This window comes from Ruegeria sp. HKCCD3925 (genome assembly GCF_057221175.1).
In genome coordinates, this window is the sequence record NZ_JBWVBI010000003.1 from 225,036 (window position 1) to 451,607 (window position 226,572).

Below are 226,572 nucleotides of genomic sequence, written 5' to 3' on the forward strand. Positions count from 1 at the left end.
CTATTCAGGCCAATGACTTGCCGATGGTCCAAACCCTGACCTTCATATTTGCAGTGCTGATCGTCCTGTTCAATCTGATCGCCGACGTTCTCTATGGCATTCTGGACCCGAGGATTCGTTATGACTGATCATGATCGTACCGATACACTGGTCCCGGACGAAGGGCTTGCGCCCGCCTCGACAGCGCTGCCAACCACCGATGTGATGGAAGAACTGGCCACCCCACCACGGAGCCAATGGCGCGATGTCTGGGATCAGTTCAAGACCCACAAAGGCGCGATGATCGGAGCGATTCTGTTCATCTTCATCGTCGCAGGCGTCTATCTGGGCCCGTACTTATGGAGCATCGACCCCACTCAGATCGACATCCGTTCGCGCAATCAGGGCCCCAGTTGGGCGCATCCCTTTGGCACCGACCAGTTGGGCCGCGATATCCTAGCTCGCATGATGTCAGGCGGTCAGACATCGGTGTCAGTCGGCATCACCGCGATGCTGTTGGCGCTGTTTCTGGGCTCGTTCATCGGTGTTCTGGCCGGGTTTTTCAAGCGGCTGGATGGCCCACTGATGCGCCTGACGGATCTGTTCTTGGCCTTGCCGTTGCTACCGCTGCTGCTGGTCATGATGCTGCTCTTCCGCGAGCCGCTATCTGCTGCCTTCGGGTTAGAGCGTGGAATCTTCATCCTGATCGTCTGCGCCATCGGCATCACCTCATGGATGCCCACAGCGCGGATCGTGCGCGGCGATGTGCTGGCGATCAAAGAGCGTGAGTTCGTTCTGGCCGCCCGGTCCATCGGCACCAGCAATGGCCAGATCATCACCCGGCACATCCTGCCGAATGTTCTGTCTCCGATCATGGTGTCGGCCACGCTGGGGATTGCAACTGCGATCATCACCGAAAGCGCGCTTTCCTTCCTCGGCCTCGGATTTCCGCCGGACTTCCCGACATGGGGTCGGCTGCTCTTCGATGGCGTCGACTATCTGCAGCAATACCCCGAGCGCGTGTTCTGGCCCGGACTGGCGATCTCACTAACCGTCCTCAGTGTAAATTATCTGGGTGACGGCCTGCGCGATGCGCTGGATCCACGTATTCGCGGACGTTAAGCGAACTTAGTCGGCGCGCTTCAGCGCGCCGGCCAATACGATGATCAGAACGGCCAGCGGTAAAAGAACTGCAAAGGCAAATCTCAGCGTCATCAACTCGGCCAGAAATCCGATCAGAGGCGGCCCAATCAATAAACCTCCGTATCCCAAAGTCGCGACGCTTGCGATCGCCTGTCCGGGCGGGACATGCGGGTCGTTGGCCGCGCGGCTAAAGGCCAGAGGCATGATTACCGCATAGCCCACTCCCATCAGAGCAAAACCCGCCAAAGCCAATCCTGCCCCTCCCGCCGATACCACGCCAAACACGCCCAGCGCGGCGCAAACGCCGCCAAATCGTGCTGTTGCAACAGGCCCGAAACGCGCGATCACCACCCCGCCCGCAAGCCGGAACGCAACCATCATGACCGAGAAGACCGCATAGCCTAACGCCGCGATACTCTCAGCCGCACCGGTAACGTCACGCAGGAAAATCGCGCTCCAATCCGCAACAGCCCCCTCGCCCAAAGCGCCGCACAGCGCTGTGAAACCCACAAGGATTAGGGCACCCGACGGCAAAGCGAACACCGATCCAGGTTTTGAAGCCGATCGTTTCGAAGTCCAGCGTACCCAAGACAAAACAAGCGCAAGCGCGACGACAACACCACCCGCTAGCAGAAAATGTTGCAACACCGACAGCCCCATCTGTACGGCAGCGTATCCGCTGAGCGCTCCCAGTCCGGCTCCAAGGCTCCACATCGCGTGAAAGGACGACATGACCGGCTTGTCATAGGCCTGTTCGACCTCTGCCGCCCAGGCGTTCATCGCAACATCCATCGAGCCATGGAAGGCTCCGAATACAAACAGAAACGCCGCAAGCGACCAGAACCCGCCGGCGAGAGCCAAAAGAATCAGGGAAAAGGTGTAGAGAACCGCGATAACCCGCGTGATCGCCACCGCCCCAAACTTGTCGGTCAAACGGCCTGTTATCGGAAACGAACACACGGCCCCTGCAGCCATGAACAGCAAACCAAGCCCTAGCGCCTCGTGAGTCAGATCCAGCCTGTCCCGAACCGCAGGTATGCGCGATGCCCAGATGCCGAACAGCGCACCGTTCAGGATAAACATGGCGGCCACAGCCCGCCACGCCGCAACAATACCGATCACAGGGAATCCTCATAAAATCTGCCAAACGCCACCCGTTCTACAGATCATTCGTCGCCCGGCATAGACCGCTTATTCAATTCGCTTCCGGATCTGGCGCACCCCGAACCAAACGGCAAGGATGACAGGCACGGTCACAATTGCCGTCAGCATCCCTTTGCTAATCCCGGCCTGCGTCAGTGGGTAGAGCAAGTAGCTGACCAGAGACACCGCATAGTAGCTGATCGCCACCACAGATAATCCCTCGACTGTATGCTGCAATCTAAGGGCCAGATCAGCACGCCGGTCCATGCTTTCCAGCAGAGCCTGGTTTTGAGCGCTGCGTTCGACATCGACACGGGTACGCAACAGGTCGCCGGCGCGAATAGCCCTGTCGGACAAGGCCTGCAAACGTCGCTCGGTTGATTTCACCGTCCGCATCGCGGGGTCATAACGACGCATCATGAAATCGGCAAAACTCTGACGTCCATTGAATCTTTGTTCACGCAACACTTCGATGCGCTGATTAACAATCGCCTCATAGGCACCCGTGGCGCCGAACCGAAAAGAACACCGTGCCGAAAGTGTCTCAAGCTCGATCGAAGTAGACAGAAGATCCGGCAACAATTCGTCCGGGTGGGCTGTTTCATCGGACATCTGCCCCATCAGGCGGGTCAATTGACCATCCAGTTCGCCGATGCGCGGCATCAGTTGCTTGACCCGTGCAAATCCCAGCATCGACATTGCCTTGTAGGTCTCAATCTCGCACAGCCGCTGAACGATCCGCCCGGTCCGACGCCGCCCGGTGCCTTTCTTGACAAACATCGCAAGCCGCATATGCCCCGCCGGATCAATCCGGAAATCACAAGCGCAGATCGCAGCATCGTCCAGCACCCGCGCCACTGCTAGGCTTTCCGGCTCGAACCACTGAGCCAGCGAAGCCTTTGCCGCCTCATCTCCCTCGTACTCTACCACGCGAATTAAGGCCGATGTCACGCGCTGCCCCGGGCTCGCCATCAACCAATCTGGCGGAAACACCTCAAAGTCTGCCGGATTGAACGCACGTTCACTGACGTTCGGAGTGATCGCGGTAAAGGTCACAAACTCGGTATGTTGTTCCCATTTCAGCCAATGACGCCCGATCTGACCCGCGTAGTGAGTGGCTTCTGGCTGAGGGTGCTGCGCGCCGTGGCGATCCAGCAGATTGATCAGGTGGGCCATATCCTCGCCACGATCGCGCGTAACCGCTTCTTTGGGCTTCTTGATCGCCAGAAACACAACCGTGCTGGGTAAGGGTGCAACCGGAAATGGGCGTGCATGCAGTTCATTGGCCAGCGTATAGCGAAGCGGATGATTGTCTATGGGCGTCATGTAAGGCTCCGGTGTATCACCGGCACTATAAGGCAGACCGACACAACATCAATTGTTTATTTATTTCAATTACTTACAAGGATACAACGGTATACAATCCCGCTATCTTATTGATTCGGCTCCCATAGCTCGATGGGATTGCCTTCAGGATCGTGGATGCGGGCGAATTTCCCGACCTCGCTGTCCCACTCCGGGTTCGTCTCGACGGTGATTCCGGCGATCTTTAATTGGTCGATCAACGCGCTCAGGTCATCGACACGAAAATTGATCATCCATTGCTGCTCGGAGCGGCCGAAATACTCGGTGTCCTGCGCAAAGGGTGCGAACACCGTATATCCTTCCCGCTGCTTCCAGGGCACAGGATCGTAGTGATTGACGCCCAAATGCTTCTCATACCAAGCACTCAACGCCTGCGGATCACGGGCCCGAAAGAATATCCCGCCAATTCCATTTACCTTCTGCATGGTCTGCCTCCGACTATCCCGAACACTCGCCAAGTTTAACACAGCCCGCTTGCTTCATATGGCTAAAAAATCTTGAGGGGGTTGGAGGCAAGCCCCCATCTCATCGCAAAAGAAAAGGGCGCCCTCAGGCGCCCTTTGCAATCAGATTGTCCCTTCTGATCAATCGATCATGGGCAACAGCTTGTCGAGCGAAGCCTTGGCGTCGCCATAGAACATGCGGGTGTTCTCCTTGAAGAACAGCGGGTTCTCGATGCCCGAATAGCCGGTGCCCTGACCACGCTTGGACACAAACACCTGCTTGGCTTTCCAGCATTCCAACACCGGCATCCCGGCGATGGGGCTGTTCGGGTCTTCCTGCGCCGCAGGGTTCACGATATCGTTCGAGCCAATCACGATGGCCACATCCGTATCCGGGAAGTCGTCGTTGATCTCGTCCATCTCCAGAACAATGTCATACGGCACCTTCGCCTCGGCCAGCAGCACGTTCATGTGGCCCGGCAGACGACCGGCAACGGGGTGGATCGCAAAGCGCACGTTCTTGCCCTTGGCGCGCAGCTTGCGAACCAGCTCGGACACCGATTGCTGCGCCTGCGCCACGGCCATGCCATAGCCGGGGATGATGACGATACTATCTGCATCATTCAGCGCCGCCGCGACACCATCTGCCTCGATGGCGATCTGTTCACCCTCAACAGCCATCTGTTCGCCCTGCGGGCCACCAAAGCCGCCCAGAATTACGCTGACAAAGTGACGGTTCATCGCCTTACACATGATGTAGGACAGGATCGCACCAGACGAGCCCACCAATGCACCAACCACGATCAGCAGGTCGTTGCCTAGCGAGAAGCCGATGGCCGCAGCCGCCCAACCCGAATAGCTGTTCAGCATCGACACAACCACCGGCATGTCGGCCCCGCCGATGCCCATGATCAGGTGATAGCCGATGAACAGCGCTGCCAGCGTCATCAGGAACAGCGGGAAGAAACCGCCCGAATTGGTGTACCAGATCAGACAGATCAACGACAAAGCAGCCGCACCCGCGTTCAGAGCATGACCGCCCGGAAGCTTGGTCGCCGCCGAGGTCACCTTGCCCGCCAACTTGCCATAAGCCACGACCGATCCAGTAAAGGTGATCGCACCGATGAAGATACCGAGGAACAGCTCAACATGCAGGATCGCCAGTTCGGCCGCGGTCTTCTTCGCGATCAGCTTGGCGAACGCCCCCAGATCGGACAGGTCTGCCTGAGACGCACTGTCAGCAATCGCCATGACTTGTGCCACATTGCCGATCTCGAAATGGGCATTGAATCCCACGAACACAGCCGCGAGACCCACCAGCGAATGCATCGCGGCCACAAGCTGTGGCATCTCGGTCATCTGGACGCGCTGCGCCACGTACTGACCGATCAGACCACCGCCCGCGATCAGCAGCAACGACAGCAGCCACAGGCCTGAACCCGGACCAACCAGCGTCGCAAAAACCGCGAGCGCCATACCAACAATGCCATACCAGACCGCCCTCTTGGCGCTTTCCTGGTTCGACAATCCACCCAGAGACAGGATGAAAAGGACAGCCGCAACGACATAGGCGGCAGTAGTGAAGCCAAATTCCATTTGCCCGGCCTCCTTAAGATTTCTGGAACATGGCGAGCATGCGCCGGGTTACGAGGAAGCCGCCGAAGATGTTGATTCCGGCCATGAAGACTGACAGCGCCGCCAGCAGAATGACCAGGAACGACCCCGATCCGATCTGCATCAAGGCTCCAACGATAATGATCGAAGAGATCGCGTTGGTGATCGCCATCAGTGGTGTGTGCAAGCTATGGCTGACATTCCAGATCACCTGGAAGCCCACAAAGATCGCCAGCACAAAGACGATGAAATGCTGCATGAAGCTGGCCGGAGCGATCAACCCCACCAGCAACATCAACGCACCGCCGACGCCCAGCAACGTGAACTGTTGCTTGGTCTGCGCTTTGAAGGCCGCGATTTCCTGCGCCCTTTTCTCTTCCGGTGTCAGTTCCTTGACCTCGGCCTTAGGCTGTGCCGCAATCGCCTGCACCTTGGGCGGAGGTGGCGGGAAGGTGATCTCGCCCTCATGGGTCACGGTCGCGCCACGGATCACGTCATCTTCCATGTCGTGATTGACCTTGCCGTCCTTCTCGGGTGTCAGGTCAGCCATCATGTGACGGATATTGGTCGCGTACAGAGACGATGACTGCGCCGCCATCCGGCTGGGGAAGTCGGTATAGCCGATAATGGTCACGCCATTGTCGGTCACGATCTTCTCATCCGGCACCGTCAGTTTACAGTTACCGCCCTTTTCCGCTGCAAGGTCAACGATGACCGAACCCGGCTTCATGCTTTCGACCATATCTTTGGTCCAAAGCTCAGGTGCCTCACGGTTGGGGATCAGCGCCGTGGTGATGACGATGTCCATCTCGGGTGCCAGTTCCCGGAACTTGGCAAGCTGGGCGTTGCGGAATTCTTCCGACTGGACCGATGCGTAGCCACCAGTCGATGCACCGTCCTGCTGTTCTTCCTCAAAATCCAGATAGACGAACTCAGCCCCCATGGATTCGACCTGCTCGGCCACTTCGGGGCGCACGTCGAACGCATAGGTGATCGCACCCAGCGAGGTCGAGGTCCCAATCGCGGCCAGTCCGGCCACACCGGCACCGACGATCAGCACCTTGGCAGGTGGCACCTTACCAGCCGCCGTCACCTGACCTGTGAAGAAACGGCCAAAGTTGTTGCCTGCCTCGATCACAGCACGGTACCCGGCGATATTGGCCATCGAAGACAGCGCGTCCATCTTCTGCGCGCGCGAGATACGCGGGACCATCTCCATCGCGATCACGGTCGCGCCCTTGGATTTGGCGGCCTCCATCCCGTCTTCATTCCCAGCCGGATTAAAGAATGAAATCAGGGTCTTGTTCTTGGTCAGACGCTTCAGCTCGGTGGCATCGGGCTGACGCACCTTGGCAATGATATCCGCAGCCTTCCAAAGCGAGGCAGCGGTCTTCATGACCTCAACGCCTGCGGCTTCATAAGCGGCGTCCGAAAACCCCGCAACAGCGCCTGCGCCCTTTTCGATCAGGCACTCATAGCCCAGTTTCTGCAACTGCACAGCCGAGTCCGGAGTCATCGCGACCCGGTTCTCGCCCTTGTACGTTTCCTTTGGCGTCCCAATTTTCACCAGTCGGTTCCCCCTAATTTTTGATTCAGGCCAGGTGGGTGTTCAGCATAGAATGACAAGCAGACATGTATCCTGCGCAAGATTATTTCGCAAGCGCAGCAATTATGACGCTGTGTCATGATGACCACACCCTTATATCCATCGTCTGGTCTTGCGTTCATACCGGGCGAAATCGGCGCGGAATGTGCGGCGCAGACGGTCTTCCTCGGGTATGATAAAGCGGCGTTCCAGCACCCAGACAAAAACCGGGATCAGCACCAGCGACAACACCGCGTCAAAACGCAGGATCAGCCCGGTCAGGATCAGCACATCGCCCACATAGATAGGATTGCGGCTGCGCTTATAAATACCGGTCTGCACCATGGTCGAGGGTGTTTCGTGCGGAAAGACCGTGGTTTTGTGCCGGCGGAACTCGATCACCGCCATCACGGCCAGAATGATACCGCCACCGATCAGTATGCCGCTGAGCAGATCTGTCACCGCCCCATCCAGAGACAACCCCAGCGGCAACACGCGGGCCTGGACCCAGGCGAGCAAGGCAAAGCCCACAAGCCAAACAGGTGGTATGTCGATCAGGCGCATGGCTGTCCCTTAACGCGGCGACACATGGTGGCAGATGTCGCTTCTGATCGCTCTCCTATCGTTTTCTGACCGCATTGGCAAAAGCGCAGGGTGTCGCATCGACCCAGGGCGCTGGACAACCCGCACCAATAGACAGACACAACGGGATCAGATAGCCAGTTACAACCTGACTGTTTCAGAAAGACAAAGCCTCGCCATGACCGATTTCGCCAAAACCAAATCCATGTTTCACCTGCCCGAGGGCGTTCTTTATCTCGACGGTAACTCTCTGGGTCCGCTGCCGAAATCAGCCGGTGACCGTGTCGGAAGCATGATGAAGGACGAATGGGGTCAGTTGCTGATCACCGGCTGGAACAAAGCCGGGTGGATGGGTATGCCGACCGGCCTGGGGGATCGGATCGGACGGCTGATCGGGGCAGAGCCCGGCAGCGTCGTGGTGGGCGATACTCTGTCGATCAAGGTTTATCAGGCGGTCGCCTCAGCGCTGGAGCTGAACCCGACCCGCAAGGTCGTCCTGTCGGACAACGGCAATTTCCCGTCAGATCTTTACATGGCAGATGGGCTATTGCGATCACTGGGGACGGATTACGAACTGCGCGTGGTCGATCCCGAATACGTCGCTGCACAAATCAACGAAGAGGTCGCCGTTCTGATGCTGACCGAGGTCGATTATCGTTCCGGCCGTATGCATGACATGAAGGCTTTGACCGAGCTGGCCCACGCGAACGGTGTCGTGACCGTCTGGGACCTTGCCCATTCTGCGGGGGCAATCCCGGTCGATCTGTCCGGTTGCAACGCGGATTTCGCTGTTGGCTGCACGTATAAGTACCTCAATGGCGGTCCCGGTGCGCCAGCGTTCGTCTATGTCGCTCCGCGTCTGTCGGATCGCGTGCGCCCGGCGCTTTCGGGCTGGTTGGGGCATGAAGCCCCCTTTGCCTTCGATCTCGACTATCGTCCCGGCGCGGGGATTGAGAGGATGCGGGTCGGGACCCCTCCGGTCATCCAGATGGCAGCGCTGTCGGCGGCTATGGATATCTGGGACATGGCTGAAATGGCTGATGTGCGCGCCAAGTCCATCAAATTGACCGAGTTGTTCATTACCCGGGTAGAGGCTACCTGCCCCGGGCTGACACTCGCCAGCCCCCGCGACCCTGCCCAGCGCGGCAGCCAGGTCTCGTTCCATTTTGATGAAGGTTACGCGGCCATGCAGGCTTTGATCGCACGCGGCGTGATCGGTGATTTCCGCGCGCCCGATATCATGCGATTCGGCTTCACGCCGTTGTATATCGATGAAGGTGATGTGGAACAGGCCGCCCAAATTCTGGCCGACATTATCACCAACAAATTGTGGGACAAGCCGGAATACAAGATCCGTCAGCGCGTCACCTGACCTCAAGCGCCGCGCCCAAAAGCGTGGCCAATTGCGAGATACCCTGCTCAAACTCTTCAGCGCTGGAGGCTGTCATCTTGACGCCCTTCAGCGATGTGGTGATTGTCTTTGCGGCCTCATCCGGGCCGACAGGCAAATGCGCGCGACCTGCCGCATCCTCGCGCCGTAACCATTCGGCGTAAAGTTGCGTCAATTTGGCCTCGCCCTCCTGAACGATATCCGTCGACATGGATTTGGTCGCGTCCAGCATTTCAAGCCCATGAGGTGAGGCCAAAATTTCAGCCATCCCGTTTGATTGCGCCTCGATCGCCTGAGCGAGGATCTGAGGCAAAGGACCTTCGCTGGCCAAGGCTTCAGCGACTAGGGTAACTTTCTCGCCATAATAAAACTGCGTCAGTTCGCGAACGATGGCCTCTTTATTCTTGAAATGCAGATAGACCGCAGGCCGGGACATCCCTGCCCCTTTGGCAATGTCATCCATCGAAGTTTTCTTAAACCCATAGGTCGCAAAGGCCTGAAATGCCGATTTCAGAATGGCCGCTGTCTTGGAATCTTCACTTACACTCGTCATGCGAGAACCTCTGACACTTCTTGTGCATTTTGTCAATTGACAAGCTGACACTTTTCATTAATTATGTCAGAAACCAGCCAAAGCTAAGAGAGGTGCGCCATGGCGACGGCCCTTAAGATCAACGGAAAGACCCATCAGGTTGATCTGCCTGATGATGTGCCCTTGTTATGGGTTCTGCGTGATGAGGTTGGACTAACCGGTACCAAGTTCGGCTGTGGTGTGGCTGCCTGCGGTGCCTGCACCGTTCATATTGATGGTGAGGCCGTGCGGTCCTGCCAGGTAGCGCTCTCGGATGTTTGGGGTGATGTCACCACGATCGAGGGGCTTGGCACGCCTGACGCCATGGCAACGATCCAGAAGGCCTGGGTTGACCACCAAGTGGCCCAATGTGGTTACTGCCAGTCGGGCCAGATCATGCAGGCCGCATCGCTACTGGCTGAAAACCCGGCCCCAACGGACGAAGACATCGACGATGCGATGCAAGGCAACCTTTGCCGCTGTGGCACCTATCCTCGCATCCGCGCGGCCATCCATGATGCCGCTGCCAAGTTGAAGGAGGCTTGAGCCATGGGACGTATCGGTAAAATCGTTCGCCGCACATTCCTGATCGGATCTGCCGCCATCGTAGGTGGAGTGGCCTTCGGTGCCTACTACGTCACGCGTCCAGCTGCGAACCCGCTGAAACCGCGTGACGGGGAAACCGCGCTTAGCCCCTTTGTTCTGATCGACCAGCAGGGCGTGACCCTGTTCGCCCCCCGCGCTGAAATGGGTCAGGGCGTTATGACCACCTGGGCAGCACTGATCGCCGAGGAGCTGGATGTTGAGCTGGACGAAATCCGTGTGCTGCACGGACCTGCTGCTGCCGCCTATTACAACCATGCTCTTATGGGGGAAAGCCTGCCAGGCAAGGGCTATGACATCTCGGATTTCCAGCACAATCTGGGTGAGGCACTGGGTGTTCTGGGCAAAACGTTAAGCCTGCAGGTTACCGGCGGCTCAACCTCGATGAAAGACGGGTTCGAACGGATGCGGATGGCCGGCGCTACTGCGCGAGAAACCTTGAAGCAGGCTGCCGCGGACCAACTGGGGGTCGATCGCGATCAACTCATGACCGAAAATGGTGCTGTGGTTGCCCCGGATGGCACGCGCATTCCCTATAGCGAACTGGCCGAGGCCGCAGGCCAGATCGAACCGCCCGAGGTTTCCCTGCGTGATCCGTCCGAATGGCGTTTGATCGGCAAATCCCTGCCCCGCGTCGACATTCCGGGCAAATCCACCGGCACCGCCACCTTTGGCATCGATGTAAGGCCAGAGGGCCTGAAATTCGCCTCGGTCCGCATGAACCCCAAGCTGGGCGGGGCAATGAACGGCTTTGACGCCAGTGCTGCAGAAGCCATGCCCGGCGTTGAAAAGATCGTCGATCTGGGCACGGGCGTCGCGGTGATTGCCAACAACACTTGGCTTGCCATGCAGGCGGTCGAGGCGATTGACGTGGATTGGGGCGATGCCCCCTATCCGCCCGATACTGATGCGGTATTCGCGCAAATTGCCAAGGCGTTTGATGACGCCCCGAACTCGACCATGCGCGATGAAGGCGATGTCGAAACGCTTCCTGAAGGTGCCACCGAGATTACGGCAGAATATACCGTGCCCTATCTGGCCCACGCCACAATGGAACCGATGAACGCCACGGCGCTCTATACCAGTAACAAGCTGGACCTGTGGTGCGGCAATCAGGCCCCGACCCTGATCCAGATCCGCGCAGCCAACACCGCCGGTCTAGATACCGAAGCGGTTGAGATTCACACCACCTATCTGGGCGGCGGTTTCGGACGCCGGGGCGAGTTGGATTTCGGCGAGATCGCCACAAAGGTCGCCATGGCCATTCCAGGCACCCCTGTGCAAACGACGTGGAGCCGCGAAGAGGATATGCGTCACGATTTCTACCGCCCCGGCGCGATGGCGCGCATGCGGGGGGCAGTGAAGGATGGCAAGGCCGTTCTGATCGACGGTAAGGTTGCTTCGCAATCCCCGACCCACCAAGCGGTCGAACGTGTGACGGGTTTCTCTGGCGGCGGCCCCGACAAGGTTCTGGTCGAAGGCTTTTTCAACCAGCCCTACGCGGTGCCGAACTACAGAATGAGTGGTCACGTTGCCGATTTGGCTGTACCGGTTGGTTTCTGGCGCTCGGTCGGCAACAGCCACAATGCCTTCTTCCACGAGACCTTCCTGGATGAAATGGCCCATGCCGCCGGGCGCGACCCGCTGGAGTTCCGGCTGGAGTTGGCAAGGTCCGAGTTCGCCCCGGCTGCGGGGTGCCTGGAGGCCGTGAAAGAGATGTCAGGCTGGACCGGCAAAACCCCCGATGGTGTCGGACGTGGCGTGGCAATGGCCTACAGCTTTGGCACCCCGGTCGCACAGGTGATCGAAGTGGTTGACGATGACGGCACCATCCGCATCAACAAGGCCTGGATCGCCTGCGATGTCGGCTTGGCTTTGGATCCGGCGACGGTCGAGGCGCAGATGATCGGCGGCATGATCTACGGATTGTCTGCCGCCGCTCAAGAAGAGATCACCTTTGCCGATGGCGAGGTCGAACAGTATAATTTCCCTGATTATGATGCGTTACGGATGCAAAGCACACCGATCACGGAAGTCCGGATACTCGAGACCAACAAACATCTGGGCGGTGTCGGTGAACCGGGAACACCGCCGTCGATGCCCGCTTTGGGCAACGCGCTGTTCGACCTGACCGGCCAACGCGCGCGCAGCTTGCCGCTGAACAAGCAGTTCGACTTGCTCGTATGATCAATTTGCGCCGACCCGGCTCTGGGTCGGCGCTCGCTCTTTCTGATGGCCTTAGAAGTTGACAGAGAGAAAGATTGCAGCTTCCGTCGCTTCAAAATCACTTTCGAACATGTCGAGATATCCGATTGAAGCCTCCAGAAACACCGTCTTGCTTGTGCGTCCTCTCACACCCAAACGGGTTGACCAAACAACATCATTGTCAGTGTTTGCAACTGTTCCACCCCCTAAGTTCTCGCGTTCAAACCAATAGGTCGCGCTGAGCGATGCATAAGGTGAGATGACGGAGCTGCCATTCAAGAACGGACGACTTACTTCGACCTCGGGCGTTAGGGCACTGTATTTTGCTTCTTGGACTTCACCAATAAACTCGGCTGGATTTCCCAGATACGTCCCGGTGAGATCGTAATCCTCGGCACTGTAATTATAGTAATCAAACGAGATCGACGGACGAATTAAGTAAGCTCCAGCCTCATATTGTCCGATTGCCTCGAGATTCGCGCGCCAACGGGTGCGATCAAAATCACCGCTCAGCTCCAGCACATCCACATCCGTGGAGAAGCGACCGATCGTGGCGAGACCGTTTAGAACCCACCTCTCAGACATCCGCCAGGCGAAATAGGGTCCGATCGCGAATCCCGAAGTATCCTGAGAAAACTGCCCCTGAAAGCCGTCCAGCTGAGTGTTTTCGTATTCAAGCTGCAAACCAAGCACGAGGTTTTCTTGGACAAGACGGTCGATCCCAATTTCGAAAAAGCTGTCGTTCACATCCAGTTCGCTGTTTCCACGGGTGTCTTCAATGTCTGTGTAGGTGAAATTGGTCCATACATTCCAAACAGATTCTGGCCCAAACTCGCGCCCCTCCGTCAGCGGAGGGCCGACAACCGGATCGCACAAGGCAGGGTCAAGCTTACCCGTCGCATCCGCCACGCAGGCTTGGTCATCGCCCGATGGTCGCCCACTTACGTAGAGCGGATTAACGGGTCGACCTGTCTCGCCTATGTTGCCAATTCCACCGCCCGACCCTCCGGAACCGCCACCAGAGCCACCACCGGATCCGCCACCGGATCCACCACCAGAGCCACCACCGGATCCGCCCGAGCCGCCGCCACCGCCGAAGCCACCCCCGGAACCGCCGCCTCCAAAGCCGCCCCCGCCTCCGAATCCGCCACCTGATCCACCCGAGCCGCCGCCACCGCCGAAGCCACCCCCGGAACCGCCACCGGATCCACCCGAGCCGCCTCCGTTTCCTCCCCCGCCGCCACCATTGCCACCACCCCAACCCGGCAGCGTCCAATCTCTTTTTTGGTTTTGCGTATCGATCAGACAGTCGCGCCCATTTGGTGCCCCTCCGCGTTTGAACAGACGATGAACGCCCCCTGATCCATTAGATACGAAGGGAGACAAGCTTAGATGAACTCCAGGCCGAGATCGGCTCCAGGTATCAACGGTCGTGTTGCCCTGTGCAGCTTCCAGACGAAAAGCACCGCTTTCCGTCTGCGATAACCACAATGAGGATGAAGAGTCAGGTGTTCGCCCGATGTAAAGCAGGTCTCCGGCCGAGCTGCATTGTTGCGCATGCCCTGCAGTTCCCAGGACCGCCAAAAAAAGTGCCGCAGGAACGAATTCTCTTAAACCGCGAGGGTACTTTCCTGAAAAGCTGTGCATGAACTGCTCCGAACCCAGTCAGATTTGAATATTGCCAAGGGTATCTCGGCGCAAATTCGCGGTTCAGGGAAGATATCCAATTATCTTTTTATTCGAATGTTGCCGGCAAACCTTAGAACGATCCATCGACAGATTAGCGTGACTAAGCAGACTGCCGGATCGCCCCGACCGTTTTCGCGTTTTTCCAATCGTATACGGCGCGACCAAATTCCTTGAACAATGGCCGCGAGACCGGGTCATTCGCCGCGTCCCATTCAGGGTGCCATTGGACCGAAAGGGTAAAGCCTGGGGCATCCTCGACATAGATCGCCTCAGGCGTGCCATCAGGCGCGTGGCCATCGATCACCACATTCTCGCCCAGCGTCTTGATCCCTTGTCCGTGTAACGTATTGGTCATAACTTCGGCCGCGCCCAGAAGGCGGTGGAACACACCACCTTCGGTTAGCGACACGACATGGCGCAGAGCAAACTTCTCCTCCAAAGTGCCGTCGGGTGGCATCCGGTGGTTCTGACGCCCCGGGAGGTCACGAATCTCAGGGTAGAGCGTACCACCCAAGGCGACGTTTACTTCTTGAAACCCGCGACAAATCCCAAAGAACGGCTGACCCCGCTCAGCACAAGCCCGGATTAAAGGCAGCGTGATTGCATCCCGCGCGCGGTCAAACTCACCATGCGCCTCGGTCGCGGGCTCGCCATATTCTTCGGGGTGAACGTTCGGACGGCCGCCGGTCAGCAGGAAGCCGTCGCAAACCTCGAGCAACTCATCAACCGCTACATAACGCGGGTCGGCGGGGATCAGTAGCGGCAGACAGTCAGACACGTTCGAGACCGCCTCGGAATTCATCGTTCCGCCCGCATGGGTCGGATACTGATCATTCATCAGATAAGAGTTGCCGATTATTCCAACGACGGGGCGCGCCATTCCAAGTCCCTTGTATCGCTCATTTCCTGCAAAACCTATCGGCAGGTTTGGCCGCGCGCAACGGCACAGACCCTGCATGGTAGCGCAAGCGCGTGTTCAGCGACGCACATCCCCGATGAAGTTCGGCGTAGGGGTCAGATCTCGCCCGTCAACCCAGCGGCTTCGATACCTGCCAACGCGGCCGCTGCGTCATTATCCGAAGTGTCGCCGGTTACACCCACGGCACCGATCACCGCGCCCTTGCGGTCACGCAGCAGCACACCGCCAGGAACCGGAACAACCTGACCGCCATAAACCCCGTTCACGGCCGCCATGAAATAGGCCTGCCCTTCGGCCCGCTGCATCTGCGCGGTCCCCGCCATACCCAGCATTACCGATCCGTAGGCCTTACCATGTGCGATAGCAAAACGCCCCGGCGCAGCACCGTCTTCGCGTTCGAACGCGATCACGTGGCCTCCGGCGTCCAGGACAACAACCGAGAGCGGTTTCAGCTCCATCTCGCGCCCTTTTTCCAGAGCTTTACGAATGATGGTCCGCGCTTTGCGCAATGAAATGTTCATGCCCGATCCTTTTCATCTGGCCAAAAATACCTTCGGGGGAGCACGAGGGGGCAGACAGCCCCCTCGTTCCTACCCTTGCCCCTAGCTCAAACTTGCCTTCAGTTCCAGGCGACGAGCGTGCAGCACAGGCTCGGTATAACCTGAGGGCTGCACCCGCCCCCGGAACACCAGATCACAAGCCGCCTGAAACGCCACCCCGTCAAAACCCGGTGCCATGGGCCTGTAGGCCGGATCGCCTTCGTTCTGACGGTCCACTACCGCGGCCATTTTCTGCATCGCTGCCATCACCTGTTCCTGACTGACCACATCGTGGTGCAACCAGTTGGCCAGCGCCTGCGAAGAAATCCGGCAGGTCGCGCGGTCCTCCATCAGACCTATGTCGTTGATATCCGGAACTTTCGAACAGCCAACTCCCTGATCAATCCAGCGCACAACATAGCCCAAGATTCCTTGTGCGTTGTTTTCGATCTCACGGGTGATCTCACCAGCGCTGAGATTACGACCGCCCAGCAGAGGTATGGTCAGCAGATCATTCAACGTACCACGAGCCCCATCAGCAGCCAATTCATCCTGGCGCGCCAACACATCGATCTTGTGATAGTGGGTTGCATGAAGCGTTGCCGCAGTAGGTGACGGCACCCAGGCGCAGGTTGCACCGGATTGCGGGTGGCCGATCTTGGTCGCCAGCATGTCCGCCATCCGATCGGGCATGGCCCACATACCCTTGCCAATTTGCGCTCTGCCTTTCAGGCCGCAGACCAGTCCGATATCCACATTGCGATCCTCGTAAGACGCAATCCATGGCGTATCCTTGATATCGCCCTTCGGCAGCATCGGGCCTGCTTCCATAGAAGTATGAATCTCATCCCCCGTCCGATCCAGGAATCCGGTATTGATAAAGGCCACGCGCGATTTTGCGGCCCGGATGCATTCCTTGAGGTTGGCCGATGTGCGCCGCTCTTCATCCATAATGCCCAGCTTCACCGTATTGCGCGGCAGGCCCAGGATATCCTCGACCATGTCGAAAATCTCGACCGAAAACGCCACCTCCTCGGGCCCGTGCATCTTGGGTTTGACCACATAGACAGACCCCTTGACCGAGTTCCCGCCCTCGCGCTTCAGGTCATGCATGGCGATCAGCGTTGTGCAGAGCGCGTCCATCAAACCTTCACCAATCTCGCGCCCTTCGGCATCCAGCACTGCGGGGTTCGTCATTAGATGGCCCACATTTCGCACCAGCATCAGCGACCGACCTTTCAGAGTGGCTGGCGTGCCATTCGGAGCCATGTAGGCCAAATCCCCGGCAAGCTTGCGCGTGAAGGTTGTGCCGCCTTTCGTAACCTCTTCGGTCAGGTTGCCGGCCATCAAGCCAAGCCAGTTTCCATAGGCCAACACCTTGTCGGTCGCGTCGACACAAGCAACAGAATCCTCGCAATCCATGATGGTCGAAAGCGCGGATTCCAAACGGACATCAGAAATACCTGCAGGATCGGTGGCGCCAATTGTGCTATGCGCATCAATCCTGACTTGAATGTGCAACCCGTTGTTGCTTAGCAATACAAACTCCGGTGCTTCAGCTGCGCCAGCGTAGCCTGCGAACTGAGACGGGTCGGCGAGCTTCGGCATCAGCGCACCGTCCTTAACGCTTAACCCGGAGACCTCCGCCCAGGACCCTTCGGATAGCGGCACAGCCTCATCCAGGAACGCCTTCGCCCAGGCGATGACCCGCGCACCGCGCCCGGCGTCATAAGCCTTGCCTGTCGGCAGATCGCCTAACGCATCTGTTCCATAAAGCGCATCATATAAACTGCCCCAGCGCGCATTTGCGGCATTCAACGCAAAGCGCGCGTTGGTGATCGGCACAACCAATTGCGGTCCGGGGATTAGCGCGATTTCAGGGTCGACACTGGCTGTCTCGATCTCGAAATCGTCGCCTTCCTCTACCAGATACCCAATCTCACGCAGAAAAGACTGATATTCAGCCGCGTCAATGGGCAACCCCCGCCGCGCTGCGTGCCAGCCATCGATCCGGCCCTGAATGTCAGCCCGCTTGTCCAGCAGCGCCCGGTTTTTCGGCCCAAGCTCATTGGCCAAGCGCGACAAACCCGCCCAGAAATCAATTGCCGAAACTTCCGTGCCCGGCAGCGCCTTCTGTTCGATGAAATCCACCAGAACCGGGTCAATCTGCAGCCCGTTGCGGGTCTCTCTGCTGCTCATATTCCGAATCCCCTACGATTGTGTGCCATTGTATGCGCTCCTCAATTAGGGCGTTCGTTTCCGATAGGCAACTTCTGTCCCGACATGAGGGGCATTTGACCCAGCGCGAACCGTCTCAAATGAACAGCGGCAATGGCACATCGGTTGCAGCGTCCGCGCGAAGCCCATAACGTCGCGCCAGATTCCCAGTCGATGAGGCCCCCGATGCGCGACGCCGCCCCCACAACGATTTATCTGAAAGACTACACTCCGTTCGGGTTTCTAGTGGACAGTGTGCATCTGACCTTCGATCTGGCTGCACACGCCACTCGCGTCACTTCCCGCATCGCCTTCCGCCCGAACCCCGAAGCGACCGACCGCACGTTTTTTCTGCATGGCGAAGAGCTCAAGCTGATCCGTGCTGCAATTGATGGCGACGTGATCACGCCTGAGGTGACCACCGAAGGCCTCACCGCACCGGTTCCAGACGCGCCTTTCGTGTGGGAGGCCGTGGTCGAGATCGATCCCGGCAATAACACCGCGCTTGAGGGGCTGTATATGTCGAACGGCATGTATTGCACCCAATGCGAGGCCGAAGGGTTTCGCAAGATCACCTATTACCCCGACCGCCCGGATGTGATGTCTACCTTTACGGTGCGCATCAATGGCGACCTTCCCGTGCTGCTATCGAACGGCAACCCTTCGGGCAAAGGCGAGGGCTGGGCTGAATGGGTCGATCCATGGCCAAAACCCGCCTATCTGTTCGCGCTGGTCGCCGGAGAGCTGATCGCCCATCCCGGCCAGTTCACCACCAAATCCGGTCGCGACGTCGAACTAAATCTCTGGGTCCGTCCCGGCGACGAGGGCAAATGCGCCTTTGGCATGGAAGCCCTGAAAAAGTCAATGAAATGGGATGAGGACGTCTATGGTCGCGAATACGATCTGGATGTGTTCAACATTGTGGCCGTGGACGATTTCAACATGGGCGCGATGGAGAACAAGGGGCTGAACATCTTCAACTCGTCAGCCGTTTTGGCCAGCCCCGAAACCTCGACTGATATGAATTTCGAGCGGATCGAGGCAATCATCGCACATGAGTATTTCCACAACTGGACCGGCAACCGCATCACCTGCCGCGACTGGTTCCAACTGTGCCTGAAAGAGGGCCTGACCGTGTTCCGCGACGCGCAGTTCACATCGGACATGCGCTCAGCCCCGGTAAAACGTATCCATGACGCCATCGACCTGCGCGCGCGGCAATTCCCCGAGGATAATGGGCCGCTCTCGCATCCGGTCCGGCCCGAGAGTTTTCAAGAAATCAACAACTTCTACACCTCAACCGTCTATGAAAAAGGCGCCGAGGTCATAGGGATGCTGAAGCGGCTGGTCGGGGATGAGGCCTACAGCAAAGCACTGGACCTGTATTTCGATCGCCATGACGGGCAGGCCTGCACGATCGAGGATTGGCTGAAAGTGTTTGAAGACACCACAGGCCGCGACCTGACCCAGTTCAAACGTTGGTACAGCCAATCCGGCACTCCACGCGTTTCGGTCACTGAGGATTGGGCCGATGGCACCTATACCCTGACGCTCAGCCAACGGACCGAGCCGACGCCGGGACAAGAGGACAAGCAGCCTCAGGTCATCCCGGTCGCGGTCGGCCTGCTTGGTCCGAACGGTGATGAGGTGCGCGCTACTGAGGTGCTGGAACTGACCGAAGACGAGCAGAGTTTTACCTTCACCAGTCTCGCCGCCAAACCCGTGCCCTCGGTCCTGCGCGATTTCTCGGCCCCGGTGATCCTTGAGCATGAGATCAGCAATGCCGAGCGCGCCTTCCTGCTGGCACATGATACCGACCCGTTCAACCGCTGGCAGGCAGGGCGGTCGCTAGCCGAGGACACCCTGCTGCGCATGATCACCGATGGGGCAACGCCTGATACCGACTACCTTGACGGCTTGCTGGCAGTGCTACGGAATGAGGCGCTGGACCCGGCCTACCGGGCACTGATGCTGGGTCTGCCGACGCAATCGGAACTGGCCGCAACACTATTTGACAAGGGCATCACCCCCGACCCGATGGCGATCTGGCGGGCGGTTGAAACCCTGCGGCAAGCCACGGCCCAACATGTACAAGACCTGCTGCCCCGGCTGCATAGTGAAACGCTGGTCGACGCCCCCTATCAACCGGACGCCGAGCAATCCGGCAAACGTGCGTTGGGCGGGGCAGCGCTGGCTCTGACCTCACGTCTGGACGGAGGCACCAAGGCGGCCGAAGAATACGCAAGCGCCGACAACATGACGCTGCAGTTGACCGCCCTGTCCTGCCTGCTGCGCGCAGGCAAAGGCGAAACAGAGTTGGCTGCTTTCTATGATCAATGGCAGCACGACCGACTGGTGATGGACAAATGGTTCGCCCTGCAGGTTTCAATGACCGGACCTGAAAAGACGGTTGAAACCGCGCGCAGACTGACTGAGCACGCTGATTTCAATTGGAAAAACCCCAACCGGTTCCGTGCGCTGATGGGATCTTTGGCAGGTAACCACGCAGGCTTCCACCAAGCAGACGGAGCAGGTTATACTCTGCTGGCCGACTGGTTGATCCGACTTGATCCGGTGAACCCGCAAACCACCGCCCGGATGTGCAGCGCGTTCCAGACTTGGAAACGCTATGACGCCGACCGTCAGACCTTGATGCGTGTGCAGCTAAATCGCATTGCCGACACGCCGAACCTGTCCCGGGACACGACCGAAATGGTCACGCGCATCTTGGGCGCATGACCGCGTTTACGTTCACTCGACAGAATCGAAATCAGCGCACGGTTCTGATCCTGATCGGCGTCTACGCGATGCTGATCGCTTTGATGATCTTGCTGGACGCGGTCTGGTGGCTGATGGCGCTGCTGGCCCTGACCACCCTGCCCGCGCTGTGGGATGTCATCAGGGACACCAGCGCAGGCATGGAATTGACCGATGACACCCTGCGCTGGCACACAGGGCAGCGCCAAGGTGCGCTCGACCTGTCCGAGGTGGATCGCTTTCGGTTCGACACCCGCTGGGATTTCTCGGTGCGCGTCTCAGCGGTTCTGAAATCCGACAAACGCGTGCGTTTACCTGATGAATCACTGCCACCACACAAGCAATTCGAAATGGTCCTGAACCAGGCGGGATTCGCGGTTGAACGGCATCATTTTAGAGTTTTCTGAAACGATTCATGGAGTCTGGGCCACATTGGCACCGGAATCACAGGTACTCAGCGACTTAGTCTTGATTTGAACGGATTTTTTGGCAAACTGGACAGGTTACAAGTTTGTTCCAGTTCGAGTTTTGCCATGTTTTGGTCTTTAAAGGCATTTGCCGCCCGTATTGTCGGTTCTTCTGATCCCACCCCTACACCTCTGCCTGCGTCCGTCGCCGATGCTACCGCATGGCTTGTCGCCTCGGGGCAATTGAACATCCCGATTGCAGAACCGGATGAAAATGATGTGATCGGGCATCAGGTGATCGAACGTGGCCGCCATCTGGCGCGGCAGGATATGTGGGTGGAACTGTCACAAGAGATGCGCGCCGCAGATGAGGGGCGCAAGGCCACCCCTTGCGGGCAACCGATCTCCGAGCTGCTGGCATTTGGGGCCCGGTCCGATGTGGTTCTGGCGGCTGAGCACGCGCTGTCGGACAACACCGAACTGTCAGATTATGATCTGCTAGGTGGGATTTCTGAACTGGAAGGTGAAATCCAGAACCACCCGAATGATCCGATGATCGCGCTTGTGGTCGCGCTGACCCATATCGACCTTGCCTGGGCCTGGCGCGGGACTGCGCATCCCGAGGCGCTGCCACCGCTGCACCAATCCCGGTGTGCTGCTCATTTCGACCGCGCTGCGGCTTTGCTTCCGCAATGCCGCGCGGCGTTGCCCGAAAGCCCGGCGATTGCAGCGGCAGATTGCGCACTGTTGGCGGGGCACATCAGCCCTCGCACGCGTGTTGCCGACAAATACGAAGCCCTGATCACACTTGACCCGCAAAACCACCGCCATATGCGCGCGATGGGTAGCCATCTGCTGCCGCGCTGGTTCGGCAGCTATGAACAGCTTGAAGTGCAAGCCCTGCGAAACGCCGCACGGACCCAAAAAACTTGGGGTGCAGGGGGCTATACCTGGGTGCAATTCGACGCCATCGCGCTGGATGACGAGGCCTGCGCGCGGGTGGATGTCGAGTATTTCCTTGAAGGTCTGCGCGATATCGTTGCACGTCGCCCGGATCAGCAGACCATCAACCTGCTGGCGGCCTATTGCTCGGTCACATTGCAGAACAGAATGGGCCAGAACACGCGCGCAGATATCGCCCGCAAACAGATTTGCGAGGCCGCAAACTGGCTGATCCGCGATCACATGACCGAACTGCATCCGCTGATCTGGGCCCATGCGGCTAACGGGTTCAATAACAGCCTTCGCGTCAACTCGGCCGAGCGTTTTGCCGCCCGTGGTCGCCGCGATGCGCTGAAGGCGATCGCCAATCTGTTGCGGGATGAGTTGCGCAGTGGGCAGAGTGTGACCTTTACACCGTCGGGGCTGCAGTTCTCGGGGAACTAAAGCGCCATTGCCCCTTGCCCCTTTGGCGCGCCGGGCCTAATACGCAGGCTTAGACTTCTGCGGAAATGAGGCGCGCCATGCTCGACCTGACATACGAAATGCCCAAACCCAAAACCATTGCCGGGGCCAAGCACGATTGGGAACTGGTGATTGGGATGGAGGTGCACGCTCAGGTCTCATCCAATGCCAAGCTGTTCTCGGGTGCATCAACCCAATTCGGGGCCGAGCCGAATTCGAACGTGGCCTTCGTGGACGCTGCGATGCCCGGCATGCTGCCAGTGATCAACGAGTATTGCGTTGAACAGGCCGTGCGCACCGGGCTGGGTCTGAAAGCGGATATCAACTTGAAATCGGCGTTTGACCGCAAGAACTATTTCTACCCAGACCTGCCGCAGGGCTACCAAATTTCCCAGCTTTATCAGCCTATTGTGGGTGAAGGCGAAGTGCTGGTCGAAATGGGTGATGGAACCGCGCGTATGGTACGGATCGAGCGTATCCACATGGAGCAGGACGCGGGCAAATCGATCCACGACATGGACCCGCATATGTCCTTTGTCGACCTGAACCGGACCGGTGTGTGCCTGATGGAGATCGTTTCGCGCCCCGATATTCGTGGCCCAGAAGAGGCCGCGGCTTACATCGCCAAGCTGCGTCAGATCATGCGTTACTTAGGCACCTGCGACGGCAATATGCAGAACGGCAACTTGCGGGCGGACGTAAACGTTTCGATCTGTTTGCCGGGTGCTTACGAGAAGTATCAGGAAACACAGGACTTTTCGCACCTGGGCACGCGCTGCGAGATCAAGAACATGAACTCGATGCGGTTCATCCAGCAGGCGATTGAGGTCGAAGCCCGCCGTCAGATCGCAATCGTCGAAGCGGGTGGCGAGATTGATCAGGAAACCCGTCTGTATGACCCGGACAAGGGTGAGACACGCTCGATGAGATCTAAAGAAGAGGCGCATGACTATCGCTACTTCCCTGACCCCGATCTGTTGCCGCTGGAGATCGAACAGGCATGGGTGGATGACATCGCCGCCAATCTGCCCGAGCTGCCAGACGATAAAAAAGCTCGTTTTATCAGTGCGTTCGGCCTGACCGACTATGACGCATCGGTGCTGACCGCCGAGGTGGAATCAGCGGCTTATTTCGAAGAGGTCGCCAAGGGGCGCAGCGGCAAGCTGGCCGCGAACTGGGTCATCAACGAACTGTTTGGTCGCCTGAAAAAAGAAGACCACGACATCACCGAGTCTCCGGTGTCTCCGGCTCAGTTGGCGGGTATCATTGATCTGATTTCGTCGGATGCCATCTCGGGCAAGATCGCCAAGGATCTGTTCGAAATCGTCTATACCGAAGGCGGTGACCCGGCGCAGATCGTTGAAGACCGCGGCATGAAACAGGTGACAGATACCGGCGCGATCGAGGCCGCTTTGGACGAGATCATCTCGGCCAATCCGGCACAGGTTGAGAAGGCCAAGGTGAACCCAAAACTGGCCGGATGGTTCGTCGGACAGGTGATGAAGGCCACCGGCGGCAAGGCCAACCCGAAGGCCGTTAACGAACTGGTCAGCAAAAAGCTGGGTTCGTAAATCTTCCGAGTTGTACAAACCCCGGACAGGGGTTTATTCGACTTGTACATAACGAAAACTTAATTTCAGAGCGCTTAAATCGGGCAAGCCATCGGCTTGACTCCCTGCCCGAATGCGCATTCTCATCTCGCCAAGTCAGAGAGGTGAGCATCAATGAAAAATCGTTTCGATCAGGAACTGGAAACCCGGCTGGTGCGCTATGCCGCCATCGACAGCCAGAGCGATGAGACCTCGCCATCGACCCCCAGCACCGAAATCCAGTTCGACATGCTGAACCTGCTGAAGCAAGAGCTTACCGAAATCGGTGCGCAGGATGTTGAGATGACTGGTGACAGCGTCGTAGTGGCAACCATCCCCGGTACGGCCGAAGGACCGACCATCGGGTTTCTGGCGCATGTCGACACCGCGCCTCAGTTCAATGCAACCGGCGTGAAGCCTCGGGTGATCAAAGGGTATAATGGCGGCGAGATTACTTTCCCTGATGATCCCGAGCTAGTGCTGTCGCCTGAAGAGCACCCTTATCTGGCCGAAAAGATCGGGCATGATTTGATCACTGCGTCGGGAACAACTCTGCTGGGGGCCGATGACAAAGCGGGCGTTTCGATCCTGATGACGATGGCGCGACACCTGCTTGAGAACAAGGACGTGCCGCACGGTCCGATTCGCATCGCCTTTACCCCGGATGAAGAGATCGGGCGCGGTGTTACCGAACAGCTGCCCAAAGATCTGGGCGCGGATTTCGCCTATACGCTGGACGGGCAGGAACTGGGTGAAATCGAATACGAAAGCTTCTCGGCCGACCGCGCGGTAATCAAGATCACCGGCGTGTCGATCCACCCCGGGCTAGCCAAAGACAAAATGGTAAACGCGGCACATCTGGCTGCAAAGATCGTGCAGACCCTACCTCAGGCAACGATGACGCCCGAGGTGACGGATGGGCGCCAGGGATTCATCCATGTCACCGATATGAACGGCGGCTCGTCCGAGATGGAGATAAAACTGATCCTGCGCGATTTCGAGATGGATGCGTTGGAAGCCCAGCGCGAGATCGTCCGACAAGTCTGCGCCGCCGTACAGGCCACCGAGCCGCGTGCGACCATCACCTGCGACATCTCCCATCAGTATCGCAACATGCGCTATTGGCTGGAAAATGACATGACGCCGGTTGATCTGGCCCGCGAGGCCTGCCGTGAACAAGGGATCGAGCCGGTCTCGGTGCCGATCCGGGGTGGCACCGACGGCTCGCGCCTGACCGAATTTGGCACACCGACACCTAATATCTTCACAGGCATGCAATGCATACACGGCCCGTTGGAATGGATTTCGGTTCAGGACATGGCGGTCGCAACCGAAACGTGCCTGTCGCTGGTCAGCAAGGCAGCGCGAGGCTAAAGCAACAGTGCGGGCTGAATTTCGCCAATGCGTGATCTTGGCTTTCGCCCGCCTGTCAAAATGTTAATTTGCCCCGACACGGCAATCAGGACCAGTTGATGCAGCGCTACGAATACAAAGTTGTCCCCGCTCCGCAAAAGGGCACCAAGGCGAAGGGCGTGAAAACGCCCGAGGGCCGGTTTGCCACCTCGATCGAGCAACTGCTGAACCAGATGGGACAGGATGGCTGGGAGTATCAGCGCGCCGAATTGCTGCCCAGCGAAGAACGTTCGGGGCTGACCGGGTCAACCACCAACTGGCGCAACGTGTTGGTTTTCCGCCGGGCTCTGGCGTTGGAAAAACCTGAGCAGTCCGAACCCGTCGAAGAGGACACCGCCCCAACCGCGCGCGCAGTCCCGGGACCCGAAGAGGTTTTGGCCAAAACTCCTGCCGCCCCTGCCCCAATCTCGGAAGAGCCCGAAGACCCGCCCTTGTCTTTGAAACCTTCGGACGAAGTGGCGGATGACGAAGTGCGCCCCGAGCAAGCACGCCCAGCCGAGCCGTGATTGGATAACATTCAATCGAAGGATACCGCGTGAAGGGGCAAGGCCCTTATACCCTGCCCCATAACGGTTATGCTTTGTCAGTTCCGACCCGCGAACCCCATCGGCGAGAAACGACGCAGTAAGGGGATTGCTGCTGAGCCAGTTGACCTTGAATTTGGCACATCCAGAAAGCTAGGCGCGCAACCGCCAGACAGGGCAACTGCATGACCTGCGAAACCAATATTTGCGGAGCCAGAAACGAGCGTGGGGTAAGAGGGTTTATTGCAAGGTTGTCAATTGCAAGCTGATTGCCCTGCATACATCCCAGCGCCTGCACCTGCTGCAGTCGCGAGTGTCTTGCCTGTACCGCCTCCGAACCGATTTCCAACCACTCCCCCAAGGGCAGCGCCACCAAGGATTCCCGCAGCGCAGCGAGCGTCTTGCTGTACCTGCGCCTGAGTTGGCGTCGTCGGAGCCCCGCAAGCAGCCAAGAGCAGTGAGGTCGCAAGCGCACAGGTTGTCAGTGCTTTGTTCATCTCGATTGCCTCTCAAATACCAAATAGTTATCTGAGTAAGTGGCTCTGGCGCGTCTAGCGTACAAGATATCAGCGTCTGTTTGATTCGAGATTAATCAAAACTTAATAAAGAAGACTAACGGTCGAGCGCTTAATGCGATATTTGCTGGTTTCCGATGGTTGCGGGTGCCGGGTTCCTGGTAAACCGCGACATTGGACGGCCGTGTTTTAATTGTAGAAAACGGGCGATGAGCGCGGAGCATCACAGTAAGATTTGACGCACAATAAAGCGCGACTACTGAATCTTCTGTTCCCCTATATTTGCCCCCAAGACCACATAGGTCGCGAGCCAGATCGAGCAAATACACATAGATTTCTGAAGAGATGGTGCCCCCACACGGACTCGAACCGCGGACCTACTGATTACAAAGTAGGCATTTGGAGGCCTAAAGTCTGTACTTATTGTATAAAATCAATTGGTTACAGTACCCGCTAAACTAGTGCTACTCTGTAAGCAATTGAAATCATTAGGGGACAAAAATGGATACACAAAATATGAGGTGGAAAAAGCAGAAACTCCGCGCTTTTCTAATCTGAGAACATCGATGTCTTCGCTTACCACCCCAAGCAAAAAATCACTCTAGATAGGGGTCGTCTATAAGTCCCTCCTCTGCTTTGGACTTGATCCAAGACATCAGGTCGAAGGACGGTAGGTGGATTCGAAAAGCTTCTTTCACGAAGTCGAAATCTATGTCGCCCATACCCCAATCCTCATAGGCCTCCACAAGAAAGGAGACACGTGGATTTTGCTCGGAATGAGAGCGCGGTTGGTAGGACGCTCCGGTCAACTCATATGAGAGTAAATCGCGGAGTTCTTTGGACTCGGGAGTCATTGTTTTTCCTTGGAAATAGTTCAAGCGACGTTGGAATTAGTCACTAAAAATCCCAAAGTCACCTCTAAACAAGGTAAACTAATTGGAACTTAGTGGTCCTTCACACGTAAACGGCAGGAATCGGCTAGAAAATGGTAGAAAAAACAGGAACAAATGGACACAAATCTGGATACATAGTGTGAGCACTAAACATCTGGAACGCGGGAGAAACAACCGCAAGACACTGAAATAAAAGAATTTTGGTGGTGCCCCCACACGGACTCGAACCGCGGACCTACTGATTACAAATCAGTTGCTCTACCAGCTGAGCTATAGGGGCACTGGGTGTCGATTAATATCTCGGAACAGCGACTGCAAGCCCGAAATTTCGGGTCATCTTAACTTTGTGCTGGTTTGCCTTAGGATAACAGTAATATCAGGCCTCATCCGAATTTGACTGCACCGGGGACAGGTTGTAACCCAAGCGGCGATCCCGACCGAGGTGAGGACAATTCCGATATGCAGATGGTCATCCAAGCCGGAGCGCACTTTACCGACCATGATCACCTGCTCAATCTGCTGCAGGCGAATGCGGATCTGGTTGCGGGAAATCATACTGCCTTCTGGGGGCTTCGTCCGTTCAGAAAGATCTTTCGACCTGCGCTGAAACCCTCTGCCGACCGGCCATCACATCAGGATACACTGGCGCGATTTCATAAACTGTTCCCCAATGGGCAGCAGGTTGACCGGGCGATCTTGTCGAGCGCGCTTTACCTGGGGGAACGGCCTTCCATCATCATGGATGGGCAATTTTACGCGAATGCCGGTCAAAGGTTGGCCTATCTGGATAATCTGTTCAGCGATTCGACGGTTGAGCTATTCGTGGGGCTACGTAATCCCGGCAGCTTTATTCCCAAGGTGCTGATGCTGCTGTCGGCGCCTGAGCGCGAGCATATCATTGCCACCACCGATCTGAGTTGCCTGAGTTGGCTCGCCATGATCGAAGACATTCGCGACCTAGCGCCAGATGTCAAAATCACTTTGTGGAGCAACGAGGATTCGCCGCTGATCTGCGGCGACATCGCGCGCGCGCTAGTGGGGCTACCCGAGGACACGCCGCTGGAACAGGAATACGCGCTGCTGTCCTCACTTGTCTCAGACATGGGCAAACAGGAGATTCAGAGCTTGTTAGAGCATCAAGCGGCCCCCAATGATCCCGTGCTCAGGGGCAGGCTGGCGCAGGTGTTTCAGCAGCATGCGCTGACGGATGAAATCGAAGAAGAGGTGGAGCTGCCTGGCTGGAACGAAGATATCGTTACCGCCTTTACCGAGCTTTATGAGCAGGATCTGGCACGGCTGCAGACCATGCCAGATATACGTTTTCTGAACCCGTAACCGGCTGGCGCTACATGCCCAGCGCTTCCTTGTACATTTCCAGCACCGCCTCTTCCTCGGCGATGTCGTCCTTGTCGCGCTTGCGAAGAGCGACGACCTTGCGCATGACCTTGGTGTCGTAGCCGCGGGCCTTGGCCTCGGCCATGACCTCTTTCTGCTGGTCAGCGATATCTTTCTTTTCGGCCTCAAGACGCTCGAACCGTTCGACGAACTGGCGCAGCTCGCCTGCGGTCACTCGGTAGTTGGCTGCGGCCTGATCTTCGGTGATGTCTTCCATCTGCGTCTCTCCCAAGGGCTGAAAATAAGGTGCCGGATACATCGGCACCGACCCGACCGCAAGCGTGCATTCTGCACGGCGGGCTTGTCTGACCTGCGCCGATCCGATAAGCGCGGTCACGGATTCAAAGGGTGAGCGTAAACAACCATGTTCGACATTATCGTCTGGGGCGGGGCCGCCCTGTCTGTGGCCGGGCTGGTCGGTCTGGTCTGGTGCATCCTGCAAGTGATGAAAGCGCGCAAAGCCAACCTGACGGATGACGAGTTGCGCGCTGCGGTTCAGGGGGTTCTGCCTTGGAATCTGGCGTCGCTTTTCCTGTCGGTACTTGGGCTGATGATGGTTATCCTGGGCATTTCGCTGGGATAACCAGATCGATCAGATCGGCATATTGTCGAACCGCGCTTCAAGCACGTCTTCGCATAGCGCAGCATCCAGCCGACGCAAGCGCGATGGGATATGAACCCCCTGCGCGCGCATTTTATCCAGAACCATGCTGACATGTGGCTGAAGCTCTAGCCGGGTCTCAAGACACGCACCATTCAGCTTTTGTTCAAGCCGTTCCGCTTCGGTAAAAAGATCCTGAGCAGTCATTTCCTTCCTCCCATATGGTGCCAATGTGCCTGATATAGGTAACGAGTTTAAGACGAGCACGAGACCGGAACAAAACATCGCGAATTCTTGCCTAGTCAGGCAAAAAACCGTCAATATGTCCATGGTCGCCTAAAGCATACGCTCAAATTGCGGAGATTGCTTTGACAGACATCAACTCGTGATTAGGGGCTTTAAACATATTCCACTATTGTTATATGTATGCAAGCTGAACGGAGGAACCCATGACGCCCAGTGTGAAAGCTTTTTTCGACCCGCAGACCTTCACCGTCTCATACGTTGTGCAGGAACCTCAGGGGCAGGCCTGCGCCATCATCGACAGTGTACTGGATTTCGATCACGCCTCGGGGCGGACCGACACCAGCTCGGCCGACCAGATTGTCGACTATGTGACGGCACAGGGACTGAAGGTGGAATGGATTCTGGAAAGCCATGTCCATGCCGACCACCTGTCAGCAGCCCCTTACCTACAGGAAAAGCTGGGTGGTCAGATCGGGATTGGCGAGAATATCGTGGTCGTTCAGGACACGTTCGGCAAGGTCTTCAACGAAGGCACTGAGTTTCAGCGTGATGGCAGCCAGTTCGATGCACTGTTTGCCGAAGGGTCCAGCTTTCACATCGGCCAGATGCGCGGGGACGTTTTGCACACGCCAGGCCATACGCCAGCCTGCATGACCTATGTGATCGGCGATGCGGCCTTTGTGGGCGATACGCTGTTCATGCCAGATTTCGGAACTGCCCGATGCGATTTTCCCGGCGGGTCATCGGCGGACCTGTATGCCTCGATCCAGAAAATCCTGTCTCTGCCTGACGAGACGCGGATTTTTGTAGGCCATGATTACAAAGCGCCTGGTCGCGATGAATACGCGTGGGAGACCACGGTTGGCGAACAGAAGGCGCTGAACGTTCATATCGGTCAGGGCCGCAGCGTCGAAGAATTTGTCGAGATGCGCGATGCGCGGGATGCGACCCTGGCGATGCCGCGCCTTATTTTGCCCTCGCTGCAGGTCAATATGCGGGCCGGTCAGATGCCACCAGCGGATGAGCAGGGCGACGTTTTCATGAAAATCCCAGTCAATAAGCTTTGATACGAGGGCAGACGAGACAATGAATATCGAATGGATTTCGGGTCTGGCTGGTGGTCTGCTGATCGGGCTGGGTGCCAGCGTTTATCTGCTGTGTAATGGGCGGATCATGGGGGCGAGCGGCATATTGGGCGGACTGCTGGAACGCAGCGACCGGAGCGTATTAACGGAACGCCTGGCTTTCGTCGCTGGCTTGATCGGGATGCCCTTATTGCTGCGCCCATTGATGGCGCCGCAGGCCGAGACCCATTTGACCCCGGATCTGGCGATCGTGATCCTTGCTGGGCTGCTGGTGGGGGCTGGAACACGGATCGCCAATGGCTGCACGTCGGGTCACGGCGTTTGTGGGATTTCTCGCTTCTCGTTGCGCGGGATCGTCGCAACGGTGTTCTACATCCTTGCAGGTGGCCTGACGGTTGCGCTGTTTCGCCATGCTTTGGGGGTGATCTAATGCGCGCAGTGTTTGCTTTTCTCGCCGGATCGCTGTTCGGCATCGGGCTTTTGATCTCAGGCATGACCGACACCACCAAGGTGCAGGGGTGGCTGGATGTGTTCGGCAATTGGGACCCGACGCTCGCCTTTGTCATGGGCGGGGCGATCCTACCGATGCTGGTGGCGTGGCGATTGACACGAAACAGGGTCCCTGTTGTGGGCGGACAGTTCCCCGCCCCGCCCCGTGTTGAACTGGATCGCCGTCTGATCGTCGGGTCAGTCCTGTTCGGCGTCGGTTGGGGATTGGCGGGTTTGTGCCCGGGCCCGGCGATGGCCTCGCTTGGATATGGGGGCGTTGGCGGGATTGTGTTCCTGATTGCGATGATCGCGGGCATGTTTGCGGCACCAAAGCTGGGTGCGCAACTGGACAGGATCGCCGACGCAGCCTAAGCAATTGCCATGGAGATTCGACCGATAACCCCCCGCTACGCCGTCTCACCTCAGATCTCGGTGGAGGACGTGCCAGCCATTGCCGAGGCCGGTTTCGTCAAGGTGATCTGCAACCGTCCCAATACCGAAGTTCCGCCGGATCAGCAGTCAGACGCCATCGGTCAAGCCGTTCGCGAGGCCGGGATGGAATATGAGGTTCTGGAGTTGACACACCAGACGATGACACCGGAAAACGTGGCGCTGCAACGCGATCTGGCCGAAAGCTGCAGCGGGCCGGTTCTGGCCTATTGCGCCTCTGGCACACGATGTTCGGTGGTCTGGGCGCTGGGACAGTGCGATCGGCTAAGCACGGATGAAATCCTCGATGCGACCGGAAAAGCAGGCTATGCGCTCGACGGGTTGCGCCCGGCATTGGAACAGCTGCGAGGGCGCGGATAAGCCTCCTAGTCGCGGCCATTGCCTTCGGGCGCTGGCAGACCGGCGAGGTGCGAGATTTCCGTGACACGCTGTTCGGAACTGGCAGGCAACAAGTCGTCGGGTTCCAGGAGGGAATCCTCGGTCGTCAGATCATGCGCCACAATATCGTCATCAAGCGGGGACGACATCTCGTCATCCGGGGCCGAGGGCGTCAAGCTTGATTTGCTGGCCAGAAATCCGGCGCAGTCCTTGGCGGGCAACGCAGTAGGAGGGCCTTGTTCGTTGATCCGTACCGCACGCATTCCGCCGCACTGACCCAGACGTCCGATGGCGGTTCGGGCACGATCGATTGACAGAACTTCAACCCGATCCACCCGCGCGCCCTGCAGCGGCAGAACATCCCCGACGGACAATTCCGAAAGCGCTGTCAACGGCAAAGACAGGCGACAGATCACGGTGTTCAGCTCAGCCCGAATTACCCCGGATACCTGATCCAGATTCACCCCCGATTGGGTGATATCCGCAACCTGTTCCTGATCCGAGAGCGGGCGCTCGGGCAGCAGGATACTGACCTCGCCCTGACGCGGACCACCGGCAAGTTCGACCGTCAGATCAAACATGCGATAGACCTCATCCACCAGCGCCAGGTTCAGTGCGCGCCGACCTTCGGCGCGTGAGGTGAACTCATACCCGGACAGGCTGGCCATGTCTGCCGGGGACTCAACCAGTTTCAGCGCCCGGCTCAGCATATCCTCGATCAGAGGGGCGACCATGGCAGCGTCGGTGTCGGTAAACGCACGCTCGGGTGGCGGGTCAGAGGTGACCATGGCAATCGTTTGCTGCTGGACGATAGCAGAGACGCAACCCGGGTCCAGACAGGCCGCAGCCAGGCCGCCCTGATCCGAGGTAAACAGCAGCATCAACCACCCCTCATTCAGCCGGTCGGCGACATCTTCCTGCGCACGTACGGCCTGCTTTGCCCCGATGACCGACAGCGCCAGCCCCATGCTTTCGCCGGAGGCGCGTGCCAACCCCAGCCGCAAGGCGCGCAGGACCGAGCGGGGCGTGTCGGCACCGCATTGCCCCGCTGAAAGCTTTCGTGCCAGTGCTGATGTGGTCATGGCCCCGTTCCGCCGTTTGTCGATGCGATGACAATTTGTCTAACCCGGCGGAGGTTACGAATGTCTTTATGACGCCCTCATTGCGCGGCCTGACGAAAAGCCAGCGGAAGGCTGACGCGGAAGGCCGCCCCTCCCTGCCCCGGCAGATAGGCAACTTCGCCGCCTAGGCGCTGCATAATCTCTCGGCAGATCGCCAGCCCCAACCCTGCCCCGCCTGCCTTGTCCGAGCCGACGCGGGCAAATTTCTCGAATACCATCGATTGCGCCTCGGCCGGGATACCACCACCGTTGTCGATGAAATCGATTACCACTTGCCCGCCGACATCATGGGCCGAGATGGTCAGCACCGGTTCAATGGCGTCGCAATATTTCTGGGCGTTGGAAATCAGGTTGATGAACACCTGCCCCAGCCGGTCGAGATCCGTGTGCAGCGGGATACGTTCACTTGCGCGCACCCGCCGTACGCCAATCTTACGATCACTGCCCGCCAGCGCGCTTGAAACGGCGCGGTCCAGAACTTCGCTTAGGGTGGCTTCGCCCATGTTCAGGCTAACCTGGCCGCTTTCCAGCACGCTAAGGTCGAGCAGATCATCCAGTAGCCGGGTCAGACGCAGCGATTCATCATGTATGATCGCAGCATAGCGGATTTGTTCCTCGGCGCTGAGGCCATCGGTGTCGCGCATAATTTCGGAAAACGCCCGAATCGAGGTCATGGGCGTGCGCAATTCGTGGCTGACCTGGCTAAGAAACGCGTCTTTCTGTTTCGAGACTTGCGTAAGCTTGGCATTCGCCTCGCGCAATTGACGCGCTGTACGGCTGAGCTCAGTCGATTTCGCCTCAAGCTGGCTGGAATATTCCAACATCTGCGCGGACTCGTCGGCAACGGCCAACAGGTCTTCGACAGATACAGACGCCCCGCCAACGATCTGACCGATCATGGCATGGGCGGTTGCGGCCCCGACCGAGCCGCTGAGTTCACGTTCCAGCCGTTCCAGAAACTGCGGCGTGGGCTCGGGCAGTCGTCCGGGGCGACCATTCTGGCGCTCGGCTTCGGCTTGAAAGAACTCTTGCGCGGGAATAGTGCCCAGAATCCGCTGGGTCATGATCATCAGGTCTTCGCTTTGCGCAACCGAACCGGTCCAGCCACGGGCTGAAACTGAATGGTCAAATACATTTACGAATTGCGCACCCTGAAGGCGTTCCAGCGGGCTGGGGAAGCTGAGCATCGAGGCGACACAGAAGGCGATTGTATTCAGCGACAGCGACCACATGACCGTATGCACCATCGGGTCGATCCCTTCGATCCCGAACAACGCCTGCGGGCGCAGCCAGCCCCAGCCGAAGGGTCCGTTTTCAATCACCGATGCCGGGACAATGCCGCCACCCATGCCAGGCAGCAGCAGGGTGTAAATCCAGAGAAAGAACCCGACGCTGAGCCCGACCAACGCGCCAGTTCGGGTCGCTCCGCGCCAGAACAGGCCGCCCACCAGTGCGGGCAGAATCTGGGAAATCCCGGCAAAGGCCACCAGCCCGATCGAGGTCAGGGCAGCCCCGCCCCCCGAAAGCTGGAAGTAGAAATAGCCCAACGCCATGATCGCCGCGATCGAGACGCGCCGCGCCATCAGCACGACTGTTCGCACATCACCAGAGACCGACGCGGTGCCTTCCTGCGTATTCAGCCAGATCGGCATGACCACATGGTTCGAGACCATGGTTGACAGCGCCATCGCGGTAACGATCACCATTGATGTGGCCGAGGAAAACCCGCCGATGAACGACAGCATCGCCAACCAGTCATTGCCCTGCGACAGCGGCACGGTCAGCACAAACAGGTCGGGGTTCGAGCCTTCGGGCATTAGGTCCAACCCAACGACGGCGATGGGCACGACAAACAAGCTCATCAGCAGCAGGTAGAGCGGAAAGGCCCAGGCGGCGGTGCGCAGGTGGCTTTCATCGTCATTCTCGACCACCATGACCTGAAACATCCGCGGCAAGCAGACAAAGGCCGCCGCCGAAAGGAAAATGAAAGTGGTCCAGCGCCCGGCATCCACATGCCATTGGCCAATTTCCGAGGCATCGATCTGATCCATCATCGGCCCCAAGCCGCCAGCGACGCCCCAGACAACAAAGATGCCAACGGCCAGAAGGGCGAAGAGTTTCACCACAGATTCCAACGCAATAGCGGTAACAACGCCGTGGTGGCGCTCATTGGCATCCAGATTGCGCGTCCCGAAGAGGATCGCGAAGACGGCCAAGCCCGCCGCGACCCAGAACACGCTAGAGCCTTCGCGATAGAGACCTGAGGGATCGGCCTCGGCAAAGATCGAAAAGGACAGCGTGATCGACTGCAATTGCAGCGCGATATAAGGTGTGCCGCCCAGAACGGCTAGAATGGTCACGCACACCGCCAGTGTGTTGGACTTGCCGTATCGTGACGAGATCAGGTCAGCGATCGACGTCACGCGCTGGCTGCGTCCGATGCGCACGAGTTTGCGCAGGCCCCACCACCAGCTGATCATCACCAGTGTAGGACCCAGATAGATGGTTACGAATTCAAGCCCAGAACGCGCGGCGTTGCCAACCGCGCCATAAAACGTCCATGCAGTGCAGTAGATCGACAGTGACAGGGTGTAGATCAGCGGGGAACGCAACCATTTCCCGCCGCCACGCGCAGCCAGCCGGTCCGCTGCGAAGGCGACACCGAACAGAAGAACCACATAGCCCAGACAGACCAGAATCAGGACATTCAGGGTTGCCATGTCTCGGCCTCGGGCTCGGCAGTCTCGCGCGCGGTCATGCGTTTGGCGACGAAGCCGAAGATCACGCTGATCAGGATCAGAACACCCCAGCACGCAAAGATGTAGAACATGGCCGTCGACAGCGACAGAGCCTCGGCGCCTGCGCTGTCATCCGGCCATAGAAGCGGCAGCGCGAGCATTGCGGCACCCAGAAAAGGCAGCAGCCGCGCTGCATCCGCCAGCCTGCGCCGACGATAGCTTTGCCGTTCCAGAAACAGGGACGGACGAACTGGCGAGGGCCGATCTTTGCCGTCGCCCGCGGAGCTCATAACTGAGACGCCTGCGCATGCAGGTCGCGCACCGCTGTCAGGACTTCGGTGTTCGAAAACGGCTTGGTCATGAATCGGCTGACCCCTGCCTGCTCGGCCATTTCACGATCGCGGGATTGCCCGCGCGCGGTCAGCATCAAAACCGGCAACGCCTTCATATCATCATGTTCGCGCAGATCACGCAGCACATCCATCCCGCTTTTTCCCGGCAACATCACATCCAGAATCACTAGATTGGGCCGCGCGGACAGAATCACCTGCACCGCATCCGTTCCCTCGGCATGGGTTTCAACCTGCCACCCCTCGCGTGTCAGCAGAAACCGGATCGCCTCGGTGATGTTGGGCTCATCCTCGATCAACAGAACCTTGCGGCTCATATTTGCATATCCTCCCCATGACGGATTGCACGTCCGGCCACCCGTCCAGCCCAGATTAAGCGCTGTGTCACGAAACTGTCAAAACCCTTCGCTCAGGATCGATGGCTCGCGCCGCGCGCTGCATTCGCGTTTCGGGCATATCCGACAACTGGCTCCGGCTTGCGCCGCGTTTTCCGCAGGCTGCACCGTGTCTTCGACCGGCAGCACCAGCATGACCGAACGATAGACCGGCTCAGCCCCGAATTCCTTAGCTGGCTGAGGGGTTGCGATTGCAAAACACTCAAACTCGGCAGCGGTTCGACCAAGCTGAACGACCCGTTTCCGGATCGGGACCAAGGGCCGATTCAAGGCGGTGAACAAGGGCCAGAGCGGACAGGCCTCGCCATGGCGCGGCAGGGCAAACCCCGGCGCGGGTTTAAAAAACAGAACGCTGCCGGAGGCGTCGCAAATCACCAAGCCAGCCGGACGCGCCAGCGTGCCTTCAGGCAGAAAGGCCAACCGTCGCAGCACCGTAGCAAGGTCCACTGAAAACACCGTCGCCAACGCCAGAGGATCGGGGTTTGCTGCATCCAGCGCGGCACACACCTGATCCAGCGGCATAGCGCGCGCGTCGGCGGCATAAAGGTCCAGCAACCCCGAAGCCACAGTGTTGGCCGCAGCGGAATCGAGCCCATCCAGCGGCACTTCGGTCAATTGCCCACCGTCTTCGAGTTCCGGGAAATGATATCCTTGCTCGGCAAAAAACGCCTCGACCGCGTCCAGTGGGATACCGCGCAGATCGCGCTGCCCGTCACTGTCGTCCAGATAGGTCACCAGCGCTTTGGAGCTTTCGGCCAGTCGTTCGGCATCCTGATGCAAGTTGCGATGGAAACGGTCGCGCCATTCCGGTTCGATCTCTCCCGGTTCAGCCAAGATTGCAGCTGTTGAGCGGATGGCGGCGGCGGTCGACAGCACCTCGTGCATTGAGGCCGCCAGATGCGGGTCATGGGTCAGTCGGTCGGAAAGAACTTCGACAGTGCGCTCCAGCGACACTACGCGGCGATGCATCTGCGCCAGAACACCCGACCAACCGGGAAAGCGGCCGGCGAATTCTTCTAGCCCGTCCACCTCGGCCTTTTGACCGACTGCATCCGCCGCAGCTTCGCGCAGAGCGGCGATGAGCGTCTCTTCGATCCCTTGTGTCAGCAGCGACGGCTCGACGGACAAAGCCGCCGCGATATCGACAAGCAGTTTGCCCCCAATGCGGCGGCGGTTGTGCTCGATCAGGTTCAGATACGATGGCGAAATCCCCACCTGCCGCGCCAGTTCCGCCTGTCGCAGCCCAGAGATTTGCCGTCTTTCGCGTATCCGGCTGCCGGTCAGCGTGTCGCGCATGGCGTTTATGTCCTTGGCTACTGCGGCTGCATTTTCAGATTAACTAAGTAATTATTATCTGTTGCCGACTCATTTTCAAAGAAGATTTACAACTTTGACAACGGCCAGAGAAAGAAACCCACCCTTTCCTGCCGCCCACCCTTCTCTTTCGACGCAATACCCGTCACCATAAGAACATGAGCGATCCCGCCTTTGAATACGCCCCCATCGGCCTTGTTGAGCTTGAGAACCGGATCATCCGACGGTGCAATCTGCAATTTGCGCGGACCTTTGGCGGGGATGAGGTTGACTATCGCAACATGCCCCTGCTGCATCTTTATCCTTCGGTCGCCGATTGGGAACGGATCGGCGCGCGTAGTCTGCAGGTGATGCGCGATACAGGCTATTACACAGACGAACGGGTGATGCGGCGACGCGACGGTGACCTGTTCTGGTGCCGCGCGCGGGGGCGTTCGCTGACGCCAGACGATCCGTTCCGGCACGGGATATGGAGCTTTTCGGACATCTCGGAAGAGCGCCCCTTGGTGCAATTGACAACCCGCGAACGCGAAGTGGCCATCCTGTCATGCCGGGGTTTATCCGCGAAGGAAATTGGCGTTGAACTTGGGCTAAGTTACCGCACGATCGAGGCCTATCGCGCCCGACTTTTGGAAAAATACGGAGCCCGCAAGCTACCAGAACTGGTCGCAAAATTGTCTGGAACGCCGCTGTAATCGCGACAGCCCTCGTAATTCGCGCAAAAACCCCCATTTGGCAGGCTTAGACGGCGCTTTTCATGGCCGTCTGCATGGCTTATAACCCTGCGTAATCAAACCAAGCCCGCAGCAAACAGACGGGCATAGGGGAACCTTCGAGGACACTCATGACAGATACCAAACACGAAGCGGATGTCGCGTTTATCAAGGCACTGGCCGAACTGCTGCGCGAGAATGACCTGACCGAATTGCAGGTCAAGCGCGAATATGGCGAGGAAGACAGCCTGAATGTCCGTGTCAGCCGCATGTCGCAGACCGTGGCCGCTCCGGTTCAGGTTGCGGTTCCTGCGGCTGCACCGGTTGCCGCACCTGCTGCCGCCCCGGCCGCTGCCGAAGCGCCCGCTGCCGTGGATGATCCCGCCAGCCATCCAGGCGCTGTGACCTCGCCCATGGTGGGTACGGTTTACATGCAACCGGAACCGGGCGCGCCTGCGTTTATCTCGGTCGGTGCATCGGTCTCGGAAGGTGACACGCTATTGATTGTCGAAGCCATGAAGACAATGAACCACATCCACGCACCCAAGTCGGGCACCATCAAACGCATTCTGGTCGGTGACGGTGACGCTGTGGAATTCGGCACGCCTCTGGTCATCGTTGAGTAAGGCGGGCCCATGTTCGACAAAATCCTGATTGCCAACCGAGGCGAGATCGCCCTGCGTGTGATCCGTGCTGCGCGCGAGATGGGGATCAAGACGGTTGCCGTGCACTCCACCGCCGACAGCGATGCGATGCATGTGCGCATGGCGGACGAATCGGTCTGCATCGGCCCCCCGCCCAGCCCGCAAAGCTATCTGTCCGTGCCCGCGATCATCTCGGCTTGTGAAATCACCGGCGCGCAGGCGATCCATCCCGGCTATGGCTTCCTGTCCGAGAATGCCGAGTTCGTGCAGATCGTCGAAGATCACGGCATTACCTTCATCGGACCCACCGCCGAACATATTCGTGTCATGGGTGACAAGATCACCGCCAAGGACACGATGAAGGAACTGGGTGTACCTTGCGTTCCGGGTTCTGACGGCGGTGTGCCAACGCTGGCCGACGCCAAGCGCATTGGTGAAGAGTTCGGCTATCCCGTCATCATCAAGGCAACCGCCGGTGGCGGCGGTCGCGGCATGAAGGTGGCACAAAACGCCGATGAGATGGAAAGCGCCTTCATGACCGCACGCGCCGAGGGCAAGGCCGCCTTTGGCAATGACGAGGTCTATATCGAGAAATATCTGACCACCCCGCGCCATATCGAGATTCAGGTCTTCGGCGATGGCAAGGGAAAGGCAGTGCATTTGGGCGAACGCGACTGTTCGCTGCAGCGCCGCCACCAGAAGGTGTTCGAAGAAGCCCCCGGCCCCAGTATCACGCCGGAAGAACGCGCCAAGATCGGTAAGATCTGTGCCGATGCGGTCGCCAAGATCAACTATATCGGCGCAGGCACCATCGAATTCCTTTATGAAAACGGCGAGTTCTATTTCATCGAGATGAACACGCGTCTACAAGTGGAACACCCCGTGACCGAAGGCATCTTCGGCGTCGATCTGGTGCGCGAACAAATCCGCGTCGCCGCTGGTGAGGACATGTCATTCGGTCAGGACGATCTTGAGATCAATGGCCACGCCATCGAGGTTCGCATCAACGCGGAAAAACTGCCGAACTTCTCGCCCTGCCCGGGCAAGATTACGGCCTATCACGCGCCAGGTGGTCTGGGCGTGCGGATGGATTCCGCGCTCTATGACGGCTATTCGATCCCGCCGTATTACGACTCGTTGATCGCCAAACTGATCGTTCAGGGCCGTGACAGGGCTGAAGCTTTGGCCCGTCTGGAACGTGCTTTGGGCGAGTTGATCGTCGACGGTATCGACACCACCGTGCCGCTGTTCCACGCGCTGCTGCAGGAACCTGACCTGCACAGCGGCGAGTACAACATCCACTGGCTGGAGCACTGGCTTGCGGAGAATATGGCCTAATCTGACCAAAGGGCCGAAGGACAAACCCCCTTCGGCCCCGAGGCACCCGGCATGAGCCTTTCCCCTGAACTTCTGCTCCATGGCTATTCCATAGGCATTTTTCCGATGGCCGAGCATCGCGACGACCCCGAGTTGTTCTGGGTCGACCCGAAGTTTCGCGGCGTGTTCCCACTGGATGGGTTCCACATCTCCCGCAGCCTAGCGCGGCGTATCCGGACCTGTGGGTTTTCGGTAAGCATCAATCGCGATTTTGCGAGCGTCGTGGATGGCTGCGCCGACCGATCGGATACTTGGATCAATCCCGAACTGCGCCGTCTGTATCAGGAACTACACCGGACCGGCCGCGCGCATTCCCTCGAAGTCTGGGACGGCGCTTCACTGATTGGCGGCGTTTACGGTGTAGTCCTCGGAGCGGCCTTTTTTGGCGAAAGCATGTTCTCGCGTCGCACTGACGCATCGAAGATTGCACTTGCCTATCTGGTGGATCGACTGCGCCAAACCGGGTTCACGCTGTTCGATACGCAGTTTCTGACGGCGCATCTGGCCTCGTTAGGCGCGATCGAGATCCCGCGTGCGGTTTATCATAGCGAATTGAAACAAGCGCTTGACCTGAAAGCAGATTTCACCGCTGATCTGCAGCAGACCCCTCAGGGTGTGATACATCGGATCACCCAGACATCGTAGCGGGCGTGATCCAACGCGTTCAGCGCGGGTGAGGTCGCAATCATCCAGCCATCAAACAGCTGCTGCGCCTTACCCTGCTCCCAGATGGTCAGATAGGCAAAGGCGTCACCTGTCGGGTTTTCGGCTGGATAGCGACAATCACCCAGCGCGACATCCAGACCAAAGACCGACGTGGTCTCGCCGTTCTGCATTTCGATGTCCACCGTCTGCCCGCTGACCTTGTCCAACCCGCGCAACATTGCGCCAGGGCCGGATTCGACCTTTTGCTGCGCAGCAGCTCCGGTTGCGGTGACTATCAGAGCCACCAGTGCAGGGCGGATCATTCGCTTCCGTCCCCGGCCACGAATTTGACCAGCAACGAGATCAGGCTGACCGCGCCTTGCGTATCGGTAATCTCATCACCCGCCTCAAAATAGAACGAGGAACCGCCCGGCATAACCTCAACAAAGTTGCCACCCAGCAAGCCTTCGGAAGAAATCACAACGGCGCTGTCGTCTGGAATAAGAATACCATCTGCCACGGAAAACTGAGTATCCGCGCGGTACGTGTCCGAGTTCAGCGTAACGCCCGTCACAGTCCCGATCTTGACGCCGGCAAGGCGGACATCGGTGCCGACGCCGACACCTTCCAGCGAGCGGAAAGACGCGCCCAGCTCATATCCGGCGCCGGATTGAGACAGGCCAGTGGACTGGCTGGCATAAACGCCAAACGCGATGGCGCAGGCCAGCACGACCCCGCCGACAATCACTTCGGTCTTGGTATGAGTAGACATCTGGCCTCGCTTATTCCGGGCTCCACGCCTCGTAATCGCTGCGTTCAACCGGATCGGCACGACGCAGCGAACCGGCAGGTGCATAGGCCAGCGCGGTGCCGGTCAAGTTTTCCTGATGCGGTTTTTCCCAGGACTTGTGGGCCAGTGGTTTGTCGGTTGGTGGCTCATCCCAAGTGCGGTGCAGCCAGCCATGCCAATCGGGGTCGATCCGGCTGGCCTCGGCCTCGCCATTGAAGATCACCCAACGCTTGCTGTCGTCGGCGTTGCGATAGAACACGTTGCCTTCGTCGTCTTCACCGACCTTGATCCCTTTGCGCGCAGTGTAAAACTGCGTGTTCAGAGTGGCCCCGTTCCACCAGGTCACGGCCCGCAAAAGACTGTTCAGGATTCCCATCGGCTGCCTCCGGCATTTCTGTCCCCGAAGATATGGACCAAAGGCACGCTAAGGTCCAGTACTGCCAGCGCTACCTGCGTCATTCCGGCAGGATAGCGGTGACTTCAATTTCAATCCGGTATTTCGGATCGATCAATCCGCATTCGATCATCGTCGCTGCAGGAGGGTTCGAACCAAAGGTTTCGGCCAGAATGGGCCAGCAAGGTTCAAATTCGGTTCGATCCGGCAGCATATAAGTGATGCGCACGACATCAGAGAATGAAGCACCCGCCTCGGCCAGCGCGTTTTCGATGATAGACAGCGCCGAGCGGCATTGCTCCACGATCGTTTCACCTTGCCCAACAGTTCCCGCAACATGAACCCAACCACCCGCGACAACCGCGCGGCAATAGCCAACCTTAGCTTCAAACTCACCACCCGAAGAGATACGTCTTACTGTCATCGTGTCCTCAAACGAAAACGGCGCGGACATTGCCGCGCCGTGTGTGCATTAATCTATGCGGTTCAACCCGCCGAAGCCGATTCCGCCGCGTCTGCGTAGATGATCAAAGGCTGAGAGTCCGACGTCACAGCCTCTTCGTTGACCACAACTTCGGTCACGTTCTTCATGCCCGGCAGTTCGAACATTGTATCCAGCAGGATGTCTTCCAGGATAGAACGCAGACCACGCGCACCGGTTTTACGCTCGATCGCTTTCTTGGCGATCGCCTTCAGCGCATCATCGGTAAAGGCCAGTTCCGCATCTTCCAACTCAAACAACCGCTGGTATTGCTTGACCAGAGCGTTCTTCGGGCTGGTCAGGATGGTGACCAAAGCGTCTTCGTCCAGATCTTCCAGCGTCGCCAGAACCGGCAGTCGGCCGACGAATTCGGGGATCAGGCCAAATTTCAGCAGGTCTTCGGGTTCCAGATCCTTGAAGATCTCGCCCACGCCGCGCTCGTCATTGTCACGCACGTCGGCACCAAAGCCCATGGCCGAGCCTTTGCCACGCTGTGCAATGATCTTGTCTAGTCCGGCGAATGCGCCACCACAGATGAACAGGATGTTGGTGGTATCCACCTGCAGGAATTCCTGCTGCGGATGTTTGCGCCCACCCTGCGGAGGAACGCTGGCCACAGTGCCTTCCATCAGTTTCAGCAGGGCCTGCTGAACGCCCTCGCCCGATACGTCGCGGGTGATCGAAGGGTTTTCAGACTTGCGGGTGATCTTATCGACCTCGTCAATATAGACGATGCCGCGCTGTGCGCGTTCGACATTGTACTCGCTGGCCTGCAGCAGTTTGAGGATGATGTTTTCAACATCTTCACCCACATAACCGGCTTCGGTAAGCGTGGTTGCGTCCGCCATCGTAAACGGCACGTCAAGAATCCGCGCCAGCGTTTGCGCCAGCAGGGTTTTGCCGCAGCCGGTGGGGCCAATCAGCAAGATGTTGGATTTTGCCAGTTCTATATCGCTGCCCGCTTTCTGGGCATGATTGAGACGCTTATAGTGGTTATGTACCGCAACCGACAGCACCCGCTTGGCGGTGGCCTGACCGATCACATAGTCATCCAGCACTTCGCAGATATCCTTGGGCGTTGGGACGCCGTCCGAGGATTTCAGACCGCTGGCCTTGGTTTCCTCGCGAATGATATCCATGCACAGCTCGACACACTCATCGCAGATGAACACGGTCGGGCCTGCGATCAGCTTACGCACCTCATGCTGGCTTTTGCCGCAAAAGCTGCAATAGAGCGTGTTCTTGCCGTCACCGCCTGAATTCGTCGCCATGCTTTACCCCTCGGGCTCCGTCTCAGCGGCCCCTCTCAAGGGCCGCGCTTGCCGTATATGCCTGCAGCTTAGGCCAGCGTTCTGGCAGCTACAATCTCAAAATCATCCCTCACGCCGGACGCGCGCGGATTTGAACCTAGGCCTCGTCACCATCCATCTTGGCGCGGTTCTCGACGATCTCGTCGATATGGCCCCAATCCTTGGCCTCTTCCGGGCTCATGAAATTGTCACGATCCAGCGCCTTTTCAACCGCCTTTTTGGTCTGCCCGGTATGGCGCACATAGATGTCATACAGGCGATCTTTCAGCTTTTGCGTCTCGGCTGCGTGAATCATAATGTCGCTCGCCTGGCCCTGATAACCGCCGCTGGGCTGGTGCACCATGATCCGGCTGTTAGGCAGCGAAAAGCGCATCCCCTTCTCGCCCCCGGCCAGCAGAACCGAACCCATGGACGCCGCCTGACCGATGACCAATGTGGAACATTTCGGCTTGATATACTGCATTGTGTCGTAAATCGACAAACCACTGGTGACCACGCCACCGGGAGAGTTGATGTAGATCGAGATTTCCTTGTTCGGATTTTCCGCCTCAAGGTGCAGCAGCTGAGCGACCACCAAATGGCTCATACCGTCATGGATGGGGCCGTTGATGAAAATGATCCGCTCTTTCAGAAGGCGCGAGAAGATGTCGTATGCGCGCTCGCCCCGGCTGGTCTGCTCGACGACCATGGGGACGAGTGTGTTCATATATGTATCAACTGGATCGAACATTCGGAACCTGCCTGTTTTGCGATGGATCGGGACATTACCCGAAGAGTAGTTACCCGAGTCTTAGTGCCGCCACAGGGGGGCTGCAAGGGGGGCCGAACGTTCCCACGAATTCCGCCTACCTGCACGACCCGAATGCACACGCCGCTACAGGTCGGTTGACGGATTGCGCGGAAACGTGCTGGTTACATCACGCTATTTTGATCCATGCATATGGAAATACATGCCTGGAAATTGTACCAAGAGTTCTCGCTGCGGATGCGGCGCCGGTCAGGCGTCGGGATTCGGCGGCACTAACGAGGGAATACGATCATGGCTTTTCCGCAAATGACCGAGGATATGTCACCCGGCGACCTTGACCGGATGGTTGAAAACGCAACGCGCGCGTCGAACTTTCTGAAAGCCATAAGCCACGAAGGGCGTTTGATGATCCTGTGTCACCTCGTCTCGGGCGAGAAATCCGTTACTGAACTGGAACAATTGCTATCGGCCCGCCAAGCCGCCGTTTCTCAGCAACTGTCGCGGCTCAGACTTGAGGGGCTGGTTGTTCCTCGTCGCGAAGGCAAGGCGATATACTACCGGCTGGCAGATGATCGACCAGCCCGAATACTGGAAGTGGTGTACGAACTGTTTTGCGCTCAGGATGCGACCTGAGTCTAGTTTTTAGCCCTTCGAAATCGGCCATGCAAAACCTGTAGCTATGGCCCGGGAAAGCTGCTAGTCAATTCGAAACAAGCACTTATGGAGCAACCTATGATCCGCGCAATTCTGATTGGCCTGGCCCTGTTCACCTTGACCGCATGCGAAACCGCAAAGGGCGCTGGCAAAGATATCGAAAACGCCGGAGATGCCATCCAGAACGCGGCCGAGGACGTTCAGGAAAACATCTGATCGTGACGGGATGTTGCGTTCAGGCAACGCTTACACGCAATATGTAGTTGCCACACCGACCCAACCCGAGTAGTGTGCCGGTACAGGTGCATAGACGCGGCATTGCATTTCTGACACTTTGACGGGGTTCTTTTGCGCAAGCGAAAGAACCCCGTTCTGGTCCGGAGGGTGGTGCGTGATAGCCTGTATGAACCTTGGGTTCTCAAAAAGGAAAAGGCGTCAGGTGCTCAGACGCGGTCTTTGCATGCATCCTTGCGGACACTCCTGACGCCTTGCCGGTCCGTTCCGCCCGAGGGGCTTCCCGGTCCAGTTGCCTCCGCCCCCGAAGGGACTTTGGCCACTGCCACACGCGCTATGTCGCGTCGCAGTCCGCGCGGACCTTCTGAGAGGCTGAGCATTTAACCCGAACCGAAGCCCAGACCACCTGCTCAACCACCGGTAAGCCATTGCAACTAAAAACAAATCCTAAAATCCGCCTTCGCTGCTGTGGCCCCCTTGGCCCTTGCATCCCGCCCCTGTTCCGAAGATCAGAAGCAGTAACCAGACTGTTACATCAGCGTCATGATCCGGCAAGAAAATAGCACTGCAGCATAAAAATTAGACGGGGATAAGCTGTTGATATCCGCCGGGAGAGCCATGTGGATAACCCGAGAATTCGCGTCATCGCGCGGGCTTGGGGATGGAAAAAGTCAAATATGGATCGCCGGCCAGAATTCGCTTGGTTTCTGCACCTGCGAAGGTCCCGCGCGCTGAATTAGGGGGGTATTGTCCGAGTTGTACAACACTCAAGCCCCCAATCTTTCGAATCGTACAACTGGAGATTCGCCTATGCGCCTGACCATTTCTCAAGCCCGCGCCCGTTTGGGCGAACTGGCCACCTTGTCGCAAGACCCCCGGCAAGTGATCGTGCTGACCCGTTATGGCAAACCGATCGCCGCACTGGTGTCGATGAACGAGGCGCAGCGGATTTGGGAGTTACTGGATGATGACACCATCGGACGCAAACACCCGCTCAGCGGGCTGCGTGGGTGGTGGTCGAAGGGGCGTGGTATTCCGGGGATGGAACCTGGGCCGGACGGTTCTTACCTCACCGCGCGCGACGCCGCGCTGAAGGACCGCGAGATCCAGATGACCCGAGCCGAGGAACGCCGCATTCTCAAACGCGGGGGTCTGGACCCTGTCGCGGGCGGCGAGATCGCCGCCCGGCCCGTCGCCTCCCTGTGGAGACTGTTGTTTATGAGAAGCGCTCCGACCTGACCGGGGTACCTACTACTCCTGCCGCAGTCACAAATCTCAGCGGCATTAACCCCCTTTAACATCCGATCGGGCCGGAAACGCTTCAGTTCACCTGACGTTCCAGAACGGTGCTGTAGGTCGTTCCGTTCCGCAGGCTACGGAAATCGGCAAAGATTTTGCCGTCCTCGTACCGCGCATCGATCAACGCATTGGCGCCAATCACCAGCGGGGATGTTTCAACGATGCCGATCGCGCCCGAGCCGTCGAGGCTGATGGTCCCGGTGGCTTCGTATTCGTTCCATTCAGTGTCACCCTCGCGGCGCCATTTGCTGGGGCCCCAGAAGACATTGTCTTCCTGCATCTGGACGTCGAGCATCCATTCGGCCTGATTAAAGCGGGGCTGATCACCCTTGTAATAATGGCTGGGCTGCACGGTCGTATAAGACCCGACCCATGTGCCGCGCAGATCCGGTGTGGTATCGGCCAGTGCTGCGGTTCCGAGGGCGAGGGACGTGGCCAGAGCGGCGGCTCCGGCGGTCATGTATCTGGTCATGGGGATCTCCTCCTGAAAGCGACCCTTTGGAGTTCAAAAGCGAACATCCTTGCTGTGGGATACAGATTGGGCGGAGGTGTGCCGGTTACAACTTACCTAAGGGAAACTTCATAAACCGGTAATGTTTGCGTCAGGCCCAGGCCAGCGCAGTGCCGAGGATGACCAAACCGATACCTGCCGCCTCGCGATACGAGAAGTTCTCGCCGAACAGAAAAAATGATGCGATGGCGATCAGAACCACCTCGGCCCCCAGAATGCCGGTATAGATGATGCCCAGCCGTTCCTCGCGCAGGGCGGCGAGTTCGAGCGTGGCCCCGGCCAGCAGGGTTGCGACGATCAGCAGGCTGAGGCCGATACCGGGGATTTTCCACCAGAACTTCATCGCGATCATGGCCACGGAATAAAGGCCTGCTGATCCAAAAGCGATAAGGGGAACAAGCGATGTAGACATAAGGGCCTCCTGCAAAGGTTGCCGTAGGTCAACTGTAGCAGATGGGCTGATTTAGGGCTGTGAGGTGGGTCACAGTTTCAGGTTCCATTCTCGCTTTTCTTCTTGTGTTTTTTTGCCCCCGAACTTGCAGTGATGGGTCGACCTGTTCAAAATTCAATTATTCATATGCGACTGGGGAGGGGTGCTATGACAACACTTTGCGAAATAGGTCAAACCGGAGTGCGAATCCCACGAATTGGCTTTGGATCAACCGGTATAGGCAACATTCCACAGATTTACGGTTACGAAGTTGATGAGAATAGAGCGCGCGAGACCATACGTGCCATACTTGCCCGGACCGACGGGTTTATCGACACCGCCCGAGGCTATGCGTTGGGGCGTAGCGAGGAGCGCATCGGGAGTGTCATACGTGAACTCGGTGGCTGGCCGAAAGGCCGCGTTCTGTCCACAAAAGTAGACCGTGACATGGAAACGAATGTTTTCGACGCCGCCCAAGCGCGGCGGTCCTTTGAACAAAGCCTCAAGGCTCTTGAGGTAGATCGCGTGGACATCCTTCATCTGCACGACCCGGAATACGCTGGTGACGTAACTGAGATTACCCGCAGCGGAGGTGCGCTGGACGAATTATTCAAAATTAAAGAGGAAGGATTGGCAACTGCAGTTGGTCTGGCGGGCGGGCAGTTGGATGTGTTGATGCCAATGCTGCGCGAACGGGATTTCGACGTGGTGATGACTCACAACCGGCACACGCTTGTAAACATGAATGCGGCGCCGCTGATCGAACTGGCCAACTCGAAGGACGTTACGGTATTGAACGCAGCGCCTTACGCCGGCGGAATCTTGGCCAGAGGCAGCGCAATCCATCATTTCTACGTCTATCGGCCAGCAACAGAAGAAACGCTCGCACCCGTGCGCGCGGTTGAGGAAATCTGTGCCCGCTATGACGTGCCCTTAGGCGCCTTAGCGCTGCAATTCTCGATGCGGGACGCAAAAATTGCGTCAACGGTGTGTGGAGTGACTTGGCCACAGCATGTGAGACAAACACTCGAATGGGCGGATTGGGATATCCCAAGAGCGGTTTGGAGTGAACTCGCGGAACTTGGTCAGAGTGACGCTGATCCTGAGGCCGTATAGAACCGATCAACGGAGAGGAAGGACAGCCTTAGCTGTCCATCTTCAACGCTGAAATAAACGCCTCCTGCGGGATATCGACCTTCCCGAACTGACGCATCTTTTTCTTACCGGCCTTCTGCTTATCCAGCAGTTTACGTTTCCGCGTGGCGTCGCCTCCGTAGCATTTTGCGGTCACGTCCTTGCGCAAGGCCGAGAGGGTCTCGCGGGCGATGACCTTGCCTCCGATGGCGGCCTGGATCGGGATTTTGAACATGTGGCGCGGGATCAGGTCCTTGAGCTTTTCGCACATGGCACGGCCCCGCATCTCGGCCCGGTCGCGGTGAACCATGGTCGACAGCGCGTCAACGGGTTCGTCATTCACCAGCACCGACATCTTGACCAGATTGTCCTCGGTATAGCCGGTCATCTGATAGTCGAACGAGGCATAGCCCTTGGTCACCGATTTCAAGCGGTCGTAGAAGTCAAAGACGACCTCGTTCAGCGGCAGGTCATAGACGACCATGGCGCGGGTGCCCGCATAGGTCAGGTCCAGCTGGATGCCGCGGCGGTCCTGGCAGAGTTTCAGCACGTCGCCGAGGTATTCGTCGGGCACCAGAATGGTCGCCTTGATGCGCGGTTCCTCGATATGGTCGACCTTGGAGGGGTCGGGCATGTCGGCGGGGTTGTGCAGCTCGATCATCTCGCCGTCTTTCATGTAGACGTGATAGATCACCGACGGCGCGGTGGTGATGAGCTCGATATCATATTCGCGTTCGATGCGGTCGCGGATGACCTCAAGGTGCAGAAGACCGAGGAAGCCGCAGCGGAAGCCAAAGCCAAGCGCGGCCGAGGTCTCCATTTCAAAGCTGAAGCTGGCGTCGTTCAGGGCCAATTTGTCGATCGCATCGCGCAGGTCTTCGAATTCGGAGCTGTCAACGGGGAAGAGGCCGCAGAACACCACCGGCTGCGCGGGTTTGAAGCCGGTCAGGGCCTCTTCGGTGCCGTTGCGGTCATTGGTGATCGTGTCGCCGACGCGGGTGTCGCGGACCTGTTTGATTGAGGCGGTGAGAAAGCCGATCTCACCGGGGCCAAGCGAGTCGACCATCTCCATCTCGGGGCGGAAGACACCGACGCGGTCCACATGGTGCAAGGTGTTGTTCGACATGAACTTGACCCGCATCCCCTTTTTCAGCGTGCCATCCATGATGCGGACCAGAACGATGACGCCGAGATAGGCGTCGTACCATGAATCCACCAGCATCGCCTTGAGCGGCGCGTCGAGATTGCCCTGCGGCGCGGGCAGTTGCTGCACGATTGCCTCAAGCGTTTCGTGAATGCCCTGCCCCGTCTTGGCACTGACCTGAATGGCGTCGGTCGCGTCGATGCCGATCACATCCTCGATCTGTTCGGCCACGCGGTCACAGTCGGACGCGGGCAGGTCGATCTTGTTCAGCACCGGCACGATTTCGTGGTCGGCGTCGATGGCCTGATACACATTCGCCAGCGTCTGAGCCTCAACACCTTGGGTCGAGTCCACAACCAGCAGAGAGCCCTCGACCGCACGCATGGACCGGCTGACCTCATAGGCAAAGTCCACGTGGCCGGGGGTGTCGATCAGGTTCAGCACATATTGCTCGCCATTGTCGGCGGTATAGTCGATGCGAACTGTGTTGGCCTTGATGGTGATGCCACGCTCGCGCTCGATATCCATGCTGTCGAGCAGCTGTTCCTTCATGTCGCGATCCTTAACCGTTCCGGTCTCTTGGATGAGCCGGTCAGCAAGGGTGGATTTGCCATGGTCGATATGCGCGACGATGGAGAAATTGCGGATATGAGCGAGGTCTGTCATGGGTTGGGGATATGTAGAGGAATCGTGGGTTGGTCAAGGTGGCACGTTTAGTGTTTCAAGCAACAGACCAACACCGACGGGATTGATATGACCGAACTTGATTACGTCGAACAATTAAAAGCCAGATTTAGGGAATGCAGCTTAGACAAACGCATCGAAGCTGCACACCGAGCTGCCTTGCGAGGTTTCGTTCCCGTAAACCTGAACGCAAACCAAGATGTAAGTGAAACTGCAGTTTTTCCGAGAGGCCGTCTCTTGCTGCATTCCATAGTGTACGCACATTTTAGATGCGCAGAATCAAAGCTCGCATTAGAGCGATCAATCTCGACAATCGATAAGTACAATTTGCTGTTGCAGGATTCAGCAATGCACTCGGTCGCTCAAGCGAGCTATTCCCGCTCTTCGGATAAGGCTTGGCAAACAATCTCGATGGTTGCGACATCATTTGCGTCGGCTGCCAATCAGGAGCAGTTCTTGTTCGCTAAAACTAAAAGAGATTGATCGACCCGCCACGCATATGACAATGCGCTTTCTATCACGGCAAATGCGAGCATCAGCGATTTTGACGAAGTGAGCGGAAAAGGTTTTAACCAAGAACTCTGGCTCACCGAAGTCGACTTCCATATTCCAATGGATCAACGGAGTATCTTCGAGAAGTATTTTCGCAGCAGGAGTTTCAATTTCTGGCGGGCGTGGCACCAAGGATTTGTGGAAGGAAAGCCTTTAGATTGGGAGTTGCAACGAAGGGTCGCGTTGATCGATGAGACCATTTGGAATGCCGGACCAGATTCCGTTGCCCACGCAATCGAACAAATTCGGGCGCGCTGGGAGGTTGAGAAAACCTTATCTGATTTAAACGGCAGCCTGAGTGTCCAAAACGCGCGCCACGGCATCGGAGGAAACAACCCACCTGAGAGCATTCAAGATGAACTTTTGTCCGGAGCCGTCACATTGATTTGGGAAGCCGAAGAGGAACTCTCGACCGCTCTGGAACAAGAACATCCTGATCGCGAGTGGATTGAGGCAATCCTAGCTAAGTTCAAATCCGGATTGGCAAGCTTTCTCAAGTGGTGCGCAGGCAAAGGCGATCTTGCGGTCGATACTTTGATTAAGTGGGGTATTCCTGCTGCCGGGGCGGGGTATGCCGCCAAGTATCCAGAGAAAATCGAAGCCCTAATTGAAGCTATCGAGCACTGGCTTCCGTTTTTGTCACGACTAGTGCCGGGCTGAAGCCCGGCCTACGGGGTGGGGTGTTTCCGACTCGTGTATTCACTTTTTCGAACCACCCAATTGATCCCGAATCCACTTTGATTCATACTCCGCCGCAGACCGAGAGGGGCATAAGACCCGTCCGGGCAGGCAAAAAACGAGGCTCGAGTATGAAACAGTTCCTCTTAATCGCATTTTGTGCGGCATCGCTGACGTCGGTGGCCCACACAGTGGACGCGGCGCAGATCAAGCGGGCGTGTCTGGCATCAGACCGTGAAGCGGCGACGCGGGCGCGGTGCCGGTGTATTCAGCGCGTGGCGGATCAGGCGCTGACGCGTAGTGATCAGAAGACCGTCGCCAAGTGGTTCACCAACCCGCATCAGGCGCAGGAGTTAAAGATGTCGCAGACCGCGCGCGATGATGCGCTGTGGGATCGGTATCAGAACTTTGGCCAGATGGCGCAAGCGATCTGCAACTGAGCCCTGTCAATCCTTGACCTGATGCCCGCTGCGCCTCAGAAATGGCGCAGCGAAAGGTATGTGCGATGGTGATGAAAGGGCTGACCCTGCGGGGCCTTGAAGTGTTCGAGGCGCTGGCGCGGACCGGATCGGTGGCGCAGGCGGCCGAGATCACGGGGCTCAGCCAGCCCTCGGTTTCCCAGCAGTTGCGCAATCTGGAAAAGGCTTTGGGCACCGATCTGGTGGATCACGGGCGGCGACCGATGCGACTGACGCAGGCCGGCCGCAGTTTCCTGGCGCGGGCCGAGGCAGTGCTGGCCGAGTTGCAGATGGCGCAAGGCGAACTGGCGGTGATGGATCTGGGGCATCTGACCACCCTGTCCATCGGCTTGATCGACGATTTCGACAACGACCTGACGCCGCGATTGGCGACGTTGCTGGCCGACAGTCTGACCCGGTCGAAATTCAAGCTGATCACGCTGCCCAGTCTGGACCTGTTTGCCGAGCTGGAAGCGCAGCGCCTGCACATGGCGGTCTCGGCCCATTCTGGCGAGGTGCTGGAGGGCGTGGTCGAATATCCGCTGGTGCAGGATCCGTTCATTCTGGTCGCGCCTAAGGGCGTTGCGCAACCAGTGCAGGATCTGCCCTTTCTGCGCTATGCCCGCGAGCAGTTGATCAGCCGTCAGATCGAAAGCCATCTGGCCCGGCAGCAGCTGGAGTTCGAGGAACGGTTCGAAATCGGCTCACACCTCGCGCTGATGGCGATGGTTGCGCGCGGCCTCGGCTGGGCGATTACCACGCCGCTGGGCTATATGCGCGCCGCCCGCTTCCACGACGGGATGGAGGCGCACCCTGCCCCGTTCGGTGAGTTCGCACGCACCATTTCCTTGTTTACACGGACCGACTGGTCCGATCAGGTACCGCAGGAAGTGGCCGACATGATCCGACGTCTGATGCGCAGCCAGATCGTTGATCCAGCGATTGCGCAATTGCCGTGGTTAGGTGGTCAGTTGAAGGTGGTGGGGTGAACCGGAAAGTGAGCATCCAGGCTCTTTTATTTGAGCCATACGTGATCCGTCCTGCAAACCAAAAGACGTTTAATGAGCGTTAGTATGTCCGGAATAAAGGCTGTTCTCACCTGCTGAATTCAGCTTCTACTAACGCCTCGTAGGCGTCCAGTTCAGCCTCATTGACAACGTCGCGATCAGCCAGCACTTCCAGAGCCATAAGTGCGACATCGGGGCTTTGAAACACTGCGTCCGCCAGGATCGCAAGATGTTTCAAGCTTTCTGTCGGTGAGTCCTCCAGTGCGAAGAACCTTTTCAGGAACACGGCGTCGCCATCAATGGCCTGATTGCGCATAGCGCGCATCTTCAGGCGGGACGAGGCACGGGTCTTGACCGCCATAGACTTTAGAAAAAGAAACTTGTGGAAATGAAAACCCTGCGCAGACAACTCGCTCATTTGTGAGTCAAGCAGTGGCTGACCCTTGTAAAGCGGAACCATGGCGATTTCGGATATCACAGCAACCGCATTCTTGAGTTTTTCGCGCGCATTCCTGAATACGTCCAATTCTCCGCCCTGCACGTCAATCTTCAGCAGATCGAACTCTGGCAGCTCTTTCAGGTCGTCCAGCCGATGGGTGGTTATTGGTACAACTTCTTCGACCCGCATTTGCCTGGGCCACCTTCCCATAACTCTGATGAAGTCGGGGTTGGGCTCGAATAGCGAAGTGAAGCCACTTCCCTTGCAAACATGAAGGCGCTCACTTCCTCCTCTGCCGATCGCATAAGGAAGATAGGTTTCATTTTCTCCTCCCTCTTCAGAGAGCCGTGCAAATGCATCTTGCTGTGGTTCGAAACCCCAGACATCGCATATGCGGTTCTTCAGGAGGGTTGAATATGGGGTAGCGCCAAGAGGATTGGCACCCACATCCACCACTCGCGTTAGCCTTTCCGGTGACAGAATTTCGTGCAGGAACAGTGCGCGCTCGTCATTCATTTTTTGTCACTAACCTTTGGGGTATTCAGCTGGTTAATCGTGCCTGTGATCATATGTCTAACTCAGTTGGATTAACGGGCTGCAGTCGCTCTTGGAGCTTGGAGATTTATGTATGCTGATGACAGCCTCGTGCGTGCATCAGGAATTTGTATCATTCCATCAAATGACCATTGGGGATCGGATTACTATTCCATGCACTTAATGCGACTATCTGCATAGGCACAAGGGTATGCGCTTAGAAGGCGGATGGTTTGACCCCTGTCGCTGATTGCGATGCAGCCTGCGGAGGCCGCATAAACGTTGGTTTTGGGCTCAAACATGCTGTCGCTCTGGATTGATTGAATACGCAAGGCAAAACTACCACTGAGCCCGTACATGCGCATCCAGCCCCGCCACGGCCTCTTCGATCAGGTCCAGAACGCCGTCGAAATCCCGGGTGTAGTACGGGTCAGGCACATGGTCGGCACCGATATGGGGGGCGAAATCGGTCAACAGGCGGACCGGGGTGTCGTTGCCGTCCGGGCGCAAATCTTCGATGTTCGCGATGTTTTCTGCGTCCATTCCGATGATCAGGTCGAAGTGGTTGAAATCCTCGGCCACGAACTGGCGCGCGCGTAGGTCGCTGAGGTCGATATCACGCGCGCGGGCGGCCTTTTGCATTGGGCCGTAAGGCGGGTCTCCGATATGCCAGCCCGAGGTTCCGGCGCTGTCGGTCTGGTGATGCGGGGCGCGGGCGCGAAAAGCACCCTCGGCGGCGGGGGACCGGCAGATATTGCCCAGGCAGACGAAAAGGATACGGTGTGACATAAGAGAGGTTTAGCGCGTGGGGCAGGTATGGAAAAGATCGTCATTCTGACCGGGGCTGGGATTTCCGCCGAAAGCGGGTTGGGCACGTTCCGCGATGAAGGGGGCCTGTGGGCGCAGCACCGGATCGAGGATGTGGCCACGCCCGAGGGCTTTGCCCGCAATCCGTCGCTGGTGCATCAGTTTTACAATGCCCGCCGAGTACAGGCCGCCAAGGCGCAACCCAACGCGGCGCATCAGGCGCTGGCCCGGTTGCAGCAGGGCTGGCCTGGAGAGGTGATCCTTGTCACCCAGAATGTCGACAGCCTGCACGAGGCAGGAGGGGCCGCGCATGTGATCCATATGCATGGCACCTTGGCTGGGGCTTTGTGTGCGGCGTGCGGATATCGTTGGGCTTCGCCACCCGAAATGGATGTGGATGAGCCCTGCCCGTCCTGTCACCAGCCCTCGGCCCGGCCCGACGTCGTATGGTTCGGCGAGATGCCATATTTCATGGATGAGATCTACGACCATCTGATGGAAGCATCGCTGTTCGCCTCGATCGGCACCTCAGGGCAGGTTTATCCGGCGGCAGGGTTTGTACAAGAGGCGCGGGCCGTGGGCGCGCGGACGATCGAATTGAACCTTGAGCCATCCGCCGGAATATTTGATGAAACCCGGCTGGGGCCAGCCTCAGAGGCAGTACCGCGCTGGGTCGATGAGCTGTTGGCGCGAGGCAGCACGCGATAGGGGCAGACAGCGGCGCGTCTTCCCGTCTATGGTGCAGAAAACGCAAACCCGAGTGAGTGACATGACCGATCTACCGCCCAAAGACGGAGAAATCCTTGACGACAGCAGTATCGACGCGCGCGATACGTTAAGTACCAATCTGGCCAGCCTGTGGTGGACCTTTCTGCTGCGTGGAATTCTCGCGGGTCTGATCGGGATTGCAGCGCTGTTCTGGCCGACCAGCAGCATCTCTATACTGCTGCGATTGGTAGGGGCGCTGCTGATTCTGGATGGCGCTTTGACTTGGCTGGGTTTTGGGCGGCGTGGGCTGATCGGAGGCGTTGGGATCGGTGCCGCGCTGATCGGTTTGGTGTTGCTGATCTGGCCACAGGGCGTGGCCTGGCTGGCCTTCACCCTCATGGGGGCGATGGCGCTGTTCGTTGCGATCGGCTCGTTCATGGCGCTGCCGCAAATGCATCCACAAGACCCCGAGCGCGCAACGGTGCGTAATTCAGGTATCTTCGCACTCATCGTCGGGCTGGTGCTGATCTTCTGGCCCGGCAGCGGCATGGTGGCGTTGGGCTGGGCAATTGCCTTCTTCGCGCTGACCTCGGCGGTGGTGATGTTCTTTCTGGCGGCACGGTTCAAAAAAGCGGGCGATCGATTGGAGATGAAAACCGTCAACAGATGACGCAACAGGCCGGGCATTGCCCGGCCTGACGTATGGATGATGGCTGTACCACAGCCTGAAGACAGGCGTTAGTTCGAATGGCCGCCTTTGTCCTGGCGCTCAAGATCGACCGGGATCTCGACCGCGACCTCTCCGGCGTTTTCGAAGATCAATGTGACGGGAACGCTCCCTCCCTGTTCGAAGGGCGCTGTCAGGCCCATGAACATGACGTGATCACCGCCGCGTTTCAGCATGTGGGTTTCGCCCGCCGGAATGGCGAAGCCTTCCTTCACATGCACCATCTTGGCGACACCGTTTTCGTCAACCTTATGAGTGTGCAGTTCCACTCGGGCAGCCGCATCCGAGGTCACGCCGATCAGGCGGTCATCGGTATCGCCTTGATTCTGGATCATCATGAAGGCGGCACCCGCCTTCGCGGTTTTGCCCGAAGACCGTGCATAAGGGTCTTCGACCGAGATGGTATCGGCAGCCAGCGCCGCACCGGTCAGCGAAAAGGTAGTCAGGACTGCAAGCAGGCTGGATTTGAGGGTCATTATGCCTCTCCTTGGTAACTGTCTGATAGAGTTTGGAAACTGGAATCAGGCAGAAACCGGCGGGGCACGAGCTGGGTGTCGCGGCAACGGCGCGGCAATCAGATGCTGGGAAAGGAGCGACGGCGCGGGGAGCGCGCGCGACGGGGCCGGAGGTACGGCAACCGAGGCTTCATGGATCGCGCCCAGCAGGTTGAGCGCATAGTCAGGGCAGTATTGCGGTGCGCGGGTCGGTTGGCCGTCTTCGTCCATATAGACGACGACCGGCCCGCTGCCGGTGCACAAAACCATCTGCCCGACCGCGCGCTCCATACCCCGCGACACGGCTAGTCCCTGCCCGGTCAGGATCACCATCAAGGACAGCGCATAAGGCAGAAATGTGCGGAAAAAGCCTGTCATGTCAGCTTGGTATATACGCCGCCCGCTGAACCGGCTTCAAGCGCAAAGCAGTGGCTGAGACAGTATGGCCTAGCTCAGCTTTTCGGCGGCCTGAACGCCTCGGCATTCATCCCCGTATGCAGTCGGTTTACCCGGCGCTGCATCCGGGTGCAGCGGATCACAGCTTTTGCAATTGATCGTGGCAGTAAAAACAGAAAATTCTTTGCTTTGAGTGACATGGTAACCCCCTCAACATGAATATGCATAAACATATGCGATATTCAGCAGGCGTTCTGTGAACAACGTCACGAAGCGGGGCATTTTATTACCATTTCAGAGACAATCATTCGCACAGGGGCAGCGAATGCAAAAAAGAAAAGCCCCACACCGCAGGGTGCAGGGCTGAATTCTTGCGTGAGAAAGCGCTTAGGCCGAGGCTTGTGCCTTGGCGATTTCTTTCTTCACTTTCAGGGCGTTCGCCGACAGCTCGTCATCCTTGGCTTTGGCCAGGAACGCGTCCAGACCACCGCGGTGGTCGACCGAGCGCAGGGCAGCTGCCGAGATGCGCAGCTTGACGCCACGACCCAGAGTTTCCGACTGCAGGGTAACGTCGTTCAGGTTGGGCAGAAAACGGCGACGAGTTCTGTTTTTGGCGTGGCTGACATTGTTGCCAGTCATCGGGCCTTTTCCGGTCAGTTCGCAACGGCGCGACATGGTTTCTTCCTTTGTTTCTAGAGGCCGGGTACAAGACCCGCGGCCAAATCACAAGGGGCGCAACCCGAAGTCGCGCCCGAAAACTGGTTGGATGCGTTTAGTGGGAATCGCGCGAAGGGTCAAGACGGCTGCGGCGAAATCTTTGCACCCGAGTTGAATTCATTTGAGGTCAAGATCGGGGACATCCGCAACAGTGGCTTGTTATTCTTCAAATGCCGTGTGATCAACTGCGCTTGCAGCCGCCCGCCGGGGATCATGCGGGCCGGGTCGGCGCGGTAGTCAAGGTCTGTCAGTTCGGGAAAAATCTCGAATATCTCGCGACGCGACGCGGCGCTCAGCATTTTCAGCGCTTCGGGGCCGGTATAGAGGCTTTCGGTTGGCGCATCCTCGGCAAAGATCACCTGATGGCGGTCGAACAGCAGGTGGTAATACTCGACGCTTTCCACGCTTTCATCAACGTAGATATCCGGCATTGCGGTGAGTTTGATGGCCGGAATCAGAACCTCGGTCGTGCCGAACATGCGTTGCGCGATCTTTGAGTGCACCAGCATCCGATGCTGGCGCGAGACCAGCAGATCGCGATGCGGCAGCCCCTCGCCCAATGCCCCTGCAAGGATACGCACAGGCCTGAGTCTGGGGTTGGCTTCAAGCTGGAAGCGATCAAATTCGCGCCGCCCGATCCAACGGATCGGGTGCAGGCCCTGCCCCAGCGTGGGGATCAGGTCACCGGTGCACAGCGACTGGATGGGGGACCGCCCATCCTGTGTCGTGATCAATGTATCGCGCGTGAAACAGGGCATACCCGACCCGTTCTCGAACGCTGAATACGTGACGGTGATGCCTGAAGGCAGGGTAAATGTGCCGCTCGAGACTGAATAACCAACCCCGTCTTCGACCGTAATCACCCCGAAAGTATCGTCCGTGATAACAGTGCCCTCAGGGAGGTTCAGTGTGTCGGTTCCGCTGCCGCCGCGAATGTCACCCGACACCGTGGTGCTGGTGAAATTCAGCGTGTCATTACCGGCACCAAGCCGGATATCGCCGACGGTTGACCCCCTGATATCAACCGTATCCGCATCGGACCCGCTAGCGATGCGCCCGCCAACCGCGCTGTTGGTAACAATGATCGTGTCGGTGCCTGCATTGCCCAGGACATTGTTGGCAATGGTGCTATTGGTGATGGTGATATCGTCATCGCCGCCACGGCCACGGATACCGGTCACCGGAGGCGTCGCCGGGTTTCCGTTCAGAGTACCGTTGTCATTTGTGACATCGATATCGTCGTCGCCGTTGGTACCATTGATATTGGGCATTCTGACGTGTCCCGTTCCTCGGAGAATCCGGGCACGATCCGAGCTGACCAAGCCCTTTCTCAACCCGGTTCAAACGCAGTGACTTACACTCAAACACAACAATATATGTAGCTTTAATACACGATTAGCGGTCAGCGCACCAGCCGCGCACGCATCATACCGCCAGAGTGTTACGCGTCGGACAGCCCGGAGAGGATTTGTTCGGCCGCCGCCGATGGGCTGAGGTGGCCCGCACTGACCTGAGCGCCAAGATCGCTCATCCGACTGCGCATCTGTGGCGTTTCGAGACGCGCAAGCAATGCGTGGCGTACCTCTTGCTCGAACCAGTATTGTGCCTGTGTGGCGCGGTTCAATACCCAATGCCCGGCTTCGCGCCGCCAGGTTGTCAGGGCCTGCATCTCGTCCCAGGCCTGTTCCAGCCCATGCTCTTCAACTGCTGAAACGGTCATGGCCTTGGGAAACCCTTCGGGGTCCTGCGGGCGTTTGCGCAGCAGACGCAGCGCGCCCGCGTAATCGGCGCAGGTGCGGGTGGCAGTCGCTTTCAGGTCGCCATCGGCCTTGTTGATCAGGATCATGTCAGCCATCTCCATGATGCCGCGCTTGACGCCCTGCAACTCATCTCCGCCCGCCGGGGCCAGCAGCAGCAGGAACAGGTCAGACATCTCGGCCACAACGGTTTCCGATTGGCCCACGCCCACGGTTTCAATCAGCACGACGTCAAAACCAGCTGCCTCACAAAGTGCAATCGCTTCGCGTGTGCGGCGCGCCACGCCACCAAGATGGCTCTGACTGGGGGACGGGCGGATAAAGGCGTTTTTCTCGCGGCTCAGCCGCTCCATGCGGGTTTTGTCGCCCAGAATCGAGCCCCCCGAACGGGCCGAGCTGGGGTCAACTGCAAGAACCGCAACGCGCAGCCCCTGCCCCGTCAGCATCATGCCGAAGCTTTCGATAAAGGTCGATTTGCCTACACCCGGCGTGCCCGACAGGCCGATCCGCAAAGCCTGGCGTCCGGCGCCGCTCAATTGATCCAGCAGCGCAGTTGCCTGCGCTCGATGATCTTCACGCCCGCTTTCGACCAGTGTGATCGCACGGGCCAATGCCCTGCGCTCTCCGTTCAAGATCCTGTCGCCAAGCTCGGCAATGTTCATCGGTAAGTCCCCGGCTGGAATTTGCCCTAGATGAGGGGGGATGACCCGGTTTGTCCAGCCCCAACCGGAGCCGAGATTGGCGACGCTGGACCTTGGCCGAGGCTTTGGCGATAAGGCGATATGACCCGGTTGCCCATTGATGACGCCATTCCCGATATTCTGAACGCCTTGCGAACGCATGGGCGCGCGGTGCTGCAGGCGCCGCCGGGTGCGGGCAAGACAACCCGCGTGCCGCTTGAGATGCTGCAGGCCGGTCTGTGTGAGGGCCGGATCGTCATGCTGGAACCCCGGCGGCTGGCCGCCCGTGCCGCCGCCGAACGCATGGCCGAGACGCTGGGTGAACCCGTGGGCCAGACCGTGGGCTATCGTGTCCGTGGAGACGTGAAAGTTTCAAAGGCGACGCGCATCGAGGTTGTGACCGAAGGTATCCTGACACGGATGCTGCAATCCGAACCTGACCTGCCCGGCGTAGGTGCTGTGATATTCGATGAATTCCACGAACGGTCCCTGAACGCCGATCTTGGGCTTGCACTGTGCCTTGAGGTGACTGGAGCGTTGCGCGATGACCTGATCTTGCTGGCGATGTCCGCGACGCTGGATGCTGAACCGGTGGGCCAGCTGATGAACGCCCCTCTGGTGACTTCCCAAGGGCGCAGCTATCCGGTCGAGACGCGCTGGTTGGACCGGCCTTTGGGGCCGCAGGCGCGGCGACTGGATGCGCTGATCGATCTGGTGGTGCGAGCCGAACGGGAAACCAAAGGGGGCATGTTGGTTTTCCTGCCCGGTGAAGGTGAAATTCGGCGGGCCGAGGCGGCTTTGGCCAGCCGTCTACCCGACACCTGTTCAGTGCGGCCTTTGTTCGGAGCACTGCCCTTTGCCGCCCAGCGCGCGGCGATTGCGCCGGTTAAGCAAGGTCGCAAGGTGGTTCTGGCGACGTCGATTGCCGAAACCTCGCTGACTATTCCCGATATCCGCGTGGTGGTCGATATGGGGCAAGCCCGGCGGGCGCGGTTCGATCCCGGATCAGGCATGTCGCAGCTGGTGACCGAGCGGGTGACGCGGGCCGAAGCGAAGCAGCGCGCAGGCCGTGCGGGGCGTGTGGCCGAAGGTGTCTGCTATCGGTTGTGGTCCAAGGGCGAAGAAGGTGCACTAGCCGCCTACCCGCCTGCCGAGATCGAGGCAGCCGATCTGACCGGGCTGGCGTTAGAATTGTCGCTCTGGGGCGCAGAACCGGGTGATCTTGCGTTTCTGACCGCGCCGCCCGAAGGCACGCTGGCTGAGGCGCGCGCGTTGCTGGCGATGCTGGGTGCCCTGGATGGCAAAGGTAGGATCACCGAACATGGGCGGGCGCTGGCGGCGCTGCCGCTGCATCCTCGGCTGGGGCACATGCTGCTGCACGCGGGACCTGAGGCCGCGACACTGGCGGCGCTGATGGCGGAACGCGATCCGCTAAGGGGTGCTCCGGTCGATCTGTCTTTGAGGCTTGAGGTGCTGCGGGACGTGCGCGCGTTTCAGCGCAATCGGGTCTGGCAGGTCAACATGGGCGCGCTGGATCGGATCAAGGGCGAAGCAAAGCGGTTGCGCGCGCAATCTAAGGATGCGGGCGGTCTGAGCCCGGCAGCGATGGCGGCGCTGGCCTATCCTGATCGCATCGGACAGCGACGCAAGGGAGATGTCCCGCGTTATGTCCTGTCGGGTGGCAAAGGCGTCGTGCTGGAAGCCGGTGATACGCTGGCGGGTGCACCTTATCTTGTGGTGACGGATACGGATGGGAACCCGCGTGAAGCGCGCGTGCGCATGGCAGCGCAGATTTCCGAGGGGGAAATTCGCGATCTATTCGGCGATCAGATCGCGTGGGTCGACAGCTGCGACTGGTCGAAACGCGAACGCCGTGTCGTGGCGCGCAGGCAAGAGCGGTTCGGAGCAATCACGCTGGACGACCGCATCTGGAAAGATGTCCCCGAGGATGCATTGGCGCGGGCGATGTTGGACGGGGTGCGCGATCTGGGTGTGCGGCTGAACGGGGCCGCAGCGCGATTGGCCGCTCGGGTCGAGTTGATCCGCGCGGAAGGCGCTGATTTGCCGGACTTCTCGGAAACCGGGCTGATGGATACGCTGGAAGACTGGCTGCTGCCGATGCTCTCGGGCGTGCGCAATGCCGATGACTGGAAGCGGTTCGACCTGCTGCCCGCGCTGCGTGCCCGGCTGGACTGGGACCAGATGCAGGAACTGGATCGGCGGGCGCCGGGCTCGTTTGTGACTCCGTTGGGCCGCAAGCTGCCAATTGACTATGGCGGTGCGGTGCCCGAAATCTCGGTTCGGCTACAAGAGGTATTCGGCGTTACGCAACATCCGGTGGTTGGGGGCGAGCCTTTGAAGATCACGCTGCTGTCACCGGCCCAGCGACCGATCCAGATCACCCGTGATCTGCCCGGATTCTGGGCCGGGTCATATGCCGATGTGCGCAAGGACATGCGGGCGCAGTACCCAAAACATCCCTGGCCCGAAGATCCAACTCAGGCGGATCCGACGCTGCGCGCGAAGCGGCGCAAAGGCTGAGTTGATCAGGTGGGCGTAAATAAGCCTCATTGGCGGAAACAGTGCAAAGCGCACAAATTGCTGCAAAAATACACGAAACACCGAAAGTTCAGGCCATATTTTGCGGTTATCCGAGGACGGTATTGTTAACTCAGCAATACATGATTATGTAACTTCTTCGAATTACAAAAAGAACACGCCCGAGCAGGCCTGACATGACGACATGGATACGCAACATCTGGGAAGAGGTCGCGCGACCGCTGATCCAGCGCCCAAGCCGGGTGCAGGTTGCTGCGTTGTGTACCCGCAAGGCAGGTCCCGGTAACGACGTTCTGTTGATCACCAGTCGGGGCACCGGACGCTGGATTATCCCCAAAGGCTGGCCCATTGATGGGCTCAACGGGCCGGAAACCGCATTGCGGGAAGCCTGGGAAGAGGCTGGGGTGCGCGCGACCGAGGTGCAGAAAGATCCCGTTGGTCATTACTCTTACGACAAAAGGTTGGATGACGGCACGGCGTTGCCGGTTATCACCAGCGTTTATCGGATCGAGGTGACCGATCTGGCGGATGTATTCCCCGAGTCAGATCAGCGCAAGCGCTGCTGGGTGTCCCCGAAGGTGGCCGCCGAACGCGTGCAAGAGCCGGAATTGCGCGACTTGCTACTGCAATTGTAACAATATTGTAAAAAACTGATGACAAAGGTTGCCGCGCCCATTGGAACCGTTTAGCGGCGGGCATCATTCAAAACAGCCGTTGTGAACCGATGTCAGACCACCCCACCAAAGCCCGTTGGCACGCACTGGACCGTGACCTACAGCGTATCTCGCGCGTTGAGCACGCCAATGCCCAAGTATCGCGTCCTCTGTTGGCCCCCGGAATTGCACTGGCCTTTATCGCGCTGGCAGGTTTGGCTGCAGCGCTTCTGTTCGGACGGGCCGATGGTGGCGTGATCGTTGTCGCAGCTGCGGCATTCGGCGCTTACATGGCGATCAATATCGGTGCCAACGACGTGGCCAACAATATGGGCCCGGCAGTGGGGGCCAATGCTCTGACCATGGGCGGAGCCATCCTGATTGCCGCCATCGCAGAAAGCGCAGGTGCGTTGCTGGCAGGGGGGGATGTGGTTTCGACCATCTCTAAGGGCATCATCGATCCGATGTCGGTGCAGAACAGCAATGTGTTCATCTGGGCGATGATGGCGGCCCTGATATCGTCGGCACTGTGGGTCAATCTGGCTACCTGGGTCGGGGCACCGGTTTCGACCACGCATTCGGTGGTTGGCGGCGTGATGGGTGCCGGCATTGCTGCGGCGGGCCTAAGTGCGGTGAGCTGGGGCACGATGAGCGCGATTGCCGCCAGTTGGGTGATCTCACCCGTTTTGGGCGGGATGATTGCAGCCGCCTTTCTGGCATTGATCAAACACAAGATCCAGTATCAGGACGACAAGATCGCGGCAGCGCGGCGCTGGGTGCCCATTCTGGTTGCCGTGATGGCAGGGGCGTTTGCCACCTACTTGTCGGTCAAAGGCCTGAAGCGGATCGTCAAAATTGATCTTCAATTTGCCCTTTTGATCGGTCTGACCTTTGGCGGCCTGGTCTGGGCTGCGACGGTACCGTGGGTCAAGCGCAAGTCTGAAGGGTTGGAGAACCGGACCCGGTCGTTGAAGACATTGTTTGGTCTGCCTCTGGTGATTTCGGCCACATTTCTGAGCTTTGCGCATGGGGCCAATGATGTGGCCAATGCGGTGGGTCCACTGGCGGCGATCGTGCATGCGGCCGAGTTCGGAGATTTTGCCACGAAAGTCTCGATCCCGACATGGGTCATGGTGATCGGCGCGTTTGGCATCTCGTTCGGCCTATTCCTGTTCGGTCCCAAGCTGATCCGTATGGTCGGCAGCCAGATCACCAAGCTGAACCCGATGCGGGCGTTCTGTGTCGCGCTATCGGCGGCGATCACGGTCATCGTCGCCAGTTGGCTGGGTCTGCCGGTCAGTTCGACTCATATCGCGGTTGGGGCCGTCTTTGGTGTTGGCTTCTATCGGGAGTGGCATGCAGAACGGCGGTGGAAATACTCGAACCGCCAGCGGCCGGCGGAGCTGCGACTGGCGCGCGAGGAACGGCGGCGGCGCAAGCTGGTGCGGCGGTCGCATTTCATGACCATCGTGGCGGCCTGGGTGATCACGGTACCGGCAGCGGCAGTGATGTCGGCGCTAATTTTCTGGGTTTTGACTGCGTTCGCTTGATCGGAATTTGCGAGGCTCTGCCTCGCGCTCCGAGGTATTTTAGGCCAGATGAAGAGACGGATCAGGTTATGATCTGGTCGACTGTGAGCGGCGTGTCCGGTGATTGGTGGATGAGTTGAGAGACTCGGCTATTGATCGGGGTTGGGATCGCGTACTGTTGGCCGAGTTTGATGATTTCGCCCTGTAGACTGTCGATTTCGGTCGGGCGACCCGCCGTCAGATCATAAGCCATCGAGGTGCGCGCATTTGGGTCGATGGTCAGCATTTTTGCCGCAATTCGTGTAAAAATTGGCGTTGGCAGACGTAGAATGTGCGGTGTCATCCATGCGGGTAGTGGCGTTGTGGAGGTGGCCTCGATCTCGGCGACTTTCAAAACACGCTGCGCCTCGGCCATCTGATCAGCCATCAGGCGACGCCAGTTTCGGTCGAGCAGTTGGTTTTGCAAGGTCAGGCCGGACAATGCGTTCAATGCATTGTTGAGGTTGATCACCAGCTTACCCCATTGCACTGCCTCGATCTGGTCGCTTTCGCTGACGGGTAGATCTGGGGCGCTTAGGCGTTCAGCCAGAGACCGGGAGCCATGCTCGATGACGATCTCGCCCGATGTGGCGCGGTGATAGGTTGCCGGGCCCGTCGGCACCACGTTGAACGGCACCATTCCAGCCCGAACGTCGCGTCCGGGAAGAGCGGTGCGCAGGGTGCGGGCGTTCTCGAGCCCATTCTGCCAAGACAGAACCGGGGCCGTTTCCGTGGCGTGTGCGGCGATCAGCGTTGCCATCTCGGCGGTCGCGCCGGTTTTTACCGTGACGATGACCAACTCGGCATCCCCAAGACAGGCAGGGTTTTCGCTGAGCGTGAGTTGTGCGGCGGTGACGTGGCGATGCAGGTTCGAGAAATCTGTCACCGTCAGCCCTTGTCCCCGGATGGTGTTCAGCACCCGCGCGCGGCCCAGCAGCGTCACGCTGTGTCCCGCTGCGGCCAGCAATGCGCCGCAAAAGCAGCCAATGCTGCCTGCACCGGCGATGACAATATTCATGGCTAACCTCCGCTGTCCCTGCAAGGATCGCCGGGATCGTTCAACGGAGCCAGCGTGACGTGAGGTCAGACGCGGGCGCGTCTGGGTCGGGTGCGTTCGAGGTCTTCCGAGATCGGAATGAACTCCTGATCATCACCGGGCGGCAGGTGGAAGGCGCCGTTCGCCCAGTCGGCAGTTTTCCATTCGCGTGTGGCCGTTTCTATCTTCTCCCTCGAGGAGGAGACGAAGTTCCACCAGATGTAGCGATCTTCGTTCAGGGTTGCGCCGCCCAGCAACAACAGCCGCGCACCCAGTGGTCCGGCCTTCACGGACAGGTGATCGCCGGGGCGGAAGACCATCATGCGACCCGCCTCGAAGCTGTCGCCTGCGATCTCGACCGAGCCTGTGGTGACATAGACACCGCGATCCTCGTGATTGTCGGGCAGCGGGAAGGAGGCACCCGGTTCGAGCTGGACGTCGAGATAAAAGGTCTCGGACAGCATGGTGACCGGGCTGGTTTCGCCATAGGCGGAGCCAAGGATCAGGCGGGCGCTGACGCCTGCATCCTGAATATGGGGCAACGCGCCCTGTTTGTGGTGTTCGAAATCGGGGGCCATATCTTCGTGAGTTTCGGGCAGGGCGATCCAAGTCTGGATGCCAAACAGGCTGTGTTTCTTGCCGCGTGTTTGGTCACTGGTACGTTCGGAATGGGTCACACCACGCCCAGCGACCATCCAGTTGACCTCGCCGGGGTAGATCATCTGATGCGTGCCGAGACTGTCGCGGTGTTCAAACTCGCCCTGATATAAATAGGTCACGGTACCCAGTCCGATATGGGGATGCGGCCGTACGTCAATACCGCCTTCGGTGATGAATTCGGCCGGACCCATTTGGTCGAAGAAGATGAAGGGGCCGACCAGTTGCCGTTTGACCGAGGGTAGCGCGCGGCGCACCTCGAACCCGCCCAGATCACGGGCACGGGGGATGATCAGGCTGTCCAGCGCCGGGTTCTCGGACCGGCAGTCGGGTGTATGGGTCGGATTCCAGCTCATTCTCGCTCTCCCTTAGGTCAGGATCTGGCTTGGGCTTCAATATGTTTGATAATGTGGAATATAGTATGATTTATTGTCGGGCATAGCGCATGAGTGCACATATACAGTGCACGATGGGCGGAAACGGCGGCAACGCTCACGTGACGGTGATGAAATGACCCGATCTTCAGACCAGCTTAACTCGGCTTTCGCAACAAACGTGCTAGATTGAGTGTCAGGCCAGACACCATGCCCGTTATCGAAAGGAGCCCTCTCGATGTCGCACGTTCTACTTACCCGCCGCAGCGCGTTGGTTACGGCGGGCTGTTTTGCAGCGCTAGGCACGGCCGGGCTGACCACGCCCGCGCGGGCGCAGGGCGTTGCACCGACCCCGTCCATGCGGGGTGGATCGAACAACTATCGCCCCGGCGCCCCTATTGTGCAGCGCATCGGCGGCGGAGGTTTCTGGATGACCGGCACCGTGCGCCGCGCAGGCGACGGTGCCCCTTTGCCCGGCCAACGTATCCAGATCTGGGCACATACGACCGAGGGGCACGAGCGCGACCAGCGCAGCCATGGGGCGACGCTGACGGATGCGAACGGTGAATTTCGGCTTGAGATGCCACAAATCGTGCCCGCCTTTGGCCAACCGCATGGGCATCTCGCCTATGACAGCGGCGAATTTGAGACGGTATTCCTGCGCCCGGTGATGTCGAGCGCGAAAGACAAAACGCTTGCCGCGCATTTCGTCTTGCAGCCTGCCTGATACGTGTTGAGGCGCATACTGATCTGGGCAGCGTTGATTGTCGCCCTTCTGGTGCCGGTTATCGCGGCAGCATTCAGCCCATATCTGGCGTGGCGCGAGCCGATCTACATCCTAGCCGGGTTTGCGGGCATCGTCGGGATGTGCCTTCTGCTGATGCAACCCTTGCTGGCCGGACGCTGGTTGCCTGGGCTTTCACCTGTGCGCAGCCGCTTATGGCACAGGAGGTGCGGTCTGGCCCTTGTCGCAGCGATCGTAATCCATGTGGGCGGTTTGTGGATCACGAGCCCGCCGGATGTCGTGGACGCGCTTCTATTCGTATCAGCCACACCCTTTTCCGTCTGGGGTGTGATCGCGATGTGGACGGGTTTTGCTGCAGCAACGATGGGCGTTCTGCGCCTACGCCTGAACCTGCGATTTCGGCTCTGGCGTCTGGGGCACACAGGACTGGCGCTGGTAACCATTCTGGGCAGTGTCGTACACGCCCTGCTGATTGAGGGCACAATGGAGATCATGACCAAGATCGCATTGTGTGTGCTGGTAGTTCTGGCGTGCGTCGCTACGCTCGCCAGACTACGGGTCTGGGAAGTGTCCCGACGCGTTTAGTCCTCCCATACGCATACCGGGGCCGCGTCAGGCTGACAGGCGTTTGGCATAGGTCGCGCGATCTATTTCAACATCCCGCACGGTGATGCTGCCGACCGTGGGCGCAGACGCAGCCAGAACATTCAGAATGATCGCGTTCAACTCGGCGCGCGTTGCCTCATCTCGGCCTTGCAACAACAAGAGCGTGGCATGAATGAACGTCTGCGGTTCGGTCCCGATGCAGAAATACGGAAACGAGGTGGCACGGATTTTGAGTGTTGGGGCATCGAATTCTTCATGCGCGGCGAGCACGGAATAGAGCTGCTCACAGATGGCTTGAAAATCATGAGTTTTTTCGAGCCCGGCAGAGAATTCCAGAGTGATGTGTGGCATTGGTTGCTCCGAGATTTAAGAGAGCCATCTATGGCTCTCCCAGATTGCTGTCGGCCTCAGACGCCCAGACACCAGCGCATCACGGCTTTTTGCGCATGCAGGCGGTTTTCGGCCTCGTCAAAGATCACCGAGTTCGGGCCGTCCATGACCTCGGATGTGGCCTCTTCTTCGCGGTGCGCAGGCAGGCAGTGCATGAACAACGCGTCTGGCTTGGCATGCGACATCAGCTCGGCGTTGACCTGATAGGGCCGCAGCATGTTGTGGCGGCGCTCCTTCGCGGATTGAGAATCGTGCATCGAGACCCAGGTGTCGGCGACTACAAGGTCGGCCCCTTCAACAGCTTTGTGCGGGTCCCGTTCGATCACGATTTTCGAGCCCTTCTGGCGTGCAAACCCCATGAATTCTTCTTCCGGGTCCAGCTGCGCCGGGCCGGTGAATGTCAGGTCGAAACCGAATTGACCGGCGGCATGCAGAAATGAAGCGCAGACATTGTTGCCGTCGCCGGTCCAGACGACCTTTTTTCCTGCGATGGGGCCGCGATGCTCTTCATAGGTCAGCACATCGGCCATGATTTGGCAGGGATGTGTACGATCGGTCAGACCATTGATAACGGGAACGTCCGAGTATTCGGACATCTCGGTCAGGATGGTTTCATCAAAGGTTCGGATCATGATCATGTCGACATAGCGCGACAGGACGCGGGCGGTGTCGGCGATGGTTTCACCATGGCCCAGCTGCATGTCCTTGCCGGACAGCACCATGGTCTGCCCGCCCATTTGGCGCACACCGACATCGAAGGACACGCGGGTCCGTGTTGACGGCTTTTCAAAGATCAGCGCAACCATGCGGCCTGCCAGAGGCTGCTCGTCGTCGGGGGCGGCTTTGGGACGCCCAAGGCGCGCCTGTTTCATCGCGCTGGCCTGATCGATCATGTTCCGCAGATCACCTGCGTCAGTTTTGTGGATATCAAGGAAGTGGTTCATTTTAATTCACTTTTTAATCAGGCGAGTTCAGGCCGAAGCCATTGCGTTTTCGACTTGTGCCGCAGTTTTCTCGAGGCGGATCAGGGCTTGTGCGATGTCATCCTCGGTGAGGGTCAGCGGCGGCAGCAGGCGGATCACGTTATCTGCGGCGGGAACCGTTATGACCTCGTTGTCATAGCCAGCGTTGACCACGTCGATATTGGCGGGTTTGCATTTCAGGCCAAGCATCAAACCTGAGCCGCGCACCTCCTCGAATACTTCGGGGTGGTCCGCGATCAGGCCTTCGAGCTTCTGACGCAGCAGGCCTGCCTTGCGATTCACACCTTCGAGGAAGGCCGGAGTAGCGACCTGATCAATCACCGCGCAGCCGACGGCACAGCCCAAGGGGTTGCCGCCATAGGTCGAGCCGTGGGTGCCTGCCGTCATGCCGCTGGCGGCCTCTTCGGTGGCCAGAACCGCACCCAGAGGAAAACCGCCGCCGATGCCTTTGGCGACCATCATGATATCCGGCGTGATGCCGGCCCATTCATGGGCAAAGAGTTTGCCGGTCCGCCCAACGCCGCATTGGACTTCATCGAGGATCAGCAAAAGGCCGTTATCATCGCAAATCTGGCGCAGGGCTTTCAGCTCTGCATCCGGAACGGGGCGGATGCCGCCTTCGCCCTGAACCGGTTCGATCAGGATGGCCGCCGTGTTGTCGGTGATGGCGTTGGTGACACCGTCGAGGTCTCCGAATGTCAGATGCACAAAGCCGGGAAGCAGCGGGCCGAAACCTTTGGTCATTTTCTCGGACCCGGCTGCGGCGATACCCGCCGATGACCGGCCATGGAATGAGCCGTCGAAGGTGATGATCTCGACCTTCTCGGGCTGACCTTTGTCATAAAAATACTTGCGGGCCATTTTGACGGCCAATTCGCAGGATTCGGTGCCCGAATTGGTGAAGAACACCGTATCGGCAAAGGTGTGTTCCACCAGCTTGTCCGCCAGTGCCTGCTGTTGCGGGATGTTATAGAGGTTTGAAACATGCCACAGCGCATGCGCCTGTTCCGTCAGGGCCGCCACCAGCGCCGGATGCGCATGACCCAGCGCGTTTACCGCTATGCCCGCGCCCAGATCCAGAAAACGTCGGCCATCCGCCTCGGTCAGCCAGGCGCCTTCGCCCTTCACGAATGTCAGGGGCGCGCGGTTATAGGTCGGCAGAACGGACGGGATCATCGGATCATCCTTTTCGAATAGCTTGAGCCCTGTGAGTGATACACTGGGGCCATGGTCGTCAACTGATTTGGTGGGGTTTGCGCGGATTTGGACAGCGCAAATGGATCAAACGGGCCGATTATGCGGTCAGGCTTTGGCGTCGGAGGCGCAGAATATGTGCGGTATTGATCATGTGAGGCCGTATAGCGGGGTGCACCGGGTCTGAAAACCCCGTTTTTGCGATCGGGGCAAAAATCATTCTGAGACCGGGATTTACCGCTTGTCATTTACCCGACGCTGGCGCACGGCTGAACCATGACACCGATACGTCAGAATCCTGCCCTTGCGGCCCTGCTGATCCTTGCGGCCAGCGCCCTTCTCGCAGGGACCACATTGCTGGCGAAAGCACTGGGGACGGATGTGCTTGGCCCTGCCCTGCATCCGATGCAGATCAGCCATGGACGGTTTCTGTTTGCCTTTCTGGTAATCGTGACAGCCGTCGGCATCATGCGCCCCCGCCTGAGCCGCCCGCATTGGGGTCTGCATATAGGACGGACAAGCTTCGGCTGGCTGGGGATCACGCTGATGTTTGCATCCGTTGCTTTCATACCGATTGCGGATGCGACGGCTATCTCGTTCCTGAACCCGGTCTTTGCCATGATGTTGGCGATCCCGCTGCTGAAAGAAGGTGTCGGCCCGTGGCGCTGGTTGGCCGCCATCGTGGCCTTGATCGGTGCTTTGGTTCTGTTGCGTCCGACGCCCGCTAGCTTTCAACCCGCTGCATTACTGGCCCTGACCGCAGCAGTGATAATTGGGATGGAACTGATCTTTATCAAAAAGCTCTCGGGCCGAGAAATACCAATCCAGATTCTGCTGATCAACAATGCGATGGGTCTGACCATTGCGACAGTCGCGGTAAGTTTCGTTTTCCAGATGCCGACGCCTCAGCAATGGGCGGCGCTGGCCTCGATTGGTGTGCTAATGGCCTGTGCGCAGGCTTGTTTCGTCAACGGAATGGCGCGGGCGGATGCCTCTTTTGTGGCACCGATCAGCTACGCCACCCTGATCTTCGCTGCCGTCTACGATTTCGCGGTATTCAAGGTGATACCGGATGGGATCAGCATGATCGGCTCGGCCATCATCCTGACCGGAGGTCTGATTCTGGTCTGGCGCGAGGCGATACACCGTCAGGCCTTGAGCCGGTAGCCGGTGCGCAACATCTGCCAGGTCAATCCTCCAACCAACAATGTCGCGCTGGCGCAGATCGCCATGCCCAACCAAGGAGAGCTGTCGGACACGCCGATCATCCCATAGCGCAACCCGTCTATCAGATAGAAGACCGGGTTCGCATGGCTTAGCCGATTGAGCACTGGCGGCAGCGCCTGCACAGAATAGAACGTGCCGGACAAGAAAGCCAAAGGCGTGACGATGAAGTTGGTGATCGCCGCCATCTGGTCAAACTTGTTGGCAAAAATCCCGGCAAAAAGCCCAAGCGCGCCCATGAACGCGCCACCTAAAACCACGAATATCAGTGCGATCAGCGGGTTCTGCGGCACGATGCCCAGAACCAACGCCAGAGCGATTGCGACAACAAGGGCGATCAGGATTCCGCGGGCGATGCCTCCGGCCAGATAACCCAACAGGATTTCCAGCGGCGATAGCGGCGGCATCAGCGTATCGACGATATTGCCCTGAACCTTGGCGATCACCATCGATGACGATGTATTGGCAAAGGCGTTCTGAATCACGGTCATCATCATGATGCCCGGTGCCAGAAAGGTCAGAAACGGCACCCCCATCACATCCGGTCGGCTGGGACCAATGGCAATGTTGAAGATCAGCAGGAACAGGCCTGCCGTCACCAGCGGTGCCAGCAGGGTCTGCGTCCACACGGCCAGAAAGCGCAGGGTTTCGCGCTGCGCCAGTGTATAGAGGCCCATCCAATTCACCGCGCCAAAGCGGCGTGCGTCGTGATCCATGAGATTATGCATGCTCTGCCCCATACCTGATTCGAAGACCGCTTGTAACTCGGGCCGCAGTGTTTAGAATAGGGCGCTGAGATGATTTCCCAAGGCGGCCCGAATCCGGGGCCGCTTTCCGCTTTTGAAAGGCAAATGATGTCCTGGACTGACGAGCGTGTAGAGCTGCTGAAAAAGATGTGGGGCGAGGGCCAGTCGGCCAGCCAGATCGCCAAGGAACTGGGCGGCGTGACCCGCAATGCGGTGATCGGCAAGGTGCACCGTCTGGGTCTGTCGAATCGCGCCACCGGTGCAAGCCCGGCAAAGGCCGAGCCTAAGGAAAAACCGGCCCCCGCGCCCAAGGCCGAGGCCAAACCGAAACCGACACCCAAGACTGAACCGGCCCGTCCGGTGCCAGCCCCCGAGGCCAAACCGGTCACCCCGGCCCGTCGCCAAATCATACCCGCCGGCCAGCCGCTGCCTCCGCAACCTTCGGCCAATGAGATCAGCCCCGAGGCTTTGGCCAAGGTCAACGAGATTGAAAAGAAGGCCAAGAAGCTGTCTTTGATGGAACTGACCGAGAAAACCTGCAAATGGCCCGTCGGCGACCCCGCGACCGAGGATTTCTGGTTCTGCGGCCTGCCGGTTGAGGCAGGCAAGCCGTACTGCGAGGCGCATGTGGGCGTGGCGTTCCAGCCGATGAGTTCGCGCAGAGATCGGCGGCGGTAATTCTTAGAAATGACAGCGGGGGTTGGCCTTGATTGGCCAGCGCGCGATCGACATTAGTCTGCGGAACGGGTGCTTTCCGTATAGTCGGATAGCAATGATCGGGCGTGTTGAGCGTGGCGCGACACCAGCTGTTTCTGACGAGCGTTGTCCGGCACCAGATAACTGGTATCCGAGAGGCCCCCGGTCGAAATGCCCGAAAACAATACAGTAAGTTCCTCGACCATTGCAGGAGGGAGTGAATTCAACGCTTCCTGTCCTATCAGCAAGCTTTCGGTCGGGGCACCCTCGGCGATAATCACTTCGTGCGTCGCCAGGACCAGATGGAAATACGTGACGCTGTCCACGGTTTCATCGACATAAATCCCCGGCAGATCGGTCAGCCTTATCGCGGCGACCAGAACCTCAGAACGACCGAACATGCGTTTCACAATCGCCGAGGACACCAGCATGCGATGCTGACGCGAGACAAGCAGATCACGTCGGGGCAGGCCTTGTCCAAGTGCGCCCGCGCAAATTCGCACTGGATAGAGTTTCGGATTGCGGCGCAACTCGCGCGCAGTGAGTGAACGGCGCAAGATCTGCAGCAAAGGCTGGTTGCCACCCCGCGCCAGCAAAAGCAGCTGGCAAGGCTTCAGATCTTCTACTGGCACCGGACCCAAATCAGTGGATACGAGTGTGCCCGCAGTCAGACAGGGGATGCTACCCGGGGTGGGATCGGTATTGACTGTATATGTGCCGCCATTGTCGGTCGAGACCAGGGAATCGCCAGCGCCGGCCTGCCCGATGACTGTCGATTGCATACCGTTGGCCGGGCCAGTGTTCGCAGTGATCGGGCCGGGACTTGGAGGATCGCTGAAAGAATTAAACTGATAAACCGTTGTCCCTTCGGAGAGCGAGATACCATTGGTTTTACCCAATCCGTTAAATGTCCCGGAACTTGTCGTGTCGATAACATAGATATCGCGACCGGCAACCGTTGTCGGCGTGATACCGGCCAGAGTATTGGTGGTTCGGATCGAGCCATTGCTTAAATAGATCGTCACGACCAACCCCGAGACATCCGTACCAGCGTCAACCGCGACCTCAATAAAATCCAGGGTCGGGCCACCTAAGTATTTGAGCTCAGAAAAGTATGGATCCGGCATAAATCACATGTCTTTCGATGATGCTAAGACGTCCACCCGGCACTGACGGGACAGAAATGCTGTGGCTGCTGTTGATACAACTTTCATAGGAAGGCAAGCTGTTGCTTCTGTTACTGCGCCGGATGCGAAGGCAGATTTGGCATCGGCACCCATCGGGGTAGTTCCTCAGGCGAAACCGAGACATGCAGTTTCTCTGACCGGTCACGCCCTACTTTGCGATGCTTGCGCAGCAGGAAAATCTTACCCCAGCCACGCCAGGTGCCCACGGATTGCGCATGCGGATCGGTAGGGAAACGGTCGCGCCAACCTTCGGGCAGGGGCAGGCCGTGCAGCTCGGCCTTGTCGAGCATCCAGATCAGGGAGATGTTGCTGAGGGGGCGGGCCTCTTCGAACCCGTTCAGCTGGCCGCCAACATCGCCGTGGGTGCCGCGGAACCAAACCTGCTCGATATGGCCTTTGAAGTCAGGCGTGCATTTCCACAGCACCGGCTCGAACACTTCGCGGGTCTCGTCCAGCGCCATGGCGTGATAGCCGTGGCGGGTGGCCGGGCCAAGCTGGTGGTTGTGGAAGGCGTGGCGTTCCTCGGCCCAGCGCCAGAGCAGCGGCAGGCGCAGGCCCAGCGCCTTGACCGTGTCCCAGACGCCGACCATCTCGATGGCGACATCCTCGTGACAGAACTCCCGACGAAAGACCGCCGCCGCTTCGCCATTGGCGTTACATTCATAGTGTCGATAGGCCTGTTTGATATTGCGGACAGTGGCGTGTTCGGCCTTGAGCAACCCGATAGCATCGATCACGCCCGCAAGGCTGCGGACCCCGTATGCGCCGCGCGAATAGCCGATGAAAAAGATCTTATCACCGGGTTTGTAACGCGAAGCCAAATAACCATAGGCCCGACGAATCTGACGGTTGATACCCCGCCCCATCATCACGTCCATAGTCGACTTCCAGCTTTCCCACTGCACGCCGGATTCGTAGAAAACCGAAACCTGGCTGCCCATCTCGCAGCACAGGCGCAGGGTCTGGCCCGCGTGGGTTTCCCGCCCTGCTTCCAGCGTCGACATGGTGCCGTCAAGAATGATGACATGGCTGATAGGTTCGCGGTGGCGCGTTTCGGCCGAGTGCTCGGACCGCAGAGGCCGTCCGAGCCATCCCAGTACCTTTCTACTCAGCCGCGACAGAACCATGCGTCAATAATTCCCAAACTTTGTGAGGTGTGAAAGGCATATCCGCCCGCCGCACCCCGTGATCCCAGAGCGCATCCTGTACCGCGTTCGCCACTGCGGCCAGTGCGCCCACGGTGCCTGCCTCGCCACAGCCTTTCATCCCCATCGGGTTGGCGGTTGACGGAACCGGCGCCGAGGTAAACTCTATCATGGGTATCTCAGCAGCGCGGGGCAAGGCGTAGTCCATGAACGAAGCCGTGAGCAGTTGCCCCTCGGCATCATGAACAACATGCTCGGTCAGTGCTTGGCCGATACCCTGCACTACCCCGCCATGCACCTGCCCCTCGGCCAGCATCGGGTTGATAAGATTGCCGAAATCATCCACCACCGTGTAGCGGTCGACCCATGTTTCACCAGTGAAAGAATCGATAACAACTTCGGCAACATGTGCGCCGTTTGGATAGCTGCGTGCATCTAGCGTGGCGCGGGCTTCGTGCTGCAACAGATCGGCGCGCCCGTCTGCGCGCGCCATCTCGGCCGCCTCGGTCAGCGTGGGGGTCAGGTTGGACCCGGGTGCGCGGAAGGTTTCATGGTCGAAGGTCACATCGATTTCCTCGATACCCATCTTATCCGCAAGATAGGGCGTGAATGCGGCGATCATCGTATCAACTGTGACCAGTGTCGCGTTGCTTTGGGTCGTTACCGAGCGTGATCCGCCGGTTCCGCCGCCCTGCGCCAGCCTGTCCGTGTCGCCTTGCACAACATTGATCAGGTGCGAAGGAATCCCTGTCTGGTCCGAAAGGAACTGGGCATAGACGGTCTCGTGCCCTTGCCCATTGGACTGAGTGCCGACATAGAGGTTCACCGTTCCGTCCTCGCAAAACTCGATCTTCGCGCCTTCGGAAGGGTCTCCCAAAATACTTTCGATATAGTAACAAAGCCCCTGACCCCGGATCAGACCGTTTTCGGCATCCGCCGCCTTGCGGGCCTCAAAGCCCGTAGTCTGTTCGGCGGCGCGGCTGAGGACCATGTCGAACTCACCCACATCATAGGTTTCGCCGGTTGCCGTCTTATAGGGGAAAGCTTCGGGTCGGATGAAATTCTTGCGCCGCAACTCCCACGGATCAATCCCCAACTCACGCGCAGCACGGTCCATGACGCGTTCCAGCACATAGATCGCCTCGGGTCGCCCGGCACCGCGATAGGCGTCGACCTGCGTGGTGTTGGTGAAGAATCCTTCGACCCGCAAGTAGGTGGTCTGAACATCGTAGACACCCATCAAAACCTTACTGAATAGGCTGGTCTGGATCGCCTGCGCGAAATGGCTGTTATAGGCACCAAGGTTGATCTTGCTGTGAACCCGATAGGCGGTGATCTTGTGATCGGCATCAAAGGCGAGCTCCGCCAGTGAGGTCAGGTCACGGCCGTGGTGATCGGACAACATCGCTTCGGACCGGTCCGACATCCAGTGCACCGGCTGGCCCAGTTTCATGGCAGCAACAGCAACGGTGAAATATTCGGGATAAGGCATCGCCTTCATACCAAATCCGCCGCCGACATCTGGCGTAGTAACACGGATCGCCTCGGGGTCCAGTTTCAGCTTTTGTGCCAGTTGCGCTTTCATCCCCCAGACACCCTGCCCGCCATATGAGAAATGCATACGGCCACCCGACCAATCGGCCTGACAGCCACGCGGTTCGATCGAGCTCACGATGACCCGGTTGTCATGCACGTTCAGCGCGACGGTGCGCGCCGCTGCATGAAAGGCGGCATTGGTCGCTTTCTCATCACCCAAGCCCCAGTCAAAGGCGCGGTTGTCGGGGGCTTGTGGATGCAAAGGTTCGCCACCCGCAGCGACATCCATCTTGACCGGCAGGTCTTCGGTTTCCATCCAGATCAATTCGACTGCATCGCGGGCCTGTAACAACGAGTCGGCAATGACGACCGCAACGGGTTCTCCGACGAAACGCACGCGGTCCTTGGCCAGCATGTTCCGCTCGGACGCAGCGCCTTGACTGCCGTCGCGGTTGGCGACTGTAGTCGCGTTCATCACCGTATCGATCCCGGCAGCAGTCAGATCTTCCAGCGTCATGACCAAGCGCACCCCATCCGCTGTACGTGCATCTTCAAGGTCCAGCGACGTGATCGTGGCATGCGCCACCGGGCTGCGAAAGAATGCTGCGAACAGCGCATTCTCGGGCACAGAATCGTCCATGTATTGCCCCTGCCCGGTCAGAAACCGCTGGTCCTCGGTCCGTTTGATGGGCTGGCTTTTGCCGAATTTTTCCATGGGATGATCCTCTGGCTGCCTGAATGCGCGACCCTAGCGTGAAGCAGGACCTTGTCCAGTGGCTGAGAAAATTAACCCCGCACGGTCTGAAAGCGACATTCATGTCTGGAAACAGCGTTGCGCGCCGATCTGGGCCGCGCCTAGGCTGAACCTAAATTCAGTCGAGTGGAGGTTTCCATGCCCAAAGAAATCAAGCTGACGGATGGCCGATTGGACAGCCAAAGTGCCGAGGCCTATTGGGATGATGGGTTTATATTTCCGATCCCCGTGTTCTCTGCCGCAGAAGCCGCCGGGTACCGTGCCGAGTTGGAAGATGTCGAGGCCAGCTGGCGCGAGGCTGACCTGCCGCTACCCCTGAACATGTACAAACGCATCAACGCGCATGTGGTGATGCCATTCGCCACTCGCATCGCGTTGGACCCGCGCGTTTTGGACGTTGTCGAAGGTGTTTTGGGCCCAGACCTGCTGTTGTGGTCGGCTGAGCTGTTCATCAAGGAACCGCGCACGACGCAAGTGGTGGGCATGCATCAGGACCTGACATATTGGGGTATGGGTGAAACCTCGGACCAGTTGACCGCCTGGATCGCCCTGTCCCCTGCGACGGTTGAAAGTGGCTGCATGGATTTCGTGAAGGCCAGCCACAAGAACCCGATCCTGCCGCATAATGATACGTTTTCCGACAACAACCTTCTGTCGCGTGGGCAAGAGGTGGCAGTCGATGTCGCGGAGGAAGACAAAACCCATATCGAGTTGCAGCCCGGCCAGATGTCGCTGCACCATGGGCTGACCATTCACGGGTCAGGGCCGAACGTATCTGATGATCGTCGAATTGGCCTTGCTATCCGTTATCTCAACCCCAATGCGCAGCAAAAAGTGGCGGATCGCGACTATGCCATTCTGGCGCGGGGCGAGGACCGGGTGGGGAATTTCATCCATATCCCTGAGCCGACCGAGCTGTTTGCTCCTGAGGCGCTGGACCTGCACGCGCGCATCCGCAGCGATCAGGCCAAGGCGATGGGGCAAGGGGCCAGCGAAAAGCTGGATCTTTATGCGCCCGCCCCATCAAATCCCGGCTGATCATTGCAGGACCGCCGCGCAGGGCCTTCCCCTTCCTGCGTCCATTCGCTATTGCAGGCGCTGACCCGATATTGTTGACGCAGGACGCATCCCATGGCGATGGAAAAGACATTCAACGCGGCCGAGGCCGAGGCCCGCATCTATCAGGCCTGGGAAGCGGCCGGAGCCTTCAAGGCAGGCGCGAACAAATCGCGCGACGAGAGTTTTACCATCATGATCCCGCCACCGAACGTGACGGGTGCGCTGCATGTGGGCCACGCGTTCAACAACACACTGCAGGATATTCTAACCCGCTGGCACCGGATGCGCGGGTTCGACACTCTATGGCAGCCCGGTCAGGACCACGCTGGTATCGCCACGCAGATGCAGGTGGAAAAGATGTTGGCCAACACCCAGCAGCCGGGACGTCGTGAGCTGGGACGTGAGGCGTTTCTGGACAAGGTCTGGGAATGGAAGGGCGAATACGGCGGCACGATCATTGAGCAGCTCAAGCGTTTGGGCTCCAGCTGCGACTGGTCGCGTAATGCTTTCACCATGGCTGGTGCGCCGCGTGACCCGCGCACGGGCCACGAAAATTCTGCGAATTTTCACGACGCGGTGATCAAGGTCTTTGTCGACATGTACGAAAAGGGCCTGATCTATCGCGGCAAGCGGCTGGTCAATTGGGACCCGCATTTCGAGACCGCAATTTCGGACCTTGAGGTCGAGAATATCGAAGTTGCAGGCCACATGTGGCACTTCAAATACCCGCTGGCGGGCGGCGAGACCTATACCTACGTCGAGAAAGATGAGGACGGGAATATCGTGCTGGAGGAAGAGCGCGACTATATCTCGATCGCCACGACTCGCCCCGAAACCATGCTCGGCGACGGCGCAGTTGCGGTTCACCCATCGGATGAGCGCTATGCGCCCATCGTCGGAAAACTCTGCGAAATCCCGGTTGGCCCGAAAGAGCATCGCCGTCAGATCCCGATCATCACCGATGATTACCCTGATCCAGATTTCGGCTCGGGCGCGGTGAAAATCACCGGTGCACATGACTTCAACGACAATATGGTCGCCAAGCGCGGCGGCATTCCAATGTATCGCCTGATGGACACCAAAGGCGCAATGCGCGCCGATGGTGCGCCTTATGCCGAAGAGGCGGACAAGGCGCAGGAATACGCGCGCGGGCGAGAGTTCACCGAGAACGAGATCGACGCGATCAACCTGATCCCTGATCATCTGCGCGGCCTCGACCGGTTCGAAGCACGTGCGAAGGTGGTTGAGGAGATCACTGCAGACGGTCTGGCTGTCATGACTCGCGCCGATGATCCACGTCTGGGTTCGACCGCTTTAAAGCCGGAACACGAAGGCGCGGACAAGCTGGTGCCGCTGGTCGAAAGCAAACCGATCATGCAGCCCTTCGGCGACCGCTCGAAAGTCGTCATCGAGCCGATGTTCACCGACCAATGGTTCGTCGACGCCGCAAAGGTCGTCGGCCCTGCGCTGGACGCGGTCAAGGACGGCACTGTCAAGATCATCCCCGAGTCGGGCGAGAAGACCTATTACCACTGGCTGGAAAACATCGAGCCCTGGTGCATCTCGCGCCAGCTGTGGTGGGGGCATCAGATACCGGTTTGGTATGGCCTCGATCTCTCGGCTGAGAATTTCAAGGACGACGAAAACGACGGCGACCTTGATTTGGTCGAATTGGGTCGTTTGCTGAACGAAGGCGGCATGCTGCATCGTGGCAATGTCATGGAATGCGCGGCAAGCCTTGAGGCAGTTACAGAGAAATTCCTCGACGACAATGCCAATATACCCAGCCCGCTGAGCCACGCGACGGTCATCGAAGTTGCCGATAAGCAGGAAGCGATCCATCAGTTCGCCGAAAGCCTTGCTCAATACGCAGTCGAACAAGACCCGACCAAGCTGGTCTACCCGGTCTGGCGCGACCCCGACGTGCTCGACACATGGTTCTCTTCCGGCCTCTGGCCTATCGGCACGCTGGGCTGGCCCGAAAAGACCGAAGAGTTAGAGCGCTATTTCCCAACCGATGTGTTGATCACCGGCTTTGACATCCTGTTCTTCTGGGTCGCGCGGATGATGATGATGCAACTGGCCGTAGTGAACGAGATCCCGTTCCACACCGTCTATCTGCACCAGCTCGTCCGCGACGAGAAGGGCAAGAAGATGTCCAAAACCACCGGCAACGTGATCGACCCGTTGGAGATCGTGGACGAATTCGGTGCTGACGCGCTGCGCTTTACCAATGCCTCGATGGCGGCTATTGGCGGGGTACTGAAACTGTCGCGCGAGCGCATCACAGGTTACCGTAACTTCGGCACCAAACTGTGGAACGCCGTCCGCTTTGCCGAGATGAATGAGGTCTTCACCGACGCTGTCCCGCAACTGGACGTGGCTGACCTGAAACCCAAAGCCGCCGTGAACCGCTGGATCATCGGTGAAACCGCCCGTGTGCGGGAAGAGGTCGACGCGGCGCTGGAAAGCTATCGTTTCAACGACGCGGCCAACGGGCTTTATGCCTTTGTCTGGGGCAAGGTCTGCGACTGGTACGTGGAACTCTCTAAACCCTTGCTGCAAGGCGATGACGCCGAGGCACAGGCCGAGACCCGCGCCACCATGCGCTGGGTTCTGGATCAGTGCATGGTTCTGCTGCACCCGATCATGCCTTTCATCACCGAAGAGCTGTGGGGCCTGACCGGTAAGCGTGCCAAAATGGTCGTACACGCAGATTGGCCGACCTATGCCGCTGCCGACCTGATCGACGCGGATGCGGATCGAGAAATGAACTGGGTGATCTCGGTGATCGAAAACACCCGCTCGGCCCGCGCACAGATGCGGGTTCCTGCTGGCCTCTACGTGCCGATGCTGGTGACTGAGATTGACGCGCACGGCCAAGCGGCATGGGACCGCAACGAAGCGCTGATCAAACGTCTGGCGCGGATCGACAGCCTGACCAAGGCGGATGAACTGCCCAAGGGCACGATCTCGATTGCCGCCCCCGGTGCCTCCTTTGGCCTGCCACTGGCGGACATCATCGACATTGGTGCGGAAAAGGAACGGCTGGAAAAAGCCAAAGGCAAGTTGGCCAAGGAACTCGGCGGTCTGCGCGGACGCCTGAACAACCCGAAATTCGTGGCATCGGCCCCGGAAGAGGTTGTTGCGGAAGCCAAAGCTAACCTTGCCGCCCGCGAAGAAGAAGAAGCCAAGCTAAACGAAGCTCTCGCCCGTTTGGCTGAAATCGCCTGATCTTTTTCCTGCTGCTGATATATAGAAAATGAACCTCACCACCCAACCGGCGGTGAGGTTTTTCTTTACCCTCAGAGCTTTCCCCTTGTTCACGCCACGCCCCGCTTGTTAGCACTTCGGCGACACAACCTGGCGAGGCACTGACGATGCGATCTTTCCCTCCGATGCAGACAGTCTCAACCGGGTTGGTTGTGGCCATTGTCGGGTTCTTCAGCTCGTTTCCCATCGTATTGCAAGGGTTGGGCGCAATGGGAGCTTCATCGCAGGAAGCCGCCTCGGGTCTGATGAGTGCGGCGATTGCCATGGGGCTTGCAGCCATCGTCCTCAGCCTGCGATACAAAATGCCGATCAGCGTTGCGTGGTCGACTCCGGGGGCCGCTCTGTTAGCCGTCTCGGCCACTCCGGTCGAGGGATTTTCAGGCGCGATTGGTGCGTTCCTGTGCGCCGGAGCATTAACGGTTCTGGCAGGGCTGTGGAAGCCGTTGGGACGATTGGCAGCAGCAATTCCCACAACACTGGCGCAAGCAATGCTGGCAGGCGTGCTCTTGCCACTATGCCTTGTGCCCTTCAAGGCGGCGATCGAGATTCCATGGCAGGCGTTGCCGGTGATCCTGACGTGGTTTGTCGCGGGCCGTTTCAATCGGTTGATCGCGGTTCCGGCAGCTGTGGTCGCGGCGGCTATCATTGTGTCGCTGAACGCAGGAGATGCCCAATTGATGCCGGATCGTTTGATCGCGGCTCCGATCTGGACCATGCCATCATTCTCGGTCGCGTCGGCCATCGGGATCGGCGTACCGCTGTTTATCGTCACGATGGCGACACAGAATATCCCCGGCGTCGCGGTGATGCGCAGCTTTGGCTTTGATCCTGTTCCCGGCCGGTTGTTTTCATCCGTCGGTGGCGCAAGCATGCTTTCGGCCCCTTTCGGGGCGCCTGCAACCTGCCTGGCCGCAATCACCGCAGCGATGTGTTCCAACGAGGAAAGCCACCCCGATCCGGCGCAGCGTTATTGGTCGGCAATCATGGGTGGCGTGTTCTACTGCCTCTTCGGTATCTTTGCCGTGGCGATCACCAGTTTTGCCGCCCATGCCGACCCGCTGCTTATGGGCACTCTGGCAGGTGTGGCCCTGATCGGGGTCCTAGCCAATGCCATGCATGCCGCGCTGGACGTCCCTGTCGAGCGCGAAGCGGCTATTTTGACACTGGCCATTACGGCCTCTGGAATAACGGTTTTTGGGTTGGGCGCGGCAGTCTGGGGGCTGTTGGCTGGGGGTATCGCATATCTGGCAACAAACCGAGTGCGCTGAGCCCTTTCATCAGAACCCCTCTGGCGGTAAAATAAGCGCATGTTCGGATCGCTTGGAAAACTGATTGAACGCCAGATCAAAAAGGCGCAGGCCGAAGGCCAACTGCAGGGTCTTGAAGGCGAAGGTGCCCCGTTACCCGACCGCTCGGGCGAGGCACAAGGCGATCCCGCCATTGCTGCGGGTCATCGGATCATGGCGCAGGCCGGAGTGCTACCCGAGGAGTTCGACATCAAGAAACAGCTCGACGCCGCCCGCAAGGAGTTTGCAGCGCTGCCTGACAATCAGGACCGCAGGGCCGCAATGAAAAAGATTGCTGATCTTGAGATGCGATACAACATGGCCCGTGATGCACGGCGCGCATTCATGCGGTGATCATTTGAACTCGGGCTTTCGGCCCTGCATCTGTGCCATGACAACTTCCATTTGATCCGACTTACCGATCAGGTCGACCTGTTCGGTAGACTCGGCCAACAGCACATCAGCACGGTCACGGGTTTCGGCCACATCAATCAACCGTTTGGCGGCGCGGATGGCGGACGGGCTTTTACCCGCGATGTCCTCGGCCAGCGCCAGCGCTTCGGTCAGGGGATCATCCGACAGTTTGGTAACAAGCCCCCAATCTGCCGCCTGTGGCGCTCCGATAGGGCGGGCGGTATAGGTCAGCAGGCGCAGCACGTCCGAGCGCACGAGCTCTGGCAGCAGAACCATGCCGCCCATGTCGGGGATAATGCCCCATTTCATCTCCATCACTGCCAGCTTGGCTTCGGGATGCACGATGCGGATGTCGGCACCCAGCGCGATCTGTAGCCCACCGCCATAGGCGACGCCTTGAATAGCGCAGATCACCGGCACTGGGACGCGCCGCCAGATCAAGGCAAGTTCCTGCATTTCGTTGGCATCTTCGTGGCTGCGGGTCATCAGCCATTCGGTTGGGTCTGTGTGTGCCATGCTGGCAAAGCTGGCCATATCGAGCCCTGCGCAAAAGCTCTTGCCCTCTCCCGATAGCACCACGGCGCGGATATCGGCTGCGGCGACTTCTTGGCCGGCCGAAAGGATCGCCTTGATCATCGCATCGTCCAGCGCGTTCATCTTGTCGCCGCGAGTCAGCGTGACATGGGCGATGTGGTCTTTGTATTCGACGGATACGCGGGACATGGGACCTCCGGGGCGTGATTTGCTGTATAAACATGCCAGCAAGACGCCAGCAGCGCCACAGCGACGTCAGGGCAAACCGCGCATCCGAAGCCTCCTTTGAACTTCTGGCAAGGCTTGCCCCGCCTGATCGGTTGCGCTTATCTGCGGCCATGACTGGTCCTCGTTATACCCCGCTTGCCCTCACGCTGCCCGCGACCGTGCCTTTTGTCGGCCCCGAAACGCAGGAGCGCCAACGTGGCGCGCCCTTCGTGGCCCGGATCGGTGCGAATGAAAGCGTGTTTGGCCCGTCCCCGCGCGCCATCGATGCAATGCAACGGGCCGCGGGCGAGATATGGATGTATGGCGATCCCGAGAATTACGAACTACGCCATGCGCTGGCGGTACATCATGGGGTCGCGCCTGAAAACATCGTGGTTGGCGAAGGCATTGACGGGTTGCTGGGCTATCTGGTGCGCCTGCTGGTTGGTCACGGCGATGCAGTTGTGACTTCGGATGGAGCTTATCCGACTTTCAATTACCACGTGGCCGGGTTTGGTGGGGTATTGCACAAGGTCCCCTACCGCGACGATCACGAGGACCCGACGGCACTGTTCGCCAAAGCGGCGGAGGTAGACGCCAAGTTGGTCTATCTGGCCAACCCGGACAACCCGATGGGAACATGGCATTCAGGTGAGGATATCGTGTCCGCTCTGGAGGCTTTGCCAGAGGGCTGTTTGGTGGTTCTTGACGAGGCATATGTCGAATGCGCGCCCGAGGGGACCGCTGCACCTGTCGCTGCTGATGATTCACGTGTGATCCGGATGCGAACGTTTTCCAAGGTTTATGGCATGGCCGGGGCGCGGGTAGGCTACGCTATCGGCTCGTCCGAGTTGATTGCGAGCTTCAACAAAGTGCGCAACCATTTCGGCATGAACCGAGCCGCGCAGGCAGGGGCATTGGCCGCGCTAAAAGATGAAGATTGGCTGACGTATGTGCAGCAAAGGATTGCCGGGTCCCGGAACCGCATCGAAGAGATTTCACGGTCGAATGGTCTGGTGCCTTTGCCGTCTGCGACAAACTTTGTGGCGATTGATTTTGGGCGCGATGGGGTGTTTGCCAAGGCCGTGTTGGACACGCTCGTTGAACAAGGCGTGTTCGTGCGGATGCCATTTGCCGCGCCCCAGAACCGGTGCATTCGGGTCAGCTGCGGAGGTGAGGCGGAAATGGCGGCGTTTGAAGCTGCTCTGCCCACGGCCTTGGCAAAAGCCCGAGCCTCGTAAAGGGGGCTGTCTGCCCCCTATCGCGCACATGCGCGATTTCCCCCGAAGGTATTTCGGGCCAGATGAAGAGGCGGATCGGGCTTATCCGGCCAGCGTCGCGGCGGCGGCTTCGAGCGCACCCTGACCACGGGGGATATCGAGCGCAGCCATAGCGGTTTCGACGCCACCCAGCATGGCCATGACCATTTGAGCGTTTACGTGCCCCATGTGGCCAAGGCGGAAGCAGCCGTCCCAATCCTCCATTCCCAGACCGATGCCCAGCGTCAGACCCAGTTGGGTTTCGGTATAGCTGCGCAGCGGCGTGCCGCGCCCCTCGGTCAGGCGGAGGGCAGTGACCGCGTGGCTGCGATGGGCCGGGTCGCTGACGTTGAAATGCAGCGCGCCACTTTGCGCCCAGATTTCACAGGCGGCCCAGATGGCCGTTGCCAGGTGTTCGTGGCGGGCCCAGACCTGTTCGATCCCTTCGCCATGGATCAGGTCAAGCGCGGCGCGCAGGCCATACAGGTGGTGGGTTGGCGCGGTGCCGTTGAAATACTGATAGAACAGATCGGGATTGGCGCGCGGCTGCCAGTCCCAATAATGCGAGACGCGGGGCATTGTGGCGCGCTTGGCTTGCGCCTTGTCGTTGAAGAAGACAAAGCCGGTGCCCGCCGGGGTCATCAGCCCTTTCTGGCAAGCCGTGACAGTGACGTCGACACCCCAGGCATCCATCTCGAACCGGTCGCAGCCCATCGACGCGATGCAGTCAGCCATCAGCAAGGCTGGGTGGTCAAGGTCGTCGAGCAACGCTCGCAGGGCCGGGATATCGTTGCGGATCGATGTGGACGTATCGACGTGGACTGCAAGGACCGCTTTGATCTTGTGGCTGGTATCGTTACGCAGGGCCTCGGCGATGCGGTCAAGATCCCAGGGCGAGGACATGCCGAAATCGATCAGGTCAACCTTGGCGCCGATTCCTTCGGCCATCTCGGCCCAACCGTGGGTGAAGCGGCCAGAGGCCGGGGCAAGCACGGTTTCACCGGGTGCAATGACGTTGGAAAGCGCAGCCTCCCATGTACCGTGACCATTAGCGATATAGATGGCGACGTTGTGCTGAGTTCCGGCAACGCGTTTCAGATCTCGGGTGAGCGCGGGCATCATCTCGATCAATTCACCGTCATAGATATTGGGCGACGGACGGTGCATCGCTTGCAGCACCGTATCGGGCATGACCGAAGGGCCGGGGATGGCCAGATACTCGCGCCCATGCGCGAGGGAGGTTTGGTTTGTCATGAGGGCAACCTGTTTGAATTGAGGCCTACCCTAGCGTCTTGCCCTGCGACGTCAATCCAGCAGACTGGCGGCCTCGCGGGCAAGTGTTTCGATCCCGGACCAATCACCGTTTTGAACCATCTGCTTGGGCGCGACCCAGCTGCCGCCGGCGCAGACAACATTCGACAGCGACAGGTAATCGAGGGCATTTGACGGCGATACGCCACCAGTTGGGCAGAAGGTGATCTGCGGTAGCGGTGCGCCGATGGCTTTTAGGGCGGGAGTCCCTCCTGAGGCCTCGGCGGGGAAGAATTTCAGCATGTCATAGCCCTTTTCCAGCAGAGCCATGGCTTCGCTTGCAGTAGCCGCACCGGGGAGAAGGGGCAGACCTTCGGCTTCGCAGGCGGCGATCAGGGCATCGGTCGCACCGGGCGAGACGCCGAACTGAGCGCCAGCCTCTTTGGCAGCGCGGACATCTTCGGGCGTGACCAGTGTACCCGCCCCGACAACACCGCCGGGGACGTTGGCCATGGCGCGGATCGCGTCGAGCGCGGCGGGAGTGCGCAAGGTGACTTCAAGCGCCGGGAGGCCACCGGCGACCAAAGCTTCGGCCAACGGGCGCGCATGGGCCGCGTCGTCTACGACCAGGACTGGAACAATCGGGGCCAGCGCGCAGATCTCGCGGGTGCGTTGGGTTTTGGACATTGGGTTACACTCCGAAAATGCTGGCGCCGGTGTCGGCTGAGCCGACATTCTGACGGAAGGCGCCGAAGAGGTCACGGCCAACGCCGTGTTGGTTTGCCGTAAGGTCGGCGGTGGCCGGATTGCGGTCGAGAACACCAGGGGTCAGGATTTCCAACTCGCCCTTGACCGCATCAACGCGCATCTGGTCGCCGTCTTGCAGATAGGCGATCGGTCCACCATCCAGCGCCTCGGGGCAGACATGGATGGCGGCGGGCACTTTGCCGGATGCGCCCGACATACGGCCATCGGTGACCAGAGCCGCCTTCTGCCCCCTGCCCTGCAGGATCGACAGGATCGGCGTCAGCGAATGAAGTTCAGGCATACCGTTGGCTTTTGGCCCTTGGAAGCGAACAACAACGATGACGTCATCGGTGAATTCTCCGGCTTTGAAAGCGGCTTTTACGGCGTTCTGGTCGTGGAATACACGCACGGGCGCTTCGACCACTTGGTGTTCAGGTGCTACAGCCGACACCTTCATGACCCCTGTGCCCAGATTGCCTGTCAAGCGAGAGAGCCCGCCCGTGGGTTGGAACGGGTTTTTGGCCGGGCGAACGATCTTTTCGTTCAGACTGTGGCCCGCGCCCTCTTCCCAGACCAACTCGCCGTCTTTCAGCTTGGGTTCTTTGGTGTAGTTGTGCAGGCCCTGCCCCGCGACAGTCAGCGTATCGGGGTGCAGCAAGCCATCTTCCAGCAGCGTACCGATGGCAAAGCCCAGGCCACCCGCAGCGTGGAAGTGGTTCACGTCTGCCAGACCGTTGGGATAGACGCGCGCGACCAAAGGCACGACAGCGGAGATGTCGGAAAAATCCTCCCAGTCCAGCACGATACCACCGGCACGCGCCATGGCGATCAGGTGGATCAGTAGGTTGGTGGAACCGCCGGTGGCCATCAGGCCGACGATGCCATTGACGAAAGCGCGCTCATCAAGGATCTGGCAGACCGGTGTGTAGTGATTGCCTAGTGCACTAAGGGAAAGGGCGCGGCGCGCACCTTCTTCGGTCAGCGCATCGCGCAGGGGCGTGTTGGGATTGACGAAGCTGGAGCCCGGCAGGTGCAAGCCCATGAACTCCATCAGCATCTGATTGGTGTTGGCGGTGCCATAAAAGGTGCAGGTGCCGGGGCCGTGATATGCGGCCATTTCGGCCTTCATCAGCTCTTCGCGGCCCACCTCTCCGGCGGCGAATTTCTGGCGGACCTTGGCCTTTTCGTCATTCGGCAGGCCACTGGTCATCGGACCTGCAGGCAGGAAGACGGCAGGAAGATGCCCAAAGGCTTGCGCGCCGATGATCAGGCCGGGCACGATCTTGTCACAGACGCCCAGGAAAACGGCGGCGTCATAAGTGTTGTGGCTTAGCGCCACTCCGGTCGCCAGCGCGATCACATCGCGCGAGAACAGCGAGAGTTCCATCCCCGCCTCGCCTTGGGTGACGCCGTCGCACATGGCTGGCACGCCGCCTGCAACCTGCGCTGTGCCGCCTGCTGCGCGGATCGCATCGCGGATCAGGGCCGGGTAGCGTTCGAAAGGCTGATGGGCCGAGAGCATATCGTTATAGGCGGTGACGATCCCCAGATTGCCAGCCGTGCCGGTGGCCATGGAGTCCTGATCTTCGCCCGCCCCGGCATAGGCGTGGGCCTGCCCGCTGCAGGACAGGTGCGCACGCGCAGGGCCCTTGGATTTGGCCTGCTCCATTCGTTCAAGATGCGGGCCACGCAGATCGGCGCTACGGTCGATGATGCGTTTGGTGACGTCGGATATAACTGTGTTGACCATGATTACCCTCCGATCTGACGCCAGCGGCGCCCATCGCGATGCATCAGCATCAATGCTTCTTCGGGCCCCGAACTGCCCTGATCGTATTTCGCGGGCTTATCACCACGCTCTTCCCAGCCGTGAATGATGGGATCGACCCAGGCCCATGCGGCCTCGGCCTCATCGCCACGCATGAACAAAGTCTGGTCGCCGCGGATGACATCCATGATCAGGCGTTCATAGGCATCCGGGGATTGGCCGTCGTCGCCCAGCGCATCAGCGAAACTCATGTCGAGTGCAACGTCGGACAGGCGGAACCCGCCCTGCCCCGGTTCCTTGATGGTGGTGCGGAGCGTGATGCCTTCGTCCGGTTGCAGGCGGATCACCAGCACGTTGCCATGCAATGGGCCGACATTCGGAAAAATCGTATGCGGCGGGTCGCGGAAGAACACTGCAATCTCGGATTCACGTGCGCGCAGGCGCTTGCCGGTCCGCAGATAAAACGGGACACCGGCCCAGCGCCAGTTGCCGATATGCGCCTTCAGCGCAATGAAGCTTTCGGTACGGCTGGCGGGGTTGCCGACGTGATCCAGATAGCCATCGCCCCCTTTTTCGGTGCGGTACTGACCACGAGCGATATCCTTGGGTTCCACCGGCTCCAGCGCTTCGATCACTTTGACTTTCTCATCGCGCACCGCGTTGGGTGAGAATTTCGAAGGCGGTTCCATCGCTGTCAGGCACAGCAATTGAACCAGATGGTTCTGGATCATGTCCCGCATCGCGCCGGACTGATCATAATAAGCACCGCGCCCTTCGACGCCCACGGTTTCGGCCACGGTGATCTGGACGTTATCAACATGAGTGGCGTTCCAGAGCGGTTCGAAAAGCGAATTGGCAAAGCGCAGCGCCATCAGGTTCTGCACGGTTTCCTTGCCCAGATAATGATCGATCCGGTAAATCTGATGTTCTTCAAAACAGGCCCGCAGCCCTTCGTTCAACGCTTTGGCTGATGCCAGATCGTGACCAAAGGGTTTCTCGACCACGATACGACTGTCAGGTGTGGACAGGCCGTGCTCGTTCAGACGTTGGGCGATGCCTGAGAAAAGGCTTGGGCCTACTGACAGATAGAAGGCGCGTACCACATCCGGTCGCAGCGTTTTCGCTAGGTCAGACCAACCCGCATCGCCAAGCGCATCTACCGGAACATACTCGACGCGGGTCAGAAAGCGATCAAGCGTATCCTTTTTGAAACCCGGCGCAAACTCTTGCATCGACGCACGCAGCTGTTCACGGAACCCGTCGCTGTCCATGTCGGATCGGGCGGTTCCAATGATGCGCGCATCCTCAGGCATCTGGCCAACTTCGAAGCGATGATAGAGGCCCGGCAGGATTTTACGCTGCGCCAGATCGCCCGTCGCGCCGAACAACACAAGGTCGAACGGATCTACCGGAATTACGCGTGAGACCATTGCAAGGCTCCTTTCGAATTCCCCGCCAGCATAAGCGAGGTTTCAGCCCGGGATTAAAACGCATGTGCGTCATTAGCTATGTTATCGCTAACATTCATCGGCTGAATAGAAAACCTGAGCGCAAAAATCAAGCGCGGATTTGCAGCGGGCATCGCGGAAGATCAGTCAGGACTGCGTCCGCAGCCAGTCCATCACCGCCGGACGCACGGATTGTTCTCCACGATGGCGGGCGTCGGCGATAATTTTACGCACATCCTGAAGGTTCGACCGCAACAACAGGCTTTTGACCGGCCCGATTGAGGCCGGGCGCATCGAAAGGGTACGGATGCCCATGGCCGCGAGACACAGCGCCTCGACCGGGCGACCGGCATCTTCGCCACAGAAGCTGAGCGGTGTGTCCGAGATCGAGCATCTCTCAACGATACGTTCAATGAAACTCAGAAAGCTGACATTCAGCGTATCGTAGCGACGGCGAACCAGTTCATTTTCGCGGTCGGCGGCGAAGAAAAACTGTTTCAGGTCGTTCCCGCCGATCGAGATAAAGCCGACTTCGTCAAAGAACTTCTGCGGCGCAAAGGCAAGTGAAGGCGTTTCCAGCATCGCCCCCACTTCGAGCGATTCAGGCAGAACATGGCCCAGACGCCGTTCACGCTCGATCGTTTTCTTGACCTCCCAGCGCGCCTCACGGAATTCGTCAGCCTGCGCGACAAACGGGAACATGATCGTCAGGGGGCGGCCATCGGCGGCCCGGATCAGCGCCTGCAACTGCATCCGCATTACGCCGCGCTTGTCCAGACCCACCCGGATCGCCCGCCAGCCCAGCGCAGGGTTCGGTTCTTCCACATGCTTCATATAGGGCAGAACTTTGTCTGACCCGATATCGAGTGTACGGAACACCACACGCTTTTCGCCCGCAGCATCCAGAACCCGTTTGTATTGCGTTACCAGCTCGGATCGCTTGGGCATCTGATTGCGGATCAGAAACTGCAGTTCGGTGCGGAACAGGCCCACTCCCTCGGCACCAGAATTGCTAAGTGAGGGCAGATCGGCCATCAGGCCCGCGTTCATCACCATGTTGATTCGCGCACCATCCTGCGTGACGGTGGGCGTTTCACGGATCGAGGCGTAGCGTTCCTGCGCCTTGGCTTCCATCGCGATTTTATCACGGAAAGCACTAACGACGGTGTCCTCGGGGCGCAGATGTACGACACCGCTATCCCCATCCACCAATATGTGATCGCCATTCAGGGCTTCGGTAGTGATGCGGCCTACATGCACCACCAGTGGGATCGCCAACGCGCGCGCCACGATAGTGGCATGGCTTCCGACCGAGCCTTCTTCCAATACGATCCCTTTGAGAGAACGGCCATATTCCAGCAGATCACCGGGGCCGATATTTCGCGCAATTAGGATCGGATCGGGCGGCAGGTCAGCCCCGTTGCCGTTGCCCTGTCCAGTCAAAATTCGCAGCAACCGATTGCTGAGGTCGTCCAGATCGGCCAACCGTTCACGTAAATACGGATCGGTGACCTGCCCCATGCGGGCCCGCGCCTGAGATTGTTCTTTCTCGACCGCCGCCTCTGCGCTGAGACCAAGAGCGATGTCCTCCTCCATCCGGCGCATCCAACCCTTGGAGTTGGCGAACATCCGGTAGGCTTCCAGAACCTGCAACTGCTCTTTGTCGCCGCCCTGAGAAATCTCAAGCATCTTGTCGACGCCGACGCGTAGCTCTTCAACTGCCTCGGTCAGCCGCTCACGCTCACGATGCGGGTCTTCGGCAATGGGATTGGTGACAACAACACGAGGTTCATGCAGCCAGACATGGCCTTCAGCAGATCCCTCCTGCGCCGGGCCACCGGTAAGTTGCACCGATTGCTGGTGCAGCGGTGACAAGGCCGCGCCTTCGCCGACGAACGCGCCCAGTTCGGCCATTTCGGCCAGAACCATCGCGACAACCTCCAGCGCATAAACCTCATCCGCCGAAAACTCGCGCGCGTCCCGGGACTGAACCACCAGCACGCCCAGTTTCTGACCCAGACGCTGTACCGGCACACCAAGAAAGGACGAATACCGTTCCTCGCCGGTTTCCGGCATGTACCGAAAGCCCTTGGCCGAGGGCGCGTCCGCCGTATTCACCACCTTGCCAGATTTGGCGACGCGACCGACCAGCCCTTCGCCCATACGCATCCGCGTCTTGTGCACCGCTTCTGGGGACAGACCTTCGGTGGCGCACAGTTCAAGCGTATCCTCATCCCGAAACAGGTAGATCGAGCAAACTTCGCGACCGGTACTGTCGGCGATCAGGTGCGTGATCCGGTCAAGACGTTCCTGACCGGCGGCTTCACTCGCCATTTCTTCGCGCAGCCGTCCCAGCAACTTGCGAGATTCTGTTTCCGTGCCTTCCGCCATGGCCCACCCACGTTACGGTTTCAGACAGGACACTTGGCTGAAAGCTCAGGCCGCCTTGTCCAGTTCAAAGGCATCATGCAGTGCCTGAACCGCAAGTTCCATGTATTTCCTGTCGATCAGGACGGAAATTTTGATCTCGGAGGTTGTAATGACCTTGATGTTAATCCCCTCATCCGAGAGAATCTTGAACATCTTGGCCGCAACACCGGATTGCGAACGCATGCCGATCCCGACAACTGAGACCTTGCAAACATCCTCATCCGCAACGAGTTCGGCGTAGTTCAGCTCACCCTGATCCTTGATCGCCAGCAATGCCTTTTCGGCGCGGGAGACCTGATTGGTCGGACAGGAGAAGGTCATGTCGGTGCGCCCTTCGTCCGAGATATTCTGGACGATCATGTCCACGTTCACGCCCTCGTCGCTGAGCGCAGTAAAGATGATCGAGGCGATGCCGGGGCGGTCCGCCACGGAAACGACGGTCATCTTGGCTTCGTCGCGGGAATAGGCCACACCGGCCACAACATTGGATTCCATGATATCCTCCTCGTCGCAGACCAGTGTACCGGCCTCGTCGGATTGTTCCTCAAAGCTTGAAAGAACGCGCAGTTTCACCTTGTAGCGCATCGCCAGCTCGACCGAGCGGGTTTGAAGCACTTTGGCCCCCAGCGAGGCCAGTTCGAGCATTTCCTCGAACGAGATTTTGTCCAGCTTGCGCGCTTTTTCACAGATGCGCGGGTCGGTCGTATAGACACCGTCCACATCCGTATAGATGTCGCAGCGCTCGGCTTCGAAAGCGGCAGCAAAAGCCACGGCGGTGGTGTCCGAACCGCCCCGACCCAGCGTGGTGATGCGACCTTCGGGGCTGATGCCCTGGAAGCCCGCGACCACCGCAACGCGCATCCCTTCGCCGAATTTCTGGTTGATATTCTCGGGCGGGATTTCTTCGATCCGGGCCGCTGAATGGGCACCGTTGGTGATCAGCGGCACCTGCCAACCCTGCCAGCTGCGCGCCGGGATGTCCATTTCCTGCAGGGTCAGCGCCATCAGGCCAGCTGTAACGTTTTCACCAGAGGAGACAACGGCATCATATTCGCGCGCGTCATAGAGCGGAGAGATTTCATCGACCCAGCCCACCAGCTCGTTGGTCTTGCCGGACATCGCCGAAACGATGACGATGACGTCATAGCCTTTGGCTACCTCGACACCAACCCGTTTGGCAGCACGGCGGATCCGGTCCAGATTGGCGACCGATGTGCCGCCGAATTTCATCACGAGTACGGGCATGGGGGCTAGTGTCTCCGCGCCTTGAATTTCTGATCCCGTGCCTCTTATGCGAGGGGGGGCGCAAGGGCAAGTGGGCAAAGTCTGCACCGCAGTGCTTTACTTTGGTCGTGCGTGGTGTAAGCGTTCGGTCAAAGTCTTATTCCACGAGGATTTCAATGTTCCGCTTTGCCCTTGCCCTAAGCCTGGTTTCGACTGCCGCAAATGCCCAAGTGGCCACCCTATCGGGAACGGATGGCGAGAACTCATTAGGCACCGTTCCATGCGCTGCATTGGCAGGTGATACACTGGCCAGTTGTCCGGCCGAATTGCGGAAGCGCGAAGATGGAACGGCGACGTTGGCGGTTCAGTTGAACACTGGCGAGGTCCGGCGGATTTACTTCACCAAAGGCGTGCCGGATTCCAGCAGTTCGACATCGAAACTGACCTATGAGACACGCGGTGATATCATGGTGATCTTCATTGATCCCGGTGAAGTCTACGAAATCCCCAAGGCGGCCCTGAATTCTCAGTAAGGGTGCGCCCGACCATCCCAGGTTTCAAAACAACCGGTAGTATCGAGCGAGAGAGCCGCAAATCGCTCGATCAAGCCGTTTGCCGCCTGATCGACCGTGATCTCTGCTGCAGATCCGCCCATGTCCGTCTGCACCCAGCCCGGATGGTAGATTCCCACCGCAATGCCATCCGCCTGTAGGTCAGTCGCTAGGTTGCGGCCCAAATTCAGCGCCGCCGCCTTTGACGCACGGTAGATATAGCTGCCACCCGGCGCGCGCGTATGTGACGCCATCTGAGACGAAACGATGGCGATCCGGCCCCGCGCGGTACACAGGTTCGGCAACAAGGACTGGATGGTAAGAAACACGCCTGTCACGTTGGCGGCGAAGCTTTGCGCCCACATCTCGGCGGGATAGCCACTAATGTCGTGTCCTTTGTCCAGATAAACGCCCGCATTGCAGATCAGCAGGTCAATCTGGCGGCCTCGCAGTTGCTCGGCCATTGCAGCGTGCTGTTCTGGGTCCGTGACATCCAGCACGATATCTGCGCTACCGTCCCGGGCAGTTCCGGTCACTTCATGACCTTCTGCACGATACTGATCCGCAATGGATTTCCCGATCCCTCGGTTCGTGCCCGTAATAACGATGTGCATGGGTCAGTTGGTCTTGCGGCTAGGAACAAACGGCAACGGTGCGACCGGCACGCCGTCTTCAATCAGCGATTGCGCCTCTTCGGGCTTGGCCTCACCATAGATCGCGCGCTCGGGCGCATCCCCCAGATGGATTTTGCGGGCTTCTTTGGCGAAATCCTTGCCCACATAGTCCGAGTTTTCCTCGACCTTTCGACGCAGTTCGCTGAGGACCTCAGCGATCTCGGGCGAAGGTGTTGCCATGCTGATCTCATCCGCAGAAGGCTGCGCTGGTGCAACCTCGGTCACCGCCTTGCGCGCAGGCCGGACACGCGGTGTCATCACCGCCTTTTCCACCTTGTCGCAGCCGCATACCGCGCAGGTTACCAACCCGGCCGCTGACAGTTTGTCAAAGGCGGCTGCGGATTGAAACCAACTGTCAAAGCTGTGGTCATTGCTGCATTTCAATGCGTATTGAATCATATCACATCCAAAATCCGGTTGGCGAATAGATACCGACCAACATGGCAATATCAAGTCTTGATCTTGGCCCGCTATTGCCGATGCAACCCGAATCCACCCAAAAGCGCAGCAAGATCGGGCGACGACACCTTCAACGATGCCTTTTTGGGCGAAACCCATTTGCGCCTGCGCTCACCCGCTTCGGGAAACTGCGCCTCCAATCGCTGCACATGCAGCGGAAACACATCAACCAGACACAGCGCCGATGGCTTGCCAGGCCGGTTCTTGATATAGGCAAACCGACCAAGACTTTCGCTTCCGCACTGCCCCAAAACACCAGCCTCTTCCCAGGCCTCGCGGGCGGCTGTTTCAGAAGGGGTCAGCCCGTTGATCAACCAACCCTTGGGAATGATCCAGCGCCGCGCCCTGCGCGTTGTGATCAACAAAATCTCTGGCAGGTCATCATTGGTACGATAGCAAAGCGCAGCGGATTGAGCATAAACAGGCAGCGCCCCGGAAAGGGAGAGGTTTTCTGCCGAAAGCCCGGCAATCGCACCATTGCTGCGCCCGTCAAACACGGTTCATATCCACTGCTCGCTCCGCTTATGTTGCGGTTTATAAAGTGATATTTATCATATCCGGCAGAGTCTGCCAAGCTTTACGGGAAAGCGCCCTTGTTCAGAGCCATCCGCCCCGACAAACGCCGCACCAGCTCGTCATGAGGGATGTCGGCATCAATCGCCAATCGACGCAGCCCAAAATGCACATGCGCGATCTGCTGGTAATAGCGGGTGTAGACAAAGTTTGTACCGCCCCCGGCAAGCGCCCCAAGCAGCGGCACAGACTGCGCAGCCAGCTTCTGGCCCAGCACGACGGACAAACGCGGCGCCACCATCGCAATGAGGCGCTGCATAGTTGGCCCGGTCAGGGTCAGACGCATGGAGAAAAAGCCCAGATCAGCCCCGTCATCCTCGGCCAAAGGACCGGCGGCTGACAACACACGGATCGAGTCAAATTTCACATTCTCGGCGGTCGGATCAAACCCTTCCCGCATCGCTGCGCCTTGGATCGCGCGCAGCATCATGGCGGTTGTCGCGGGCAGCTCGACAAGTGCTGTGGACACTCCACCCAGACCTCCGGCTGCGCCCATGGCAGTAGTCAAGGCTGTGTTGACCCATGGTTTCTGGTCCGGCACGGCACGCCGAGAGCCTTCGGCCGCATGCATGGCAAGCCAAAGCGCCTGTTCGGTTGCTTCGGTCAGACCTTCTCGCACCGGCTTAGGTAACTGATCCAATAAGGATTCCGCCGATCCACCAAGCTTGTTCAGCAGATTCACTCCTGCGCCACCTGCCGCACCGTACAGCTGCGCAAGCCGATCAAGCTCGGCCTCGGGATCGAGTTTTTCGACAAGAACCACGTCCTGCATCTGTGCCCTCCTGTCCTGAAAACATCGGGACTTTGCAGCGGGTTTTCAATGGGTCAACGGGTCCAGCGACTAACAAGCCCCTGAATTTCGGACCAAACTCCGGGGGTCAGTTCCAAACCCAGTATGCGATCAGGGTTGGTGGGCGGGGGCATTTCGACACCCGTCAGCGGGGTGAACCCGAACCGGGCATAATAGGGCGCATCGCCCACAAGCATGACGCGATCCCACCCTTTGGCGCGTCCGGCCTCTACCCCCTGATGGATCAAATATCCGCCCAACCCTTCGCCTTGATGGGTCGGGTGGACCGCCACTGGACCTAGCAGCAGCGCGTCATGTTCACCCACATGTACGGGCCAAAACCGGATTGCACCAGCCAGAATGCCCTGCCCATCGCGCGCGACCTGCGACAGGCCAGCGACAGGCGGCACGTCATCACGCAGACGATAAGACGACAACGCCTCGCGCCCCGGAGCAAAGCACAGGTCATAGAGCGCTTCGACCTCCCACCAGTCTTCCGGCTCTTCCGGCCTGATCTTGAATTGCTGCACGCGCGCCCTCTTATCCTTGCTGGAAATCGCCCTAGCACTTCGATAGGCCTTGGGCAAACGCTTGGAGTCCATATGTTCTATCGCCCCGAAGACGGCCACGGCCTGCCACACAACCCCTTCAACGCCATCATAACCCCACGCCCTATCGGCTGGATTTCGACGCGCGATGCTGACGGGATCAACAACCTGGCCCCGTATTCCTTCTTCAATGGTGTCGCTTATACACCGCCCCAGGTGATGTTCGCCTCAACCGGCTCCAAACACGATCAGGATGGCGGCAAGGACAGCATCGCCAATATCGAGGCCACGAAGGTATTCTGCGTCAACGTGGTGGCCCATGCGCATCGCGACGCAATGAATGCCAGCTCAGAGGGTTTGGGAAAGCACGTCGACGAGTTCACACATGCTGGGCTGACACCCGTTGAATGCGAAACCATAAATTGCTCTCGGGTCGAGGGAGCGCCCGCAGCGCTGGAATGCAAACTTACCCAGATCGTAACTCTGCCGGGTGAGGCCAATCGGGTGGTGTTCGGAGAGGTCACTGGTGTGCACCTGCACGATGACCACATCCGTGACGGCAAATTTGACGTGACCTCATTCAACCCGCTCGCGCGGTTGGGTTATCGGGACTATTCTGTGGTGACAGAATTGTTCAGCCTTTCACGCCCGGATGACTAATGCCACTGCCTGATCCTACACGCAGATATCCGATTGTTCTGCCCGACGGCTCTAGCCACAACGGAACAGTGTTTCTGTCTCAGGCCATCGATCATCCCCGCTTTGTGGCCGGAGCTTACACTTATGCTTCGGATTTCGATGCGCCGAAGGACTGGGCGCAGCGGCTTGCACCGTATCTGTTTCCCTTTTCAGAAGAAAAGCTGATGCTGGGCAAGTTCTGCCAAATCGCTCATGGAGTAAGGTTTATCACTGCCTCCGCAAATCACGCGACCGATGGCTTGACCTGCTTTCCATTTCCAGTCTTCGATCCGGATCGCATGTCAGGCTACCAGCCTGATACACGTGATACCGTTATCGGGCACGATGTCTGGATCGGTTACGGAGCTTTGATTTTACCCGGAGCGCAGATCGGAAATGGCGCGATTGTTGGCGCAGGCTCGGTCGTGCGGGGACAGGTTCCACCCTATGCAGTCGTTACCGGAAATCCGGCAAAAGTCCGGCGCTATCGTTTTGATCGCGATGTGATTGAAAGGCTGCAAGACTTGCGATGGTGGGATTGGCCCGCAGAAACAATCACTCGGGCCGAAGATGCCTTGCTTTCAGGCAATATCGATGCGTTGGAGCGCATTGCTTCTGAGATATAAGGCGGCCAATCCGGCCGCCCTTTCGCGTATTCAGTGCCCGCCCAGAATACCGGTGCGGACCGAATAATCCACAGCCAGTTCGTAATCCGGGTCATCATCGCTGTCGACCATCAGATGGCCGGCCTTGTTCAGCAGTGTATGACAGTCACGGCTCAGGTGCCGCAGCATGACGCGTTTGCCAGCCGCTTCGTATTTGGCGGCGATGTTTTCGATAGCCTGCAGCGCGGATTGGTCCACGACACGGCTGGCTGCAAAGTCGATGATGACGGTCTCGGGGTCGTTTGTTACGTCGAACAGCTCCACGAAGCCCTCGGACGAGCCAAAGAACAGCGGGCCCTGAATTTCATAGACCTTCGCCCCTTCTTCCGTTTCCGAGTCGCGCGTAACCGCGTGGATGCGTTTGGCGTTATTCCATGCATAAGCCAGGGCAGAGACAATCACACCGACCACAACAGCCACTGCAAGGTCTTCCATCACGGTGACGACTGTCACCAGTACGATCACGAACGCATCCATCAAAGGCACCTTGCGCATGATCTTCAGCGAATTCCAGGCGAAGGTTCCGATCACCACCATGAACATCACACCGACAAGTGCGGCCAGTGGAATCTGCTCGATCAGAGGCGAACCCACCAGGATGAAGAGCAACAGAAATAGCGCTGCAGCGATACCTGCGATACGCGTGCGCCCGCCTGACTTCACGTTGATCATCGACTGACCGATCATCGCACAACCGCCCATACCGCCGAAGAAGCCAGTGACCACGTTCGCTGTGCCTTGCGCGATACATTCCTGCGAGGCACCACCGCGCTTGCCGGTAATCTCACCCACAAGGTTCAGCGTCAGCAGGGATTCAATCAGACCGATGGCGGCAAGGATCAGGGCATAGGGCAGGATGATTTCAAAGGTCTCCCAGTTCAGCGGCACCATAGGTATATGGAAGCTGGGCAAGCCGCCTTCGATCGAAGCCAGATCACCGACACGCGGGACGTCCAGCCCAATGCCAATGACCAAAGCAGCGACAACAAAAATCCCGGCCAGAGGCGCTGGGATGACGCGGGTGATGCGGGGCATGATCCAGATCACAGCCATGGTCAGAGCAACCAGACCCAGCATTGTGTAGAGCTGTAGGCCTGAAAGCCACTCGCCACCGCCCATGCCGTGGCCAGTATTTTCCATGGTTCCGGGCACTTTGAATTGCCCCAGCTGCGCCAGAAAGATCACAATCGCCAGGCCGTTCACAAAGCCCAGCATCACCGGATGCGGCACAAGTCGGATGAACCGGCCCCAATGCATCGCACCTGCGATGATCTGCATAATCCCCATCAGCACCACTGTAGCGAACAGGTATTCGACCCCGTGCTGCGCAACCAATGCGACCATGACAACCGCAAGCGCCCCGGTTGCGCCCGAGATCATGCCGGGGCGACCACCGATCAACGCAGTGATCAGACCAACCAGGAATGCGGCATAAAGCCCGACCAGAGGGTGCACCCCGGCGACAAAGGCAAAGGCCACGGCTTCGGGGACCAGCGCCAAGGCGACGGTGAGACCGGACAGCAACTCGATCCGCAGGCGGGAAAAGGTCAATCCCTCATCCGGGACCCAGCGCAAATCGGGTTTGGCTATACGATTGGCAAAGCTTGCCAGCATGGCTCGGGGCATGGATCGGTCCTGTTGGTCGGTTTTGTTCGCGCGAAAGGGGCCTTCTAGCGGTCAAACCGGTCTTGAGATACCGCGCCAGGCGGGACCCTGATATGCGCCGTGCGCATAGCTTGACCCAAGCGCACACAAACCGTTGAACCCACTTGTCAAATGAAGCTGTGGCCCGCAGAACTCACACAGCAGGAATTTTCAACGGAGAGCACTCGTGACCCAAACAAAAATCGCCGTCGTTGGAGGATCAGGCATTTATGACATCGATGGTCTAGAGAATGCCGAGTGGGTCACTGTGGAAACGCCATGGGGCAATCCGTCGGATCAGATCCTGACCGGGTCGCTGGATGGGGTCGAAATGGCCTTCTTGCCGCGTCACGGTCGCGGACATGTGCACTCGCCGACCGAGGTGCCCTATCGCGCCAATATCGACGCGTTGAAACGGCTTGGCGTAACGGATGTGATCTCGGTCTCGGCTTGCGGGTCGTTCCGCGAGCATATGGCGCCGGGTGATTTCGTGATCGTGGATCAGTTCATCGATCGAACATTTGCCCGTGAAAAGAGCTTTTTCGGGACTGGCTGCGTCGCCCATGTCAGTGTTGCGCATCCGACCTGCCCGCGCCTGTCGGACGCTTGTGAGACTGCTGGCAAGACGGCTGGCATCACCATCCACCGAGGTGGAACCTATCTGGCGATGGAAGGACCGCAATTCTCGTCATTGGCGGAATCCAAATTATATCGCGAACAATGGGGGTGCGACGTGATCGGCATGACCAACATGCCCGAAGCGAAACTCGCCCGCGAGGCCGAGCTTTGTTATGCCTCAATTGCCATGGTCACCGACTATGACAGCTGGCACCCTGATCACGGTGAAGTCGACGTGGCCGCCATCATCGCCACGCTGACCGGTAATGCGGAAAAAGGCCGGGCATTGGTCAAAGGTCTACCCGCTATGCTGGGGACCGACCGTGCGCCCTGCCCGCATGGCTGCGACCGGGCGCTGGAGTATGCCATCCTGACCGCGCCTGAAAAGCGCGATCCGGAATTGTTGGCCAAGCTGGATGCTGTGGCTGGGCGGGTGTTATAAACTCAGTACTGCGACAGTTTCTTTTGCACCTCGTCCCATAGGCCACGCGACCACAAATCGTTGTGGGTGCCGTCGGGGATCACGTAAATCTGCGCGGTATCGGACATCTCGGCCAGAGCTTTTCCGTGATGCAGTGGAATTGTTTCATCCTCGGTGCCGTGAAAAATCAACGTCGGCGCCGAGATCTGTTCGATAAGATCACGTGTGGCGAACTGATCCCTCATCAAGGCTGAGACCGGCAGGAAAGGATAGCGTTCCGCCGCGACATCAACGGTTGCAGTGAACGGGGCCTCAAGCACCAGAAGTTCTGCATCGGGACGCTCGGCAGCCACAGCGGCGGCAATGCCGGTGCCGAGGCTCTGACCGTGCAGCACCACAGCTTTGCCCTGACCCGCCAGCCTGTCATAGAGCTGAACTCCATCAGAGATCAGCGCCAGTTCCGCGGGCTCGCCTTCGCTGCCCGGAAAGCCGCGATAGCTGGCGGCAAGCAGCCCGTAGCCCGAGTTGAGGATTTCGCGCAGCCGTTCAGCACGGTCCCCCAGATTGCCGCTTTGGCCGTGGAAGAATAGGACGGTCGGTGCATCCGGGATTGCAGCGGGTGCTGCCCAGACCGTCAGGGCAGTACCATCAGCCATTGTCAGCGATAGCGCATCAACATCCGCCAACCCCACCGAAGCCGGATCCGGTAACGTACCTTCGGGTTTGTACAGCAGAGATTGCTGGTTGAAAAACATGTATCCGAGGACGCCCGCATACAAGATCGCCCCGGCCAACAGCAGTCCTACCAAGATTCTTTTGAGGCGCTCGACACCGGATCTGGCGCGGCCGGTATCGGCCTCAGCGTGTTGGGTTTGAACCATGGCTCCCTCCTTTGGGTCGCATTGCGAGAGTGGGGTACATTGGAGGCGTTTCAAGATGCATAAGCCAAGCTTCATCCAATCTTAAACCTGTTGCGGCAATCCCAGATCGCATTGCACGCCTGAATTCCCTGCCCCATGTCCTCGGTATTTAGGCGACCCCGGCTTCGCAAATCCGAACGCCAACCCGTTGGAGCCGGTGTTTCACCACGAGAATGTGCCCGCAAAGCCTTGACCAATACGTCGTGCCAAGGCTTGGTGTGGGAAACACTCTAATAGGATATTCCATGTCCATTGAAATCTGGCTGGCCTTTGTGGCCGCTTCGACCGCGCTGCTGCTGATCCCAGGCCCGACCGTGTTGCTGGTGCTTAGCTATGCGCTGTCGAAAGGACGCAGTGTGGCGGTTGCCTCGGCCACCGGGGTCGCATTGGGGGATTTGGTGGCGATGACCGCGTCGCTGCTGGGGCTGGGGGCGCTGGTGCTGGCCTCTGCCACACTGTTTACCGTGCTGAAATGGGTTGGGGCAGCCTATCTGGTCTGGCTGGGTGTCAAACTCCTGCGCAGCGCGCCGTCGGGCGGGCTGCAAGCAATTGAAACCGAACGTGACGTGACCGCCCGCAGTGTTTTTGGCCATGCCGCTGCAGTCACCGCGCTGAACCCGAAGTCCATTGCCTTCTTCATCGCTTTCGTACCGCAATTCTTGCGTCCAGCCGAGCCTTTGGGTCCGCAATTCGCGATCCTGATCGCAACATTTGTGGGTCTCGCGGGGCTGAACGCGCTGGCCTATGCGCTGCTGGCGGACAAGTTACGCCGGATGATCGGACGCGCGAATGTCATCACGACCATGACCCGGTTCGGAGGGTTGACCCTGATAGGAATGGGCATCGCCACAGCGGTTCTGCGCCGCCCGGCGTGATTTCAGTTTTCAGCGTTTTCCTTCATGAACCCCCGGATAAACCGGCGGATTTCGCGGGCGGCAGAGGTGTCTAGATCCCTGCAAAGCTCGACGAATGCATCGCGCTCATCCTTGTCGAGGCGCAAAACCAACTGACTGTTTTTCTTCGTAGATTTCTTTCCATCTTTCTTGGTCACACGTCCAGTCCCCGTCCTGCCCTTGATTCTAAGTGCGATGCATTGTATATACACAGCATATAATATGTAGATATCGGGCACATAACAGCAAAAGTGAGATTAAAGCAATGAACCTTCATGTCGCGCAAGCCATTCTTCTTCGGGATCAACGCAACTGGCGCAAGCCGCACCTGTCCTGGCTTCCGAACGCGCTGTATCGCTACTACGGCCTGCCTAACGCCATGCGCGGCCGCAGCAAGTAGCCGCAGGGGCCAGAGTTCTCTTGCATGACCGTACCTTATGGGCGAAATACCCCGCGCGTGTTTGATGCCAAAGGGGTGGCCCATGTCCAGAAACAAAACGGTCAAGGATTACATTCGGACCATCGTCGATTTCCCGCATGAAGGGATCATGTTCCGCGATGTCACCACCCTGTTTGCCGACCCGCGTGGGTTCCGCATGGCAATCGACCAGATGTTGCACCCTTACGCCGGTGAGCGAATCGACAAAGTTGTGGGCCTTGAGGCGCGCGGCTTTATTCTGGGCGGTGCGATTGCCCACCAGCTGAGCGTTGGATTCGTGCCGATCCGCAAAAAGGGCAAACTGCCCGGCACCACGATCAGCCAGGACTACAAGCTGGAATATGGAGAGGCGATAGTCGAAATTCACGATGACGCCATCCAGCCGGGTGAGAAGATCCTGGTCGTTGATGATCTTCTGGCTACCGGAGGCACCGCCGCCGCGGGGATCAAGCTGATCGAACGGCTGGGCGGCGAGATCATCTCATGCGCGTTCATCATCGATCTGCCCGAATTGGGTGGTCGCAAAGCGCTGGAAGATTTGGGCATGGACGTGCACGTTCTGTGCGAGTTCGAAGGGCTCTGATCTCCACAAACTTCACAAACTCGTGACTGGAAATCGCGTGCGCCGCAGGCTTAGCGCGATTGGGGTCACATTCAAGAAACAGTTGCCTCTGGATTCTGTGATCTTGTCGCGACCTGACTGCGTACCCCGAATGATGCCACCTAAGGCATTCTCAACAAGGGAAATCATGTCATGTTGCGCAAATTCGCTGTTGCTGGAGTTGCCAGTCTTCTGTTGACCACCTCTGCTTTGGCAGATGGGCACGCCAAGGATATCGTCGATACTGCGGTGGGCGCGGGCAGTTTTGAAACGCTCGTCGCTGCCGTTCAGGCCGCCGAACTGGTTGAAACGCTGAAAGGCGAAGGGCCGTTCACCGTTTTCGCCCCAACGGATGAGGCCTTTGCAGCGCTGCCCGAGGGCACGGTCGAAAATCTTCTGAAGCCCGAAAACAAGGACCAGTTGGTCGCAGTGCTGACCTATCACGTTGTCCCGGGCAAAGTGATGTCGGGTGATCTGTCCGATGACATGACCGCCGCCACCGTGCAGGGCGGAGATATCACCATCGATCTCGACAATGGCGTCATGGTGAATGATGCCAACGTTGTGCAAGCCGATATCGAAGCCGAGAACGGCGTGATCCATGTGATCGACAAGGTCATTCTGCCCGCGTCGTAAAGAACCGCAGCGCCCCGGTATACGTCCGGGGCGCGTCTATTAGGCCAGAACCGCCCCGGGGTTCATAATCCCCTGAGGATCAAGCGCTGTTTTAATCGCCCTCATGGCCTGCAACTTGACCGGATCACCATAGCGTTCCAGATCATCTGTTTTGAGCCGACCCACACCGTGTTCGGCGCTGACCGATCCACCAAATTCATGAACCAGATCATGTACCGCGCGTTTGACCGCGCCCCGCTGTGCGACAAAATCCGCCTTATCCTGCCCGGCGGGTGGAAACACGTTATAGTGCAGATTACCGTCGCCCAGATGTCCAAAGCAGTTTACGCGAAACGGCCCCTGCCCGGCCACCACATCCGCACCGCGCCGAATGAACTCTGGAATGCGGGAAATCGGGACCGAGATATCATGGCTGGAAACTGATCCGATCAGCCGGTTGGCCTCGGGGATGCGCTCGCGCACGGCCCAGAGTTCGGACCGCTGTGCTTCGCTCTGCGCGATGACCGCATCGCGGACCAGATCGCGCTCATCAGCGGCGACATAAATCGCCTCAAGCATGTCCGAAGGGTCTTGGCCGACCGACAAGCCCAGCTCGATCAACACACTCCATTCCGGTGTTGCCTCAAAGGGTTGCCGCACGTCGGGCAAAACCTCGGTCAGGAATTCGAGGCCCTGCCCATGGATCAGCTCAAACGTACTGACCGCTTCCCCCACTTGATCCCGCGCCACTGACAACAGATCAATGGCAGCCTCGGGTGAGGAGACCTGAAACATTGCGGTTCCAACGCCCTTGGGTCGCGGGAACAACTTCAACGCCGCCGCCGTAATGATGCCAAGTGTCCCTTCGGACCCGATCATCAGGTTACGCAGGTCATAACCGGTGTTGTCCTTACGCAACCGGCTAAGCCCGTGCCATATCTCACCACTGGGCAATACCACTTCAAGCCCCAGGCACAGATCGCGTGCATTGCCATAGCGCAGCACATTCACGCCACCCGCATTAGTGGCCAGATTGCCGCCAATCCGGCAAGAACCCTGCGCAGCCAGCGACAGGGGAAATAGACGGTCCGCGTCTTCAGCGGCAGTCTGGACGTCGGCCAGAATGGCACCGGCCTCGGCCACAAGTATGTTCTCGGTGGGGTAAGTCGCCCGTATCGCCGTCATCCGTTCCAGGGAAACGATCAAAGGGGCGGGACCATCCGGAACAACCTGCCCTCCTACCAGACCGGTGCCGCCGCCATAAGGGACAACAGGCACCCGAGCGTCTGCGGCCAATTGCACCAAAGCCGACACATCTTCCACGGTGCGCGGCAAGGCAAGCAAACCGGGCTGCCCGACAAACCGCTGACGCGGCTCTTCAAGGTAACGATCTGCAATCGGGCGCAAAACGTCAGCACCCAATCGGGCTCTGATTGCTTCGGCAAGGCGGCTGTCTGCAGGGTTCAGTTTCATGGCTCTTCCCTGCCAAAGGCCACGGGCCGCGACAAGCCCTATTCCAGCTCTATCAGGTACTGAGGCTCCAGCACCACAACCGTCGGCCTGTCGGGCAGCGTGCGCAACGAGACGACAATCTCGGACACCCCATCCCGTTCAACCGGGAATTCATCCCGAATATCCACCAAAAACCGCTGGAGCGAAAAGTCCGAGAACCAATGCATCGGGATAATGACCGAGCTTTTGAGGCGTTTCAGAACCTGAACCATCTCGGGCAAGGGCATCGTGGTGCCTCCGTCCACCGCCGCCATGACCACATCCAGCCGACCCAGTGCAGCGAATTGTTCATCCGACGGAATGTGATGCAGATGCCCCAGATGGCCGATGCACAACCCTTCGACCTCGAACACAAAGATCGAGTTTCCGCGATCTTCAATACCGCCATAGGCCGAACGGATATCGGTCGACACATTGCGAATCAGCATCTCACCCAGATCAAGATGGTGCTCGATGCCTTCGCCGAACTCTCCCCAGCCCGGCAAGACATACGGGATGGCCGGATCGGGATGGGCAGTCCAGTGGGTGCTGTGCGCATGGTTCATTGTGACCACGTCAGGAATTAGCGCAGCGCCGCCGATAAAACCGGTGAAATCGGTCACCGCGTTCAGCCCGCCCTGTGTCTGGATCAGAAACGATGCATGCGCGACATAGCTGATACGAACCGAAAACTCGGGCACGGGATCCTGCCACGCCGCTTTGTGAAGATATTCAATCCCCGGTGCCGCATCTGCGATGGCGATGCAGTGACTAGGCCGCCGCTCCTGCGCCACAGCCCCGCCTGCAATCATCATCAGTCCCGCAACAAACCGCCACATAGGGCAAGTGTAGCGCAATGAGCCAACAAGTCATGCCCTTGTTGATCTGGCCACGGATATCTCCAGGACAGGAGGCTTGCCATGCCTGGCGGCAGAGCCCTCTAGCCTGCCTCAGTCTTGCCCCGACGATCGGACCTTAAGCTGGCATACAGAACATGCGTTCTCCAGCGCCCATTGATCTGCAGATAAGACTGCGCCACGCCTTCGTATTTGAAGCCTGAGCTTTCCAGCAGACCGCGAGAGGCCTTGTTCTCAGGCAAACACGCGGCCTCGATCCGGCTTAAATCCAGACGGGTGAAGGCGTGATGAACAACGGCGCCAATTGCTTCGCGCATGAAACCCTGACGCGCGAAGGCCTGCCCAGTCCAATAGCCCAAGGTGCCAGCCTGCGCCGGACCACGGCGAACATTGTCCAACGTGATCGCCCCCAGCAGAATATTGTCTGTGCGACGAAACAGGAACAGAGGTATCGCCGTTCCACTCGCGACTGAGCGCTGGGCCCAATAGACCCGGTTGGTAAACGACTTTCGGCTCAGATGGTCCTTGGCCCAAACCGGCTCCCACGGCACCAGATAGTCCTTTGAGGCACGCCGCAAGGCGGTCCAGTCGTTGAAGTCGGAATGCATGGGCGGGCGCAGCGTCAAGCGCTCGGTTTCGAGTTTCAGCTTGCGTCTGCCTAACAGCATCACGCCGCACGCCTCTCCTGCAGATCCACCAGCGTCGGTGCGCCCGAGACCGGCCCATACAACGCCAGCGCTGCAGGGGCTTTGACTGCCATGTCTTCGGCAAAGGCACGCACGTCCTCGGTGCTGACCGCATCGATCTTGGCCACGGTGTCCTCAAGCGAGGGCACACGTCCCCAGATCTGCACCAGCCGCGCCAGACGTTCGGCCCGGTTCGACGGGCTTTCCAGCCCCATCAGCATCCCGGCCTTCATCTGGGCCCGCGCACGGGCAACCTCTTCTGCGCTCATGTCTTCGGCAGCGCGCTTCATCTCGTCGATGGTAATCGTCGCCAATTCGCCCACCTGATCGGCCGAGGTGCCTGCGTAAATCGTTGTCGTACCGGTATCCGCATAAGCACCGGTCTGAGCAAAGATCGTATAACAAAGCCCGCGAGTTTCGCGCACTTCCTGAAACAGGCGCGAGGACATGCCGCCACCCAGAGCGGTCGAGTAAATCTGGGCCGTATAGATCGCATCATCGCGATAGCCCGGGCTTTCCAGCGCCAGCGCGAAATGCGCCTGCTCCAGCTCTTTCTCCTGCCGCGCCTCACCGCCGGTGAACCGGCCAGCCTCGGGGACAAGGCCCTTGCTCGGCTGCAGATGCCCGAACATCTCTTCGGCCATTTTCATCAACTGATCATGATCCACCGCACCCGCAGCGGACAGGATCATTTGTTCCGGCCCGTAATGCTCGGCTACAAATCCTGACAGGTCCTCGCGCGAGAACGCGCTGACCCGCTCGGTCGGCCCCAGAATGGTCCGGCCCAAGGGCTGGTCGTGATAGCTCTGCTCTTGCAGCCAATCAAAGATCACATCGTCGGGCGTATCATAGGCCTGACCGATCTCTTGCAGGATCACGCCACGCTCGACCTCAATCTCGCGCGGATCAAAAACCGGGTTCAGAACGATGTCGCCGATCACGTCCATGGCCAGCGCCACATCGTCCTTCAGTACGCGTGCATAATAGGCCGTAACTTCGCGCGAGGTATAGGCGTTGATGTACCCGCCCACATCCTCGATCGCTTCGGCGATTTGCAGCGCAGAACGCCGCTGGGTTCCCTTGAACGCCATATGCTCAAGGAAATGCGCGATACCGTTCTGCTCGATCCGCTCGTGCCGACCACCGGCGGTTACCCAGATGCCGATGGCCGCAGATTGCAGCCCCGGCATATGTTCACTGACGATACGAAATCCGTTCTTCAGTTGGTCCTGTCTGACTGTCACTCAGCAATATGCCTTCTGATATGATCCTCAAGGGCACCCAGATCGTTCGCAACGCGGGTCACCCGTTCTGGACGTTCATACAGATCAGACATGCGGGATGGAAGAGGCGGATGTTCGCCGCTTGCCTTCTCGACCGCCGCCGGGAACTTCGCGGGATGCGCGGTTGCGAGCGTGATCATGGGCACATCGGCAGCGCGGTGGTCTTCAGCCACTTTGATCCCAACGGCGGTGTGCGGACAAACCAACTCGGCGCTGTGGACCATCGTGCGCCTGATCGTCTCAAGCGTCTCGTCCTCAGAAACGCGGCCCGAGTCAAAGCTTTCTCGCAGAGCCTCCATTGCGCCTTGGCTGACATTGAAGCCTCCGCTCTTGAGTTCGTCCATCAACTGAGCGACTGCGCCACCATCTTCGCCATAGGCGTAGTACAGTGCGCGCTCAAAGTTCGAGCTAACCTGAATATCCATCGAAGGGCTGATTGAGGGGATCGTATCGCCCTTGAAATATCCCTCGCCCGAGAGACAGCGATGCAGAATGTCGTTCTGGTTGGTCGCCACCACCAGACGATCGATGGGCAGCCCCATGCGTTTGGCCAGATAGCCTGCGAAGATATCACCGAAATTCCCTGTCGGCACGGTAAAGCTGACCTTGCGATGTGGCGCGCCGAGGCTGACGGCGGCGGAGAAATAGTAAACGATCTGTGCCAGCACACGGGCGAAGTTGATCGAGTTCACCCCGGCCAGCTTCACCCCATCACGGAAGTCGAAATCGTTGAACATGTCTTTCAGCGCGGCCTGACAGTCATCGAAATCGCCATCCACGGCCAAAGCGTGCACATTGCTGTCGGCAGGAGTCGTCATCTGACGGCGTTGCACTTCCGAAACACGGCCATGCGGGAACAGGATGAACACATCCACCGCATCCAGGCCACGGAACGCTTCGATTGCGGCAGAACCGGTGTCACCGCTCGTCGCGCCGACAATGGTAACGCGATCTTCGCGCCGTTTGAGCGCGACCTGGAACAGCTGGCCGATTAGCTGCATGGCAAAATCTTTGAAGGCCAGTGTGGGTCCGTGAAACAGCTCCAGTAGAAAATGGTTCTCGTTCAGCTGCTTCAAGGGCGCGCGGGCGTCATGGCCGAAGCCCTCATAAGCGCGCGCTATGATCTTTTTGAACTCATCATCGGAGAACGAGCCACTCACATAGGGCCACATCACGCGGAATGCGATTTCTTCGTAGGACAGGCCAGCCAACGCAGCAATTTCGTCCTGCGACATCACCGGAATTTCAGCGGGCAAGTACAGACCACCATCACGGGCCAGTCCGGTCAGCATCGCCTCTTCAAAGGTCAGTTCGGGCGCCTGCCCGCGGGTCGAGATGTATTTCATGTCGCGTCACTTTCGGAATTGGCACGGCTGCGCCACAGGAAGTATCCGGTCATTGCGGCCCAGACCAGAGCAAGACCAAACCAGATGATTGCGTATTGCAAATGATCGTTGGGGATGCCCGCCGTATCCACCGGCATTGGCGTTACATTCGGATCGGTTTCCGAGCGGGCAATTAGCAACACCGGCTCAGCCCCCAGCGCGGCGGCCAGATTGGGCACATCACGGGCGAACCAGATGTTGCCGTCAATATCTGCGTCAGGCGTGTAGCCATCAACTTCATCGGGCCAGTGCAGGTTGCCGGTGATTTCCATCGGGCCAGTCAGGCGAACAGCCTGCTTGGCTGTGGTCGGCACAAAGCCGCGATCCACCAGAATAGTCCGGTCGTCGGTGGTAAAGGACTGGATGATCCGATACCCCGGCCCCACCTGCTTGACCGAAACCAAAACGTGGATCTCGCCCGGTTCGATCTCGCCTGTGACCGTCACCGGCAGGTATTTGTCCGCATCTTCGGACACCTGCAATGGCAAGGCGACAGGATCGGCAGCGATGCGGCTTTCGATTTCGGCCAGCACCTCCTGTTTCCAGGTCAGCCGCTGCAGTTGCCAAATGCCCAGCGACAACAGCAGGCCCAGACCGGCAAAGCCGAAGATCAGCAGAAACAGAATGCGACGCATATTGGGATCAGACCTTGTTGCGGGAACCGGCGCCTTGTTAAGGGGCACGTGAACCGAAGTGCAACCATGTAATTGTATGGGGCGCAATCTTGCGCCCCTGATTGAGAAAAAGCCGCCCCGTGGGGCGGCTTTTGCAATTGGATCACCTGCGTGGCGTTACATCAGCGGGGCCTGACCCCAGATGTAGACGGCGAAAAACAGGAACAGCCAGACGACGTCAACGAAGTGCCAGTACCAAGCGGCAGCCTCGAAACCGACGTGTTTCTCGGGCGTAAAGTCCCCCTTCAGGGCGCGGATCAGACAGACCGACAGGAAGATGGTGCCGATAATCACATGCGCGCCGTGGAAACCGGTTGCCATGAAGAAGTTCGAATAGAACTGATCGCCACCGAACTCCCAACCCTCATGGGCCAGTAACTCATAGTATTCAAACGCCTGAAGCGCAGTAAAGGCGATGCCCAGAACGATACCAATGGCCAGACCATTGATCAGCGCCTTGCGGTCATTGTCATGAACAAGCGCGTGGTGGGCCCAAGTAATCGCACAACCCGACAGCAACAGGACCAAAGTGTTGATCAGCGGCAGGTGGAACGGATCAACGGCGTGGATATCCGGCTGGATGTATTCAGTACCGGCATAGTCGTACATCGGATACATGCGATGTTTGAAGAACGACCAGAACCAGGCGAAGAAGAACATCACCTCGGACATCACGAACAGGATAAAGCCATAGCGCAGGCCGATACGCACGACCGGCGTATGATCGCCCTGACGGCTTTCAACCACGACTTCGGACCACCATGCAAACATGGTATAAAGAACCCCGACCAGCCCCATCCAGAAGATCCACGGGGTAATCCCGTGCATCCAAAGAACGGCCCCGAACAGCATCACAAATCCGCTTACCGCGCCGATCAGTGGCCAGATTGACGGGTTCAGAATGTGGTAATCATGGTCTTTTGCGTGTGCCATCAGCGTCCCTCACCTACAGGCGTTAGTTCTTGTTTGTCTCAGCCTGCACGTCAAGGGCGGCATAGCCCTCGGGCAGATCAATCTCATAGAATGTATACGACAGCGTGATCGTATGCACATATTTTGCTTCGGGATCTTCGATCAGTTCGGGATCGACGAAGAACGTAACGGGCATCTCGACTCGCTCACCCGGCTCCAACACCTGTTCATCGAAGCAGAAACAGGCGATTTTCTGAAAATACCCCCCGGCGGAATAGGGCGCCACGTTGTAGGACGCCTGCCCTGCGACGGGCTTGTCGGTTGGATTGTACGCTTCGTAGAACGCCAGACCTGTCTCACCGATACGTATTTTCATCTCGCGTTCGACGGGCTTGAATTCCCACGGCATACCCTTGGCCTTGGAGGCATCAAATCGGACTGTCACCACTTGGTCGAGAATGTCATCAGGGGCTTTCTCGGCAACCCCCGTGGTCCCTCCATACCCCGTGACCCGGCAGAACCAATTATAAAACGGCACCGCTGCCCATGCCAAACCGCCCATAAGGACGACGACGCCGACCAGTTGCGCGACCGTTTTCTGTGGCCCCGTCAACTTCATCAGTTCTGCACCTGCTGCGTCGCCAGACTAAAATCTGTGTTCGAGACCTTGACGACTGTCAGGCCGAAGATGATCACGATGAACGCGGCCAGTGTCAGGCCGACGCCCAGATTGCGGCTGAACCGTCTTTGGTGAAGTTCGTGAGTTTTGCGCAGGCTCATGACCAGCCTCCTAATCCGTAAGGTTTCAACAGGGCCTCGACGAGGATCGCGCCGAAATGCAGAAACAGGTACAGCAGCGACAGTTTGAAGAAACTGCGTTCGACCTTGAAGTTGTCGGCCTCCGAATCGTCTTCGTTTCGACGAGAAATCTGCCAGGCCCCCCGCAGAAACAAGCCATTCAGAACCAGCGCAACGACCAGATAAATCGGGCCTCCGATATCCGAGAACGCAGTCCCCACCGCCAGCAACGCCAGCAACGCGGTATAGACCAGAATGTGCCAGCGCGTTGCACGGCGGCCGTGCGTGACGGTCAACATCGGCACCCCGGCATCGTCATAGTCCGAGCGCATGAACAAGGCCAACGCCCAGAAATGCGGAGGTGTCCACATGAATGTCAGGGCAAACATCAACCACGGTTCGAGCGTCATCGAGCCAGTGGCCGCGACCCATCCGATGACCGGCGGGAACGCCCCCGCGGCACCACCAATGACGATGTTCTGAGGCGTCGAGCGTTTCAGCCACATCGTGTAGACGACAACATAGAAGAAAATAGTGAAGGCCAGAAACGCCCCTGCAAACCAGTTGGTTGCCAAACCCAGCATAATCACGGACAGGCCAGACAGAGCCAGACCCAGCGCCAATGCCTCGCCTTCTTCAACTTTGCCAGAGGGGATTGGACGGCCTTTGGTGCGCTTCATCACGCGGTCGATATCCGCGTCCCACCACATGTTCAGGGCGCCGGATGCACCGCCACCAATAGCGATGAACAGGATGGCGCAGAAGCCAACAAACGGATGTATCGGAACAGGAGCCGCAAGTAGTCCGACCAAAGCCGTGAATACGACCAGCGACATCACGCGCGGCTTCAGCAGGGCGAAATAATCACCAAAGCTGGCCTCGTCCGCGCGGGTCTGCGCAGAGACGGTGCTGGCATTGAAGCTTGCGTCGCTCATATCCGGTCCTTTTCGGGGCAAAAGCTGCGCGATTTCCGCGCAGCCCGCATGTGTTTACCTAGGCCGCAAAGGGCTTAGTTCGAGGCCACTTGGTAGGAAGCAGGCTGACCTGCATATTCTTCAAGCGCGCCCTGCAGCCACTGTTCATATGCCTCTTCGCTGACCACTTTGACAGTGATTGGCATATAGGCATGGTCTTTACCGCACAGCTCAGAGCACTGTCCGAAATAGACGCCTTCCTTGTCTGCTTCGAACCACAGTTCGGCCAGACGACCAGGAACGCCGTCCTGCTTCACGCCGAACGAAGGAATGGTCCAGGAATGGATCACGTCCGATGCAGTAACCTGCATCACGACAATCTTGCCGACCGGAACAACGACCGCGGTGTCGGTGGCGAGAAGCCATTCGTCTTCGCCATAGCCTGCATCGGCCAGCTTCGCCCGCATCGCATCGTCCAGAACAAACGGTGTTACGTCGGCATCCGCCGGGCGCGCGCCCTCGTCGAGGGTGGCCGGGTGGCCCAGAAGATAGCTATCGAAGGCAAAGTCATGATCGACATATTCGTAGGTCCAGTACCACTGGTTCCCCACGACTTTGATGGTGATGTCGCCTTCAGGAATTTCCTGCTGTTTGAACAGAACCGGTAGCGAGAACGCTCCGATGAAGACCAGAATCAGGATCGGGCCCAATGTCCATGCAATCTCAACCGGAGTGTAATGCGAGAACCGAGCCGGGTTCGGGTTTACGCGCTGGTTGTAGCGTACGATGCAGTAAACCAGCAGACCCGCAACAAACACACAGATCGCGGTGATGATCACCAGAATCATGTTGTCCAGCGACTGAATCCCTTCAGCAAGGCTGGTGGCAGCAGGCTGGAACCCCATGCCGCCGTCAACCGGCTTGCCAATAATCTCAAGCTCCTGAGCCATGGCGGGAAGGCTGGAGAGGGCCGTAGCAAGCCCGGAAAGCATCAAAGCATTCTTCATTTTCTGTCCTGATCGTTTGATCTTTGCGTCTCTCGCGAAAAGGTGTGAATCGGTCGCACCTCTCCCGTTGTCTTTGGCCGCGTTAAAAACCATATTCCGTCGGGTAGATAAAGCAAAATGCTTGCGTCAAACAGACGCTATTTTTGATCTGGATCAAACCCGAAAGGTCACAACTGATGACTCAGGCCCCGTTTCGCCCGTTTGAAAGCGTTCTTCCCAAGGATGAAGCGCTTGCTGTACTGAAGGCTGCAACTGATGGCGCCGAGGATGGGGAACTGTTCGTAGAACGGCGCAAATCCGAATCTTTGGTGTTTGATGACGGCCGATTACGCACGGCCTCTTACGACGCTTCCGAGGGATTCGGTCTTCGCGCGGTGCAGGGTGAAGTGGCTGGATACGCGCATTCAACGGATGTTTCGATTCCCTCTCTGAAGCGTGCAGCCGAAACCGCGCGGTTGGCGGTCGGCGATGGTGGTGGGACGCTGGCCGGGCCACCACGTGCCACCAATACCAGGTTATATACCGATGAAGACCCGATCGAATCCGCCGCCTTCCCGGTCAAAATCGAGACACTGCGCGAGATAGACGCTTTTACCCGTGATCTGGATTCCCGGGTTGTGCAAGTCAGCGCCACGATTGCCGCTGCAGTGCAGGAGGTCGAGATTCTTCGCCCCGATGGTGTGCAGGTGCGCGATATACGCCCGATGACCCGCCTGAACATCTCGGTTATCGTAGAACAGAACGGCAGACGCGAAAGCGGTTCTGCCGGAGGTGGCGGTCGCGTGGGGCTGGATGGCTTGATCGATCCCTCAGACTGGCAAGATAAGGCGCGTGAGGCTCTGCGGATCGCGATGGTCAATCTGGATGCCGTCCCTGCACCTGCCGGCGTGATGGAAGTCGCGTTGGGCCCCGGATGGCCCGGCATTCTGTTGCACGAGGCCATCGGCCACGGGCTTGAAGGTGATTTCAACCGCAAGGGCAGTTCCGCTTTTGCCGGGCTGATGGGGCAGCAGATCGCTTCGAAAGGTGTAACAGTCGTGGATGATGGGACGATTGCAGACCGACGCGGTTCGATATCAATGGATGACGAAGGTACACCCAGTTCGCGTACAGTTCTGATCGAGGATGGAATCCTCACCGGATATATGCAGGACCGACAGAACGCACGCCTGATGGGCGTTTCTCCAACCGGGAACGGCCGGCGTCAAAGCTACGCCCATAAACCGATGCCGCGCATGACCAATACGATCATGTTGGGTGGCGATGCCGATCCGGCCTCGTTGGTGGCAGATATCAAAGACGGCATCTGGGCTGTGGGCTTCGGCGGTGGCCAGGTCGACATCACCAACGGCAAGTTCGTGTTCTCCTGCACCGAGGCATATCGTGTCGAGAACGGCAAGATCGGCGCTCCGGTCAAAGGCGCGACGCTGATTGGCGACGGCCCCTCGGCGCTAAAACGCATTCGTGGGCTGGGCAATGACATGGCGCTGGATCCCGGCATGGGCACATGTGGCAAGGATGGGCAATGGGTGCCGGTCGGTGTCGGCCAACCTACCGTTTTGATGGATGGGCTGACTGTGGGCGGCTCTGCCACCTGAGTCGGCTCAAAAGAAGAATCAAGGCGCGAAGGGTTAACACACTACCCTTCGCGTCAAATCAAAAACTCATCCATGGACTATGTGTGCCAAGAAAATTCGCACGAATTTTCTCTTTTTCTTTCAATGAGATAATCATCTCTCCGAGGGTTGGGTTCGAAAAATACCGATCTAGTTTTATAAGATTCACAGGCTGTTAACCCGCTGCACCGTAAACCAGTTTTGCAATCAGGCGGAGCATCGGATGACCGAAGAGCAGCTTTCTTCCAATCACCCCCCACTCCCACCCACCACGGAAGAGGACCGGTTTTCCTGGCTCCGTCTGTTGCGCTCACGCAAAGTAGGGCCGGCAACATTCCGGCGCTTATTGCGCGAACATGGCTCGGCGCAGAACGCGCTGGCCGCGTTGCCGGAAATGGCGCGCGCTGCCGGGATCGAGGATTATGAAATCTGCCCGCCCGGCGTAATTGAGGCGGAGCTCAAGGCCGCAAAGATCGCCAAAGCGCGGCTTTTGTGCCTTGGGGCCGCCGATTACCCTTACGCGTTATGTGACCTTTCGGATGCGCCCCCGATGCTTTGGGCAATCGGCGATCCGTCGATCTTGAAACGCCGGGCAATTGCCATGGTCGGGGCACGGAACTGTTCTTCACTGGGCGCGCGCATGGCGCGGGCGTTGGCGACGGATCTGGGTAAGCAAGACTATGTCGTGGTCTCGGGGCTTGCCCGCGGCATTGACACCTCGGCGCACCTCGCCACGTTGGCGACCGGTACTGTGGCAGTGTTAGCAGGTGGGGTAGATGTGATTTATCCGGCCGAAAATGCCGATCTTGCGCGAGATATCGCAGAAACCGGTCTTCGCCTGTCTGAACAACCGATGGGCACAACACCTCAGGCACGACATTTTCCGCGCCGCAATCGCATTATCTCGGGTCTGGCGCAGGCAGTGGTCGTTGTCGAGGCCGCGGCGAAATCCGGCAGCTTGATCACCGCGCGGGACGCCCTGGACCAAGGGCGCGAGGTTCTGGCCGTGCCCGGCCATCCCTTTGACGCCCGCGCGGCAGGATGCAATCTGCTGATCCGAGACGGGGCTATACTCGTCCGCAATGCAGAAGACGTGATTGATGCTTTGCCCAAGCAACAGCTACAATCCTCCGCCCAACAAATCCTACCCCTTGGACCCGAGGCAGACACAGCCGAAATCACGCCCCAAGCCTTGCACGAGGCGATTCTGACTCGACTTGGCCCATCTCCGATCGCGGAAGACCAGTTGATCCGGGACATCGCAGCATCTGCGGGCGAAGTCGGCCCTGTGTTGGTCGATCTGGAGCTTGAGGGCAAGATTCAGCGGCAACCAGGCGGCCTGCTGTCACTTTGCGCCTAAGCTATCGAACGGATTCGACACCGGATTTCGCGAGCGGTGCGGCCAGAACCGGCTTGAATTCAGAGTATTTTTAGTAGTGAAAACGAACGCATTGACAATTCGATCTTGCCCCACACATTTTGCACGGTCATACAAAGCGCAAAATCCGTCGAGCGAGGATTCCTCTTAAATGCCCGTAGTTGTTGTAGAATCTCCGGCCAAAGCAAAAACGATTAATAAGTATCTTGGCCCCGACTACACCGTTTTGGCCTCATATGGCCATGTGCGGGACCTGCCGCCGAAGGATGGGTCGGTCGATCCCGAGCATGAATTTTCAATGAAATGGGAGGTCGGCAATGACAGCCGTAAGCATGTCAAGGCGATCGCCGACGCTCTGAAAGAAGACAACGCACTGATCCTCGCGACCGACCCTGATCGAGAAGGCGAGGCAATCAGCTGGCACCTCCAAGAAGCGCTGACCAAGCGGCGTTCGATCAAGAAGGATACGCCAGTCAGCCGTGTGACGTTCAACGCGATCACCAAGGACGCCGTGACCGAGGCGATGCAGAACCCGCGTGAGGTCGATATGCCGCTGGTCGAGGCCTATCTGGCCCGCCGCGCGCTGGACTATCTGGTAGGGTTCAACCTGTCGCCCGTTCTGTGGCGCAAGTTGCCGGGTGCCCGTTCAGCGGGGCGCGTGCAATCGGTCTGCCTGCGCCTCATCGTCGAACGCGAGATGGAGATCGAAGCCTTCAAGCCGGTCGAATACTGGTCGGTCAAGGCTGTGTTCGAGACGCCTAGGGGACAAACCTACGAGGCGCGTCTAGTCACGCTGGCAGGCAAGAAACTGGACAAGCACGATCTGGCCAACGCAACGCAGGCTGAGCTGGCGGTTCAGGCGATCACCAGCCGTGATCTGAGCGTGACGTCCGTCGAGGCCAAGCCTGCCGCGCGCAACCCCTCTGCTCCGTTCATGACGTCGACCTTGCAGCAAGAAGCCAGCCGCAAGTTCGGCATGGGCGCACGCCATGCAATGCAGGTGGCCCAGCGGCTGTATGAGGCCGGATACATCACCTACATGCGAACCGACGGCATCGACATGGCCCCCGAGGCCGTGGCGGCAGCGCGCAATGCAATCGCCGACCGTTATGGTGCGGAATACGTGCCAGACAGCCCACGCATGTACAAAAACAAGGCCAAAAACGCTCAGGAAGCACACGAGTGTATTCGCCCGACAGATATGTCGCGCGATGCCAAGGCGCTGAAGGTGACCGATGAGGATCAGCGCAAGCTTTATGATCTGATCTGGAAACGCACCATTGCCTGTCAGATGGCTGCCGCACGGCTTGAACGCACGACTGTCGAGATTACCAGCACGGACGGTCAGGTTGGCCTGCGCGCCACCGGTCAGGTGGTGCTGTTCGATGGCTTCATGCGCGTTTACGAAGAAGGCCGCGATGACGTGGTCGACGATGACGACAAGCGCTTGCCACAGATCATGCAGGGCGATCCCGCACGTTTTGCCAAGACCTCGCTGCGTGATCAGTTTGCCAAGGCCACCGCCGACTCGGAAAAGGCCGCCATTCTGGCCGAGAACGAATCCGTTCTGGCGCTGCAGCATCACACCCAACCGCCGCCGCGCTATACAGAGGCCACGCTGGTCAAACGGATGGAAGAGCTGGGGATCGGGCGTCCGTCGACCTATGCCTCGATTGTCACCACGATTCAGGATCGTGAATATGTACGTAAAGACAAGAATCGGCTGATCCCCGAAGAAAAGGGCCGGATCGTCACCATCTTCCTGCTGAATTTCTTTCGCCAGTATGTGGGCTACGAGTTCACCGCCAATCTGGAAGAAGAGCTTGACGACGTCAGCGCAGGTGAACGCGACTACAAGGATCTGCTGGGCAAGTTCTGGCGCGATTTCTCTGCCGCGATTGGTGAGACATCGGAGCTACGTATCTCGGAAGTGCTGGACAAGCTGGACGAAGCGCTGGCACCGCAGCTGTATCCGCCGCGTGAAGATGGCTCGGACCCGCGCATTTGCCCGAAATGCGGTGTTGGCCAGTTACATCTGAAAACTTCGCGCACCGGCGGGTTTGTCGGTTGTGGCAACTATCCTGAGTGCACTTATACCCGTCCGATCGCTGGTGAGGGCGCGGAAGGTGACGAGCGTTTGCTGGGCGAAGATGGGGGCGATGAGATCTGGCTGAAATCCGGTCGATTTGGGCCATATGTCCAGCGTGGAGAGCCCACGCCTGAGAACAAGAAGCCTCCTCGTGCGTCCCTGCCCCGTGGCTGGAGCAAAGACGACATGGATCTGGAGAAAGCTCTGACGCTTCTGTCCTTGCCCCGTCAGATCGGCGAGCACCCCGAAGGCGGCATCATCAGTTCGAACTTTGGTCGCTTTGGACCTTATCTAATGCATCAGTTGGCCGACGAGGCAAAGCCTGTCTACGCCAACCTCAAAGACCCGAACGATGTGTTTGAGATCGGCATGAACCGCGCCGTCGAACTGTTGGCCGAAAAACGCGCCAATCCAGGTCGCGGACGTCGGGCGGCCGCGAAGCCGCTGAAAGAGCTGGGCGACCATCCCGACGGCGGCGCGATGCAGGTGTTGGACGGGCGCTATGGGCCGTATGTGAAATGGGAAAAGGTCAACGCGACGATCCCCAAAGACATCAAGCCCGAGGATGTGACCCAGGAAATGGCCATCGAACTGGTCAATGAACGCGCGGCCAAGAAAGGCACAAAGAAAAAGGCAGCCCCCAAGAAGAAAGCTGCTGCCAAGAAGACCACCAAGAAAGCAAGTTAGGTAGAAATACCACCTGCCCCTTGGATTCGTTGACTTCCCCGTGACGTGGCGGCACAAATCGGCCCAACACCATGTCATTGGGGGAGTTTTCCATGAAGAAAATCTATGACAATGCCGATGAGGCGCTCGATGGGGTGATATCGGACGGCATGCTGATCGCCGCGGGCGGCTTTGGGCTGTGCGGTATCCCGGAAATGCTGCTTGAAGCGATCAAGGCCTCAGGCGCGAAGGATCTGACATTTGCCTCGAATAACGCAGGTGTGGATGATTTTGGCATCGGCATCCTGCTGCAGACTAAGCAGGTCAAAAAGATGATCAGCTCTTACGTTGGGGAAAACGCCGAATTCATGCGCCAGTATCTCAGTGGAGAACTGGAGCTGGAATTCAATCCACAAGGCACACTGGCCGAGCGGATGCGGGCCGGTGGCGCTGGCATCCCCGGGTTTTACACCAAGACGGGCGTAGGAACGGTGATCGCGGAAGGCAAAGAGCACAAGGACTTCAACGGCGAGACCTATATCATGGAGGAAGGCATCTTCGCCGACCTCGCGATCGTAAAGGCGTGGAAAGCCGATGACACCGGGAACCTCGTGTTCCGCAAGACCGCCCGCAACTTTAACGTGCCCGCAGCGACTTGCGGCAAGATTTGTGTGGCTGAGGTTGAAGAAATCGTCCCGCGCGGCTCGCTGGACCCGGATGGCATCCACCTGCCCGGCATCTATGTGCATCGCATTATCCAAGGCAGCCACGAAAAGCGCATCGAACAGCGCACCACCCGCAAGAAGGAGGACGCATAATGCCCTGGGATCGCAATCAGATGGCCGCACGTGCGGCAGAAGAGCTGGAAGACGGCATGTATGTGAACCTCGGCATCGGTATTCCGACGCTGGTGGCGAACTATGTAGGGGACAAGGACATCACCCTACAGTCCGAAAACGGTATGCTGGGCATGGGGCCTTTCCCGTTTGAGGGCGAGGAAGACGCTGACCTGATCAACGCAGGCAAGCAGACGATTACCGAACTGTCCCGCACCTCTTACTTCGATAGCGCGACCTCGTTCGCCATGATCCGAGGCGGTAAGATCGCTGCTGCGATTTTGGGTGCGATGGAAGTGGACGAGAAAGGAGACCTCGCCAACTGGATGATCCCCGGCAAGCTGGTCAAAGGTATGGGCGGTGCGATGGATCTGGTCGCTGGCGTTGGTCGCGTGATTGTAGTGATGGATCACACCAACAAGCATGGTGATTCAAAAGTGCTGAAGGAATGCACGCTGCCTCTGACTGGCCAAGGCGTTGTGGATCGCATCATCACCAATCTGGGTGTTCTGGATGTCGTCGAAGGCGGCCTGAAGATCGTCGAACTGGCCGATGGCGTCAGCGAGCACGAGATGCGAGGAGCGACTCAGGCAACAATCGTAGATTGACTTCAGGCCAATGAAACATAAGGCCCGCTGCGACGCGGGCCTTTTTTAGTTCGAAGTCTGAAAAATGCAGGGGTCCGAAACGAACTGCGGTGTTGTTGTACAAAGAGCACTCGCGACCTGAAACGCGGCCAGAACCTTGGGCACGTAGTCTCTGGTCTCGGCATAAGGTGGCACACCACTATGCTTGCGCACGGCCCCTTCGCCGGCATTGTAACCTGCTAAAACGAGAATCGGGTCATTGTCGAACTCGTTCATGAGCCAATGCAGGTATTTGACCCCACCTTCGATATTCTGTTCAGGTTTCAGGCTGTCCTCTACCCCAAAACGTTCGGCGGTAGCTGGCATCAATTGCATCAAGCCCTGCGCCCCGGCAGAACTGACAGCCTGTGTGCGGCCCGCAGATTCTACCGAGATAACGGCCAGGACAAGTGCGGGTGAGACATTGGTCCCTACGGTCGAACGTAGAATATCCACACCTCGCTTTTCTGCGATGTCTTGCAAGGTCTGCAGACGCGGCGCCGCGACACCCGTGGCAGTAAGCGCTTGAACGGCCTCTCTCAGCCTACCTGCGCTGGCCTGCGCCAGATCGGGGGATACCCGGCTCCAGAATGCTTTATAAGAGCCAACTGGCTTGGTCGCCCCCGCAATCTTCTGAGGAACCGATGGGGGCGGCTTTGCGATAGCGGCAATCTCAGGCACTTCCAGCTTGGCGCCAGTGCTGGGGGCTGATGGTGATGCTGCATGTTGTTCGGGCGTGATCTGAATCGTCACGCGCGGACGTGTCCCCGGTTTAGGGGCCTTTATGCGCTTATAGACGCCGCGCGGCTCGGTTTCGGTTGCAGTGACAGGAATTGCACCCGCCATCAGAAACACCGCTGCACCGGCGCATATTACTGCGTCCCGGAAATACATTTGCCTGCCTCGATTTCTTATCTTTTGAAGCATTTTGAACATCATAACGGCCCGCAACACCAGAAAAACCAAGCGAATTGGGGCAATTTCGCCTCAATTGCCGCCATTTTGCATCGCCCACGCAACGGAAGTACAAAAAAGGTGTGATTTTTTTTATTTATTTCCAATTAGTTACTAAATTCACCAACAAAAAATTAAGCTTTGAGCAAAAAAATATTGGTTTGGCCCAATTCCTGCCACGCACAGGGGTCAAACATATATCCATACCGAGACGATCGGGAGCGGACTGAGAGAGAAAGCTCTGAAAGACGCCGAGGTTAATTAATTTTTGATCCTTTAGGAGGGACATAACATGATCAAGTTCATCAAGAACTTCCGCAAAGACGAAGACGGCGCCGTAACTGTAGACTGGGTCGTTCTGACCGCAGCTGTTGTTGGCCTGGCAGCCGTTGCTTACAACCAGATTCACAATGGTGCCAGCAGCCTGGCAGGCAACATCGATGACGCTCTGGGTTCGGTAACTGTGACAGTTCCGGATACCGAATAATCTGTTATCGGTCTAGCATAACAACTTGGGGCCATGTCTTTACTCAAAGGCGTGGCCCCTTTGTTTTCAGAAGAGAGCGATCCGGTATAGTCCAATGTTAAAAAGAGTATATAGTTTCCGAACCGATGAGACCGGCGCGATAACCGTAGACTGGGTGGTTTTAACTGCTGCAATCGCAGGTCTCGCCGCAATAATCTACTTCATCCTGAGCCAAGGACTTCTAACAGCGGGACAGCCGATCGCAAATGTAGAAGTAGAAGAGATGGTCTTTGAGTAGCGCGGGCCCGTTCCCATTTACTAGCGAAACGGCAACCCTGCGAATAAGCGTATTTTCTGCCAAAAATTACCGGGATTGTCCGCTTTTTCGACACAATTGAAAAATATCTTGGATCCTGAATCGATGTGACTTCAAGAGTCGCGGTCTACGGAAAATAAAGAGGGACAAATGCGAGCTGTTTTTGGACTTGTTCTTATCATCGGGGTCGCGTTGGCCGGTGGTGCTGTCTATATGGCACGCGAATACATCACGGACAATCAGGCCAAACTTGCACAGGAACGCAAGTTGCGCGAAGAGGCGCTTGCCAATGCGCAGGCGGGCATCGTCCCGACCGTAGGCGTTTTGGTTTCGAATCGCTCCTTCAAATACGGCGAACGTTTGAACCAGGAAGATATCCGCGTCGTTCAGTGGCCTGAGGATGCGATTCCCGAGGGTGCCTTCGTGGACATGACAACCCTATTCCCGGAAATCAAAAACAATGAACGATTCGTTCTCCGCGCGATGGAGAAAGACGAAGCGATTATGGAAGTCAAAGTCACCAATCCAGGCGAGACTGCTGGCCTCAGGTCACAATTGCCCAAGGGAATGCGCGCATTTGCGATAAGCGTTGATGTGGCATCTGGCGTATCGGGCTTTTTGCGCCCGGGCGATACGGTGGACGTGTATTGGACCGGCTCATTGCGTGGCACCAGCGATTCTGGCCGCGGTGAGATTACTCGTTTGGTACTGACGAACATCGAATTGGTCGCTGTTGATCAGTCGGCGGGTCTGGATGTGACCGGCACAACCATTGCTCGCACGGTCACAGTTGCAGCGACGCCACAACAGATCGCCGCTTTGGCACAGGCTCAGAACACGGGTCGCATGTCGCTGGCACTGGTTGGCGCTCAAGATGACAAGGTGGCAGAGGTGGTTGAAGTCGATCAGCAGTCTTTGCTTGGCATTGAAGAGAGGGCCCCGGCCCCCGTCGCGGCTCCGGAGAAGGTCTGCACAATCCGCACCCGTCGTGGCGGCGAGACCGTAGAGACCCCAATTCCCTGCACAAACTAACTAAGTTTCAGACCTTTACGAGACAAAGACCGCGCATTTTGCGCGGTCTCTTTCTTTGTGTTGTTGCGCATAATCCACATAAGGAACTTTCCAGAAACCATTGATTATTGCAATAAATCTGGTTCTGTCGCAGGGTTTCATAGCATAGGGCATAAGACCCAAAAAAAATCGAGTGGTGATCGGAGAGGCAGGTCACATGACAATACGTTCCTGGATCAGCGCAACCCTGCTGGGGTTGTCGCTAGTTGTGAGCCCAATCGGCGATGCCGCTTGGGCCCAAAATCTTCGCGTGGTTAAAAAGGGTACGGCGGAAACGCTGGATGTCCCCGTAAATCGCGCAATCGTGGTGGAGAGCGAACAACCGTTCGCAGACATCAGCATTGCTAATGCAGGCATAGCGGATATTTCGACCCTGTCGGACCGCACTATCTATGTTCTCGGTCGGGCACCGGGTACAACCACCCTGACAATGTTCGACGGCGCGGGTAATCTGATTACCAACGTGCGTGTGCGTGTTTCCCCTGATGTTTCGGAATTCAAAGAACGCTTGCGTCAGATTCTTCCGAGTGAGCGAATCGAGGTTCGGACCGCCAATGATGGGATCGTCTTGTCGGGAACAGTTTCCAGCAGTGCCAAACTGGCGCGTGCGCTTGAGTTGGCAGAACGGTATGCCCCTGAACGTGTATCGAACCTGATGAATGTCGGTGGCGTGCAGCAGGTCATGCTGAAAGTGCGCTTTGCGGAAATGAACCGCTCTGTAGCCAAAAACTTGTCGGCATCGTTGGGCTTTGGCGGTGGCGACACCACTGCGGGCTTCAATTCCTTGAATAACCAGGGCGCACTGAACAACGCACTGGCGAACAACATCCCGTTTGTTCAGACAAATTCCGGTGCCATTCTGTTCGGTTTCGGCGCGGGGTCGACACAGGTTAGACTGCTTTTGGAAGCCCTTGAAACCAAGGGTTTGGTTCGCAGCTTGGCAGAACCGAATCTTTCTGCACTGTCTGGCCAAGAGGCGGAGTTCCTTGCCGGTGGTGAGGTGCCAATCCCAGTACCCCAAGGCGACGGTGTCGTTGCGATCGAGTATCGTCAGTTTGGCGTACAGCTGCTGTTTGTTCCGCGCGTCGTCGATGGCAACCTGATCAACCTGGAACTGGGTGCATCAGTATCGAGCATCGACCAGAGTGCGAACTTCACGATCAACGGCGACAATGTTCCCAGCTTCATCACGCGTCAAACCCGGACAACCATCGAGTTGCGCGACGGTGAGAGCTTTGCCATTGCAGGCCTAATCCAGGATGATTTCACGGATCTGAACAGCCAGGTTCCCTGGCTTGGCGATGTGCCTGTATTGGGCGCGTTGTTCAGGAGCGCTCAGTATCAGCGTGAGCAGAGTGAATTGATCATCATCATTACCGCGCATCTGGTGTCGCCCACTCGTGGCGAGGCGCTTGCCCTGCCGACCGATCGTGTGAAACCGCCCAGCGAGTTCGATCTGTTCGTAAACGGCAAGATCTCTCGGACTGAACGCGCCGGAAATGGTGCAGCCTCTGAAGTTGCCAATCAGGATTTTGGCACCTCTTACGGCTACGTGCTGGACTGATAGAGAGGATAGAACCAATGGAAAAGTGGATCATCACACTGGGTCTTTCGGTTGCTGTCGCCGGTTGTACACGCGAGGCCGGGTACGAAATCGATCAGGGCACGTTTGGTAACGCTACACTGAACAACATTCAGGTCATGAATGGTGAGTTGACGTATGGCCAAATCCTCGCGCGGCGTTTCGCTGCCGAGGTGCCAACACAGATCAACTTTGCATTCGATAGCGCGCAATTGGACGCTTCGGCGCAACGAATCCTGTTGCAGCAGGCGGCCTGGATCAAACAGTTCCCCGAGGCGCGGTTCCGTGTCTATGGGCACACGGATGCCGTTGGCTCTGAGGCATATAACAAGCGACTGGGCCAGCGCCGCGCCAATGCCGCCGTTGCATTCCTGACACGACAAGGAATATCGCGCTCACGGTTGGAAGCCGTTGTTTCCTTTGGTAAATCCAGGCCGTTGGTTGCCACCCAAGATCGGGATCGACGCAATCGGCGGACAGTGACCGAGGTATCCGGCTTCTTCGACCGGCATCCAAATATTCTGGATGGAAAATATGCGGACGTGATCTATCGCGAATACATCTCAAGCGCGATCCCGATAAGCGATATCCAACGGCAAGAAGACGCCGGTGGTACCAGCGACTAATAAATAGGAAATGGGCGGCATTGTCGCCCATTTCCCTACAATTGGTTCTTTTGCGCCCAATTCTTGCCTAACTTCCAAGCCACTTTGTGAACAATTGGGTGACCTGCGGCCAAAATCGACCGCATCGGGCGACAGCATACCAGAACTGAAACTTCTCGCGTTCAAATGGTTTGCTCAGCCCTCTCGATGAGGATTGTGTTAATGACAAGCGCGACGCCGCAAGACGATAATAACGCCATTTTGGCCTGCACCATCAGCCGTGATGTCCAGAACTTCGACCTTTTGATCGAGGATATGGAAGCTGCGCTGGGCGAACGCTGGGGTGATCTTGGATTTGCCGAAGCGCTTGCGTTCTTTAGCCAACCCGAAGCCAAGACGCTTCAATTTGTAGCGCTGGCGCTGGACGGCGATGACGAAGACAACCTGACACTGATGGGTGAGATCATCACTCAGGCCAAGGAAAAAGGCATCAAGGTTGTCTTGATCGCCGAGGATGTCACCCCTGCCGCATTGCATCAGCTGCTACGCAGAGGTGCGGACGAGTTTGTCCCCTACCCGCTTCCCGAAAATGAACTTCAGGAAGCCATCGATCGTATGCAACAACCCGATCCGGTTGTGGCACCACAAGCAGCGCCTACTGCGACGAACGGCTCCTCGAAAGAAGGGGCGCTTTTTGTCGTGCAGGGCCTGGCAGGTGGTGTCGGTTCTACAACCATGGCGGTCAATCTGGCATGGGAACTTGCAACGGTTTCAGCCAAAGAAGCCCCGAAAGTGTGCCTGATCGATCTGGATCTGCAATACGGCACAGTTTCGACCTATTTGGATCTGCCTCGTCATGAAGCCGTGTTCGAAATGCTCTCAGATACGGATTCGATGGACGAAGACTCTTTCGGACAGGCGCTCCAGACGTTTGAAGAGAAGCTGCAAGTTCTAACAGCACCATCTGACATGGTGCCGCTGGACATCATCACGCCTGAGGACATTCAGCGAGTGATCGACACCGCACGCGCGAATTTTGATTATGTCGTCATAGACATGCCAAAAACACTTGTTCACTGGTCAGAAACGGTTCTGCAGGCCGCCCATGTCTATTTTGCGTTGCTTGAGCTGGATATGCGCTCGGCCCAGAACGCATTGCGTCTGAAACGGGCACTGCAGGCCGAAGAATTACCCTTCAACAAACTGCGGTTTGCTATGAATCGGGCTCCGAAATTTACCGATCTCAACGGTAAAAGCCGGGTGAAACGTATGGGCGAAAGTCTGGGTATTTCCATTGATTTGCTTCTGCCCGATGGCGGCAAACCCGTCATGCAAAGCGGCGACCACGGTTTACCGCTGGCAAATTCAGCGGCCAAGAACCCGCTGCGCCGGGAAATCGCCAAATTGGCTCAATCGCTTCATAGCCTTGGCAGTAGTGACGCCGAAGCCGCATAACTCAAAGGGGAGCTGCCGTGTTTTCAAGATACAAAAAACAGCCTTCGGCACAGCCGGTTGAAACCCAGGCGTCGAAAGTCGAGGCCCCGGCAGCAGCAGCTGCGGCACCAGCTGCCAACGCAATTGCGCGCAAGCCGGTCAAGAAAAAGGCGGCAGAAGTTGTTGGAAACGACAAGGAACGCAAGCGCAAGGAACGGCTGGGCGAAATCAAGCTTGAGCTGCACCGCGAGCTTCTTGAAAACCTGAACCTCGCAGCCCTTGAAAAAGCTGAAGAATCAGAACTGCGGACAGAAATCAGCGCGATTGCCAGCGAAGTTCTGGAAGCCCGCAACATCGTTCTGAACCGTGAAGACCGCAGCCAGCTAAACAAAGAGCTTTATGACGAGGTCACCGGTCTCGGGCCGCTGGAAGCGCTGCTACAAGACGACTCGGTCAACGATATTCTGGTCAACGGCCCCCAGCAGATTTTTGTCGAACGGGCCGGTAAGCTTGAGATCAGCGACATCACGTTCAAAGACGAAAAGCACCTGATGCGGATCATCGACAAGATCGTTTCTGCCGTTGGTCGCCGTGTCGATGAATCCAACCCGTATGTTGACGCCCGCTTGGCTGATGGCTCACGTTTCAATGCGATGGTGCCGCCGATCGCGGTGGATGGTTCGCTTGTTTCCATTCGTAAGTTTAAGAAAGACAAGCTCGGCATCGACGATCTGGTCAATTTCGGTGCGTTTACCGAAGAAATGGCAGCCTATCTGCAAGCCGCTGTGTCGACCCGTCTGAATATCATTGTTTCGGGCGGTACCGGTTCCGGTAAAACGACAACGCTGAACGCGCTGTCGAGCTTTATCGACGACGCCGAGCGCATTCTGACCATTGAGGATACGGCGGAACTTCAGCTGCAGCAGACCCATGTGGGTCGGATGGAAAGCCGTCCGCCCAACGTTGAAGGCAAAGGCGAGGTCAGTCCGCGCGATTGTTTGAAAAACGCCCTGCGGATGCGCCCCGACCGCATCATCGTGGGCGAGACCCGTGGCGCCGAAGTAATCGATATGCTGCAGGCCATGAATACCGGCCACGACGGATCAATGACCACGATCCACGCCAACTCGGCCCGTGACGGTATTTCGCGTCTTGAAAACATGATCGCCATGGCGGGGATCGAAATGCCGATCAAGGCGGTCCGCAGCCAGATCTCGTCGGCTGTGAATCTGATCGTTCAGGCCAGCCGTCTGCAGGATGGTTCGCGCCGGATGACATCAATCACCGAAATTACCGGCATGGAAGGTGACGTCATCTCGATGCAGGAAATATTTAAATTTCAACGTGTTGGCCTGACCCCCGACAACAAGATCATCGGTCATTTCACCGCCACAGGTGTGCGCAGCCACTATTCCGAGCGCTTCCGTCTGTGGGGCTTCGATCTGCCCGCCTCGATCTACGATCCAACCACGATGTAGGAGAACCAAGATATGCAACTGCCTGTCGAGGCGCTCATCTACATCGTGATTTTCGTTGGGGTCTTTGCCCTGGTCGAAGGTATATATCTCGTCGCATTCGGAAAATCGATAAGCCTGAACAGCCGCGTCAATCGCAGGCTGGACATGATCGATAAGGGCGTCGGGCGCGAGCAAGTACTGGAGCAGCTGCGCAAGGAAATGCAGCAGCACATGAAGTCGCAGAGCATACCGCTCTACTCGCTATTGGCAGACAAGGCGCAGAAGGCGGCGATCGCCTTCTCTCCTCGGCAGTTGATTGTGATCATGGCGCTGGTTTCAGGGCTGGCTTTTGTAGGTTTGAGCGTAGGAACAGCGACCGAACCGACGCTTCGGGCGGCTCTATCGGTCGCGATCGGGGTCGGAGCGGTGTACGCTTGGGTCAATAACAAAGCCAATAAACGTATGGCCTTGATTGAAGAACAATTGCCCGACGCGGTGGAACTGATGGTTCGGTCACTTCGCGTCGGAAACCCATTTGTTTCTTCGATCCAAATCGTTGCTAACGAGGTCGAGGACCCCCTTGCGACAGAGTTCGGTGTTATCTCGGATGAATCCGCTTATGGCCGGGATGTCGGTGAAGCACTCAAAGATATGGCAGAGCGGCTGGACATGCAGGATTTACGGTTTTTGGCCGTCGCCGTTTCGATCCAGCAGCAATCGGGGGGTAACCTTGCCGATATTTTGGCTGGATTGGCCAAGGTGATCCGCGCGCGTTTCCGACTGTTCCGCCGGGTGAACGCTATCACCGCCGAAGCCAAATGGTCAGGTAAATTCCTGTCGGGTTTCCCGGTCGCCTGTCTTCTGTTCATCATGGTTAAGGACCCGAACTACTACGACGCCGTAATCGACGATCCGCTTTTCATTCCGGCATGTTTCTTTGTCGGCATCACGCTGACCCTGAACCTGATCGTCATGCGTATCCTGACCGACATTAAGGTTTAAGAGGCCCAAAGATGGAATTTTTGAACCAGATCAATGAGCTGTTGAAGCAGAACTTGGGTGAATTCGGTCCGCTGATTGTCGTGGGCGTTTTGGGATTGTTCATGATCCTGGTCACAATCCCGCTGATGCTGAACCAGCCGGAAGACCCACTAAAGAAGTTGCAGCGGTCAAATTCACCGCCAAAAAACAACAAGAAAGAAAAGAAAGAGCGTCTCAGAACAGCCAGCCGGAACGAACAGCTTGAGAAGTTCGCCAACTTTCTCGAACCAAAGAACGAAGAAGAGTATACCGCCGTTCAACTCAAGTTGAGGCAAGCCGGCTATCAGTCCAAGGATGCGGTTCGTTTCTATCACTTCGCTCAGTTCGCATTGGGCATAATCGGGATCCTGATCGGCGTCTCGCTGGTTACCGTGTTTGCGGGCGATCAGGAATTTGACTCGACACAAATCCTCATTCGCGTTCTGGGACCTGGTATTGCGGGTTACTTCGTGCCCAAATACTGGATCACGCGGCGCGTAGAGGAACGCAAGGAAGCGATCGTAAATGGTTTCCCTGATACGCTCGATCTGATGTTGGTATGCGTCGAGGCCGGGCAGTCCTTGGATCAGGCCATTGTACGGGTCGCGTCTGAGATGAAAGCATCTTACCCAGACATCGCGCTTGAGTTCGAGGTTGTCGCCTACGAAATGAAAGCCGGTAAAGAAAAGGACACCGTTTTGCGCGACTTCGCGACGCGATGCGGCGTTCAGGACGTTAGTGCGTTCGTCACCGTGATGATCCAATCAGCGACATTCGGGACATCCATTGCCGAAGCGTTGCGGGTTTATGCCGATGAAATGCGTGACAAACGCGTGATGCGCGCCGAAGAGGCAGCGAATAAGTTGCCAACCAAAATGACGCTTGCGACAATGATGTTGACCGTCCCTCCTCTGCTGGTCATCCTTGTTGGACCTTCGGCAAAAGGTATTATGGAGTTTGGAAACCGATAACGCCTTCCCGCTTCTTCGCTGGGTTGCCAAATCAGGTTGTTGGCACCTTCGTATGACAATTCCGGCCGCCATGGTTTTCACCATGGTGGCCTCTTGCACTGAAACAGGCGCGACAGACGATCCGTTTGCCCCTGGCGTCGATCCTGATGGGCCTGCGGTAGATGAGGTGACGGTCGGAAACCGATTGATGGCGGCGGGCGAATATGAGCTTGCACTTGAATCCTTCACCCGTGCCGCGTTGCAACAGGGTATGACCCCGCAAATCCTGACTTCGCTTGGGACAGCTAATTTGGGATTGCGCCGGATTGGCCAAGCTGAACCGCTATTGCGTCGTGCTGTCGAGGACGATCCCGAGTGGCCTGTGGCATGGAACAACCTGGGTGTCTTCTTGGTGGAAACGGGCGAATATGCCGAAGCCGCGCAGATGTTCCGCAGAGCCTATGCGCTGGACAATGGCGAAAGTGACGCAATCCGCGACAATCTGCGGTTAGCACTCGCAAAAATGGAAAATCCTGTTAATAATACCCCTCAAGAACAAGAATTTGAACTGGAGCAGCGCGGCAACGGGCAATTTGTTCTGCGTAAAATCCAGTAATAGAGGCAGAGCAGTAAAGGACGCACAAAAATGCGCCAACCCTTCTTGATTCCGACGATGCTGGCGTGCGGGCTGGTTTTGGCCGCCTGCGCAAAGGAAACCGAAGAGGAAAAGGTTGAACGTACTTTTCAGGAAGTGAACGTTATCGACGAGACCAACCTGAATGACGTGATGCTGAATGCGGCCGATCCCAATGAGGCGGTGACCTATTTCCAAAGTGCGGCCGCCAAGAACCCCGACCGCATCGACCTGCAACGAGGACTAGCGATCACGCTGACCCGTGCCAAGCGCAGCACTGAAGCTTCCGCCGCGTGGAAACGAGTGCTGAGCATGAAAGGGGCCAACAACGCCGACCGTGTCGAATACGCTGATGCGCAGATTCGCAGCGGCAACTGGGACGGCGCAAAGGCGACATTGGACAAGATCCCCCCTACATATGAAACCTTTAAACGGTATCGGCTTGAAGCGCTGGTGGCAGATGCCAAAAAAGACTGGAATCGCGCCGACCATTACTACGAAACCGCGGTGGGCCTGACGACCCGCCCTGCCGGAGTCATGAACAACTGGGGCTATTCCAAACTAACGCGCGGGCAATATGCGGAAGCCGAGCGGCTGTTTACCGACGCCATTAGGCAGGACAATTCTATGTTCACCGCCAAGAACAACCTTGTTCTGGCGCGCAGCGCGCAAGGCAACTACAGCGTCCCTGTTGTCCCAATGACGCAGACCGAACGGGCGAAACTGTTGAACACCATGGCCATTTCAGCCGTGAAACAGGGGAATATCAACCTGGCCAAGAACCTCTATCGCGAGGCGATTTCCACCCACCCGCAGCATTATGACGAGGCGGTCCGCTCGCTTCGGGCCCTTGAGGACGCCTGATCCATGATCATACCAGCGGCAGCGGCGGCCTGGTTTCTACCTTTTGTTCTGCCGATCTGTTTCTACGTTGCCTTTACGGATATGCGTGAGATGCGGATCAAGAACCACGCTGTCGTCGCGCTGGCGGTTGTTTATCTCATCGTCGGGCTTATCGCATTGCCACCGTGGTCCGGTCCGTGGATCCCCGGCAACATCGGGCCGTTAACCCTGACCCTGCCTGTCTACGGATGGCAGCTGCTTCACATGGTTGTCCTTCTTGTTATCGGCATCGTGCTAAATGCAGCTGGTGTGATGGGGGCCGGAGACGCGAAGTTCTGTGCCGCAGCCGCAGCGTTTGTCTGGGTCGGTGACCTGATGTGGGTCATGGTGATTCTGACGGCAACTCTGCTGGGAGCGTTCTTTGCACACCGGTTGGCGAAATACACCCGGCTGCGCCAGATCGCACCACATTGGGAAAGCTGGGATCGCGGCAAACAGTTCCCTATGGGTCTGACGCTGGCTGGCAGCCTCGTTGTTTATTTGATTTTGGGCATAATCCACGGATCGTGAACAATCATCAGCGCGCCTTGCCCGCGCCTTTGTCCTGCCACAAATCCGCGCCAAATTCTTCCAAAGCGGCCCCGCAAGGGCCTTTTGCGTGATTTTTGGATGGACGAGCCCCGCTCATGAATATGCAGACCTCCTCTGTGATTGCCCCCCCTGCCCCTAAAGGCCTGGGAGAAATGCAACTTCCGCTGGTGATGATGCGGGACATTCTGTTGAAGACCGTCTTTCGCAAGAACGTGGATACGGTCAGCGAAATTGCGGGTGCCATCTGTCTGCCCGGGTCCGTGACACAGGAACTAGTTGATATCGCACGCGAGCAGAAACTGCTTGAAGCGACCGGGACTCTGAACGCCAACTCCGGCAATGAAATGGGCTATCAGCTGACCGATGCGGGCAAAGCGCGGGCGTTGGACGCGTTGAGCCAGTCTGAATATTTCGGTGCGATGCCGGTGCCGCTCGATGTTTACCGCGAGCAGGTCAAGCGCCAGTCGATCCGCAACATTCAAGTCACTCGCGACCAGCTAACTGGCGCGATGGGCCATCTTGTTCTGCCCGACAGCCTGCTGGATCATCTGGGCCCGGCGGTCAGCGCCGGTCGCTCAATTCTGATGTATGGCCCTCCGGGCAATGGTAAATCCTCGATCTCGAACGGCATTCGTGATGCTTTGGGGGACAACGTCTATGTTCCGCGCGCAATCGAATATGCCGGTCAGGTGATTACGGTCTACGATCCGATCGTGCACACCGCGATCGAGCAAGAAGAGGACGATCCCAACAGTCTGCGCCGTCGCAAGCGGTTCGACACTCGCTATGTTCAATGCGAACGTCCCACCGTTGTGACTGGTGGTGAACTGTCACTGAGCATGCTGGATTTGGTCTACAACCCCACCGCGCGTACCTATCAGGCGCCTTTGCAGCTGAAATCCACCGGCGGCATCTTCATCGTGGACGACCTTGGACGTCAGGCAGAGCCCCCTCAGGCCCTGATCAACCGCTGGATTGTTCCGCTTGAAGAAAGCAAGGATATCCTTGGCCTGCAATCGGGTGAGAAGTTCGAAGTACCATTCGACACGCTGGTTATATTTTCGACCAACTTCCACCCGAATGAGATTTTCGACCAAGCGGCCCTGCGCCGGATTTTCTTCAAGATCAAAATCGACGGCCCGAACCAAGAGAACTTCCTGAAGATCTTTGCCATGGTCGCCCGCAAGCGCGGTATGCCACTAGACGAGGCGGCGTTGGTGCATTTGCTGAAGGTCAAATACCCGACCATCAACAACATCTACGCAAACTATCAGCCGATCTTCCTGATCGACCAGATGATCTCAATCTGCGAGTTTGAGGGTATCCCTTATCAGATGAGTCCGGACCTGATCGACCGAGCCTGGGCCAACATGTTCGTGAAGGAAGAAAAGATCATTCACTGATCCCCTTGTCCTGGTTTCCATGGCCTGAGGGCTGCGCTAGGTTTGCCGGATGGTGCAGATTCCCCCGGCAATCCAAAACTGGTTTTCGAACAAAGGCTGGTCGATTCATCCACATCAGCAAGAAATGTTTGAGCGGGCGAATGATCCCGCGACCCTTCTTATCGCTCCAACTGGTGGCGGGAAAACCATGGCCGGGTTTCTGCCTTCCCTGGCCGAGTTGGCGCTGGGGCAGCATGACGGATTGCACACGCTTTATGTGTCTCCTCTCAAGGCGCTGGCAGCGGATATCAGGCGCAATCTGCGCGTTCCCGTCGAGGAAATCGGCCTACCAATTCGGATCGAAGATCGCACCGGCGACACATCGGCCACGCAGAAGAAACGCCAGCGCGCCGATCCTCCACATATCCTGCTGACCACGCCCGAAAGTCTGGCGTTACTTACTTCATACGAAGATGCTCCGCGCATGTTTGCTGGGGTCCAGCGCATTGTTGTCGACGAAATACATGCACTGGCAGAAAGCAAACGGGGGGATCAATTGATGCTGGCGCTGGCACGAATGCAGACACTCTGCCCCGATCTGCGCCGCGTAGGCTTGTCCGCCACGGTTGAAGACCCCGAAGGCATCGCACGATTTCTAGCCCGCAATCCCGATCCTTGCCGAATTATTCAGGCTGATCCCGGCCCTGACCCCGATATCTCGATGCTGCAAACACAAGAGATGCCGCCATGGTCGGGCGGTGGCGCAGCCTATTCCATCCCCGCTGTGATGGAGCAGATCAAAAAGCACAAGACGACACTTATCTTTCACAATACTCGGGCGCAGGCCGAGATTTTCTTTCACAACCTCTGGCTCGCCAACGACGACGCTCTGCCCATTGGCATTCACCACGGCAGCCTGGATCGGCAACAACGCGAACGGGTCGAGGCCGCGATGGTCAGGGGTGATCTGAGGGCAATTGTCTGCACCGGCAGCCTCGATCTGGGGATCGACTGGGGCGATGTGGATCTGGTGATCCAGATCGGCGCGCCGAAGAACGTCAAGCGGCTGGTGCAGCGGATCGGGCGCGCAAATCACCGCTACAATGCCCCTTCCAAAGCTATTCTCGTCCCAGCCAACCGGTTCGAAGTGGTCGAATGTGTTGCTGCACTGGAAGCTGTGCAAGAACATGATCTGGATGGCGACCCCCGCGGGCCAGGACCCAGGGACGTTTTGTGCCAGCATATTCTGATCGCCGCCGCAGCGGGACCGTTTGATGCAGATGCACTCTACGCCGAAATGACGGCTGCCGGGCCTTATGCGCAGATCACCCGTGCTGAATTCGATGCCTGTTTGGAATTCTGCGCCACCGGTGGATATGCCCTGCGAGCCTATGATCGGTGGCAGAGGCTTCAGCAGCGCCCGGATGGAGCCTGGCAATTGCGCGACCCGAGGGCGGCACAGCGTATCCGCATGAACCTTGGCACGATTCAGGACACCGACACGCTGAAGGTTCGGCTTAAGCGCAATCGCGGGGGCAAGCCTCTGGGTGAGGTAGAGGAGGGATTCGCGGCCTCGCTAACCCCTGGTGATACCTTTCTGATCGGTGGTCAGATCGTCCGCTATGAGGGTCTGCGAGAGATGGTGGTCGAGGTCAGCCGCCGCGCTGACCGCAAGCCCAAGATCGCGACCTTTTCGGGTACTAAGTTCGCCACGTCCACCCAGCTGAGCGACCGAATCCTACGGATGTTCGCACAGCCGGATTGGCCTCAACTGCCCGGACATACTGCCGAATGGCTGGGTCTTCAGCGCGAGATATCACGCCTGCCGCAAAGTGACCGCCTGTTGATTGAGAGCTTCTCTGACAGGGGGCGCGAGCATCTATGCGTCTACGGATTTGCCGGCCGCAATGCGCAACAGACGCTGGGCTTGCTGTTGACCAAACGCATGGAGGAAACCGGCCTTGCGCCGCTGGGATTTGTAGCCACTGACTATGCCACCTTAATCTGGGGGCTGGATGCGGTGACCGATCCGCGCCCACTATTTCAGTTGGACGCGCTACGAGAAGGATTGGAGACTTGGCTGGCGGGTAACGCCGTGATGAAACGCACATTTCGTGCTTCGGCCACAATCGCGGGGTTGATCGAACGCAACACTGGTGGGCAGCGCAAGAGTGGTCGGCAGGCGACATTTTCGTCAGATATCCTCTATGACACCTTGCTGAAATACGATCCTGAGCATCTGCTGATGCAAATCACCCGCGAAGAGGCCATGCGCGGGTTGGTCGATTTCGGACGGATCGAAGCCATGGTCGCCCGGATCGGAGACCGGATTGACCTGCTGCGGCTAGACCGCGTCTCACCCCTGGCGGCGCCTCTGTTCCTCGAAGTTGGCAAAGTCCCCGTCAAGGGCGAAGCCGAGGAACGCCTGCTTGCGGAAGAAAGTGCCCGGTTGCTGCAGGCGGCCGGATTGCAACCGGCATAAACCACTTGCGCAATCCGCAAAATCGTATGAAGAACGGATCATGAACAAGATCGCGTTTTCATTTTCTGGCCAAAACCTGACTGCGCTTGGGTCAGGCGCACTATGGTGGCCGGAACAGAGCTTGCTCTGTGTTTCCGATCTGCATTTAGGAAAATCCGAACGGATCGCCCGCAGGGGCGGCCCGACCTTGCCGCCGTATGACAGCCGCGAAACATTGACCCGATTGGCAAGTGATCTTACCCGTACCGGTGCCACGACGGTCATCTGTTTGGGGGACAGCTTTGACGATCTCGATGCCTCGGGCGCGTTGGCTGCTGAGGATAGGCAACAGATCACCGCAATGCAGGCTGGTCGACGTTGGATCTGGATCGAGGGGAACCATGACCCCGGCCCGGTAGAAATGGGCGGCACACATCTGTCCGAGTGGGCTTGCCACGATCTGATTTTTCGCCATATCGCCCAGCAAAGCAGTGCAGGTGAAGTCTCGGGCCACTACCACCCCAAAGTTAACCTCAATGCCCGAGGGCGCTCGATCACCCGCCCAGCTTTTTTGTTGGATCAATCACGTCTGATCCTTCCAGCTTATGGCGCTTACACCGGGGGGTTGCGCAGTTCAGCAGAGGCTCTGAGCGGCATCATGGCACCGGATGCGCGGGCAATTCTGACCGGCGCGCAGCCTCAACTCATCCCGATGCCCAGATAGGTTCTAGAGCAACCCGTCGTCCACGAGCTGTTGCTTGTATTTCCTGCTGACAGGAACCTGATCGCCGTTGCTTAGGTGCAAAAAGGATTTTCCCTTTTCTTTTTCGACCCCAACAATCGCCGAATCCACGACCCAGTGTGAACGGTGCGTACAATGGCCTTGTACCGGCTCCATCTCGGCAATCGCGTCGGTAAAGCGCGAGCGGATTGTAAACGTACCATCGGACGTGACCACGTCGACATAGTGATCGCGCACGGTTAACCGATAAACCTGCCCCTCGAAAGTGGCGGGCAAACGATTGAAAAGACGTGGTCTGGGTTCGAATACCGGTGCTGCGGTTTCTTCCCGCTGACGCACCAGCAAAAGTCCGGTGGCGAAGAGAAGACCATAAGGGGCGACTTTCAATATGCCCGGTGCCATCAATCCATTTAGCGTGAACAGAATCCAGGTCAGAAACCACAGTGATGGTGCAAACAATGTCAGGATCAACAGGACGAAGGCAAAATCACGGACCAGCAATCCGGATCGATTTAGCCGTTCGCGTACCAGCTTTCCAGCCGACCAAGTCGCTGCAAGCGCGAGCAGCATAACACCTGTCCAGAACACCATCCGCTGACTGAATGGCAGTGTCATATCCCGAAAGGGGGCAAAGGAATACGCCAATAAAGGAATAAAAACGAGGCCCGCCACTACCCGTTGAAGGCTTATTAACGAGAAGATCGGACTCAGCTTCATCATACCAGGTAACGCACCTCGCCAAAGGTAAAACCATGAAACACGAACAGACAGGATTATAACCCCTTAAACGGCTGGAATAGAAGGATTATCACCGACCGACGCTAGGTCAAGTCAAGATGTAGTTATATAAATATCCTAATCTAATGAAAAAGGCCGGAGAGCTTTTCGCTCTCCGGCCAATTCAATCATTGACCTTGCGCCCGAATTGGACTCGGAGGTTGCAATTAGGCAGTCAGGCCTTCCGGTTCAGGCAAGCCGTTTGCGCGGCAAGCCGCGGTGAGCGTGTTCGCAAGAAGGCAGGCGATCGTCATAGGGCCAACTCCACCGGGAACAGGGGTAATCGCACCAGCGCGTTCTGCCGCAGTGGCGTAGTCAACGTCGCCAACAAGCTTGTTCTTGCCGTCGCGTTCGATCCGGTTGATGCCGACATCGATCACGGTTGCGCCTTCCTTGATCCAGTCACCCGGAACCATCTCGGGGCGACCAACTGCGGCGACCACAATATCAGCACGACGCACAACATCGGGAAGATCTTTGGTGCGGCTATGCGCGATGGTCACAGTGCAACTGTCGCCCAGAAGCAACTGCGCCATCGGCTTGCCCACGATGTTCGACCGGCCGATCACTACAGCATCCATGCCGGACAAAGAGCCGTGGTGATCGCGCAACATCATCAGACAGCCCAGCGGAGTGCACGGCACCATTGACTTCTGACCTGTTCCCAGCAGGCCCACATTCGAGATGTGGAACCCGTCCACATCCTTTGCCGGATCGATCGTGTTGATCACCAGATCTTCGTTCAGATGCTTGGGCAGCGGCAGTTGCACCAGAATGCCGTGCACCGCAGGGTCATTGTTCAGTTTGTCAATCAGCGCCAGCAGGTCCTCTTCGGAGGTCTCTGCATCCAGCTTGTGCTCGTACGAGTTCATGCCGACCTCGACGGTCATCTTGCCCTTAGAACGGACATAGACCTGGCTGGCCGGGTCTTCGCCCACCAGAACCACCGCCAGACCGGGGGTGATGCCGTTCTCTTCTTTCAGCTTTGCAACCTGGTCAGCCACCTGCGCGCGCACTTTGGCGGCAAAGGCCTTTCCGTCGATAACCTGCGCTACCATTCTTTGATCCCTTCTTTCACAAAACGGATCGGGCGCACTAGGCGCCCGTTTCTTCAGTCTGGGCCGAGCACGCGTTCTTCGCGGGCAATCGACCAATCAATCAGTATACGCCAGAGCTTTTCGGCAAGATCGGGGTCCATACCCAACTCATCGGAGCTCTTGCGGACGCGCTGCACCACATCTTCGACACGTTCCGGGATGCGGGCGGGCAGGCCCTCGCCGGGTTTCAGCTGCGACGCGCGGTCGATATAGGTTGCGCGCGTTACCAGCAATCCAATCAATTGGCGGTCCAGCTTGTCGATCTGAGGCCGCAATTCCTGCATCGAATGACAGTCTTGCGGAGGTATCAGAGTGGGCATTTTGGTCTCCTGCGGCCCGGGGATATCCCCGGACCACGAGATGTCTTATTTGAGCGCTTAGAACAAGCCCTCGATCTCACCTGCGTCGTTAAGGCAGATGGTTTCGGCGGCCGGTTTGCGCGGCAGACCGGGCATGGTCATGATCTCACCGCAGACAACGACGATGAAACCGGCACCAGCGGAAAGGCGAACCTCACGCACCGGAACCGAGTGTCCGGTAGGCGCGCCGCGCAGGGTTGGGTCGGTCGAGAACGAATACTGGGTTTTCGCCATGCAGACCGGCAGATTTCCATAGCCCGCTTCTTCCCACTCGCGCAGTTGGTTGCGGATCTTGTTGTCGGCCAACACCTCATCGGCGCGGTAGATGCGCTTGGCGATGGTTTCGATCTTCTCGAACAGCGGCATTTCATCCGGATAGATCGGCGAGAAGTTCGCAGCGCCATTTTCGACGATTTCGACAACCTTTTCGGCCAGAGGCGCAGAGCCATCCGAACCCAGTTCCCAGTGACGCGACAGGATCGCTTCGACACCGTGTTCGGCACAGTAGCTCTTGACTGCGTCTACTTCGTCATCAGTGTCGGTAACGAAGTGGTTGATCGCTACGACAACTGGGACGCCGAACGATTTGACGTTCTCGATGTGACGACCCAGGTTGGCACAACCAGACTTCACAGCGTCGACGTTCTCGGCACCCAGATCAGCCTTGGCGACACCGCCATTCATTTTCATCGCGCGCACAGTGGCAACCAGTACCACGGCCGATGGCGCGATGCCTGCCTTGCGGCATTTGATGTTCATGAACTTCTCGGCACCCAGATCGGCACCAAAGCCCGCCTCGGTAACGACATAGTCAGCCACTTTCAGCGCGGTCTTTGTCGCGATGACCGAGTTACAGCCATGTGCGATGTTCGCGAAGGGTCCGCCATGGACAAAGGCCGGGTTGTTTTCCAGCGTCTGCACCAGGTTCGGCTGCATTGCGTCCTTCAACAGAACGGTCATCGCGCCTTCGGCTTTGATGTCACGGCAGTAGACCGGGGTCTTGTCGCGGCGGTAGGCTACGATGATGTCGCCCAGACGCTTTTCAAGGTCTTTCAGGTCGTTTGCCAGACACAGAATCGCCATCACTTCCGAGGCCACGGTGATGTCAAACCCAGCTTCACGCGGGAAGCCGTTCGACACGCCGCCCAGAGACGCAGTAATCTGACGCAGGGCACGGTCGTTCATGTCGACCACACGGCGCCATGCAACGCGGCGGGTATCGATTTCCTGCTCGTTGCCCCAATAGATGTGGTTGTCGATCATCGCCGACAGCAGCGAGTGGGCCGAGGTGATGGCGTGGAAGTCACCGGTGAAGTGCAGGTTCATCTCTTCCATCGGCACAACCTGAGCGTAACCACCGCCCGCAGCGCCACCCTTCATGCCGAAGTTCGGGCCAAGCGAGGCTTCGCGGATGCAGATCATCGCGTTCTTGCCGATGCGGTTCAGACCGTCGCCCAGACCCACGGTTGTGGTGGTCTTGCCTTCACCCGCAGGGGTCGGGTTGATCGCGGTCACAAGGATCAGCTTGCCGTCTTCGCGATCCTGAACCGAGTTGATGAAGTCCTGGCTGACCTTCGCCTTGTCATGGCCGTAAGGCAGCAAATCATCGCTGGAGATGCCCAACTTGGCACCAATTTCCTGGATCGGCTTCTTGTTTGCCTCGCGGGCAATCTCAATGTCGGATTTGTAGCTCATTGGGCAGGGTCCCTGATTGAATTCCGTGCAAAACCGACGCTCAGGCGTCGGCGCTGCGCAACATATACTGAGGTACACAAATCAGAAGGCTAAGGATTCCGACATTTTCTTGCCGCGAAACGGCGTTGCGGGAAATCGTAGTGAGCAAATCGGAAACGGATTGAACCTATGGTTGCCAAAGTGGCTGATCCGGCACAAACAATTGCATCTTGTCGCCGCGCTTCAGCGCCCCCGGTCGTTCAACCCACGCCGTAACTCCGCGCCGCCCTTTGGCCGCCGGTTTGAATGCTGCTCCGTATCCTGTGTGATCCGCCTCAATCTCGCGACCGGGAAGAACGCAGGGGGCGTTTTCCATATCCACAGTGATCGTCATGCCATTCTCGGCCTGCAACCGTGACGACGGAGGGATATGAGAGAAATCGGGGATGCCTTTCAAAACGATCGATGCCCCAAGATAAGACGGATCAAGCTCGGCCAGGTTCATCTCGGCTGCGATATCACCCAACTCCTCTGCCGACAGTACCGACAGCTGACGAACATTACGGATTTCGGTGCCCTTTTGATAGAGATTCGCTACTCGAACACAGGACGCCCTATTGAGCCCCTGATGCCGTTCCCCCTGAACGCCATCAAAATTCAGGTCCAAATCGTTGACAGGCTTGGCCCGCAAAGACTGGCCTGCTGGAACATGGCCCAGCCATACCACCTCGGCCGAATATTCAGTTTCACATAAGAACGGCATGAGATGCCCCCATTCATCTGCAGGTTTGTAGGCATAATGCCCGGCAACGCCCTGATGAAAAGAGAAAACCCGGAGGCTGGCTCCGGGTTTTGCAATTATGCGGTGGGTTCTGGTTCCATCCCGCCATCTGGCGGCGATTTCTTGGACTTGGTCTTCGGGATGGCAGTTACGCTGGGGGCGTTACCCTCATCGGGGCTGTCACCCTCATCATCGCTTTCGGTGGGCGGTTCGCCATTCATGACGCGCTTGATCTCATCGCCGGTCAGGGTCTCATACTCAAGCAGGCCTTGCGCCAGTCGCTCCCATTCCTCGTTCTTGTCGGTCAGGATCTTGTGCGCGCGTTCATAGCCTTGCTGGATCAGGCGCTTTACCTCTTCTTCAATCAGCTCTTTGGTATGGGCCGATACCGAGAACCCGGCGGTGTTGCCCTGATAGCCTTCATGCGCCTCGGCATAGTCGATGTTGCCGACCTTGTCGGACATGCCCCAGCGCATCACCATGGCGCGCGCCAACTGGCTGGCCTGCATGATATCGCCCGCAGGGCCATTCGAGACGTGGTCCTCACCATACTTGATCACTTCAGCGGCTTTACCGGCCATGGTCATGGCCAGCTTCTGCTCACACTCATCGCGATGATAGTTCAGACGATCCATTTCGGGCAGCGACACAACCATACCCAGCGCTCCACCGCGCGGAATGATGGTCGCCTTATAGACCGGATCGCACAGCGGCAGTTCCAGACCCACAACGGCATGGCCGGCCTCGTGATAGGCGGTTTTTTCCTTCTGGTCCTGCGTCAGCACCATCGAACGGCGCTCGGCCCCCATCATCACCTTGTCTTTGGCGTTCTCAAAGTCCTCCATGGTGACAAAGCGACGACCGACGCGGGCGGCCATCAATGCGGCCTCGTTCACGAGGTTCGCCAGATCAGCACCCGAAAAGCCCGGCGTGCCGCGCGCGATGATGCGCAGATCGACATCGGGACCCAGAGGCGTCTTGCGCGCGTGAACGCCCAGAATTTTTTCACGGCCTTTGATGTCGGGGTTGCCGACGGTCACGTTACGGTCAAACCGGCCCGGACGCAGCAGCGCGGGGTCCAGAACGTCCTTCCGGTTGGTGGCAGCCAGAATGATCACGCCTTCATTGGCCTCGAAACCGTCCATCTCAACCAGCAGCTGGTTGAGGGTCTGTTCGCGTTCGTCGTTACCGCCGCCATAGCCAGCACCACGATGGCGCCCCACGGCGTCAATTTCGTCGATGAACACGATACAAGGCGCGTTCTTCTTGGCTTGCTCGAACATGTCACGCACGCGCGATGCACCAACACCAACGAACATTTCAACGAAATCGGAACCCGAGATCGTAAAGAACGGCACACCTGCCTCGCCCGCAATCGCACGGGCAAGCAGCGTCTTACCAGTGCCCGGAGGGCCAACCAGCAGCGCTCCTTTGGGTATCTTACCGCCCAAACGCGAAAATTTCTGCGGGTTGCGCAGGAATTCCACGATCTCTTCCAGCTCTTCCTTGGCCTCGTCGATGCCCGCAACGTCGTCGAACGTCACCCGGCCGTGCTTTTCGGTCAGCATCTTGGCCTTGGACTTGCCAAAACCCATCGCGCCACCTTTGCCGCCACCCTGCATCCGGTTCATAAAATAGACCCAAACACCGATCAGCAGCAGGAAGGGCAGCAGCGTGATCAGGAACGACTGGAAACCCGATTGCTGCTGTTTTTCAGCACGTACGGGGATGTTCTTGTCGATCAGCAGCTTCGTCACCTCGGCATCGGTGGGTTTGATGGTGACAAAGTCCTGATTCTCATTCGTGCGATAGCGGATCTGTTCGCCATCCAGCGTCACGCTGGTGACGTCTCCGGCGTCCACGGCGCTGACGAATTCGGAATAGGTGCGTTCATTGTTCTGAAGCGACCCGCTGGGTCCACTGAACAGGTTGAACAGTGCCAGGATCAGCAGAAACAGAACGACCCAGAAGGCGATATTGCGAGCGTTGCCCAAGGAAAATCTCCCGAAAGGTTTCGGCAGGTCGGGACCTGCCGGGGTTGTTCCTTAAAATAGAGAGGATTGTGGCAGGTTCAATGAGATAAAATCACCGCATCGAAGTCGGACCTTTCTGGAAGCAGTTCGGCGCGCCATCCGTTTGCAAAACCGGCCAGAGGTGCCGCCAATAGCTTGCCTCCAACCCAGACCGAGGGCGTCGACAGCACGGCAGCGCGAGGTTTGCCGACAGAGCGCCAGTTTTCCAGCTGCAAAATACCATCCTCCCCAAGCACCCGGATTTCCGCAACTTCAGTTTTTGGCCCGGACATAATCCAACGCCTGTCCCAAGGTTCTGAGGCGCGCGCGAGCTGATTGCTGACGGCGTTTAGCTCTCTGCAAATCCAAGTTTTTTTGCCTTCCGGGATTAAAATGCATCCCCCCAGGGTGGCCGTCTGAGCAGACGAAATCGCATCCAGCACTTGATCCACCGCTTTGTGTCGCGGCGGATATTCTCCACCCGTGATCCATGAAACAGACGCAATCACAAGCCGACGACAGATTTCTTCGGGCAGAGTTTCGAACCCATCGCGATCGATGCAAAGATCGCCATCCGCCACCGTGAAGAACCGGAGAGCGGATTCCTGCGCGTATTGCGCCAATGCTTCACGCGCTTGTGCCATATTTTCAGCGACCCGTGATAATGACTCTGCCGTGATCCCGATTTGATTTAATCCTAACAGGGCCTGGCGGGCTTTGATCCGGTCAAAACGAGGGTCCTGATTCGACGGATCATCAATCCACGAAATACCTTGCGCAGTCAGATATTCCCGAAGATCGGAGCGTGTCGTGGACAGCAATGGGCGCAGCAATGTGACCAGACCTTCTTTTCGCGATACAGCCATGGCCGAAAGCCCCGAAACGCCCGAAGCACGGGCCAGCCGCATCAGTACCGTTTCAGCCTGATCATCCTCCGTGTGGCCCAGCGCAACTGCCTCTAGGCCCTTCGATTCGGCCCACGCGACCAGCAACCGGTATCTCGCACGCCGCGCCTGATCCTGCAGATTTCCGGATCCATCCCACCCCTGCCATTTCAGCGTTTCATGAGGAATGCCTAAGCGCTGCGCCAGGGTTGCGACAGCCAAGGCCTCTGAGGCTGATTCAGGTCGCAGACCGTGGTCAACGGTCGCTGCAAACAACTCGATATTCTCTTGTCGCGCAATATCAACCAGCAAATGCAACAGGGCGGTCGAATCGCTGCCCCCTGATACCGCCACCCCCAGCCGGCGCGGTGGTGGATCCGGCAGACCCGCCCGCAGATTTGCCCGAAGCGTATCGGCGTCAGAGGTCAAGAACAGCCCAGTGTTGCCATTTCTTGTGTGGCCGAAGCAGCTGGTGCCGATGCCGGAAATCGTACGCCAACTTCGCCGAGAGTGATGCAAGCCTGATCGGTTTGGCCCAGCTGTCCAAGCGCTGCGCCCAACTCAAACAACGCCTCGGGTGCCAGAGGCCCTTCGGAGTCGCCCGTGAAGCTGGCCAGAAAGGCGCGCGCCGCTTCGCGTGTATCGCCTACCCCTTTCAGCGCCTGCCCGCGCCGCAGGTTGGCTTGGCTCGCCAGCGGGCTGCCCGGATAGGACTGGTCGAATTGCGCAAACAGATCGGCCGCGGTCTGGAAATCTCCATCCACCAGGGCCTGCGAAGCGGCATCAAAATCCGCTTGTTCACCGACTGCAAGCTCCCCCTGATCAGTGACCGTGGGTTGCGTAGGGTTGGGGGTGGGTGCCACAGCCACATCGGTCGATGTCTCACCACCCAGCGTTGAGGTTTCGCCCAGCGCGCTCAGATCACCGCCTTCAAGTTCAACCAGACGAAACTCCAAATCACCTATACGATTGGTGCCATCGGTCACGACATTCTGCACCCTTTGGTTCAACTGCTCGGTCTGGCGTGTCAGGCGCTGCAATTCTGCCTCGATCGCATCAACGCGCTCAAGCACGGAACTGCCGGACAGGTTTGGCGCAGGGGAACCAGTGGTTGAAAACTCGCGCTTGAGGCGTTGGATTTCCACGTGAAGCACCGTCAGCTCCTGACGGATATCCGCCAAAGTCTGCTGATCCTGAGCCTGTGCCACACCAGCGACGGCCACAACCGCCGCCAGAACCAATCCTGCAATTCGCATCATCTTACCCCAAGGTTGAGCCTGTCAGCACCGTCACCGCGCGGCGGTTTTTCGAATAGCAATCCTCGGTGCTGCAAATTTCGATCGGGCGTTCCTTGCCATAGCTGACGGTGGTCAACCGGTTGCCTGCCACCCCGCGCGAGATCAGATACTCCCGCGCCGCATTGGCCCGACGAGCTCCAAGCGCAAGGTTGTATTCGCGCGTGCCCTGCTCGTCCGCATGGCCTTCGATATTGGCGACAAAATCCGGATTGGCGAGCAGCCAATCGGCCTGCCCTTGCAGAATCGTCTGCGCCTGCGGGCTGAGCGTGGACTGATCGACCGCGAACAGAACCCGGTCACCAACTGTTTGCTGGAAATAGGCTGGCGAACGCGGATCACTGGGTGAGCCCGGAACCAGTGCGCCGCTGCCACCAGCGCCGCCACCCAGAGCCGACGGATCATTATTGGAACAGGCCGCAATCAGGGTCAGCGCCCCAATTGCCGCGACTTTGCTCAACAGTTTCATCTCAAGTGCCTCGTGTTTCGTTGTTTATTGCCGCGCTTCTATCACATTGCGGGTTTGTTGTGAACTTTACCTGCGGTCTGTTCCAATCAATTCTGCAGTGGCCCCCAAGACGGGTCGCTACCGCCATCCGGCGTTCTAACAGGACGCAAGTTACGGCCCGAAATATCCACAGAGTAAAGCGTCGATCGACCGCTTGCCCCCTGAGTTTCGCGGGTGAACATTATGACCCGCCCGTTTGACGACCAAGTGGGACCTTCGTCCAGGAACGAGGCGGTCAAAAGGCGCTCTTCGCTGCCATCTGTGCGCATAACACCGATGTGGAAGCGACCTTTGTTCTGCTTGGTAAAGGCAATCAAGTCACCACGCGGAGACCAGACCGGCGTGCCATAGCGGCCTTGCCCAAAACTGATCCGCGTTGCCTCGCCTCCGTTGGCGGGCATGATGTAAAGCTGCGGAGTGCCCGACCGGTCGCTTTCAAACACGATCCGACTGCCATCCGGCGCATAGCTTGGTGCAGTTTCAATCGCGGGCGTATTGGTCAGTCGCACGCTTTGGCCCGAGGCCAGATCCATTTTCCACAAATCCGTGTTTCCGCCTTGGGTCAACGAATAAACAATTGAACGACCATCCGGAGAGAAGCGCGGTGAGAAACTCATGGTGCCTTCCTGCGTTTTCAACTCTTGCCGCTCCACGCGGCCGACATCCAGAACGTAAATACGCGGCTGACCGGTCTCGTAGCTGGTATAGAGCAACTGGTCGCCCGTCGGTGAGAACCGAGGCGCCAGAACAATCGCTGCGCTGTCGGTCAGATACTGCACATTCGCGCCGTCATAATCCATGATCGCCAACCGCTTGCGCCGCTGATCCTTAGGGCCGCTTTCCGACACGAACGCGACTCGGCTGTCAAAGTAAGCACCCTCGCCGGTGATCCGGGTATAGACCTGATCGGCCACCTTATGCGCCATGCGACGCCAGCCGTCGGTGGTGCCCGCAAACTGCAACCCATTGCCCAGTTCCTGACCCGAGAACACGTCCCAAACCCGGAACCGCACCGTCAGCCGTTTGCCCGAAACATTGACCGCCCCTGTCACCAGTGCCTGCGCGTTGATCGCTTTCCAATCGGCAAACTGCACCGGGGCATCAAAACTACTGACCCGGCTGATGAATGCATCCGACGAGATTTCGCGGAACAAACCCGTTCCCGTCAGGTCCGATACCACCACGCGCGAGATGTCTTGCGCATATTGTGCGGCCGAAGGTCCGTCCGGCACAAAGCTCGGTACCGCAAATGGCATCGGCTCGATGATCCCTTCATCGATTTCCAGACGCAGCGGGCCACTTTGGGCGTAGGCCGAGGTCGAAAGAAGGGTCAGGCCAATTAAGAGGCTGGTCAGAAGTTTCATCATTTGATCCGCATCCTCTCGGGATTGAATGTAATCTCAATATCCTGCCATTGATCGTATTTGTCAGCAGGTAGGTCATATCCTTTAGACCCACAGCGCAAAATTGCGCGGCGCGCGGCTTCGTAGGCTTGTTTTGCTGATGCGGCCGAGCCGCCTGTACTGTCGAGTAGCTGCAAACTGCCGCCAACCACTTTGCCATCTCTGGTCAACGAAAACCCGACAACAACCACGGTTTCCAGCGCATCCGTCGACAGGGACCCGACATTCCAACACCGCGACACCGCAACCCGCATCGCGTCTTTTTCACCGCTTGTCAGTGGTGGGCCCGAAGGTTCGGTGCCATTGCCCAATGCTTCGGCCAAGGCGTCATTTATCGCTTGCTCGTTTTGCGCAGGTTCAGTCGGCGCGGGCTCGGGCGTTTCTGCAACCTCAGGCTCTGGCTGGGGTGCCGGCCGGTTCGGGCGCACGCGCGGACGAGGAGAGGTTCGCGGGGCCGGATCTTCGACTTCTTCCGCCTCGGTCACAATCTCGGGCGCGGCCTCTTCCGGTGCCGTTTGATCTTGCTGTTCTTGTTGGATTTCCGCCCCTTCATCCAGCGAAACCGGAGGGGTTTCAATGTCATCCGGCTTGGCCTCGGGCGGAGGAGGAGCAATCTGCTCGGGCGCGATCTTATCCGCAGGGCTTGGTTCGGCCTCTGGGCCCGGAGGCGCAGGAAGCGCCGCCAGCTCAGGCTCGGGCTCTTCAAGCGTCGGAGGTTGTTCGATCAGTTCGGGCTCGGGCGGGACTTCCACCGTTTCCGGTTCCGGCTCGGGCTCAGGTTCCGGCTCGGGCTGGGCAACCGGCTCAGGTTCGGGCGTTTCTTCCGGCGTCGGGTCCAGTATTTCGATCTTATCAGGTTCTGCAGGCTGTTGCAGTTCAGCCGGGTCAGTCGGCACCTCGGGTGCCTCGCGTTGCGCGGTCATGGCCGCAAACTGCTCAGCCGAGATCACCGAGACATCCTGTACAGCCATCGGCAACGGCTCGGACCGGAAGGTCCCGCCGATCAGCGCCCAGCCAATCAGGCTGACATGCGCAATTGCCGAAATCTTGGTGCCGGTATCCACCGCGCAGCCTCACTCTCACCCTTCGTCCAGCGTTGGCCCGCCGGTATCGGTCACAAGGCCAACGTTGGAAAACCCGCCCGCGTTCAAAGCACCCATGACCTGCATCACTTGCGCATATGGAATCGCGCCGTCAGCACGCAAGAACACGCGGTCGCTGCTGCGCTCAGCTGCGATCGCGCGCAGCTTACCGATCAGTTCTTCGCGCAGCACATCCGTGGTCTGGATCTGCACGCGCCCATCTGCGGTCAAGGTCACGGTCAGCGGCTCTTCGTTGTCACCGGGTAAGGCACTTGCGGCAGTCTTGGGCAGATCGACAGGTACGCCGACGGTCAACAATGGGGCCGCCACCATAAAGATGATCAGCAACACCAGCATGACATCAACAAAGGGCGTCACGTTGATCTCGGCCATCGGTTGGGCGCGCCCGCGCCGCCGTCCGCGCCTGCGTCCGTTCCCGCCCGAGCTTTGCTGAACTGCCGCACCCATCGTCAGCTATCCAACTGACGCGACAGGATAGTGGCGAATTCATCGGCAAAGGCCTCGTAGCCGCCGACGATGCGGTCACTGTCTGCGCTGAGTTTATTATAGAATATCACCGCCGGGATCGCGGCCAGCAAGCCAAGACCGGTGGCCAGCAACGCCTCGGCAATACCCGGGGCCACTACGGCGAGGTTTGTGTTCTGCTGCTCGGCAATCTCGATAAAGGCATTCATGATGCCCCAAACGGTGCCAAACAGGCCGATAAACGGCGCTGTCGATCCGACAGTGGCCAGAATGGGCAACCCTTTTTGCAGACCCTCAGCCTCTTTCGCGATCGCCACGTCCATCGAGCGATCGATCCGCGCCGTCGCCCCTGCGATCAAGCCGCCATCGGTGCGGTGCGAGCGTCGCCACTCGATCATCCCCGCCGCGAAAATCTTCTCGGAACTGCCATCGGGCTGGGTTCCGATCTGCTCGAACAGCTCATCCAGCGGATTGCCAGACCAGAAGCTTTCATCGAATACCTGCGCCTCGCGCCGCGCGGCTCGGTAGTTGATCAGTTTCTGAATGATAATGCCCCAGGACCAGATGGATGCACCGATCAGCATCAACATCACCAGTTTGACGATAAAGGTCGCGCGGGCATACAGCCCCCACATGGAGAAATCGATCTCCTGCGCCAGCGCCAGCGTTTCAGCTTCCATGAACCTGCTCTTTGTTTTGCCTGATGGCCATTTGGCCTTGTTTTGCCAAACGCTAACGCAGATGGAGATGAAAAGCCAACAGAACCACCCCGGAGGCTGAAAATGTTACATCAATGCGCGAATCTCTGCCGGAAGACGAACGGGCTTACCTTGCGCATTCATGCAGACAGCCGTTACCTCGGCGCGGAAAATCTCGGTCTCGCCACGCTTGACCAATTGCGACATTGTCAACCGAGCGCCCGATAGCGAAACCATCTCGGTCTCGACCATCAGCTCGTCTTCAAACCTAGCGGCGGCGAGATAATCCGCCTCGATCCGCCGCACGACCCAGACAATGCCTGCGTCCCGCATCGCGTTCTGATCATTACCCAGTTTACGCACCCAGTCCGACCGGGCGCGTTCGATGTATCTCAGATAATTTGCGTGATAGACCACGCCTCCCATGTCGGTGTCTTCGTAATAAACACGGACCGGGTAGTGATGCTTCATTGCGACGGCTCCAATCTGGCGAACAAGCGCAGCGCATGAGAGGGGTCCTGCGCGGCACCGGGCAGAACAGGATCGTAGGCGGCGCGGATCAAGGCCGCAATATCAGGCCGCAAGATCGTCGCGTCACCAGCAATCGCCAGAGGTGAGGCGCTGCGAAAGGCAGTATCGGACCAAAGCAGGATCGTTTGTACGACCTGGTTTAGCGCCAGCGTTTCTGCCGGCACTTTCGACAGCTCTTTGTCCATGCGCAAAAACACAAATGCCGCGCGGATGGCGCCGTCTTCTTCGAACCGGAAAATGCGATACTGATTGGCATCGGCAGCCACCAGCCGGTCAACCAGTGGGGCCAGATCCGGGATCAGGCGATCCAGATCGGGCACGTCCAACAATTCCTGCCACTCACGGAAGAAGAACACCATGCAATTGGCACCCAGTTCGGGATCCGTCTCGGCCATCTTGTGATTTGCCAGAGTGACAACCGCCTCGAACGCACCTTTTACGGTCGACAGCGTTTCATCCTCGACACCAAACACGATGGGCACGATGGGTCTGCCCCAGCGCGCAAACAGAAACTCACCGCTTTCTCGTGTGAACAGCGCCTCAATCTCATCGGGTGTCACGCCCCAGTCCTTCTTCTCGATTTAGATACGACGGCCTGAGGCTTAAAATCTAATGCGCCCCACTTCAACCAAACAGATCGCTCTGTCCTTTGGGTGCAGCCATCCCCAGATGCGTCCATGCCTTTTGCGCCAGCATCCGTCCGCGCGGAGTGCGCTGGATCAGGCCTTGCTGCAGGAGATAAGGCTCGATCACCTCTTCCAGCGAATCCCGGCTTTCGGACAACGCCGCCGAGAGTGTTTCAATCCCCACTGGCCCGCCCGCATAGTTCTCGGCAATCAGCTTCAAATACCGGCGGTCGGCCCCGTCCAGACCAAGGTTATCGACCCCCAGCCGGGTCAGTGACCCATCCGCCAAGTCGCGCGTAATCCGCCCATCGCCTTCGACGATGGCAAAATCCACTACGCGTCTCAGCAGACGACCGGCGATCCGTGGTGTTCCACGAGACCTGCGCGCGATCTCACGCGCGCCTTCGTCATCCGCAGGTGCGCCCAGTTTGCGGGCATTGCGGGTGACGATCTCGTGCAACTCGTCGACCGTATAGAACTGCAGCCGGGTCGGGATGCCAAACCGATCGCGCAACGGCGTGGTCAGCAACCCCATCCGCGTTGTCGCCCCGACCAGCGTAAATGGCTGCAGCTCGATCCGTACAGTCCGCGCCGCCGGACCTTCACCAATGACAAGATCCAGCTCGAAATCCTCCATCGCGGGGTACAGCACCTCTTCGACCGCCGGGTTCAGACGGTGAATCTCGTCGATGAACAAGACATCCCGCGATTCCAGATTGGTCAGAATCGCCGCCAAATCCCCCGCCTTGGCCAGAACCGGCCCCGAGGTCATGCGGAAATTCACTCCCAACTCGCGCGCCATGATCTGCGCAAGCGTGGTCTTACCCAATCCAGGTGGACCATGGAACAGCGTGTGATCCATCGCCTCACCGCGTTGGCGGGCCGACTGGATGAAGATGCGTAGGTTGGCCCGCGCCTCGGCCTGACCAATGAATTCATCCAGCCCCTGCGGGCGCAGGGCGCGGTCATTGTCCTCGGGCATCGGTTCGGGTCGCAGGGCGGGATCAGCGTCTACCATTCAGTTACCCTTTCACTCAGCCCTTGGGGGCCAGTAGCTTCAGCGCGGCGCGTATCAGATCGGCCTCGCCCGCATCTGGCATATTAGCCGCTGCCTCGGCCACGGCCGATGCCGCCTCGGACGGTCCATAGCCCAGATTGCCCAACGCCGACAGCGCATCCGCAGAAGCAGCGGCAGCGCCCGAGGCCGGTTTGGCCACCCGTTTCGGAACAGGCGCAGGCTCGGTCGTCTCAACCACTTCAAGTGCCGGGCCATCCATCGCTTCGGTCACCGTGCCGCCCATCGCCATCACACCCGGGGCCTTGTCCTTGAGGTCAAGAACGATCCGTTGCGCGGTCTTGGGGCCGACACCCTTTGCGGCCTTCACGGCCCCCCAGTCGCCCAAGGCAATCGCGCGGCTGACACCATCGGGCCCCAGCGCACTAAGAATGGCCAGCGATACCTTCGCACCCACACCCTGAACCGAGCACAGCAGACGGTGCCATTCCTTCTCGACCAAGGACAGAAAACCATAAAGCTGCATCAGGTCTTCGCGCACGACCATATCGGTGTAGATTGACATTGCCTCACCCACCCCCGGCAGGGCCGCCATGGTCCGGTCCGAGCAATAGACGATATAGCCGACCCCCCGCACGTCGATCAGAACGTGATCCGCCGCGCGGTAATCCAGCCGTCCAGTGAGCTTGCCGATCATGCGCGTACCTCTTTCATCCGTGCCTGCGGTGCGGCGCCATAGTAGGAATGGCAGATGGCAATCGCCAATGCATCCGCAGCATCCGCCCCTTTGGGGGAACAACCGGGCAGTTGGAGTTTGACCATATGCAGAACCTGCTCTTTTTCGGCGTGCCCGACGCCCACCACCGTTTTCTTGACGCGGTTGGGGGCGTACTCGCCAACCGGCAAACCCGCCTGCGCAAGCGTCAGAAGCGCGACACCACGCGCCTGACCCAGTTTCAGTGTACCGGCCCCATCTTTGTTGACGAAGGTCTGTTCAATTGCCGCCTGATCTGGATTGTGCTCGGCGATGACTTCGACGATTTGATTGTGTAGCGACAGCAGCCTTTCCCCCAGATCATCACCATCGGATTTGCACAATCCATTCGCAACGTGGCTCAGGCGGCTGCCATGCGATTCGATGACGCCCCATCCCAAGGTTCTAAGCCCTGGATCAATGCCCAGAATTCGCATGTTTTGTCTCGGCCTGCTCGGGTTTGTGTGATCTTTTTTCATCGACTAGCACGAAGCGTGAACATTTTCCAAGGAAATCAACTCAAGGTCCAAAACCGACATTCATGTCGCCTCCGGTTCCTCGCGGCCTGTTTGCGACCGGGTTAGGTTCGTTTTCGACGCTTTTCCGATCGAACTTTTACCAATGATTTAAGGGGTTTTCATCAATTTCGAGCGTTGCAAAAAATGCATAGGACACATGCAATTTCTGCGCTTGCGCACGGCGAAACTCATCACTAGATGCCGCTCAGATCGCAAGATCAGAGTTTAACACAAACCAGAAGGAAACAGGATATGGCTGCACTGGATACCACCCGCACCACCACTGGCTCATTCGGCCTCGTCGGCCGTATCGGCGCACTTTTTGCATCGGTTGTAAACGCCGTTGTTGAATGGAATGACGCCCGCGCAACCCGTAACGCGCTGAACGGTCTTTCTGACCGCGAACTGGACGATATCGGACTATGCCGCGGCGACATCGACGTTGTCGCCGAAGGCCGCCGTTACTGAGATAACGGACTACCGCATAAGCCCCTTCCTCCTCCCTGTGGGGCAAACAGAAACACCGCACGCCGTGAGGCATGCGGTGTTTTTATTAGGAGGGTGCAAGATATCCGGTTAGAACCATACCTTGTTCAGTTGGCTCGAGAAAAACGCGGTCACCGGATCGGCCTGCATGATCCAGGCGCCAGCTTTCTCAACCGGCGTGCCCTGATTCAGGCTTTCAACACGCGTTTCGTACGCAGTCGGGCCAAGATGAGACAGTAAAAAGGTCTTGAAGGCAAAGAAGCCAACCAAACACAGTAACAAAACCCTCGCTGGAACTGCTGAACGCATACGCTGTGGTTTCATCACCACCAGCCCGTCTGAGCGCAACGTGGCACGATAGCCGCGGCTGAGTTTCTGGTGCTTTTTGTTCAAACGCGAGATGCGTTGATCGAATTCGAGTTGTTTTCCTGTCATGGCAGCCTCCGAAAACCGCCCCCCGAGTGCATTGAAAGACGGTAATTAGAGAATGCGACAAAAACGTGGCAAAAATCCACAAAACTCCCGTAAATGGCCTAAATTCAGCCCTGTTTGCTTAAGATTAGCGTCGTCCACTCACCAATCCGATCCTGGCGAACCAGATTGAAGCCGTTTTGGAGATAAACCGAGATCACGTCATCGGACTGTTCATTGAGGATTCCCGATAGAATCGCTTGTCCACCCCCCCGCAGGTTCGCCGAAATTTCAGGCGAAAGGGCCACGAGCGGACCTTTTAGGATATTGGCGAATATCAGATCGTAAGGCGCATGCGCCTTCAGATCCGGGTGATCGAAACCTGCAGCTTCAACACATTTAACCGCACCCGCCATACCGTTCGCCCGAAGGTTGGCCTCGGCCACGTCGACGGCAACCTCATCAATGTCGCTGGCGATGATATCGCCATCCCAAACCCGAGCTGCGGCCATCGCCAGCACGGCAGTACCGCAGCCGATATCGGCAACTTTGGTGGCCGTGAACCCATGATCCAGAAGATGGTCCAAAGCCTTGAGGCAGCCAAGCGTTGTCCCATGGTGCCCTGTGCCAAATGCCATCGCAGCTTCGATCAGCAGCGGAATGCGGCCTTCGGGCAGTTTGTCGGCATCATGGCTTCCATAGACAAAAAACCGGCCGGCCTCGACCGGGGCTAGTTCGCGGCGGACATGGGCAACCCAATCCGTTTCGGGCAGTTCCGAGACCACAAAGGGCTTGGCCTCGAACGCGGCGGCCAGAACCGCCAGCGCGGTTTCATCCGGGGTTTCGGTAAAATAGCCGCCGACCTCCCACAGGCCCGAGCCATCCTCGACCTCGAACACGCCGACGCCGGTTGGTTCCGGGTCCAGCCGTTCCATCGCCTCGCCCAATCCTTCGGCGGCTTTCTTGCCGGTCAAAGTGGTCAGAGCAGTGAATGTTGGCATGGGGGCCTCCTGTTTCGATCGAAACAGCGCCTAGGGGCACCGACCGCCAAGGTCAAGCGGAGTCGCTTATTCGGCGGGCGCGGGGGCGTATTTCGACAGGATGGTTTCGTTGCCCGGTTCCGGATGACGCGGGATCAGTAATGACAGCAGAAGCGAGATGATCGCCATTGCAGCGGCCAAACCAAACACAGCGCCGGGCGAAACCACCCATAGCAGACCTAAAAGTGCTGGCAAGAAAACAGCGGCGATATGATTGATGGTAAATGCCACCGCCGCAGTGGGCGCAATATCCGCCGGGTCGGCGATCTTCTGGAAATAAGTTTTCAAAGCCAACGCCAGAGCAAACAGCACATGGTCGATCACATAGAGGATCGCCGCCAGCAGCACGCCCCAGCTAAACCAGTAGATGCCGCCATAGGCTGCGAAAACGATGGCGAGCCCGGCATATTCAAAGATCAGAGTGCGGCGTTCGCCAAACCGCGCGACTGCCTTGCCCAGCAGCGGAGCCGCCATCATGTTGATCATAAGGTTGATCAGGTAAAGGCTGGTCAGTTCGTGTACTTCAAAGCCGAATTTCTCGACCATCATGAAACCGGCGAACACGACAAAAATCTGCCGCCGCGCGCCCGCCATGAACTGTAATGCATAATACAGCCAGTAGCGGCGGCGTAGGATCAGCTTCTTGGTCTGCGGCGTCGGTGCGTCGAATTGCGGGTAAGCAATCAAGCAAAACACTGCCAGCAAAGTTGTCACGCCGCCTGCCGCCATGAACACGAAGTTATAGGACAGGTCGAAGCGGTCCCATGTCAGGACGATCAAGCCATAGACCACAGCCGTCGCAGCCGAGCCCATAGCCACCAGCCAGCCAAGCACCTGCGGCGCACGGTCTTTAGGCAGCCATTGCAGCTGCAGTGACTGGTTCACCGTCTCATAGTAGTGAAACCCGATCGAGCTGAACAGCGTCACAAACAGCAGCCCGCCAAGGCTGGGAAACCAGGCCGTCACCGCCGTCGCCACGCCCAACATCATCAATGAGATCATGGCCAGTACCTGCTCGCGGATGAAAATGATCACCGCAATCACGCCAACGGCCAGAAAGCCCGGAATCTCGCGTACCGTGTGCAAAAGCCCGATATCCGCCCCGTCGAAGTTCGCCGCCTCGATGACGAAATTGTTCAGCAATGCACTCCACGCGTTAAACGCGATCGGCATGGTCAACGCCATCACGAACAAGAGCGTCATAGGGCGGCGCCAGAGCGGAAGACTCTGCGCCTCAGACAAGGGCATGGGTTTCAGCATGAGGATGCTCTACGCCCATTTGTACTTTTTGGCGAGGGGAAAGCGGCCGGCGCACAGCTGCTCTGCACTGATGCAGGGGTCAGTAGAAGCTTTGTGGATCGATATCCACGGTCAGGCGGATATCGCCTTTCAACTTCAACGGGGCGATCCAGCGGGCGATGGCGTCCTGAATAGGCGCACCTTTCGGGGCTTTGACCAACAGCCGGACGCGGTGACGCCCACGTATGCGCGCGATCGGAGCTGGAGCCGGGCCAAATACCTGAGCACCAACATCGCGCAACGGCGCATCGTTTCGCGCCATGGCGTTGCCGATGTCGAAGACCGGCCCGACCTCGGGGCCAGACAGGACAATCCCGGCCATTCGACCATAAGGCGGCACCCCGGCGGCCTGACGCCCGGCGGCTTCAGCCTTCCAGAACCCTTCTTCATCGCCCGATAGAATCGCCCGGATCACCGGATGTTCCGGCTGGAATGTCTGCAACAACGCCTGCCCCGGTTTTTCCGCACGACCTGCCCGGCCCGCTACCTGCCGCATCAATTGAAAAGTTCGTTCCGCCGCGCGCAGGTCAGCCCCATGCAGGCTAAGGTCCGCATCGATCACCCCTACAAGTGTCAGCTTTGGAAAGTTATGTCCTTTGGCCACCAGCTGCGTCCCGATAACGATATCCGCATCGCCTTCGGCAATCTCTTCGATCTTGGCCTTCAGGGCACGAGCCGAACCAAACAGATCAGAGCTGAGCATAGCGATCTTGGCTTCGGGGAACGCCGCCTCGGCTTCTTCTGCCAGCCGTTCAATCCCGGGTCCGACCGGTGCCAGTTTACCCTCGACCCCGCAGGATGGGCAGGCCTCTGGCATTGGCTTGGTCTCACCACATTGATGGCACATCAGACGCTTGAGGAACCGGTGTTCAACCATTCGCGCGTCGCAATGATCGCAGGCAATCTGCTCCCCGCACGCCCGGCATAGTGTCACGGGCGCATAGCCACGGCGGTTGATGAACAGCAGTGACTGCTCTTCGCGTTCGATACGCTGTTGCACCGCCTGCCGCAGCGAGGGGGAAATCCAAGTCCCGGCCTGCATCTGCTCGGCGCGCATGTCGATCGGCTTCATTTCGGGCAGGACTGCTGCACCAAAACGCGAGTTCAGGTCCAGCCGCTCGTATTTACCCGCCTCGGCATTGGCCCAGCTTTCCAGTGAAGGCGTCGCGCTGGCCAGAATCACCCGCGCTCCGCAGATGGCCGAACGCAGAACGGCCATATCCCGCGCACTATAATGCACCCCATCTTCTTGTTTGTACGAGGTGTCGTGTTCTTCATCGACAACTACGAGACCAAGATCGCGAAATGGAAGAAACAGTGCTGACCGGGCCCCAACGACCAGTTGCGCATCACCCTGACCGACCATCCGCCAAACCCGGCGACGTTCGGTCATGGTCGCGCCCGAATGCCACTCAGCCGGACGCGCACCAAATCGCGCCTCGACACGGGTCAGAAATTCAGCCGTCAGCGCGATCTCGGGCAGCAAGACCAGTGCTTGCCGCCCCACGCGCAGGGCCTCGGCGACCGCCTCAAGATAAACCTCGGTCTTGCCCGAGCCCGTCACCCCTTTCAGAAGAGTCGTTCCATAATCTCCCGTCCGTTGCCCGGTCTGAAGCCGCATCACGGCCTCCGCCTGATCTTCGGTCAGGTCCTTTCCCGGCAATTCTGGATCAAGATGAGGATAGGGAAGATCACGCGGGCTGTCCTCTTCACGCACAGCGTTCTGTTTGACCAACCCCTTAATGACCGAAGATGTGACCCCCGCTTGCTCGGCCAGTTCCTTCAGCGTAAAGGCCAAGCCGCCATAGTCTCGCAAAACTTCAAGTACCCGCATTCGTGCGTCGGTCATTCGGTCCGGTTGACCACCGCCCAAACGATAAACCTTGCGCATTGAGGGCGGATCGCCCAACCCCGGCGCGCGCGTTGCTAGCCGCAGCATCGCAGGCATCGGCGTCAGGGTGTAGTCAGCCACTTTCCCCAGAAACACCCGCATTTCTTCACGCATCGGCGCGACCTTAAGCACCCGGTTCACCGACCGCGCCTTGGCCAGATCAAAACCACCCTGCCCCGGCCCCCAAACCACACCCAAGACTTTGCGCGGGCCCAAAGGCACCTCGACAAACGCCCCAAGAAAGCACCCGCCCTCGGGCGCTTTGTAATCCAACGTCCGGTCCAGCGGCTGCGTGGTCAGCACCGCAACCAGCTCTCCTTCGTCGAAAAATCCGTTAGCGCTCACGGCATATCCTTCGCAGGGGGTTCCAGCATGGGTCTCTTTGAGGTAAAGCCATCCGCGACCAAGGCCAACCCATCAAAGGACTGCCCTCATGAAATTCTTCGTAGACACCGCCGAGATCGACGCCATCGCCGAACTGAACGATCTGGGCATGGTGGACGGCGTAACCACCAACCCCTCGCTGATCCTGAAATCGGGCCGCGACATTCTGGAAGTCACCAAAGAGATCTGTGATCTGGTCGACGGCCCCGTCTCGGCCGAAGTTGTCGCCACCGAGGCCGACGACATGATCGCCGAAGGCCGTAAGCTGGCCAAGATCGCGCCCAACATCGCAGTCAAAGTACCGCTGACATGGGCTGGTTTGAAAACCTGTAAAACACTGACCGACGAAGGCCAGATGGTCAACGTGACCCTGTGCTTCTCGACCAATCAGGCGATTCTGGCGGCCAAAGCGGGCGCAACCTTCATCTCGCCGTTCATCGGACGTCTGGATGATATCAACCTAGATGGCATGGACCTGATCGCAGATATTCGCCAAGTTTATGACAATTACGGGTTCGAGACCGAAATCCTCGCCGCCTCGATCCGCACCGTAAACCACGTGACCGACAGTGCCCGCATCGGGGCTGACGTGATTACAGCACCTCCGGGCGTGATCAAAAAACTGGCCGACCACCCGCTGACCGACAAAGGCCTTGAAACTTTCCTGGCCGACTGGGCCAAGACAGGTCAGAAAATCCTCTGATCCCAAGCATTGCCGCGCGGTGCCATCAGGCACCGCGCCCGGCCCAACGGCAAAAGCTGATCTTTGATCAGCGCCGGGCAGGCGGGAGCGCCCGCCACAGCAACGACGAAATTCGCCTTTCGCGTGCATTTTTCCCAAGGCAAATCCAGCAACCCATGTTATAAGCCCGCCAAACAAAAAAAACGACCGGACGGGACATGAGCAGCGATCCTAAACTCAAGGACAATCTCCGCGCCGCAATTCTGGCTGAGCCTGACGCCGTGCTGGATGACAAAGACCTGATGCAGGCCTTGGTGGCTGCAAATGAGCAGGCGCGTGGTGACAACGTTATCGACCTGCGCGGTATCGCCATGCAGCGGCTTGAGGCGCGTCTTGACCGCCTTGAGGACACTCATCGCTCAGTCATCGCGGCGGCGTATGAGAACTTGGCGGGCACAAATCAGGTGCATCGCGCCATTCTTCGCCTGTTGGAGCCAACCGTGTTCGAGGATTTCCTGCGCGCGCTAGGCAATGACGTGGCCGAAATCCTGCGTGTCGATCACATCACTCTGGTCCTCGAAACAACCGTCGTACGTGATGATCCGGTGGTGAACCAGCTCGGCGGCGTGCTGACTGTGGCTGAGCCCGGCTTTATCGATAGCTATCTAACCGCTGACCGCAACGGTCAGCCGCGCGAGGTTACCTTGCGCGAAATCCGCCATCCCAATCCGCAAGTTTACGGTAAACAAGCCGATCAGCTACGATCCGAGGCCTGCCTGAAACTCGATCTTGGCACTGGCCGCCTACCCGGCATGATTGTCATGGGCGCGCGCGACCCGAGGCATTTCTCACCTCAGCTTGGCACTGATCTTCTTGCCTTTTTTGCCGGCGTGTTCGAACGCTCTATGCGCCACTGGCTGTCGTGAGCCTGATTTCCCCAGCCTGCCGCGATGCTCTGCAGCATTGGCTGGACAGTCTGGGGGTGCTGGCGGGGCGGTCTGAAAATACGCTCAACGCCTATCGCGGCGACGTGACAGAATTCCTGTCCTTCATGACCTTGCATCACAGCGAGCGCCAAGGGCTGGCCGCGCTGGAACGCATCAGCGTTTCTGACATGCGGGCCTGGATGGCAGAGCAGCGCAATTCTGATGTCGGCGCGCGATCTCTGGCGCGCAAGCTTTCTGCCGTCAAAACCTTCTATCGCTGGTTGGCCGAACGCGAAGGGTTCGAACCTACTGCGGTGCTGTCCACCCGAGCGCCCAAATTTACCAAGAAACTGCCCCGACCTCTGGCCGAAGATGCCGCGCGCGCAATGATCGACACGGTCGAGCTACAATCCTCATCGGACTGGGTCGCTGCACGGGATGTTGCAGTTGTGACGCTCCTCTACGGGTGCGGGTTGCGGATTTCCGAGGCGTTGTCTTTGACCGGTGTGGACGCTCCTCTGCCAGAAACGCTGCGCATATCGGGTAAGGGCGATAAGGAAAGAATCGTACCGGTCTTGCCTGCCGCTCGGGCTTCGGTGGATCGCTATCTTCACCTCTGCCCACATCCGCAATCCCCTGATAAGGCGTTGTTCCGAGGTGTCAGGGGCGGCCCGCTCAACCCCGGAATCATTCAGGCTGTGGTCGCCAAGGCACGGATGCAACTTGGCCTTCCCGCAACAGCCACCCCGCACGCGATGCGCCACAGCTTTGCCACCCATCTGCTGTCTGCGGGCGGCGACCTGCGCGCGATCCAAGAGCTTTTGGGTCACGCCTCGCTTTCAACCACGCAGACCTATACCGCAGTCGATACGGCCCGGTTGATGGAAGTCTATAACCGCACGCACCCAAAAGCCTGAAGCAAAGACCCTTTTTGCTTTGCATCTGCGCCTTGCTTCCGTCATGACACCACCATGACACTCAGATTCAAAGCGCTTTCCGTTCATCTCTTCACCGCTACAGGTGCCGTTTTCGCAATGCTCGCCATGTTGGCAGCAGTCGAAGAGAAATGGAGCCTGATGTATCTCTGGCTCGTTGTCTCGTTCATCGTCGATGGCATCGATGGCCCGCTGGCGCGGCACTATCATGTCAAAAAGAATGCACCCGAGTTTGACGGGGTATTGCTGGATCTGATCATCGACTATCTGACCTACGTGTTCATTCCCGCTTTCGCCTTGTTTAAGTCAGGTCTGATGGACGGCTGGACCGGCTGGTTCGCAATCATCGTCATCACCTTTGCAAGCGCGATGTACTTTGCGGATACCCGCATGAAAACCAAAGATAATTCCTTCTCTGGCTTTCCAGGCTGCTGGAACATGTTCGTCATTGTGATCTTCGCCCTGGAGCCCAACTTCTGGGTCATCCTGCTGCTGGTCACCTTGCTGTCTGTCGCAATGTTCCTGCCGCTGAAATTCATTCACCCAGTCCGGACCGAGCGTTGGCGCACCCTGTCATTGCCTATGGCTTTTGCGTGGACATTCTTTGCAGGCTGGGCCGCCTGGGTCGACTTTCACCCCGAAAGCTGGGCCCATTGGGGGCTGGTGATCACCAGCTTGTATTTGGTCTCGGCCGGTATTGCGCAGCAGATCATTCCGCCGCGCAAGGCCCGGGATTACAAGACTTCCTGAACCTCGAACTCAGTCCCGTTATGGGTGAACACGTCACCCTCTTGCAGGCCAACCATAGCCAGATAGATCGGGCTTTGGGTCGAAATGCCCATGTAGGTTTTGCCGTCCACCTCAAACCGAGTCGTTGAGACACATACGACGAAGCGGCGATTGTTGAACTTGATTACGGCGCCGGGCTGCACCGTATCCGTGAGGCCAAAATCAGTGTTCTCGATCACGTCAATCTTGGCGTGATGCGCATGAACAGGCGCATCAAAGGCGGCCGCCAGATCTGCATTCTCGCGCGAGGCAGCGATGTCGTCCTTGTCATGCCCTTCTCGGTCATCCAACTGCGAGTCCTTAAGGAAGGCATCATAATGTGCCTGTGCGGTTGCCAGTTCCTGTTCTTCCAAAGACATCAGATGATCGATGATGGCTTTCTTACGTGCGGCGGGGTCTGTCTGGCCGGTCATTCAATTCGGTCCTTCAAATTCACTATTCGATATAGGTTGGGGCCGTGCCGCTCCGATTGCAACAGATAAGTACCGATCAGATCAACAGGCTGGCAGCACCTTCGTGACGCAGCAGAGCCACTTTGGTCTCAACACCGCCGTGGCCTGAAAAACCAACCATCTTCCCGTCTGCACCCAGAACCCGGTGACAGGGTATAATGATGGGGATGGGATTTCCCCCGCATCCGCGCCCAACCGCCTGCGCCGAGTAGCCAAGGTCGTTAGCCAACTCGCCATAGGTGCGCGTATCACCAAATGGGATAGCATACATGGCATCGCACACCTGACGCTGAAATTCCGATCCCTTGATCCGGTAGGGCAGTTCGAACTGCTGCAAACGCCCTTCGTCATAGGCACGCAACTGCGCCGCCGCTTCTCGCAGAACCGGGGTGGCTAGACCTTCGTAACGGCCATTCCAGACAAGACGCGTGATGGCGCCGCTGGTCTCTTCGACACCAAGGCAACCAAACTGAGTTTCTACGGCGATCATCGGCATAAGAGAACGGTTGCAGATGTTTCACCTCACCTGCAACCCGAATCCTGACGATCCGCCTCTTCATCTGGCCAAAAATACCTCGGAGCGCGAGGCAGAGCCTCGCATCAGCGATCTCTCTCTCGCGCTCCGTTCGAATGTCAGCTCAGCGCCTCGTTGCAGCGCCCGCATACGCCCGGATGGGCGTGCAGCCCAACATCAGGAAGGATTTTCCAGCAGCGCTGGCATTTGTCGCCTTGGGCTTTTTCGAACACTACAGCTACGCCCTCGATTTCCGGCACACGGAACGCCTCGGCCGGAGCCGGATCGCCTGTGACGGCCAGACCAGAAGTGATGCACATGTCATCCACGTCGAAGGTCGCAAGCAGATCGCGGGTTTCCTGATCTTCGACATGCACGATCGGTGCGGCCTCGAGGCTGGATCCGATCACCTTGTCCTGACGTTGAATTTCCAGCGCAGCGGTCACGGCGCGGCGCACGCGGCGGACTTTGGCCATGCTGGCTTCCAGTTCTTCATGGCGCCAATCAGCGGGCGTTTTAGGGAAATCCATTAAATGGATCGAACTATCATCGGCCGGGAACCGTTCCAGCCAGACCTCTTCCATAGTGAAGACCAGAACTGGGGCCAGCCATGTGGTCAGACGGTGGAATAGGATATCCAGCACAGTCCGCGCGGCACGGCGGCGTAGGCTGTCACCGTCGCAATAAAGCGCGTCTTTGCGGACATCGAAATAGAACGATGACAGGTCAACCGTGGCGAATGTGAATACGGCGCTGAATACACCCTGGAAGTCAAATGCTGCATAACCTTTGCGCACTTGCTCATCCAGATCGGCCAGTCGGCTTAACACCCAGCGCTCCAGGCGCGGCATATCTTCAGGCGCAACCCGATCCGCTTCGGTGAAGTCCGCCAGCGAGCCCAGCATGAACCGCATGGTATTGCGCAGGCGGCGATAGCTGTCGGCTGTGCCTTTCAGGATCTCCGGTCCGATCCGCTGGTCGGCGGTGTAGTCGGTCTGAGCCACCCACAGGCGCAGGATATCGGCGCCGTATTGTTTAACGACCTCTTCCGGCACGATGGTGTTGCCCAGCGATTTGGACATCTTGTTGCCCTTGGAATCCAGCGTAAATCCGTGGGTCACTACGTTGCGGTATGGTGCACGCCCCTTGGTGCCGCAAGCCTGCAGCATCGACGAATGGAACCACCCGCGGTGCTGGTCGGTGCCTTCCATATAGACGTCAGCGATGCCGTCCGCGGTCCCGTCCTCACGATCACGCAGCACAAAGGCGTGGGTCGAGCCAGAGTCGAACCACACATCCAGCACGTCGAACACCTGATCGTAGTCGTCGGGGTTCGCGATACCGTCGAGGATCTTCTCCTTGAACCCGTCCGTGTACCAGACGTCTGCGCCATCCTTCTCAAACGCCGCCTTGATACGCGCATTGAGTTCGTCATTGCGCAGCAGGTAGTCCGCGTCGGTCGGCAATGCCCCCTTCTTGGTGAAGCAGGTCAGCGGCACGCCCCAGGCGCGTTGGCGCGACAGGACCCAGTCCGGGCGTGCTTCGATCATGGAATACAGACGGTTGCGGCCGGTCTGCGGCGTCCATTTCACCAGTTCATCAATCGAGCGCAGGGCACGTTCACGGATGGAGTCGCCCATCTCGCCCATGCCGTCCTCCAGCTTGCGGTCAACCGAGGCAAACCACTGCGGCGTGTTGCGGTAGATGATCGGCGCCTTCGAGCGCCACGAATGCGGATAGCTGTGCTTGATTTTACCACGCGCCAGCAGCCCGCCAACCTCGGCCAACTTGTCGATGACGGCCTTGTTCGCATCGCCTTCACCGCCCTTGCGGGACAGGATGTATTTACCGCCAAAGAACGGTAGATCGGCGCGGAAGCTGCCATCATCCATCACGTTGTAAGTGATGACCTGTTCCAACATCCCCAGATCACGGTAAAGCTCGAATTCCTCCATCCCGTGCGACGGCGCGCAGTGGACAAAGCCGGTGCCTTCGGTGTCGGTCACAAACTCAGCGGCGCGGAAATCGCGGATGTCGTCCCATTCGCCATTGCCATCTTCGGCCCCGGCCAGCGGGTGTGCCAGTTGGATCTTGGCAAGATCCTCCTGCGTTACATCACACAGGCGGCGGTACATCGTATCGTCCAGACGCGCGCGGGCAAACACATCCGCCGCGCGGTCATCGGCCAGTAGATAGCGTTCACCGATCCGCGCCCAGCACTCCTCGGGGCGGCCGATGACTTCGTAGAGACCGTAGGAGATATCCTCGCCATAGACCACGGCCTTATTCGAGGGCATCGTCCATGGGGTCGTCGTCCAGATCACCACATAAGCGTTGTCCAGCGTCACATCGCCGGTGTTCACAACCTTGAACTTCACCCAGATGGTGAAGCTTTCCTTGTCGTGATACTCGACCTCGGCCTCGGCCAGAGCCGTCTTCTCGATGGGCGACCACATCACGGGTTTCGAGCCTTGATAAAGCGTCCCATTCATCAGGAACTTCATGAACTCATCCGCGATCACGGCCTCGGCGTGATAGTCCATCGTGATGTAGGGATCGGGCCAGTTGCCGGTGATACCCAGACGCTTGAACTCTTCACGTTGGATGTCGATCCAGCCTTCGGCGAACTTGCGGCATTCCTGACGGAAGTCGACGATGTTCACCTCGTCCTTGTTCTTGCCCTTCTTGCGATACTGTTCCTCGATCTTCCATTCGATGGGCAGACCGTGGCAGTCCCAGCCAGGTACATAGCGTGAATCGTAGCCCATCATCTGATGGGACCGAACGATCATGTCCTTGATGGTCTTGTTCAGTGCGTGGCCGATATGCAGGTGGCCGTTCGCGTAAGGAGGGCCGTCATGCAGGGTAAAAGGCTTGCGGCCCTCTTTCTCGCGAAGGCGGTCATAGACGCCGATCTTTTCCCAGCGGTCGAGCCATGCTGGCTCGCGCTTGGGCAGGCCTGCACGCATGGGGAATTCGGTTTTCGGCAGGTTCAGCGTGTCTTTGTAGTCAGGTGTTTCGGCGCACATTTGGGGCGTCCTCAGGATGTTCTGGTCGTGTATGGATCGAAGCGGTCAGTGCGATAACTCAAGCACCTTTGCCCGGCGTCTCGCGATATCAGAGCGCCGGGGATATAATTCGAATAATGATGGCCAGCCGGTCAAACATGGCCGCGCTTATAGGACGCCTGCTCTCAATGGTCCAGAGGTTCCGGGTCTTGCGACGAATGGCGCAGCTTGGCCCAGCGATTGAGCCATGCGAGACCCGCCAGTGCGAGACCGAGCGCCAACAGCGAAAACACCCGGATCAGCCCGCCCAATCCGGCAATATCGATCAGAAACACCTTGGCCACCGCGAGGCCAATCACGGCCAAACCGGCCTTGCGCATCAAATCGGACCGGCGGGCCAGCGACTGGTAGAACAACCCTGCGCCAACCACCAATAAGGTGATGGTGTATGAATAAAGCTCGGGCTGGGTGACGCCGTTGCCTTCATACATGCCACCCGCCCCCTGCCAGACGTGACGGATTGCAAGCCCCAGCCAAAAAGCGATCAGGGCACCGGCGACCCCATAACTGATCTGCTTCAGTAGCACGGGCTTCGTCACGACGCGCCAAGCCGAGAAGCCGATGGCCAGCGCAGGCAACAGATAGGCCACCGCCAACGTGTTCAGCACCGGCGGGCCGAGCACGGGATCGGCAAATGGGTCGAGCAACGGGTTAGCCTCAGACAAAGCCTGAACCAGACGCATCATGCCGTGTGCCGCAAAGAACGCCGCGAGCGCGTAACGCGCGTAGTTCAGCTTACCGCCAAGCTCGAACCGCTGTATTTGTGCAAAAGCCAGCAGCAGCCAGATCACCGCCAGCAGCCCGAGCCCCCAATGGCTGTCTGTCGCGCCGCCTTCTCCGAAGCTTTCCAGCCAACGCAGCAACAAGAGCGATAGCAGTATTCCCGCCGTTGCCCAGGCCGCGCTTTCAAGCAGCAATGAGGCAATCGGGCGGTCCAAGGACCTTAGCAACGCCCACCCCATGATGAACCCGGCAACCGCCACTGCATAGACCAAGGTCATTTCGATCAAAGGCGCGGTTTCGGCCCAATCGAGCCCCGGGTCGAGCACCAGCCGTACGGTCACCGTGAACACACCCGCCCAAATGAACCAACTCATTGGAGCCAGAACAAATCGCCGGTCCAGCGCCGCGGCCACAACAATCATGGCGACAAGTGCTACGGTCAATGCGGCAGAACTGAGTACGATGATGCAGGCAAAGCTAAGGCACGATAACGCAGACAGAGTTGCCAGGGCAGGCCGCATCCGTTTCTCACCATCGGCCCGCGCAAACCGTTCGGCCAAAACCACCATCATCGCGCCTATTGCGATTGCGTGTAAGGCCCACGCATAAGCTCCGATCACGTTTGCAGGCTGCCATCCGACTTCAAGCGCGATCGCCAGCGTCGGAGCATATAGGGCTGCACCCCCGGCCCAGACCACAGCGTAGCGCCCGGCGTGGAAGGACCGCCACGCAGCGAGCACGCTGATCAAGGCCCCGAGGGCAACCAATAGCGTGACTACCCAAGGATAGTCGGCCTCGGCCGTTTCCACGTATGTGTCGGCAAAGCCGCGCCACACGGAGCCACCGTCCAACCCGTGCAGCAGAACAAACCAGATCAGACCCAACGCAGGCAGCACGGTCACATCTTGCAAGGCGCGCGCATTCTTTGCCCAAAGGATCAGCGCCAGAATCAACGCAGAAAACAGTGCAACGCCCAGCCAGAATTCACCGTTTGAGTCCGACCAGTGCAGCGACAGGATGATGGAGCTGGTGAGAACCGCACCAAAGGCAATTCGGGTTGGAAACACGGGCCATGGAATCCCTTTCCGTCGCCGAATGACTTCAGCAATCATCGGGCCGGTGTGGTCGGGCCAGATACTGCGCACGGGTATCGCCATCGCAATAAGCGCCAGTGCTGTCACACAGGTCAGATACCCCGGTTCCGTGGAGGGGGAAGACAGCACCAGCAAAAACGCCGCCCCGTATGCACCCACCAGCGTCAGAATGGAAATCCATGCCCAACGCCTGACGGTATCGATACCCAAGCCCAAAATGGCGATGATAAAGAAATAACCATAAAGCCAACTGGGATCGTCCGATGCGCCTCCAACCATAAAGGGCGCGGCAAAGGCTCCGATTAGGCCTACGGCGGCGAGCAGCGGCCCGTGGAACCATCCCAAGACCAACGCAAACAGAGCGATGATAACGAGACCGGCCAGAGCGGCCTCGGGGCCGATCAGATCATAAAGCTGGCGCGCGGCAAGGACGCCACCAAACAAGGTCACCAGACCCGCGCCCGAGAAGACCGATGGTAGATAAGCGGTCGACGCGTCCTCGTCATCGCCGAAACGGCGGCGGATCACTTCACCTGACCCAATCAGCAGAAGGCCAAAGATCAGGGCTGCGGCGACCCGCGCGGTGGGTGGCAACAGCCCGTTCTCAACCCCGTACTGAACCAGAAAAATCCCTGCCAACGCCAGTGACAACGCCGAAACCGCATAGAACCAGTTCTCACGCAACCACGCGCCCAGCGCGGCGATCTTTTCCACACGAAAAACGATGGTGGCAGGAGGATCGGCGGCCTCAACGGCCTGCGGCGCATCCGATGGGCTTTCGTCATTGGTAGATGAGGTTTTCGCCGCGGCCCAGGGATCATGCTTAGTTTGCGTCGTCGTCGGCTCCGGCCTTGATGTCTTGGAGGTTTCGGCGCCGCTTTCCGGTATTTGCCTGGCCAATTGCCGCTCAAGCTGTTCGACGCGCTTACGCAACCGCGATTGACCAATCAGCAAAGCGATGATCGAAACAGGAATGGCCAGAACGATCAGACCAACGAGGACAAGCAAGGATTCCAACCGAAACCTCCGGATGCGATGCGCCAAACGTACCGTGCAGACAGGCTAGTTTATAGTCTGGAAATCCGCATGGATACCGCCTGCTGCTCAGGTAATCGGCCTAGAAAGGCAGAATGTGAGGGCGTGCCAGCATCAGCCAAGGGATCGCCAGCACTGCGGCAAAGGCCGAAATACCGCAAGCGAACCATCTGCGGAACAGTTTGTAGTAACTGCTTGGCAAGGAGGTACCATCCCGATCAGCCTGCGTTGCATAATCCCTCAGACGCACCTGAATCCAAACCACCGGCAGCCAGAACAGGCCGGTCAATACGTAAAGCAGCAGTGACATCGCGATCCGACCCTCCGACAGCGACCAGCCCAGTTGCCAGCCCAGTTGCCAGGCCAGCAACACGCCGGTGATCAGCTGGAAAATGACTGAGGTGGCCGTAATAACTGTGTCGGCCAGCACCAAGATTCCCACCGTATGAGCAATCACCCGTGCATCTGCTGTGCGGTGCGCCATCAGCATGAAAAAGGCGATCCCCCGAGATCAGCGCAATATCCGGAAGGACCCTCTCAGCCGTCTTCTGGCTGCGCACAAGCCCCTTCACACAGGCGCCATCCGCATGCAGCGACCGAACGACCGCAGTACCGATGAAGCCATAAGCGCCTAGCTCCAAAACAGTTTTCTCAGGATGATCCGTTGCCACGAGGTGCCTCGCAATGGTTTACAACACCCTAGCGGGTCAGATTCTGTGGACCCGCCTGATCACCCCGTCCGCGACAACAGCACCATTCAGGGGTGAAACAACGAGCCAACCCAGAAGGCGATAGCTGCCGCCGCACCCCCGATCAGCAGGGTTTCTCCGCCTGATCGCCACCAGGGTGCAAGCGACCACCGGCTTTTCATCGCGCCAATGGCAAAGAACACGCCCGCAGTCATCCAGGCCGATACTGTGAACGCATTTGCAACGGATAAGAGGAACGGCAACAACGGAATCATCCCCGCGATCAGAAAGGCAAAGAACGTCGCCATCGCAGCTTTGAGGGGATGCGGGTCGACGCTGCCCAGCCCGTATTCGCCCTCGATCATCAGGTCGACCCAATTGTCGTGGTTCGAAGTGATTTCAGCCGTCGCGTCATCCAGAACGCTGCCTGAAAGGCCTTTTTGTGCGAGGATTTCGCGCACCTCCTTTCGCTCGCCATCCGGATACAACTTGATATGCCGTTCCTCGATGGCTCGAATACGGTGGATGTTATCGAGCTCGGCCTTGGTTCCCGAGTAGTTGCCCGCCGCCATCGAAAAACCATCCGCCAGCACGTTGGCCAACCCAAGTGCCACGATGACAAAAGGCGATAAACCTGCCCCGGCAACCCCGGCAACGATCGCGAATGTCGTGACTGAGCCATCGATGCCGCCATAAACCACATCGCGCAGAACCCCACGACCCGGAGGCGCATTGATCCGTTCGAAAATCTCTTGCTGGCTGTGGCCGTGTTCGGTCATGGCTGGCTCCGTCCTGTTTATGCAGGACAGGTTCAGGCATGGCCTTGCGCCAGATCAAGTCCTGGAGAACAACCCGCTGAGCGCGCGTTTGATCATGCCACGGGTCGAGGGCTGGTGGCGTTTCGAGAAAGGCAAAGGTCGACAGACCTCCATCGCAGCGACACCCACGCGGGCGGTGAGCGCGCCGTTGACCAGCCCCTCACCGAACCGGCGCGACAATTTGCTGAGAACCGAGCCGCCTAAAATCGGCTCCAGAAGATCATCCCCCACTGCCACCGCGCCAGTTGCAATCAGATGCACGAATACGGCGCGGGTTAGGCGCCAACTGCCCAAGAAACCTGCTCGACCGCCATAGATTTCGGCAATACGTCGGATCATTCGCAATGAGCTTGCCAGCGCGGTCGCGACATCGGCCAGCGCGAGCGGAACCAACGCGGTAACGGTGGCAACCTGCCGGGCTGCGGCCTCGACCTCGCGGCTGGCAGCAGCGTCCAGCGGGGCCAGCAATTCGTCTTCGGCCAAGCTCAGCAGGGTTGCCGCATCGAATTGCTCTCCCATGCGTTCGGTCAAACGGTCGCGACCCCAGCGTGTTTCATCGCGTCCCTTATAGAACGCAATCAGCCGTGTGGTTACAGCGCGGGCTTGCGACAAGTCCTCATCTGTTAAAGCTGTGTCCGCCGCGCGCCGCAGCCCGTCGACGCGAGACAGACGGCTGATTGCGGCCAACTCGCGCAGTGCAATGATCAGGACGACCAGCAACAGCGCAGCGATCAGACCGGTGACGATCCAACCCAGAATTGGTGCGCGTTCCAGCAGAGAGATGGCAAAATCCCATGCGGCGACCGAGACCACCGCCCCCACAACGGCTAATGCCAACCCCCAGAACCAACGCGCCAAAACCGAAGGTTTCCGCGCTGCAAACCGCACCGCTGACTGCATCGCCTGCCCCTGCGGAGGCGCGATGTCCGGAACAGGAGGCGCGGTCGAGACATCAACTGCCGAGGCGTCGTCTTCCAGATCAATCAAAACGGGGCCTTTAGCCATCGACCAACTCCTCGCGCGTCCAGACATATCTGATGTCGGGCAGGTTTTCGTCATTTTCGGACCCATCGCTGCGTGCGACCTCAACAAAGCCGTTGCGCTCATAGAACCGGCATGCGGAAGGATTGGCCTGAAACGCATACAAGTTGAGCGTGGGACGCTGCGTTTTGGCACGACCCAGCAATTGCTGCCCGATCCCCTGCCCGCGCGCCGAGGCCGCCAGATAGAGCGACTGCACTTCGTCCCCATTCAACGCCAGAAATCCGGCCACCTGCCCCTGCTTTTCGGCCACCGTGACCCAGCCGAGATCAATCATCCTGCCGCAAAACGCAATGGTCTCGGCCTCAGAATGCAGCTCAGGCATCCAGTCGTTTTCGCGGGCGAACCCATGCAGAATAGCGCCTGTGGTTCCGGCATCGGTACTGCGAGCAGGACGAAGGATCACGTTCACAGCCGGTCTCCGATCAGAAACTGCGCAGCCCGGTCCAGCCGAATATGTGGCGGACCGTCACCAGGATTCAGGGTCAAATGTGCGGGTGCAAAGGTCATATTGCCATAGTCCTCGCCCAGCCATCCCTCGGCCCCATTTCGCGCGGGGCCCAGCAGATGGGCAGGGTCCTCTGGCAAATCACCGGGGTAAAAGGCCGCCTGCTTACCGCTATCTAGCAGAGTGCCGCGCACGCATGGCAGTTCTACGCCGTTATGGCTGCGCATCTCTTCCGTCGTTGTCCGAAGTGAAGCCAACGATAAGGCCGCAGTTTCAGCCCCGGCAAAGCTGGCGCGGTCGCGGGCCTCACGGGTCAGGGCCTGAATGATCGCGGTCAGGCGCGGGTGCTGCAGATGGTGCAGATGGTCCGCTTTGGCGGCCGCGAACAGGATACGCTCGACCCGCTTGCCAAGCAGCAGCCTGTTGAGCCATGCGTTGCGACCGGGGCGGAAGGCCGACAGGATATCGGCCATCGCGCGGCGCATATCCTCGACCGCTTGCGGGCCTTTATGGATTGCCCCCAACGCATCTACCAGAACGATCTGCCGGTCGATCCGGGCAAAGTGGTCGCGAAAGAAAGGTTTGACCACACGCGATTTGTACGCCTCGTACCGCCGCTCCATCTCGCGGTGTAGTGAACGCCGAATTGACGCCCCCGACACCGGGAGCGGCGCGAATGTCAGCACAGGAGACCCGGCCAGATCGCCCGGCAGAAGAAACCGACCGGGAGTGCAGTCATAGAAACCGGCATCACGCGCGGCATTCAGGTAATCGGTGAAGCTGCGGGCGAGGTCCTGCGCCTGCGGCTCATCATGTGGCGCGGTTGGGTCGGTCGCCTGAACCTTTGCCATAAATGCCCCTGCTTGTGGGCGACTGGATATGTGTTCGAGCGTGTCCCGCGACCAATCTTCATAGGATTTGTCCAGTAGGGCCAGATCCAGCAGCCACTCACCCGGATAGTCCACAATGTCCAGATGCAATGTTCGAGGGCCCTGCAATCCCGAAAGCAGACCTGCGGGCTTGACTTTGAAGGACAGGCGTAACTCGGAAACAGCACGCGTGCTGTCCGGCCAGTGCGGCGCTGGTCCGGTCAGCGCGGACAGATGGGATTCGAAATCGAACCGGGGCACGGTGTCGTCGGGTTGCGGCTGCAGATAGCTGGCGGTGACACGCCCCTCTTGCTGCGCCACAAGACCGGTCATGCGGCCCCGATCCAGCAGGTTGGCGACCAGTGATGTGATGAACACAGTCTTACCAGACCGCGCCAATCCCGTGACGCCCAGCCGGATGACCGGTTCGAAGAATGTCTCGGACACACGGTCACCCACGGATTCGACGCCGCGCACCAGACTGTCTGCCAATGATGAGATGACCAAGCTGTCGCCCCGCAATTATCGTTTTGCCCAAGATAGGTAGCGGTTGCGGCACTTGCCAGAGCTTTCGCCCCCTTGCCCGTCCGACCAAGGCGCGATACCAGCGCCCCATGCCCAGATACGCGCTGCAAGTCGAATACCAAGGGGAACCGTTTGCCGGATGGCAGCGGCAAAAGGAGCTGCCTTCGGTTCAGGGCGCGATCGAATTAGCGCTTTCGCGGATCGAACCCGGAGACCACACAATCGCCGCCGCCGGTCGTACCGACGCGGGGGTTCACGCGCTAGGACAAGTGGCGCATTGCGATCTGGTCAAAGAATGGGACCCATTCCGCCTGTCCGAGGCGTTGAATTATCACCTCAAACCGCAGCCTGTCGCGATCGTGCAAGCTGCACGAGTGGATGATGATTGGCACGCGCGGTTTTCGGCGCTTGAGCGGCAATATCTGTTCCGTATCCTGATGCGTCGCGCACCTGCAACCCACGACAAGGGGCAGGTCTGGCAGATCAATCATTCTCTGGACGTTGCAGCGATGCAGGCCGGGGCGGATATGCTGATCGGGCGACATGACTTCACCACCTTCCGTTCATCCATCTGTCAGGCCGCCAGCCCGGTCAAAACACTGGATGAGTTGCGGGTGGAACAGGTTCAGGGCTTCTCGGGGGCCGAAATCCACTTCCATGTTCGCGCCCGATCGTTCCTGCACAATCAGGTACGTAGCTTTGTTGGCACGTTGGAGCGTGTGGGGGCTGGGGCATGGACGCCTGAGGACGTTCGCGATGCGCTTGAGGCGGTTGACCGAGCGGCCTGTGGGCCGGTATGCCCGCCGCAAGGATTGTATCTGGCACGGGTAGGATATCCCGAACCGGTGTTTGGCTAAGTCTACAAGGCCCGCAGTAGCAGCCCGCTTGCAATCACGGCGATGATAAGACCCGCAACCAGTTCGATGGTCGGGGCCAGTACCGATGCAAAGCGCGTAGCCGAGGCTGAGGCCAGCAACCCGCCGCGCAACCCAAAGGATGTCCAACCAACCAAAGTGGTGACGGTTGCGGTGCCTAAAGCCATGGCGAATGCGCCTGCGATGCCGACCATTGCGATACCCATCTGCCATGTCAGGATCAGCACAAACAACGCGCCCGTACAGGGGCGTGCGGCTATACCAGCGATCAGGATCAACGCCTCGCGAAAGCTGCTGACCTGAGCGACTTCTTCGGCCGTCGGGCCGTGGCGGTGGCCGCAGTCAGCGCAAACCTCGTGGTCGTGATGATGGTGGTCGTGATCATGCGCATGGTGATGGTGGTCGTGCATTTGAGAGGCTTGGTTTTTGTGACGCCGCGCAAAACTGCGGATGGCGCGGAAAACCAGCCACAGGCCTATAGCGGCAATTGCGCCGTAGCTGATCGGTGCCATGACCTGTTCGGTCGTGCCTACAAGCGACTCGCGTGACATCTGGAATACCAATACCCCGGCATAAACCAGCACAACCGCCGTCACTGCTTGCCCTAGGCTCGACAGGACACTGATTGCAGACAACCGCCAAAACGCGACACGACGGCCAAGCCCGTATCCTCCGATCAGAACCTTGCCATGGCCCGGTCCGATGGCATGAAAAAACCCATATGCAAAACAGACCGTCAGTAGCGTTGCCACAGCTTCGGGCTGCTCGGCGCGTGCTGCGCGCAGGGCGCGGGCGATCTGGTTCTGGAATTCGCGCTGCTCTCCGGCAGCCCAAGCGGCCAGATGGTCAAAACCACCGCTGCCCCAGAACCACAGCAGCACCCCGCAGGCGATGGCAACGGGAACGATCAGGTATTTGGACATGAAAGCCGAATCTCGGTTGCAAATTTCTCACCGACCAGAGGGATATCATTTTCTTCAAGGTCATACTCGGCATCCAGCGTCAGCAAAAAAGCCTGCATCTGGGCCAGTTCGTTGTCGATATCGGGATCGTTGCGTTCGATATTACAAGTCGTGGGGCCTGAAACCAGAACCGGGCGGGTCACTTCGTATGCGGTATAAAAGCTCTCATCAAACGCTTTGATCGACAGCGCATCCGCGGGAACAGGGTCTCCTTCGACCGCGCGCAGATGTGTGGTCACGATGCGGGCATCCTCGGTCGTGGCCTGCGGTTCAAGCGGGCCGGATAGCGGGATCACGGTTTCGCCCATGCGGATGACCAGATCGCCATTGTAACCTTCGACCCACTGTGCGTCGAAGCCACTTAGAAACTGCTCTTCAGCCTCGGTCAGCACGCCATCTGCATCCTGATCCAGTCGCATGTCTTCCAGAACCAGCAATGAATAGAACTCATCATAGGCCCAGGTCACACGCACATGGGTCAGGTTGCCTGCGTCATCGACCATGAACTCTAGCCCCGTGTCGATAAAGACATGGGGATGAGCCAGAGCCGGTATCGGCAGAAGGCAGGTCAAGGAGAAGGCAAGCCAGCGCATGTTGCAAAGATAGAATGCGCAGCGGGTATCGGCAATTCGATTAAACACTAGGCTGCAGAATCCCGCCATTTACTCCGGCGGGAACAAGACCAATGTCTGCAAAGCCGTCCCAACTGGCCCCTGTGTATCAAAAAGAACTGACTGCGACATACCGATCCCCGAGGGTTGCCAGTGCGAGATCGAGTCAGAGGCCAGCCAGTCCGAGACAGGCTCGCGGTGGACCTGCACAGTCAGGTCGGTATTCATGAAACCCATCTCAGATGTGGGCGCGTTCCACGATATGCCATTGCCGCAATCTGCAAGCGGGCAGAGCGCTTGGATCGGTGATGGGTCCTCTCCTTCCAGCAAGGCAGGTGTGCGCATCCAGACGGTTTTCGGACCTGCCCCTTGCTTGCCATCAGCGGGATAGCCGATCTGGGAGTGATGGGCAAAACCGGGTAACTGATGGCGCATCTCACCGATCGGAAACGGGCCATCGACCATATCTTCGACCCTGGGCGCGGGCAGTTCGACATTAGGCACGGCCCCAAGGTCTTTGCGCACCATATGCATGGTTGTGGCGGTGGCGCAAAGCGTGTCGTCCAGATCATGTACGGTGACCCGTGTGGTCGCCAGCGTCTTGGTATGGCGTGTCGTCTCTGCCGCGACTCGCAAACCAGCCAGAGGCAATGGACGCAGCAGATCGACGGTCAACCGGGTCAACATCTTCTCAGGGCCAACTTCGGTTTCTGCCGCCCGCACGATCAATCCGCTGACTGGCCCAGCATGGCAATGATCGGCTGACCAGGGCCCGCGCGCGGGGTCATTTCCGACAAACACACCCTGCGCATTTTGGTGGAAGTACGCCTGCCCCAACACATCCGATGTCATTGTGGTTCTGTCGCCTCAGACTTTTTCCTGCGTGTATTTCTTCAACTCGGCGCGAGCGACCTGACGGCGATGCACTGCGTCCGGCCCATCCGCCAGACGCAGGGTGCGCACATGGGTCCATGCATTTGCCAAGGGCGTATCCTGACTGATCCCCTGTGCGCCGAACATTTGCACGGCCTCATCGATCACCTTCAGCGCGACCTTGGGGGCAACGACCTTGATCTGGCTGATCCATGGGGCCGCCGCCCGTGCATCGCCCTGATCCATGTACCAGGCGGCCTTGAGGCACAGCAAACGGGCCATTTCGATCTCCATCCGACATTCGGCGATGATGTCGTAGTTTGCCCCCAGCTGCGCCAGCTTCTTCCCAAACGCCTGGCGCTGTAGTGAACGCTTGCACATCTGCTCCAGCGCAGACTCGGCCTGACCAATCGCGCGCATGCAATGGTGAATACGGCCCGGCCCCAAGCGCCCCTGCGCGATCTCGAACCCGCGCCCTTCGCCCAGTAGAATGTTTTCGGCCGGGACCCGAACTTCTGTGAAACGGATGTGCATGTGACCATGGGGCGCATCGTCGTGGCCATAGACCTCCATCGGGCGCAATACCTCAATACCCGGCGCGTCTGCTGGGACCACGATCATCGACTGGCGCTGGTGCTTTGGCAGATCGTCCCCGCCGGTTTTGACCATCACGATATAGACCTTGCAACGCGGATCGCCCGCCCCAGACGACCACCATTTCTCGCCGTTCAGAACATATTCGGCCCCGTCCCTCACGCAGGACATCGAAATGTTGGTGGCATCTGATGAGGCCACATCGGGTTCGGTCATCAGATAAGCTGAGCGAATCTGCCCGTCGAGCAAAGGCTTCAGCCACTGCTCTTTCATCGCGCCTGACCCGTAGCGTTCAAACACCTCCATATTCCCTGTATCGGGCGCGGAGCAGTTGAAAACTTCGGCCCCCAAGGGCGTCTTGCCCATCTCCTCGGCGAAATAGGCGTATTCAACTGTACTGAGGCCAAAACCTTTGTCGCTGTCTGTCAGCCAGAAGTTCCAAAGCCCCGCCGCCTTGGCCTTGGCTTTCAGCCCCTCGAGAATCTCGGCCTGTCGCTCGGTATATTTCCAACGATCGCCTTTATTGATTTCTGCCTGATACTCATCTTCAAGCGGCATGACCTCGTCGTGAATCATATCTCTCACCCGCTGTAACAGGGCGCGGTTTTCCTCACGCAATCCGAAAGTCATGGTCATGTCTATTCCTTCCCTGTGGCGCAATGCGGGTCGTTGGCTTTGGTCCGAGGATGGCTTAGTGGCCATGAAGGTGTCCAGCTAAGTGACGGAACGTCATTCACGCAAATTGAGCCCGGTCCAGCATCAATGCGATGCCCAGCAGGGGGCCTGCGGTCAAATTAGCTGGAGCAAATCACAAGGGTGCAGCTGTGTTAGTTCGGGTGCTGGCCAAGGCACCGACCTTTAAGGTGTCAGGATCCAGTTCCCATCAGCGGTCTTGCAGCGGCGTGTTCTGATATCGCGGGCCTGTGCAGCACCTTCAGGCTGCACAAAGTGCTGAAGTATCACACAATTGCCCTGAACGCTTTGCACGCGGATTGTCCCCTTCGAGCCGGTGTCCTGATTGAGCCAAGCCCTCTCCTGCCCCACGGATGGAGTGCCCGTCGACAGCAACGCGTTTGAGGTGTCGTTCAACACCTCAAAGTCAGCGGGGCTCAACCCCATTTCCGCGATGATTCGGGAAAGTGGTTTAGCCTGTGCTATTCCACCCACCCCCAGAAAAAGTGCAGCAACCAGCGCTGTGTAAACAAAGGCTTTCATCAAAGGGCCTCGCCGATTTGAATGACTTTCACGTCCATAGATATACCTCTATGCGTGTGCGGCCAAGCCCCACTTGGCCACCTTCAAATTATCCCGAACAAACCTTTCGCAAGGCGGGCGCTAGGTCCGCCCGTGAGATCGCCTCATATTGTGCCCAGACGAAGCAGAGGCATTTGATGACACATCCTAAATATTATGCACCGACAGGCGGACATCCGGGGCAAGAGCAACTGTTGACCGACCGTGCCATGTTCACCGATGCCTATGCGGTAATCCCCAAGGGCACGATGCGCGACATCGTGACCAGCTTTCTGCCTTTCTGGGAGAATACACGTCTTTGGGTCTTATCCCGGCCTCTGAGTGGTTTTGCCGAGACATTCTCGCAATACATAATGGAGGTGCAGCCCGGCGGTGGCAGCGATACGCCCGAAACCGACCCAAATGCGCAAGGGGTGATCTTCGTGGTCGAGGGCAGCGTTACGCTGACCCTGAACGAAGCGGATCATGTTCTTGAGATCGGTGGATATGCCTATATCCCCCCGGGCAGCGACTGGACGCTGCACAACCATGGCGATTCAGTTGCCCGGTTCCATTGGGTGCGCAAGGCTTATGATGCAGTGCCCGGCCTGCCCGCCCCTGACCCGATCATCACCAATGAACGCGACGTGGTACCCAACGAAATGCCCGGCACCGAAGGCCGCTGGTCTACCACCCGCTTCACCGATCCGCAGGACCTGCGTCACGACATGCATGTCAACATCGTCAATTTCGAACCCGGTGGCGTGATTCCCTTTGCCGAAACCCATGTGATGGAACACGGCCTTTATGTGCTTGAAGGCAAGGCTGTTTACCGGCTCAATCAGGATTGGGTCGAGGTCGAGGCCGGTGACTACATGTGGCTGCGCGCTTTCTGCCCACAGGCCTGTTACGCAGGCGGACCGGGACGGTTTCGCTATCTGTTGTACAAGGATGTGAATAGGCACATGCCGTTGTCTGTACCGTCTAGGTAGCTGACGATCGGGGCTTTACCGGGTCAAGTTCTGGTAAAGGGGTTCACAGAATCGATGGAATCTGATGAAATCAAATGAGTTTTCAGCACTGGAGATTGTTCGATGTTACTGCGCGGTACGATGATTGCACTGGTTGCCACCCTTGGCCTTTCGGCGTTCAACGCCGCCCCGGTCGCAGCCAAGGAAGAAACCAAATCCGTTTTCGTCATGAGCCGCACATGGGCGGTGACGCAGGTCTCGGACGCGCCTGTGGTTTATCGGGCGACGCGGGATAATAACAATCTGAACCCCTTTGGCCCGCCGCCACGTCTTCGCACCATCCAGGCAATGGCCGCGATACAGAAGGCGACCGGTTGCAAGGCGATCTACTCCAGCATGTACCAGAACATTTCGGGCCAGTTCTTTTCGCAGGTCAGCTGCAACTGAAATTGGTACAATACTTTGATTGAGATCGCCTGATCTGCCTGCCATAGCTTGCGCATGAAACTCGCGATCAACGGATTCGGTCGTATCGGCCGCACCATTCTGCGTCAGGTCTTAAGCCTGCCGCAGCATTCGGATGTTGAACTGGTGTTGATCAACGATATCGCACCGCTGGAAACATGCGCATACCTGTTCAAATATGATAGCACGTTTGGCCCCTATCAGGGTTCGGTCACGACCGAAGGTGAAGCACTGAATATCGATGGCCGCGTTATTCTGATGTCTCACAGCGCCGATTTGGCACAGGTCGATCTGTCCGGCGTCGATGTCATGCTCGATTGCACCGGCATCGCGCGAACATCCGACGTGGCCAGCCGGGGCTTGACTGCTGGGGCGGATAAAGTGTTGATTTCCGGCCCTTCACCCGCTGCCGAAGTCACACTGGTACTGGGGGCAAACGAAGATCAATTGGGCAGCGCACGGATCGTTTCAAATGCATCCTGCACCACCAATGGTCTGGCACCGCTCGTCAAGCTGATTGATGAAATCGGCGGGCTTGTGTCCGGGCACATGACCACCATCCACTGCTATACAAACAGCCAGCCGATGGTCGATGCGCCACGCGGGGATTTGGCCCGATCGCGCGCCGGGGCATTGTCGATGGTGCCCACGACCTCGAGCGCGACGCATTTGATTGATATCGTCTTGCCAGACCTGGCCGGTCGTATGTCGGGGGCCGCGGTGCGTGTTCCGACGGCCAGCGTATCTGCCGTTGATCTTGTCGCCACGCTAGAACGTGGCATGAGCGCAGATCAATTCGAACAAGCGTTTCGCGACGCGGTCGCAGCTTCTGCCGTGCTGGGATGGACCGATCTGCCCTTGGTGTCATCTGATTTGCGGTCCCGCCCTGAGTCACTGGTAGTGGCGGGGCCCGAGACGCGCATGATTGGAGAGAGGCAGATCAGGGTCTTTGGCTGGTACGACAATGAATGGGGGTTTTCAGCCCGCATGCTGGATGTCGCACGCCTGATGGCAAACGCCGGGTAATCCGCAGCGCTGAAGCACGCTGCGGATTACTTCAAGACTTCAATCGTGAGGTAGGCTACCCGCCCCGTGACCGGCCATACCCCCTGAAACCTCTTCAGTCGATTCTTCGGCCAATTCTTCTGGCAGGACCAAATTCAGTACAATGGCGATCAGCGCTGCGGGCAGCAGGCCGCTGGTCATCAGGATACGAAGTGTATCAGGTAGGTGCTGAACCGCGCCGGGTTCCAGTTGCAACCCAAGACCGATCGACAGCGAAATCGCAAAGATCACCATGTTGCGACGGTTCCAATCCACGTCTGACAGCATCGAGATACCTGCCGCGACCACCATGCCGAACATGACGATCACACCACCGCCCAGCACTTCGATAGGCACGGTGCGGATAATTGCCCCGACTTTTGGCACAAGGCCACACAGGATCAGGAAGATAGCTCCACAGGTCACGACATGGCGGCTCATGACGCCCGTCATCGCAATCAAACCGACATTCTGGCTGAAGGACGTATTGGGAAACCCGCCAAACATACCGGCAATCGCTGTTCCGAAACCATCGGCATAGGTCGCGCCAGCGATTTCCTTGTCGGTTGCTTCGCGACCTGCACCACCTTTGGTGATACCCGATACGTCTCCGACGGTCTCGATGGCCGAGACAAAAGACATCAGACAAAAGCCGATCACGGCGGCCAGAGAGAACTCAAACCCATATTTGAACGGTACGGGCAGAGCAAAAGCTGAGGCGCGTGACCAACTTGTGCCAATGGCCTCGAACGTCACCATCCCGACCATCAGGGCATAGACGTAGCCGATGGCCAAACCAACCAGTACGGCAGACACCGACAGCATACCGCGTGCAAAGAACTTGAGGCCAAGCGTCACAACAACCACAACCAGTGCAGCCGACCAGTTGAGCAGCGATCCATACTCAGGAGTTCCAATCGCAGGCACACCACCAGCGGCGTATTGTATGCCGACCTTGACCAGCGCCAAACCGATCATTGTTACGACAAGTCCAGTGACCAGCGGCGGAAGCGCAAACCGTATCTTGCCTATGAAGAGGCCAAGAAAGGCATGAAACAAGCCGCCAACCAGGACACCGCAAAACAGCGCCCCTAAGGCATCCACGCCTTTTCCGGCGACCAGAGGGATCATGATGGGCAAAAACGCAAAGCTCGTTCCCTGTACAATCGGCAGAGCCGCTCCAACCGGGCCAATCGTGATAGTCTGCAGCAGTGTCGCCAGCCCTGCAAACAGCATCGACATCTGGATCAGGTACAGCAGTTCGGGAAAATCCGGGGAGTTCGACCCAAATCCAAACCCGGCAGCACCCGCCACGATTATGGCCGGTGTCACGTTCGAGACGAACATCGCCAAAACGTGCTGAATGCCCAGCGGTATCGCCTTGTGCAAGGCGGGTGTGAAGTTTGGGTCCCGAAGCTGTTCGGGCGTCCCTATCGAAGTTTCAGCCATGATCTCATTGTCCTCCCTAAGATCCAATGGGGTTCTTACCGCTTCTCCGGCGGCTTCGGTTCTGGTTTCAGCGGTTGACCACCTCGTACGGTGTGCTGAACCAGTATTCCTCCAAGTTCGGGCCTTCCCCGATCCGATCAACGACTGCGAACAGACCGGGCCCATGCAAAGGTGTCAGAACTCCGTGCCATGTTCCCCGGTGATAGTTCACCGCCTGTCCTGGCTGTGTAATGAACGCGCGAGGACGACCCGGTTGCCCCTCCTCATCCGGGGCGACGATCACGAGAAAGGGCTGGTGAGTCATCGGAATGAACGCCTGGCTGCCGTCGGGATGGCGCTCGACCATGTCCAGCTGATAAGGCAGTTCGCGCGGGTTGGCGTTGAACAGGCTGATGCCCGCTTGGGCATCACCGAAATCCAGCCTTGCCCGATCATGATACCGCCAGCACTGGCCCTGGTTGATGATCTTGTCGGCCTCACCTGACACATCAATCAGATCACCAAACGGTGCGAAAGCTTCGGCCGAGATCGGTTCAGCGACAATCCGTGTCATGAGGGCAGCACATCGCGAAGTCGGAACTCGGCAATCCGCTCGACCTGTCGGCAGGCCTCGGCGAACTCGGTTTCGCGATCCTGTTCGATGCGCCGTTCGAATGCGTTTAGGATCGAAGCCTTGTTGTGGTCCCGTACGGCAATGATGAACGGAAAGCCGAATTTTTTCGTATAGCGCTGGTTCAGTTCGGTGAAGGTGGCGCGTTCCTCATCCGTCAGCGCATCAAGCCCTGCCGAGGCTTGCTCGGACGTGCTTTCCTGTGTCAGCCGCTTAGCCTGCGCCAGTTTGCCGGCCAGATCAGGGTGGGCTGTCAAAACGCCGAGCCGTTCCTCGGTTGAGGCGGACCGGAACATGCGGGTCAAAGCACTGTGTAATCCGCCTGCCGTGTCATGCGCCGCGCCCAATTCCAGATCATAGGCGCGCTCGGCGATCCAAGCGGAATGCTCGAAGATACCTCCATACGCAGAGACGAATTCTTCGCGGCCCATTTGCGAAGGTTGTGGACGCTCAGCCGCCGGGTGCATTTCGGCCCAATGCTCGGCAATCTGCAATCGCGTCGCGAACCACACGTCCGAGCACCCGCGCGCGTAATCCAGAAACCGTTTCAGCGCCATGACGCGTCCCGGTCGCCCGATCAGGCGACAGTGCAAACCGATCGACAGCATCTTGGGTGCACCAGCCTCACCTTCGGCATAAAGCGCGTCGAAACTGTCTTTCAGATAAGAATAGAACTGATCCCCGGCGTTGAACCCCTGTGGCGTCGCAAAGCGCATGTCGTTGCAATCCAGCGTGTAGGGAACAATCAACTGATCCCGACCACCGGTTTGCATCCAGTAGGGTAGATCGTCTGCATAGGTATCGGCAACATAAGCAAAGCCACCTTCCTCGGCGACCAGACGCACGGTGTTGTCCGAACAGCGCCCAGTGTACCAGCCTCGCGGGCGATCCCCTACAACTTCGGCATGCAGACGGATCGCTTCGGCGATCTGGGCCCGTTCTTCCGCCTCGGGCATATCCTTGTGCTCGACCCATTTCAGGCCATGGCTGGCAATCTCCCACCCGGCCGACTTCATCGCCGCAACCTGATCAGGCGAACGCGCTAACGCGGTAGCCACACCATAAACGGTGATCGGTAGGTCTTTCATCAAGCGATGCAGGCGCCAGAACCCCGACCGCGAGCCGTATTCATAGATCGATTCCATGTTCCAATGACGCTGGCCCGGCCACTGCGCCGCCCCAACGATCTCGGACAAGAAGGCCTCGGACGCAGCGTCCCCGTGCAGAACACAGTTTTCTCCACCTTCTTCGTAGTTCAACACAATCTGCACAGCCAGTTTCGCCCCGCCAGGCCATGCGGCGTCAGGTGGGTTGGCTCCGTATCCGATCATATCGCGGGGGTAACGAGGCGGCTGCATAGGGTCTTCCAGTCCGATTAGGTGTTTTGACAGCTTTACCGCAGAAACGGTCTATTGATTATCAAATCAATCCGAACACTGTTTCCACTTCTTTCGGCATTTCAACCATTTTGCGGTTTGGCCCAGACTGTGGCACACCAAAAGAAACACATAGGAGAGACCCTTGGCTGGCTATCTGACAACCCACGTTCTCGACACGGCGCGCGGCTGCCCCGCTGAGGGGTTGAAAATCGCGCTCTACAAAGTGTCAGGGAACTCGCACCGTAAACTGGTCGAGATGGAAACCAACGCGGATGGCCGAACCAATAGCCCGATCTTACCGCAGGACGACTTTAAAACCGGCACTTATGAGCTGATATTCTTCGCCGGAGATTACCTGCGCGCGACGGGTCAGGATGGCGATGATCCTCTGTTTCTGGATCAGGTGCCGATCCGCTTTGGCATGTCCGATGCGGACGCGCACTACCACGTTCCGCTGCTGTTGTCCCCCTACGGCTACTCGACCTACCGGGGCAGCTAGCCCTAGACTTCGGCGCTTCGAACCACTTTGCCGATCCGGTCAATCATGAAATCCATAAACAGCCGCGCCTTCGGGTCCTGATGGCGGCGATGCGTATACAGGCAGGCCATTTGCACGGGAACCGGAGGCGTCTTCATCGCCACCGGGATCAGCCTCCCCGCCTTCAAGTGCTCTGACACCTCAAAAACGGGTTTCATGGCAATACCTTGCCCGGACAGCGCCCAATCGGTCAAAACATCACCATCGTCACATTCATACCTGCCCGAGACAGCAAATCGTTTCGGGCCATCGGGTGTTTCCAGCATCCACTGAAACTCTGCCGCGCCGGGGAAGCGCAGGTTCAAGCATTCATGCTTGCCTGAAATCAGATCGGATCCAGCTTCTGGCATCCCACATCGGCGCACGTAATCAGGGGCTGCACATAGCACACGCTGGCAATCCGCAATCTTGCGAATGCGCAATGTACTGTCTTCGGGCTGACCGATGAAAAAAGCCAGATCCAAGCCTTCAGTGGTCAGATCAACCGAACGGTCTGTCAGTCTTAGACGCACATCAATCTCAGGGTATTCTGACAGAAAATCAGGCACATGAGGCGCCAATAACCGGCGCCCGACGCCCAAGGGCGCAGCAACAAACAGAGACCCGCGGGGGGCTTCGGTCAGATGCGTGACTTGGGCCTCTGCCTCATCAACTGCATCCAGAACCGCAACCGCGCCGGGGTAGAACGCCCGTCCCTGTTCCGTTGGTGTCAGGTTCCGGGTTGTGCGCTGAAACAGGCGTACTCCCAGATGATCCTCCAACTGCGAAATTCGCGCCGACGTCACCGCAGGTGAAATTCTCATATCCCGCCCGGCGGCTGACATGCTGCCCAAGTCATAGACCCGGACAAAGGTTCGAATGTTGTCGAGATAGGACATCTTATCGTTTTTTTTGATACAGTTTGACAATATACGGGAATACCGAAGAAAAGCCCGTTTGCCTAGTGTGGCGCAACGCAATCGGAGACATAAGCATGTACGACTTCGCCGTGTTCTGGGATTGGATTGGTTTTGGCGTGCGCTGGTTGCACGTTATCACCGCGATTGCCTGGATCGGATCATCCTTCTACTTCATCGCGCTGGATCTTGGTTTGAACCGCGATATCCCCGGACCGGCGGACGGCGAGGAATGGCAAGTCCATGGCGGAGGATTCTATCACATCCAGAAATATCTCGTCGCTCCGGAGCGTATGCCCGACCACCTGACCTGGTTTAAATGGGAAAGCTACGCCACATGGCTCAGCGGTGCCGCGCTACTGATGATCGTCTACTGGGTAGGCGGAGAGCTCTATCTGATCGATGCCCAAAAGGCGGATCTGGCGCTATGGCAAGGCATATTGATCTCGGCTGCCTCGCTGACTGTCGGTTGGCTGGTCTACGATTTTCTTTGCAAGTCGGGATTGGGCGAGCGTCCGACATTGCTGATGGTTCTTCTGTTCGTGCTGCTGGTGATTATGGGCTGGGGTTATAACCAGATATTCACCGGTCGCGCGATGATGCTGCATCTGGGGGCCTTCACGGCCACAATCATGACCGCAAATGTGTTTTTCATCATCATGCCAAACCAGCGCATTGTGGTGGACGATCTAAAGAACGGGCGCACACCTGATCCGAAATACGGCAAGATCGCCAAGCTGCGTTCGACCCACAACAACTATCTGACATTGCCGGTCGTGTTTCTGATGTTGTCGAACCACTATCCGCTGGCTTTTGCGACCGAGTACAATTGGATCATCGCCGCGCTGGTCTTCCTGATGGGTGTCACGATCCGGCACTATTTCAACACCCGCCATGCGCGCGCTGGAAACCCAACCTGGACCTGGTTGGTAACGGCTTTGCTGTTCATGACCATCATGTGGTTGTCGACCGCTTCGATGAACGACCCGTTGGAAGAGGCCGAAGCACGGCAACTAACTCCCTACGAACAGAAATTCGCATCAGCGGATGGCTTTGAAGAAGCACAGGACATAGTTCTGGGTCGCTGTTCTATGTGCCACGCGCGCGAGCCTGTCTGGGAAGGCATCCTGTGGGCACCCAAAGGTGTCCTGCTGGAAACAAAAGCTGACATTGCTCAGAACGCGCAGCAGATTTATCTGCAATCCGGCGTCACACATGCCATGCCTCCCGCGAACGTGACCTATATGGAACCTGAAGACCGGGATGCGATTGTTCGCTGGTTCCGAAATGCCGGTCTGTAGCGGATTGGCACACGAGTTTGCCAATAAAAACACCTGAACTTTGTTTAGTTCTTCCCCTAAGCGCCGTCAGATGCTCTAAATGAATTCAACATGCCGCATTCGTTTTGTTTCGCGGCCATAGCGATTTCGACTTGGGGCAGTTGGAGCCAGACAATGACAGGGAGCAGACCGCGCAGCGATCTGAGAGGCTGGCTTTTTGGTGCGTTTTTGGCCTTGTCCCCCAATCTTGCTACCGCGCTAGAAACGACCCTATCCGCCCCTGGTGCATCTGAAGATCTGGTCGACCGCTTGGAAGAGACTTCATCCATCTTCACCTCGGAATCGCGTGGTCTTGATACGTCACTGGAAATACTGTCGGCAGCTTTGTCCGACTACCGCACCATCGTTCAGATCATGTACGACGAAGGCTATTTCAGCCCCGTCGTCAGCATCAAGCTTGACGGGCAGGAAGCCGCCAAAATCAATTCGCTGAACGTTCCAGCCCAATTCAAACGGGCGACTATCCTTGTCACACCAGGGCGGAAGTTCAAGTTCGGAACGGCTGTCGTGCAACCGCTGGCACCGGGCACGGAACTGCCCGAAGAGTTCGCCACGGGTAAGACCGCGACCACCGGAGCGATCCAACAGGCGGCTTCGGCCGGGGTGCAGGGCTGGCGCGATACAGGCCATGCCAAGGCGGAAGTGGAAGATCAGAAAGTAATAGCGCGCCATGCGCAGGCACGGCTGGACGCGACAATTGATCTGGCTCCGGGGCCAAGGCTGCGGTTCGGTAAAATGATCATTCAGGGCGATACAAATGTCCGCCATCGATCGATCGAGAAAATCGCGGGCTTCCCCTCGGGTGAGGTTTATTCGCCTGAACAGGTCCAAAAGGTTGGCACCCGCCTGCGGCGCACCGGCACATTCGCTACGGTTTCGCTCAAGGAACATGAAGAACCCAACCCGGATGGCACGCTTGATTTCGACGCGACGTTTGAAGACCTGCCGCCACGCCGCCTGACCTTTGGGGCCGAGATTGCCTCGCGCGACGGGGTTGATCTTACAGCTACGTGGACCCATCGAAACGTTTTCCGGCGAGCCGAAAGGCTGCGGTTCGAGGCGGCAATCCGCAATATCGGCGGTGCCGAGGATATCGATGGACGCATTGGTCTGCGGCTGGATCAACCTGATCGTCTGGGCCCTGACGACAATACATTCTGGAGCGCGCTGTTGGAGCGGCGCAATACCGAAAACTACAACGTCACCGTCGCCTCGCTTGCCTATGGTGCACGCCGCACATTCTCTGACCGCCTCTACGCCGAAGCCTCGGCAGGTTTCCAATGGTCGGACGCAGATGACGCCTATGGCGATGGGCGCAAGTTTCGATACTTCATTCTTCCGTTCCGGTCAGAATGGGATGAACGCGACAGCAAGGTCAGCGCGACGCGCGGCTATTATCTGGACTCTCAAGTCATGCCCTTTGTCGGGTTCTCCGGATCGGATACCGGCCTGAGAATGTTCTTTGACGGTCGCGCCTATAACGATCTGGGCACCGCCGGTCGGCTGGTGTTGGCAGGCCGGGTGCAGTTGGGATCGGTCCTCGGACCTCCGGCAGATGGTGTGACTCCAGATTTCCTGTTCTTCTCGGGTGGTGCCGGTACAGTACGGGGTCAGCCATTTGAAAGCCTAGGTATCCCCGTCGGGGATGGTGTCGCCGGTGGCAAATCCTTTCTGGGGCTCTCAGCCGAGGTCCGAGGCAAAGTCACTGACGCAATCTCGTTGGTTGGGTTTTATGACTACGGTGTGGTCGACACGTCCTCATTCATCGGCAGCGGCGCGGAAGAGCATTCTGGCGCGGGCCTTGGAATCCGTTATGATCTGGGCGGCTTCGGGCCCTTGCGCTTTGACCTTGCGGTGCCGGTTCAGGGCGATACGGGTGACGGGCTGCAATTCTACCTCGGGATCGGGCAGGCCTTTTGATGCGTCGCGTTGTATATCCCCTGTTGCTAAGTTCAGCAGCGATCACCGTTCCCATCGCGGCGACCGCTCAGGACGAGGGCGGCAGCATGATCGAGCAGTTTCTGCAAGATACCCTGTCCGGTGATGATCAGAATGTGCGGGTGGTCGGCCTTGAAGGTGCCTTAAGTTCGCGTGCGACGATTCAGGAAATCACGGTCGCCGATGACGACGGCGTCTGGCTCACCATTAAAAACGCTGAATTGGACTGGAACCGATTGGCACTGCTGCGCGGTCGGTTCTCGGTCAACACACTATCGGCGCAGGAAATCGATATCGCCCGCGCACCCGGTACAACAACAAAGGACGCACCGCCCCCTTCAGCCGAAACCCAACCCTTCCAACTACCTGAGCTTCCGGTTTCGATCGAAATCGGAGAGCTGCGTGTCGATGACCTTTCTTTAGGTGAGCCGCTGATCGGCGTCGCTGCCGAGCTCGCCGTGAACGGCAACCTATCGCTGGCTGATGGAACACTGGATACTACGCTGGATATCGACCGACTGGACCGCGCCGGGGACACGATTGATCTGAAAGCAGGCTTTCAGAACGACAGCCGCCAGATCGATCTGGACTTGACCGTAGCCGAAGCATCAGGCGGTCTGATCGCAACGGCCCTGTCCATCCCCGATGCCCCGCCGCTTGAGCTGACTGCAAAAGGCTCGGGGCCGATAACGGATTTTAATGCTGATATCGGTCTAAGCAGCGATCAGCAGCTTCGCGTGTCCGGTCAGGTACGACTGCGCACCGCCGAAGAGAGTGGCAACGCCTCTGATGGAATCGCGTTTACTGCCGATGTCGGAGGCGACCTGACGCCGTTTCTGGCCGAAGAGATGGACACGTTCTTCGGTACCGACACACGGCTGTTTGTAGATGGGCGCACCCATTCTGACGGGGCGCTGGATATATCGGATATCGAGATTACCTCGGAAGCGCTGGACCTCAAAAGCGAACTCAGCCTTGCTTCGGGTGGTGTTCTGAAACTGGTCGCCCTGCAAGGTCGTATCACGCCGCCGGAAGGTGACAAGGTCGTTCTGCCCGTCAGCGGCGGCGATACGTCAATCGGCGCGGCTCAGATTTCGGCCTTGTACAATACCGAGAATGGCAATCTCTGGGACCTGAGCCTGACGACCAACAAGATTGAAACCCCCAACCTGAACCTCGATCATGCACGGATCAGCGGGCAAGGCACGCTAGATCAATCCAGCGGGCTGTCGGTCGATGGCGATCTGCAGGCTGTGCTGGCTGGCATTGATCTGACAGATGCCGCACTGAATGCCGCCGTCGGAAATCAGATCACACTGGATGGGCAGTTCGAGTACGGCAGCGACCAGACATTGCAATTGTCCGGGGTCGAACTGGTCGGCAGCGACTATACTCTAGACGCTGATGCGTTGATCAGCGGGCTTGCGACCGGGTTGCAGGTTGATGGCACGGCACTGCTGCAGGCGACCGACCTGTCGCGGTTCTCGGACCTGGCACAGCTTCAGCTTGGTGGCGAGGCTTCGGTCCAGGTGGCTGGAAAGGGCTCGCCACTGGAACGCAGCTTTGACGGCAAGGTCACGGTGAATGGGCGTGATCTGGTGACCGGGCGTGACGATATTGATCCAATGATCACGGGTGAAACCGAAATCGTTCTGGATGCCAAACGCGACACCGATGGGGTAACAATTCGCGATTTCACCGTGAATGGCGACGCTCTGACAGCGCAGGCCAGCGGCACGGTCACGACGCCAAATGGCAATCTGACGATTGACGGTCAGGCCAGCGTGAACGCCCCAAATCTGGCGGTGTTCTCAGGCATCGCACAGCGTGATCTGGCGGGCGCATTACAGGCCCGGCTGGATGGCAAAGGCACCGTACAGACGTTGGAATTCGACGGCCAAGCCAGCGTGATCGGAACAAATATCGAAACCGGGATGAGCGAGTTCGACCCGCTGTTGAAAGGCCGGACATCAATCAATCTGGACGGTGCGCATTCGGGCAACCAAATCGTTATTCGAAACGCCACGGTCAAAAGTGCTGCTCTTACTGCCGAGGTGGGCGCAACCATCGATGACCCCACCGGAAACATCACGGTGGATGGAAGCGCCAAGCTGAACGCCCCCGACCTGTCTTTGTTCTCCGGCCTCGCCGGGCTTGATCTGGCCGGGTCGATTGATGCCGACGTCACCGGTCGGGCTGCGCAAAGCAGCAAGGCCTTTGATATCAAAGGCAACCTGAGAGCAGACGACCTTGCCACGGGTATCCAAGCCGTAGATGCGTTGGTACAGGGACGAACCACGCTGAACGTGGATGCCGCCAACGATGATCAGGGGCTGAACATCCGCACTTTCAGTCTGAACGGAACCGCGCTGACCGCAGATGCATCGGGCCGATTGGATCGGGAGGCCGGTGGCCTCGATTTCTCGGCCATGCTGGACGACATCGGCCGTCTATCTTCGACATTGTCCGGGCCGCTCACGCTGGATGGCAACGTCGCCCCTACAGGGTCCGGTTTGGAAGGCAATGCGCGCCTGCAGGGACCTGATAGCTCGTACGCCAATTTAACCGGAACCGTAGAAACCGGTGGCACCGCGGATCTAAATTTTGACGCCCGCCTGAATCGGGTCGAACGTTTTGTGCCCGATTTCCCCGGAACCGTCGCCGCCAGTGGTACCGCCCGCCGCGACGCCGGGATGTGGACCATCGACGCAAAGGCTAATGGCCCCGCCGATATCAGTACAACTGTTGCCGGGACCTTTAACGAAACCAGCGGCGAAGCGGACCTGAAGATGCAGGGCGGTGTCAACATCGGTATCGCCAATGCATTTATCTCTCCCAACAATCTGGCCGGTACTGCCCGGTTCGATCTGGCCCTGAAAGGGGCACCTGCGCTGGATGCGCTTAGCGGAACGATTTCAACATCCGGCGCGTCGATGGCCTTGCCCGATGTGGGACAGACAATCACTGGCATCGGGGGTTCCGTAAACATCGCGCAAAGCCGCGCCACGATTGCACTGCAGGGTGGGTTACGAGCGGGCGGAGGGTTTACCGTCAACGGCCCGATTGATCTGACGCCACCCTTCAACGCCCAGATAACCACAGCGCTCAACAATCTCGTGCTGACAGACAAGCTGCTCTATGAAACCACATTGAACGGTCAGATCGCCCTGACCGGGGCATTGGCCGGGAACAGTTCGCTGGCCGGGCAGATCAACTTTGGCGAAACCAACATCAATCTTGCAGCCGCCGCAGGAGCAGTCGGCGCAGCACCAATTCCGACGATCCAACACCTGAACGAAAGCCGTGCCGGTTTCGTAACGCGGGAACGCGCCAATCTGGTGGAAACCGAGGATGAGACTAAAAGCAACTCGCGCATGTCGCTCGACATCGGATTGCTTGCACCCAAGGCAGTCTTTGTCCGAGGACGCGGCGTGAACGCGGAACTGGGCGGTCGCATACAGATTGGTGGAACTACAACTTCTGTTGTGCCGTCAGGCCAGATTGAGCTTATCCGCGGTAATATCGATATCCTTGGTCGCCGCCTTGCGCTGACTAAGGGTGTGGTCACCCTGCAGGGTGACCTGACGCCATATATCGAGTTTGAATCGTCCTCCAGCACCTCGGACGGCACCGCAACGATCGAGATCGCCGGGCCGCTGGACTCACCCGAGGTCGACGTATTCTCAGATCCTGAACGCCCGACCGAGGAAGCGCTAGCAATGCTCTTGTTCGGCAACCGGTTCTCAGAACTGTCACCGTTTGTCATTGCGCAGATGGCGGCCTCATTGGCCCAACTCAGCGGCGCCGGCGGGGATACTACCAAAGGGGTGCGCGAGGCCACGGGCCTGGACACTATCGACCTTGGCGCGACTGAGGGCGGTGGGGGCAGCCTTGGTGCGGGCGCATATCTAAGCGACAATCTCTACACCGATTTCACCGTCAATACCGAAGGTGACACCGAGGTGAATTTGAACCTCGACGTCACCGACAGCTTCACGGTTCGCGGCACGGTGGATGGCCGGGGTGAGACGGGCTTGGGTATCTTTTTCGAACGCGACTACTGAAAAAACAGGCGACCCCAAAGGGCCGCCTTTTTTTCAGTTGATTGAAGACTATTCCGCCGCGACGGCGTCTGCGATCTTTTCGACGCGAATTGCCGAGAACTTGAACTCGGGGATCTTGCCATAAGGATCGATGGCCGAGTTGGTCAGGATATTCGCCGCCGCCTCGACATAAGCGAACGGGATGAACACCATATCTTCGGCAATCGCCCGGTCGGCCCGCACCATGATTTCAATCGAACCGCGGCGAGTAGTCAGACGAATCATATCGCCCGGCTCAATCCCCATCAGTTTCAATGTACGCGGGTTCATCGAGCAATTCGCTTCAGGTTCCACGGCATCCAGAACGTTGGACCGGCGGGTCATCGACCCCGTATGCCAATGCTCCAGCTGGCGCCCAGTGGTGGCGATCATCGGGTATTCATCATCCGGGGCCTCATCCGGTGGGATGACACTGGCTGGCGTGAACCGGGCGCGACCATCCGCACGTGGGAAACCATCGCCGAACACAATCGCCTGACCTGGGTCTGTCTCGGACAGTGACGGGTAAGTGATCGTCTCCGTCTCAAGCCGTTCCCACGTGATGTTGTCGAGCGAATTCATCGTCAGCTTCATCTCAGCAAAGACCTGAGAAACATCGGAATAATCCCAGTTCAAACCGATCCGCTGCGCCAGCTCAACGGTGATCTTCCAATCCTCGCGCGCCTCACCCGGAGGGGTCACGGCGGGCCGCACACGCTGTACCTGACGGTTGGTGTTCGACACGGTGCCGTTCTTCTCATAGAGCGCTGAGGCGGGCAGAATGATGTCGGCATAGTTCGCCGTTTCGGTCAGGAAGATATCCTGCACGATCATCAGTTCCAGCTTGGCCAGTGCGTCGCGCGCGTGATTCACATCGGGGTCGGACATGGCGGGGTTTTCCCCCTGGATGTACATACCCTTGATGTTGCCCGCATAAGCCTGATCGATGATCTCGGTGACGGTCAGCCCCTTCTCGTTCGAGAAGTCGCGGTCGTCATTCCAGACGTTGGTGAACTTGGCCCGAATGCCGTCGTCGGTAACGGACTGATAGTCCGGCAGGAACATCGGGATCAGGCCCGCGTCTGAGGCACCTTGCACGTTGTTCTGCCCGCGCAGAGGGTGAAGACCCGCACCGGGTTTACCAACATTGCCGGTCATCAGAGCCAACGAGATCAAGCAGCGCGAGTTGTCGGTGCCATGGATGTGCTGGCTGACACCCATACCCCAGAAAATCAGACCGGCCTTGGCTTGCGCAAAGGTACGCGCCACTCGGCGCAGTTGATCCGGTTCGATGCCGCAGATCGGCGACATAGCCTCAGGCGTGAACTGGCGCAGGTGTTCTTTCTCGGCTTCCCAGTTCTCGGTCCAGCGGTGGATGTACTGGCTGTCATAGAGCTCTTCTTCCACGATCACGTTCATGATCGCGTTCAGCATCGAAACATCCGCACCGGGACGGAATTGAAGCATCTCATCAGCAAACTTACGCATCCCAACGCCGCGCGGGTCCATAACTATCAACTTGCCACCACGTTTGGTGAACTGCTTGAAGTAGGTCGCAGCGACAGGGTGATTTTCAATCGGGTTGGCCCCGATGATGATCGCCACATCCGCGTTTTCGATCTCGTTGAAGGTCGCGGTCACAGCACCCGAGCCCACATTCTCAATCAGGGCCGCAACAGATGACGCGTGGCACAGACGGGTGCAGTGGTCGACGTTGTTGTGGCGGAAGCCCTGACGGATGAACTTCTGGAACAGATAGGCTTCTTCGTTGGTGCACTTGGCCGAGCCGAAGCCTGCAACGCTGCGCGGGTCTTTGTCGCGCAAGTCCATCAGCTTGGTCGCGGCCAAATCCATCGCCTCTTCCCACGTTGCTTCACGGAAATGGGTATCCAGGTTGCCGGGATCGACGTTCAATCCCTTGGCTGGAGCATCCTCGCGACGGATCAGCGGCTTGGTCAGGCGATGCGGATGGTGAATGTAGTCAAAGCCAAAGCGGCCTTTGACGCACAGACGACCTTCGTTTGCAGGGCCGTTGATGCCCTCGACATACTTCACCTTGCCGTCTTTGACCTTGAGCGAAACCTTACAGCCCACGCCGCAGAACGGGCAGACGCTTTCCGTTTCCGAGTCGTAGTCCTTGCTGTCGCCTCGCTGCTGGTCATCCAGTACGGTTGCTGGCATCAAAGCACCGGTCGGGCAGGCCTGCACGCATTCACCACAAGCCACACAGGTCGAAGCACCCATCGGGTCGTTCTGGTCGAACACCACCTGCGCTGTGTGGCCACGACCGGCCATACCAATCACGTCGTTGACCTGCACGTCGCGGCAGGCCCGGACGCAGAGGTTGCAGTTGATGCAAGCGTCCAGATTGACGCGCATCGCAACGTGGCTGTCATCCAACAGCGGGATTTTCTCGGCCTCTTTCGCCGGGAAACGGCTGTCGCTGACATGGTTCAGCTTGGCCATATCCCAGAAGTGGCTGGAGGTGTCGTGCGCTTCCTCAGGCTGATCCGCGACCAACAGCTCCATGACCATCGCGCGCGATTTCTCGGCCCGGTCGCTGTCGGTCTTAACCACCATGCCGTCGGCTGCCGGACGGATGCACGAGGCGACCAGCGTGCGCTCGCCTTCTACCTCGACCATGCAGGCACGGCAATTGCCGTCGGGTTTGTAACCGGGTTGCGGCTTGTGACACAGGTGAGGGATAGTGAACCCCTGCCCCTTTGCGGCTTCCCAGATGGTCCAGCCCTCGGGCACGGTGACATCTTCGCCATTCAGGTTGAAGGTGACGGTCTTGTTTGGGCTTGCATCAAGCATGGCTGTCTCCCTCAGATTTCGTCAGCGAAATGTTTCATGACCAGGCGGATCGGGTTCGGGGCCGCCTGCCCCAGACCGCAGATCGAGGCATCGCCCATGACCTGACACAGGTCTTCCAGCAGTTCCTGATCCCATTTGTCGGCTTGCATCAGCTTGACCGCCTTTTCGCAGCCTGCACGGCAGGGCGTGCACTGGCCGCAGCTTTCGTCTTCGAAGAAGCGCAGCATGTTCAGTGCCGCATCGCGTGCGGTGTCCTGATCGGACAGAACCACAACCGCAGCGGACCCGATGAAGGTGCCATGCGGTTGCAACGTGTCGAAATCCAGCGGGATGTCATCCATCGATGCAGGCAACAGACCCGAGGATGGACCACCCGGCTGATAAGCCTTGAAGGTCTGGCCCCCGGCCATGCCTCCGGCAGCCTCGATCACGTCCAGAATGGTCGAGCCAGCGGGCAGAAGGTAAACGCCCGGCTTTGCGACACGACCCGAGACCGAATAGCTACGCAAACCCTTGCGACCGTTCATTTCGGTGCTGTTAAGGCATTCAGGCCCTTCACGGCAAACTTTGGTCACCCAATAGAGCGTCTCGACATTGTGCACCAAGGTCGGGCGGTTAAAGACCCCAACCTGCGCCACGAACGGAGGGCGGTGACGCGGCAGGCCTTTCTTACCTTCGATCGACTCGATCATCGCGGATTCTTCGCCGCAGATGTAAGCGCCAGCACCACGGCGCAGGTCGATATAGCCTTCTTCGACGATCCCGGCTTGTTCGAGCGCGGTAATCTCACGACGCAGGATTTCCAGAACTGCCGGGTATTCGTCGCGCATATAGATAAAGCAGGTCTCTGCCTCGACGGCCCAAGCGGCGATCAGCATCCCTTCGAGGAAGACATGCGGCGTGCGCTCAAGATAGTAGCGGTCCTTGAATGTCCCGGGCTCGCCCTCATCGCCGTTGACAGCCAGATAACGCGGGCCTTCATTCATGCGAACAAAGCCCCACTTCTTGCCCGACGGGAAGCCCGCGCCGCCCAGACCACGCAGGCCCGAGGACAGGACGTCTTCCTGCACCTTCTCCCAATCGCCGCCCTCGCGCAGCTCTTTCAGTTTGGCGTAGCCGCCATTGGCTTCATAAACCGCAAAGGCTTCGTAATCGGGCAGATGAGCGTGGGTGTCATTCGCCGCAATCGCGGCCTGCACCTTTTCGGGGGTCGCGTGGTCGATGTGGTTGTGACCGATCTCCAGCACTGGAGCGGTGTCGCAGCGTCCCATGCAGGGCGCACGGACAACGCGGACCTGCGAGGCATCCAAACCGTCTTCCAGCGCTTTTTGCAGCTGCTGGGCACCGGCCATTTCGCAGGACAGCGAATCGCACACACGGATCGTCAACGCCGGAGGAGGCGTTTCACCCTCTTTCACTACATCGAAATGGGCATAGAAGGTTGCGGTTTCGTAAATCTCAGCCTGCCCGATCCGCATCTCAACCGCCAGAGCGGCGATGTGGTCGGCGCTGATATGGCCGTGTGCGTCCTGAATCAAATGCAGAAATTCAATCAGCAGGTCGCGACGTCGCGGGCGGTCGACCAGCAGACGTGCAATTTCTGCTTGTGCCTCGTCCGAGAATTGACGGCCTTTGGGCGTGTGCCGCCCCTTGCCTTTACCTGACTTCCAGACGCCCTTTGGCGCGCCTGATGGCTTGGTGTCTAATGGTGCCATGATGCCCTCCGATTGAGGCCCCGTGTCTCATCAGATTAGCATATCGTCAAATCGCATATTTCAATCGCACGATAACGACAGTTTATCACCGCAAAGACGCCATCACTGTGCGTAAGGCCGCGACCGTGGGCAATTCCGGGTCGCGAGTGAGCGTGGCCAGACAAATCGGCTTGCTCACCACGGGTTCGATCAGGGACAGCACCCTTGTGTCCTTCAGGTCGCCCAGCGCCCGCACCAGCACGCGTGGAATCACGGTGGCCGCTAGCCCCTCGCGTGCCATGACCATCGAGGCAGTGAATCCGCTGGTCTCGGCCACAATATCCGGGTGCAAGCCCTGTTCGGCGAATATCCGATCCAGAATCCGCCGGTTCTGCATCTGAGGTTCCAGCAGGCTCAGGGGAAACTCGGCCACGCGGGCCCATGGGATCGGGCCTGTCTCATGGGTCATATGCGAGGGGACCAATAGGACATAAGTTTCTTCGTACAAGCGCTGCACTTGCCGTAGATCGGTACCGATACTGTCGCCATAAGTGATGCCAGCATCCAGACTTCCTTCGTCCAACCGGTGCTGAATGGCCGTTGCAGACATTGTTTCAATCCGGGTCACGATACGAGGATGCGCATCGCGCAACCGCTTCGTCAGACGCCCGGTGAAGGCAATCGCTGTAGGGATGACACCCAAAATAAGCGTGCCGGTGATCTCACCCTTTGCAGCGAGTACCTGTTGTTCCAAAGCCTTGGTGTCGTCGAGAATGCGCCGCGCGCGCTGGACAATCATCTCGCCTTCTTCAGTCAGTCCCTGAAATCGGTTTGCGCGGCGAACGATGGAGACACCCAGCCGATCCTCCAGGTTTCGGATTCGCATCGAGAACGCAGGCTGTGAAATCCCGCATTCCTCAGCTGCCTTGGCGAAATGACGATGCCGCGCCAATGCGCTGAGCAATTGCAGGTCGCGGATTTCGATCATCTAGAGCTGTCTCAAGTATCAGGTCAAAATCCAAACTAACCACATTTCTGCACAAGAGAAATGTGCGAGCTGCGAGCATCGTCAATTTGTTGGCTGCCACAGGATCGGCGCTTCAGATACATGCAATACTCGGGTGGTTGAGCCTGCCGAACTGCTGTTCCAGCCCAAATGAAACTAACAGGATCGCATCTTGCCACCTGAGCGGTTTTGACACTCCGCCTTAACGCGCGATATGCCGGTTCAACAACAACATAGAACCGAATTATTCCATGAACCCTGCGAGAAACCAAATTGAGGACTTCTTGCTGCGTGAATGCGTCGATTTTGATCCTCTCAATTCCAAAGAAGGTGGTGAGGTTGTTCAATGCTGGCATCAGACATTCGCCGGGAACGTAAAGAAATCAACCGGTTCCTGGATTCACAATCGCTTCCGCTGGCATGGTTTCAGTTACGGGTTTCAAATCGCGCGGGCGGGCGATGACGCTTTAAATGCCTATAAGAACCAGTGGCCTGCCGCGTATGTTATCTTTGATGAAGATATCAAATGGTCGTATCGCTGCGTCTCAGAAACATATCCAGATTTCACATCTTTTGGCGCGGATATCTACGTAGCCCACCACAACATGAAGTGGACAATGGCATTCACGCACGAGCAACCCGATATCGGCCCGTTCTTCGCAGAAAATCCGAGGTTATAAGCTGAGCAGTGACTGCTTTGGTGGCTTCTCAGGTGTTGAACAAAAAGTGCATCACATCGCCATCCTTGACGATGTAGCCCTTCCCTTCGGCCCGCATCTTACCCGCCTCTTTGGCACCTTGTTCGCCATTGGCAGCGATGTAGTCGTTATAGGCGATAGTCTCGGCGCGGATGAAGCCCTTCTCAAAGTCTCCGTGGATGACACCTGCGGCCTGTGGTGCGGCGGTGCCGGTGCGGATGGTCCAGGCCCGGGCCTCTTTCGGGCCGACGGTGAAATAGGTTTCCAGCTTAAGCAAGTCGTAGCCCGCGCGGATCAGACGGTCGAGGCCGGGCTCTTCCAGACCCATTTCCTCTAAGAACATCTGTGCCTCGTCGTCTTCCAGAAGGCTGATCTCTTCCTCGATCTTGGCACTGATAATGACATGAGCATTACCTTGCGCGGCAGCCATCTCAGCGACTTTGGCAGAGTACTCGTTGCCTTCGGCGGCCTCTTCTTCGGACACGTTGCAGACATAAAGCACCGGCTTGGTGGTCAGAAGTTGCAGCATTTTCCATGCCTTGGCGTCTTCATCAGACACTTCAACCAGACGCGCTGGCTTGCCGTTTTCCAGCATCTCCTGCGCCTCGGCCAGCAGGCGGTCCTGCTGTTGCGCTTCTTTGTCATTGCCCTTCAGCTTGCGCACCAGATTGGCGCGACGCTTTTCGATGCTTTCCAGATCGGCCAGCATCAGCTCGGTTTCGATCGTATCGGCATCGGCCACCGGATCAACGCGGCCATCCACATGGGTCACGTCACCATCTTCGAAACAACGCAGCACATGGGCGATTGCGTCGGTCTCGCGGATGTTTGCCAGGAACTGGTTGCCCAGCCCCTCGCCTTTCGAGGCCCCTTTCACCAACCCCGCGATATCCACAAAGGTCATGCGGGTTGGAATAATCTGTTTCGAGGACGCAATCGCCGCCAGTTTATCCAGCCGGCCATCAGGAACGGCGACATCCCCCACATTGGGTTCGATGGTGCAGAACGGGAAATTCGCCGCCTGAGCTGCCGCAGTTTTGGTCAGTGCGTTGAAGAGAGTCGACTTGCCAACATTCGGCAAACCCACGATTCCCATTTTAAAGCCCATGACGGCCTCCTGATACCATTCGAGCGCCGCTTCTAGGCAGGTCCAGTGCAATGCGCAAGGCAAAGTGCCTGAACACAGCCGCGAGTCTATTCTGCCACATCAAAAAATCGACATCGATTTGTGTTCTTGCGTCCATTGAAAACATGCACCTACATTCCTCAATAAAACCAATACCAACGAACGACGGACATAGTAGGTAAAAATGAAATCCCTTGTTATTCTGGCTTTTGCGCTGACAGCCGCTACTGCAGCACAGGCCCAATCCATCATTTTCGGAGCAGGCTACGCAGATTATTCCAGCGCTGAGAGCGAAGATCAGGCGATTGTTTCGCTGGAATACCAGCATCGCTCTTTCTACGAAGCGACCCGTTTCAGCGCCACCTGGGGTGCGTCCCTGTCTGTTGATACCGACGGTGACACGCATGTTGGCGCGGGCCTGATCGGGCTTTACACTTTTGCGGACCGTTGGTTCATCGAGGGCAGTGTCATGCCGGGATACTATAGTGAATCCAACGAACTGAATGATCTGGGCGGCAGCTTTCAGATACGCAGCTTACTGGGCCTTGGCTATACGCTGGAAAGCGGCAACAAACTGTCTGCCGCTATCACTCATATATCCAACGCCAGCACGCAGGAAGACAACCCAGGTGTAAATGCACTTTTGCTGAGATACCATTACGCCTTCTGATCGGAAGCCCACCAAGCGGGATTGATTTTCAGCGAAAGTTTCTGCACATCAGGTCCAAACCCGAGTGCAAGGATTTCCGATGACCCGTATCGACGCCAAATTCGACGCCCTGCAAAAGCAAGGCAAAAAGGCATTTGTAGCTTATGTCATGGCCGGAGATCCCGACTATGACACTTCGCTGGAGGTCGTGAAGGGTTTGCCCGGCGCAGGTGTCGACGTCATCGAGTTGGGCCTGCCCTTTACCGATCCCATGGCCGATGGCCCGACCATTCAGGCTGCTGGCCAACGGGCGTTGGATGGTGGAATGACATTGCAACGCACTCTGGATTTGGCCCGCGCCTTTCGTGAATCCGATGACACCACACCGATCGTGCTGATGGGATATTACAATCCGATCTACAGCCGAGGTGTCGAGAATTTTTTGGCAGATGCAAAATCAGCGGGGATCGACGGGCTGATCGTCGTCGACCTGCCCCCCGAAGAGGACGAAGAGCTTTGTCTGCCCGCGCAAGCTGCCGGGCTGAACTTCATCCGCTTGGCGACGCCGACGACCGATGACCAACGCTTGCCTCGCGTACTGCAAAACACATCCGGCTTTGTGTATTATGTATCGATTACCGGCATAACCGGTGCTGCCGAAGCGCAGGCAACCGATGTTGGGCCCGAGGTCGCTCGGATCAAAGCTGCAACTGATTTGCCCGTGATCGTCGGTTTCGGCATCAATACGCCAGAAAAGTCTCGCAACATCGCGAGTGTATCCGATGGCGCGGTAGTTGGATCTGCCATTGTCAGCCAGATCGGTTCCGGAAAACCGGTGACCGAGGTTCTGGATTTTGTCAAAACACTGTCAGATGGCGCGCACTCCGCCTAACAATTTCTTTCCATTTTCAGATGGTTCTTCACCGCAGCAGGCGCGCCGCCCACTGCGGTGTATTTTTGTTTTGACCACGCGGCAACCAACCGCAGCAAGCGGGCATTGCAGTGTTTCAAAATAATTGGTAAAGAAACTTAACCAATCCTGCGAGAATCTGATCAATGCCAGTCATTACCAATATCGAAGACCTCAAACGGATCTATGAGCGTCGCGTTCCGCGCATGTTTTTTGACTATGCAGAAAGCGGCAGCTGGACCGAACAAACCTTCCGCGAGAATACGTCGGATTTCGAAGATATCCGCCTGCGCCAACGGGTCGCCGTAGACATGACAGGGCGCTCGACCGCATCGCAGATGATCGGGCAGGATGTATCCATGCCCGTTGCATTGGCTCCGGTAGGCCTGACAGGAATGCAGCACGCGGATGGCGAGATCAAAGCGGCCAAAGCCGCCGAAGCCTTTGGTGTACCCTTCACACTGTCGACCATGTCGATCAATTCGATCGAAGATGTCGCTGAAAACACTTCGGCCCCTTTCTGGTTTCAGCTCTACACTATGAAAGATCAGGACTATGTCGGGCGACTTATCCAGCGCGCGAAGGATGCGAAATGCTCGGCCCTTGTCATTACGCTTGATCTGCAAATCCTTGGCCAACGACACAAGGACCTGAAGAATGGCCTATCTGCGCCGCCAAAGCTGACCCCTAAGACCATCGCCAACCTGATGACGAAATGGGCCTGGGGCATCGAGATGCTAGGTGCCAAGCGCCGAGAATTCGGGAATATCGTCGGTCATGTCGATAGCATCACAGATACACGCTCGCTCGGCACATGGACCGCCGAGCAATTCGATCCCAGCCTCGACTGGGGCAAAGTCGAGAAGCTGATGGAACAATGGGGCGGCAAGGTGATCCTTAAGGGCATACTCGATGCCGAGGATGCCAAAATGGCTGCCAAGCTGGGCGCAGATGCAATTGTTGTCTCAAACCATGGTGGACGGCAGCTGGATGGTGCGCTCAGCTCGATCCGGGTTCTGCCCGAGATCATGGATGCCGTCGGCAGTGATGTCGAAGTGCATCTGGATAGCGGCATCCGTTCAGGGCAAGACGTGCTGAAAGCTCTGGCGCTTGGGGCCAAGGGCACCTTTATTGGTCGCGCCTTTGTCTATGGGCTGGGTGCAATGGGTCAGAAAGGCGTGACAACGGCATTGGAAGTGATCCAGAAAGAGCTCGATACAACGATGGCACTTTGCGGTGAACGCAACGTAGCCGATCTTGGGCGCCACAATCTTCTAGTCCCCGAAGACTTTGGCGGTCGCTGGCAGGCTTGATCCTACGCCTCCCACGTAGTTGGAGACGCCGCATGGCCGCCCATTGAGCGTCTCGTTCAAGGTACTTGCAGCCAGATGAAGCAGAGGATCCGTCCTTCATCTGGCCATAAATACCTCGGAGCGCGAGGCAGAGCCTCGCAAAATTCCTCGGGCTACAAAAAGCCCTTTCCAAACCAACTGAATCAAGCTAAGGACGCGGCTTCACGCGGGCATACAGCCTTGGAGGATGCCCGCCCTAACATTGGAGAATTATCATGGCTGGAGAGATTCCTGATCTCGTAGCTCTGGAACGGACGGGGACAGGCAAGGGCGCCGCTCGTCAAGCACGCCGCGATGGCATGGTTCCGGGCATTGTTTTTGGTGGCGACAAAGAGCCGCTGCCGATCCAGATCCCGTTCAACGTACTGTTCAAGCGCCTGAAAGCAGGCCGGTTCAAGTCGACCCTGTGGAACCTGAAAGTCGAAGGTCACGAAGACGTGCGCGTCATCTGCCGCGATGTCCAGCGTGACGTTGTCAAAGACCTGCCGACCCACCTGGACCTGATGCGCCTGCGTCGGACCACCAAGATCGCGCTGTTCATCCCCGTTGAATTCATCAACGAAGAAGAAGCCCCCGGTATCAAAAAAGGTGGCGTTCTGACCGTTGTCCGCCCCGAGGTTGAACTGCTCTGCACAGCCGGTGACATTCCTGAGAAGATCACTGTTGATCTTACTGGCATGGAAATCAACGACGTTGTCACCATCTCTTCGGTTGTGCTGCCCGAAGGCACCAAGCCCACCATCGATCGTGACTTCGTGATCGCCAACGTCTCGGCACCCACCGGTCTGTCGACCAGCGACGACGAAGAGGGTGATGAGGAAGAAGTGGCTGCAGATGAAGTTGAAGTCATCGGCCAGGAAGAAGAATAAATCCGGATCAAATCCAGATTTGAAACGGGGCGCCTTCTGGGGCCCCGTTTTCTTTTGCGTGTACGGGGCTGGAAAACATCCCCTGATCCATGCAATGAGATAACGACGCGAGACTGTAAGGGACAAAGCGATGAAACTGTTTGTCGGTTTGGGAAATCCGGGATCAAAATACGCTCGCAACCGGCACAATATCGGCTTCATGGCGTTGGAGCGAATTGCCCAAGATCACGGGTTTGGTCCATGGAAGTCCAAGTTCCAGGCGGAAATTGCCGAAGGACGTCTAGGCGGCCAGAAAGTGCTGCTAGTCAAGCCGCAAACCTTCATGAACCGCTCTGGCCAGTCAGTGGGAGAGGCAATGCGCTTCTACAAGCTCGACTCGACGGACGTGACCGTCTTCCATGATGAGCTGGACTTGGCACCCGGTAAAGTGCGCGTTAAGGCAGGCGGTGGCCACGCAGGCCATAACGGGTTGCGGTCGATCCACGACCATATCAGCCCGGCCTATGATCGCGTGCGGCTGGGTATCGGTCATCCGGGCCGCAAAGAAATGGTCTCGCCTTATGTTCTAAGCGACTTTGCAAAGGCGGATGCGGACTGGCTGGATGACGTGCTGCGCGGCGTCTCGGACGGTGCCACTTATCTTGCCGATGACGAAAGCGGGAAATTCATGAATGCCGTTGCCCTGCGCACTGCTCCGCCCAGATCATCGAAGCAGCCCACTAAACCTGATACGCCCCCCAAAGCTGCCGCCGAAGCCGTTTCAGCGCCCGATGAGCGTTCGGCCATGCAAAAGCTGCTGGATAAATTCAGATAATCATTCCGCAACGTTGCGCTTGCGCAAAGCCTCAGGCCAAAGTCCAATGTCAGAGGCAAAGGGAGGTGACGAATGAAAACAGCGCTCAGATGGCTGCTGCGTATCCTGTTGACCTTGGCATTGGCAGCGGCGGTTGTCGGATTTTGGAAACGCGAGGAAATCCAGCGCCTGATGGCGGTGAATTCGCTGTTTTCAGAAGAAAAGATCGTCCACAACTTTTCGCATATGGACGAAGCCTTTCTGACGGTCACTCTGCCGCGTGGCAATGGCCCGACCTGGGAGCTGCCGTATGGGCCTGGCTTCGATCTTCCCGATGGAACAGAACAGTGGATCGAAGATCGCTCGGTAACATCCCTGTTGGTGATGCAGGACGGAGAAATTCGTTTCGAAGAATACTATCTGGACACCGGGCCGGATGATCGCAGGATCTCGTGGTCAATTGCTAAAAGCTATCTGTCTGCCTTGTTCGGTATTTTGCTGGATGAAGGCGCGATCAACTCGCTCGACGATCCGGTTGTGCAATACGCACCTGACCTCAAGGGCAGCGCCTATGAGACCGCCACGATCCGCAACGTGTTGAACATGGCCAGCGGCGTGACCTTTGACGAGGATTATCTGGACTATAATTCCGACATCAATCGCATGGGCCGCGTCGTGGCGCTGGGAGGTGAGTTGGACGACTTCGCGGCTTCGTTGAAGGACAGTTTCGTCGCGCCGGGTGAAACATGGCAATATGTGTCGATCGATACTCATGTGATCGGAATGGTCATCCGGGGGGCAACAGGACGCAGCGTTGCAGAGTCACTGACCGAGAAAGTGATCGCACCGCTGGGGTTGGAGCGAGACGGTTATTACATCACCGATGGAACAGGCGTTGCATTTGTTCTGGGTGGTCTCAACTTCACAACGCGCGATTTTGCCCGGTTCGGGCAGTTGATTTTGCAGGATGGCGAACGCGATGGACGGCAGATTGTACCCGCGGATTGGATCGACGCCGCTACTTGGCCAAGCGCACCGACCGAACCGGGCAAGATAGGGTATGGCTATCAATGGTGGATTCCGATCGGTGCCCATGAAGGTGAATTCATGGCGCGGGGTGTGTATGGGCAGTACATTTACTTCGACCAGCCACGTGGTGTTCTGATTGTCACGACGGGCGCAGACCGAAAGTTCCGCGATCCTGGTGTCGGTGAGCAGAACATAGAAATGTTCCGCAAAATTGCGCGAAGCCTGTAAGATACCATCATGCAGAAGCAAGACAGCATCAATGTTCTGGGCGGCGTGCTCGCGCCTTGCTCGCGCAAACCATTAACCGGTTTCTTTCGCGACGGTGCCTGCAACACCTGCCCCGAGGATCAGGGAAGCCATACGGTCTGCGCCGTGATGACGGCAGAGTTTCTGGCTTATTCGAAATATGTCGGAAATGACCTGAGCACACCCCGGCCTGAATTCGATTTTCCTGGGCTCAAGCCTGGTGATCGCTGGTGCTTGTGTGCGGGGCGCTTTTTGCAAGCCCATGACGAGGGATGCGCGCCCAAGGTGCACCTTGAAGCCACGCACCAGAGGGCGCTGGATATCGTACCTCTCCATATTCTAAAAATGCAGCGCGCTGAAGACGAGCACTAGATGGCGATCGCCCGATATCCGCGAGACGTACGCGACGGCGGCCCGGTTGGAAAGCCATGCTCGGCCTGCAGATCCCAGCCCGAACGCGCGAGCATCTCCGCCACAATATCCGGTCGATAGGTTCGGTGCCGCCATTGGAACCAGATGATCGCATTACACCAATGTGGCTTGCTGACCACCAACCAAAGCGTTGCACCCGGTTCAGCCAGATCGCGCATGCGGCGCAAAGCATCTATCGGATCAACGCAATGCTCCAGAACATGCGCAGCCAACAGGCAGTCAAAACGGGATGCCGGATGGAACTCTTCCAAGCGCGATTGGACAGTCTCGGCGTTTCCACCGCGCCGTTGCAACGCTGACCCTGCCAGTTGCAGCATTCGGGCCGAAGGTTCCAAAAGCGTCACATGCCCTTCGCGCCGGATCACGGCGCGTGCTTCGGCAAAGGCTCCCGTACCGCACCCGATATCCAGTGCGTTACGGCCCAATTCGACCTGCGGGTCCGAGGACAGAAAACCCAGATAGGCATCGAAATACCCCAGCAGACGCATCTTGTCTGCCCAGCCCGGGGCGGCCTGATCGTATTTCTGGTCAAGTCGGTCGGGTCCGGCCTTTGAGGAAACACTGCACATGCAATGCAAACTGGCACAGTTCCTCAAAGGCGCAAAGCCTGTTAGGCCTAATCAGTCCGCTGCGCGACCTTCGGTATCCGACATATCAAAGTTCAGGTACCGTGCGACGGTCTGCACATCCTTATCCCCCCGGCCACACATATTCATGCAGATCAGGTGGTCCTTGGGCAATTCCGGCGCGATTTTCATAACATGCGCCAGCGCATGGCAGGGCTCCAGCGCAGGGATGATACCTTCGGTAGCGCAGCACAACTGGAACGCTTCAAGCGCTTCTTTATCCGTGATCGAGACATAGTTGGCGCGACCGATGTCGTGCAGCCAGGAATGCTCGGGGCCAATGCCCGGATAGTCCAGACCGGCCGAGATCGAATAGCCTTCGAGAATCTGCCCATCATCATCCTGCAGCAGATAAGTGCGGTTGCCGTGCAGCACGCCTGGACGACCTCCGGTCAATGAGGCGCAATGCTCCATCTTCTCGTTCACGCCCTTGCCGCCCGCTTCAACACCGATGATATTCACATCCTTGTCGTCGAGGAACGGGTAGAACAGGCCCATCGCATTCGAACCACCTCCGATGGCGGCGATGATGGTGTCGGGCAAACGGCCCTCGGCCTTTTGCATCTGTTCCTTGGCTTCCTTGCCGATGATCGACTGAAAGTCGCGCACCATCGCCGGGTAAGGATGCGGGCCAGCAACGGTGCCGATGCAGTAAAAGGTATCGCGCACATTGGTCACCCAGTCGCGCAGAGCGTCGTTCATCGCATCTTTCAGCGTACCCCTGCCGGATGTCACCGGGATCACTTCGGCTCCCAGCAGGCGCATACGGAACACGTTCGGGGCCTGACGCTGAACGTCATGGGCACCCATGTAGACAATGCACTTCAGGCCGAACTTGGCGCAGACGGTGGCGGTGGCCACGCCGTGCTGCCCTGCCCCGGTCTCGGCGATGATCCGGGTCTTTCCCATGCGCCGCGCCAGAATGATCTGGCCCAGCACATTGTTGATCTTATGCGCGCCGGTGTGGTTCAGTTCGTCACGCTTCAAGTAAATCTTTGCGCCGCCCAGATGTTCGGTCAGGCGTTCCGCGTAGTAGAGCGGCGAAGGGCGACCCACGTAGTTTGCCCACAGATCGTCCATCTCGGCCCAAAATGTGGGGTCATCCTTGGCTTTGTCATATTCCTCTTCCAGTGACAGGATCAGCGGCATCAGCGTTTCGCTGACAAAGCGCCCGCCGAAGATGCCAAAGCGGCCTTGTTCATCGGGGCCGGACATGAAGGAATTAAAAAGATCGTTGGCCATGGAAGTCTCCCTCGTCGTACCCGATGTTCATAGGAGGTGATGGAGTGATTTGCCATCGCAAAACGTATCATTCCGCCGCCTGAGCGCGCTGTTCCCACACCTGAAGTGCCTGAACTCGACTTGGAACAGCAATGCAGGGAAATTGACAGAACACATTGATATCGGCCAGACGGGTCGACGCGCGTACTACACGGCGATGAGGGCCGGAATATGCGAATGTCAGCATAGCTTCGACATCATGCCAGACTGTGTATGAAAAATAACAGCCTTGACGCACAAATACCTCGGCATGCAGGCACAGCGCGTCACCGCGTGCCTGCCGCAAGGATTGATGAGCGCGCCAGAAGAACTCGGGCCCGTGATACCATCGTTTAAGTGAAACTCCGCCGATCACTGCCAGCATGCTCTCCCCCATTTTGAGGAGATACGCAGGTTCGTGCAGATCAGATCAACTTGCCGCGTCGATAAAGGCGCGGATCAGCCCGGCATCCTTTACACCCGGAGAGCTTTCGACGCCGGATGAGACATCCACCTGCTGTGCGCCGGTCATTCGCACCGCTTCTGCGACATTGTCAGGGGTCAGACCTCCGGCCAGCATCCATGGCCTACGCCAGTATTTACGACCTGCCAGCAGGCGCCAATCAAAAGACAAACCGTTACCACCAGGCAGCTCCGCGTTTCGCGGTGGCTTTGCGTCGATCAACAGCTGATCCGCCACATCTGAATAGAGATCGATGGCCGCGAGGTCTTCGGCCTCGGCCACACCAATGGCCTTCATTACTGGCAGGCCGAAGTGGTCTCGCACTTGCTGCACACGCTCAGGACTTTCTTTGCCATGCAGTTGCAACATATCCAGAGGCACGATCGAAAGAATGTGATCCAAATCCTCGTCCGTCGCATTCACTGTCAGCGCCACCTTGGCGACGCCCGCAGGCACCTCCTGTGCCAATGTCGCAGCTGTCTGGGGCTCAACATGCCGCGGGGATTTGGGGAAAAACACAAAACCAACATAACCCGCGCCCGCATCCACAGCAGCGCGCACGTGGTCAGGGGCGGTCAGGCCGCAGATTTTAACTCGGATATCAGCGGGCATCGTAGGGCCTCAGCTTGCCTCATCCAGAATGGCCAGCACATCATCCTGACCTTCATTCTGCTTTTTCTTGAGCTTCTTAACTTCACGCTCAAGTTTGCGCACTTCGCCTTGCTTCACGGTCACATCCTTGCGGTGCTTATGCTCGCGCAGCCATTCCCACAGGAAGCCGATGACCAGGCCGGCAACAACCCCACCCAGCACGACCAGAAACAGCGGCAAGGAGGTTGACAGGTTGAACCCCAGCAACTCGGACAAAGCATCCGGCATAAGCTTAAGTTCAACAATTTGGCGATTGGCCAGCGAGACCGAGACCAGAACGATCCCCAATGCAGCCAGAAAAGCATAACGAATGTAGCGCATCATGAGGCTAGGCTTTACCGTTCAAACGGTCCCTTAGCAACTTGCCAGTTTTGAAAAATGGAACACATTTTTCTTCAACCTGCACAGTTTCACCGGTGCGGGGATTGCGGCCTACACGTGCGTCACGCTTTTTCACCGAAAACGCGCCGAAACCGCGCAGCTCTACGCGGTCGCCGCGTGCCATGGCGTCGGTCACTTCTTCAAAAACGGTATTCACGATCCGCTCGACGTCGCGTTGATAGAGATGCGGGTTTTCGTCGGCAATTTTCTGAATCAATTCTGAACGGATCATACGCAATACCCTCCCAGGCGGACGATGTGACAAGCCTATAGTTCTGACAGTATAGGAAAAAACCCGGATCGGGGGAACGGATACTCTGCCAGCAAAGGCGGCATTTTGCGACAATCTCACGCGAATTTTTGCCCGTTGGCCTGATTTCCACACTTCATGCGCGAACGATAGGCAAATTAAGCCGACTATTTGGAAGATATTGATTCGCAACAAAAACGGCCCCGCACCATGGTGCGAGGCCGAATTTCATGTTTGGGATACGCCCCGGACTTAGTCGCCCGACTTCAGTGCTGCACCCAGGATATCGCCCAGCGACGCGCCCGAGTCGGAAGAACCGTACTGTTCCACGGCCTCTTTCTCTTCGGCGATCTCGCGTGCCTTGATCGACAGGCCCAGACGGCGGGTCTTGCTGTCGACGTTGGTGACGCGGACGTCGACCTTGTCACCGACCGAGAAACGCTCGGGGCGCTGCTCAGCACGGTCACGCGACAGGTCCGAACGACGGATGAACGACTTCATGCCTTCGTACTCGACCTCGATGCCGCCATCTTCGATCGCAGTCACTTCGACGGTGATGACCGAACCACGCTTCACGCCGCCCACGGCTTCGGCGAACTTGTCACCGCCCAGGGCTTTGATCGACAGCGAGATACGCTCTTTCTCAACGTCAACTTCCGAGACGACGGCCGAAACCATGTCGCCTTTGCGGTAGTTCTGGATCGCATCTTCGCCACGCTCGTCCCAGGACAGGTCGGACAGGTGAACCATGCCGTCGATGTCGCCTTCGAGGCCAATGAACAGACCGAATTCGGTGATGTTCTTGACTTCGCCTTCGACCTCGGTGCCCTCGGGGTGTGTTTCTGCAAACACTTCCCATGGGTTGCGCTGAGTCTGCTTCAGGCCCAGAGACACGCGACGCTTGGCGCCGTCGATTTCCAGAACCATGACGTCGACTTCCTGGCTGGTCGAAACGATCTTGCCGGGGTGGACGTTTTTCTTGGTCCAGGACATCTCGGACACGTGCACCAGACCTTCCACACCGGCTTCCAGCTCGACGAACGCGCCGTAGTCGGTGATGTTGGTGACGCGACCCTGATGGACCGAGCCCAGCGGGTATTTCGCAGCAACCAGATCCCACGGATCTTCCTGCAGCTGCTTCATGCCCAGGCTGATGCGGTGGGTTTCTTTGTTGATCTTGATGACCTGAACCTTGATGGTTTCGCCGATCGTCAGGATCTCGGACGGGTGGTTCACACGGCGCCATGCCATGTCGGTGACGTGCAGAAGGCCGTCAACGCCGCCCAGATCAACGAATGCACCGTATTCGGTGATGTTCTTGACGACACCCTCGACGGTCTGACCTTCGGACAGGTTGCCGATGACTTCGGCACGCTGTTCGGCACGCGATTCTTCCAGGATAGCGCGACGCGAAACAACGATGTTGCCACGGCGGCGGTCCATTTTCAGGATCTGGAACGGCTGCTTCAGACCCATCAACGGGCCAGCGTCGCGTACGGGGCGAACGTCAACCTGCGAGCCGGGCAGGAACGCAACTGCGCCACCCAGATCAACGGTGAAGCCACCTTTGACGCGGCCAAAGATTGCACCTTCGACGCGCTGGTCATCGGCATATGCTTTTTCCAGACGGTCCCATGCCTCTTCACGGCGGGCCATCTCGCGCGAGATGACAGCTTCGCCACGGGCGTTTTCTGCAGCGCGCAGGTATACTTCGACCTCGTCACCAACAGCGATTTCAGGGGCTTCGCCGGGATTTGCGAATTCTTTCAGATCAACGCGGCCTTCCATTTTGTAGCCTACGTCGATGATGGCTTGGCCGGCTTCGATCGCCAGAACCTTGCCTTTGACAACAGAACCCTCTTCGGGCGTGTCCATTTCGAAGCTTTCATTCAGGAGGGCTTCGAATTCCTCCATGGATGCGTTAGCCATGTGGCGTTGTTTTCCTTTACATAACGTTTTTGCTGGCCGAGCGGTTGTCTCCGCCGGTCTTGTTTCATGATGCCTGAATGCGTGATCCAGAACGCGCCCGAGCTAACAAACACAAAGGGCCGAGGTTTCCCGGCCCTGCTCAGATACGTCATCCGGACGTTAACCGCCCTTGTTCAGACAGCGCGCGTATAGGCGGATTCCGTGTCATGTGCAAGAGCAAAGCCCTTAAACACTGGCCAATCCCACAAAATCCGAACATCAGGTCCGGGCATCGAAGCAAACGCGATCCGATCCCCGGCCTTCTTTGTCAGTTCTGCCGAATGATACCATGCGGCGCTAGAACAGTTGCAGATCCTTCTTGCCGCTTTGAATCTCAGCGAGGTTTGGCATGTTCTCGATCACCACGGGTGCCGGTTTCGCGCCCGGCATTGCGACAGTCGGCTGCCCCCTTGCGGCCTTGCCAAAGGCAGGCTTCTCCAACTCGCCCCGGATATCTCGCAGCAGGGTTTTGTGATCCGGCATGGTCTTGAGGATCTGCGCAAGGTCCATTTTTGCCCCCTTCCACCACTGGAACCAAATCGGTTTCTTCAGCGGTCGCAGACGATCACGGATACCTTCGCCATACCCCGTATCATACACCTGTTTGCCCAGAAGAACCGTCTGATAGACGCGGAAATTGAACAGCGTCGCAAACTCGATATCGTGTTCCATCGGCAGACGATGCTGCCACAGCTCAAGGTTCTCGGCCAATCGATCCGGAATCTTCATCTCGGTGCGGGCGTCGATCCAATATTGATCATCGGTGCGGTTACCCAATCGGTAGTGCAGGCAGATAAAATCCAAAACCTCGTCATAGAGCTTGTTCATCTGCCGGTTATATCGGTTCCGCAGCGCAGGCTCGATGTCTCGCGTCGGCAGATGTTCGGCAAACCAGCGGATCGCGTGATCGATCATGTGGATCGCAGTACTTTCTAGCGGTTCGATAAATCCACCAGACAAACCGATCGCCAAGCAATTCTTAACCCAGGCATTGCGAACACGACCAACACGCATGGGGATCACGCGCGGTGTCAGTCCCTTGCCGCTGTCGCCCAACCACTCAAGATATTCGTCCGCCGCCTGATCATCGGTCCGATGCGCGGATGAATACACATAACCCGTACCTACACGATTGTAGAGCGGCACACGCCACGTCCAACCCGCACCAAGCGCGGTCGAGCGTGTAACGCTTTCGATCTTTTCGGGGTTAGGGTGCTCGATCTGCAAGGCCATGGCACGGTCGTTGGGCAAGTAGTCCGAGTAATCCATGAACGGCTCGCCCAACGCTTGATTGATGATCAACCCCCGGAAGCCGGTGCAATCTATGACCATCTCAATGTCATGGCGTCCCTTGCGCTCTAACATCAGGTGGCTGACATTGCCCTGCTCGTCCAGTTCGACCGATTGCACCTCATCCTGAATATGCTCTACGCCGCGCTTGGCGCAGACCTTTGTCAGCATGCCCGCAAACTTCACGGCATCCAGATGATAAGCATAGCCAAACCGCTGCTCGAATTCAGGTGCACCCAAAGGACGCGCACCCTTGCACAACCGGGCCAGATCATCATGCGGTGAGATTGACTGCGTGAAATCCCGATCCCCGTTACCAAAACGCAGAAAATACTCGGCAGCCTCCAACCCCTCCAGCAATTGACCATGGGCAAACGGGTTTACGTAGTCGATCCGATTGCCCTTGGCATCGTTGTTCCAATTGCAGAACTTAACTCCCAACTTGAACGATGCGTTGGTTTCGCGGAAGAAATCCCGCTCTGATATGCCCGCCTGACGGAGCGTGACCGGCATACGCGGCACCGTCGCTTCACCGACACCCACAGTCGAGATGTTGGGGCTTTCGATCAAGCAAATGCGTGGGCGATCCTTGGGTGCTGACGTGCGGGAGAACACCATGTCCAGGATCAGCGCAGTCATCCAACCCGCCGTACCACCACCCACGATGGTGATCTTACGCAAACGATTATTCATATTTTTTGTCCCTGTTGGCTTGGGATTTTGTAGCTGCCTCCCCTTTTTTTGAGTGATGGGGATTTAACAGCAGCTTTCCCTTATTTAGCTGTGGGAAGACTATAACAGCTTTCAAGCATCCAGCTAGAGCCTATGACACCCATGGTCGCAGGCACATTCGTCATCAGAATTCAGGCTATGCGCCTACTTTGGACAAGTGTCAGATTTCCTCACCCTTCTTCAGAAGTTCTTCGATCAGCTCACGCTGCAGATCATGGCTGTCGCCCCCTCCGAATTCCGCCGCACCACCGGTGTACAATGTGCCATAGGTGTTGGCGATATTCACAGTCTGGGCCAGACCCGAGATCAACTGATCCCTTTGCAACAGCGAAAGCGGGTGAATGAACGCAGCCCATAAGGTGCCATTTGCGATCGCATAGCGCGCATCCAGCGTGCTGTCGAAATTTGCCTGCATCATCCGTTGCAAATCGGCTGGCGACAAATCCGCAGCACTGCCGATCGCGACCATCGCCCGCATGCGGTCAGCATTGGTATCGGCGACAACCAGCACCGTCACATCAGATATCGTCAACTCAAACCCCGGCCCGATCGGTTGCGCCTCGGGATCTAGCGCAAAGATGATTTTTCCCAGACGCTCGTAAGTCATCGGAGGTTCGGCCTCGGGGACCGGCGCGTCTGATTGCTGCGCAGCTACGCTACCTGCAAGGAAGAACAAAAACAGGGCTAGTCTGATCATGGGCCACTCCTACGGTTGTCCAACAAGCTTAGGCGGCCATCGGACAGGTGGCCAAACAAAGCTATGTGAACAGTTTTTGCAAAACGCCCTGATCTTTGAACGATCTGCAAAGTATCATGACCTATCTGCGATTACCCGTCCGAAGAACCTTTTCTAACTTAGTTACATCGGCTTGGGGCGGACCCGAGCCTTGAACCAAAAAGGGAAAGGACCCCCACTATGAAATCGCTCGCACTTACTGCATTAGCCGCAACTCTGGCCCTGGCAGCTCCGGCTTTTGCCGCAGACGAAATCAACGTCTCCAAAGGCCTGTCGGCGGCAGGTGCACCCCTGGCAGCCCATGGCGTCGATCTGGTCGCGCTTGTCAACAATGGCAATCCGGTCGAAGGCTTCGCCAATCATTCGGCGACTTATGACGGCGCATCCTATTACTTCACCAGCGCGGAAAACCTTGAAGCGTTCGAGGCGAATCCGGCGGCCTACTTGCCCCAGCACGGTGGCTATTGTTCGTTCGGGGTGTCTGTTGGCAAAAAGTTCGACGGCGACCCGGATCAGTACCTGATCGCAGACGGCAAGCTGTATCTGTTCCTGAATGCTGATACCCGCGCTGCTTTCCTGAAAGACGTCACCGGGACCGCTAAAACCGCAGATGACCAGTGGACCAACATCAAGAGCATCGCAGTTGGTGAATTGTAGTTAACGGACACCTGTCCGCATCCACTTCAGGCTGCGGGCAGGTTCTGTTCAATTGTTTCGAGCGCCCGTGCCAGCGCGGCCTCAATGCTCAGGTTTGACGTATCAAGCTGCACGGCGTCATCTGCAGGTTTCATCGGTGCGGTGCTGCGACCCGCGTCACGTGCGTCACGCTCTTTGACATCCGCGAGCACCTGTTCGCGTGACACGTCCGAACCTTTGGCCGAAAGCTCAAGATATCGCCGTTCCGCCCGGACTTCGGGACTGGCGGTGACAAACAGTTTGACCTCAGCGTTTGGGCAAATCACGGTTCCAATATCGCGCCCGTCCAGCACGGCGCCTCCGGCGCGACGTGCAAACGCCCGCTGAAAATCGACGAGTGCGCTTCGGACTTCAGGAATGACCGCAACTTTCGAGGCCGCCTGTGCGATCTCAGCCGTACGCAGATCGCCCTGCTGCAATTCTTCTGCTGTCAGAGACCCAGCCGCTGCAATCGGTTCTTCACCTTGCAGCATACGACGCCCCACTGCGCGATAGAGAAGACCGGTATCCAGATGCGCAAACCCGAAATGCGCGGCAACGCCCTTGGAAATCGTCCCCTTGCCCGCCGCCGCAGGGCCGTCGATAGCTACGGTGAATCTCATGTACGCTCGACCTTGGCACCGAGCGCGGCCATCAAAGGCTCAAAAATCGGGAACGACGTTGCGATCGGTCCGCCGTCATCCACCGAAACCGCCTTTTTAGCCCCCATCCCCATGACCATGAACGACATGGCAATGCGGTGGTCCAAGAAGCTATCGCAAGTCCCACCACCGGGCACACCGCCGATGCCGAGACCGTCGACTGACCACCATTCGTCACCCTCGTTCACGGTCACACCGTTGGCGCGCAGGCCACGGGCCATTGCGTCGATCCGGTCACTTTCCTTGACGCGCAGTTCTTTCACGCCGCCCATCATTGTTGTGCCCGTCGCATTTGCGGCCACAACAGACAGCACCGGGTATTCATCGATCATCGACGCCGCGCGTTCGGGCGGGACGTTGATCCCCTTCATGTTGGGCGAGTATTTTGCACGCAGATCGGCAACCGGCTCACCCCCTTCTTCGCGCTCGTTTTCGTAGGTCAGATCGGCACCCATTTCGCGCAGCGTGGTGAACAGGCCTGCGCGGGTCGGGTTCAGGCCGATACCGGGGACCAACACGTCCGAGCCCGGTGTGATCAGTGCGGCACAGACCGGGAAGGCCGCACTGGACGGGTCGCGCGGCACGGCGATGACTTGTGGCTTCAGCTCGGGCCGACCGGTCAGCGTAATGACGCGCCCTTCATCCGTGTCCTCGACCGTGATTTCTGCGCCGAAGCCTGCAAGCATCCGTTCGGAATGATCGCGAGTCGCTTCTTTCTCAATCACGATGGTCTTGCCGGGGGCGTTCAGCCCTGCCAGCAGAACGGCGGATTTCACCTGCGCCGAAGGCACAGGCACCTCATAGCGCACCGGGGTGGGGTCCGCAGCTCCGACAATGGTCATCGGCAGACGTCCACCGTCTCGGCCGACAGATTGCGTTCCGAACAGCGCCAGCGGATCGGTGACCCGCGCCATCGGACGTTTGTTCAGGCTCGCATCTCCGGTGAAGGTCGCTGTGATCGGAGAAGTCGCCATCGCCCCCATGATCAGGCGTACGCCAGTGCCCGAATTGCCACAATCGATTACCTGATCTGGTTCGGAAAAACCACCAACGCCTACGCCATGCACCGACCATTCGCCACCGCCATGATCCGTTACTTCGGACCCAAAGGCACGCATGGCTTTAGCGGTGTCCAATACGTCCTCGCCTTCCAGCAGGCCCGATATCTTGGTTTCTCCCACAGCCATTGCCCCCAGGATCAGGGACCGGTGCGAGATCGACTTGTCCCCGGGCACCTCTGCGGTGCCTGTCAGCGGGCCGCAAGGCTGCGACGTCATCGGGATGGGCGTGCCGTGTCCGGACATGGGGGCTCCTGTTTTCGCTATCAGTCCTCAGGCCGATTAGCGAATTGGGGCCGGTTGGTCCAGCGACAATCAGTCTTTGCGGCGGAAGGTCAGGTAATGGGGTGTACGGCCTTCGCGCAGCGCCTTCTGTTCGTAGCGCGTGGAAATCCAGTCATCCCACGGCTCACGCCAGTCGGCGGGGCGCTCGGCCAGCCATTCGAAGCCTGCCCGCGGCACCTCTTCCAGCGTTTGGCGCACATAGTCAGGGATGTCTGTTGCAACGCGAAAAATTGCGCCCGGCTTTAACGCGCGTGCCAAAGGCTCCAGATGTTCGGGTGTCACAAACCGGCGTCGGTGATGCCGGGTCTTAGGCCAGGGATCGGGATAGAGCAGAAAGGCGCGCGATATGCTGGCCTCGGGCAGAACGTCAAACAGATCCCGCGCATCACCGGGGTATACGGCAAGGTTTTCGACACCCGCCTGCCGGATTTTACCCAACAGCATTGCAACGCCGTTGATATAAGGTTCAGCCCCGATGATACCGATATCCGGGTTTTGCTGCGCCTGATGCACCAGATGCTCGCCGCCGCCAAAGCCGACCTCAAGCCAGACAGGCTTGCCTCTGAATAGACCGTCGAGATCGAGCGGATCGCGTTCAGGATTACCGTTCCAATCCACCGCACCGGGGGACAAGGCAGCAAGGTCTTCCGAGAGATAAGTCTTCTGACTGGGCTTCAGGGTTTTGCCCTTAAAGCGGCCATAAAAATTTCTGCGCGGGCGTTGTGGGGTCTTTGTACTCATGGCGCAGCCCATACTGCGACGCCTTGTCTCTGGCAAGGGTGGAGGTGGGAGATAGCCTCCACACCCCCGGAGTATTTTTGGCCAGATGAAGGACGCTCATCAGAGCGCAGGCCTTGGTTTGGCTCAGACCGCCTGTTTCAGGGCCTCAGCGAGGTCGGCACGTTCCCAGCTAAATCCGCCATCCGCATCGGGTTCACGGCCAAAATGGCCATAAGCAGCGGTCCGCTGATAGATCGGCTTGTTCAGTTGCAGGTGCTCGCGAATACCACGCGGGGTCAGATCCATTACCTGCCCAACCGCCTTTTCGATCACTGCATCTGCAATCTGGCCGGTTCCGTGCGTGTCGGCGTAGATTGATAGCGGCTTTGACACCCCAATCGCATAGCTCAGCTGGATGGTGCAGCGCTCAGCCATGCCTGCGGCCACAACATTTTTAGCCAGATACCGCGCCGCATAAGCCGCCGAGCGGTCCACTTTGGTTGGGTCTTTGCCCGAGAATGCACCACCACCGTGAGGGGCTGCGCCGCCATAGGTGTCGACGATGATCTTGCGCCCGGTCAGACCCGCATCACCATCCGGACCGCCAATGACGAACTTGCCGGTGGGGTTCACATGCCACTCGGTCTCGGCGGTCAACCAGCCGTCGGGCAGGGTTTCCCGGATGTAAGGCTCAACAATGGCGCGGATATCATTCGAGGTCAGCGCCGCATCCAGATGCTGCGTCGACAGCACGATCGAGCTGACACCGACAGGGGTGCCGTCACGGTAAACCACCGACAGCTGCGATTTCGCATCCGGACCCAAGGCGGGTTCACTGCCATTTTTACGGACCTCAGCAAGGCGGCGAAGGATGGCGTGCGAGTATTGGATCGGCGCAGGCATAAGCGCTGGCGTCTCGGTCGTGGCATAGCCGAACATGATGCCCTGATCGCCTGCACCTTCGTCTTTGTTATCGGCAGCATCCACGCCTTGCGCGATATGGGCCGACTGCTCGTGCAGCAGGTTGGTCACCTCGACGGTTTCGTGGTGAAACTTGTCCTGCTCATAGCCGATATCTTTGATACATGCCCGAGCAATATCGTCGATATGCGCCATATAATCATGCAGCTTGTCCTGATCCGACAGACCCACTTCGCCGCCAATAACAACGCGATCCGTGGTGGCAAAAGTTTCGCAGGCAACGCGGGCCTCGGGTTCTTCGCGCAGGAATGCGTCTAGTACTGCATCGGAAATACGATCGCAGACCTTATCCGGGTGTCCTTCGGAAACGGATTCCGAAGTAAAAATATAATTCTGTCGGGACATGAATGTGCTCCATTAAGTTTACCCCACCACGTCAGGAAGCCGTTGTGACAGGCGTGCGACCGAATACGCTTAGCGTTTGACAGGGTCAATCGGAATTTGGTCGTTTACGCGCCGGGTGTGTCGCCATAGCAGCGCGAATAGCACCAATAGAGCTACTAATACCGGACTATCACCAATTCGGGAATAAACGGTCGGAGTTTGTGGGCGCGGCAATTCGGCGTCGATAAACCCCGCCTGCCCAAGCACCAGCGCCTCGGTGATCTGCCCCGCTGGGTCAATCATTGCCGAAACTCCGGTATTGGCCGAGCGCAACATCGGCAGGCCTTGTTCGATTGCACGCATCTGCGCCTGGGCGAGGTGCTGATACGGGCCGGAACGCGTTCCGAACCAAGCGTCGTTTGTAATCTGCAAAAGAAAATCCGCACGATCCGGCGCGGATAAAATATCCTGCGTGAAAACCGCCTCGTAGCAGATCAGCGGCAGCGCCTTGCCAAGCACGCCTACATCCATCAATGCGGCACCCGGTCCCGCGCTAAAGCCATTCCCTGTGGTTGCGGCCATACCGTAGATACCGAACCTTGCCATCACTTCACCAAATGGCACATATTCCCCAAAGGGCACCAAGTGATGTTTATCGTATAGCCCGTCTTGCTGACCCTCCTCATTTAGATAGATCATCGAGTTATAAATCTGCTGCCCATCTGCACGCTGAATGCCCAGGATCACCGGGGTGCCCTGTGCCGCTTCGCCAATGGCTGAAAGATAGGGCTGTGCGCTGCCCAGCCATGCCGGGACCGAGGTTTCCGGCCAGACGATCAGGTCCGGGCGGGGCTCGGCCGCTGTGAATTCAAGTTGGCGTGCGAAAAACACTGACGCATAGGCAGGATCCCATTTCTGGTCCTGGGGTGCATTGGGTTGAATCAGCCGCACGATATGACCAGAGGGCATGACTGGAGGTCGGTTCGCTGCATAGATCAAAGCCAATACCGCACAGCCTGCGGTCAACGCGATAGGTACAACGATGCCGCTTCGGGTACGATTGCTGAACAAGGCTGCGCCCAATGGCACTGTGGCAAGCAGTGTCAGCGCTCCCAATCCATAAGGGCCGACAAGTGACAGAGTCTGGGCAAATGGCGTATCCACCCAAATCTGCGCGATGCCTGCCCAAGGAAATCCGGTCAGAATGTAGCCACGCGCAAACTCGACCAGCGCCAGCGTTACAGACAGCAATGCCCCCTGCAAGACGGGCGCTCCACCGATGCGTTTCGAAACTCCGAAGGCCAACGCCCAGAACAAGGCCAACCCGCCCGACAAGAAGATCAGAGCAAAAGGGGCCATCCACGCATGGCGTTGGACATCAACCAGAAACGGCTCGATAATCCAGCTTAATGCGTGCGCAAAATAGCCCGTTGCGAAGACCCAACCCAGCAAAACCGCTCGACGATTTGTCTCAGTGCTCAGATACAACGGCGCTATCAGCACCAGCGACAGCAAGCTTATTGGCCAATATCCCAATGGTGCCTGACCACTGGCCGCTGCGACACCCAACAGCGCCGCCAGCACCAATCGCAGCCAAAAGGGCCACCCCTCGGCAGGGTTCATGCAACAATATCCGGCAGCATGACACGCAACCGTTTTATGCGGCGCGGGTCTGCGTCAATGACCTCGAACTCGGGCCCTTCGGGGTGGCATACAACCTCACCACGCGCCGGAACCCGCCCCGAGAGCATGAAGACCAAACCGCCCAATGTGTCGATCTCTTCTTCGTCTACATCTTCGTGGCTGGTCAGAGAGCGACCAATCTCGGCCTCGAACTCTTCAAGTGGTACACGCGCCTGAACCACGTAGCAGCCGGGTTTCTCTTGTATCCATAGCTGATCTTCGTCGGCATCATGTTCGTCGGCGATTTCTCCGACAACCTGTTCAATCAGATCTTCGATAGTCAGCAAACCATCGACTCCACCGTATTCATCGATCACCAGAGCCATATGGCGACGTTCTGTCTGCATCTTGGTCAGCAAAACGCCAATTGGCATCGATGGTGGCACGAACAGCAATGTCCGCAGCATCGACCCCAGATCGAACTCGGAGGAGTTGCCGTTAAAGCCATGGGTCAGCGCAAAGTCCCTGAGATGCACAAACCCCAAGGGCGTATCCAAAGTGCCATCGTAAACCGGAATGCGTGACAAGCCGCTGTCGCGGAAAATCTGGACAAGTTCGTCTTTCGGGGTTGTCGAGGGGACCGATACGATTTCGGCTGTTGGGATCGCAACATCTTCGACCCGCATTCTGCGCAGGTTGATCATGCCCCTTGGCTGAGCGCTGACGACCTCTGCCCCGTTTAGCTGGCTGGTCTCTTCGCCCTGAGAAGAAAATACGTCGATGAGTCGAGAAAAAAGCCCGCCTCTTTCGTCGCTGTCATTG

Annotated in this window: 223 protein-coding genes, 1 tRNA gene and 1 riboswitch (2 of these 225 running past the window's edge); of the genes, 93 read left to right on the forward strand and 131 right to left on the reverse strand. The window is 58.1% G+C overall.

Features of this window, described 5'->3' with window-relative positions:
* Window positions 1–128: the end of an ABC transporter permease gene (locus tag AC2TEM_RS08555; RefSeq protein WP_170397107.1), read on the forward strand. It extends 880 nt beyond the left edge of the window; 128 of the gene's 1,008 nt are visible here — the last part of the coding sequence; its start codon lies off the left edge, out of view; it ends in the stop codon at window positions 126–128.
* Complete coding sequence (locus tag AC2TEM_RS08560; RefSeq protein WP_170397109.1) at window positions 121–1,101, forward strand: ABC transporter permease; 981 nt, start codon at window positions 121–123, stop codon at window positions 1,099–1,101. Before AC2TEM_RS08555 ends, AC2TEM_RS08560 begins: the two co-directional genes overlap by 8 nt.
* A 6-nt stretch (window positions 1,102–1,107) precedes the next feature.
* On the opposite strand, the gene AC2TEM_RS08565 is transcribed toward AC2TEM_RS08560, so the two are convergent.
* The 6 genes from AC2TEM_RS08565 to AC2TEM_RS08590 all read right to left on the reverse strand — a co-directional run bounded on the left by AC2TEM_RS08565 (window position 1,108) and on the right by AC2TEM_RS08590 (window position 7,836).
* Window positions 1,108–2,244, reverse strand: a complete 1,137-nt coding sequence (locus tag AC2TEM_RS08565; protein WP_170424153.1) for an MFS transporter — start codon at window positions 2,242–2,244, stop codon at window positions 1,108–1,110.
* A 69-nt stretch (window positions 2,245–2,313) separates the two neighbouring features.
* Window positions 2,314–3,591 (reverse strand): DUF3422 domain-containing protein, encoded by a 1,278-nt coding sequence (locus AC2TEM_RS08570; RefSeq protein WP_170397113.1) that lies wholly within the window; start codon window positions 3,589–3,591, stop codon window positions 2,314–2,316.
* Between the two features lie 107 nt (window positions 3,592–3,698).
* On the reverse strand, window positions 3,699–4,055 hold the full coding sequence (locus tag AC2TEM_RS08575; protein WP_170404099.1) for a VOC family protein: 357 nt from the start codon (window positions 4,053–4,055) through the stop codon (window positions 3,699–3,701).
* A 159-nt stretch (window positions 4,056–4,214) separates the two neighbouring features.
* Complete coding sequence (locus AC2TEM_RS08580) at window positions 4,215–5,669, reverse strand: NAD(P)(+) transhydrogenase (Re/Si-specific) subunit beta (RefSeq protein WP_170404102.1); 1,455 nt, start codon at window positions 5,667–5,669, stop codon at window positions 4,215–4,217.
* Window positions 5,670–5,682: 13 nt separating this feature from the next.
* Entirely contained in the window at window positions 5,683–7,254 is a 1,572-nt protein-coding gene (locus AC2TEM_RS08585) for a Re/Si-specific NAD(P)(+) transhydrogenase subunit alpha (protein ID WP_480856138.1), read from the reverse strand.
* Window positions 7,255–7,386: 132 nt separating this feature from the next.
* Window positions 7,387–7,836: a methyltransferase family protein gene (locus tag AC2TEM_RS08590; protein ID WP_170397122.1), complete on the reverse strand. Its 450-nt coding sequence runs from the start codon at window positions 7,834–7,836 to the stop codon at window positions 7,387–7,389.
* Between the two features lie 196 nt (window positions 7,837–8,032).
* Between AC2TEM_RS08590 and kynU the strand changes: the two genes are divergently transcribed.
* Entirely contained in the window at window positions 8,033–9,226 is a 1,194-nt protein-coding gene (kynU, locus tag AC2TEM_RS08595) for a kynureninase (RefSeq protein WP_170424157.1), read from the forward strand.
* On the opposite strand, the gene AC2TEM_RS08600 is transcribed toward kynU, so the two are convergent.
* Complete coding sequence (locus tag AC2TEM_RS08600; protein WP_170424159.1) at window positions 9,219–9,797, reverse strand: TetR/AcrR family transcriptional regulator; 579 nt, start codon at window positions 9,795–9,797, stop codon at window positions 9,219–9,221. The genes kynU and AC2TEM_RS08600 overlap by 8 nt on opposite strands.
* 99 nt (window positions 9,798–9,896) lie before the next feature.
* Between AC2TEM_RS08600 and AC2TEM_RS08605 the strand changes: the two genes are divergently transcribed.
* Both AC2TEM_RS08605 and AC2TEM_RS08610 read left to right on the forward strand, forming a co-directional pair.
* Window positions 9,897–10,361, forward strand: a complete 465-nt coding sequence (locus AC2TEM_RS08605; protein WP_170397127.1) for a (2Fe-2S)-binding protein — start codon at window positions 9,897–9,899, stop codon at window positions 10,359–10,361.
* Window positions 10,362–10,364: 3 nt separating this feature from the next.
* Window positions 10,365–12,605, forward strand: coding sequence for a molybdopterin cofactor-binding domain-containing protein (locus tag AC2TEM_RS08610; RefSeq protein ID WP_170424162.1), 2,241 nt, complete (start codon window positions 10,365–10,367; stop codon window positions 12,603–12,605).
* Between the two features lie 51 nt (window positions 12,606–12,656).
* Here AC2TEM_RS08610 and AC2TEM_RS08615 read toward each other — a convergent pair whose 3' ends face one another.
* The 4 genes from AC2TEM_RS08615 to AC2TEM_RS08630 all read right to left on the reverse strand — a co-directional run bounded on the left by AC2TEM_RS08615 (window position 12,657) and on the right by AC2TEM_RS08630 (window position 17,969).
* Window positions 12,657–14,009, reverse strand: coding sequence for an autotransporter outer membrane beta-barrel domain-containing protein (locus AC2TEM_RS08615; protein WP_170609044.1), 1,353 nt, complete (start codon window positions 14,007–14,009; stop codon window positions 12,657–12,659).
* 403 nt (window positions 14,010–14,412) lie between these two features.
* Window positions 14,413–15,192, reverse strand: a complete 780-nt coding sequence (locus AC2TEM_RS08620; protein WP_170397133.1) for a gamma-glutamyl-gamma-aminobutyrate hydrolase family protein — start codon at window positions 15,190–15,192, stop codon at window positions 14,413–14,415.
* Between the two features lie 134 nt (window positions 15,193–15,326).
* Window positions 15,327–15,752, reverse strand: a complete 426-nt coding sequence (locus AC2TEM_RS08625) for a heme-binding protein (RefSeq protein WP_170424166.1) — start codon at window positions 15,750–15,752, stop codon at window positions 15,327–15,329.
* 81 nt (window positions 15,753–15,833) lie between these two features.
* Entirely contained in the window at window positions 15,834–17,969 is a 2,136-nt protein-coding gene (locus tag AC2TEM_RS08630) for a malate synthase G (protein WP_170424168.1), read from the reverse strand.
* A 204-nt stretch (window positions 17,970–18,173) separates the two neighbouring features.
* Between AC2TEM_RS08630 and pepN the strand changes: the two genes are divergently transcribed.
* The 6 genes from pepN (at window position 18,174) to AC2TEM_RS08660 (ending at window position 26,063) form a co-directional block, all read left to right on the forward strand.
* On the forward strand, window positions 18,174–20,726 hold the full coding sequence (pepN, locus tag AC2TEM_RS08635) for an aminopeptidase N (protein ID WP_480856172.1): 2,553 nt from the start codon (window positions 18,174–18,176) through the stop codon (window positions 20,724–20,726).
* Entirely contained in the window at window positions 20,723–21,151 is a 429-nt protein-coding gene (locus AC2TEM_RS08640; protein ID WP_170424170.1) for a hypothetical protein, read from the forward strand. Before pepN ends, AC2TEM_RS08640 begins: the two co-directional genes overlap by 4 nt.
* Before the next feature lie 126 nt (window positions 21,152–21,277).
* A complete protein-coding gene (locus AC2TEM_RS08645) occupies window positions 21,278–22,537 on the forward strand; it encodes a hypothetical protein (protein ID WP_170424172.1) in 1,260 nt (419 codons plus the stop codon).
* 77 nt (window positions 22,538–22,614) lie between these two features.
* Window positions 22,615–24,126, forward strand: coding sequence for an Asp-tRNA(Asn)/Glu-tRNA(Gln) amidotransferase subunit GatB (gene gatB, locus AC2TEM_RS08650; RefSeq protein WP_170424174.1), 1,512 nt, complete (start codon window positions 22,615–22,617; stop codon window positions 24,124–24,126).
* Window positions 24,127–24,279: 153 nt separating this feature from the next.
* Window positions 24,280–25,518 carry a peptidase T gene (pepT, locus tag AC2TEM_RS08655; protein ID WP_170424176.1) on the forward strand — a complete coding sequence of 413 codons (1,239 nt, stop codon included), beginning with the start codon at window positions 24,280–24,282 and terminating at the stop codon, window positions 25,516–25,518.
* Window positions 25,519–25,616: 98 nt separating this feature from the next.
* Window positions 25,617–26,063: a DUF4177 domain-containing protein gene (locus tag AC2TEM_RS08660; protein WP_170424178.1), complete on the forward strand. Its 447-nt coding sequence runs from the start codon at window positions 25,617–25,619 to the stop codon at window positions 26,061–26,063.
* Between the two features lie 272 nt (window positions 26,064–26,335).
* Here AC2TEM_RS08660 and AC2TEM_RS08665 read toward each other — a convergent pair whose 3' ends face one another.
* Together AC2TEM_RS08665 and AC2TEM_RS08670 are read right to left on the reverse strand one after the other, a co-directional pair.
* Entirely contained in the window at window positions 26,336–26,578 is a 243-nt protein-coding gene (locus AC2TEM_RS08665; protein ID WP_170397150.1) for a glycine zipper 2TM domain-containing protein, read from the reverse strand.
* Window positions 26,579–27,693: 1,115 nt separating this feature from the next.
* Window positions 27,694–27,769, reverse strand: a tRNA-Thr gene (locus tag AC2TEM_RS08670).
* A gap of 179 nt (window positions 27,770–27,948) precedes the next feature.
* Between AC2TEM_RS08670 and AC2TEM_RS08675 the strand changes: the two genes are divergently transcribed.
* Window positions 27,949–28,824 carry a hypothetical protein gene (locus AC2TEM_RS08675; RefSeq protein WP_170424180.1) on the forward strand — a complete coding sequence of 292 codons (876 nt, stop codon included), beginning with the start codon at window positions 27,949–27,951 and terminating at the stop codon, window positions 28,822–28,824.
* Window positions 28,825–28,834: 10 nt separating this feature from the next.
* On the opposite strand, the gene AC2TEM_RS08680 is transcribed toward AC2TEM_RS08675, so the two are convergent.
* A complete protein-coding gene (locus AC2TEM_RS08680) occupies window positions 28,835–29,101 on the reverse strand; it encodes a DUF2312 domain-containing protein (protein WP_170397751.1) in 267 nt (88 codons plus the stop codon).
* Between the two features lie 147 nt (window positions 29,102–29,248).
* On the opposite strand from AC2TEM_RS08680, the gene AC2TEM_RS08685 reads away from it, so the two are divergent.
* Window positions 29,249–29,467: a hypothetical protein gene (locus AC2TEM_RS08685; RefSeq protein ID WP_170397154.1), complete on the forward strand. Its 219-nt coding sequence runs from the start codon at window positions 29,249–29,251 to the stop codon at window positions 29,465–29,467.
* A gap of 9 nt (window positions 29,468–29,476) precedes the next feature.
* Here the strand turns inward: AC2TEM_RS08685 and AC2TEM_RS08690 are convergent, their stop codons facing one another.
* A complete protein-coding gene (locus AC2TEM_RS08690; protein WP_170397156.1) occupies window positions 29,477–29,692 on the reverse strand; it encodes a hypothetical protein in 216 nt (71 codons plus the stop codon).
* Window positions 29,693–29,934: 242 nt separating this feature from the next.
* Here AC2TEM_RS08690 and AC2TEM_RS08695 point away from each other — a divergent pair, with 242 nt between their 5' ends.
* From AC2TEM_RS08695 to AC2TEM_RS08710, 4 genes are read left to right on the forward strand one after another with little or no spacing between them, the layout of a single operon-like run.
* Window positions 29,935–30,798, forward strand: a complete 864-nt coding sequence (locus AC2TEM_RS08695) for an MBL fold metallo-hydrolase (protein WP_170397158.1) — start codon at window positions 29,935–29,937, stop codon at window positions 30,796–30,798.
* A 19-nt stretch (window positions 30,799–30,817) separates the two neighbouring features.
* Window positions 30,818–31,246: a YeeE/YedE family protein gene (locus AC2TEM_RS08700; RefSeq protein WP_170424182.1), complete on the forward strand. Its 429-nt coding sequence runs from the start codon at window positions 30,818–30,820 to the stop codon at window positions 31,244–31,246.
* Window positions 31,246–31,677: a DUF6691 family protein gene (locus tag AC2TEM_RS08705; RefSeq protein ID WP_170424184.1), complete on the forward strand. Its 432-nt coding sequence runs from the start codon at window positions 31,246–31,248 to the stop codon at window positions 31,675–31,677. Before AC2TEM_RS08700 ends, AC2TEM_RS08705 begins: the two co-directional genes overlap by 1 nt.
* A 9-nt stretch (window positions 31,678–31,686) precedes the next feature.
* Window positions 31,687–32,115, forward strand: a complete 429-nt coding sequence (locus AC2TEM_RS08710; RefSeq protein WP_170397163.1) for a protein tyrosine phosphatase family protein — start codon at window positions 31,687–31,689, stop codon at window positions 32,113–32,115.
* A 5-nt stretch (window positions 32,116–32,120) separates the two neighbouring features.
* On the opposite strand, the gene AC2TEM_RS08715 is transcribed toward AC2TEM_RS08710, so the two are convergent.
* From AC2TEM_RS08715 to AC2TEM_RS08735, 5 genes are all read right to left on the reverse strand, one after another.
* Complete coding sequence (locus AC2TEM_RS08715; protein WP_170424186.1) at window positions 32,121–33,215, reverse strand: flagellar motor switch protein FliM; 1,095 nt, start codon at window positions 33,213–33,215, stop codon at window positions 32,121–32,123.
* A 77-nt stretch (window positions 33,216–33,292) separates the two neighbouring features.
* Window positions 33,293–35,974: an ATP-binding protein gene (locus AC2TEM_RS08720; protein WP_170397168.1), complete on the reverse strand. Its 2,682-nt coding sequence runs from the start codon at window positions 35,972–35,974 to the stop codon at window positions 33,293–33,295.
* Entirely contained in the window at window positions 35,962–36,282 is a 321-nt protein-coding gene (locus AC2TEM_RS08725; protein WP_170397170.1) for a hypothetical protein, read from the reverse strand. Before AC2TEM_RS08725 ends, AC2TEM_RS08720 begins: the two co-directional genes overlap by 13 nt.
* Window positions 36,279–36,659: a response regulator transcription factor gene (locus AC2TEM_RS08730; protein WP_170397172.1), complete on the reverse strand. Its 381-nt coding sequence runs from the start codon at window positions 36,657–36,659 to the stop codon at window positions 36,279–36,281. The genes AC2TEM_RS08725 and AC2TEM_RS08730 overlap by 4 nt, the downstream gene beginning before the upstream one ends.
* 78 nt (window positions 36,660–36,737) lie before the next feature.
* A complete protein-coding gene (locus tag AC2TEM_RS08735) occupies window positions 36,738–38,033 on the reverse strand; it encodes a helix-turn-helix transcriptional regulator (protein WP_170424188.1) in 1,296 nt (431 codons plus the stop codon).
* 176 nt (window positions 38,034–38,209) lie between these two features.
* On the opposite strand from AC2TEM_RS08735, the gene AC2TEM_RS08740 reads away from it, so the two are divergent.
* The 4 genes from AC2TEM_RS08740 (at window position 38,210) to aat (ending at window position 41,430) form a co-directional block, all read left to right on the forward strand.
* Complete coding sequence (locus AC2TEM_RS08740; protein WP_170397176.1) at window positions 38,210–38,746, forward strand: helix-turn-helix domain-containing protein; 537 nt, start codon at window positions 38,210–38,212, stop codon at window positions 38,744–38,746.
* Between the two features lie 149 nt (window positions 38,747–38,895).
* On the forward strand, window positions 38,896–39,390 hold the full coding sequence (gene accB, locus AC2TEM_RS08745; RefSeq protein ID WP_170397178.1) for an acetyl-CoA carboxylase biotin carboxyl carrier protein: 495 nt from the start codon (window positions 38,896–38,898) through the stop codon (window positions 39,388–39,390).
* Between the two features lie 9 nt (window positions 39,391–39,399).
* Window positions 39,400–40,746: an acetyl-CoA carboxylase biotin carboxylase subunit gene (gene accC, locus AC2TEM_RS08750; protein WP_170397180.1), complete on the forward strand. Its 1,347-nt coding sequence runs from the start codon at window positions 39,400–39,402 to the stop codon at window positions 40,744–40,746.
* Between the two features lie 51 nt (window positions 40,747–40,797).
* Window positions 40,798–41,430 (forward strand): leucyl/phenylalanyl-tRNA--protein transferase, encoded by a 633-nt coding sequence (aat, locus tag AC2TEM_RS08755; RefSeq protein ID WP_170424190.1) that lies wholly within the window; start codon window positions 40,798–40,800, stop codon window positions 41,428–41,430.
* Here aat and AC2TEM_RS08760 read toward each other — a convergent pair.
* From AC2TEM_RS08760 to AC2TEM_RS08785, 6 genes are all read right to left on the reverse strand, one after another.
* The gene (locus AC2TEM_RS08760) at window positions 41,394–41,753 is read right to left on the reverse strand and encodes a DUF2155 domain-containing protein (protein ID WP_170424191.1); all 360 of its coding nucleotides are present in this window, start codon (window positions 41,751–41,753) and stop codon (window positions 41,394–41,396) included. The genes aat and AC2TEM_RS08760 overlap by 37 nt on opposite strands.
* The gene (gene mlaD, locus AC2TEM_RS08765; RefSeq protein WP_480856139.1) at window positions 41,750–42,202 is read right to left on the reverse strand and encodes an outer membrane lipid asymmetry maintenance protein MlaD; all 453 of its coding nucleotides are present in this window, start codon (window positions 42,200–42,202) and stop codon (window positions 41,750–41,752) included. The genes AC2TEM_RS08760 and mlaD overlap by 4 nt, the downstream gene beginning before the upstream one ends.
* A gap of 10 nt (window positions 42,203–42,212) precedes the next feature.
* A complete protein-coding gene (locus AC2TEM_RS08770) occupies window positions 42,213–42,596 on the reverse strand; it encodes an NADH:ubiquinone oxidoreductase subunit NDUFA12 (RefSeq protein ID WP_010443266.1) in 384 nt (127 codons plus the stop codon).
* Between the two features lie 79 nt (window positions 42,597–42,675).
* Window positions 42,676–43,038, reverse strand: coding sequence for a RidA family protein (locus AC2TEM_RS08775; protein ID WP_170424522.1), 363 nt, complete (start codon window positions 43,036–43,038; stop codon window positions 42,676–42,678).
* Between the two features lie 62 nt (window positions 43,039–43,100).
* The gene (gene clpX, locus AC2TEM_RS08780; RefSeq protein ID WP_170397188.1) at window positions 43,101–44,366 is read right to left on the reverse strand and encodes an ATP-dependent Clp protease ATP-binding subunit ClpX; all 1,266 of its coding nucleotides are present in this window, start codon (window positions 44,364–44,366) and stop codon (window positions 43,101–43,103) included.
* Window positions 44,367–44,502: 136 nt separating this feature from the next.
* Window positions 44,503–45,135 carry an ATP-dependent Clp protease proteolytic subunit gene (locus AC2TEM_RS08785; RefSeq protein ID WP_039970058.1) on the reverse strand — a complete coding sequence of 211 codons (633 nt, stop codon included), beginning with the start codon at window positions 45,133–45,135 and terminating at the stop codon, window positions 44,503–44,505.
* Window positions 45,136–45,444: 309 nt separating this feature from the next.
* Here AC2TEM_RS08785 and AC2TEM_RS08790 point away from each other — a divergent pair, with 309 nt between their 5' ends.
* The 3 genes from AC2TEM_RS08790 to AC2TEM_RS08800 all read left to right on the forward strand — a co-directional run bounded on the left by AC2TEM_RS08790 (window position 45,445) and on the right by AC2TEM_RS08800 (window position 47,280).
* Window positions 45,445–45,786 carry an ArsR/SmtB family transcription factor gene (locus AC2TEM_RS08790; RefSeq protein ID WP_170397190.1) on the forward strand — a complete coding sequence of 114 codons (342 nt, stop codon included), beginning with the start codon at window positions 45,445–45,447 and terminating at the stop codon, window positions 45,784–45,786.
* Between the two features lie 99 nt (window positions 45,787–45,885).
* A complete protein-coding gene (locus AC2TEM_RS08795) occupies window positions 45,886–46,023 on the forward strand; it encodes an entericidin A/B family lipoprotein (protein WP_010443271.1) in 138 nt (45 codons plus the stop codon).
* A gap of 828 nt (window positions 46,024–46,851) precedes the next feature.
* Window positions 46,852–47,280, forward strand: coding sequence for a type II toxin-antitoxin system Phd/YefM family antitoxin (locus AC2TEM_RS08800; RefSeq protein WP_170424195.1), 429 nt, complete (start codon window positions 46,852–46,854; stop codon window positions 47,278–47,280).
* 82 nt (window positions 47,281–47,362) lie between these two features.
* Here AC2TEM_RS08800 and AC2TEM_RS08805 read toward each other — a convergent pair whose 3' ends face one another.
* Both AC2TEM_RS08805 and AC2TEM_RS08810 read right to left on the reverse strand, forming a co-directional pair.
* Complete coding sequence (locus AC2TEM_RS08805) at window positions 47,363–47,812, reverse strand: hypothetical protein (RefSeq protein ID WP_170397193.1); 450 nt, start codon at window positions 47,810–47,812, stop codon at window positions 47,363–47,365.
* Window positions 47,813–47,942: 130 nt separating this feature from the next.
* Window positions 47,943–48,263, reverse strand: coding sequence for a hypothetical protein (locus AC2TEM_RS08810; RefSeq protein WP_170424197.1), 321 nt, complete (start codon window positions 48,261–48,263; stop codon window positions 47,943–47,945).
* A gap of 186 nt (window positions 48,264–48,449) precedes the next feature.
* Between AC2TEM_RS08810 and AC2TEM_RS08815 the strand changes: the two genes are divergently transcribed.
* Window positions 48,450–49,397 carry an aldo/keto reductase gene (locus AC2TEM_RS08815; protein WP_170424199.1) on the forward strand — a complete coding sequence of 316 codons (948 nt, stop codon included), beginning with the start codon at window positions 48,450–48,452 and terminating at the stop codon, window positions 49,395–49,397.
* A gap of 28 nt (window positions 49,398–49,425) precedes the next feature.
* On the opposite strand, the gene lepA is transcribed toward AC2TEM_RS08815, so the two are convergent.
* Entirely contained in the window at window positions 49,426–51,225 is a 1,800-nt protein-coding gene (gene lepA / locus AC2TEM_RS08820) for a translation elongation factor 4 (RefSeq protein ID WP_170424201.1), read from the reverse strand.
* An 87-nt stretch (window positions 51,226–51,312) separates the two neighbouring features.
* Between lepA and AC2TEM_RS08825 the strand changes: the two genes are divergently transcribed.
* The 4 genes from AC2TEM_RS08825 to AC2TEM_RS08840 all read left to right on the forward strand — a co-directional run bounded on the left by AC2TEM_RS08825 (window position 51,313) and on the right by AC2TEM_RS08840 (window position 53,920).
* Entirely contained in the window at window positions 51,313–51,726 is a 414-nt protein-coding gene (locus tag AC2TEM_RS08825) for a hypothetical protein (RefSeq protein WP_170424202.1), read from the forward strand.
* Window positions 51,727–51,795: 69 nt separating this feature from the next.
* Complete coding sequence (locus AC2TEM_RS08830; RefSeq protein WP_170609050.1) at window positions 51,796–52,455, forward strand: hypothetical protein; 660 nt, start codon at window positions 51,796–51,798, stop codon at window positions 52,453–52,455.
* Window positions 52,456–52,604: 149 nt separating this feature from the next.
* On the forward strand, window positions 52,605–52,913 hold the full coding sequence (locus tag AC2TEM_RS08835; RefSeq protein ID WP_170404173.1) for a hypothetical protein: 309 nt from the start codon (window positions 52,605–52,607) through the stop codon (window positions 52,911–52,913).
* Between the two features lie 65 nt (window positions 52,914–52,978).
* Window positions 52,979–53,920: a LysR family transcriptional regulator gene (locus AC2TEM_RS08840; protein ID WP_170397757.1), complete on the forward strand. Its 942-nt coding sequence runs from the start codon at window positions 52,979–52,981 to the stop codon at window positions 53,918–53,920.
* Window positions 53,921–54,026: 106 nt separating this feature from the next.
* On the opposite strand, the gene AC2TEM_RS08845 is transcribed toward AC2TEM_RS08840, so the two are convergent.
* Together AC2TEM_RS08845 and AC2TEM_RS08850 are read right to left on the reverse strand one after the other, a co-directional pair.
* A complete protein-coding gene (locus AC2TEM_RS08845) occupies window positions 54,027–54,833 on the reverse strand; it encodes an FkbM family methyltransferase (protein WP_170424206.1) in 807 nt (268 codons plus the stop codon).
* A 417-nt stretch (window positions 54,834–55,250) separates the two neighbouring features.
* On the reverse strand, window positions 55,251–55,700 hold the full coding sequence (locus tag AC2TEM_RS08850) for a low molecular weight protein-tyrosine-phosphatase (RefSeq protein WP_170424208.1): 450 nt from the start codon (window positions 55,698–55,700) through the stop codon (window positions 55,251–55,253).
* Window positions 55,701–55,727: 27 nt separating this feature from the next.
* Between AC2TEM_RS08850 and AC2TEM_RS08855 the strand changes: the two genes are divergently transcribed.
* Together AC2TEM_RS08855 and AC2TEM_RS08860 are read left to right on the forward strand one after the other, a co-directional pair.
* Window positions 55,728–56,426 carry an NAD-dependent deacylase gene (locus AC2TEM_RS08855; RefSeq protein WP_170424210.1) on the forward strand — a complete coding sequence of 233 codons (699 nt, stop codon included), beginning with the start codon at window positions 55,728–55,730 and terminating at the stop codon, window positions 56,424–56,426.
* A 61-nt stretch (window positions 56,427–56,487) separates the two neighbouring features.
* Window positions 56,488–57,096, forward strand: coding sequence for a DUF308 domain-containing protein (locus AC2TEM_RS08860; protein WP_170424212.1), 609 nt, complete (start codon window positions 56,488–56,490; stop codon window positions 57,094–57,096).
* Between the two features lie 68 nt (window positions 57,097–57,164).
* Here AC2TEM_RS08860 and AC2TEM_RS08865 read toward each other — a convergent pair whose 3' ends face one another.
* The 5 genes from AC2TEM_RS08865 to meaB form a co-directional block, all read right to left on the reverse strand.
* Window positions 57,165–57,629, reverse strand: a complete 465-nt coding sequence (locus AC2TEM_RS08865; RefSeq protein WP_170397208.1) for a copper chaperone PCu(A)C — start codon at window positions 57,627–57,629, stop codon at window positions 57,165–57,167.
* A 45-nt stretch (window positions 57,630–57,674) separates the two neighbouring features.
* Window positions 57,675–58,025 carry a glycosyltransferase family protein gene (locus tag AC2TEM_RS08870; protein ID WP_170424215.1) on the reverse strand — a complete coding sequence of 117 codons (351 nt, stop codon included), beginning with the start codon at window positions 58,023–58,025 and terminating at the stop codon, window positions 57,675–57,677.
* Window positions 58,026–58,430: 405 nt separating this feature from the next.
* Window positions 58,431–58,718, reverse strand: coding sequence for a 50S ribosomal protein L28 (gene rpmB / locus AC2TEM_RS08875; RefSeq protein ID WP_008756960.1), 288 nt, complete (start codon window positions 58,716–58,718; stop codon window positions 58,431–58,433).
* A 119-nt stretch (window positions 58,719–58,837) separates the two neighbouring features.
* The gene (locus tag AC2TEM_RS08880; RefSeq protein ID WP_170424217.1) at window positions 58,838–60,031 is read right to left on the reverse strand and encodes a Hint domain-containing protein; all 1,194 of its coding nucleotides are present in this window, start codon (window positions 60,029–60,031) and stop codon (window positions 58,838–58,840) included.
* Between the two features lie 170 nt (window positions 60,032–60,201).
* Entirely contained in the window at window positions 60,202–61,179 is a 978-nt protein-coding gene (meaB, locus tag AC2TEM_RS08885) for a methylmalonyl Co-A mutase-associated GTPase MeaB (RefSeq protein WP_170424219.1), read from the reverse strand.
* A 120-nt stretch (window positions 61,180–61,299) separates the two neighbouring features.
* Here meaB and hrpB point away from each other — a divergent pair, with 120 nt between their 5' ends.
* The 3 genes from hrpB to AC2TEM_RS08900 all read left to right on the forward strand — a co-directional run bounded on the left by hrpB (window position 61,300) and on the right by AC2TEM_RS08900 (window position 65,959).
* Window positions 61,300–63,738, forward strand: coding sequence for an ATP-dependent helicase HrpB (gene hrpB, locus AC2TEM_RS08890; RefSeq protein ID WP_170424221.1), 2,439 nt, complete (start codon window positions 61,300–61,302; stop codon window positions 63,736–63,738).
* Window positions 63,739–63,932: 194 nt separating this feature from the next.
* Window positions 63,933–64,391 (forward strand): NUDIX hydrolase, encoded by a 459-nt coding sequence (locus AC2TEM_RS08895; RefSeq protein WP_170424223.1) that lies wholly within the window; start codon window positions 63,933–63,935, stop codon window positions 64,389–64,391.
* Between the two features lie 89 nt (window positions 64,392–64,480).
* Window positions 64,481–65,959, forward strand: coding sequence for an inorganic phosphate transporter (locus AC2TEM_RS08900; protein ID WP_170397220.1), 1,479 nt, complete (start codon window positions 64,481–64,483; stop codon window positions 65,957–65,959).
* Window positions 65,960–66,020: 61 nt separating this feature from the next.
* Here the strand turns inward: AC2TEM_RS08900 and AC2TEM_RS08905 are convergent, their stop codons facing one another.
* Together AC2TEM_RS08905 and AC2TEM_RS08910 are read right to left on the reverse strand one after the other, a co-directional pair.
* A complete protein-coding gene (locus AC2TEM_RS08905; protein WP_480856141.1) occupies window positions 66,021–66,995 on the reverse strand; it encodes a 2-dehydropantoate 2-reductase in 975 nt (324 codons plus the stop codon).
* A gap of 65 nt (window positions 66,996–67,060) precedes the next feature.
* Window positions 67,061–68,026, reverse strand: coding sequence for a pirin family protein (locus AC2TEM_RS08910; RefSeq protein ID WP_170404212.1), 966 nt, complete (start codon window positions 68,024–68,026; stop codon window positions 67,061–67,063).
* Window positions 68,027–68,282: 256 nt separating this feature from the next.
* Between AC2TEM_RS08910 and AC2TEM_RS08915 the strand changes: the two genes are divergently transcribed.
* Together AC2TEM_RS08915 and AC2TEM_RS08920 are read left to right on the forward strand one after the other, a co-directional pair.
* Window positions 68,283–68,771 carry a peptidase associated/transthyretin-like domain-containing protein gene (locus AC2TEM_RS08915; RefSeq protein ID WP_170397223.1) on the forward strand — a complete coding sequence of 163 codons (489 nt, stop codon included), beginning with the start codon at window positions 68,283–68,285 and terminating at the stop codon, window positions 68,769–68,771.
* A gap of 6 nt (window positions 68,772–68,777) precedes the next feature.
* Window positions 68,778–69,374, forward strand: coding sequence for a ferric reductase-like transmembrane domain-containing protein (locus AC2TEM_RS08920; protein ID WP_370644448.1), 597 nt, complete (start codon window positions 68,778–68,780; stop codon window positions 69,372–69,374).
* A gap of 27 nt (window positions 69,375–69,401) precedes the next feature.
* On the opposite strand, the gene AC2TEM_RS08925 is transcribed toward AC2TEM_RS08920, so the two are convergent.
* Genes AC2TEM_RS08925 through AC2TEM_RS08935 form a run of 3 tightly spaced genes read right to left on the reverse strand, consistent with a single transcriptional unit; the run spans window position 69,402 to window position 71,944 of the window.
* On the reverse strand, window positions 69,402–69,746 hold the full coding sequence (locus AC2TEM_RS08925; protein ID WP_170424233.1) for a tautomerase family protein: 345 nt from the start codon (window positions 69,744–69,746) through the stop codon (window positions 69,402–69,404).
* 56 nt (window positions 69,747–69,802) lie between these two features.
* Window positions 69,803–70,729: an ornithine carbamoyltransferase gene (argF, locus tag AC2TEM_RS08930; protein ID WP_170424235.1), complete on the reverse strand. Its 927-nt coding sequence runs from the start codon at window positions 70,727–70,729 to the stop codon at window positions 69,803–69,805.
* Between the two features lie 27 nt (window positions 70,730–70,756).
* Window positions 70,757–71,944 carry an aspartate aminotransferase family protein gene (locus AC2TEM_RS08935; protein WP_170424237.1) on the reverse strand — a complete coding sequence of 396 codons (1,188 nt, stop codon included), beginning with the start codon at window positions 71,942–71,944 and terminating at the stop codon, window positions 70,757–70,759.
* Between the two features lie 294 nt (window positions 71,945–72,238).
* On the opposite strand from AC2TEM_RS08935, the gene AC2TEM_RS08940 reads away from it, so the two are divergent.
* Window positions 72,239–73,129: a DMT family transporter gene (locus AC2TEM_RS08940; RefSeq protein ID WP_480856142.1), complete on the forward strand. Its 891-nt coding sequence runs from the start codon at window positions 72,239–72,241 to the stop codon at window positions 73,127–73,129.
* Here the strand turns inward: AC2TEM_RS08940 and AC2TEM_RS08945 are convergent.
* A complete protein-coding gene (locus AC2TEM_RS08945; RefSeq protein ID WP_170397238.1) occupies window positions 73,111–73,914 on the reverse strand; it encodes an ABC transporter permease in 804 nt (267 codons plus the stop codon). The genes AC2TEM_RS08940 and AC2TEM_RS08945 overlap by 19 nt on opposite strands.
* A gap of 126 nt (window positions 73,915–74,040) precedes the next feature.
* On the opposite strand from AC2TEM_RS08945, the gene AC2TEM_RS08950 reads away from it, so the two are divergent.
* Window positions 74,041–74,610: a GcrA family cell cycle regulator gene (locus tag AC2TEM_RS08950; RefSeq protein ID WP_170397240.1), complete on the forward strand. Its 570-nt coding sequence runs from the start codon at window positions 74,041–74,043 to the stop codon at window positions 74,608–74,610.
* 53 nt (window positions 74,611–74,663) lie between these two features.
* Here AC2TEM_RS08950 and AC2TEM_RS08955 read toward each other — a convergent pair whose 3' ends face one another.
* The 3 genes from AC2TEM_RS08955 to AC2TEM_RS08965 all read right to left on the reverse strand — a co-directional run bounded on the left by AC2TEM_RS08955 (window position 74,664) and on the right by AC2TEM_RS08965 (window position 79,211).
* Entirely contained in the window at window positions 74,664–75,755 is a 1,092-nt protein-coding gene (locus AC2TEM_RS08955) for a Hint domain-containing protein (RefSeq protein WP_170424241.1), read from the reverse strand.
* A 110-nt stretch (window positions 75,756–75,865) separates the two neighbouring features.
* Window positions 75,866–76,942, reverse strand: coding sequence for a T6SS phospholipase effector Tle1-like catalytic domain-containing protein (locus AC2TEM_RS08960; protein WP_170424243.1), 1,077 nt, complete (start codon window positions 76,940–76,942; stop codon window positions 75,866–75,868).
* Window positions 76,920–79,211, reverse strand: a complete 2,292-nt coding sequence (locus tag AC2TEM_RS08965) for a xanthine dehydrogenase family protein molybdopterin-binding subunit (protein WP_480856143.1) — start codon at window positions 79,209–79,211, stop codon at window positions 76,920–76,922. Before AC2TEM_RS08965 ends, AC2TEM_RS08960 begins: the two co-directional genes overlap by 23 nt.
* A gap of 177 nt (window positions 79,212–79,388) precedes the next feature.
* Between AC2TEM_RS08965 and AC2TEM_RS08970 the strand changes: the two genes are divergently transcribed.
* From AC2TEM_RS08970 to AC2TEM_RS08985, 4 genes are all read left to right on the forward strand, one after another.
* Complete coding sequence (locus tag AC2TEM_RS08970) at window positions 79,389–80,288, forward strand: phytanoyl-CoA dioxygenase family protein (protein ID WP_170424247.1); 900 nt, start codon at window positions 79,389–79,391, stop codon at window positions 80,286–80,288.
* A gap of 93 nt (window positions 80,289–80,381) precedes the next feature.
* Window positions 80,382–83,543, forward strand: coding sequence for a valine--tRNA ligase (locus AC2TEM_RS08975; protein ID WP_170424249.1), 3,162 nt, complete (start codon window positions 80,382–80,384; stop codon window positions 83,541–83,543).
* Window positions 83,544–83,689: 146 nt separating this feature from the next.
* A complete protein-coding gene (locus tag AC2TEM_RS08980) occupies window positions 83,690–84,850 on the forward strand; it encodes a benzoate/H(+) symporter BenE family transporter (RefSeq protein WP_170424251.1) in 1,161 nt (386 codons plus the stop codon).
* A 39-nt stretch (window positions 84,851–84,889) separates the two neighbouring features.
* Window positions 84,890–85,222, forward strand: a complete 333-nt coding sequence (locus tag AC2TEM_RS08985; RefSeq protein WP_170424253.1) for a DnaJ family domain-containing protein — start codon at window positions 84,890–84,892, stop codon at window positions 85,220–85,222.
* On the opposite strand, the gene AC2TEM_RS08990 is transcribed toward AC2TEM_RS08985, so the two are convergent.
* Window positions 85,223–86,005 (reverse strand): crotonase/enoyl-CoA hydratase family protein, encoded by a 783-nt coding sequence (locus tag AC2TEM_RS08990; protein ID WP_170424255.1) that lies wholly within the window; start codon window positions 86,003–86,005, stop codon window positions 85,223–85,225.
* A gap of 149 nt (window positions 86,006–86,154) precedes the next feature.
* On the opposite strand from AC2TEM_RS08990, the gene AC2TEM_RS08995 reads away from it, so the two are divergent.
* On the forward strand, window positions 86,155–87,264 hold the full coding sequence (locus tag AC2TEM_RS08995; RefSeq protein ID WP_480856144.1) for a pyridoxal phosphate-dependent aminotransferase: 1,110 nt from the start codon (window positions 86,155–86,157) through the stop codon (window positions 87,262–87,264).
* 81 nt (window positions 87,265–87,345) lie between these two features.
* On the opposite strand, the gene AC2TEM_RS09000 is transcribed toward AC2TEM_RS08995, so the two are convergent.
* The 6 genes from AC2TEM_RS09000 to AC2TEM_RS09025 all read right to left on the reverse strand — a co-directional run bounded on the left by AC2TEM_RS09000 (window position 87,346) and on the right by AC2TEM_RS09025 (window position 96,171).
* Entirely contained in the window at window positions 87,346–88,536 is a 1,191-nt protein-coding gene (locus AC2TEM_RS09000; protein WP_170424258.1) for an aminotransferase class V-fold PLP-dependent enzyme, read from the reverse strand.
* A 51-nt stretch (window positions 88,537–88,587) separates the two neighbouring features.
* Complete coding sequence (locus tag AC2TEM_RS09005; protein ID WP_170424260.1) at window positions 88,588–89,220, reverse strand: bifunctional 4-hydroxy-2-oxoglutarate aldolase/2-dehydro-3-deoxy-phosphogluconate aldolase; 633 nt, start codon at window positions 89,218–89,220, stop codon at window positions 88,588–88,590.
* Window positions 89,221–89,224: 4 nt separating this feature from the next.
* On the reverse strand, window positions 89,225–91,030 hold the full coding sequence (gene edd / locus AC2TEM_RS09010) for a phosphogluconate dehydratase (RefSeq protein ID WP_480790605.1): 1,806 nt from the start codon (window positions 91,028–91,030) through the stop codon (window positions 89,225–89,227).
* A 2-nt stretch (window positions 91,031–91,032) separates the two neighbouring features.
* The gene (gene zwf / locus AC2TEM_RS09015) at window positions 91,033–92,478 is read right to left on the reverse strand and encodes a glucose-6-phosphate dehydrogenase (RefSeq protein ID WP_170424262.1); all 1,446 of its coding nucleotides are present in this window, start codon (window positions 92,476–92,478) and stop codon (window positions 91,033–91,035) included.
* A 165-nt stretch (window positions 92,479–92,643) separates the two neighbouring features.
* Window positions 92,644–94,887, reverse strand: coding sequence for a phosphoenolpyruvate--protein phosphotransferase (gene ptsP / locus AC2TEM_RS09020; protein WP_170397273.1), 2,244 nt, complete (start codon window positions 94,885–94,887; stop codon window positions 92,644–92,646).
* A 45-nt stretch (window positions 94,888–94,932) separates the two neighbouring features.
* On the reverse strand, window positions 94,933–96,171 hold the full coding sequence (locus tag AC2TEM_RS09025) for an aspartate kinase (RefSeq protein ID WP_170397275.1): 1,239 nt from the start codon (window positions 96,169–96,171) through the stop codon (window positions 94,933–94,935).
* Window positions 96,172–96,326: 155 nt separating this feature from the next.
* Here AC2TEM_RS09025 and AC2TEM_RS09030 point away from each other — a divergent pair, with 155 nt between their 5' ends.
* Window positions 96,327–96,683 (forward strand): hypothetical protein, encoded by a 357-nt coding sequence (locus AC2TEM_RS09030; protein WP_170397277.1) that lies wholly within the window; start codon window positions 96,327–96,329, stop codon window positions 96,681–96,683.
* Here the strand turns inward: AC2TEM_RS09030 and AC2TEM_RS09035 are convergent.
* From AC2TEM_RS09035 to AC2TEM_RS09055, 5 genes are all read right to left on the reverse strand, one after another.
* Window positions 96,677–97,315, reverse strand: coding sequence for an SDR family NAD(P)-dependent oxidoreductase (locus AC2TEM_RS09035; protein ID WP_170424264.1), 639 nt, complete (start codon window positions 97,313–97,315; stop codon window positions 96,677–96,679). The genes AC2TEM_RS09030 and AC2TEM_RS09035 overlap by 7 nt on opposite strands.
* Window positions 97,316–97,318: 3 nt before the next feature.
* Complete coding sequence (locus tag AC2TEM_RS09040; protein WP_170397281.1) at window positions 97,319–97,774, reverse strand: DUF1178 family protein; 456 nt, start codon at window positions 97,772–97,774, stop codon at window positions 97,319–97,321.
* A gap of 71 nt (window positions 97,775–97,845) precedes the next feature.
* Window positions 97,846–98,331, reverse strand: coding sequence for an NUDIX hydrolase (locus AC2TEM_RS09045; protein WP_480856145.1), 486 nt, complete (start codon window positions 98,329–98,331; stop codon window positions 97,846–97,848).
* 80 nt (window positions 98,332–98,411) lie between these two features.
* Complete coding sequence (locus tag AC2TEM_RS09050) at window positions 98,412–99,179, reverse strand: EcsC family protein (RefSeq protein ID WP_170635459.1); 768 nt, start codon at window positions 99,177–99,179, stop codon at window positions 98,412–98,414.
* A 53-nt stretch (window positions 99,180–99,232) separates the two neighbouring features.
* Window positions 99,233–99,727, reverse strand: a complete 495-nt coding sequence (locus tag AC2TEM_RS09055; RefSeq protein WP_170397287.1) for a GNAT family N-acetyltransferase — start codon at window positions 99,725–99,727, stop codon at window positions 99,233–99,235.
* 72 nt (window positions 99,728–99,799) lie between these two features.
* Here AC2TEM_RS09055 and AC2TEM_RS09060 point away from each other — a divergent pair, with 72 nt between their 5' ends.
* Window positions 99,800–100,405 (forward strand): flavin reductase family protein, encoded by a 606-nt coding sequence (locus tag AC2TEM_RS09060; protein WP_170424266.1) that lies wholly within the window; start codon window positions 99,800–99,802, stop codon window positions 100,403–100,405.
* Window positions 100,405–101,049, forward strand: a complete 645-nt coding sequence (locus tag AC2TEM_RS09065) for a CatB-related O-acetyltransferase (protein WP_170424268.1) — start codon at window positions 100,405–100,407, stop codon at window positions 101,047–101,049. Before AC2TEM_RS09060 ends, AC2TEM_RS09065 begins: the two co-directional genes overlap by 1 nt.
* A 30-nt stretch (window positions 101,050–101,079) precedes the next feature.
* Here the strand turns inward: AC2TEM_RS09065 and AC2TEM_RS09070 are convergent, their stop codons facing one another.
* Window positions 101,080–102,714, reverse strand: a complete 1,635-nt coding sequence (locus tag AC2TEM_RS09070; RefSeq protein WP_170397293.1) for a SulP family inorganic anion transporter — start codon at window positions 102,712–102,714, stop codon at window positions 101,080–101,082.
* Window positions 102,715–102,919: 205 nt separating this feature from the next.
* Between AC2TEM_RS09070 and AC2TEM_RS09075 the strand changes: the two genes are divergently transcribed.
* Window positions 102,920–103,792, forward strand: coding sequence for an S-methyl-5'-thioadenosine phosphorylase (locus AC2TEM_RS09075; protein ID WP_480856146.1), 873 nt, complete (start codon window positions 102,920–102,922; stop codon window positions 103,790–103,792).
* Between the two features lie 2 nt (window positions 103,793–103,794).
* On the opposite strand, the gene AC2TEM_RS09080 is transcribed toward AC2TEM_RS09075, so the two are convergent.
* Window positions 103,795–104,652, reverse strand: coding sequence for an alpha/beta hydrolase (locus tag AC2TEM_RS09080; RefSeq protein ID WP_170424272.1), 858 nt, complete (start codon window positions 104,650–104,652; stop codon window positions 103,795–103,797).
* 284 nt (window positions 104,653–104,936) lie between these two features.
* Between AC2TEM_RS09080 and AC2TEM_RS09085 the strand changes: the two genes are divergently transcribed.
* Window positions 104,937–105,566 (forward strand): LysE family translocator, encoded by a 630-nt coding sequence (locus AC2TEM_RS09085; RefSeq protein ID WP_170397298.1) that lies wholly within the window; start codon window positions 104,937–104,939, stop codon window positions 105,564–105,566.
* Window positions 105,567–105,568: 2 nt separating this feature from the next.
* On the opposite strand, the gene AC2TEM_RS09090 is transcribed toward AC2TEM_RS09085, so the two are convergent.
* The gene (locus tag AC2TEM_RS09090) at window positions 105,569–105,742 is read right to left on the reverse strand and encodes a hypothetical protein (protein ID WP_170397300.1); all 174 of its coding nucleotides are present in this window, start codon (window positions 105,740–105,742) and stop codon (window positions 105,569–105,571) included.
* 107 nt (window positions 105,743–105,849) lie between these two features.
* Between AC2TEM_RS09090 and AC2TEM_RS09095 the strand changes: the two genes are divergently transcribed.
* The 3 genes from AC2TEM_RS09095 to AC2TEM_RS09105 all read left to right on the forward strand — a co-directional run bounded on the left by AC2TEM_RS09095 (window position 105,850) and on the right by AC2TEM_RS09105 (window position 107,260).
* Window positions 105,850–105,984, forward strand: a complete 135-nt coding sequence (locus tag AC2TEM_RS09095; protein ID WP_255612018.1) for a hypothetical protein — start codon at window positions 105,850–105,852, stop codon at window positions 105,982–105,984.
* Between the two features lie 82 nt (window positions 105,985–106,066).
* Window positions 106,067–106,606 (forward strand): adenine phosphoribosyltransferase, encoded by a 540-nt coding sequence (locus AC2TEM_RS09100; RefSeq protein ID WP_010441681.1) that lies wholly within the window; start codon window positions 106,067–106,069, stop codon window positions 106,604–106,606.
* Window positions 106,607–106,777: 171 nt separating this feature from the next.
* Window positions 106,778–107,260 (forward strand): fasciclin domain-containing protein, encoded by a 483-nt coding sequence (locus AC2TEM_RS09105; RefSeq protein ID WP_170424274.1) that lies wholly within the window; start codon window positions 106,778–106,780, stop codon window positions 107,258–107,260.
* Between the two features lie 39 nt (window positions 107,261–107,299).
* Here the strand turns inward: AC2TEM_RS09105 and AC2TEM_RS09110 are convergent, their stop codons facing one another.
* The 11 genes from AC2TEM_RS09110 to coxB all read right to left on the reverse strand — a co-directional run bounded on the left by AC2TEM_RS09110 (window position 107,300) and on the right by coxB (window position 117,246).
* Window positions 107,300–108,712 (reverse strand): FAD-binding oxidoreductase, encoded by a 1,413-nt coding sequence (locus tag AC2TEM_RS09110; protein WP_170424276.1) that lies wholly within the window; start codon window positions 108,710–108,712, stop codon window positions 107,300–107,302.
* 38 nt (window positions 108,713–108,750) lie between these two features.
* Window positions 108,751–109,569, reverse strand: a complete 819-nt coding sequence (locus tag AC2TEM_RS09115; protein ID WP_170424278.1) for an MBL fold metallo-hydrolase — start codon at window positions 109,567–109,569, stop codon at window positions 108,751–108,753.
* A 101-nt stretch (window positions 109,570–109,670) separates the two neighbouring features.
* Entirely contained in the window at window positions 109,671–110,255 is a 585-nt protein-coding gene (locus AC2TEM_RS09120; protein ID WP_170397308.1) for a GNAT family N-acetyltransferase, read from the reverse strand.
* Entirely contained in the window at window positions 110,255–111,517 is a 1,263-nt protein-coding gene (locus tag AC2TEM_RS09125; protein ID WP_170424279.1) for a M16 family metallopeptidase, read from the reverse strand. Before AC2TEM_RS09125 ends, AC2TEM_RS09120 begins: the two co-directional genes overlap by 1 nt.
* Window positions 111,514–112,902 carry a threonine synthase gene (thrC, locus tag AC2TEM_RS09130; protein WP_170397312.1) on the reverse strand — a complete coding sequence of 463 codons (1,389 nt, stop codon included), beginning with the start codon at window positions 112,900–112,902 and terminating at the stop codon, window positions 111,514–111,516. The genes AC2TEM_RS09125 and thrC overlap by 4 nt, the downstream gene beginning before the upstream one ends.
* The gene (locus tag AC2TEM_RS09135; protein WP_170424281.1) at window positions 112,899–113,576 is read right to left on the reverse strand and encodes an SURF1 family protein; all 678 of its coding nucleotides are present in this window, start codon (window positions 113,574–113,576) and stop codon (window positions 112,899–112,901) included. Before AC2TEM_RS09135 ends, thrC begins: the two co-directional genes overlap by 4 nt.
* A gap of 156 nt (window positions 113,577–113,732) precedes the next feature.
* Window positions 113,733–114,548 (reverse strand): cytochrome c oxidase subunit 3, encoded by an 816-nt coding sequence (locus AC2TEM_RS09140; RefSeq protein ID WP_170397316.1) that lies wholly within the window; start codon window positions 114,546–114,548, stop codon window positions 113,733–113,735.
* A gap of 22 nt (window positions 114,549–114,570) precedes the next feature.
* Window positions 114,571–115,146: a cytochrome c oxidase assembly protein gene (locus AC2TEM_RS09145; RefSeq protein ID WP_170397318.1), complete on the reverse strand. Its 576-nt coding sequence runs from the start codon at window positions 115,144–115,146 to the stop codon at window positions 114,571–114,573.
* Complete coding sequence (locus AC2TEM_RS09150; RefSeq protein ID WP_170397320.1) at window positions 115,146–115,307, reverse strand: hypothetical protein; 162 nt, start codon at window positions 115,305–115,307, stop codon at window positions 115,146–115,148. Before AC2TEM_RS09150 ends, AC2TEM_RS09145 begins: the two co-directional genes overlap by 1 nt.
* Window positions 115,304–116,260, reverse strand: coding sequence for a heme o synthase (cyoE, locus tag AC2TEM_RS09155; RefSeq protein ID WP_170397322.1), 957 nt, complete (start codon window positions 116,258–116,260; stop codon window positions 115,304–115,306). The genes AC2TEM_RS09150 and cyoE overlap by 4 nt, the downstream gene beginning before the upstream one ends.
* Before the next feature lie 74 nt (window positions 116,261–116,334).
* On the reverse strand, window positions 116,335–117,246 hold the full coding sequence (gene coxB / locus AC2TEM_RS09160) for a cytochrome c oxidase subunit II (protein ID WP_170397324.1): 912 nt from the start codon (window positions 117,244–117,246) through the stop codon (window positions 116,335–116,337).
* 176 nt (window positions 117,247–117,422) lie between these two features.
* On the opposite strand from coxB, the gene tldD reads away from it, so the two are divergent.
* The 5 genes from tldD to AC2TEM_RS09185 all read left to right on the forward strand — a co-directional run bounded on the left by tldD (window position 117,423) and on the right by AC2TEM_RS09185 (window position 124,439).
* Window positions 117,423–118,844 carry a metalloprotease TldD gene (tldD, locus tag AC2TEM_RS09165; RefSeq protein ID WP_170424283.1) on the forward strand — a complete coding sequence of 474 codons (1,422 nt, stop codon included), beginning with the start codon at window positions 117,423–117,425 and terminating at the stop codon, window positions 118,842–118,844.
* Between the two features lie 241 nt (window positions 118,845–119,085).
* A complete protein-coding gene (dprA, locus tag AC2TEM_RS09170; protein ID WP_170424285.1) occupies window positions 119,086–120,222 on the forward strand; it encodes a DNA-processing protein DprA in 1,137 nt (378 codons plus the stop codon).
* A 169-nt stretch (window positions 120,223–120,391) separates the two neighbouring features.
* Entirely contained in the window at window positions 120,392–123,016 is a 2,625-nt protein-coding gene (gene topA, locus AC2TEM_RS09175) for a type I DNA topoisomerase (RefSeq protein WP_170424287.1), read from the forward strand.
* Between the two features lie 92 nt (window positions 123,017–123,108).
* Window positions 123,109–123,813 carry a CoA transferase subunit A gene (locus AC2TEM_RS09180; protein ID WP_170404323.1) on the forward strand — a complete coding sequence of 235 codons (705 nt, stop codon included), beginning with the start codon at window positions 123,109–123,111 and terminating at the stop codon, window positions 123,811–123,813.
* On the forward strand, window positions 123,813–124,439 hold the full coding sequence (locus tag AC2TEM_RS09185; protein WP_170424289.1) for a 3-oxoacid CoA-transferase subunit B: 627 nt from the start codon (window positions 123,813–123,815) through the stop codon (window positions 124,437–124,439). The genes AC2TEM_RS09180 and AC2TEM_RS09185 overlap by 1 nt, the downstream gene beginning before the upstream one ends.
* Window positions 124,440–124,484: 45 nt before the next feature.
* Here the strand turns inward: AC2TEM_RS09185 and AC2TEM_RS09190 are convergent, their stop codons facing one another.
* Window positions 124,485–125,351 (reverse strand): transglycosylase SLT domain-containing protein, encoded by an 867-nt coding sequence (locus tag AC2TEM_RS09190; RefSeq protein ID WP_170424291.1) that lies wholly within the window; start codon window positions 125,349–125,351, stop codon window positions 124,485–124,487.
* A gap of 352 nt (window positions 125,352–125,703) precedes the next feature.
* Here AC2TEM_RS09190 and AC2TEM_RS09195 point away from each other — a divergent pair, with 352 nt between their 5' ends.
* The 15 genes from AC2TEM_RS09195 (at window position 125,704) to pdeM (ending at window position 140,947) form a co-directional block, all read left to right on the forward strand.
* Complete coding sequence (locus tag AC2TEM_RS09195) at window positions 125,704–125,898, forward strand: hypothetical protein (protein WP_170397337.1); 195 nt, start codon at window positions 125,704–125,706, stop codon at window positions 125,896–125,898.
* 94 nt (window positions 125,899–125,992) lie between these two features.
* Window positions 125,993–126,175 (forward strand): hypothetical protein, encoded by a 183-nt coding sequence (locus AC2TEM_RS09200; protein ID WP_170424293.1) that lies wholly within the window; start codon window positions 125,993–125,995, stop codon window positions 126,173–126,175.
* Window positions 126,176–126,343: 168 nt separating this feature from the next.
* Window positions 126,344–127,225, forward strand: a complete 882-nt coding sequence (cpaB, locus tag AC2TEM_RS09205; protein WP_170424295.1) for a Flp pilus assembly protein CpaB — start codon at window positions 126,344–126,346, stop codon at window positions 127,223–127,225.
* A 196-nt stretch (window positions 127,226–127,421) separates the two neighbouring features.
* Entirely contained in the window at window positions 127,422–128,828 is a 1,407-nt protein-coding gene (locus tag AC2TEM_RS09210; RefSeq protein ID WP_170397343.1) for a type II and III secretion system protein family protein, read from the forward strand.
* Between the two features lie 17 nt (window positions 128,829–128,845).
* Window positions 128,846–129,472 (forward strand): OmpA family protein, encoded by a 627-nt coding sequence (locus AC2TEM_RS09215; RefSeq protein WP_170397345.1) that lies wholly within the window; start codon window positions 128,846–128,848, stop codon window positions 129,470–129,472.
* 201 nt (window positions 129,473–129,673) lie between these two features.
* A complete protein-coding gene (locus AC2TEM_RS09220) occupies window positions 129,674–130,906 on the forward strand; it encodes a CpaE/TadZ family protein (protein WP_170424297.1) in 1,233 nt (410 codons plus the stop codon).
* Window positions 130,907–130,923: 17 nt separating this feature from the next.
* Window positions 130,924–132,363, forward strand: a complete 1,440-nt coding sequence (locus tag AC2TEM_RS09225) for a TadA family conjugal transfer-associated ATPase (protein ID WP_170397349.1) — start codon at window positions 130,924–130,926, stop codon at window positions 132,361–132,363.
* Window positions 132,364–132,375: 12 nt separating this feature from the next.
* Window positions 132,376–133,344 (forward strand): type II secretion system F family protein, encoded by a 969-nt coding sequence (locus AC2TEM_RS09230; RefSeq protein ID WP_170397358.1) that lies wholly within the window; start codon window positions 132,376–132,378, stop codon window positions 133,342–133,344.
* An 11-nt stretch (window positions 133,345–133,355) separates the two neighbouring features.
* Complete coding sequence (locus AC2TEM_RS09235) at window positions 133,356–134,333, forward strand: type II secretion system F family protein (RefSeq protein WP_170397360.1); 978 nt, start codon at window positions 133,356–133,358, stop codon at window positions 134,331–134,333.
* Between the two features lie 52 nt (window positions 134,334–134,385).
* On the forward strand, window positions 134,386–134,928 hold the full coding sequence (locus AC2TEM_RS09240; RefSeq protein ID WP_480503818.1) for a tetratricopeptide repeat protein: 543 nt from the start codon (window positions 134,386–134,388) through the stop codon (window positions 134,926–134,928).
* 30 nt (window positions 134,929–134,958) lie between these two features.
* Window positions 134,959–135,810, forward strand: coding sequence for a tetratricopeptide repeat protein (locus AC2TEM_RS09245; RefSeq protein WP_170397362.1), 852 nt, complete (start codon window positions 134,959–134,961; stop codon window positions 135,808–135,810).
* A gap of 3 nt (window positions 135,811–135,813) precedes the next feature.
* Window positions 135,814–136,359 carry a prepilin peptidase gene (locus tag AC2TEM_RS09250; protein ID WP_170397363.1) on the forward strand — a complete coding sequence of 182 codons (546 nt, stop codon included), beginning with the start codon at window positions 135,814–135,816 and terminating at the stop codon, window positions 136,357–136,359.
* 116 nt (window positions 136,360–136,475) lie between these two features.
* Complete coding sequence (locus AC2TEM_RS09255) at window positions 136,476–137,783, forward strand: ATPase (protein ID WP_170397365.1); 1,308 nt, start codon at window positions 136,476–136,478, stop codon at window positions 137,781–137,783.
* Between the two features lie 49 nt (window positions 137,784–137,832).
* Window positions 137,833–140,244, forward strand: a complete 2,412-nt coding sequence (locus AC2TEM_RS09260; protein WP_480856148.1) for a ligase-associated DNA damage response DEXH box helicase — start codon at window positions 137,833–137,835, stop codon at window positions 140,242–140,244.
* A gap of 40 nt (window positions 140,245–140,284) precedes the next feature.
* Window positions 140,285–140,947: a ligase-associated DNA damage response endonuclease PdeM gene (gene pdeM / locus AC2TEM_RS09265; RefSeq protein WP_480856149.1), complete on the forward strand. Its 663-nt coding sequence runs from the start codon at window positions 140,285–140,287 to the stop codon at window positions 140,945–140,947.
* A gap of 3 nt (window positions 140,948–140,950) precedes the next feature.
* Here the strand turns inward: pdeM and AC2TEM_RS09270 are convergent, their stop codons facing one another.
* From AC2TEM_RS09270 to ruvC, 18 genes are all read right to left on the reverse strand, one after another.
* Window positions 140,951–141,580, reverse strand: coding sequence for a LytTR family DNA-binding domain-containing protein (locus tag AC2TEM_RS09270; RefSeq protein WP_255612017.1), 630 nt, complete (start codon window positions 141,578–141,580; stop codon window positions 140,951–140,953).
* A gap of 329 nt (window positions 141,581–141,909) precedes the next feature.
* Window positions 141,910–142,800, reverse strand: a complete 891-nt coding sequence (gene folD, locus AC2TEM_RS09275) for a bifunctional methylenetetrahydrofolate dehydrogenase/methenyltetrahydrofolate cyclohydrolase FolD (protein WP_170596984.1) — start codon at window positions 142,798–142,800, stop codon at window positions 141,910–141,912.
* 53 nt (window positions 142,801–142,853) lie between these two features.
* Window positions 142,854–143,159, reverse strand: coding sequence for a chorismate mutase (locus AC2TEM_RS09280; protein WP_170404363.1), 306 nt, complete (start codon window positions 143,157–143,159; stop codon window positions 142,854–142,856).
* A 57-nt stretch (window positions 143,160–143,216) separates the two neighbouring features.
* On the reverse strand, window positions 143,217–144,893 hold the full coding sequence (locus tag AC2TEM_RS09285; protein WP_170424307.1) for a formate--tetrahydrofolate ligase: 1,677 nt from the start codon (window positions 144,891–144,893) through the stop codon (window positions 143,217–143,219).
* A gap of 166 nt (window positions 144,894–145,059) precedes the next feature.
* Entirely contained in the window at window positions 145,060–145,635 is a 576-nt protein-coding gene (locus tag AC2TEM_RS09290; protein ID WP_170424309.1) for an MOSC domain-containing protein, read from the reverse strand.
* Window positions 145,636–145,730: 95 nt separating this feature from the next.
* The gene (gene ftsH, locus AC2TEM_RS09295) at window positions 145,731–147,647 is read right to left on the reverse strand and encodes an ATP-dependent zinc metalloprotease FtsH (RefSeq protein ID WP_170424311.1); all 1,917 of its coding nucleotides are present in this window, start codon (window positions 147,645–147,647) and stop codon (window positions 145,731–145,733) included.
* A gap of 77 nt (window positions 147,648–147,724) precedes the next feature.
* Window positions 147,725–148,978, reverse strand: coding sequence for a tRNA lysidine(34) synthetase TilS (gene tilS / locus AC2TEM_RS09300; protein ID WP_170424314.1), 1,254 nt, complete (start codon window positions 148,976–148,978; stop codon window positions 147,725–147,727).
* Window positions 148,975–149,805, reverse strand: a complete 831-nt coding sequence (ybgF, locus tag AC2TEM_RS09305; RefSeq protein ID WP_170424526.1) for a tol-pal system protein YbgF — start codon at window positions 149,803–149,805, stop codon at window positions 148,975–148,977. The genes tilS and ybgF overlap by 4 nt, the downstream gene beginning before the upstream one ends.
* Window positions 149,806–149,809: 4 nt before the next feature.
* A complete protein-coding gene (gene pal / locus AC2TEM_RS09310) occupies window positions 149,810–150,313 on the reverse strand; it encodes a peptidoglycan-associated lipoprotein Pal (RefSeq protein ID WP_170397385.1) in 504 nt (167 codons plus the stop codon).
* An 86-nt stretch (window positions 150,314–150,399) separates the two neighbouring features.
* Window positions 150,400–151,719 (reverse strand): Tol-Pal system beta propeller repeat protein TolB, encoded by a 1,320-nt coding sequence (gene tolB / locus AC2TEM_RS09315; RefSeq protein ID WP_170424316.1) that lies wholly within the window; start codon window positions 151,717–151,719, stop codon window positions 150,400–150,402.
* Complete coding sequence (locus tag AC2TEM_RS09320) at window positions 151,716–152,819, reverse strand: ribonuclease E domain-containing protein (RefSeq protein WP_170424318.1); 1,104 nt, start codon at window positions 152,817–152,819, stop codon at window positions 151,716–151,718. Before AC2TEM_RS09320 ends, tolB begins: the two co-directional genes overlap by 4 nt.
* Window positions 152,820–152,834: 15 nt before the next feature.
* Window positions 152,835–153,305 carry a protein TolR gene (gene tolR, locus AC2TEM_RS09325; protein ID WP_170424320.1) on the reverse strand — a complete coding sequence of 157 codons (471 nt, stop codon included), beginning with the start codon at window positions 153,303–153,305 and terminating at the stop codon, window positions 152,835–152,837.
* Window positions 153,306–153,307: 2 nt separating this feature from the next.
* On the reverse strand, window positions 153,308–154,003 hold the full coding sequence (tolQ, locus tag AC2TEM_RS09330) for a protein TolQ (protein ID WP_170397391.1): 696 nt from the start codon (window positions 154,001–154,003) through the stop codon (window positions 153,308–153,310).
* Window positions 154,004–154,108: 105 nt separating this feature from the next.
* Window positions 154,109–154,492: a tol-pal system-associated acyl-CoA thioesterase gene (ybgC, locus tag AC2TEM_RS09335; protein ID WP_170424322.1), complete on the reverse strand. Its 384-nt coding sequence runs from the start codon at window positions 154,490–154,492 to the stop codon at window positions 154,109–154,111.
* The gene (locus AC2TEM_RS09340; protein ID WP_170424324.1) at window positions 154,489–155,112 is read right to left on the reverse strand and encodes a hypothetical protein; all 624 of its coding nucleotides are present in this window, start codon (window positions 155,110–155,112) and stop codon (window positions 154,489–154,491) included. The genes ybgC and AC2TEM_RS09340 overlap by 4 nt, the downstream gene beginning before the upstream one ends.
* A gap of 64 nt (window positions 155,113–155,176) precedes the next feature.
* Window positions 155,177–156,196, reverse strand: a complete 1,020-nt coding sequence (ruvB, locus tag AC2TEM_RS09345) for a Holliday junction branch migration DNA helicase RuvB (protein ID WP_170397397.1) — start codon at window positions 156,194–156,196, stop codon at window positions 155,177–155,179.
* Between the two features lie 16 nt (window positions 156,197–156,212).
* Entirely contained in the window at window positions 156,213–156,890 is a 678-nt protein-coding gene (gene ruvA, locus AC2TEM_RS09350) for a Holliday junction branch migration protein RuvA (RefSeq protein WP_170424326.1), read from the reverse strand.
* Complete coding sequence (ruvC, locus tag AC2TEM_RS09355; RefSeq protein ID WP_170404395.1) at window positions 156,887–157,384, reverse strand: crossover junction endodeoxyribonuclease RuvC; 498 nt, start codon at window positions 157,382–157,384, stop codon at window positions 156,887–156,889. The genes ruvA and ruvC overlap by 4 nt, the downstream gene beginning before the upstream one ends.
* Before the next feature lie 333 nt (window positions 157,385–157,717).
* Between ruvC and AC2TEM_RS09360 the strand changes: the two genes are divergently transcribed.
* Window positions 157,718–157,933 (forward strand): DUF1127 domain-containing protein, encoded by a 216-nt coding sequence (locus AC2TEM_RS09360; protein WP_170397404.1) that lies wholly within the window; start codon window positions 157,718–157,720, stop codon window positions 157,931–157,933.
* Window positions 157,934–158,041: 108 nt separating this feature from the next.
* On the opposite strand, the gene AC2TEM_RS09365 is transcribed toward AC2TEM_RS09360, so the two are convergent.
* From AC2TEM_RS09365 to AC2TEM_RS09380, 4 genes are all read right to left on the reverse strand, one after another.
* Window positions 158,042–158,386 (reverse strand): hypothetical protein, encoded by a 345-nt coding sequence (locus AC2TEM_RS09365; protein WP_170424328.1) that lies wholly within the window; start codon window positions 158,384–158,386, stop codon window positions 158,042–158,044.
* Window positions 158,387–158,490: 104 nt separating this feature from the next.
* Window positions 158,491–159,363, reverse strand: coding sequence for a 50S ribosomal protein L11 methyltransferase (locus AC2TEM_RS09370; protein WP_170397408.1), 873 nt, complete (start codon window positions 159,361–159,363; stop codon window positions 158,491–158,493).
* A 66-nt stretch (window positions 159,364–159,429) separates the two neighbouring features.
* Window positions 159,430–160,662, reverse strand: coding sequence for an MFS transporter (locus tag AC2TEM_RS09375; RefSeq protein WP_170397410.1), 1,233 nt, complete (start codon window positions 160,660–160,662; stop codon window positions 159,430–159,432).
* A gap of 79 nt (window positions 160,663–160,741) precedes the next feature.
* Window positions 160,742–162,937: a primosomal protein N' gene (locus tag AC2TEM_RS09380; RefSeq protein ID WP_480856151.1), complete on the reverse strand. Its 2,196-nt coding sequence runs from the start codon at window positions 162,935–162,937 to the stop codon at window positions 160,742–160,744.
* A gap of 88 nt (window positions 162,938–163,025) precedes the next feature.
* Here AC2TEM_RS09380 and fsa point away from each other — a divergent pair, with 88 nt between their 5' ends.
* From fsa to AC2TEM_RS09400, 4 genes are all read left to right on the forward strand, one after another.
* Window positions 163,026–163,679, forward strand: a complete 654-nt coding sequence (gene fsa, locus AC2TEM_RS09385; protein ID WP_170397415.1) for a fructose-6-phosphate aldolase — start codon at window positions 163,026–163,028, stop codon at window positions 163,677–163,679.
* A 197-nt stretch (window positions 163,680–163,876) separates the two neighbouring features.
* Window positions 163,877–164,584 carry a DUF484 family protein gene (locus AC2TEM_RS09390; protein ID WP_170397417.1) on the forward strand — a complete coding sequence of 236 codons (708 nt, stop codon included), beginning with the start codon at window positions 163,877–163,879 and terminating at the stop codon, window positions 164,582–164,584.
* Window positions 164,581–165,501, forward strand: coding sequence for a tyrosine recombinase XerC (locus AC2TEM_RS09395; protein WP_170424332.1), 921 nt, complete (start codon window positions 164,581–164,583; stop codon window positions 165,499–165,501). Before AC2TEM_RS09390 ends, AC2TEM_RS09395 begins: the two co-directional genes overlap by 4 nt.
* 54 nt (window positions 165,502–165,555) lie before the next feature.
* Window positions 165,556–166,269 (forward strand): CDP-alcohol phosphatidyltransferase family protein, encoded by a 714-nt coding sequence (locus tag AC2TEM_RS09400; protein ID WP_170397421.1) that lies wholly within the window; start codon window positions 165,556–165,558, stop codon window positions 166,267–166,269.
* On the opposite strand, the gene AC2TEM_RS09405 is transcribed toward AC2TEM_RS09400, so the two are convergent.
* The 9 genes from AC2TEM_RS09405 to AC2TEM_RS09445 form a co-directional block, all read right to left on the reverse strand.
* Entirely contained in the window at window positions 166,254–166,721 is a 468-nt protein-coding gene (locus tag AC2TEM_RS09405; RefSeq protein ID WP_170397423.1) for a hypothetical protein, read from the reverse strand. The two genes, AC2TEM_RS09400 and AC2TEM_RS09405, sit on opposite strands and share 16 nt — an antisense overlap.
* Window positions 166,722–166,797: 76 nt before the next feature.
* Window positions 166,798–167,256 (reverse strand): methylated-DNA--[protein]-cysteine S-methyltransferase, encoded by a 459-nt coding sequence (locus AC2TEM_RS09410; RefSeq protein ID WP_170424334.1) that lies wholly within the window; start codon window positions 167,254–167,256, stop codon window positions 166,798–166,800.
* Window positions 167,257–167,393: 137 nt separating this feature from the next.
* Window positions 167,394–170,303: an isoleucine--tRNA ligase gene (gene ileS / locus AC2TEM_RS09415; RefSeq protein WP_170424336.1), complete on the reverse strand. Its 2,910-nt coding sequence runs from the start codon at window positions 170,301–170,303 to the stop codon at window positions 167,394–167,396.
* Between the two features lie 164 nt (window positions 170,304–170,467).
* Window positions 170,468–173,167, reverse strand: coding sequence for a DUF2339 domain-containing protein (locus AC2TEM_RS09420; RefSeq protein WP_480856153.1), 2,700 nt, complete (start codon window positions 173,165–173,167; stop codon window positions 170,468–170,470).
* Window positions 173,168–173,276: 109 nt separating this feature from the next.
* Entirely contained in the window at window positions 173,277–173,678 is a 402-nt protein-coding gene (locus tag AC2TEM_RS09425) for a DUF2269 family protein (protein WP_480856154.1), read from the reverse strand.
* A gap of 273 nt (window positions 173,679–173,951) precedes the next feature.
* On the reverse strand, window positions 173,952–174,662 hold the full coding sequence (locus tag AC2TEM_RS09430; RefSeq protein WP_170404431.1) for a VIT1/CCC1 transporter family protein: 711 nt from the start codon (window positions 174,660–174,662) through the stop codon (window positions 173,952–173,954).
* Between the two features lie 54 nt (window positions 174,663–174,716).
* The gene (locus AC2TEM_RS09435; RefSeq protein WP_170424342.1) at window positions 174,717–175,706 is read right to left on the reverse strand and encodes a YcjF family protein; all 990 of its coding nucleotides are present in this window, start codon (window positions 175,704–175,706) and stop codon (window positions 174,717–174,719) included.
* The gene (locus AC2TEM_RS09440) at window positions 175,699–176,154 is read right to left on the reverse strand and encodes a GNAT family N-acetyltransferase (RefSeq protein WP_170424344.1); all 456 of its coding nucleotides are present in this window, start codon (window positions 176,152–176,154) and stop codon (window positions 175,699–175,701) included. The genes AC2TEM_RS09435 and AC2TEM_RS09440 overlap by 8 nt, the downstream gene beginning before the upstream one ends.
* Window positions 176,151–177,566 (reverse strand): YcjX family GTP-binding protein, encoded by a 1,416-nt coding sequence (locus AC2TEM_RS09445; protein ID WP_170424346.1) that lies wholly within the window; start codon window positions 177,564–177,566, stop codon window positions 176,151–176,153. Before AC2TEM_RS09445 ends, AC2TEM_RS09440 begins: the two co-directional genes overlap by 4 nt.
* A gap of 107 nt (window positions 177,567–177,673) precedes the next feature.
* Here AC2TEM_RS09445 and truA point away from each other — a divergent pair, with 107 nt between their 5' ends.
* Entirely contained in the window at window positions 177,674–178,441 is a 768-nt protein-coding gene (gene truA, locus AC2TEM_RS09450; RefSeq protein WP_170397443.1) for a tRNA pseudouridine(38-40) synthase TruA, read from the forward strand.
* Window positions 178,442–178,443: 2 nt separating this feature from the next.
* On the opposite strand, the gene AC2TEM_RS09455 is transcribed toward truA, so the two are convergent.
* From AC2TEM_RS09455 to AC2TEM_RS09475, 5 genes are all read right to left on the reverse strand, one after another.
* A complete protein-coding gene (locus AC2TEM_RS09455) occupies window positions 178,444–179,382 on the reverse strand; it encodes a HoxN/HupN/NixA family nickel/cobalt transporter (protein WP_170424347.1) in 939 nt (312 codons plus the stop codon).
* On the reverse strand, window positions 179,367–180,014 hold the full coding sequence (locus AC2TEM_RS09460) for a DUF1007 family protein (RefSeq protein WP_170424349.1): 648 nt from the start codon (window positions 180,012–180,014) through the stop codon (window positions 179,367–179,369). Before AC2TEM_RS09460 ends, AC2TEM_RS09455 begins: the two co-directional genes overlap by 16 nt.
* A gap of 69 nt (window positions 180,015–180,083) precedes the next feature.
* A complete protein-coding gene (locus AC2TEM_RS09465; protein WP_170424351.1) occupies window positions 180,084–180,884 on the reverse strand; it encodes a thioesterase family protein in 801 nt (266 codons plus the stop codon).
* 15 nt (window positions 180,885–180,899) lie between these two features.
* Window positions 180,900–182,135: an acyl-CoA dehydrogenase family protein gene (locus AC2TEM_RS09470; RefSeq protein WP_170424353.1), complete on the reverse strand. Its 1,236-nt coding sequence runs from the start codon at window positions 182,133–182,135 to the stop codon at window positions 180,900–180,902.
* A 222-nt stretch (window positions 182,136–182,357) separates the two neighbouring features.
* Window positions 182,358–182,714, reverse strand: coding sequence for a hypothetical protein (locus tag AC2TEM_RS09475; protein ID WP_170404458.1), 357 nt, complete (start codon window positions 182,712–182,714; stop codon window positions 182,358–182,360).
* A gap of 176 nt (window positions 182,715–182,890) precedes the next feature.
* Between AC2TEM_RS09475 and AC2TEM_RS09480 the strand changes: the two genes are divergently transcribed.
* The 3 genes from AC2TEM_RS09480 (at window position 182,891) to AC2TEM_RS09490 (ending at window position 185,194) form a co-directional block, all read left to right on the forward strand.
* Window positions 182,891–183,724 carry a bifunctional allantoicase/(S)-ureidoglycine aminohydrolase gene (locus tag AC2TEM_RS09480; RefSeq protein WP_170397455.1) on the forward strand — a complete coding sequence of 278 codons (834 nt, stop codon included), beginning with the start codon at window positions 182,891–182,893 and terminating at the stop codon, window positions 183,722–183,724.
* Between the two features lie 102 nt (window positions 183,725–183,826).
* On the forward strand, window positions 183,827–184,150 hold the full coding sequence (locus tag AC2TEM_RS09485) for a hypothetical protein (protein ID WP_170397457.1): 324 nt from the start codon (window positions 183,827–183,829) through the stop codon (window positions 184,148–184,150).
* A gap of 54 nt (window positions 184,151–184,204) precedes the next feature.
* Window positions 184,205–185,194 (forward strand): glyceraldehyde 3-phosphate dehydrogenase NAD-binding domain-containing protein, encoded by a 990-nt coding sequence (locus AC2TEM_RS09490; RefSeq protein WP_170424355.1) that lies wholly within the window; start codon window positions 184,205–184,207, stop codon window positions 185,192–185,194.
* 39 nt (window positions 185,195–185,233) lie between these two features.
* On the opposite strand, the gene AC2TEM_RS09495 is transcribed toward AC2TEM_RS09490, so the two are convergent.
* From AC2TEM_RS09495 to puuE, 3 genes are all read right to left on the reverse strand, one after another.
* The gene (locus AC2TEM_RS09495; protein ID WP_170424357.1) at window positions 185,234–186,661 is read right to left on the reverse strand and encodes a nucleobase:cation symporter-2 family protein; all 1,428 of its coding nucleotides are present in this window, start codon (window positions 186,659–186,661) and stop codon (window positions 185,234–185,236) included.
* Window positions 186,662–186,728: 67 nt separating this feature from the next.
* Window positions 186,729–187,214: an ureidoglycolate lyase gene (locus tag AC2TEM_RS09500; protein WP_170424359.1), complete on the reverse strand. Its 486-nt coding sequence runs from the start codon at window positions 187,212–187,214 to the stop codon at window positions 186,729–186,731.
* On the reverse strand, window positions 187,211–188,629 hold the full coding sequence (puuE, locus tag AC2TEM_RS09505) for an allantoinase PuuE (protein WP_170424361.1): 1,419 nt from the start codon (window positions 188,627–188,629) through the stop codon (window positions 187,211–187,213). Before puuE ends, AC2TEM_RS09500 begins: the two co-directional genes overlap by 4 nt.
* Window positions 188,630–188,792: 163 nt before the next feature.
* Here puuE and uraH point away from each other — a divergent pair, with 163 nt between their 5' ends.
* Window positions 188,793–189,149 carry a hydroxyisourate hydrolase gene (gene uraH, locus AC2TEM_RS09510; RefSeq protein WP_170404478.1) on the forward strand — a complete coding sequence of 119 codons (357 nt, stop codon included), beginning with the start codon at window positions 188,793–188,795 and terminating at the stop codon, window positions 189,147–189,149.
* Between the two features lie 2 nt (window positions 189,150–189,151).
* Here the strand turns inward: uraH and AC2TEM_RS09515 are convergent, their stop codons facing one another.
* The gene (locus AC2TEM_RS09515) at window positions 189,152–190,066 is read right to left on the reverse strand and encodes a LysR family transcriptional regulator (protein ID WP_170424363.1); all 915 of its coding nucleotides are present in this window, start codon (window positions 190,064–190,066) and stop codon (window positions 189,152–189,154) included.
* A gap of 95 nt (window positions 190,067–190,161) precedes the next feature.
* On the opposite strand from AC2TEM_RS09515, the gene AC2TEM_RS09520 reads away from it, so the two are divergent.
* From AC2TEM_RS09520 to AC2TEM_RS09530, 3 genes are all read left to right on the forward strand, one after another.
* Window positions 190,162–191,385, forward strand: coding sequence for a urate hydroxylase PuuD (locus AC2TEM_RS09520; protein WP_170397471.1), 1,224 nt, complete (start codon window positions 190,162–190,164; stop codon window positions 191,383–191,385).
* A 153-nt stretch (window positions 191,386–191,538) separates the two neighbouring features.
* On the forward strand, window positions 191,539–193,344 hold the full coding sequence (locus AC2TEM_RS09525; protein WP_170424365.1) for a BamA/TamA family outer membrane protein: 1,806 nt from the start codon (window positions 191,539–191,541) through the stop codon (window positions 193,342–193,344).
* A complete protein-coding gene (locus tag AC2TEM_RS09530; protein WP_170424367.1) occupies window positions 193,344–197,426 on the forward strand; it encodes a translocation/assembly module TamB domain-containing protein in 4,083 nt (1,360 codons plus the stop codon). The genes AC2TEM_RS09525 and AC2TEM_RS09530 overlap by 1 nt, the downstream gene beginning before the upstream one ends.
* 48 nt (window positions 197,427–197,474) lie before the next feature.
* Here AC2TEM_RS09530 and fdhF read toward each other — a convergent pair whose 3' ends face one another.
* From fdhF to AC2TEM_RS09545, 3 genes are all read right to left on the reverse strand, one after another.
* Complete coding sequence (gene fdhF, locus AC2TEM_RS09535; protein ID WP_170397477.1) at window positions 197,475–200,261, reverse strand: formate dehydrogenase subunit alpha; 2,787 nt, start codon at window positions 200,259–200,261, stop codon at window positions 197,475–197,477.
* Between the two features lie 11 nt (window positions 200,262–200,272).
* Window positions 200,273–201,976, reverse strand: a complete 1,704-nt coding sequence (locus tag AC2TEM_RS09540; protein WP_170424369.1) for an NAD(P)H-dependent oxidoreductase subunit E — start codon at window positions 201,974–201,976, stop codon at window positions 200,273–200,275.
* Window positions 201,977–202,061: 85 nt separating this feature from the next.
* A complete protein-coding gene (locus AC2TEM_RS09545; protein ID WP_170424371.1) occupies window positions 202,062–202,943 on the reverse strand; it encodes a LysR family transcriptional regulator in 882 nt (293 codons plus the stop codon).
* Between the two features lie 269 nt (window positions 202,944–203,212).
* Between AC2TEM_RS09545 and AC2TEM_RS09550 the strand changes: the two genes are divergently transcribed.
* A complete protein-coding gene (locus AC2TEM_RS09550) occupies window positions 203,213–203,641 on the forward strand; it encodes a DUF4275 family protein (RefSeq protein ID WP_170424373.1) in 429 nt (142 codons plus the stop codon).
* A 28-nt stretch (window positions 203,642–203,669) separates the two neighbouring features.
* Here the strand turns inward: AC2TEM_RS09550 and ychF are convergent, their stop codons facing one another.
* Entirely contained in the window at window positions 203,670–204,767 is a 1,098-nt protein-coding gene (gene ychF, locus AC2TEM_RS09555; RefSeq protein WP_170424375.1) for a redox-regulated ATPase YchF, read from the reverse strand.
* Between the two features lie 202 nt (window positions 204,768–204,969).
* Between ychF and AC2TEM_RS09560 the strand changes: the two genes are divergently transcribed.
* From AC2TEM_RS09560 to AC2TEM_RS09590, 7 genes are all read left to right on the forward strand, one after another.
* Window positions 204,970–205,455: an acyloxyacyl hydrolase gene (locus AC2TEM_RS09560; protein WP_170404502.1), complete on the forward strand. Its 486-nt coding sequence runs from the start codon at window positions 204,970–204,972 to the stop codon at window positions 205,453–205,455.
* A 79-nt stretch (window positions 205,456–205,534) separates the two neighbouring features.
* Complete coding sequence (gene trpA, locus AC2TEM_RS09565; RefSeq protein ID WP_170424377.1) at window positions 205,535–206,326, forward strand: tryptophan synthase subunit alpha; 792 nt, start codon at window positions 205,535–205,537, stop codon at window positions 206,324–206,326.
* A gap of 164 nt (window positions 206,327–206,490) precedes the next feature.
* A complete protein-coding gene (locus AC2TEM_RS09570; RefSeq protein WP_170397492.1) occupies window positions 206,491–207,657 on the forward strand; it encodes an alpha-hydroxy acid oxidase in 1,167 nt (388 codons plus the stop codon).
* Between the two features lie 254 nt (window positions 207,658–207,911).
* Complete coding sequence (locus AC2TEM_RS09575; RefSeq protein ID WP_170397494.1) at window positions 207,912–208,565, forward strand: 50S ribosomal protein L25/general stress protein Ctc; 654 nt, start codon at window positions 207,912–207,914, stop codon at window positions 208,563–208,565.
* Between the two features lie 130 nt (window positions 208,566–208,695).
* Complete coding sequence (gene pth / locus AC2TEM_RS09580) at window positions 208,696–209,379, forward strand: aminoacyl-tRNA hydrolase (protein WP_170609061.1); 684 nt, start codon at window positions 208,696–208,698, stop codon at window positions 209,377–209,379.
* A gap of 72 nt (window positions 209,380–209,451) precedes the next feature.
* Window positions 209,452–210,615, forward strand: coding sequence for a serine hydrolase domain-containing protein (locus AC2TEM_RS09585; protein WP_170609063.1), 1,164 nt, complete (start codon window positions 209,452–209,454; stop codon window positions 210,613–210,615).
* Between the two features lie 9 nt (window positions 210,616–210,624).
* Complete coding sequence (locus tag AC2TEM_RS09590) at window positions 210,625–211,005, forward strand: DUF2237 family protein (protein WP_170397502.1); 381 nt, start codon at window positions 210,625–210,627, stop codon at window positions 211,003–211,005.
* On the opposite strand, the gene AC2TEM_RS09595 is transcribed toward AC2TEM_RS09590, so the two are convergent.
* From AC2TEM_RS09595 to AC2TEM_RS09635, 9 genes are all read right to left on the reverse strand, one after another.
* Window positions 211,002–211,634: a class I SAM-dependent methyltransferase gene (locus AC2TEM_RS09595; RefSeq protein WP_170424383.1), complete on the reverse strand. Its 633-nt coding sequence runs from the start codon at window positions 211,632–211,634 to the stop codon at window positions 211,002–211,004. The two genes, AC2TEM_RS09590 and AC2TEM_RS09595, sit on opposite strands and share 4 nt — an antisense overlap.
* Window positions 211,635–211,685: 51 nt before the next feature.
* Complete coding sequence (gene trpB, locus AC2TEM_RS09600; RefSeq protein WP_170397508.1) at window positions 211,686–212,933, reverse strand: tryptophan synthase subunit beta; 1,248 nt, start codon at window positions 212,931–212,933, stop codon at window positions 211,686–211,688.
* A gap of 67 nt (window positions 212,934–213,000) precedes the next feature.
* Window positions 213,001–213,336, reverse strand: a complete 336-nt coding sequence (locus AC2TEM_RS09605) for a hypothetical protein (RefSeq protein WP_170424385.1) — start codon at window positions 213,334–213,336, stop codon at window positions 213,001–213,003.
* A 45-nt stretch (window positions 213,337–213,381) separates the two neighbouring features.
* On the reverse strand, window positions 213,382–214,026 hold the full coding sequence (locus AC2TEM_RS09610; RefSeq protein ID WP_170424387.1) for a phosphoribosylanthranilate isomerase: 645 nt from the start codon (window positions 214,024–214,026) through the stop codon (window positions 213,382–213,384).
* Between the two features lie 9 nt (window positions 214,027–214,035).
* Window positions 214,036–214,386: a LapA family protein gene (locus tag AC2TEM_RS09615; RefSeq protein WP_170397774.1), complete on the reverse strand. Its 351-nt coding sequence runs from the start codon at window positions 214,384–214,386 to the stop codon at window positions 214,036–214,038.
* 7 nt (window positions 214,387–214,393) lie between these two features.
* Window positions 214,394–214,678 carry an integration host factor subunit beta gene (ihfB, locus tag AC2TEM_RS09620; protein ID WP_050603110.1) on the reverse strand — a complete coding sequence of 95 codons (285 nt, stop codon included), beginning with the start codon at window positions 214,676–214,678 and terminating at the stop codon, window positions 214,394–214,396.
* Window positions 214,679–214,948: 270 nt separating this feature from the next.
* The gene (rpsA, locus tag AC2TEM_RS09625) at window positions 214,949–216,625 is read right to left on the reverse strand and encodes a 30S ribosomal protein S1 (RefSeq protein WP_039532111.1); all 1,677 of its coding nucleotides are present in this window, start codon (window positions 216,623–216,625) and stop codon (window positions 214,949–214,951) included.
* Between the two features lie 336 nt (window positions 216,626–216,961).
* Window positions 216,962–218,647 (reverse strand): tryptophan halogenase family protein, encoded by a 1,686-nt coding sequence (locus AC2TEM_RS09630; RefSeq protein WP_170424389.1) that lies wholly within the window; start codon window positions 218,645–218,647, stop codon window positions 216,962–216,964.
* A gap of 199 nt (window positions 218,648–218,846) precedes the next feature.
* Complete coding sequence (locus AC2TEM_RS09635; protein ID WP_170424391.1) at window positions 218,847–219,383, reverse strand: hypothetical protein; 537 nt, start codon at window positions 219,381–219,383, stop codon at window positions 218,847–218,849.
* A gap of 219 nt (window positions 219,384–219,602) precedes the next feature.
* Here AC2TEM_RS09635 and AC2TEM_RS09640 point away from each other — a divergent pair, with 219 nt between their 5' ends.
* A complete protein-coding gene (locus AC2TEM_RS09640; RefSeq protein ID WP_170424393.1) occupies window positions 219,603–220,079 on the forward strand; it encodes a YHS domain-containing (seleno)protein in 477 nt (158 codons plus the stop codon).
* A 26-nt stretch (window positions 220,080–220,105) separates the two neighbouring features.
* Here the strand turns inward: AC2TEM_RS09640 and cmk are convergent, their stop codons facing one another.
* The 6 genes from cmk to AC2TEM_RS09670 all read right to left on the reverse strand — a co-directional run.
* Window positions 220,106–220,720, reverse strand: a complete 615-nt coding sequence (cmk, locus tag AC2TEM_RS09645; protein WP_170424395.1) for a (d)CMP kinase — start codon at window positions 220,718–220,720, stop codon at window positions 220,106–220,108.
* On the reverse strand, window positions 220,717–222,063 hold the full coding sequence (aroA, locus tag AC2TEM_RS09650; protein WP_170424397.1) for a 3-phosphoshikimate 1-carboxyvinyltransferase: 1,347 nt from the start codon (window positions 222,061–222,063) through the stop codon (window positions 220,717–220,719). The genes cmk and aroA overlap by 4 nt, the downstream gene beginning before the upstream one ends.
* A 69-nt stretch (window positions 222,064–222,132) precedes the next feature.
* Window positions 222,133–222,843, reverse strand: a complete 711-nt coding sequence (gene trmB / locus AC2TEM_RS09655) for a tRNA (guanosine(46)-N7)-methyltransferase TrmB (RefSeq protein WP_170424398.1) — start codon at window positions 222,841–222,843, stop codon at window positions 222,133–222,135.
* A 123-nt stretch (window positions 222,844–222,966) separates the two neighbouring features.
* Complete coding sequence (gene metK, locus AC2TEM_RS09660; protein WP_170424401.1) at window positions 222,967–224,148, reverse strand: methionine adenosyltransferase; 1,182 nt, start codon at window positions 224,146–224,148, stop codon at window positions 222,967–222,969.
* Window positions 224,149–224,153: 5 nt separating this feature from the next.
* Window positions 224,154–224,202, reverse strand: a riboswitch (SAM-SAH riboswitch).
* A 15-nt stretch (window positions 224,203–224,217) separates the two neighbouring features.
* Window positions 224,218–225,750 carry an apolipoprotein N-acyltransferase gene (gene lnt / locus AC2TEM_RS09665; RefSeq protein ID WP_170424403.1) on the reverse strand — a complete coding sequence of 511 codons (1,533 nt, stop codon included), beginning with the start codon at window positions 225,748–225,750 and terminating at the stop codon, window positions 224,218–224,220.
* Window positions 225,747–226,572 carry the 3' portion of a hemolysin family protein gene (locus tag AC2TEM_RS09670; RefSeq protein ID WP_170424405.1) on the reverse strand. 59 nt of this gene lie beyond the right edge of the window, so 826 of the gene's 885 nt are visible here — the last part of the coding sequence; its start codon lies off the right edge, out of view; it ends in the stop codon at window positions 225,747–225,749. Before AC2TEM_RS09670 ends, lnt begins: the two co-directional genes overlap by 4 nt.

Excerpts from the sequence above, each read along its gene's own strand:
- AC2TEM_RS08560 (WP_170397109.1), top strand. The coding sequence starts at position 121 with ATGACTGATCATGATCGTACCGATACACTGGTCCCGGACGAAGGGCTT.
- AC2TEM_RS08570 (WP_170397113.1), bottom strand. The coding sequence starts at position 3,591 with ATGACGCCCATAGACAATCATCCGCTTCGCTATACGCTGGCCAATGAA.
- AC2TEM_RS08575 (WP_170404099.1), bottom strand. The coding sequence starts at position 4,055 with ATGCAGAAGGTAAATGGAATTGGCGGGATATTCTTTCGGGCCCGTGAT.
- AC2TEM_RS08580 (WP_170404102.1), bottom strand. The coding sequence starts at position 5,669 with ATGGAATTTGGCTTCACTACTGCCGCCTATGTCGTTGCGGCTGTCCTT.
- AC2TEM_RS08590 (WP_170397122.1), bottom strand. The coding sequence starts at position 7,836 with ATGCGCCTGATCGACATACCACCTGTTTGGCTTGTGGGCTTTGCCTTG.
- kynU (WP_170424157.1), top strand. The coding sequence starts at position 8,033 with ATGACCGATTTCGCCAAAACCAAATCCATGTTTCACCTGCCCGAGGGC.
- AC2TEM_RS08600 (WP_170424159.1), bottom strand. The coding sequence starts at position 9,797 with ATGACGAGTGTAAGTGAAGATTCCAAGACAGCGGCCATTCTGAAATCG.
- AC2TEM_RS08605 (WP_170397127.1), top strand. The coding sequence starts at position 9,897 with ATGGCGACGGCCCTTAAGATCAACGGAAAGACCCATCAGGTTGATCTG.
- AC2TEM_RS08610 (WP_170424162.1), top strand. The coding sequence starts at position 10,365 with ATGGGACGTATCGGTAAAATCGTTCGCCGCACATTCCTGATCGGATCT.
- AC2TEM_RS08620 (WP_170397133.1), bottom strand. The coding sequence starts at position 15,192 with ATGGCGCGCCCCGTCGTTGGAATAATCGGCAACTCTTATCTGATGAAT.
- AC2TEM_RS08625 (WP_170424166.1), bottom strand. The coding sequence starts at position 15,752 with ATGAACATTTCATTGCGCAAAGCGCGGACCATCATTCGTAAAGCTCTG.
- AC2TEM_RS08630 (WP_170424168.1), bottom strand. The coding sequence starts at position 17,969 with ATGAGCAGCAGAGAGACCCGCAACGGGCTGCAGATTGACCCGGTTCTG.
- pepN (WP_480856172.1), top strand. The coding sequence starts at position 18,174 with ATGCGCGACGCCGCCCCCACAACGATTTATCTGAAAGACTACACTCCG.
- AC2TEM_RS08640 (WP_170424170.1), top strand. The coding sequence starts at position 20,723 with ATGACCGCGTTTACGTTCACTCGACAGAATCGAAATCAGCGCACGGTT.
- AC2TEM_RS08645 (WP_170424172.1), top strand. The coding sequence starts at position 21,278 with ATGTTTTGGTCTTTAAAGGCATTTGCCGCCCGTATTGTCGGTTCTTCT.
- gatB (WP_170424174.1), top strand. The coding sequence starts at position 22,615 with ATGCTCGACCTGACATACGAAATGCCCAAACCCAAAACCATTGCCGGG.
- pepT (WP_170424176.1), top strand. The coding sequence starts at position 24,280 with ATGAAAAATCGTTTCGATCAGGAACTGGAAACCCGGCTGGTGCGCTAT.
- AC2TEM_RS08660 (WP_170424178.1), top strand. The coding sequence starts at position 25,617 with ATGCAGCGCTACGAATACAAAGTTGTCCCCGCTCCGCAAAAGGGCACC.
- AC2TEM_RS08665 (WP_170397150.1), bottom strand. The coding sequence starts at position 26,578 with ATGAACAAAGCACTGACAACCTGTGCGCTTGCGACCTCACTGCTCTTG.
- AC2TEM_RS08675 (WP_170424180.1), top strand. The coding sequence starts at position 27,949 with ATGCAGATGGTCATCCAAGCCGGAGCGCACTTTACCGACCATGATCAC.
- AC2TEM_RS08680 (WP_170397751.1), bottom strand. The coding sequence starts at position 29,101 with ATGGAAGACATCACCGAAGATCAGGCCGCAGCCAACTACCGAGTGACC.
- AC2TEM_RS08685 (WP_170397154.1), top strand. The coding sequence starts at position 29,249 with ATGTTCGACATTATCGTCTGGGGCGGGGCCGCCCTGTCTGTGGCCGGG.
- AC2TEM_RS08690 (WP_170397156.1), bottom strand. The coding sequence starts at position 29,692 with ATGACTGCTCAGGATCTTTTTACCGAAGCGGAACGGCTTGAACAAAAG.
- AC2TEM_RS08695 (WP_170397158.1), top strand. The coding sequence starts at position 29,935 with ATGACGCCCAGTGTGAAAGCTTTTTTCGACCCGCAGACCTTCACCGTC.
- AC2TEM_RS08700 (WP_170424182.1), top strand. The coding sequence starts at position 30,818 with ATGAATATCGAATGGATTTCGGGTCTGGCTGGTGGTCTGCTGATCGGG.
- AC2TEM_RS08705 (WP_170424184.1), top strand. The coding sequence starts at position 31,246 with ATGCGCGCAGTGTTTGCTTTTCTCGCCGGATCGCTGTTCGGCATCGGG.
- AC2TEM_RS08710 (WP_170397163.1), top strand. The coding sequence starts at position 31,687 with ATGGAGATTCGACCGATAACCCCCCGCTACGCCGTCTCACCTCAGATC.
- AC2TEM_RS08715 (WP_170424186.1), bottom strand. The coding sequence starts at position 33,215 with ATGACCACATCAGCACTGGCACGAAAGCTTTCAGCGGGGCAATGCGGT.
- AC2TEM_RS08720 (WP_170397168.1), bottom strand. The coding sequence starts at position 35,974 with ATGGCAACCCTGAATGTCCTGATTCTGGTCTGTCTGGGCTATGTGGTT.
- AC2TEM_RS08725 (WP_170397170.1), bottom strand. The coding sequence starts at position 36,282 with ATGAGCTCCGCGGGCGACGGCAAAGATCGGCCCTCGCCAGTTCGTCCG.
- AC2TEM_RS08730 (WP_170397172.1), bottom strand. The coding sequence starts at position 36,659 with ATGAGCCGCAAGGTTCTGTTGATCGAGGATGAGCCCAACATCACCGAG.
- AC2TEM_RS08735 (WP_170424188.1), bottom strand. The coding sequence starts at position 38,033 with ATGCGCGACACGCTGACCGGCAGCCGGATACGCGAAAGACGGCAAATC.
- AC2TEM_RS08740 (WP_170397176.1), top strand. The coding sequence starts at position 38,210 with ATGAGCGATCCCGCCTTTGAATACGCCCCCATCGGCCTTGTTGAGCTT.
- accB (WP_170397178.1), top strand. The coding sequence starts at position 38,896 with ATGACAGATACCAAACACGAAGCGGATGTCGCGTTTATCAAGGCACTG.
- accC (WP_170397180.1), top strand. The coding sequence starts at position 39,400 with ATGTTCGACAAAATCCTGATTGCCAACCGAGGCGAGATCGCCCTGCGT.
- aat (WP_170424190.1), top strand. The coding sequence starts at position 40,798 with ATGAGCCTTTCCCCTGAACTTCTGCTCCATGGCTATTCCATAGGCATT.
- AC2TEM_RS08760 (WP_170424191.1), bottom strand. The coding sequence starts at position 41,753 with ATGATCCGCCCTGCACTGGTGGCTCTGATAGTCACCGCAACCGGAGCT.
- mlaD (WP_480856139.1), bottom strand. The coding sequence starts at position 42,202 with ATGTCTACTCATACCAAGACCGAAGTGATTGTCGGCGGGGTCGTGCTG.
- AC2TEM_RS08770 (WP_010443266.1), bottom strand. The coding sequence starts at position 42,596 with ATGGGAATCCTGAACAGTCTTTTGCGGGCCGTGACCTGGTGGAACGGG.
- AC2TEM_RS08775 (WP_170424522.1), bottom strand. The coding sequence starts at position 43,038 with ATGACAGTAAGACGTATCTCTTCGGGTGGTGAGTTTGAAGCTAAGGTT.
- clpX (WP_170397188.1), bottom strand. The coding sequence starts at position 44,366 with ATGGCGACGAATTCAGGCGGTGACGGCAAGAACACGCTCTATTGCAGC.
- AC2TEM_RS08785 (WP_039970058.1), bottom strand. The coding sequence starts at position 45,135 with ATGTTCGATCCAGTTGATACATATATGAACACACTCGTCCCCATGGTC.
- AC2TEM_RS08790 (WP_170397190.1), top strand. The coding sequence starts at position 45,445 with ATGGCTTTTCCGCAAATGACCGAGGATATGTCACCCGGCGACCTTGAC.
- AC2TEM_RS08795 (WP_010443271.1), top strand. The coding sequence starts at position 45,886 with ATGATCCGCGCAATTCTGATTGGCCTGGCCCTGTTCACCTTGACCGCA.
- AC2TEM_RS08800 (WP_170424195.1), top strand. The coding sequence starts at position 46,852 with ATGCGCCTGACCATTTCTCAAGCCCGCGCCCGTTTGGGCGAACTGGCC.
- AC2TEM_RS08805 (WP_170397193.1), bottom strand. The coding sequence starts at position 47,812 with ATGACCAGATACATGACCGCCGGAGCCGCCGCTCTGGCCACGTCCCTC.
- AC2TEM_RS08810 (WP_170424197.1), bottom strand. The coding sequence starts at position 48,263 with ATGTCTACATCGCTTGTTCCCCTTATCGCTTTTGGATCAGCAGGCCTT.
- AC2TEM_RS08815 (WP_170424199.1), top strand. The coding sequence starts at position 48,450 with ATGACAACACTTTGCGAAATAGGTCAAACCGGAGTGCGAATCCCACGA.
- lepA (WP_170424201.1), bottom strand. The coding sequence starts at position 51,225 with ATGACAGACCTCGCTCATATCCGCAATTTCTCCATCGTCGCGCATATC.
- AC2TEM_RS08825 (WP_170424202.1), top strand. The coding sequence starts at position 51,313 with ATGACCGAACTTGATTACGTCGAACAATTAAAAGCCAGATTTAGGGAA.
- AC2TEM_RS08835 (WP_170404173.1), top strand. The coding sequence starts at position 52,605 with ATGAAACAGTTCCTCTTAATCGCATTTTGTGCGGCATCGCTGACGTCG.
- AC2TEM_RS08840 (WP_170397757.1), top strand. The coding sequence starts at position 52,979 with ATGGTGATGAAAGGGCTGACCCTGCGGGGCCTTGAAGTGTTCGAGGCG.
- AC2TEM_RS08850 (WP_170424208.1), bottom strand. The coding sequence starts at position 55,700 with ATGTCACACCGTATCCTTTTCGTCTGCCTGGGCAATATCTGCCGGTCC.
- AC2TEM_RS08855 (WP_170424210.1), top strand. The coding sequence starts at position 55,728 with ATGGAAAAGATCGTCATTCTGACCGGGGCTGGGATTTCCGCCGAAAGC.
- AC2TEM_RS08860 (WP_170424212.1), top strand. The coding sequence starts at position 56,488 with ATGACCGATCTACCGCCCAAAGACGGAGAAATCCTTGACGACAGCAGT.
- AC2TEM_RS08865 (WP_170397208.1), bottom strand. The coding sequence starts at position 57,629 with ATGACCCTCAAATCCAGCCTGCTTGCAGTCCTGACTACCTTTTCGCTG.
- AC2TEM_RS08870 (WP_170424215.1), bottom strand. The coding sequence starts at position 58,025 with ATGACAGGCTTTTTCCGCACATTTCTGCCTTATGCGCTGTCCTTGATG.
- rpmB (WP_008756960.1), bottom strand. The coding sequence starts at position 58,718 with ATGTCGCGCCGTTGCGAACTGACCGGAAAAGGCCCGATGACTGGCAAC.
- AC2TEM_RS08880 (WP_170424217.1), bottom strand. The coding sequence starts at position 60,031 with ATGCCCAATATCAATGGTACCAACGGCGACGACGATATCGATGTCACA.
- meaB (WP_170424219.1), bottom strand. The coding sequence starts at position 61,179 with ATGAACATTGCCGAGCTTGGCGACAGGATCTTGAACGGAGAGCGCAGG.
- hrpB (WP_170424221.1), top strand. The coding sequence starts at position 61,300 with ATGACCCGGTTGCCCATTGATGACGCCATTCCCGATATTCTGAACGCC.
- AC2TEM_RS08895 (WP_170424223.1), top strand. The coding sequence starts at position 63,933 with ATGACGACATGGATACGCAACATCTGGGAAGAGGTCGCGCGACCGCTG.
- AC2TEM_RS08900 (WP_170397220.1), top strand. The coding sequence starts at position 64,481 with ATGTCAGACCACCCCACCAAAGCCCGTTGGCACGCACTGGACCGTGAC.
- AC2TEM_RS08905 (WP_480856141.1), bottom strand. The coding sequence starts at position 66,995 with ATGAATATTGTCATCGCCGGTGCAGGCAGCATTGGCTGCTTTTGCGGC.
- AC2TEM_RS08910 (WP_170404212.1), bottom strand. The coding sequence starts at position 68,026 with ATGAGCTGGAATCCGACCCATACACCCGACTGCCGGTCCGAGAACCCG.
- AC2TEM_RS08915 (WP_170397223.1), top strand. The coding sequence starts at position 68,283 with ATGTCGCACGTTCTACTTACCCGCCGCAGCGCGTTGGTTACGGCGGGC.
- AC2TEM_RS08925 (WP_170424233.1), bottom strand. The coding sequence starts at position 69,746 with ATGCCACACATCACTCTGGAATTCTCTGCCGGGCTCGAAAAAACTCAT.
- argF (WP_170424235.1), bottom strand. The coding sequence starts at position 70,729 with ATGAACCACTTCCTTGATATCCACAAAACTGACGCAGGTGATCTGCGG.
- AC2TEM_RS08935 (WP_170424237.1), bottom strand. The coding sequence starts at position 71,944 with ATGATCCCGTCCGTTCTGCCGACCTATAACCGCGCGCCCCTGACATTC.
- AC2TEM_RS08940 (WP_480856142.1), top strand. The coding sequence starts at position 72,239 with ATGACACCGATACGTCAGAATCCTGCCCTTGCGGCCCTGCTGATCCTT.
- AC2TEM_RS08945 (WP_170397238.1), bottom strand. The coding sequence starts at position 73,914 with ATGCATAATCTCATGGATCACGACGCACGCCGCTTTGGCGCGGTGAAT.
- AC2TEM_RS08950 (WP_170397240.1), top strand. The coding sequence starts at position 74,041 with ATGTCCTGGACTGACGAGCGTGTAGAGCTGCTGAAAAAGATGTGGGGC.
- AC2TEM_RS08955 (WP_170424241.1), bottom strand. The coding sequence starts at position 75,755 with ATGCCGGATCCATACTTTTCTGAGCTCAAATACTTAGGTGGCCCGACC.
- AC2TEM_RS08960 (WP_170424243.1), bottom strand. The coding sequence starts at position 76,942 with ATGGTTCTGTCGCGGCTGAGTAGAAAGGTACTGGGATGGCTCGGACGG.
- AC2TEM_RS08965 (WP_480856143.1), bottom strand. The coding sequence starts at position 79,211 with ATGGAAAAATTCGGCAAAAGCCAGCCCATCAAACGGACCGAGGACCAG.
- AC2TEM_RS08970 (WP_170424247.1), top strand. The coding sequence starts at position 79,389 with ATGCCCAAAGAAATCAAGCTGACGGATGGCCGATTGGACAGCCAAAGT.
- AC2TEM_RS08975 (WP_170424249.1), top strand. The coding sequence starts at position 80,382 with ATGGCGATGGAAAAGACATTCAACGCGGCCGAGGCCGAGGCCCGCATC.
- AC2TEM_RS08980 (WP_170424251.1), top strand. The coding sequence starts at position 83,690 with ATGCGATCTTTCCCTCCGATGCAGACAGTCTCAACCGGGTTGGTTGTG.
- AC2TEM_RS08985 (WP_170424253.1), top strand. The coding sequence starts at position 84,890 with ATGTTCGGATCGCTTGGAAAACTGATTGAACGCCAGATCAAAAAGGCG.
- AC2TEM_RS08990 (WP_170424255.1), bottom strand. The coding sequence starts at position 86,005 with ATGTCCCGCGTATCCGTCGAATACAAAGACCACATCGCCCATGTCACG.
- AC2TEM_RS08995 (WP_480856144.1), top strand. The coding sequence starts at position 86,155 with ATGACTGGTCCTCGTTATACCCCGCTTGCCCTCACGCTGCCCGCGACC.
- AC2TEM_RS09000 (WP_170424258.1), bottom strand. The coding sequence starts at position 88,536 with ATGACAAACCAAACCTCCCTCGCGCATGGGCGCGAGTATCTGGCCATC.
- AC2TEM_RS09005 (WP_170424260.1), bottom strand. The coding sequence starts at position 89,220 with ATGTCCAAAACCCAACGCACCCGCGAGATCTGCGCGCTGGCCCCGATT.
- edd (WP_480790605.1), bottom strand. The coding sequence starts at position 91,030 with ATGGTCAACACAGTTATATCCGACGTCACCAAACGCATCATCGACCGT.
- zwf (WP_170424262.1), bottom strand. The coding sequence starts at position 92,478 with ATGGTCTCACGCGTAATTCCGGTAGATCCGTTCGACCTTGTGTTGTTC.
- ptsP (WP_170397273.1), bottom strand. The coding sequence starts at position 94,887 with ATGGCGGAAGGCACGGAAACAGAATCTCGCAAGTTGCTGGGACGGCTG.
- AC2TEM_RS09025 (WP_170397275.1), bottom strand. The coding sequence starts at position 96,171 with ATGCCCGTACTCGTGATGAAATTCGGCGGCACATCGGTCGCCAATCTG.
- AC2TEM_RS09030 (WP_170397277.1), top strand. The coding sequence starts at position 96,327 with ATGTTCCGCTTTGCCCTTGCCCTAAGCCTGGTTTCGACTGCCGCAAAT.
- AC2TEM_RS09035 (WP_170424264.1), bottom strand. The coding sequence starts at position 97,315 with ATGCACATCGTTATTACGGGCACGAACCGAGGGATCGGGAAATCCATT.
- AC2TEM_RS09040 (WP_170397281.1), bottom strand. The coding sequence starts at position 97,774 with ATGATTCAATACGCATTGAAATGCAGCAATGACCACAGCTTTGACAGT.
- AC2TEM_RS09050 (WP_170635459.1), bottom strand. The coding sequence starts at position 99,179 with ATGCAGGACGTGGTTCTTGTCGAAAAACTCGATCCCGAGGCCGAGCTT.
- AC2TEM_RS09060 (WP_170424266.1), top strand. The coding sequence starts at position 99,800 with ATGTTCTATCGCCCCGAAGACGGCCACGGCCTGCCACACAACCCCTTC.
- AC2TEM_RS09065 (WP_170424268.1), top strand. The coding sequence starts at position 100,405 with ATGCCACTGCCTGATCCTACACGCAGATATCCGATTGTTCTGCCCGAC.
- AC2TEM_RS09070 (WP_170397293.1), bottom strand. The coding sequence starts at position 102,714 with ATGCCCCGAGCCATGCTGGCAAGCTTTGCCAATCGTATAGCCAAACCC.
- AC2TEM_RS09080 (WP_170424272.1), bottom strand. The coding sequence starts at position 104,652 with ATGGTTCAAACCCAACACGCTGAGGCCGATACCGGCCGCGCCAGATCC.
- AC2TEM_RS09085 (WP_170397298.1), top strand. The coding sequence starts at position 104,937 with ATGTCCATTGAAATCTGGCTGGCCTTTGTGGCCGCTTCGACCGCGCTG.
- AC2TEM_RS09095 (WP_255612018.1), top strand. The coding sequence starts at position 105,850 with ATGAACCTTCATGTCGCGCAAGCCATTCTTCTTCGGGATCAACGCAAC.
- AC2TEM_RS09100 (WP_010441681.1), top strand. The coding sequence starts at position 106,067 with ATGTCCAGAAACAAAACGGTCAAGGATTACATTCGGACCATCGTCGAT.
- AC2TEM_RS09105 (WP_170424274.1), top strand. The coding sequence starts at position 106,778 with ATGTTGCGCAAATTCGCTGTTGCTGGAGTTGCCAGTCTTCTGTTGACC.
- AC2TEM_RS09110 (WP_170424276.1), bottom strand. The coding sequence starts at position 108,712 with ATGAAACTGAACCCTGCAGACAGCCGCCTTGCCGAAGCAATCAGAGCC.
- AC2TEM_RS09115 (WP_170424278.1), bottom strand. The coding sequence starts at position 109,569 with ATGTGGCGGTTTGTTGCGGGACTGATGATGATTGCAGGCGGGGCTGTG.
- AC2TEM_RS09120 (WP_170397308.1), bottom strand. The coding sequence starts at position 110,255 with ATGCTGTTAGGCAGACGCAAGCTGAAACTCGAAACCGAGCGCTTGACG.
- thrC (WP_170397312.1), bottom strand. The coding sequence starts at position 112,902 with ATGAAATACATCTCGACCCGCGGGCAGGCGCCCGAACTGACCTTTGAA.
- AC2TEM_RS09135 (WP_170424281.1), bottom strand. The coding sequence starts at position 113,576 with ATGCGTCGCATTCTGTTTCTGCTGATCTTCGGCTTTGCCGGTCTGGGC.
- AC2TEM_RS09140 (WP_170397316.1), bottom strand. The coding sequence starts at position 114,548 with ATGGCACACGCAAAAGACCATGATTACCACATTCTGAACCCGTCAATC.
- AC2TEM_RS09145 (WP_170397318.1), bottom strand. The coding sequence starts at position 115,146 with ATGAAGTTGACGGGGCCACAGAAAACGGTCGCGCAACTGGTCGGCGTC.
- AC2TEM_RS09150 (WP_170397320.1), bottom strand. The coding sequence starts at position 115,307 with ATGAGCCTGCGCAAAACTCACGAACTTCACCAAAGACGGTTCAGCCGC.
- cyoE (WP_170397322.1), bottom strand. The coding sequence starts at position 116,260 with ATGAGCGACGCAAGCTTCAATGCCAGCACCGTCTCTGCGCAGACCCGC.
- coxB (WP_170397324.1), bottom strand. The coding sequence starts at position 117,246 with ATGAAGAATGCTTTGATGCTTTCCGGGCTTGCTACGGCCCTCTCCAGC.
- tldD (WP_170424283.1), top strand. The coding sequence starts at position 117,423 with ATGACTCAGGCCCCGTTTCGCCCGTTTGAAAGCGTTCTTCCCAAGGAT.
- dprA (WP_170424285.1), top strand. The coding sequence starts at position 119,086 with ATGACCGAAGAGCAGCTTTCTTCCAATCACCCCCCACTCCCACCCACC.
- topA (WP_170424287.1), top strand. The coding sequence starts at position 120,392 with ATGCCCGTAGTTGTTGTAGAATCTCCGGCCAAAGCAAAAACGATTAAT.
- AC2TEM_RS09180 (WP_170404323.1), top strand. The coding sequence starts at position 123,109 with ATGAAGAAAATCTATGACAATGCCGATGAGGCGCTCGATGGGGTGATA.
- AC2TEM_RS09185 (WP_170424289.1), top strand. The coding sequence starts at position 123,813 with ATGCCCTGGGATCGCAATCAGATGGCCGCACGTGCGGCAGAAGAGCTG.
- AC2TEM_RS09190 (WP_170424291.1), bottom strand. The coding sequence starts at position 125,351 with ATGTATTTCCGGGACGCAGTAATATGCGCCGGTGCAGCGGTGTTTCTG.
- AC2TEM_RS09195 (WP_170397337.1), top strand. The coding sequence starts at position 125,704 with ATGATCAAGTTCATCAAGAACTTCCGCAAAGACGAAGACGGCGCCGTA.
- AC2TEM_RS09200 (WP_170424293.1), top strand. The coding sequence starts at position 125,993 with ATGTTAAAAAGAGTATATAGTTTCCGAACCGATGAGACCGGCGCGATA.
- cpaB (WP_170424295.1), top strand. The coding sequence starts at position 126,344 with ATGCGAGCTGTTTTTGGACTTGTTCTTATCATCGGGGTCGCGTTGGCC.
- AC2TEM_RS09210 (WP_170397343.1), top strand. The coding sequence starts at position 127,422 with ATGACAATACGTTCCTGGATCAGCGCAACCCTGCTGGGGTTGTCGCTA.
- AC2TEM_RS09215 (WP_170397345.1), top strand. The coding sequence starts at position 128,846 with ATGGAAAAGTGGATCATCACACTGGGTCTTTCGGTTGCTGTCGCCGGT.
- AC2TEM_RS09220 (WP_170424297.1), top strand. The coding sequence starts at position 129,674 with ATGACAAGCGCGACGCCGCAAGACGATAATAACGCCATTTTGGCCTGC.
- AC2TEM_RS09230 (WP_170397358.1), top strand. The coding sequence starts at position 132,376 with ATGCAACTGCCTGTCGAGGCGCTCATCTACATCGTGATTTTCGTTGGG.
- AC2TEM_RS09235 (WP_170397360.1), top strand. The coding sequence starts at position 133,356 with ATGGAATTTTTGAACCAGATCAATGAGCTGTTGAAGCAGAACTTGGGT.
- AC2TEM_RS09240 (WP_480503818.1), top strand. The coding sequence starts at position 134,386 with ATGACAATTCCGGCCGCCATGGTTTTCACCATGGTGGCCTCTTGCACT.
- AC2TEM_RS09245 (WP_170397362.1), top strand. The coding sequence starts at position 134,959 with ATGCGCCAACCCTTCTTGATTCCGACGATGCTGGCGTGCGGGCTGGTT.
- AC2TEM_RS09250 (WP_170397363.1), top strand. The coding sequence starts at position 135,814 with ATGATCATACCAGCGGCAGCGGCGGCCTGGTTTCTACCTTTTGTTCTG.
- AC2TEM_RS09255 (WP_170397365.1), top strand. The coding sequence starts at position 136,476 with ATGAATATGCAGACCTCCTCTGTGATTGCCCCCCCTGCCCCTAAAGGC.
- AC2TEM_RS09260 (WP_480856148.1), top strand. The coding sequence starts at position 137,833 with ATGGTGCAGATTCCCCCGGCAATCCAAAACTGGTTTTCGAACAAAGGC.
- pdeM (WP_480856149.1), top strand. The coding sequence starts at position 140,285 with ATGAACAAGATCGCGTTTTCATTTTCTGGCCAAAACCTGACTGCGCTT.
- AC2TEM_RS09270 (WP_255612017.1), bottom strand. The coding sequence starts at position 141,580 with ATGACACTGCCATTCAGTCAGCGGATGGTGTTCTGGACAGGTGTTATG.
- folD (WP_170596984.1), bottom strand. The coding sequence starts at position 142,800 with ATGGTAGCGCAGGTTATCGACGGAAAGGCCTTTGCCGCCAAAGTGCGC.
- AC2TEM_RS09280 (WP_170404363.1), bottom strand. The coding sequence starts at position 143,159 with ATGCCCACTCTGATACCTCCGCAAGACTGTCATTCGATGCAGGAATTG.
- AC2TEM_RS09285 (WP_170424307.1), bottom strand. The coding sequence starts at position 144,893 with ATGAGCTACAAATCCGACATTGAGATTGCCCGCGAGGCAAACAAGAAG.
- AC2TEM_RS09290 (WP_170424309.1), bottom strand. The coding sequence starts at position 145,635 with ATGCCGTTCTTATGTGAAACTGAATATTCGGCCGAGGTGGTATGGCTG.
- ybgF (WP_170424526.1), bottom strand. The coding sequence starts at position 149,805 with ATGCGAATTGCAGGATTGGTTCTGGCGGCGGTTGTGGCCGTCGCTGGT.
- pal (WP_170397385.1), bottom strand. The coding sequence starts at position 150,313 with ATGAAACTGTTGAGCAAAGTCGCGGCAATTGGGGCGCTGACCCTGATT.
- tolB (WP_170424316.1), bottom strand. The coding sequence starts at position 151,719 with ATGATGAAACTTCTGACCAGCCTCTTAATTGGCCTGACCCTTCTTTCG.
- tolR (WP_170424320.1), bottom strand. The coding sequence starts at position 153,305 with ATGGGTGCGGCAGTTCAGCAAAGCTCGGGCGGGAACGGACGCAGGCGC.
- tolQ (WP_170397391.1), bottom strand. The coding sequence starts at position 154,003 with ATGGAAGCTGAAACGCTGGCGCTGGCGCAGGAGATCGATTTCTCCATG.
- ybgC (WP_170424322.1), bottom strand. The coding sequence starts at position 154,492 with ATGAAGCATCACTACCCGGTCCGTGTTTATTACGAAGACACCGACATG.
- ruvB (WP_170397397.1), bottom strand. The coding sequence starts at position 156,196 with ATGGTAGACGCTGATCCCGCCCTGCGACCCGAACCGATGCCCGAGGAC.
- ruvA (WP_170424326.1), bottom strand. The coding sequence starts at position 156,890 with ATGATCGGCAAGCTCACTGGACGGCTGGATTACCGCGCGGCGGATCAC.
- ruvC (WP_170404395.1), bottom strand. The coding sequence starts at position 157,384 with ATGCGAATTCTGGGCATTGATCCAGGGCTTAGAACCTTGGGATGGGGC.
- AC2TEM_RS09360 (WP_170397404.1), top strand. The coding sequence starts at position 157,718 with ATGGCTGCACTGGATACCACCCGCACCACCACTGGCTCATTCGGCCTC.
- AC2TEM_RS09365 (WP_170424328.1), bottom strand. The coding sequence starts at position 158,386 with ATGACAGGAAAACAACTCGAATTCGATCAACGCATCTCGCGTTTGAAC.
- AC2TEM_RS09370 (WP_170397408.1), bottom strand. The coding sequence starts at position 159,363 with ATGCCAACATTCACTGCTCTGACCACTTTGACCGGCAAGAAAGCCGCC.
- AC2TEM_RS09375 (WP_170397410.1), bottom strand. The coding sequence starts at position 160,662 with ATGCTGAAACCCATGCCCTTGTCTGAGGCGCAGAGTCTTCCGCTCTGG.
- fsa (WP_170397415.1), top strand. The coding sequence starts at position 163,026 with ATGAAATTCTTCGTAGACACCGCCGAGATCGACGCCATCGCCGAACTG.
- AC2TEM_RS09390 (WP_170397417.1), top strand. The coding sequence starts at position 163,877 with ATGAGCAGCGATCCTAAACTCAAGGACAATCTCCGCGCCGCAATTCTG.
- AC2TEM_RS09400 (WP_170397421.1), top strand. The coding sequence starts at position 165,556 with ATGACACTCAGATTCAAAGCGCTTTCCGTTCATCTCTTCACCGCTACA.
- AC2TEM_RS09405 (WP_170397423.1), bottom strand. The coding sequence starts at position 166,721 with ATGACCGGCCAGACAGACCCCGCCGCACGTAAGAAAGCCATCATCGAT.
- AC2TEM_RS09410 (WP_170424334.1), bottom strand. The coding sequence starts at position 167,256 with ATGCCGATGATCGCCGTAGAAACTCAGTTTGGTTGCCTTGGTGTCGAA.
- ileS (WP_170424336.1), bottom strand. The coding sequence starts at position 170,303 with ATGTGCGCCGAAACACCTGACTACAAAGACACGCTGAACCTGCCGAAA.
- AC2TEM_RS09425 (WP_480856154.1), bottom strand. The coding sequence starts at position 173,678 with ATGGCGCACCGCACAGCAGATGCACGGGTGATTGCTCATACGGTGGGA.
- AC2TEM_RS09430 (WP_170404431.1), bottom strand. The coding sequence starts at position 174,662 with ATGACCGAACACGGCCACAGCCAGCAAGAGATTTTCGAACGGATCAAT.
- AC2TEM_RS09435 (WP_170424342.1), bottom strand. The coding sequence starts at position 175,706 with ATGGCTAAAGGCCCCGTTTTGATTGATCTGGAAGACGACGCCTCGGCA.
- truA (WP_170397443.1), top strand. The coding sequence starts at position 177,674 with ATGCCCAGATACGCGCTGCAAGTCGAATACCAAGGGGAACCGTTTGCC.
- AC2TEM_RS09455 (WP_170424347.1), bottom strand. The coding sequence starts at position 179,382 with ATGTCCAAATACCTGATCGTTCCCGTTGCCATCGCCTGCGGGGTGCTG.
- AC2TEM_RS09460 (WP_170424349.1), bottom strand. The coding sequence starts at position 180,014 with ATGCGCTGGCTTGCCTTCTCCTTGACCTGCCTTCTGCCGATACCGGCT.
- AC2TEM_RS09465 (WP_170424351.1), bottom strand. The coding sequence starts at position 180,884 with ATGACATCGGATGTGTTGGGGCAGGCGTACTTCCACCAAAATGCGCAG.
- AC2TEM_RS09470 (WP_170424353.1), bottom strand. The coding sequence starts at position 182,135 with ATGACCATGACTTTCGGATTGCGTGAGGAAAACCGCGCCCTGTTACAG.
- AC2TEM_RS09475 (WP_170404458.1), bottom strand. The coding sequence starts at position 182,714 with ATGAAAGCCTTTGTTTACACAGCGCTGGTTGCTGCACTTTTTCTGGGG.
- AC2TEM_RS09480 (WP_170397455.1), top strand. The coding sequence starts at position 182,891 with ATGACACATCCTAAATATTATGCACCGACAGGCGGACATCCGGGGCAA.
- AC2TEM_RS09485 (WP_170397457.1), top strand. The coding sequence starts at position 183,827 with ATGTTACTGCGCGGTACGATGATTGCACTGGTTGCCACCCTTGGCCTT.
- AC2TEM_RS09490 (WP_170424355.1), top strand. The coding sequence starts at position 184,205 with ATGAAACTCGCGATCAACGGATTCGGTCGTATCGGCCGCACCATTCTG.
- AC2TEM_RS09495 (WP_170424357.1), bottom strand. The coding sequence starts at position 186,661 with ATGGCTGAAACTTCGATAGGGACGCCCGAACAGCTTCGGGACCCAAAC.
- AC2TEM_RS09500 (WP_170424359.1), bottom strand. The coding sequence starts at position 187,214 with ATGACACGGATTGTCGCTGAACCGATCTCGGCCGAAGCTTTCGCACCG.
- puuE (WP_170424361.1), bottom strand. The coding sequence starts at position 188,629 with ATGCAGCCGCCTCGTTACCCCCGCGATATGATCGGATACGGAGCCAAC.
- AC2TEM_RS09515 (WP_170424363.1), bottom strand. The coding sequence starts at position 190,066 with ATGTCCTATCTCGACAACATTCGAACCTTTGTCCGGGTCTATGACTTG.
- AC2TEM_RS09520 (WP_170397471.1), top strand. The coding sequence starts at position 190,162 with ATGTACGACTTCGCCGTGTTCTGGGATTGGATTGGTTTTGGCGTGCGC.
- AC2TEM_RS09525 (WP_170424365.1), top strand. The coding sequence starts at position 191,539 with ATGACAGGGAGCAGACCGCGCAGCGATCTGAGAGGCTGGCTTTTTGGT.
- AC2TEM_RS09530 (WP_170424367.1), top strand. The coding sequence starts at position 193,344 with ATGCGTCGCGTTGTATATCCCCTGTTGCTAAGTTCAGCAGCGATCACC.
- fdhF (WP_170397477.1), bottom strand. The coding sequence starts at position 200,261 with ATGCTTGATGCAAGCCCAAACAAGACCGTCACCTTCAACCTGAATGGC.
- AC2TEM_RS09540 (WP_170424369.1), bottom strand. The coding sequence starts at position 201,976 with ATGGCACCATTAGACACCAAGCCATCAGGCGCGCCAAAGGGCGTCTGG.
- AC2TEM_RS09545 (WP_170424371.1), bottom strand. The coding sequence starts at position 202,943 with ATGATCGAAATCCGCGACCTGCAATTGCTCAGCGCATTGGCGCGGCAT.
- AC2TEM_RS09550 (WP_170424373.1), top strand. The coding sequence starts at position 203,213 with ATGAACCCTGCGAGAAACCAAATTGAGGACTTCTTGCTGCGTGAATGC.
- ychF (WP_170424375.1), bottom strand. The coding sequence starts at position 204,767 with ATGGGCTTTAAAATGGGAATCGTGGGTTTGCCGAATGTTGGCAAGTCG.
- AC2TEM_RS09560 (WP_170404502.1), top strand. The coding sequence starts at position 204,970 with ATGAAATCCCTTGTTATTCTGGCTTTTGCGCTGACAGCCGCTACTGCA.
- trpA (WP_170424377.1), top strand. The coding sequence starts at position 205,535 with ATGACCCGTATCGACGCCAAATTCGACGCCCTGCAAAAGCAAGGCAAA.
- AC2TEM_RS09570 (WP_170397492.1), top strand. The coding sequence starts at position 206,491 with ATGCCAGTCATTACCAATATCGAAGACCTCAAACGGATCTATGAGCGT.
- AC2TEM_RS09575 (WP_170397494.1), top strand. The coding sequence starts at position 207,912 with ATGGCTGGAGAGATTCCTGATCTCGTAGCTCTGGAACGGACGGGGACA.
- pth (WP_170609061.1), top strand. The coding sequence starts at position 208,696 with ATGAAACTGTTTGTCGGTTTGGGAAATCCGGGATCAAAATACGCTCGC.
- AC2TEM_RS09585 (WP_170609063.1), top strand. The coding sequence starts at position 209,452 with ATGAAAACAGCGCTCAGATGGCTGCTGCGTATCCTGTTGACCTTGGCA.
- AC2TEM_RS09590 (WP_170397502.1), top strand. The coding sequence starts at position 210,625 with ATGCAGAAGCAAGACAGCATCAATGTTCTGGGCGGCGTGCTCGCGCCT.
- AC2TEM_RS09595 (WP_170424383.1), bottom strand. The coding sequence starts at position 211,634 with ATGTGCAGTGTTTCCTCAAAGGCCGGACCCGACCGACTTGACCAGAAA.
- trpB (WP_170397508.1), bottom strand. The coding sequence starts at position 212,933 with ATGGCCAACGATCTTTTTAATTCCTTCATGTCCGGCCCCGATGAACAA.
- AC2TEM_RS09605 (WP_170424385.1), bottom strand. The coding sequence starts at position 213,336 with ATGCTGGCAGTGATCGGCGGAGTTTCACTTAAACGATGGTATCACGGG.
- AC2TEM_RS09610 (WP_170424387.1), bottom strand. The coding sequence starts at position 214,026 with ATGCCCGCTGATATCCGAGTTAAAATCTGCGGCCTGACCGCCCCTGAC.
- AC2TEM_RS09615 (WP_170397774.1), bottom strand. The coding sequence starts at position 214,386 with ATGCGCTACATTCGTTATGCTTTTCTGGCTGCATTGGGGATCGTTCTG.
- ihfB (WP_050603110.1), bottom strand. The coding sequence starts at position 214,678 with ATGATCCGTTCAGAATTGATTCAGAAAATTGCCGACGAAAACCCGCAT.
- rpsA (WP_039532111.1), bottom strand. The coding sequence starts at position 216,625 with ATGGCTAACGCATCCATGGAGGAATTCGAAGCCCTCCTGAATGAAAGC.
- AC2TEM_RS09630 (WP_170424389.1), bottom strand. The coding sequence starts at position 218,647 with ATGAATAATCGTTTGCGTAAGATCACCATCGTGGGTGGTGGTACGGCG.
- AC2TEM_RS09635 (WP_170424391.1), bottom strand. The coding sequence starts at position 219,383 with ATGATCAGACTAGCCCTGTTTTTGTTCTTCCTTGCAGGTAGCGTAGCT.
- AC2TEM_RS09640 (WP_170424393.1), top strand. The coding sequence starts at position 219,603 with ATGAAATCGCTCGCACTTACTGCATTAGCCGCAACTCTGGCCCTGGCA.
- cmk (WP_170424395.1), bottom strand. The coding sequence starts at position 220,720 with ATGAGATTCACCGTAGCTATCGACGGCCCTGCGGCGGCGGGCAAGGGG.
- aroA (WP_170424397.1), bottom strand. The coding sequence starts at position 222,063 with ATGTCCGGACACGGCACGCCCATCCCGATGACGTCGCAGCCTTGCGGC.
- trmB (WP_170424398.1), bottom strand. The coding sequence starts at position 222,843 with ATGAGTACAAAGACCCCACAACGCCCGCGCAGAAATTTTTATGGCCGC.
- metK (WP_170424401.1), bottom strand. The coding sequence starts at position 224,148 with ATGTCCCGACAGAATTATATTTTTACTTCGGAATCCGTTTCCGAAGGA.
- lnt (WP_170424403.1), bottom strand. The coding sequence starts at position 225,750 with ATGAACCCTGCCGAGGGGTGGCCCTTTTGGCTGCGATTGGTGCTGGCG.